The sequence below is a fragment of the Cupriavidus phytorum genome (genome assembly GCF_003254285.1).
In the GTDB taxonomy this organism is placed as follows: Bacteria; Pseudomonadota; Gammaproteobacteria; order Burkholderiales; family Burkholderiaceae; genus Cupriavidus; species Cupriavidus phytorum.
The window spans coordinates 382,520-613,205 of sequence record NZ_QKZN01000001.1 but is presented as its reverse complement, the minus strand read 5'-3'; the positions used below and the strand labels follow the sequence as shown (position 1 = coordinate 613,205).

General features: G+C 67.1%; 191 protein-coding genes and 1 pseudogene (2 of these 192 cut by a window edge). 60 read left to right on the top strand and 132 right to left on the bottom strand.

Features of this window, described 5'->3' with window-relative positions; all coding sequences use genetic code 11:
- From C7416_RS02630 to C7416_RS02585, 10 genes are all read right to left on the bottom strand, one after another.
- Positions 1 to 234 carry the 5' portion of a DUF779 domain-containing protein gene (locus tag C7416_RS02630; RefSeq protein ID WP_111517474.1) on the bottom strand. 156 nt of this gene lie to the left of the window's left edge, so the window shows 234 of its 390 coding nt (coding positions 1-234); the start codon lies at positions 232 to 234; its stop codon lies off the left edge, out of view.
- Between the two features lie 88 nt (positions 235 to 322).
- Positions 323 to 1,549 (bottom strand): MFS transporter, encoded by a 1,227-nt coding sequence (locus C7416_RS02625; RefSeq protein ID WP_198035634.1) that lies wholly within the window; start codon positions 1,547 to 1,549, stop codon positions 323 to 325.
- A 309-nt stretch (positions 1,550 to 1,858) separates the two neighbouring features.
- Positions 1,859 to 4,183: a molybdopterin-dependent oxidoreductase gene (locus C7416_RS02620; RefSeq protein ID WP_111516980.1), complete on the bottom strand. Its 2,325-nt coding sequence runs from the start codon at positions 4,181 to 4,183 to the stop codon at positions 1,859 to 1,861.
- 101 nt (positions 4,184 to 4,284) lie between these two features.
- Positions 4,285 to 5,805: an aldehyde dehydrogenase gene (gene adh / locus C7416_RS02615; protein WP_111516979.1), complete on the bottom strand. Its 1,521-nt coding sequence runs from the start codon at positions 5,803 to 5,805 to the stop codon at positions 4,285 to 4,287.
- A gap of 91 nt (positions 5,806 to 5,896) precedes the next feature.
- On the bottom strand, positions 5,897 to 7,573 hold the full coding sequence (locus tag C7416_RS02610) for a cation/acetate symporter (protein ID WP_111516978.1): 1,677 nt from the start codon (positions 7,571 to 7,573) through the stop codon (positions 5,897 to 5,899).
- The gene (locus C7416_RS02605) at positions 7,573 to 7,881 is read right to left on the bottom strand and encodes a DUF485 domain-containing protein (protein ID WP_111516977.1); all 309 of its coding nucleotides are present in this window, start codon (positions 7,879 to 7,881) and stop codon (positions 7,573 to 7,575) included. Before C7416_RS02605 ends, C7416_RS02610 begins: the two co-directional genes overlap by 1 nt.
- Before the next feature lie 36 nt (positions 7,882 to 7,917).
- A complete protein-coding gene (locus C7416_RS02600; RefSeq protein ID WP_111516976.1) occupies positions 7,918 to 8,361 on the bottom strand; it encodes an OsmC family protein in 444 nt (147 codons plus the stop codon).
- A gap of 541 nt (positions 8,362 to 8,902) precedes the next feature.
- Positions 8,903 to 9,214, bottom strand: coding sequence for a carboxymuconolactone decarboxylase family protein (locus tag C7416_RS02595; RefSeq protein ID WP_234825090.1), 312 nt, complete (start codon positions 9,212 to 9,214; stop codon positions 8,903 to 8,905).
- A gap of 103 nt (positions 9,215 to 9,317) precedes the next feature.
- Positions 9,318 to 9,653 carry a carboxymuconolactone decarboxylase family protein gene (locus C7416_RS02590; protein WP_078199044.1) on the bottom strand — a complete coding sequence of 112 codons (336 nt, stop codon included), beginning with the start codon at positions 9,651 to 9,653 and terminating at the stop codon, positions 9,318 to 9,320.
- Between the two features lie 33 nt (positions 9,654 to 9,686).
- Positions 9,687 to 10,481, bottom strand: coding sequence for an SDR family NAD(P)-dependent oxidoreductase (locus C7416_RS02585; protein ID WP_111516975.1), 795 nt, complete (start codon positions 10,479 to 10,481; stop codon positions 9,687 to 9,689).
- A 485-nt stretch (positions 10,482 to 10,966) separates the two neighbouring features.
- On the opposite strand from C7416_RS02585, the gene C7416_RS02580 reads away from it, so the two are divergent.
- Positions 10,967 to 11,785, top strand: a complete 819-nt coding sequence (locus tag C7416_RS02580; RefSeq protein ID WP_111516974.1) for a sulfite exporter TauE/SafE family protein — start codon at positions 10,967 to 10,969, stop codon at positions 11,783 to 11,785.
- A 237-nt stretch (positions 11,786 to 12,022) separates the two neighbouring features.
- Here C7416_RS02580 and C7416_RS02575 read toward each other — a convergent pair whose 3' ends face one another.
- The gene (locus tag C7416_RS02575) at positions 12,023 to 12,589 is read right to left on the bottom strand and encodes a TetR/AcrR family transcriptional regulator (RefSeq protein WP_111516973.1); all 567 of its coding nucleotides are present in this window, start codon (positions 12,587 to 12,589) and stop codon (positions 12,023 to 12,025) included.
- 204 nt (positions 12,590 to 12,793) lie between these two features.
- On the opposite strand from C7416_RS02575, the gene C7416_RS02570 reads away from it, so the two are divergent.
- Complete coding sequence (locus C7416_RS02570) at positions 12,794 to 15,136, top strand: P-loop ATPase, Sll1717 family (protein WP_111516972.1); 2,343 nt, start codon at positions 12,794 to 12,796, stop codon at positions 15,134 to 15,136.
- A 566-nt stretch (positions 15,137 to 15,702) separates the two neighbouring features.
- Here the strand turns inward: C7416_RS02570 and C7416_RS02565 are convergent.
- Together C7416_RS02565 and C7416_RS02560 are read right to left on the bottom strand one after the other, a co-directional pair.
- On the bottom strand, positions 15,703 to 16,344 hold the full coding sequence (locus C7416_RS02565; protein WP_116328180.1) for a hypothetical protein: 642 nt from the start codon (positions 16,342 to 16,344) through the stop codon (positions 15,703 to 15,705).
- Between the two features lie 53 nt (positions 16,345 to 16,397).
- Entirely contained in the window at positions 16,398 to 16,937 is a 540-nt protein-coding gene (locus C7416_RS02560) for a hypothetical protein (RefSeq protein WP_111516970.1), read from the bottom strand.
- 1,363 nt (positions 16,938 to 18,300) lie between these two features.
- On the opposite strand from C7416_RS02560, the pseudogene C7416_RS29380 reads away from it, so the two are divergent.
- The 3 genes and pseudogenes from C7416_RS29380 to C7416_RS02540 all read left to right on the top strand — a co-directional run.
- A pseudogene (locus C7416_RS29380) lies at positions 18,301 to 18,384 on the top strand (DNA-binding response regulator); the annotation flags it as partial.
- Between the two features lie 12 nt (positions 18,385 to 18,396).
- The gene (locus C7416_RS02545) at positions 18,397 to 21,816 is read left to right on the top strand and encodes an ATP-binding protein (RefSeq protein WP_111516968.1); all 3,420 of its coding nucleotides are present in this window, start codon (positions 18,397 to 18,399) and stop codon (positions 21,814 to 21,816) included.
- Positions 21,817 to 21,951: 135 nt separating this feature from the next.
- Positions 21,952 to 23,343 carry an MFS transporter gene (locus C7416_RS02540; protein ID WP_111516967.1) on the top strand — a complete coding sequence of 464 codons (1,392 nt, stop codon included), beginning with the start codon at positions 21,952 to 21,954 and terminating at the stop codon, positions 23,341 to 23,343.
- A gap of 228 nt (positions 23,344 to 23,571) precedes the next feature.
- Here C7416_RS02540 and C7416_RS02535 read toward each other — a convergent pair whose 3' ends face one another.
- The 3 genes from C7416_RS02535 to C7416_RS02525 all read right to left on the bottom strand — a co-directional run bounded on the left by C7416_RS02535 (position 23,572) and on the right by C7416_RS02525 (position 26,435).
- Entirely contained in the window at positions 23,572 to 24,549 is a 978-nt protein-coding gene (locus C7416_RS02535; protein ID WP_111516966.1) for a Bug family tripartite tricarboxylate transporter substrate binding protein, read from the bottom strand.
- Positions 24,550 to 24,644: 95 nt separating this feature from the next.
- Positions 24,645 to 25,457, bottom strand: coding sequence for an SDR family oxidoreductase (locus C7416_RS02530; RefSeq protein ID WP_111516965.1), 813 nt, complete (start codon positions 25,455 to 25,457; stop codon positions 24,645 to 24,647).
- 48 nt (positions 25,458 to 25,505) lie between these two features.
- Entirely contained in the window at positions 25,506 to 26,435 is a 930-nt protein-coding gene (locus C7416_RS02525) for an IclR family transcriptional regulator (protein WP_111516964.1), read from the bottom strand.
- 468 nt (positions 26,436 to 26,903) lie between these two features.
- On the opposite strand from C7416_RS02525, the gene fdnG reads away from it, so the two are divergent.
- From fdnG to C7416_RS02495, 6 genes are all read left to right on the top strand, one after another.
- Positions 26,904 to 29,993, top strand: a complete 3,090-nt coding sequence (gene fdnG / locus C7416_RS02520; protein WP_111516963.1) for a formate dehydrogenase-N subunit alpha — start codon at positions 26,904 to 26,906, stop codon at positions 29,991 to 29,993.
- Positions 29,990 to 30,904 carry a formate dehydrogenase subunit beta gene (fdxH, locus tag C7416_RS02515; protein WP_111516962.1) on the top strand — a complete coding sequence of 305 codons (915 nt, stop codon included), beginning with the start codon at positions 29,990 to 29,992 and terminating at the stop codon, positions 30,902 to 30,904. Before fdnG ends, fdxH begins: the two co-directional genes overlap by 4 nt.
- Positions 30,901 to 31,557, top strand: a complete 657-nt coding sequence (locus C7416_RS02510; protein ID WP_198035635.1) for a formate dehydrogenase subunit gamma — start codon at positions 30,901 to 30,903, stop codon at positions 31,555 to 31,557. Before fdxH ends, C7416_RS02510 begins: the two co-directional genes overlap by 4 nt.
- Positions 31,554 to 32,414, top strand: coding sequence for a formate dehydrogenase accessory protein FdhE (gene fdhE / locus C7416_RS02505; RefSeq protein ID WP_111516961.1), 861 nt, complete (start codon positions 31,554 to 31,556; stop codon positions 32,412 to 32,414). The genes C7416_RS02510 and fdhE overlap by 4 nt, the downstream gene beginning before the upstream one ends.
- 94 nt (positions 32,415 to 32,508) lie before the next feature.
- A complete protein-coding gene (locus tag C7416_RS02500; RefSeq protein ID WP_111517472.1) occupies positions 32,509 to 33,486 on the top strand; it encodes a Dyp-type peroxidase in 978 nt (325 codons plus the stop codon).
- A 31-nt stretch (positions 33,487 to 33,517) separates the two neighbouring features.
- Complete coding sequence (locus tag C7416_RS02495; RefSeq protein ID WP_111516960.1) at positions 33,518 to 34,168, top strand: DUF1345 domain-containing protein; 651 nt, start codon at positions 33,518 to 33,520, stop codon at positions 34,166 to 34,168.
- A gap of 88 nt (positions 34,169 to 34,256) precedes the next feature.
- Here the strand turns inward: C7416_RS02495 and C7416_RS02490 are convergent, their stop codons facing one another.
- The 15 genes from C7416_RS02490 to C7416_RS02420 all read right to left on the bottom strand — a co-directional run bounded on the left by C7416_RS02490 (position 34,257) and on the right by C7416_RS02420 (position 52,556).
- Positions 34,257 to 34,454, bottom strand: coding sequence for a hypothetical protein (locus C7416_RS02490; RefSeq protein WP_111517471.1), 198 nt, complete (start codon positions 34,452 to 34,454; stop codon positions 34,257 to 34,259).
- A 42-nt stretch (positions 34,455 to 34,496) separates the two neighbouring features.
- Complete coding sequence (locus tag C7416_RS02485) at positions 34,497 to 37,268, bottom strand: ATP-dependent Clp protease ATP-binding subunit (protein ID WP_111516959.1); 2,772 nt, start codon at positions 37,266 to 37,268, stop codon at positions 34,497 to 34,499.
- Positions 37,269 to 37,382: 114 nt separating this feature from the next.
- Positions 37,383 to 39,656, bottom strand: coding sequence for an FdhF/YdeP family oxidoreductase (locus C7416_RS02480; RefSeq protein ID WP_111516958.1), 2,274 nt, complete (start codon positions 39,654 to 39,656; stop codon positions 37,383 to 37,385).
- 227 nt (positions 39,657 to 39,883) lie between these two features.
- On the bottom strand, positions 39,884 to 40,921 hold the full coding sequence (gene fba / locus C7416_RS02475) for a class II fructose-bisphosphate aldolase (protein WP_025584705.1): 1,038 nt from the start codon (positions 40,919 to 40,921) through the stop codon (positions 39,884 to 39,886).
- 38 nt (positions 40,922 to 40,959) lie between these two features.
- Entirely contained in the window at positions 40,960 to 42,198 is a 1,239-nt protein-coding gene (locus C7416_RS02470; protein ID WP_111516957.1) for a phosphoglycerate kinase, read from the bottom strand.
- A 9-nt stretch (positions 42,199 to 42,207) separates the two neighbouring features.
- Positions 42,208 to 43,218 carry a type I glyceraldehyde-3-phosphate dehydrogenase gene (gap, locus tag C7416_RS02465; RefSeq protein ID WP_111516956.1) on the bottom strand — a complete coding sequence of 337 codons (1,011 nt, stop codon included), beginning with the start codon at positions 43,216 to 43,218 and terminating at the stop codon, positions 42,208 to 42,210.
- A 59-nt stretch (positions 43,219 to 43,277) separates the two neighbouring features.
- Complete coding sequence (gene gph, locus C7416_RS02460) at positions 43,278 to 43,991, bottom strand: phosphoglycolate phosphatase (RefSeq protein WP_111516955.1); 714 nt, start codon at positions 43,989 to 43,991, stop codon at positions 43,278 to 43,280.
- A complete protein-coding gene (gene tkt, locus C7416_RS02455) occupies positions 43,991 to 46,003 on the bottom strand; it encodes a transketolase (RefSeq protein WP_111516954.1) in 2,013 nt (670 codons plus the stop codon). The genes gph and tkt overlap by 1 nt, the downstream gene beginning before the upstream one ends.
- Before the next feature lie 9 nt (positions 46,004 to 46,012).
- Entirely contained in the window at positions 46,013 to 46,891 is an 879-nt protein-coding gene (locus tag C7416_RS02450) for a phosphoribulokinase (protein WP_111516953.1), read from the bottom strand.
- Between the two features lie 10 nt (positions 46,892 to 46,901).
- The gene (locus C7416_RS02445) at positions 46,902 to 47,996 is read right to left on the bottom strand and encodes a class 1 fructose-bisphosphatase (RefSeq protein ID WP_111516952.1); all 1,095 of its coding nucleotides are present in this window, start codon (positions 47,994 to 47,996) and stop codon (positions 46,902 to 46,904) included.
- 52 nt (positions 47,997 to 48,048) lie between these two features.
- On the bottom strand, positions 48,049 to 48,750 hold the full coding sequence (gene rpe / locus C7416_RS02440; RefSeq protein WP_111516951.1) for a ribulose-phosphate 3-epimerase: 702 nt from the start codon (positions 48,748 to 48,750) through the stop codon (positions 48,049 to 48,051).
- 1 nt (position 48,751) lies between these two features.
- Positions 48,752 to 49,516, bottom strand: a complete 765-nt coding sequence (locus C7416_RS02435) for an HAD family hydrolase (RefSeq protein WP_111516950.1) — start codon at positions 49,514 to 49,516, stop codon at positions 48,752 to 48,754.
- A 3-nt stretch (positions 49,517 to 49,519) separates the two neighbouring features.
- On the bottom strand, positions 49,520 to 50,467 hold the full coding sequence (gene cbbX / locus C7416_RS02430; protein WP_181461129.1) for a CbbX protein: 948 nt from the start codon (positions 50,465 to 50,467) through the stop codon (positions 49,520 to 49,522).
- A 160-nt stretch (positions 50,468 to 50,627) separates the two neighbouring features.
- Complete coding sequence (locus tag C7416_RS02425; protein WP_111516949.1) at positions 50,628 to 51,047, bottom strand: ribulose bisphosphate carboxylase small subunit; 420 nt, start codon at positions 51,045 to 51,047, stop codon at positions 50,628 to 50,630.
- A 48-nt stretch (positions 51,048 to 51,095) separates the two neighbouring features.
- Positions 51,096 to 52,556, bottom strand: coding sequence for a form I ribulose bisphosphate carboxylase large subunit (locus tag C7416_RS02420; protein ID WP_111516948.1), 1,461 nt, complete (start codon positions 52,554 to 52,556; stop codon positions 51,096 to 51,098).
- Positions 52,557 to 52,724: 168 nt separating this feature from the next.
- On the opposite strand from C7416_RS02420, the gene C7416_RS02415 reads away from it, so the two are divergent.
- A complete protein-coding gene (locus C7416_RS02415) occupies positions 52,725 to 53,678 on the top strand; it encodes a LysR family transcriptional regulator (protein ID WP_111516947.1) in 954 nt (317 codons plus the stop codon).
- Between the two features lie 317 nt (positions 53,679 to 53,995).
- On the opposite strand, the gene C7416_RS02405 is transcribed toward C7416_RS02415, so the two are convergent.
- Entirely contained in the window at positions 53,996 to 54,424 is a 429-nt protein-coding gene (locus C7416_RS02405; protein ID WP_111516946.1) for a PaaI family thioesterase, read from the bottom strand.
- Positions 54,425 to 54,541: 117 nt separating this feature from the next.
- Positions 54,542 to 55,258, bottom strand: coding sequence for a TetR/AcrR family transcriptional regulator C-terminal domain-containing protein (locus C7416_RS02400; RefSeq protein WP_111516945.1), 717 nt, complete (start codon positions 55,256 to 55,258; stop codon positions 54,542 to 54,544).
- Positions 55,259 to 55,403: 145 nt separating this feature from the next.
- Between C7416_RS02400 and C7416_RS02395 the strand changes: the two genes are divergently transcribed.
- The 4 genes from C7416_RS02395 to C7416_RS02380 are packed head-to-tail and all read left to right on the top strand — an operon-like array spanning position 55,404 to position 59,671.
- A complete protein-coding gene (locus C7416_RS02395) occupies positions 55,404 to 56,189 on the top strand; it encodes an aldolase (RefSeq protein ID WP_111516944.1) in 786 nt (261 codons plus the stop codon).
- Between the two features lie 58 nt (positions 56,190 to 56,247).
- Positions 56,248 to 57,792, top strand: a complete 1,545-nt coding sequence (locus C7416_RS02390; RefSeq protein WP_111516943.1) for an FAD-dependent monooxygenase — start codon at positions 56,248 to 56,250, stop codon at positions 57,790 to 57,792.
- Positions 57,792 to 59,267 (top strand): aldehyde dehydrogenase family protein, encoded by a 1,476-nt coding sequence (locus C7416_RS02385; RefSeq protein ID WP_240988311.1) that lies wholly within the window; start codon positions 57,792 to 57,794, stop codon positions 59,265 to 59,267. Before C7416_RS02390 ends, C7416_RS02385 begins: the two co-directional genes overlap by 1 nt.
- Positions 59,267 to 59,671, top strand: coding sequence for a RidA family protein (locus tag C7416_RS02380; protein WP_111516942.1), 405 nt, complete (start codon positions 59,267 to 59,269; stop codon positions 59,669 to 59,671). The genes C7416_RS02385 and C7416_RS02380 overlap by 1 nt, the downstream gene beginning before the upstream one ends.
- A 150-nt stretch (positions 59,672 to 59,821) precedes the next feature.
- Here the strand turns inward: C7416_RS02380 and C7416_RS02375 are convergent, their stop codons facing one another.
- Genes C7416_RS02375 through C7416_RS02360 form a run of 4 tightly spaced genes read right to left on the bottom strand, consistent with a single transcriptional unit; the run spans position 59,822 to position 68,330 of the window.
- Complete coding sequence (locus C7416_RS02375; RefSeq protein ID WP_111516941.1) at positions 59,822 to 60,850, bottom strand: tripartite tricarboxylate transporter substrate binding protein; 1,029 nt, start codon at positions 60,848 to 60,850, stop codon at positions 59,822 to 59,824.
- Between the two features lie 46 nt (positions 60,851 to 60,896).
- A complete protein-coding gene (locus C7416_RS02370) occupies positions 60,897 to 63,368 on the bottom strand; it encodes a CaiB/BaiF CoA-transferase family protein (protein ID WP_111516940.1) in 2,472 nt (823 codons plus the stop codon).
- 43 nt (positions 63,369 to 63,411) lie between these two features.
- Positions 63,412 to 66,729 carry an acetyl-CoA carboxylase family protein gene (locus C7416_RS02365; protein ID WP_111516939.1) on the bottom strand — a complete coding sequence of 1,106 codons (3,318 nt, stop codon included), beginning with the start codon at positions 66,727 to 66,729 and terminating at the stop codon, positions 63,412 to 63,414.
- A 50-nt stretch (positions 66,730 to 66,779) separates the two neighbouring features.
- Positions 66,780 to 68,330, bottom strand: coding sequence for an acyl-CoA carboxylase subunit beta (locus tag C7416_RS02360; RefSeq protein WP_111516938.1), 1,551 nt, complete (start codon positions 68,328 to 68,330; stop codon positions 66,780 to 66,782).
- 163 nt (positions 68,331 to 68,493) lie between these two features.
- Here C7416_RS02360 and C7416_RS02355 point away from each other — a divergent pair, with 163 nt between their 5' ends.
- Positions 68,494 to 70,269: a sigma-54 interaction domain-containing protein gene (locus tag C7416_RS02355; RefSeq protein ID WP_111516937.1), complete on the top strand. Its 1,776-nt coding sequence runs from the start codon at positions 68,494 to 68,496 to the stop codon at positions 70,267 to 70,269.
- 5 nt (positions 70,270 to 70,274) lie between these two features.
- Here C7416_RS02355 and C7416_RS02350 read toward each other — a convergent pair whose 3' ends face one another.
- The gene (locus tag C7416_RS02350; RefSeq protein ID WP_146604237.1) at positions 70,275 to 71,201 is read right to left on the bottom strand and encodes a hypothetical protein; all 927 of its coding nucleotides are present in this window, start codon (positions 71,199 to 71,201) and stop codon (positions 70,275 to 70,277) included.
- Positions 71,198 to 71,803 (bottom strand): DUF6932 family protein, encoded by a 606-nt coding sequence (locus C7416_RS02345; RefSeq protein ID WP_111516935.1) that lies wholly within the window; start codon positions 71,801 to 71,803, stop codon positions 71,198 to 71,200. The genes C7416_RS02350 and C7416_RS02345 overlap by 4 nt, the downstream gene beginning before the upstream one ends.
- A gap of 489 nt (positions 71,804 to 72,292) precedes the next feature.
- Between C7416_RS02345 and C7416_RS02340 the strand changes: the two genes are divergently transcribed.
- Positions 72,293 to 72,523 (top strand): DUF1484 family protein, encoded by a 231-nt coding sequence (locus C7416_RS02340; protein WP_111516934.1) that lies wholly within the window; start codon positions 72,293 to 72,295, stop codon positions 72,521 to 72,523.
- Here the strand turns inward: C7416_RS02340 and C7416_RS02335 are convergent.
- On the bottom strand, positions 72,518 to 74,566 hold the full coding sequence (locus C7416_RS02335; RefSeq protein ID WP_111516933.1) for a sensor histidine kinase: 2,049 nt from the start codon (positions 74,564 to 74,566) through the stop codon (positions 72,518 to 72,520). The two genes, C7416_RS02340 and C7416_RS02335, sit on opposite strands and share 6 nt — an antisense overlap.
- Positions 74,563 to 75,957: a sigma-54-dependent transcriptional regulator gene (locus C7416_RS02330; protein ID WP_111516932.1), complete on the bottom strand. Its 1,395-nt coding sequence runs from the start codon at positions 75,955 to 75,957 to the stop codon at positions 74,563 to 74,565. Before C7416_RS02330 ends, C7416_RS02335 begins: the two co-directional genes overlap by 4 nt.
- Before the next feature lie 309 nt (positions 75,958 to 76,266).
- On the opposite strand from C7416_RS02330, the gene C7416_RS02325 reads away from it, so the two are divergent.
- The 9 genes from C7416_RS02325 to moaA all read left to right on the top strand — a co-directional run bounded on the left by C7416_RS02325 (position 76,267) and on the right by moaA (position 85,109).
- Positions 76,267 to 77,703: an L-lactate MFS transporter gene (locus C7416_RS02325; RefSeq protein ID WP_111516931.1), complete on the top strand. Its 1,437-nt coding sequence runs from the start codon at positions 76,267 to 76,269 to the stop codon at positions 77,701 to 77,703.
- Positions 77,704 to 77,740: 37 nt separating this feature from the next.
- On the top strand, positions 77,741 to 77,863 hold the full coding sequence (locus C7416_RS29275) for an MFS transporter small subunit (RefSeq protein WP_258400839.1): 123 nt from the start codon (positions 77,741 to 77,743) through the stop codon (positions 77,861 to 77,863).
- Between the two features lie 310 nt (positions 77,864 to 78,173).
- On the top strand, positions 78,174 to 79,634 hold the full coding sequence (locus C7416_RS02320) for a cytochrome ubiquinol oxidase subunit I (RefSeq protein WP_111516930.1): 1,461 nt from the start codon (positions 78,174 to 78,176) through the stop codon (positions 79,632 to 79,634).
- A 5-nt stretch (positions 79,635 to 79,639) separates the two neighbouring features.
- Positions 79,640 to 80,647: a cytochrome d ubiquinol oxidase subunit II gene (cydB, locus tag C7416_RS02315; protein WP_111516929.1), complete on the top strand. Its 1,008-nt coding sequence runs from the start codon at positions 79,640 to 79,642 to the stop codon at positions 80,645 to 80,647.
- Entirely contained in the window at positions 80,647 to 80,796 is a 150-nt protein-coding gene (locus C7416_RS02310; protein WP_111516928.1) for a DUF2474 family protein, read from the top strand. The genes cydB and C7416_RS02310 overlap by 1 nt, the downstream gene beginning before the upstream one ends.
- A 4-nt stretch (positions 80,797 to 80,800) precedes the next feature.
- Positions 80,801 to 82,885 carry an FUSC family protein gene (locus C7416_RS02305; protein WP_240988313.1) on the top strand — a complete coding sequence of 695 codons (2,085 nt, stop codon included), beginning with the start codon at positions 80,801 to 80,803 and terminating at the stop codon, positions 82,883 to 82,885.
- Complete coding sequence (locus C7416_RS02300; RefSeq protein WP_111516926.1) at positions 82,872 to 83,084, top strand: DUF1656 domain-containing protein; 213 nt, start codon at positions 82,872 to 82,874, stop codon at positions 83,082 to 83,084. Before C7416_RS02305 ends, C7416_RS02300 begins: the two co-directional genes overlap by 14 nt.
- Positions 83,081 to 83,902, top strand: coding sequence for an HlyD family secretion protein (locus C7416_RS02295; protein ID WP_111516925.1), 822 nt, complete (start codon positions 83,081 to 83,083; stop codon positions 83,900 to 83,902). The genes C7416_RS02300 and C7416_RS02295 overlap by 4 nt, the downstream gene beginning before the upstream one ends.
- A 112-nt stretch (positions 83,903 to 84,014) precedes the next feature.
- Positions 84,015 to 85,109: a GTP 3',8-cyclase MoaA gene (gene moaA, locus C7416_RS02290; RefSeq protein ID WP_111516924.1), complete on the top strand. Its 1,095-nt coding sequence runs from the start codon at positions 84,015 to 84,017 to the stop codon at positions 85,107 to 85,109.
- A gap of 27 nt (positions 85,110 to 85,136) precedes the next feature.
- Here moaA and C7416_RS02285 read toward each other — a convergent pair whose 3' ends face one another.
- From C7416_RS02285 to C7416_RS02230, 12 genes are all read right to left on the bottom strand, one after another.
- Positions 85,137 to 85,397: a MarR family transcriptional regulator gene (locus tag C7416_RS02285; RefSeq protein WP_111516923.1), complete on the bottom strand. Its 261-nt coding sequence runs from the start codon at positions 85,395 to 85,397 to the stop codon at positions 85,137 to 85,139.
- A gap of 1 nt (position 85,398) precedes the next feature.
- A complete protein-coding gene (locus tag C7416_RS02280; RefSeq protein WP_111516922.1) occupies positions 85,399 to 86,844 on the bottom strand; it encodes an aminotransferase-like domain-containing protein in 1,446 nt (481 codons plus the stop codon).
- A gap of 61 nt (positions 86,845 to 86,905) precedes the next feature.
- Entirely contained in the window at positions 86,906 to 88,117 is a 1,212-nt protein-coding gene (locus tag C7416_RS02275; protein ID WP_111516921.1) for a molybdopterin molybdotransferase MoeA, read from the bottom strand.
- Complete coding sequence (fdhD, locus tag C7416_RS02270) at positions 88,114 to 88,956, bottom strand: formate dehydrogenase accessory sulfurtransferase FdhD (protein WP_111516920.1); 843 nt, start codon at positions 88,954 to 88,956, stop codon at positions 88,114 to 88,116. Before fdhD ends, C7416_RS02275 begins: the two co-directional genes overlap by 4 nt.
- 229 nt (positions 88,957 to 89,185) lie before the next feature.
- A complete protein-coding gene (locus C7416_RS02265) occupies positions 89,186 to 91,513 on the bottom strand; it encodes an FdhF/YdeP family oxidoreductase (protein ID WP_111516919.1) in 2,328 nt (775 codons plus the stop codon).
- A 183-nt stretch (positions 91,514 to 91,696) separates the two neighbouring features.
- A complete protein-coding gene (locus tag C7416_RS02260; protein WP_240988314.1) occupies positions 91,697 to 92,734 on the bottom strand; it encodes a Bug family tripartite tricarboxylate transporter substrate binding protein in 1,038 nt (345 codons plus the stop codon).
- 95 nt (positions 92,735 to 92,829) lie between these two features.
- On the bottom strand, positions 92,830 to 93,750 hold the full coding sequence (locus C7416_RS02255) for an HpcH/HpaI aldolase/citrate lyase family protein (RefSeq protein ID WP_111516917.1): 921 nt from the start codon (positions 93,748 to 93,750) through the stop codon (positions 92,830 to 92,832).
- 56 nt (positions 93,751 to 93,806) lie between these two features.
- A complete protein-coding gene (locus C7416_RS02250; RefSeq protein WP_111516916.1) occupies positions 93,807 to 95,048 on the bottom strand; it encodes a CaiB/BaiF CoA transferase family protein in 1,242 nt (413 codons plus the stop codon).
- Positions 95,045 to 95,533, bottom strand: coding sequence for a MaoC family dehydratase (locus tag C7416_RS02245; RefSeq protein ID WP_111516915.1), 489 nt, complete (start codon positions 95,531 to 95,533; stop codon positions 95,045 to 95,047). Before C7416_RS02245 ends, C7416_RS02250 begins: the two co-directional genes overlap by 4 nt.
- Positions 95,530 to 96,744 carry an acyl-CoA dehydrogenase family protein gene (locus C7416_RS02240; protein ID WP_240988315.1) on the bottom strand — a complete coding sequence of 405 codons (1,215 nt, stop codon included), beginning with the start codon at positions 96,742 to 96,744 and terminating at the stop codon, positions 95,530 to 95,532. Before C7416_RS02240 ends, C7416_RS02245 begins: the two co-directional genes overlap by 4 nt.
- A gap of 26 nt (positions 96,745 to 96,770) precedes the next feature.
- The gene (locus C7416_RS02235; RefSeq protein ID WP_172582399.1) at positions 96,771 to 97,307 is read right to left on the bottom strand and encodes a MaoC family dehydratase; all 537 of its coding nucleotides are present in this window, start codon (positions 97,305 to 97,307) and stop codon (positions 96,771 to 96,773) included.
- Positions 97,304 to 98,752: an MmgE/PrpD family protein gene (locus C7416_RS02230; RefSeq protein WP_111516913.1), complete on the bottom strand. Its 1,449-nt coding sequence runs from the start codon at positions 98,750 to 98,752 to the stop codon at positions 97,304 to 97,306. The genes C7416_RS02235 and C7416_RS02230 overlap by 4 nt, the downstream gene beginning before the upstream one ends.
- Before the next feature lie 165 nt (positions 98,753 to 98,917).
- On the opposite strand from C7416_RS02230, the gene C7416_RS02225 reads away from it, so the two are divergent.
- A complete protein-coding gene (locus tag C7416_RS02225) occupies positions 98,918 to 99,814 on the top strand; it encodes an HpcH/HpaI aldolase/citrate lyase family protein (RefSeq protein WP_111517468.1) in 897 nt (298 codons plus the stop codon).
- 16 nt (positions 99,815 to 99,830) lie between these two features.
- Here the strand turns inward: C7416_RS02225 and C7416_RS02220 are convergent, their stop codons facing one another.
- From C7416_RS02220 to C7416_RS02195, 6 genes are all read right to left on the bottom strand, one after another.
- Positions 99,831 to 100,556, bottom strand: coding sequence for an IclR family transcriptional regulator (locus C7416_RS02220; RefSeq protein WP_240988316.1), 726 nt, complete (start codon positions 100,554 to 100,556; stop codon positions 99,831 to 99,833).
- Positions 100,557 to 100,689: 133 nt separating this feature from the next.
- Positions 100,690 to 101,298 (bottom strand): TetR/AcrR family transcriptional regulator, encoded by a 609-nt coding sequence (locus tag C7416_RS02215; RefSeq protein ID WP_240988317.1) that lies wholly within the window; start codon positions 101,296 to 101,298, stop codon positions 100,690 to 100,692.
- A 212-nt stretch (positions 101,299 to 101,510) separates the two neighbouring features.
- Positions 101,511 to 102,473, bottom strand: a complete 963-nt coding sequence (locus tag C7416_RS02210; protein ID WP_111516910.1) for a tripartite tricarboxylate transporter substrate binding protein — start codon at positions 102,471 to 102,473, stop codon at positions 101,511 to 101,513.
- Positions 102,474 to 102,520: 47 nt separating this feature from the next.
- Entirely contained in the window at positions 102,521 to 103,303 is a 783-nt protein-coding gene (locus tag C7416_RS02205; protein WP_111516909.1) for an enoyl-CoA hydratase/isomerase family protein, read from the bottom strand.
- Positions 103,296 to 104,441 carry an acyl-CoA dehydrogenase family protein gene (locus tag C7416_RS02200; protein WP_240988318.1) on the bottom strand — a complete coding sequence of 382 codons (1,146 nt, stop codon included), beginning with the start codon at positions 104,439 to 104,441 and terminating at the stop codon, positions 103,296 to 103,298. The genes C7416_RS02205 and C7416_RS02200 overlap by 8 nt, the downstream gene beginning before the upstream one ends.
- A gap of 8 nt (positions 104,442 to 104,449) precedes the next feature.
- The gene (locus C7416_RS02195; RefSeq protein WP_240988342.1) at positions 104,450 to 105,589 is read right to left on the bottom strand and encodes an acyl-CoA dehydrogenase family protein; all 1,140 of its coding nucleotides are present in this window, start codon (positions 105,587 to 105,589) and stop codon (positions 104,450 to 104,452) included.
- 90 nt (positions 105,590 to 105,679) lie between these two features.
- On the opposite strand from C7416_RS02195, the gene C7416_RS02190 reads away from it, so the two are divergent.
- Positions 105,680 to 106,867: a CaiB/BaiF CoA transferase family protein gene (locus C7416_RS02190; protein WP_111516907.1), complete on the top strand. Its 1,188-nt coding sequence runs from the start codon at positions 105,680 to 105,682 to the stop codon at positions 106,865 to 106,867.
- 24 nt (positions 106,868 to 106,891) lie between these two features.
- Here C7416_RS02190 and C7416_RS02185 read toward each other — a convergent pair whose 3' ends face one another.
- Positions 106,892 to 108,433, bottom strand: a complete 1,542-nt coding sequence (locus tag C7416_RS02185) for an MltF family protein (protein WP_111516906.1) — start codon at positions 108,431 to 108,433, stop codon at positions 106,892 to 106,894.
- A 225-nt stretch (positions 108,434 to 108,658) separates the two neighbouring features.
- Between C7416_RS02185 and C7416_RS02180 the strand changes: the two genes are divergently transcribed.
- A complete protein-coding gene (locus C7416_RS02180) occupies positions 108,659 to 109,210 on the top strand; it encodes a GNAT family N-acetyltransferase (RefSeq protein WP_111516905.1) in 552 nt (183 codons plus the stop codon).
- A 30-nt stretch (positions 109,211 to 109,240) separates the two neighbouring features.
- Here the strand turns inward: C7416_RS02180 and fabI are convergent, their stop codons facing one another.
- From fabI to C7416_RS02135, 9 genes are all read right to left on the bottom strand, one after another.
- On the bottom strand, positions 109,241 to 110,023 hold the full coding sequence (gene fabI, locus C7416_RS02175; RefSeq protein WP_111516904.1) for an enoyl-ACP reductase FabI: 783 nt from the start codon (positions 110,021 to 110,023) through the stop codon (positions 109,241 to 109,243).
- A gap of 77 nt (positions 110,024 to 110,100) precedes the next feature.
- Positions 110,101 to 111,291 carry an acetate/propionate family kinase gene (locus tag C7416_RS02170; RefSeq protein WP_111516903.1) on the bottom strand — a complete coding sequence of 397 codons (1,191 nt, stop codon included), beginning with the start codon at positions 111,289 to 111,291 and terminating at the stop codon, positions 110,101 to 110,103.
- A 4-nt stretch (positions 111,292 to 111,295) separates the two neighbouring features.
- Positions 111,296 to 112,234: a phosphate acetyltransferase gene (locus tag C7416_RS02165; RefSeq protein WP_111517466.1), complete on the bottom strand. Its 939-nt coding sequence runs from the start codon at positions 112,232 to 112,234 to the stop codon at positions 111,296 to 111,298.
- Between the two features lie 74 nt (positions 112,235 to 112,308).
- Positions 112,309 to 114,624, bottom strand: a complete 2,316-nt coding sequence (locus C7416_RS02160) for a DUF3141 domain-containing protein (RefSeq protein WP_111516902.1) — start codon at positions 114,622 to 114,624, stop codon at positions 112,309 to 112,311.
- 216 nt (positions 114,625 to 114,840) lie between these two features.
- Entirely contained in the window at positions 114,841 to 115,674 is an 834-nt protein-coding gene (phaZ, locus tag C7416_RS02155) for a poly(3-hydroxyalkanoate) depolymerase (protein WP_111517465.1), read from the bottom strand.
- A 63-nt stretch (positions 115,675 to 115,737) separates the two neighbouring features.
- Positions 115,738 to 116,178: a phasin family protein gene (locus C7416_RS02150; RefSeq protein WP_111516901.1), complete on the bottom strand. Its 441-nt coding sequence runs from the start codon at positions 116,176 to 116,178 to the stop codon at positions 115,738 to 115,740.
- A 100-nt stretch (positions 116,179 to 116,278) separates the two neighbouring features.
- Positions 116,279 to 117,961 (bottom strand): alpha/beta fold hydrolase, encoded by a 1,683-nt coding sequence (locus tag C7416_RS02145; RefSeq protein WP_111517464.1) that lies wholly within the window; start codon positions 117,959 to 117,961, stop codon positions 116,279 to 116,281.
- Positions 117,962 to 118,082: 121 nt separating this feature from the next.
- On the bottom strand, positions 118,083 to 118,547 hold the full coding sequence (locus C7416_RS02140) for a MaoC family dehydratase (protein ID WP_111516900.1): 465 nt from the start codon (positions 118,545 to 118,547) through the stop codon (positions 118,083 to 118,085).
- A 263-nt stretch (positions 118,548 to 118,810) separates the two neighbouring features.
- Complete coding sequence (locus tag C7416_RS02135; RefSeq protein WP_111516899.1) at positions 118,811 to 119,830, bottom strand: AraC family transcriptional regulator; 1,020 nt, start codon at positions 119,828 to 119,830, stop codon at positions 118,811 to 118,813.
- A 248-nt stretch (positions 119,831 to 120,078) separates the two neighbouring features.
- On the opposite strand from C7416_RS02135, the gene C7416_RS02130 reads away from it, so the two are divergent.
- Positions 120,079 to 120,837 (top strand): DsbA family oxidoreductase, encoded by a 759-nt coding sequence (locus C7416_RS02130; protein ID WP_240988319.1) that lies wholly within the window; start codon positions 120,079 to 120,081, stop codon positions 120,835 to 120,837.
- 106 nt (positions 120,838 to 120,943) lie between these two features.
- Here C7416_RS02130 and C7416_RS02125 read toward each other — a convergent pair whose 3' ends face one another.
- Positions 120,944 to 122,695, bottom strand: a complete 1,752-nt coding sequence (locus C7416_RS02125; RefSeq protein WP_111516897.1) for a SulP family inorganic anion transporter — start codon at positions 122,693 to 122,695, stop codon at positions 120,944 to 120,946.
- A gap of 235 nt (positions 122,696 to 122,930) precedes the next feature.
- Here C7416_RS02125 and C7416_RS02120 point away from each other — a divergent pair, with 235 nt between their 5' ends.
- Positions 122,931 to 123,278, top strand: coding sequence for a hypothetical protein (locus C7416_RS02120; RefSeq protein ID WP_111516896.1), 348 nt, complete (start codon positions 122,931 to 122,933; stop codon positions 123,276 to 123,278).
- Between the two features lie 46 nt (positions 123,279 to 123,324).
- On the opposite strand, the gene C7416_RS02115 is transcribed toward C7416_RS02120, so the two are convergent.
- From C7416_RS02115 to C7416_RS02105, 3 genes are read right to left on the bottom strand one after another with little or no spacing between them, the layout of a single operon-like run.
- A complete protein-coding gene (locus tag C7416_RS02115; RefSeq protein ID WP_240988320.1) occupies positions 123,325 to 123,735 on the bottom strand; it encodes a hypothetical protein in 411 nt (136 codons plus the stop codon).
- A gap of 20 nt (positions 123,736 to 123,755) precedes the next feature.
- On the bottom strand, positions 123,756 to 124,673 hold the full coding sequence (locus C7416_RS02110; protein ID WP_111516895.1) for a DUF2950 domain-containing protein: 918 nt from the start codon (positions 124,671 to 124,673) through the stop codon (positions 123,756 to 123,758).
- Between the two features lie 18 nt (positions 124,674 to 124,691).
- On the bottom strand, positions 124,692 to 126,029 hold the full coding sequence (locus C7416_RS02105; protein ID WP_111516894.1) for a DUF3300 domain-containing protein: 1,338 nt from the start codon (positions 126,027 to 126,029) through the stop codon (positions 124,692 to 124,694).
- A 338-nt stretch (positions 126,030 to 126,367) separates the two neighbouring features.
- Here C7416_RS02105 and ppk2 point away from each other — a divergent pair, with 338 nt between their 5' ends.
- Positions 126,368 to 127,279, top strand: a complete 912-nt coding sequence (gene ppk2 / locus C7416_RS02100; protein WP_111516893.1) for a polyphosphate kinase 2 — start codon at positions 126,368 to 126,370, stop codon at positions 127,277 to 127,279.
- 33 nt (positions 127,280 to 127,312) lie between these two features.
- Here ppk2 and C7416_RS02095 read toward each other — a convergent pair whose 3' ends face one another.
- Positions 127,313 to 127,699: a hypothetical protein gene (locus C7416_RS02095; protein ID WP_111516892.1), complete on the bottom strand. Its 387-nt coding sequence runs from the start codon at positions 127,697 to 127,699 to the stop codon at positions 127,313 to 127,315.
- Positions 127,700 to 127,708: 9 nt separating this feature from the next.
- Complete coding sequence (locus C7416_RS02090; protein WP_111516891.1) at positions 127,709 to 127,963, bottom strand: cytochrome c-type biogenesis protein; 255 nt, start codon at positions 127,961 to 127,963, stop codon at positions 127,709 to 127,711.
- Here C7416_RS02090 and C7416_RS29055 point away from each other — a divergent pair.
- Together C7416_RS29055 and C7416_RS02085 are read left to right on the top strand one after the other, a co-directional pair.
- Complete coding sequence (locus C7416_RS29055; RefSeq protein ID WP_181461127.1) at positions 127,962 to 128,117, top strand: hypothetical protein; 156 nt, start codon at positions 127,962 to 127,964, stop codon at positions 128,115 to 128,117. The two genes, C7416_RS02090 and C7416_RS29055, sit on opposite strands and share 2 nt — an antisense overlap.
- A 144-nt stretch (positions 128,118 to 128,261) precedes the next feature.
- Positions 128,262 to 129,293, top strand: coding sequence for a hypothetical protein (locus C7416_RS02085; RefSeq protein WP_240988321.1), 1,032 nt, complete (start codon positions 128,262 to 128,264; stop codon positions 129,291 to 129,293).
- A 20-nt stretch (positions 129,294 to 129,313) separates the two neighbouring features.
- Here C7416_RS02085 and C7416_RS02080 read toward each other — a convergent pair whose 3' ends face one another.
- From C7416_RS02080 to C7416_RS02070, 3 genes are all read right to left on the bottom strand, one after another.
- Positions 129,314 to 129,826: a GAF domain-containing protein gene (locus C7416_RS02080; protein ID WP_111516890.1), complete on the bottom strand. Its 513-nt coding sequence runs from the start codon at positions 129,824 to 129,826 to the stop codon at positions 129,314 to 129,316.
- A 1-nt stretch (position 129,827) separates the two neighbouring features.
- Positions 129,828 to 130,772 (bottom strand): Bug family tripartite tricarboxylate transporter substrate binding protein, encoded by a 945-nt coding sequence (locus tag C7416_RS02075; protein WP_373425143.1) that lies wholly within the window; start codon positions 130,770 to 130,772, stop codon positions 129,828 to 129,830.
- A gap of 90 nt (positions 130,773 to 130,862) precedes the next feature.
- Positions 130,863 to 132,692: a gamma-glutamyltransferase family protein gene (locus C7416_RS02070; RefSeq protein ID WP_111516888.1), complete on the bottom strand. Its 1,830-nt coding sequence runs from the start codon at positions 132,690 to 132,692 to the stop codon at positions 130,863 to 130,865.
- A gap of 126 nt (positions 132,693 to 132,818) precedes the next feature.
- On the opposite strand from C7416_RS02070, the gene C7416_RS02065 reads away from it, so the two are divergent.
- Positions 132,819 to 133,769: a LysR family transcriptional regulator gene (locus tag C7416_RS02065; RefSeq protein WP_111516887.1), complete on the top strand. Its 951-nt coding sequence runs from the start codon at positions 132,819 to 132,821 to the stop codon at positions 133,767 to 133,769.
- A 37-nt stretch (positions 133,770 to 133,806) separates the two neighbouring features.
- On the opposite strand, the gene C7416_RS02060 is transcribed toward C7416_RS02065, so the two are convergent.
- Both C7416_RS02060 and C7416_RS02055 read right to left on the bottom strand, forming a co-directional pair.
- Positions 133,807 to 136,017, bottom strand: coding sequence for an amylo-alpha-1,6-glucosidase (locus C7416_RS02060; protein ID WP_111516886.1), 2,211 nt, complete (start codon positions 136,015 to 136,017; stop codon positions 133,807 to 133,809).
- Positions 136,018 to 136,049: 32 nt separating this feature from the next.
- Positions 136,050 to 137,129: a glycosyltransferase family 4 protein gene (locus C7416_RS02055; RefSeq protein ID WP_111516885.1), complete on the bottom strand. Its 1,080-nt coding sequence runs from the start codon at positions 137,127 to 137,129 to the stop codon at positions 136,050 to 136,052.
- 616 nt (positions 137,130 to 137,745) lie between these two features.
- On the opposite strand from C7416_RS02055, the gene C7416_RS02050 reads away from it, so the two are divergent.
- The 5 genes from C7416_RS02050 (at position 137,746) to C7416_RS02030 (ending at position 142,503) form a co-directional block, all read left to right on the top strand.
- Positions 137,746 to 138,609, top strand: a complete 864-nt coding sequence (locus C7416_RS02050; RefSeq protein WP_111516884.1) for a branched-chain amino acid ABC transporter permease — start codon at positions 137,746 to 137,748, stop codon at positions 138,607 to 138,609.
- 10 nt (positions 138,610 to 138,619) lie between these two features.
- Positions 138,620 to 139,651: a branched-chain amino acid ABC transporter permease gene (locus C7416_RS02045; RefSeq protein WP_111516883.1), complete on the top strand. Its 1,032-nt coding sequence runs from the start codon at positions 138,620 to 138,622 to the stop codon at positions 139,649 to 139,651.
- Positions 139,644 to 140,408 carry an ABC transporter ATP-binding protein gene (locus tag C7416_RS02040; protein WP_012356559.1) on the top strand — a complete coding sequence of 255 codons (765 nt, stop codon included), beginning with the start codon at positions 139,644 to 139,646 and terminating at the stop codon, positions 140,406 to 140,408. Before C7416_RS02045 ends, C7416_RS02040 begins: the two co-directional genes overlap by 8 nt.
- Positions 140,395 to 141,102, top strand: a complete 708-nt coding sequence (locus C7416_RS02035) for an ABC transporter ATP-binding protein (RefSeq protein ID WP_062803471.1) — start codon at positions 140,395 to 140,397, stop codon at positions 141,100 to 141,102. The genes C7416_RS02040 and C7416_RS02035 overlap by 14 nt, the downstream gene beginning before the upstream one ends.
- 228 nt (positions 141,103 to 141,330) lie before the next feature.
- A complete protein-coding gene (locus C7416_RS02030) occupies positions 141,331 to 142,503 on the top strand; it encodes an ABC transporter substrate-binding protein (RefSeq protein WP_111516882.1) in 1,173 nt (390 codons plus the stop codon).
- Between the two features lie 87 nt (positions 142,504 to 142,590).
- Here C7416_RS02030 and C7416_RS02025 read toward each other — a convergent pair whose 3' ends face one another.
- Together C7416_RS02025 and C7416_RS02020 are read right to left on the bottom strand one after the other, a co-directional pair.
- Positions 142,591 to 145,350, bottom strand: coding sequence for a DUF6600 domain-containing protein (locus tag C7416_RS02025; protein ID WP_111516881.1), 2,760 nt, complete (start codon positions 145,348 to 145,350; stop codon positions 142,591 to 142,593).
- A gap of 284 nt (positions 145,351 to 145,634) precedes the next feature.
- The gene (locus C7416_RS02020; RefSeq protein WP_111516880.1) at positions 145,635 to 146,963 is read right to left on the bottom strand and encodes a putative bifunctional diguanylate cyclase/phosphodiesterase; all 1,329 of its coding nucleotides are present in this window, start codon (positions 146,961 to 146,963) and stop codon (positions 145,635 to 145,637) included.
- A gap of 288 nt (positions 146,964 to 147,251) precedes the next feature.
- On the opposite strand from C7416_RS02020, the gene C7416_RS02015 reads away from it, so the two are divergent.
- The 8 genes from C7416_RS02015 (at position 147,252) to C7416_RS01980 (ending at position 156,922) form a co-directional block, all read left to right on the top strand.
- Positions 147,252 to 148,868, top strand: a complete 1,617-nt coding sequence (locus tag C7416_RS02015) for a methyl-accepting chemotaxis protein (protein ID WP_111516879.1) — start codon at positions 147,252 to 147,254, stop codon at positions 148,866 to 148,868.
- 49 nt (positions 148,869 to 148,917) lie between these two features.
- Complete coding sequence (locus C7416_RS02010) at positions 148,918 to 149,409, top strand: chemotaxis protein CheW (protein WP_111516878.1); 492 nt, start codon at positions 148,918 to 148,920, stop codon at positions 149,407 to 149,409.
- Positions 149,406 to 150,701 carry a CheR family methyltransferase gene (locus C7416_RS02005; protein ID WP_111516877.1) on the top strand — a complete coding sequence of 432 codons (1,296 nt, stop codon included), beginning with the start codon at positions 149,406 to 149,408 and terminating at the stop codon, positions 150,699 to 150,701. Before C7416_RS02010 ends, C7416_RS02005 begins: the two co-directional genes overlap by 4 nt.
- Positions 150,694 to 151,404 carry a chemotaxis protein CheW gene (locus tag C7416_RS02000; RefSeq protein ID WP_111516876.1) on the top strand — a complete coding sequence of 237 codons (711 nt, stop codon included), beginning with the start codon at positions 150,694 to 150,696 and terminating at the stop codon, positions 151,402 to 151,404. The genes C7416_RS02005 and C7416_RS02000 overlap by 8 nt, the downstream gene beginning before the upstream one ends.
- Positions 151,401 to 153,710 carry a hybrid sensor histidine kinase/response regulator gene (locus C7416_RS01995; protein WP_111516875.1) on the top strand — a complete coding sequence of 770 codons (2,310 nt, stop codon included), beginning with the start codon at positions 151,401 to 151,403 and terminating at the stop codon, positions 153,708 to 153,710. The genes C7416_RS02000 and C7416_RS01995 overlap by 4 nt, the downstream gene beginning before the upstream one ends.
- On the top strand, positions 153,707 to 154,744 hold the full coding sequence (cheB, locus tag C7416_RS01990; RefSeq protein WP_111516874.1) for a chemotaxis response regulator protein-glutamate methylesterase: 1,038 nt from the start codon (positions 153,707 to 153,709) through the stop codon (positions 154,742 to 154,744). The genes C7416_RS01995 and cheB overlap by 4 nt, the downstream gene beginning before the upstream one ends.
- A gap of 53 nt (positions 154,745 to 154,797) precedes the next feature.
- A complete protein-coding gene (locus C7416_RS01985) occupies positions 154,798 to 155,823 on the top strand; it encodes a diguanylate cyclase (RefSeq protein ID WP_290367845.1) in 1,026 nt (341 codons plus the stop codon).
- Between the two features lie 316 nt (positions 155,824 to 156,139).
- On the top strand, positions 156,140 to 156,922 hold the full coding sequence (locus C7416_RS01980; protein WP_111516873.1) for a DUF4397 domain-containing protein: 783 nt from the start codon (positions 156,140 to 156,142) through the stop codon (positions 156,920 to 156,922).
- Between the two features lie 72 nt (positions 156,923 to 156,994).
- On the opposite strand, the gene C7416_RS01975 is transcribed toward C7416_RS01980, so the two are convergent.
- The 4 genes from C7416_RS01975 to C7416_RS01960 all read right to left on the bottom strand — a co-directional run bounded on the left by C7416_RS01975 (position 156,995) and on the right by C7416_RS01960 (position 161,444).
- Positions 156,995 to 157,321 carry a helix-turn-helix transcriptional regulator gene (locus C7416_RS01975; protein WP_111516872.1) on the bottom strand — a complete coding sequence of 109 codons (327 nt, stop codon included), beginning with the start codon at positions 157,319 to 157,321 and terminating at the stop codon, positions 156,995 to 156,997.
- 212 nt (positions 157,322 to 157,533) lie between these two features.
- Positions 157,534 to 159,036, bottom strand: a complete 1,503-nt coding sequence (locus C7416_RS01970; RefSeq protein ID WP_092310851.1) for a tripartite tricarboxylate transporter permease — start codon at positions 159,034 to 159,036, stop codon at positions 157,534 to 157,536.
- Positions 159,037 to 159,049: 13 nt separating this feature from the next.
- A complete protein-coding gene (locus C7416_RS01965; RefSeq protein WP_025585326.1) occupies positions 159,050 to 159,511 on the bottom strand; it encodes a tripartite tricarboxylate transporter TctB family protein in 462 nt (153 codons plus the stop codon).
- Positions 159,512 to 159,953: 442 nt separating this feature from the next.
- Positions 159,954 to 161,444, bottom strand: a complete 1,491-nt coding sequence (locus C7416_RS01960; RefSeq protein WP_111516871.1) for an MATE family efflux transporter — start codon at positions 161,442 to 161,444, stop codon at positions 159,954 to 159,956.
- Positions 161,445 to 161,721: 277 nt separating this feature from the next.
- On the opposite strand from C7416_RS01960, the gene C7416_RS01955 reads away from it, so the two are divergent.
- Complete coding sequence (locus tag C7416_RS01955; protein ID WP_111516870.1) at positions 161,722 to 162,516, top strand: MHYT domain-containing protein; 795 nt, start codon at positions 161,722 to 161,724, stop codon at positions 162,514 to 162,516.
- Positions 162,517 to 162,646: 130 nt separating this feature from the next.
- Complete coding sequence (locus C7416_RS01950; protein ID WP_111516869.1) at positions 162,647 to 164,074, top strand: NAD-dependent succinate-semialdehyde dehydrogenase; 1,428 nt, start codon at positions 162,647 to 162,649, stop codon at positions 164,072 to 164,074.
- Positions 164,075 to 164,139: 65 nt separating this feature from the next.
- Here C7416_RS01950 and C7416_RS01945 read toward each other — a convergent pair whose 3' ends face one another.
- The 6 genes from C7416_RS01945 to C7416_RS01920 all read right to left on the bottom strand — a co-directional run bounded on the left by C7416_RS01945 (position 164,140) and on the right by C7416_RS01920 (position 169,752).
- Positions 164,140 to 164,514, bottom strand: a complete 375-nt coding sequence (locus C7416_RS01945) for a cytochrome C oxidase subunit IV family protein (protein ID WP_111516868.1) — start codon at positions 164,512 to 164,514, stop codon at positions 164,140 to 164,142.
- Between the two features lie 8 nt (positions 164,515 to 164,522).
- On the bottom strand, positions 164,523 to 165,239 hold the full coding sequence (locus C7416_RS01940; protein ID WP_111516867.1) for a heme-copper oxidase subunit III family protein: 717 nt from the start codon (positions 165,237 to 165,239) through the stop codon (positions 164,523 to 164,525).
- Between the two features lie 23 nt (positions 165,240 to 165,262).
- Positions 165,263 to 165,910 (bottom strand): cytochrome c oxidase subunit 3 family protein, encoded by a 648-nt coding sequence (locus C7416_RS01935; RefSeq protein ID WP_092310872.1) that lies wholly within the window; start codon positions 165,908 to 165,910, stop codon positions 165,263 to 165,265.
- Entirely contained in the window at positions 165,907 to 167,664 is a 1,758-nt protein-coding gene (gene ctaD, locus C7416_RS01930) for a cytochrome c oxidase subunit I (RefSeq protein WP_111516866.1), read from the bottom strand. The genes C7416_RS01935 and ctaD overlap by 4 nt, the downstream gene beginning before the upstream one ends.
- Positions 167,665 to 167,674: 10 nt before the next feature.
- Entirely contained in the window at positions 167,675 to 169,033 is a 1,359-nt protein-coding gene (locus tag C7416_RS01925; protein WP_111516865.1) for a cytochrome c oxidase subunit II, read from the bottom strand.
- Between the two features lie 215 nt (positions 169,034 to 169,248).
- Positions 169,249 to 169,752 (bottom strand): hypothetical protein, encoded by a 504-nt coding sequence (locus C7416_RS01920; RefSeq protein ID WP_111516864.1) that lies wholly within the window; start codon positions 169,750 to 169,752, stop codon positions 169,249 to 169,251.
- A 283-nt stretch (positions 169,753 to 170,035) separates the two neighbouring features.
- On the opposite strand from C7416_RS01920, the gene C7416_RS01915 reads away from it, so the two are divergent.
- Positions 170,036 to 170,215 (top strand): hypothetical protein, encoded by a 180-nt coding sequence (locus C7416_RS01915; RefSeq protein ID WP_041228702.1) that lies wholly within the window; start codon positions 170,036 to 170,038, stop codon positions 170,213 to 170,215.
- Between the two features lie 46 nt (positions 170,216 to 170,261).
- Positions 170,262 to 170,429, top strand: coding sequence for a hypothetical protein (locus C7416_RS29050; RefSeq protein WP_181461126.1), 168 nt, complete (start codon positions 170,262 to 170,264; stop codon positions 170,427 to 170,429).
- A 43-nt stretch (positions 170,430 to 170,472) separates the two neighbouring features.
- Here C7416_RS29050 and C7416_RS01910 read toward each other — a convergent pair whose 3' ends face one another.
- Together C7416_RS01910 and C7416_RS01905 are read right to left on the bottom strand one after the other, a co-directional pair.
- Positions 170,473 to 170,670 carry a rubredoxin gene (locus C7416_RS01910; protein WP_018008339.1) on the bottom strand — a complete coding sequence of 66 codons (198 nt, stop codon included), beginning with the start codon at positions 170,668 to 170,670 and terminating at the stop codon, positions 170,473 to 170,475.
- 106 nt (positions 170,671 to 170,776) lie between these two features.
- The gene (locus tag C7416_RS01905; protein WP_181461125.1) at positions 170,777 to 174,754 is read right to left on the bottom strand and encodes a DUF748 domain-containing protein; all 3,978 of its coding nucleotides are present in this window, start codon (positions 174,752 to 174,754) and stop codon (positions 170,777 to 170,779) included.
- Positions 174,755 to 175,095: 341 nt separating this feature from the next.
- Here C7416_RS01905 and C7416_RS01900 point away from each other — a divergent pair, with 341 nt between their 5' ends.
- A complete protein-coding gene (locus C7416_RS01900; RefSeq protein WP_111516862.1) occupies positions 175,096 to 176,406 on the top strand; it encodes an MFS transporter in 1,311 nt (436 codons plus the stop codon).
- A gap of 65 nt (positions 176,407 to 176,471) precedes the next feature.
- On the opposite strand, the gene aac(3) is transcribed toward C7416_RS01900, so the two are convergent.
- The 6 genes from aac(3) to C7416_RS29045 form a co-directional block, all read right to left on the bottom strand.
- The gene (gene aac(3), locus C7416_RS01895) at positions 176,472 to 177,299 is read right to left on the bottom strand and encodes an aminoglycoside 3-N-acetyltransferase (protein ID WP_111516861.1); all 828 of its coding nucleotides are present in this window, start codon (positions 177,297 to 177,299) and stop codon (positions 176,472 to 176,474) included.
- Positions 177,300 to 177,382: 83 nt separating this feature from the next.
- Positions 177,383 to 178,471: an extracellular catalytic domain type 1 short-chain-length polyhydroxyalkanoate depolymerase gene (locus tag C7416_RS01890; protein WP_111516860.1), complete on the bottom strand. Its 1,089-nt coding sequence runs from the start codon at positions 178,469 to 178,471 to the stop codon at positions 177,383 to 177,385.
- Positions 178,472 to 178,648: 177 nt separating this feature from the next.
- Positions 178,649 to 179,527, bottom strand: a complete 879-nt coding sequence (locus C7416_RS01885; RefSeq protein ID WP_111516859.1) for a DUF2950 domain-containing protein — start codon at positions 179,525 to 179,527, stop codon at positions 178,649 to 178,651.
- 3 nt (positions 179,528 to 179,530) lie between these two features.
- Complete coding sequence (locus C7416_RS01880) at positions 179,531 to 180,877, bottom strand: DUF3300 domain-containing protein (RefSeq protein WP_111516858.1); 1,347 nt, start codon at positions 180,875 to 180,877, stop codon at positions 179,531 to 179,533.
- A gap of 51 nt (positions 180,878 to 180,928) precedes the next feature.
- Entirely contained in the window at positions 180,929 to 181,321 is a 393-nt protein-coding gene (locus C7416_RS01875) for a hypothetical protein (RefSeq protein ID WP_373425134.1), read from the bottom strand.
- A 68-nt stretch (positions 181,322 to 181,389) separates the two neighbouring features.
- On the bottom strand, positions 181,390 to 181,680 hold the full coding sequence (locus tag C7416_RS29045) for a transposase (protein ID WP_062803494.1): 291 nt from the start codon (positions 181,678 to 181,680) through the stop codon (positions 181,390 to 181,392).
- A 793-nt stretch (positions 181,681 to 182,473) separates the two neighbouring features.
- Here C7416_RS29045 and C7416_RS01865 point away from each other — a divergent pair.
- Both C7416_RS01865 and C7416_RS01860 read left to right on the top strand, forming a co-directional pair.
- Complete coding sequence (locus C7416_RS01865) at positions 182,474 to 183,433, top strand: LysR family transcriptional regulator (RefSeq protein WP_111516856.1); 960 nt, start codon at positions 182,474 to 182,476, stop codon at positions 183,431 to 183,433.
- Between the two features lie 431 nt (positions 183,434 to 183,864).
- The gene (locus C7416_RS01860) at positions 183,865 to 184,530 is read left to right on the top strand and encodes a response regulator (RefSeq protein WP_111516855.1); all 666 of its coding nucleotides are present in this window, start codon (positions 183,865 to 183,867) and stop codon (positions 184,528 to 184,530) included.
- Positions 184,531 to 184,566: 36 nt separating this feature from the next.
- Here the strand turns inward: C7416_RS01860 and C7416_RS01855 are convergent, their stop codons facing one another.
- The 6 genes from C7416_RS01855 to C7416_RS01830 form a co-directional block, all read right to left on the bottom strand.
- Positions 184,567 to 185,028 carry a MarR family winged helix-turn-helix transcriptional regulator gene (locus C7416_RS01855; RefSeq protein ID WP_111516854.1) on the bottom strand — a complete coding sequence of 154 codons (462 nt, stop codon included), beginning with the start codon at positions 185,026 to 185,028 and terminating at the stop codon, positions 184,567 to 184,569.
- Between the two features lie 32 nt (positions 185,029 to 185,060).
- The gene (locus tag C7416_RS01850) at positions 185,061 to 186,656 is read right to left on the bottom strand and encodes an MFS transporter (RefSeq protein ID WP_111516853.1); all 1,596 of its coding nucleotides are present in this window, start codon (positions 186,654 to 186,656) and stop codon (positions 185,061 to 185,063) included.
- 123 nt (positions 186,657 to 186,779) lie between these two features.
- Entirely contained in the window at positions 186,780 to 187,571 is a 792-nt protein-coding gene (locus tag C7416_RS01845) for a DUF2182 domain-containing protein (protein ID WP_111516852.1), read from the bottom strand.
- Between the two features lie 10 nt (positions 187,572 to 187,581).
- Positions 187,582 to 188,226 carry a DUF1326 domain-containing protein gene (locus C7416_RS01840; RefSeq protein ID WP_111516851.1) on the bottom strand — a complete coding sequence of 215 codons (645 nt, stop codon included), beginning with the start codon at positions 188,224 to 188,226 and terminating at the stop codon, positions 187,582 to 187,584.
- A gap of 228 nt (positions 188,227 to 188,454) precedes the next feature.
- On the bottom strand, positions 188,455 to 189,423 hold the full coding sequence (locus tag C7416_RS01835; protein ID WP_111516850.1) for a tripartite tricarboxylate transporter substrate binding protein: 969 nt from the start codon (positions 189,421 to 189,423) through the stop codon (positions 188,455 to 188,457).
- A 25-nt stretch (positions 189,424 to 189,448) separates the two neighbouring features.
- On the bottom strand, positions 189,449 to 190,615 hold the full coding sequence (locus C7416_RS01830) for a pyridoxal-phosphate dependent enzyme (protein WP_111516849.1): 1,167 nt from the start codon (positions 190,613 to 190,615) through the stop codon (positions 189,449 to 189,451).
- Between the two features lie 107 nt (positions 190,616 to 190,722).
- On the opposite strand from C7416_RS01830, the gene C7416_RS01825 reads away from it, so the two are divergent.
- On the top strand, positions 190,723 to 191,634 hold the full coding sequence (locus C7416_RS01825; protein WP_111516848.1) for a LysR family transcriptional regulator: 912 nt from the start codon (positions 190,723 to 190,725) through the stop codon (positions 191,632 to 191,634).
- Between the two features lie 25 nt (positions 191,635 to 191,659).
- On the opposite strand, the gene C7416_RS01820 is transcribed toward C7416_RS01825, so the two are convergent.
- The 9 genes from C7416_RS01820 to C7416_RS01780 all read right to left on the bottom strand — a co-directional run bounded on the left by C7416_RS01820 (position 191,660) and on the right by C7416_RS01780 (position 206,885).
- Positions 191,660 to 194,983 (bottom strand): hybrid sensor histidine kinase/response regulator, encoded by a 3,324-nt coding sequence (locus tag C7416_RS01820; protein WP_111516847.1) that lies wholly within the window; start codon positions 194,981 to 194,983, stop codon positions 191,660 to 191,662.
- Between the two features lie 52 nt (positions 194,984 to 195,035).
- Positions 195,036 to 195,692 carry a response regulator transcription factor gene (locus C7416_RS01815; RefSeq protein WP_111516846.1) on the bottom strand — a complete coding sequence of 219 codons (657 nt, stop codon included), beginning with the start codon at positions 195,690 to 195,692 and terminating at the stop codon, positions 195,036 to 195,038.
- A gap of 294 nt (positions 195,693 to 195,986) precedes the next feature.
- On the bottom strand, positions 195,987 to 196,628 hold the full coding sequence (locus C7416_RS01810; protein WP_111516845.1) for a response regulator: 642 nt from the start codon (positions 196,626 to 196,628) through the stop codon (positions 195,987 to 195,989).
- A gap of 133 nt (positions 196,629 to 196,761) precedes the next feature.
- Complete coding sequence (locus C7416_RS01805) at positions 196,762 to 200,055, bottom strand: ATP-binding protein (protein WP_240988214.1); 3,294 nt, start codon at positions 200,053 to 200,055, stop codon at positions 196,762 to 196,764.
- 269 nt (positions 200,056 to 200,324) lie between these two features.
- Positions 200,325 to 202,910 (bottom strand): fimbria/pilus outer membrane usher protein, encoded by a 2,586-nt coding sequence (locus C7416_RS01800; protein ID WP_111516843.1) that lies wholly within the window; start codon positions 202,908 to 202,910, stop codon positions 200,325 to 200,327.
- Between the two features lie 145 nt (positions 202,911 to 203,055).
- Positions 203,056 to 203,814: a fimbria/pilus periplasmic chaperone gene (locus C7416_RS01795; RefSeq protein ID WP_111516842.1), complete on the bottom strand. Its 759-nt coding sequence runs from the start codon at positions 203,812 to 203,814 to the stop codon at positions 203,056 to 203,058.
- 136 nt (positions 203,815 to 203,950) lie between these two features.
- Positions 203,951 to 204,499 (bottom strand): fimbrial protein, encoded by a 549-nt coding sequence (locus C7416_RS01790; protein WP_111516841.1) that lies wholly within the window; start codon positions 204,497 to 204,499, stop codon positions 203,951 to 203,953.
- 260 nt (positions 204,500 to 204,759) lie between these two features.
- Positions 204,760 to 206,166 (bottom strand): ATP-binding protein, encoded by a 1,407-nt coding sequence (locus C7416_RS01785; RefSeq protein WP_404851319.1) that lies wholly within the window; start codon positions 206,164 to 206,166, stop codon positions 204,760 to 204,762.
- Positions 206,166 to 206,885 carry a response regulator transcription factor gene (locus C7416_RS01780; RefSeq protein ID WP_111516839.1) on the bottom strand — a complete coding sequence of 240 codons (720 nt, stop codon included), beginning with the start codon at positions 206,883 to 206,885 and terminating at the stop codon, positions 206,166 to 206,168. The genes C7416_RS01785 and C7416_RS01780 overlap by 1 nt, the downstream gene beginning before the upstream one ends.
- A gap of 246 nt (positions 206,886 to 207,131) precedes the next feature.
- Between C7416_RS01780 and C7416_RS01775 the strand changes: the two genes are divergently transcribed.
- Entirely contained in the window at positions 207,132 to 209,120 is a 1,989-nt protein-coding gene (locus C7416_RS01775) for a ligand-gated channel protein (RefSeq protein WP_111516838.1), read from the top strand.
- Between the two features lie 34 nt (positions 209,121 to 209,154).
- Here the strand turns inward: C7416_RS01775 and treF are convergent, their stop codons facing one another.
- From treF to C7416_RS01760, 3 genes are all read right to left on the bottom strand, one after another.
- Complete coding sequence (gene treF / locus C7416_RS01770) at positions 209,155 to 210,948, bottom strand: alpha,alpha-trehalase TreF (RefSeq protein WP_111517459.1); 1,794 nt, start codon at positions 210,946 to 210,948, stop codon at positions 209,155 to 209,157.
- Between the two features lie 129 nt (positions 210,949 to 211,077).
- On the bottom strand, positions 211,078 to 212,502 hold the full coding sequence (gene mdtD / locus C7416_RS01765; protein WP_111516837.1) for a multidrug transporter subunit MdtD: 1,425 nt from the start codon (positions 212,500 to 212,502) through the stop codon (positions 211,078 to 211,080).
- A gap of 99 nt (positions 212,503 to 212,601) precedes the next feature.
- Positions 212,602 to 214,791, bottom strand: coding sequence for a TonB-dependent receptor family protein (locus C7416_RS01760; protein WP_111516836.1), 2,190 nt, complete (start codon positions 214,789 to 214,791; stop codon positions 212,602 to 212,604).
- 305 nt (positions 214,792 to 215,096) lie between these two features.
- Here C7416_RS01760 and C7416_RS01755 point away from each other — a divergent pair, with 305 nt between their 5' ends.
- Complete coding sequence (locus C7416_RS01755) at positions 215,097 to 215,717, top strand: flavodoxin family protein (RefSeq protein ID WP_373425012.1); 621 nt, start codon at positions 215,097 to 215,099, stop codon at positions 215,715 to 215,717.
- Positions 215,718 to 215,724: 7 nt separating this feature from the next.
- Here the strand turns inward: C7416_RS01755 and C7416_RS01750 are convergent, their stop codons facing one another.
- The 5 genes from C7416_RS01750 to C7416_RS01730 all read right to left on the bottom strand — a co-directional run bounded on the left by C7416_RS01750 (position 215,725) and on the right by C7416_RS01730 (position 221,881).
- Positions 215,725 to 217,125 (bottom strand): DUF3526 domain-containing protein, encoded by a 1,401-nt coding sequence (locus tag C7416_RS01750; protein WP_111516834.1) that lies wholly within the window; start codon positions 217,123 to 217,125, stop codon positions 215,725 to 215,727.
- On the bottom strand, positions 217,122 to 218,540 hold the full coding sequence (locus tag C7416_RS01745) for a DUF3526 domain-containing protein (RefSeq protein WP_111516833.1): 1,419 nt from the start codon (positions 218,538 to 218,540) through the stop codon (positions 217,122 to 217,124). The genes C7416_RS01750 and C7416_RS01745 overlap by 4 nt, the downstream gene beginning before the upstream one ends.
- Entirely contained in the window at positions 218,537 to 219,253 is a 717-nt protein-coding gene (locus tag C7416_RS01740; protein WP_111516832.1) for an ABC transporter ATP-binding protein, read from the bottom strand. The genes C7416_RS01745 and C7416_RS01740 overlap by 4 nt, the downstream gene beginning before the upstream one ends.
- 20 nt (positions 219,254 to 219,273) lie before the next feature.
- Positions 219,274 to 221,385 (bottom strand): TonB-dependent receptor, encoded by a 2,112-nt coding sequence (locus C7416_RS01735; RefSeq protein ID WP_111516831.1) that lies wholly within the window; start codon positions 221,383 to 221,385, stop codon positions 219,274 to 219,276.
- A 133-nt stretch (positions 221,386 to 221,518) separates the two neighbouring features.
- Positions 221,519 to 221,881, bottom strand: a complete 363-nt coding sequence (locus C7416_RS01730; RefSeq protein WP_181461124.1) for a hypothetical protein — start codon at positions 221,879 to 221,881, stop codon at positions 221,519 to 221,521.
- A gap of 187 nt (positions 221,882 to 222,068) precedes the next feature.
- Between C7416_RS01730 and C7416_RS01725 the strand changes: the two genes are divergently transcribed.
- Positions 222,069 to 223,160 carry a methyl-accepting chemotaxis protein gene (locus C7416_RS01725; RefSeq protein ID WP_111516829.1) on the top strand — a complete coding sequence of 364 codons (1,092 nt, stop codon included), beginning with the start codon at positions 222,069 to 222,071 and terminating at the stop codon, positions 223,158 to 223,160.
- Between the two features lie 21 nt (positions 223,161 to 223,181).
- On the opposite strand, the gene C7416_RS01720 is transcribed toward C7416_RS01725, so the two are convergent.
- The 9 genes from C7416_RS01720 to C7416_RS01680 all read right to left on the bottom strand — a co-directional run.
- Entirely contained in the window at positions 223,182 to 223,475 is a 294-nt protein-coding gene (locus C7416_RS01720; protein ID WP_111516828.1) for a hypothetical protein, read from the bottom strand.
- Between the two features lie 3 nt (positions 223,476 to 223,478).
- Positions 223,479 to 224,036 carry a DUF4105 domain-containing protein gene (locus C7416_RS01715; RefSeq protein ID WP_111516827.1) on the bottom strand — a complete coding sequence of 186 codons (558 nt, stop codon included), beginning with the start codon at positions 224,034 to 224,036 and terminating at the stop codon, positions 223,479 to 223,481.
- Positions 224,036 to 224,560, bottom strand: coding sequence for a PAAR domain-containing protein (locus C7416_RS01710; protein ID WP_198035613.1), 525 nt, complete (start codon positions 224,558 to 224,560; stop codon positions 224,036 to 224,038). The genes C7416_RS01715 and C7416_RS01710 overlap by 1 nt, the downstream gene beginning before the upstream one ends.
- A 290-nt stretch (positions 224,561 to 224,850) precedes the next feature.
- Positions 224,851 to 226,188 (bottom strand): aspartate aminotransferase family protein, encoded by a 1,338-nt coding sequence (locus C7416_RS01705; RefSeq protein ID WP_111516825.1) that lies wholly within the window; start codon positions 226,186 to 226,188, stop codon positions 224,851 to 224,853.
- On the bottom strand, positions 226,185 to 227,696 hold the full coding sequence (locus C7416_RS01700; RefSeq protein WP_111516824.1) for an N-acyl-D-amino-acid deacylase family protein: 1,512 nt from the start codon (positions 227,694 to 227,696) through the stop codon (positions 226,185 to 226,187). Before C7416_RS01700 ends, C7416_RS01705 begins: the two co-directional genes overlap by 4 nt.
- 26 nt (positions 227,697 to 227,722) lie before the next feature.
- Positions 227,723 to 228,709: a Bug family tripartite tricarboxylate transporter substrate binding protein gene (locus tag C7416_RS01695; protein ID WP_111516823.1), complete on the bottom strand. Its 987-nt coding sequence runs from the start codon at positions 228,707 to 228,709 to the stop codon at positions 227,723 to 227,725.
- Positions 228,710 to 228,879: 170 nt separating this feature from the next.
- Complete coding sequence (locus C7416_RS01690) at positions 228,880 to 230,235, bottom strand: AtzE family amidohydrolase (RefSeq protein WP_111516822.1); 1,356 nt, start codon at positions 230,233 to 230,235, stop codon at positions 228,880 to 228,882.
- Positions 230,225 to 230,404, bottom strand: a complete 180-nt coding sequence (locus C7416_RS01685) for a hypothetical protein (RefSeq protein ID WP_111516821.1) — start codon at positions 230,402 to 230,404, stop codon at positions 230,225 to 230,227. Before C7416_RS01685 ends, C7416_RS01690 begins: the two co-directional genes overlap by 11 nt.
- A gap of 3 nt (positions 230,405 to 230,407) precedes the next feature.
- Positions 230,408 to 230,686 carry the final stretch of an MFS transporter gene (locus C7416_RS01680; protein WP_111516820.1) on the bottom strand. Its footprint extends 1,047 nt past the window's final position, so the window shows 279 of its 1,326 coding nt (coding positions 1,048-1,326); the start codon falls outside the window, past its right edge; the stop codon is at positions 230,408 to 230,410.

The following is a 230,686-nucleotide window of genomic DNA, read 5'->3' as shown; positions in this document are numbered from 1 at the left end:
CCAGTACTCGAACTGAGATTCGCTCATGTAGAACGGGGAGCCACCGATTTCTCCCAGCTTGATGTCGGAGCTCCCTAACAGAAACTCATGGCGCGAGAAACACATTGGTGCACTACCGTCACAGCAGCCACCGGACTGGTGAAACAAGACCGGCCCATGTGTTTCTATCAGGCGAGAAATCAGTGCCAACGCAGCTTCAGTGGCGACAACTCGCGGCGGAATACCCGAATTCATAGAGATCTTCCCAAAAAAAAACGGCCGCCAGGAAAGCGCGGCCGGCAAACACCACCATGGAGATTTCCCGGCACTCTCCACTGAAGTACTACACCGATCTTTCGCTCAGAGCTTCCTTATAGGTTTCCCGTGCAAGTGCGGTCGCGACAAGGCTTATGAGTCCCAGCCCGATCATGTAGAGACAGATACCCCAAGTCTTCCCTCCGTTAACCTTGAGCAGCAAAGTGGCAATCAGCGGCGCCAGGCCGCCAGACAACACGGCACCGATGGCATAGCCAATATTTGCACCGCTAAGACGAACCTTGGTGCCAAAAAGCTCCGAGAAGTACACGGCTTGCGGTCCGTACATGGCGTCATGCAACACATTCAGACCGATAATTATCCCGATTGTGATAAGGGCCACGGAGCCACTCTGAGCCATCCAGAAGAACGGCACGACGAAGAGCATCGACGCGACCGTCCCAAACATGTACACCTTTTTCCGCCCGATGAGATCCGACAGGTACGACCATGCAGGGAGCGTAACGAAGCCGATTGCACTCGAAATCAGAATAGCCTGCAAGCCAATTGATTTGTCAAGCTTCAACGTCCCGACGATGTAACTTAGCATGAATACGCTGTACAGATAGAACAAGGCATTTTGCAAGAGCTTCATTCCGATCGTCAGATACAGCGTCCGCCTCTGAGTGCGCAACATTTCCATTGCGGGTGCTTCAGATACCTCCTTCCGTTCCTTTATCCGTTCGAAAACCGGCGATTCATGCAGCTTCAGGCGGATAAACATGCCAATCAGCACCATCACGACGCTTCCAATAAAAGGAATTCGCCATCCCCATGCCAATAGCTCTTCGTAGCTCATACTTGAAGAAACGAGCATGAACACCAACGTTGAGAGCAATAGCCCTGCGGGACCGCCGATTTGCGGAAAGCTCCCGAACAAGCCGCGCCTGTTTGCTGGCGCATGCTCAACTGCCATTACAACAGCAGAACCCCATTCTCCGCCCACAGCGAATCCTTGAACAAGCCGCAGAAAGCACAGCATGACAGCAGCCCAGGCCCCGACCGTTTCGTATGTCGGCAACAGCCCGATTGCAACAGTGCTACCTCCCATGAGCCATAAGGAGAGTACCAGTATGGTTTTTCTCCCTACGCGATCTCCATAGTGCCCGAATACCGCTGCCCCGACGGGTCTGGCAATGAAACCTACGGCATAAGTTGCGAATGCTGCGATTGTTCCGACCCATGGATCCATCGAGGGAAAGAATAGATGTGGAAAAATCAGTGCCGCACAGGTGCCGTACAAATAGTACGTCATACCACTCCACTGCCGTGCCAATAAGGCTTGCGACGGCTACCTTCCGGTGCTCGCCTCTTGATATCGGCGGGGCTGCCATTGCGTCCATCGGACGCGCTTCCGCGACGCGCGTTGTCATCCTTGTCTCCTCTAATAGTTAGTGACTGCGGTGATACCTAATCAGCTACAGCCATTGGAAATGGCTATTCCGCGAAACTCTGATCAAGACAGCGTCAGCTTCGAGAGCCGATGCACAGTTAGTGCAGGCGCCACCGGGGTCGAAGCCGCCCTTAGTTTGGCTTCGCCCTATTTGCTTGCAAAGTGCGCTAATTAGCCGGGGTTAGTAATGACCGGCGCGTCAAATACTTCGATCCTCGGCACAGATTCTGTGAATTTCGCTATCTCGACACGTGCTGAATGAGATGCAGGACCTTGAGCAAGTCGCGAGGTCCGTAGATCGTGGGTAAGAACGTTTGGATTCCCGTGACGGTCTCGACTGTCTGGGGCTGAAAAGTCGGGGTCATACCAGGCACCCGTGCAAAGGAATACCACCCCTGGCTTCATTTGGTGGGTGACGACGGCCCCTGCAAGGCAACGGCCGCGCTCATTCATCACCTCAACGACATCGCCGTGGACGATGTCTCGTGCCTCTGCGTCCCGTGGGTGGATCAAGATTGGCTCACGACCCTGGACCTTTCGGCTCAAACTGAAGGCGCCATTGTCGAGTTGACTATGAAGCCGGGTCTCTGGCTGACCAGATAACAGCGAGAGAGGAAACTGCTGGGCCGTCGATGACTGCCATGCACGTGGTGGAAACCACGTGGGGTGGCCCGGACAATCGCTATAACCGAAACCTGCAATCACGTCCGACGCCAACTCAATCTTTCCGCTCGGCGTCGGGAGTGGAAAGCTGTTCGGATCGGACCGGAACTCGGAGAGAAAGACCGCATCCATATTTCTATCCTCGAGCTCAATTACATCTCCCGAAAGGAAATCCTCCCAATCTGGCAATTCGATCCCGCTACGCTCTGCGTTATCTTGGAGTTCGCTCCACATCCTTTGGAGCCACTCCGATGAGGATAGGCCCTCACTAAACTGCATCCCTAACCCGAGGCGTTTCTCCAAGTCGCAATAGATGTCGTACTCGCAGCGAGCCTCGCCGGGTGAAGGGACCGCCTGTGGCATGGGAATGAGCGAATTGTCCTGAGTACCGCCACAAAAGTCGGTTCGTTCGAGCGGTGCCGCGACCGGCAATACGATATCGGCGTGTCGCGCGGTGGCCGTCCAGTTGATCTCATTGACGATGATGGTCTCTGGGCGCTGAAACGCCTGGCGCAACCGATTCAGGTCCTGATGATGATGGAAGGGATTACCACCGGCCCACCACACCAGCCTGGCGTCCGGGAACTGCATCTTCTGCCCGTTGTACTCATAAGCTTCGCCTGGGTGGAGCAGCATATCGGCAATCATTGCGACAGGGATGTATGTGTCCACAGGATTTTCACCTTGGGGAAACGCCGGCCATCCTATTGGCCTGTCCACACATCCCATAGTCGCTTCCGAAGCATAGGCAATGCCGTACCCGCCGCCCGGCAGGCCAATCTGTCCGAGCATTGAGGCCAACGCAACCGTCATCCAAAGCGGCTGCTCGCCATAATCCGCACGCTGAAGTGCCGCAGCCGTACAGATGAGTGTCCGTTGGGCAGCCATCTCGCGCGCAAGGGTTCGGATGCGTGTGGCAGGCAGGCCGGATTGCTTCGCAGCCCAGTCCGCGTCCTTTGGCTGCCCATCGGGCTCTCCCCGAAGATATGACTCAACCTTTTCGAACCCCACCGTGTAGCGAGCGAGGAAGCTTCGATCTACCAGGCCTTCGGACAGAAGCGTGTGCGCGATTCCCATCATGATGGCCGTATCGGAACCTGGGGTCGGCGGCAGCCACTCCGCCTCGAGAAAGTCCTCAGCATCGCCGCGAAACGGACTGACGTTGACGAAGCGGACCCCGGCTTGCACGCAGTTCTCGAGTTCGCGGCGCAGCCGATGCTTACCGACACCGCCACTGCCCACTTGCGCGTTCCTCAACGGCAGTCCACCGAACATGACTACCAGTCGTCCCTCTTTGGCGACTGTGCGCCAACGCGTCGCTTGCTTTACATGATCACGAAAATTGCCGACGATATGTGGCATCAGTACCAGCGCGGCGTTGAAACTATAGTTGCCCTCCGAGCGGACAGAGCCTCCAAATGCGTTGAGAAAGCGCTTCAACTGACCTTGCGCATGGTGGAATCGTCCCGCACTTGCCCATCCGTAGGAACCTGCAAAGATAGCTTCGTTTCCATGCGTGGAACGGACCCTCAACAATTCTTCGGACACCAGATTGAGAGCGGCGTCCCAACTTACTTCGACATACCGGTCCTTTCCACGCTCACCCGAACGTGACAAAGGCCCGTTACGCAAGTAACTTTCCCGAATCGACGGTCGGAGGACACGCGCGGTGCCTTGAAGGCTATCGGCTATGTTCTCGTTGATTCGCGATGGATATGGATCGTGCCGGTATGGCGCTACGGACTGTATCCGCCCCCCAACCGTTTCCACTACCCCGGCTCCCCAGTGGCTGGCCGTAATCGTTTTGCGAATGTTGCGGGAAGAATCGTTCATGGATCAATTTTTCCAACACGGAAGCAAGTAGCAACGCCACTACCGGAATAGATGGAACAACCACCCCGGGGCTCCCACGGGGGAGACCGGGGACAGAAAGATCAGAAGAAGCCGAGGGCGTTCGGGCTGTAACTGACCAGCATGTTCTTCGTCTGTTGGTAGTGATTAAGCATCATCTTGTGATTCTCGCGCCCCATACCCGACTGCTTGTAGCCACCGAACGCAGCATGTGCCGGATAGGCGTGGTAGCAGTTGGTCCAGACACGGCCCGCCTGAATTTCGCGACCAAAACGATAGGCACGAGTGCCGTCGCGGGTCCACACTCCTGCTCCGAGACCGTACAACGTATCGTTGGCAATCTCGAGTGCTTCCTCTTCAGTCTTGAAGGTCGTCACCGACAACACCGGCCCAAAGATCTCCTCCTGGAAGATTCGCATTCTGTTGTGACCGCGGAATACGGTCGGCTTGATGTAGTAGCCGTTCGCGAGGCTGCCGTCCAGAACTTTGCGTTCTCCACCAGCAAGCAATTGCGCTCCCTCCTGCTTGCCCAAGTCGATATACGAGAGGATCTTGTCGAGCTGTTCGTTGGATGCTTGAGCCCCAATCATGGTCGACAAGTCCAACGGGTTCCCCTGTTTGATTGCCTCGACGCGCTTGATTGCGCGCTCCATGAATCGGTCGTAGACCGACTCCTGAATCAGCGCGCGAGAGGGGCACGTGCAGACCTCACCTTGATTCAGGGCGAACATGGCGAAGCCCTCGAGCGCCTTGTCGAAGAACGCATCATCCTTGTCGAGAACGTCCTCGAAGAAGATGTTGGGACTCTTGCCACCCAACTCCAGCGTGACCGGAATCAGGTTCTGGCTGGCGTACTGCATAATCAGCCGACCGGTCGTCGTTTCACCCGTGAACGCGATCTTGGCGATGCGCTTGTTGGATGCCAGCGGCTTGCCAGCCTCCAGACCGAAGCCGTTGACGACGTTGAGAACGCCCGGGGGTAGCAAGTCTCCAATGACCTCGAGAAGCACCATGATTGACGCGGGCGTCTGCTCGGCGGGCTTGAGCACCACACAATTGCCTGCGGCCAGAGCCGGGGCAAGCTTCCACGTTGCCATCAGCAACGGGAAGTTCCAGGGAATGATTTGCCCGACGACACCAAGCGGCTCGTGGAAATGGTACGCAACGGTGTCGCGGTCGATTTCCGAGATGCCACCTTCCTGAGCTCGAATCACGCCGGCGAAGTAGCGGAAGTGGTCGATAGCCAGTGGCAAATCCGCAGCCATCGTTTCACGCAGCGGCTTACCGTTGTCAATCGACTCGGCTACAGCCAGTCGCTTCAGGTTTGCTTCCATCCGGTCGGCGATGCGTGCGAGGACGTTTGCTCGCTCGGTGACCGAAGTTCGTCCCCAGGCGTCCTTGGCAGCGTGCGCAGCATCCAGGGCGAGTTCGACGTCATCCGCGTTCGAGCGTGCGATCTTGCAGAAGACCTCGCCAGTAATCGGCGACTGGTTATCGAAATACAGGCCGGAAACCGGGGGAACCCACTTTCCACCGATAAAGTTGTCGTAGGACGATTGATACGGAAATTCGATGCCCAAGAATTGCATCTCGGCGTGGTTCATTTTGTTGCTCCTTAGTTATATTAGGATCCGGCGTCTTACATATAGACAGTCGTCATGGCCGGTGGCGACTGCGCTTACCTCGGAAATGCACTCAATGTTTGCTTGCGCTCGCTGCACCCAACCCGGTTTGGGCCCGGATCCAGCTTGCGTCAAATGCACCCCGTTCCACTTTCGAGCGTTCCGTCTTGTCGAACTTCGAAAAGACAAATGCTGCAAGAAAGGCAATTGGCATCGAGAAAAGAGCGGGGTTCTCGTAGGGAAACACAGCCGCAACGTTGTGCAGTACATCTACCCAAACCGCCTTGGATAGAATCACCATGGTCACCGCAGAAGTCAGCCCTGCGATGCCCCCCGCCAGTGCGCCACGCGTTGTGAGGCCTCGCCAGTAGATGGCCAACACAAGCACCGGGAAGTTGGACGAAGCGGCGACTCCGAAGGTCAGGCTCACGAGAAACGCAACGTTCTGGTTTTCGAACGCCGTTCCGAGCACAACCGCGACCACGCCCAGGCCCAGCGTCGCCCAGCGCGAGACACGCATTTCGGAGCTTTCCTTTACCTTCCCTTTGCAGATGATGTTGCTATAGATATCGTGCGCGATGGCAGATGCACCAGCCAATGCGAGGCCGGATACGACGGCGAGAATCGTTGCGAACGCGACCGCGGACAAGAATCCCAAGAAGATATTCCCGCCGACTGCGCTTGCCAGATGCATTACCGGCATGTTTCCGCCGCCCAGGATCTTCCCTCTTACATTGCCGCCTTCGAAGAACGCTGGATCACTACCGACGATGACAATCGCGCAAAGCCCCAGAGCACAAACCATCAGGAAGAAAGCTCCAATCAGGCCGCTCGCAACAAATACACTTTTGCGAGCCTCCTTGGCGTTCGGCACAGTAAAGAACCGCATCAGAATGTGGGGCAGACCTGCTGGGCCCAGCACCACGCCGATTGACATGGAGATGGCTGAGATTGGGTCAGAAAGCAACCCATTGGGCCCCATGATCTTCCCACCATCCTTGTGAACGTCGACGGCTTGCCGAGCCAGTTCATCAAAGCTGAATCCGAAGCGAGACATGGCCAGGAACAGCAGCAGCGCTCCCCCAAAGAGAAGCAGTGCTGCCTTGATGATCTGTACCCACGTAGTGGCGATCATGCCGCCGAAAGTCACGTAGACCACCATCAAAACGCCCACGACAATGACCGCATGCTGATAGTCAAGTCCGAAGAGCAGCTTGATGAGTTGGCCTGCGCCTACCATTTGCACTACCAAGTAGAAGCACACCACCGTGAGGGAGCTCACCGATGCGAACAGGCGGACCTTAGTTTTGTCCAGACGGGCCGAGACGATATCCGCTAGCGTGTACTTCCCCAGGTTCCGCACCGGTTCGGCAAGCAGAAACATGATGATTGGCCATCCGACGAAGAAGCCAATCGCGTACACGAAACCGTCGTAACCTCTCGCGAAGACCAGGCTGGATAACCCCAAGAGCGTGGCGGCGGACATGTAGTCGCCGGCGATAGCCCACCCGTTCTGCATCCCTGTGATACCCCCGCCTGCGCTATAGAAGTCAGACGTCGAGCGCGTTCGCCTGGCCGCCCACCACGTAATTCCAAGGGTTGCAAGGACGAAAACCAAGAACATCAGAATTGCCGGGACATTGAGGGGCTGCTTTTCCGCTGCGGAAACAACAGGCCCACAGAAGGCACTGCCAACCCAAGCCGCCAGCAGACTTCCGACAATGATGTGGTGCAAAGACGTTGAACGCATCAGTGCACCTCTCGCAGAAACTGGGCGTTGAGATCGTCGAAGCGACGATTGGCACAGAAAACGTACCAACCAGTAAGCAACCAGGAGAGGATGATGAGCGCGGCACCAATAGGCCAGCCTACCGTCACGAGTGACTTTTCCGAAATTGGCAGGCTGAGCAGCGTCGGATAGAAGGCGGCAGTAAGTATGAATCCGTAGTATCCGACCAGCACGACGAGACTCAGGACCATCGATAGCCTGGTTCTCTCATATACCAACTCACGGAAGCACCGGTTTCTCAAGAGCTTCGTGATTTCTATATTTTTCATTTGTCTCCTCCATTTCTTGGGTCTTGATGCCCTAGGCTACGAAATGGATACCTTCGCTTTCAATGAGTTTCGGATGAAGCAGTTCTTGTGTGCCGCTGCGTGCAACCGAGCAAGGACATTGCTGTCCGGCAGCTTGGTACCGCCAAAGACGACCTTGGGACTAAGCTCGACCCGGCCGATACCCAGCAGACCATCCTCCAGTTTCTCCAGGTGACCGACCGGCGAGTCATCGTATTGCTCGACTCGGTACCCTTGAAGATCCGCAATTGCGAGAAATGTGAGCATGTGGCAACTCGCCAACGCTGTGACGAGCAGTTGCTCAGGATCTGCACACCGGCTGTCGCCCTTGTACTCTTTCGACGCCGAGACGTTCACGTTCTGCTCGCCATTGAGCGATACCTGATGGTTGCGCGAATAGGTATCGCTCTCCAACGGATGAGCGGTCCTGCTCCAGTGAACAGATGCGGCATGCTTTGACATCGTTTACCTCCTATTTGAGTGGGGAGTCCCTGCCGAGGCGCATGTGTGTATGCGTGCTAGGATCGTAGGGCTCATCCACATAGGCGTAAAACGACATTTCTTGCTTCGATTGCTTAGGCCAGCTAAGCCTCTAGGCAACCAACCATTGCATGGAGTAAGGTCGAGGCCTCACGCTGGCGTGGAGGCCCGGCCTCAGTCCTCGCGTCCAGTGGGCTAACATCAGCATCCAGAGTTAGTTGTGACAGCAAAGTCTGCCCTGCGCTCCGAATGAACAAAAACCGCGGCCGCAGTTAGCTAGCCCAGCGCGTTCCCGCAATCCGAACGACTCGTACGGCATGTGCAGATAGCAGGAGGAGCAATGGTGTTCCGCTGCTGCGCGTGTAATAGCGCACACCATGCAGAAGTTGTCGCTGGCATGCAATCACCGCTTGGACGCGGAAAATGCGATGTAAAGAAAGATAGTTAAACAGTCGCTCCCCTTGCGACCGAGCATTGCATCGCAAGAGGTTTTTGTACCGTCAAGGCACACTACGCCCCGAGCTTAGAGCTCTTCAAAAGCTTCGAGCGCGCGGGCAGAGTAGACATAGGCAGCCCCAGCGTTAAGTGCAATGGCCGTGCCAAGCGCTGCAGAAATCTCAGCCTTGCTTGCACCAGCCTTCTTAGCCGCGGCTGCGTGCGCGGTAATACAGCCGTCGCATCGTGTAGTCACTGCAACAGCCAGGGCGATGAGTTCATGAGTTTTGGCATCCAGGATGCCGTCTGCGCGAGTTGCGGTTTCCAGGGTGTGGAACGCTTCTGCCACAGGCTTGTTTGCTTTCGCGAATCCGCCAACGCTCTTGATCAGATCCGTCATTCGTTCAGTCCATTTGCTCATAGCTTCTTTGCATCCTTTCAGTTTTAGCTGCTAGCTAGGTATTACGTATCCGTTGCCGTGTATCGTTGCCCAGAAGGAGACCTTACAGTTCCTCGTAAGCTTCCAGAGCTCGGGCGGAATATACGTACGCAGCGCCTGCATTCAGGGCAATTGCGGTACCAAGTGCTGCCGAAATTTCCGCCTGGCTGGCCCCGGCTTTCTTTGCGGCAGCGGCGTGCGCGGTAATACAACCGTCGCATCGGGTGGTCACGGCTACGGCCAGCGCGATAAGCTCGTGGGTTTTGGCGTCCAGAGTCCCCTCGGCTCGGGTCGCAATCTCGAGGGTATGGAAGGCCTCTGCCACCGGCTTGTTGGCTTTCCCGAAGGCTCCGACGCTCTTTACGAGCGCCGTCATTTTTTCAGCCCATTTTGCTGCCATGTAACGTCTCCTTTCAGTGAAAAATTTCGCGAATCACTTTCCGAGTTTCCGGCCTGCCGACACACCACCGTCGACGTCCCAAACTGCCCCTGTCACCCAGGAAGCCTTATCGGAAAGCAAGAAAACGATTGCCTCGGCGACATCGAGGGGCGTGCCATTGCGGCCGAGGGGATGAAAGCTATGGAAATCTTTAAGGGCGTCGTCCAACTGCTCGCCGGGAATGAAGCGCTCGAAGATTCGTGTTTCGACGATGCCCGGGCAAACTGCGTTGACACGAATGCCATGCTCTGCCAACTCGGTTGCCACATGCTTGGTCATGGCTTCCAGCCCAATTTTCGCCATGGAATAGGCTGAAGCAGGCACCGTTTCAATGGCTTGTTTCGCTGCACTCGCCGTGATGCTGACGATAGAACCCGGCTGTTTTCTGGACACCAACGATGCAGCGACCTGCTTGGTGATGAAAAACAGTGCGCGGTTCAGGTTGAGATAGTTGTTGTAGTCTTCCAGCGAGTGTTCAAGGAATGCTTTCGGGTAGTAGATCCCTGCGGCATTCACGAGCATGTCAATATCCTTGTGCTCGCTCTCCAACTTGCTGATGAGGTCTTGAACGCTCTCAAAGTCAGAGAGATTGGCCGTCAGGGCGAATGCCTTAGCTTCTCCCGCGACTGCAGCTAGTTTTTGGCGAGCTGCTTCCGCCTTTTCCGGGCGGTTGCCGATGACGACGACAGCAGCGCCTTGCTCGGCGACCATCAGAGCTGTCTCGAGGCCGATTCCGCTTGTTCCACCTACGACCAGGAGTTTGCGGCCGTCAAATTGTTTAGCTTGCATAGTTTTTCCTCACGTGGGAGCGGCCAACCTACCAACTAGTTGGTAATCTCCCTGGTCAAAAAAACGCGCTGCGCCATTTGGGTTGTATGGCCATCCCGAGACGCAGCACCCTACCTACTAGTTGGTTAGTATCGTATGCGAGCCGTTTAGTACTGTCAAGGTGAGATTTCGAGTTACTTTAGACGCACTTTTGGGCCTAGCCGCCAAAGGCTGCCATCTGCCGCTATGGCAGTGAATATGTCGCACTAGGCGCTGCTCTTCGCCCGCAAGACAGCCTCTCGCGCTCGCTGTGTCCTTGTTTCTTCTGAGAAATCAATGGAAATCCTGGTAATACCTTCAGGCAGGCACAAAAATTGATCTCTTACCAAAATGGATCGTTCATGACGGACCACGTGGCAGCGCAACCCCACATCGCTGCCGGGATGTGCGTGCCGGGGGCGTCTGCCCGCCCGTGAGTCCCTCATATTTACAGTCGAACTACATCAATGGACAGTTTTATTGGCAGCAGCGCGGCACTAGGTGCCGTAGTCGGTGTAATCCTGGCTCTAACCGGCGCAGGTGGCGCCATTCTCGCAGTACCACTGCTGCTGTTCGGTTTGCATTTGAACATCGCAGAGGCTGCGCCAGTGGCCTTGCTTGCGGTTAGCCTGTCAGCTGCAGTTGGTGCTGCCATAGGATTGCGTGCAGGCATCGTGCGCTACCGCGCCGCCGTACTGATGGCTGTAGCCGGTACAGTCGTATCGCCGATCGGACTTTGGCTTGCACACCGTCTGCCTAGTGGCCCTTTGACTTTGCTCTTCGCTCTGGTTTTGGCCTTCGTGGCCCTGCGGATGTTCGTGCAGGCGCCCTCAAAGCCGAATCCCAGCCATTACTCCTCGCACCCTTTGCCGCCTTGCCAGTTGAGTAATGCTACTGGCCGCTTTGTCTGGACGGCCTCCTGCAGCCGTGCACTCGCTCTCTCTGGGGTTGGCGCCGGCTTCCTATCCGGCCTACTCGGCGTTGGAGGGGGTTTCGTCATCGTCCCTGCTCTTAGAAAAGCTACCAACGCCCCGATGCACGCAATTGTGGCGACATCCCTGACCGTTATCGCACTGGTCTCCGCTTCCGGGGTTGTATCTACTGCGATTGCAGGGCGTATGAACTGGAGCGTCGGTTTGCCGTTCGCAACAGGGGCCTTGCTCGGAATGTTGGGCGGTCGACGCGCCGCAAGCAAACTAAGCAGAAGGCACCTTGAACAAGGTTTCGCTCTGGTCGCTGCCTTGATTGCTCTCGGAATGGTTGTACGCGTCGTCATGCGTACCTAAGGCACGGACACAAGGCTACGCCATCCGCCAGTATGGTCCGCGGGAGAGGGGTTATATCTACTGCGAGATATCTACCGTGATGCTGGTCTTAGAACGCAGGCCGCAAGCCAAGTCAAGCAGTGCGGAGCGCTGGACGCGGCCCCCTTACCGTCGCGCTAGCCAATCCTTCAGCCAGGCGCTTCGGCTTCCTGCCGGAAAGATGTGATAGAGGGCGAGCGGTTTCCTTCATAAGGCCGCTCAGACCGCAAGCTCGCGGAGCGACTCCTCAAATCCTGTAAGGATCGACGCATTGTCCCTTAAGGCCCAGCCTACGAGGGAGCCGCCCTCCAGGGAGCTGAGAAGCATTAGGGCCGACCGCTTCGCTGAGCGATCAGCACGCAGTTCCCCGGCAGCAATGCCGCCCTCGATAATGCGTTCTAGCCACTGCAAATGCAGCTGAAAGAAGGTCGAGGTTAATGACCGCATGCTCTCCGGTAAGACCGACCACTCCGCAGACAACGCGCCACAGAGAGGCAGCATGCCGTCATTCAATGAGTCAGCGAAAAGTTGAGCATGGGCAACCAGCTTGTCCTTTGCCTTACGGTGCTTAGCGTCGATGCGACTCAGACATTCCCGAAACCGCTCCAGATATTCGTTTACAAGAGCGACACCGAGGTCCTCTTTCGTTGGGAAATAGTGATGGACAGCGGGTTTCGAAATCGAAGCGCTCTTGGCTAGGTCAGCATAGCTGAAATCAGAGTATCCGCGCGTGCGGATGAGATACTCCGCGTGTTGGAGAAGTGCAGTTCGTCGGTCTACGGTCATGACCGGCTTATACCTTCTAGTTGGTAAGATGTCAATGTCTCCCACCCACCTGGCAGAAGGATAAGGGAATCCTGCAACCACTTCTTTGACATAATGCGACCTTAGGACGGTATTTGCTAAAAATGCTGCATACTGGCAATTCGTGCGCCACGGTCGAAGTCTGCAGCGGCGCTAGCGCTAGAACACTTGTGGCAACGGAAGACAATGACAAAAGAGCTTGCGTTTGTAGCCTACCCATCCTTCGACAAGGACCTTACTCGGATCATCCGAGAGGCGATTGCGTCAGCGAACGCCAAGCCGATAGATGTCCACTACGAACCGTGGGAATTCAACGATATCCCGGGCAACCAGCTTGTTTCGCCGATTCTGGAGCGCATTCAAGAATCGCGCTTCATAGTGGCCGATATCACCTACCTGAACCTGAACGTCGTCTACGAGATTGGCTTTGCGATTGGTTGCAGCAAACGCTGCTTTCTCGTCAGGAAGAAGGATACCGAGGGGGACCGCGCTCTTTCGAAAGACGCAGGCATCTTCGATACATTGGGCTACTTTGAGTATACCGATGCATCGGACCTCGAACGGCGCTTAACCAGTCGTATTGATGCGACACCTCTTTTGGTCCATGGCACCCTCGACTCCAAGGCCCCTGTTTACGTAGTGGAGTCACCCATTTCTGGCGATGCGGCGACCATGCTGACGTCGCGCATCAAAAAGGCGAGGTACCGGTATCGCAGCTTTAGCCCGGATGAAGATACCCGCCTCTCTGCGAATGACGCGATTCGTCAAGTAGTCGCATCGGCAGGCGTCGCCACCCCATTGGAAGGTGGAAGCAGCCTTATCGCAAAGGTGCACAACGTTCGGGCAATGTTCGTCGCAGGTCTGGTTCGGGGATTGCAAAAGCCGCTGCTAATGCTTGCACCGGCAGGTTATGACGCACCTCTCGACGTCCGGGACGATGTGAAGACGTATCGATTCCCCGATGACATCTCCGAGATGGTTAGCGAACTGGCACTGGAGATTACCGAGTACCAGCAGATGGTGAATCCATCGCCCGTGACCGGAGCCACGATTCTGCAGAACCTACGAGTAGGAGATCCGACCGCCGAGAACGAGATGGCGACTCTGGCTAACTACTACCTGCGGACTGACCAGTACACCAGAACAACCAACGGTGACGTCAACCTTGTTGTCGGTCGGAAAGGCGCAGGAAAAACTGCCCTATTCCTCCAGATCCGTGACCGCACTCGTTCGGACAAGCGAAATATCGTGGTGGACCTGAAGCCCGAGGGGTTTCAGCTCATCAAGCTGAAGGAAGAGTTGTTGACGTATCTCAGTGAAGGCTCGCTTCAGCATTTGGTCACGGCGTTTTGGGAATATTTGATTCTCCTCGAGGTCGCGTACAAGCTGCTTGAGAAAGACCGAATCACCCATAAAAATAACCATGAAATCTACGAGCTATACAGGGAACTGGAGGCGACGTACAAGACCGACGAGTTCTCTGATGAGGGCGACTTCTCGGAGCGCCTGCTGGCGCTATCCCAGAACATCACCGCCAAGTTCAAGCAACTACATTCTGCTGAGCCCAGCCAGCGGCTGACGAACGATCAGGTCACCAGCCTTCTCTACTACCACGACATTCGAAGCTTGCGGACGAAGATTTCCGACTACCTCGAGAAGAAGCAATCAGTCTGGATTCTGTTTGACAACTTGGACAAGGGATGGAGCACTGGCGGCGTCGACGAAATTGACACTGCTGTTCTACGCTGTCTAATAGATGCAGGTCGTAAAATCGAATCGCAAATGCAGAAATCCGGACATCGCTTCCGCTGCATTGTGTTCGTGCGGAACGACGTGTACGAGCACCTCATGCAACGTAGCGCTGACTATGGAAAGGAAATGCGGGCAATTCTCGACTGGACAGAACCAGACCTTCTGAGAGAGATGCTTCGCCTGAGGCTCGCAAACGCTTTGGAGTTGTCGCCCGACAAGACCGGCTTTGACCAGGCGTGGCGAAGCCTGTGCGTTTCTCACTTCAACGGTGAAGAAACTTCGGCATACATGATTGACCGGTCATTAATGCGACCTCGCAACCTGCTCAAGATTTTCAACCATTGTCGCGGTTTCGCTAACAATTTCGGCCACGCAAAGATTGAGGATTCCGATATCGAGAAGGGACTGCGCGCCTACTCGCAGGACTTGCTGATGGAATTGGACAGGGAACTCGCTGACGTCCTTCCCCAAGCACAAGACCTCGTCTACCGCTTCATCGATGCTCCGGCAACCATGTCCAAGCGAGAGCTGGTCGCACTCTTGCAAGACGCTGGCACAGACCATGAAGTTGGGACGAAGAGACTGGAATTCCTTCTCTATTACGGCATCATTGGACTCCAGACGCCGGAGCGGACCTACTACATCTTCGACGTCAACTACGACCAAAAAGTCCTCCGAATCCGTGTCGAGCGGGCCGGTGAAGAGGCGGTCTTCGCAATTAATCCGGCGTTCTGGCCAGCACTGGACATTCGGTCTCCTTCAAAAAACGGAAACTAGTAGCACAGACTGGCCGGCGCTCACTTGCATAAAATGGCCGCGTTTCGAGCTCCTACAGCGCGGCCGTCCCACGAGAGGCTACTGCGCGGGATATGCCCAAATTGAGGATGTTCGCAGTGCGCGTCCTGCGTGAAGGCCGGTAGAGGTGCACTGGGCGACAATGAAGGGCCGAGGCCAAAGGCCACATTGTGAATGCTAAGGTCATTCGGGCCCAACCGGATGCTCGACGGTCGAGACGGCCGGATCTGAGAACGCAACTCCTTCGACAACGCCAGCATTGTTCCTAGAAGCTCGGCCCAGGCAATCTCAAATCAAATGCCTTTAAGCGATAGTACAAGCTTGATACTCTTAAACTGGTCGGGTTGTGGCACCGGCGGCACGCGGGCGGACATAAGCGGGTACCCTCGGGTCAAGCCCCACCACGCCGGCGGCGGCAGCTATCACAGACCGGCCGGGAGCCAAGTGCTTCCACGCCGTGTGTCGCCATGTCTAGCGGAAGCGCGATGAAAAGCGAGCACGGCATTTTGCCGTGCTCGCACGAGTTTCCCATCTACCTCGTGACCAGCTCAGGCCGGGTCGATTCCAAGCAGGGGTTGGTCGTCTGACTCGCTGTCTTGGAACCAATGTGGTTCGAAGCAATAGACGAGCCCCCTTTCGTTCGGATATGCAAAGCACTCGCGAAGACGGCAATACAGCCAATAGAATTCTTCATGTCCGTGGGCTTTGGCAACGTGCTCCCATTCGTCGAAGTCACGGACGAGTTTCGCGCAAACGGCCGGCCCGAATGTCACGCCTCTGAGTCCATAGCGAACCAACTCCCAGAATGGACCGCGGCCGCCTGTGTCGGGATACTTCTCTTTGTCCTCCAGGGCACCGGCAACCTGCACAACCCACTCATCCAGGGAACAATCCTTGATGAACCGCGCGTTCTTCGCAACGATAATTGTGAGAATTCGGCACCAGTCCAAGAAGATGAGATTGTGGTACTTCCCTTCGACGCGGCATGTAAGTTCCTTTTTCTCATCGTGTTCGTACACGGCGCCAATTTCCAACCCTTCGGCCAACCCAGGGTATGACCGAGGTGCCACGACCAAAACCACGTTCTTCAGTGGTTCGTTGGTGACTGCGCACAGGTCAAACTGCTTAGGATGTCGAGGTACTTCGCGCTTCTTTACGTCGGTCAACGCGACAAGAAAGCTTGATTGCATGGTTACTCCAAATGGGTCAAGTGCAAAACAAAGAGCGGGGCTCTATTGCGAGCTCATGAGAGCCGATAGTAGGATCTCACTATCCCATTCTTAGTCGCGTTCGCGAAACACGAACGCAGCCACCAATATGTCAAGTAGAACGCGTCGTCGTTGAAGGTGTTGTCGCCGATAAGCGTCGGAGGCAAGTCCACCTTTTCCAAAACCTTTGATGCCCGGTCATTCCACGCATCAAAGTCAGCGACAATCTTCCTGGCTGCACTCGGGCCGAACGCCTCCATCGAATAGTCGTTGTGAAGCAATTCAATAAAAGAACCGTCGGCGGGGTAGACGTCCGGATTCTCTCGGTCGAAGCCAACCAGTTTCGCCAAGACGTCGTGCCAGTCCCACTTGAGTTCCAACGAGTATTCGTGCCGAAAATCGTAGGTGTAGATGGATGAGCTTTTCAGTCCATCGGACCCGTACAGATTTGGTGCCGCGTCGATATACGTCGCGTTTTCCAACCTGTGGCCGGTTCTCGGGTCTATCCACCACCCAAACAAGCTCACCCCCTCCTCCAGGAGCTTCAGGCCCTTGCACAACTCGTACATGTACATTTCTGTTGTTTCCTACATTCGTTGCGAGCGGGCCGATTGACCCACCCTGCGCAGCATCGATGTAACTGCAAGAACGTATATCTCCGAAGCGAGTGGATGATTCGGGTGGACGGATGAGTCCAAGGTTTTCCAGCGATGCGAAGCAGGAGCGGGAGCTGAAAAGAGGAAGAAAAAGAGGCTGTTTTTGAAACGCTCGCGGGACAAAAATCAGTGCGTTAATCGCACCGTCGCCGGAAGTGCAGCTGCGGTCTAGCTAGGAGTTGCGCTCGGCCATCCAGGAGGCGACGTCGGTACGACGCCATCGAAGTGGAAGGTTGGGTCCCAGATGTGCGCGCAGAGGCAGAGTATGCGGCTGTCTTTTGGCGCGGCGGAGAATGGTTGCGGGACTGACCTTGAGAATGGCCGCAAGGTCGTGGGCGTCGAGGTAGGCGTTCGAGGGTAGATGCATGTCGAGTATAGGTGCACCATGGCTGTTGCCCCGGGGGAGTCCGATGCAGTAAAAAGCCGCGGCGAGCCTCGGCAGGGGCTGTTGCCGCTGCGCTGCTTACGCTATCTGCCAGTACATCCGCGCCGCTCCGTTCTGCATCGCGTGTGAGAAGCAGGTCCGGAGCCACCAATAGGTAGGGTAAAACTCCGCATCCGAGAACCGCTGTGCAAGCTCATCCCAAGCGTCGAAGTCCGCAACGAGCTTCGCCGATGCTCGCGGGCCGTGCGTGGTCATCGAGTAAGCGGGATCGAGAATCTCAACGAACGCACCATCGGTAGGATATGTATGAGGCTTTCGCCGGTCAAACCCAAAGAGTTCTGCCAAGACGTCGTACCAGTAATCTCCTTGTGGCAGTTGGGGATTTCAAGGCACGCGAAAATTGTCCCTTGTATGGCGGGCGATTTTCGAGTCCACAGCACACACAATGACGAACGCTTTCTGTGCGGTAATCGTACGACGTCTGGGGCACGCAGCGAGGGGGCAGGCGGTTTGACGGTACCAGAGCTCGACGCCTCGACCGCGCCCGTTGTACCCGGCCCCCGTACCCGTTTCTGCGGTCTGGAGAGACCCGTAACATGGCTCACCATCACGCGCTCTCGGCCGCACGGACGTGGCTCGCGCTGAATTCGGATGTCCTATACTGGGGATGGCGAAACGGCTTTCCTGTCCTACAACGCGACGGCGGTCGAATTTCAGGCTCTCGACGGGACTACTAGAAAAATCAAAAAATCCTGTGCACCCACGGGTTCTGGAGCGCTCTGAGCAAAAAATGGAGAGTTTGGTCAAAGCCAGGCGCGACAAGGGTTTCCAGCCAGTTGCGCCTGCTTTGACAAAACTCAAACAACGAGTTTGACAAAAGCTATTCTCGCGGGACACCAGAAGACCGTGGCCATGCGCAAGCTCGGGGTGCAGACCAATACCGGCCTGATCCGCTACGCCTATGAAAGCGGCTTGATCTGAACGCCGCGGGACATGCAGCAAGACCCCGACCGCACCCGCGACACCCTGGCCAGCACCTTCGACGCGCTGGCCGACCACGCCCGCCGGCAGCAGCACCTGTACTCGGTGACCATCGCGGCGCTGATCGCCATCGTGCTGTGCTCGGGCACGCTGCTGGCCGGGCTGGCGGCGGACCAGCACCTGGACTACCGGCGCAGCCAGGTCGCGCAATATGTCGGCACGGTGTCGCAGCAGCTGCATAACGAAGCCTCGTTCGTGCGCCGCACCGCGCTCAGCATCCGCTACCATCTGCGCGCCGTCGTCGCGGCCCCGTCGCGCGACCCCGGCCTCGAGGCCTTGCGCCGCACCGGCGCGGCCGGCGTCCATGTCGAGGCCGTGCGCAAGGACTACCATCTGCTGGCCGGCGACGCCACGCGCCAGGCCTGGGGCGCAGGGCTGCCGAACGAATTCGCTCGGCTGCGCCAGATCGCGCTGGCCGCGGTGGCCACGCAGCAAGCCTTCGACCTGGACCATGGCGCCTACGCGGTCTCGCTGGACGAGGACAGCGCGATCGTGATCCGCCAGCCTGAAGCCGGCGCGCGCGTGCCGCTGGCGCTCGATCCGGCGCTGATTCCGCGCCTGCGCACGCAGCTGACCCGCGCGCTGCTGGACCGCACCGGGCACGCCGTCCCGGCGCTTGACCAGCCCGTCTGGCTGGGGCCGCTGCCCGATCCCGTCGACGGCAGCCCCGTCATGGTCCTGGCCGGCGCCGCCTATGCCGGCGACTCGCCCACCATGCTGGTGGCCGCCTGCGTGCCGGTGCAGGCGTTCCTGGCCGGCCTGCCGCCGCCTCAGGACCACGCCGGCCTGGCGCTCCTCAATGACGCGGACCATCTGATCGACGTGTGGCCGCATGCCGGCACGCTGAGCCCGGCCAGCGCCCGCGACATCGCCGCGCGGGTCCGCGGCCTGCCGCACAACGCGCTGCGCCTGACGCGATCGGGCGTAGCGCTGGTGCAGTCGTTGCAGCCCGGCTTCGGCCTGCTGGTCTACCACCTGCCGTACCGGCTGCTGTTCAGCGCGCTGGCTGCCGAACTCGCGGTGGTCGGCGCCGCCATGCTGCTGCTGACCGGTGCCATCGTGTTCGCGGCGCGCTACTGGAGCCGGCACCTGCTGCGGCGCTCGCATGCCGAAGCCCGGCGCGCGCTGGAAAGCGAGCTGATGAACCAGGTGCTGGTCAGTGCCACACCGGTCGGCCTGTGCATCGTGCGCCAGCATGACCACGCCGTGCTGGCCTGCAATCCGCTGGCGGCATCGCTGCTGCCCGCTCGACCGCACCAACCTCTGCCCGCCGCGATAGCCCGGGCGCTTTCGCGGCAGCCACGCGGCGCCTGCGGCGGCCCGGCATCGGTCTGCAGCATCACCGTCGCGGCCCCGGAAGCGCCCGGCCCTGCCGAAGCGGCACAGCGCTTCCTGCAGGTCACCTATGCCCCGGCGCGCTACCGCGATGAAGCCGTGCTGTTCTGCGCGGTGCTGGACTGCACCGCGCAAGAGGCGCTGCAGCAGCAGCTGCGCTCCGCCCAGCAGGCCACCGAAGCGATGTTGCGGGTGCGCTCGACCTTCTTTGCCGCCATGAGCCACGAGATCCGCACGCCGCTGCACGCGCTGCTCGGCAACCTGGAGCTGCTGGCGCGCAGCGGCGGCATGGGGCCGCACGCGGCGCGGCTGCGCGCGCTGGAGACCGCCGCCGGCTCGCTGCGCCGCATCGTCAACGATGTGCTGGACTTCTCCAAGATCGACGCGGGGCAGCTGGCGCTGGTCAATGCACCGTTCCGTCCCGTCGAGGCGCTCGAGAGCCTGGCACTGGCCCATGCACCCATGGTGGCCGGCCGCCCGCTGCGCTTCTGCCTGCAGCTGTCGCCGACGCTGGACACGGAAGTCGTGGGCGATCGCGCGCGGCTGGTGCAGGTCTTCAACAACCTGCTGAACAACGCCTTCAAGTTCACCGCCAGCGGCCGCATCACGCTGAGCGGCGAACTGCAGGCCGATGCGCATGGCATGCAGCAGCTGGTCTGCCGCGTCAGCGATTCCGGCATCGGCATGACACCGGCACTGGCGGCGCGCGTGTTCCAGCCGTTCGTGCAGGGCGATGCCGCTGCCGACAGCCGCTATGGCGGCACCGGGCTGGGCTTGTCGATCTGCGCGAGGCTGTGCGAGCTGATGGGCGGCAGCATCGTCGTCAACAGCGTGCCGGACGTGGGCAGCGTGTTCACGGTGTCGGTGCCGCTGGCGCCGGCCGATGCAGAGCCGCACGCGCCGGCGGCGGCCAGCGCGACGCACAGCGGGCATGTGCTGGTGCTGACGCAGGACCAGCGCACCGGCGCGTCGATCGAAGCATGGCTCAAGACCGAGGGCTGGCATACCGAGGCGGTGACATCCATCGCCTTGGCGCAGGACAGCGTGCAGCGCAACGCGCCCGCTGCCGTGGTCGCGACCGAAGACTTTGCGCCAGCGGCGCTGGCTGCGCTGCGCCAGTCCGCGCCGCTGGTGTGGCTGACGGCCGACGGCCCGCATCACCCCCGTCAGCCAGACCCCGGCATGCTGGAGGCCTCGGCGTTCAGCCATCGCGCCCTGCTCGACGCCGTGGCGGCCGCCACCGGCGCAACGCAGCACGCGACCACGCCCATGCCCGCCCCCGCATTGCCTGCGCTGCCCGCGCCCGCGGCGGCGCCCCTGACCATCCTCGTGGCCGAGGACAATCCGCTGAACCAGTCGCTGGTCGCGGAGCAACTGCAGGCAATCGGCTGCCATCCCATCGTCACGGGCAACGGCAGGCAGGCGCTGGCGGTACTGGCGAGCACGCGCGTCGACGCACTGCTGACCGACCTGCATATGCCGGAAATGGACGGCCACGCCTTGCTGCACGCCGTGCAGGAGACATATCCGGGCCTGCCGGTCATCGCCTTCAGCGCCGTGGCCTGCAGCGACCCCGGGCACGACCGGCGCCTGCGCGGCTTCTCCGGCTACCTGGCCAAGCCCGCCTCGCTGCAGGACCTCGCCGCCTGCCTGCGCGGCCTGCCTTGTGCCCCCACCGATACCGCACCCGATGCCGCAACCGATGCCGCCGCCTGCGCGCAACCGTGCGACCCGGCCACCGCGGTGGAGGCCCCGCGCCGCCGCTACGAAGACATGCTGCGCCGGCAGCTGCGGCAAGACCTGCCGGCGCTGGCCCGCATCCTCGCGCAACAGGACCTGACCGGCCTGCGCCACTGGGTGCATGCGGCGGCGGGCGCCTTCATGATCGTGCGGCGCCAGTCCTTCGTCAGGGAATGCCGCGACCTCGAGGCACTGTGCGAGGCGGCGCCCGGCTGGGCCCCGGCCATGGCCGATGCGGCAGACATGCTTTACAAGCGGCTGCAGCGCTACGCGCTGGGCGCCGCGGCGGGGCCCTGACCGCTGACGGGAGCGCCTTACCACAATTGGCGGATTTGCGAGCAGCCGCACGCGCGACCATAATGGCAGCGCCGCGCCGTGGACCGCCGGGCCGATCCGGGCCGGGTGCGGCATTGTCTCCAATGTCTCCCCCCCATGCCGCCAGAACAAGGCCTTCCGCAGCCCCAGCGCACCTGGGCCATCCTCACCGTTTTCTTCGGCCTGATCATGGCCGTGCTCGACGGCTCGATCGCCAATATCGCGCTGCCGTCGATCTCGCGCGAACTGCAGGCCGATCCCGCCAGCACCATCTGGGTCGTCAACGCCTACCAGCTGACGGTGACCGTATGCCTGCTGCCGCTGTCGTCGCTGGGAGACATCCTGGGCTACAAGCGGGTCTACCGCGCGGGGCTGGCGACCTTCCTGGTGGGGTCGCTGCTGTGCGCGCTGTCGGTCAACCTGCCGATGCTGGTGGCCGCGCGCGTGCTGCAGGGCATCGGCGGCGCCGGCATCATGAGCGTCAACACCGCGCTGGTGCGCTTTATCTACCCGCCCACGCGGCTGGGCCGCGGCATCGGACTCAATGCGCTGGTGGTGGGCGTGACCATCGCCGTAGGGCCATCGCTGGGCGCGCTGATCCTGGCGGTGGCCAGCTGGCCCTGGCTGTTCGCGGTCAATGTGCCGGTGGCTATCGCCGCGCTGGCGCTGAGCCGCACCGCGCTGCCGAATACGCCGCCGCAGCCGCGCGGTTTCGACTATCCCAGCGCGCTGCTGTCGGCGCTGGTGTTCGGCATGTTTATCCTGAGCGTCGACGGCCTCGGCCACCCCCGCTGGCGCCTGGCCGGCTGCGCGGGCGTGGCGCTCGCGGTGGGACTGGGCTGGCTGCTGGTGCGGCGCCAGCACGGCCGCGCCGCGCCGCTGGTGCCGGTCGACCTGTTTGCCAGCCGCGCCTTTACGCTGGCGGTGGGGACTTCGTTCTGCTCGTTCATGACGCAGATGCTGGCCTTTATCGCGCTGCCGTTCTTTCTCGAATACCAGCTTGGACGCTCGCTGCAGGAGACCGGCCTGCTGATCACGCCGTGGCCGCTGATGGTGGCGGTGATGGCCGCGGTCTCGGGCCGGCTGTCGGACCGCTATCCGGCCAGCATCCTCGCCGGCATCGGGCTCGCGATGCTGGGTGGCGGACTGGTCGGCCTCGCCACGCTGGGCCCCGACGCCGGCAGCTTCGACATCGCCTGGCGCATGGCCATGTGCGGCACCGGCTTCGGCTTCTTCCAGTCCCCCAACAACCGCGCCATGATCGGCGCCACGCCGCCGGAACGCAGCGGCGGCGCCAGCGGCGCGCAGGCGACCACGCGGCTGCTGGGGCAGACCACCGGCACGGCGCTGGTGGCACTGCTGTTCAGCCTGTCGCCTGCGGGCGCGGCGCGGATGGCGCTGTATGTCGCGGCGGCGGTGGCGGCGGTGGGAGCGATGATCAGCCTGAGCCGATTGCGTGGTGCCAGTGGCGAGACGGTGGGGCGGGAGGCGGTGGAGCCGGATGCTTGAGCGTCATCCGAGTTGCGAGTGACGGATGCCGGTAGCAGCGACGACTGTTCCGATACCGCTTGCGTGCTCCCCTCTCCCGCTTGCGGGAGAGGGGCTGGGGGAGAGGGCAGGCGCTGGCATACCGACGCCTGGCACTTCGTCGACACACCGGCCCTCTCCCCGACCCTCTCCCGCAAGCGGGAGAGGGAGTACACAATCGGTAGCGGATGCTCCGTGCCAGCGCAGCATCTACTCCGCCTTCGCCCCCGATTCCTTCACCACCTTCGCCCACTTGGCGATCTCCTGGCGCTGGTACGCGGCCAGCTTTTCCGGCGTGCCCAGCACCGGATCCAGGCCCAGCGTCTTCAGCTTCGCCTGCACCTCGGGCAGCGTGAAGATGCGGTTGAGCTCGGCATTCAGTCTGGCCACCACCTCCTTCGGCGTATTCGCCGGCGCGAACACCGCGAACCACGAATCCGCCTCGAAGCCCGGCAAGCCCTGCTCGGCCAGCGTCGGGATATCCGGCGCCGAGGCCGAGCGCTTCGCGCCGGTGATGCCGAGTGCGCGCAGCTTGCCTTCGCGCACCACGGGCAGGGCCGAGGGCAGGTTGTCGAACATCATGGTGATATGGCCGCCAAGCAGGTCGGGAATGGCCATGGCGCGGCCCTTGTAGGGGACGTGCGTGATCTTGACGCCCGCCATCGTATTGAACATTTCCCCCGCCACATGCGGCGAGGTGCCGATGCCGGGCGTGCCGAAGGTCAGGCCGCCCGGACGCGCCTTGGCCAGCGCGATCAGCTCCGCCACGTTCTTGGCCGGCACGCCGGGATTGACCACCAGCACGTTGGGCGTCGAGGCGATCAGGATCACCGGCGTGAAGTCCTTGACCATGTCGTACGGCATCTTGCTGTACAGCGCGCCGTTGATCGAATGCGTGCCGACGGTGCCGAGCGCCAGCGTATGGCCGTCGGCCGGCGCGTGTGCCACGGCCTCGGCGCCGATATTGCCGCCGGCGCCGGGCTTGTTGTCGACCACCACCGGCTGGCCCCACGCGGGCGAGATCTTTTCCGAGACGATGCGCGCCAGCGTGTCGGGCGCGCCGCCGGTGGGGAACCCCACCACGATGCGGATGGGCTTGGCGGGATAGCCCTGTGCCTGCGCCGCAGCGGGGCCGGTCAGGAAGGATGCGGCAAGCACTGCCGCCGCGGCAACGGTACCGAAACGCATGGGATGCTCCTCCGGTTGCGCGCGGCTGCGTGGCCGCGCGCATTGTGAAGGCGGCGGCAATGCCGCCGCCGGAACCTGCCAGGCTGCCCGCCGCTTCAGACCGCGATGCCGCCGAACTCCTGCATCACCTTGTCATGCAGGCGGCGCATGCCGCGCAGCCAGCGGTCATAGTCCTGGCCCTTGCGGCGATAGTACTCAAGCACTTCGGGGTGCGGCAAGATCAGGAAGCGCTCGTCGGCCACGCCTTCCAGCGTCACCGCGGCAACATGCTCGGCGGTGACCGAGCCTTCCTGCAGGAAGCCCTTGCGCTCGCCGTTCTCGCCGAACAGCATATTGGTCTGCACGCCCTGCGGGCAGATGCAGCTGACTTTGATGCCGCGCTCGCCGTAGGTGATCGACAGCCACTCGGCAAAGCCGATCGCGGCATGCTTGGTCACCGCGTAAGGCGCCGAGCCGATCTGCGACAGCAAGCCCGCCGCCGACACCGTGTTGACGAAGTAGCCGTCGCCACGCTCCAGCATCTGCGGCAGCACCGCCTTTGCCGCATGGATGTGCGCCATCACGTTGATGTCCCAGATGCGCTGCCATTCGCCGGCGCTGGCGTCCAGGCCCTTGCGCAGGATGATGCCGGCATTGGAGCAGAAGATGTCGACCTGGCCGAAGCGCTGCGTGGCGATGTCGGCCAGCCCCTGCACCGCGGCCGCGTCGGCCACGTCGACCGGCTGGGCAAACACCTGGCAAGCGGGCACGGCCGCCTGAACCTCGGCCGCCACCGTGGCGGCGCCGGCCGCGTTCAGGTCAGCCACGGCCACGCCGCGCGCGCCGGCCTGCGCAAAGGCCAGTGCCAGCGCACGGCCGATGCCGGTAGCGGCGCCGGTCACGACGACGGTCTTGTTGCGTACTTCCATGGGGGTCTCCTCGTTGAATTCGAATGCCGGCGTCTGCGGCCGGACGCATCAGGCCCGCTTCATCGCGCCGGGCGCGGGCCCCGGTTCCGGCTGCTCCGAGGCAAAGCGCGCGGTCGCGCGCGCGCCGCCAGGCTGCCACAGCCGAGCCTGCAGGGTCTGCGCCAGCTCGCGCACGCGCGGACCCAGGTTGGCTTCCAGGATTTCCGGCGACAGCCGCGCGGCGGCGCCGCCGATATTCAGCGCCAGCACCTCGCTGCTGCCTGCCAGCCGCAGCGGCGCGGCGGCGCCGCTGACGGTGCGGTCCCATTCGGCATGCGCCACGCAGAAGCCGCGCCGCGCGTGGTCGCGCAGCGCGCGCTCCACGCCCGTGCGCACCGCCGGCCAGCGCGCGCCGTAGTGCCGGGCCAGCTCCGCCAGCGCGGCCTCACGATGATCGGCATCCAATCCCGCCAGCCACGCCCGCCCGATTGCCGAGGTGGCCATCGGCAGCCGCGCCCCCGGCGCCAGCCGGATCACCAGCGCGCCGCGCGGCTGGCAGCTTTCCAGGTAGACCATGGCATGGCGGTCCGGCATCGCCAGCGCCACCGTGCAATCCGTCGCAAACGCCAGCGACTGCATCAGCGGCTGCGCGATCTCGCGGATGCCGGCGCCCCCGACATAGCGGTGTCCCAGCACCATCGCGCCCTGCCCCAGCCGGTACTTTTCCGTCGCTTCGATATAGGTCAGGTAGCCCAGCGTCGCCAGCGTATAGGTCAGCCGCGACACCGTCGGCCGCGGAATACCGGTGCGCCGCGACAGCTCGGCATTGCCCAGGAAATCATCCTGCGGCCCGAACGCGCGCAGCAGCTCCATGCCGCGCGCCAGCGCCGTGACGAAATTGCGGTCATCGGCGCAGCCATTGCCCGCCGGCACGTCGGCCGGCACCAGGGTGTGCGCGGCATCGGGCGGCGGCGTGGGAATGGTGGTGGTGCGTTTCATGGGCAGCGCTTGAGGCGGGCCCATTAGATTGCAGCAAAGGCGGCCGCCGCAGGGGCGCTATGTAGCGAAAGCATGTGCCCTAGAAACGGTGTTCATGGACACCATTCGACCGCCGGCTACGGGCGCGGGTCATATCTCTCACGCCAGATTCGTCACTTAACGGATTGCTTATGGCCCGGCAAAGAATCGCTGAATTGTCCTCCGGTTGGCACGCGGATATCTTTGCGCAACAGGCGCGGGACATGCTGGCGACGCTGGCGGTCGCGGCAACGCTGACCCGACGCCCGGAGACGACCCGACACGCTGCCCCAAGGCAGCAATTCCCATCAAGGATGGCTCTCACTGCCACTGCGCAACCCTGCGCAGCGGGACTGCGCGCGCGTTCATTCCTTGTCGGACATAAGAAGGGCGGAGACCCCCGGCCCCGTTCATCCGCGGGCCGGCGGAAAAAATGACGATGAGACCACGATGACGACACCCACCAGCATTGGACGCCGGCGGTTCCTCAAGATCCTTGGCGCCGGTTCGTTCGCGGCTTCGGCCGCGGCCCTGGGCATGGCGCCCGCCTGGGCGCAAACCCCGGCGGGCGTGCGGCCCTACAAGCTGCTGCGCGCCAAGGAGACGCGCAACAACTGCACCTATTGCTCGGTCGGGTGCGGCCTGCTGATGTATTCGCTGGGGGACGGCGCCAGGAACGCAAAGCCACGCATCTTCCACATCGAGGGCGATCCCGACCACCCTGTCAGCCGCGGTTCGCTGTGCCCCAAGGGCGCGGGGCTGCTCGACATCGTCCATTCGAAAAACCGGCTGCTGTACCCGGAATACCGCGCGCCCGGGTCAAAGGAATGGGTGCGCATCAGCTGGGACGACGCCACCCGGCGCATCGCGCGCCTGCTCAAGGACGACCGCGACAAGCACTTTATCGCGCGCAACGAGAAAGGCCAGCTGGTGAACCGCTGGCTGACTTCGGGCATGCTCGCCTCGTCCGCGGCCTCCAACGAGACCGGGGTGCTCGACTTCAAGTTTGCCCGCTCCCTGGGCATGCTGGCGCTGGACTGCCAGGCGCGGCTGTGCCACGGTCCCACGGTATCCGCACTGGGTCCGTCGTTCGGGCGCGGCGCGATGACCAACCACTGGGTGGACATCAAGAACGCCAATGTCGTCATGGTCATGGGCGGCAATCCCGCGGAGGCCCATCCCGTCGGCTTCAAGTGGGTGATCGAGGCGAAGATCAGGAACAAGGCCAAGGTCATCGTCGTCGATCCGCGCTTCAACCGCACCGCTGCGGTGGCCGACATCTTCTCGCCGATCCGCGCGGGATCGGATACGGCCTTCCTGATGGGCCTCGTCAACTGGCTGCTGCAGCATGACAAGATCCAGCGCGACTACGTGCGCGCGTACACCAACGCAGCGCTGATCGTGCGCGAGGATTTCGGCTTCGACGAGGGGCTGTTCTCGGGCTTCGATGCCGAAAAGAAGCGCTACGACAAGTCGTCGTGGGCCTATGAACTCGACGGCACCGGAAACGCCCGGCGCGATCCGGCGATGCGCCATCCCCGCTGCGTGCTGAGCCTGCTGAAGCAGCACGTATCGCGCTACACGCCGGAGAAGGTCGAGGAAATCACCGGCGTGAAGCAGGCCGACTTTCTGCAGATCGCCGAGATCGTGGGCACGTGCGCGGCGAAGGACAGGACCCTGACCTGGCTGTACGCGCTGGGCTGGACGCACCACACCGGCGGCGCGCAGATCATCCGCGGCGCGGCGATGATCCAGCTGCTGCTGGGCAATGTCGGCATGGCCGGCGGCGGCGTGAACGCGCTGCGCGGCCACTCCAACATCCAGGGCTATACGGATCTGGGCCTGCTGTCGGTACGGCTGCCCGGCTACATGGACCTGCCCACCGATAGCCAGCAAACGCTGAAGCAATACCTGGCGGATGCCACGCCCAGGGCGCTGCTGCCCGACCAGGTCAACTACTGGAAGAACCTGCCGAAGTTCTTCGTCTCGCTGCAGAAGAACCTGTTCGGCAAGCACGCCACGGCGCAGAACGACTGGGCTTACGACCTGCTGCCGAAATGGGACCGCAGCTACGACATGCTGGCGTACTTCGACCTGATGTACGAAGGCAAGGTCAACGGCTATATCGTCCAGGGCTTCAACCCGCTGGCGGCGATGCCGGACAAGAACAAGTCCTCGGCCGCGCTGTCGAAACTGAAGTTCCTGGTGGTGATCGACCCGCTGGTGACCGAGACCTCCAACTTCTGGCGCAACGAGGGCAAGTTCAACGACGTCAGGACCGAGGACATCATGACCGAGGTGTTCCGACTGCCGTCGAGCTGCTTCGCCGAAGAGGACGGCACCGTGGTCAATTCGGGCCGCTGGCTGCAATGGCACTACGCCGGCCAGCAGCCGCCGGGCGAGGCGCGCCACGACCCGGCCATCCTCGCCGGCATCATGATGGAGCTGCGCCGGCTGTACCAGACCGAAGGCGGTGCCTGTCCCGAGCAGGTGCTGCACATGACCTGGGACGCCGACACCTATCACGATCCCCACCACCCGCATCCCGAGGAAATGGCCAAGGAGGCCAACGGCTACGCGCTGGCGGATGTCTTCGACGGGAACGGGAACAAGATCCTGCGCAAGGGCCAGCTGCTGGATTCGTTTGCGCAGCTGCGGGACGACGGCACCACCTCGAGCTACTGCTGGATCTTCACCGGCTCCTGGACCGAGGCCGGCAACCAGATGGCCAGGCGCGACAACACCGACACCGGGCTCGGCAATACGCCGGGCTGGGCCTGGTCCTGGCCCGCCAACCGCCGCATCCTCTACAACCGCGCCTCGATGGACGAGATGGGCAAGCCCTGGGACCCCAGGCGCCAGATCCTGCACTGGAACGGCCAGCAATGGACGGGGGCGGACGTGCCCGATTTTCCGCTGACCGCGGCGCCCGGCACGCCGGTCGGGCCGTTCATCATGCTGCCCGAAGGCGTGGGCCGGCTGTTCTCCGCCGGCGGCATGATCGACGGCCCCTTCCCCGAGCACTATGAGCCGGTCGAGAGCCCGATCGCGAAAAACCCGCTGCATGCCCGGGTCACCCACAACCCGACCGCGCGCATTTTCCAGAACGATGCGCAGCGGCTGGGCAACCGCACCGACTTTCCTTATGTCGCCACGACCTATTCGGTGACCGAGCTGTTCCGCCACTGGACCAAGCATTCGCACCTGAACGCCATGTTGCAGCCCGAGCAGTTCGTCGAGATCGGCGAAAAGCTGGCCGCGGACAAGGGCATCACGCACGGCGATACCGTAAAGATCACAACCCGGCGCGGCTACATCACGGCCAAGGCGGTGGTGACCAAGCGCATGCGCACGCTGCAGGTGGCGGGGCAAACGGTCGAGCAGGTCGGCATCCCCTGCCACTGGGGCTTCGAAGGCGCGACCCGCAAGGGCTATCTCGCCAACACACTGGCGCCGGGCGTTGGCGACGCCAATTCGCAAACCCCGGAATTCAAGGCATTCCTCGTCAACATTGAAAAGATGGCCGGAGCCCAGGCATGAACTCACAGAACATCATCCGCCGCTCGGCTTCGTCCGACCTGACGCCGGCGCCGCGCATCCGCGACCACCAGATGGAAGTGGCCAAGCTGATCGACGTGTCGATCTGCATCGGCTGCAAGGCGTGCCAGGTCGCCTGCAATGAATGGAACGACCTGCGCGGCGACGTGCAGGAGAACGTCGGCATCTACGACAATCCGCGCGACCTGTCGCCCAACACCTGGACCCTGATGCGCTTTACCGAGCATGAGGACCAGGCCGGCAAGCTGGAATGGCTGATCCGCAAGGATGGCTGCATGCATTGCGAGGATCCCGGCTGCCTGAAGGCCTGCCCCGCGCCCGGGGCGATCGTGCAGTATGCGAACGGCATCGTCGATTTCCAGTCCGACCTGTGCATCGGCTGCGGCTATTGCGTCGCCGGCTGCCCGTTCGACGTGCCGCGCATCTCGAAGCTGGACAACAAGGCCTACAAATGCACGCTGTGCTCGGACCGCGTCGCGGTCGGGCAGGAGCCGGCCTGCGTCAAGACCTGCCCCACCGGCGCCATCGCCTTCGGCTCGAAGGCGGAGATGCAGTCGCTTGGCGAAGAGCGCGTGGCAGAGCTCAACGAGCGCGGCTATGCCAATGCCGGCGTCTATGACCCGGCGGGGGTCGGCGGCACCCACGTGATGTACGTGCTGCAGCATGCCGAGGACGCCGAGCGCTACGCCGGCCTGCCGAAGAATCCAGAAATCAGCGCGCTGGTCGCCGGGTGGAAAGACGGCCTGAAACCCGCCGCCGCGGTCGTCGGCGCGGCCGCTGTCGTCGGCATGGCCGCGCATTTCATGGCGGTCGGCCCGAATACCACCGACACCGGCCGCGATGGCGCCAGTGACCCCGCCACTGACGGCACGGCAGGCGGAGACGGGAAATGATGCGCCACGACGACAGGATCCTGCGCACGAAATTCGCCGAGCGGCTGTGCCACTGGGCGGTCGTGCTTTGCTTCTTCCTTGCCGCGGTGTCGGGCCTTTCATGGTTCTTCCCCACGGTGAGCTGGATGAGCGGCCTGCTGGGCACGCCGCAGCTGGCGCGGCTGCTGCACCCGTTCCTCGGCATCGCGGTATTTGCTGGCCTTTGCTTCATGTTCGCGCGCTTCGTGGGCTACAACCTGTCGGCGCGCACTGATGCGATCTGGTTCCGCCGCATCTGCGACGTGCTGATGAACCGGCATGGCGGCGAACCGCTGCAAATCGGCAAATACAACGCCGGCCAGAAGGTGCTGTTCTGGCTGATCATGGCTTCGATACTGGTGCTGCTGGTTTCCGGGCTGGTCATGTGGCGCGCGTATTTCGCCGAATATTTCCCGGTTGTTGTGCTGCGCCTGGCGATCCTGGCCCATGCCGTTGCCGGGATAGGGCTGATCCTGCTGATCGTGGGCCACATCTATCTGGCGATCTGGGTCCGCGGCTCGATCACGGGGATGGTGACCGGGTATGTCTCGCGCGCCTGGGCCAGGCAGCACCATGACCGCTGGCATGGCGAACTGGAAGCGAGGCAGGCACGCGCAAGAGGGGGTGAACAATGAACCAGCAACCGAACCTGGCGGAGCCGTTGCCGGACCAGTCATCGCGGCATTTCACGCCGCTGCTCCAGCCAGACCTCGCCGGACTCTACCGCCGCCGTGCCGCGCGTTTGCGTGCGCTGGCCGAAGGCCACGATCACGCCGATTACCTGCGTTGGGCCGCGCGCGTGACTGAGGCGCAGGCAACCCTGCTGCCCGAGGCCGGCGCATGCGGGGCGTTGGCAGCCGGGGCAATGCCGGATGCGGGACATTGCATTGCCCTGCTCGACCGTCTGCTCGAGCACCTTGGGCACGACGTTCCCGCGCCGGTCGCACCCCATCTCGCGGCACTGCGCGGCCTGGCCGCGGCAGAACGCCTGGCGGGCGCGCAGGCGCTGGCCGAGGGCCGCTTCGACGCCGCGCCGGCGGCGATCGCGCCGTTGCTATGGGCTGCGCTGTCGCTGCAATGCGCCACCGCCGCGCGCGCGGCGCCGGTGCCCGCCTGCGGCAGCGCTGAGCTGCCGGCCTGCCCGATGTGCGGCACCGCCCCGGTGGCAAGCCTGATCCTGACCGGCGAGCACCACGGCATGCGCTACCTGCATTGCCCACTGTGCGAAAGCGCGTGGCACATGGTGCGCGCCAAATGCAGCAACTGCGGCTCCGCTGCCGACCTGGACTACCTCAGCTTCGAAACCGCCGAAGCGACGGTGCGGGCCGAAAGCTGCGGCGTGTGCCGCGGTTATCTGAAGGTGGTGTCACTGGAGCGGGATCCGCATGCCGAAGCGGTGGCCGATGATCTGGCCACGCTGGCACTGGACGATGCCGTGGCCGGTGAAGGTTTTCAACGTACAGGGTTCAATCCGTTCGCTCTGCCGGGATGAGGCCCCCGGCCTCCACGCAGTTCGTGTACGCTTACGCGTGGAATTCTGCCCCGTTTGCGCACAGACGGATTGGACCGAACCACCACAGATGCCGATGCCCACCAGTCTCCCCGAACCCCAGGCCGTTTCAGATTCCGTCACCCGCAGCGCGATATTCCTCGTCGCAACGATTGCCGATGGCAGCGACCACGCCGAAACCGTGCGAGCATGGTGTGCCGACGTCGCCGCAGTGGTGCGCGCAGTCGGCCATCGCGTGCCGGACGGCAACCTGTCCTGTGTCTGCGGCTTCGGCTCGGACGCATGGGACCGGCTCTTCGGCACGCCCCGACCCGCTGCGCTGCGCCGCTTCCGCGAGTTCGGCACTGGCGAGCGCATGGCCCCGGCAACGCCGGGCGATCTGCTGCTGCACATCCGCGCCGAAGCGATGGATCTTTGCTTCGAACTGGCCACGCAGCTGCTCGGCAAGCTGGGCGACGCGGTGCGCGTGGTCGACGAGGTGCATGGCTTTCGCAACTTCGACATGCGCGCGATGATCGGCTTTGTCGATGGCACCGAGAACCCGACCGGCCGCGAAGCCGTCGACTTCACGGTGATCGGCGACGAAGATGCGGAGTTCGCGGGGGGCAGCTACGTCATGGTGCAGAAGTACTTGCACGACATGGCCGGATGGAACGCGCTGCCGGTCGAGACCCAGGAGCTGATCATCGGGCGCAAGAAGCTGTCGGACATTGAACTGGACGCCAGCGTCAAACCATCCAATTCGCACAGTGCACTGACCACGCTCGATGAAAACGGGCAGGAAGTGAAGATCCTGCGCAACAACATGGTGTTCGGCCGGCCCGGCGCCGGCGAGTTCGGCACCTACTTCATCGCCTACGCCCGCTCGCCGGCACCGATCGAGCAGATGCTAGAGAACATGTTCGTCGGCCGGCCTCCTGGCAACTATGACCGGCTGCTCGACTTCAGCCGGGCCGTCACCGGCGGCCTGTTCTTTGTTCCATCGGCCGAATTGCTGGAAGCGTTGGCGGACCGCGGCGCGCCCGCCGCCGTTGGTCCACGTTCAGCATCCTGAGCATGCGGCATCGCCATCCGTGCTTCGCCCCATGAGCGGCCCCGCGCAGACCGGCATTGGCGCGCGCATCGCCCCGCCCCGCTTTCTGCTGTGCGGCGCCCTGTTGCTTGTCGCGGCCGCCGCTGCGTGGGCGCTTGGCGCCGAGCCGCGCATCGCGCTGCTGATTGGCTTTGACCTCGCCGCCCTGGTATTCCTGGGCGCCGCGCTGCCGCTGTTTCGCGCCGATCCCGCGGCGATGCGGCGCACGGCGGAACGCAACGATGCCAACCGCGCGGCGCTGTTGACGATCTCGGTGCTGCTGTCGCTGGTGATCCTGTTCGCGATCGGCACGCTGATCGCCCGTCCCGAGACGCCACATTGGATCGACGTGGTGCTGATTGTGACCACGCTCGTGCTGGCCTGGCTGTTCGCCAACACCGTGTTCACGTTGCACTATGCGCATCTGTTCTACCTGCAATCCGCCAACGGCGATCAGGGTGGCCTCGAGGTGCCGGGCGTGCGCGAGCCCGATTATTGGGACTTCCTGTACTTCAGCCTCACGCTGGGCATGACGTTCCAGACGTCCGACGTCACCATCACCGGTGCGCATATGCGCAAGGTTGTGCTTGGCCATTGCGTGGCCGCATTTCTCTTCAACATGGGGATCCTGGCCTTCACGGTGAACGCACTGGGCGGCTTGTAAAGGAAGACGGCGGCACGCCCGGTTTGCCAGGAAAATTGCCGCGGCGGCCCCGGTCCATCCAGCGCGATCGCGGCCGCCCATGGCGTGATTACCCGCCCAGCTCCTGGAAGGCGTGACCGTTGGCCTCCAGCTCTTTCAGGGCCCCGGGCGGCAGCTCGGTCTCGGTGACCGTCCCTTCGAGCTGCCACTGACTGGCATCGGCCAGGTCAGGAAGCCCCGCGCCCTTGCGCACGTAGAGTCCCAGCGTGGGTTTCCGCAGATTGATGTAAAAGTCGAAGTCCTGCATGGGTACCTCCTGCATGAGTTTCCTGCACCATTGCTGCCGCGCTTACGCGGCGTCCCCGGCGGCAATGGCGCCATCTCCCTTCCTGGGCGCCGCAGCCCTGGCGCTTGCCTTGGCGCCCCTGGGCTTGCGGGCCGCTTCGAGCTTCCTGAAGGTCGCCGCGTCGCTGCTCTGGTCGTAGCCGACCTCGACCGTATCGCCGGATGCCAGCTTGTCGCCCAGGATCTCCCGGGCCAGCGTGGTCTCGACCTGCTGGCGAATCTGCCGCCGCAGCTCGCGCGCGCCGAACTCGGGTTGGTAGCCCACCTCCACCAGATGCTCGACCAGCGCAGTATCGAAGCTGACCGTGATGCCTTGCGCGGCGGCGGTGCGCGCCACGCGCTCGAGCTGGATCTGCACGATGGCACGGATGTTCTCGCGCGAGAGCGCATGGAACACGATGATGTCGTCGATGCGATTGAGGAACTCCGGCCGGAAATGTCCCTTCAGCACCTTCATCAGCGCTGCGCGCAAGGCCTTGTCATCCATGCGCGAGGCCTCGGGCTGCTCGAGGTTCTCCATGATGATCGGCGCGCCCAGGTTGCTGGTGGCGATGATGACGGTGTTGCTGAAATCCACCACGCGGCCCTTGCCGTCGGTCAGGCGGCCGTCGTCGAAGACCTGCAGCAGCACGTTGTACACGTCGGGGTGGGCCTTCTCGATCTCGTCCAGCAGGATCACGCTGTAGGGCTTGCGCCGGACCCGCTCGGTGAGCTGCCCGCCCTCGTCGTAGCCGACGTAGCCCGGCGGCGCGCCGATCAGCCGCGCCACCGCATGGCGCTCCATGTACTCGGACATGTCGATGCGGATGATCGCCTGCTCGTCGCCGAACACGGTTTCCGCGAGCGCCTTGGCCAGCTCGGTCTTGCCCACGCCAGTCGGCCCGAGGAAGAGGAAGGTCGCGATCGGCCGGCTGGCCTGCCCCAGCCCCGCGCGCGACAGGCGCACCGCATCGCTGACCGCGACCACGGCGTCGTCCTGCCCCACGACGCGCTCGCGCAGCCGCTCCTCCATCTTCAACAGCTTCTGGCGTTCCTCCTGCGTGAGGTCGGTCACCGGAATGCCGGTCAGGCGCGACACCACCTCGGCAATGGCCGCGACCGTGACTTCCAGCGTTTCGGAGCCGGTCTTGCGCTGCCAGGCCTCGGTCAACTCATCGAGCCGCTGTTGCTTGCCGGTGATACGGTCCTCGAAGCCCTTGGCCTCGTCAAAGCGCTTGCGCGACGCGGCATAGTCCTGCTCGCGCTTGAGTTGCGCTATCTCCGCCTCCAGTTCCTGGATCTCGGCCGGCCGCGAGGTCGAGCCGATCCGCACGCGCGCCGCGGCCTGGTCGATCAGGTCGATGGCCTTGTCCGGCAGGAAGCGCGACGTGATGTAGCGGTCCGACATCTCCGCCGCGGCGACAAAGGCGTCGTCGGCAAAGGTGACCTGGTGGTGGGCTTCGAGCTTGTCGCGCAGGCCGCGCAGGATGACGATGGTCTGCTCCACGGTGGGCTCCGGCACCAGCACCGGCTGGAAGCGCCGTTCCAGCGCCGCGTCCTTCTCGATGTACTTCTGGTACTCGTTCAGCGTGGTCGCGCCGATCAGGCTCAGTTCGCCGCGCGCCAGCGCGGGCTTGAGCACGTTGGCAATGTCCAGGCCGCCCTCGCCGCCGCCCTGTCCGGCACCGACGATGGTGTGCAGCTCGTCGATAAACAGGATCAGTTCATCGTTCCGGGCGGTGACTTCATCGATCAATTGCTTGGCTCGCTCCTCGAACTCGCCCCGGTACTTCGCCCCCGCCACCATGGCATTGAGGTTTATCTCGACCAGGCGCTTGCCGCGCAGCACTTCCGGCACGTCGCCGTTGACGATGCGCTGCGCCAGCCCTTCGACGATGGCGGTCTTGCCCACGCCGGGCTCGCCGATCAGCACCGGGTTATTCTTTTTGCGCCGCGCCAGCACCTCGATCGTGTTCTCGATCTCCTGCGCCCGGCCCAGCACCGGATCGAGCTTGCCCTGCCGCGCGATCGCGGTCAGGTCGCGTCCGAACTTGTCGAGCGTGGGCGTGCCCGTCGGCGTGTCGACGCGGCCGTCTTCCGCCCCCTTGCCTACCACCTTCACCACCTTCTGGCGCAGCGCCTCGGGCGTGACGCCGTACTTCTTCAGCAGCGTCCCGGCGATACTGTCGGGCACCGAGGCCAGCCCGATCAGCAGGTGCTCCGGGCCAACGTAGGAATGCCCCAGCTCGCGCGACGCCTGAAACGCATACTGGAACGCCTTCTTCAGGCGCGGCGAGATCGTCATCCGGTCGACCGCGACGTCCGGCGCGGCGCTGCCGGTTTGCGCATGCGCGTCGATATAGCCGCGCAGGTCCTGCGGCGAGAGCTTGAGTTCCTTGAGCAGCGCAACGCAGACATCGGTATCGGACAGCACATAGAGCAGGTGCTCGGTGTCCAGTTCATTGCGCCGCAGCTCATGGGCCTTTTCCGCCGCGCGCTGCAGCAACTCCAGCGTCTGTTCGCTGAAGGCGTCGGTCACGTCGACGGATTCGCGTGGCACTTCGGCCGCGAATCCGCCGTGCGCCTCGTCGTCCGTGCCATTGCCGAGGCCGCCGAAGAAGCGTGACAAGCCGCCCCCGCCCAGCAGCGAATCGAACGGGTTGAGCATGTCCTGGTGGCGCAGCAGCTGCCGGTAGTCGTAATCGCAAATGGACATGGACTTGCGCTGGCCATCCTGAACCACCGTGACGCGCGCCACGGCCGGGCGCGCATTGCAGATTTCACATAGGGTCGGCATGATGGGCTTTCCTCCACAGAAAGGTCGCGTTCTGCGTCAACGAAACGCCGCGTCACGCCGCCGGTGCGGCTTGCCGCGGCGCGTGGAATCAAGGAAAAAAGGCGTGGCGCGCCATTACGTCACCGCCGAGCGCAGCGCGCGCACCGGCACGGACTTGTAGGATGGCGTGCCGCTGTCCTCGTCGATGTAGTCGAGCGGCACCAGCTTGTTGGCCTCCGGATAGTAGGCGGCGACCGAGCCCGGCGCAATCTCGTATTCGATCGCGGTCAGTTTGTCGAAACGCAGCTGCCGGCCCGCCGCAATGGTCTCGATATCGACCAGGTCGCCATGTTCCAGGCCGCGCGCCGCCAGGTCGGCCGCGTTCATGAACAGCACATCGCGGCGCCCGAACACGCCCCGGTAGCGGTCATCCATGGCGTAGATGGTGGTGTTGTACTGGTCATGGCTGCGGATCGTCACCAGCCGCAGCACATCGTCGGCATGGACCTGTTTGTCTTCCTGCAGTCCCTTGAACACGTAGAACTCCGCCTTGCCCGACGGTGTTTCCCATCTGCGTTCGGTCGGCGGCAACGGCATGCGGAATCCGCCAGGCACGCGCACGCGCGCGTTGAAGTCCTCGAAGCCCGGCACGGTCCGCTCGATCAGGTCGCGGATCCGGTCATAGTCGGCCACCAGCGCCAGCCACGGCACCTTGCTGTGCGGCAGGGTGGCGGTGGCAATCCCCGCAACGATGGCGGGCTCCGAGCGCAGCCACGCGGACGCCGGCGCCAGCCTGCCGGCCGAGGCATGCACCATCGACATCGAATCCTCCACCGTGACCGATTGCGGCCCGGTTTCCTGCACATCGAGTTCCGTGCGGCCGAGGCAGGGCAGCAGATATGTCTCCCGCGCCACCAGCAGGTGGGTGCGATTGAGCTTGGTGCCGACGTGGACGCTCAGGTCGAGCTTGCCCATTGCCGGGAAGCACTGGTCCGGGTCGGGCAGCGCGACCGCGAAGTTTCCTCCCAGGCAAAACAGCGCCCTGGCGCTGCCGTCGATCATCGCCTGCATGGCCCTGACGGCATCGTGCCCGTGTGCCGCCGGCGGACGGAAGCCGAACGTGTCCGCGAGCCGCTGCAGGAAATCCGCCGAGGGCTTCTCGGTGATGCCGACGGTCCGGTTGCCCTGCACGTTGGAGTGGCCGCGCAACGGACAGATGCCGGCGCCCGGCTTGCCGAAGTTGCCGCGCAGCATCAGCAGGTCGCACAGCAGGCGGACATTGGCCGTGCCTTCGTTGTGCTGCGTCACGCCCATGCCGTAGGTGACGATGGTGGCGTTCGACTTCGCATAGGCCGCCGCGACCCGTTCCAGGTCGGCACGCGCCAGGCCGCTGGCCTTTTCGACATCCGCCCATTCGGTCGCCGCCAAGTCCTCCGCCAGCGCGGCAAAGCCCTCGGTGTGGCCGGCAATGAAGTCGTGGTCCAGCACGTTGCCGTGGGTGGCTTCCAGCTCCAGCAGTGCTTTCATGACCCCCTTGATGGCGGCGGCATCGCCGCCGGCCCGCACCAGGAAGTATGACGACGCGATCCGGGTGGAGCCATAGGTCGCCATCTCCAGCATGTTCTGCGGGTCGGCGAAGCGCTCGAGCGCGCGTTCGCGCAGCGGGTTGAACACCAGGATCGGCACGTTGCGCCGCGACACCTCGTGCAGCGTTCCCATCATGCGCGGATGGTTGGTGCCCGGGTTGTGGCCGATCGAGAGGATCAGCTCGCAGCGGTCGAAATCGTCCAGCGACACGGTGCCCTTGCCGATGCCGATCGAGCGCGGCAGGCCGACGCTGGTCGGCTCGTGGCACATATTGGAGCAATCGGGGAAGTTGTTGCTGCCGTACTCGCGCGCAAACAGCTGGTACAGGTAGGCGGCCTCGTTGGACGCACGTCCCGAGGTATAGAACTCGACCTGGTCCGGCGCCAGCCCGCGCAGGATTTCGCCGATGCGGGCGAATGCGGTTTCCCATTCCACCGCGCGGAACGTATCGGTGGCGCGGTCATAGACCATCGGATGGGTCAGGCGGCCGAAGTCCTCGAGCTCGTAGTCGGTCCGGTTCAGCAGCGCCGATACCGTGTTGGCCTCAAAGAACTCAGGCGGCACGCGCTTGGTCGTGGCTTCCCAGGTCACGGCCTTGGCGCCGTTCTCGCAGAACTGGAAGGTGGACTTGTGCTCCTTGTCGGGCCACGCGCAACCGGGGCAATCGAAGCCATCGGGCTGGTTGGTCCGCATCAGCGTGATCGGGGCCTTGACGGTATCCATCTGCGTGCGGATCGCCGTGGCAGTTGCCTTGAGCGCGCCCCAGCCTCCGGCGGGGCCGTCGTATTTGCGGATACCGGGTACATCGCGTAGCTTGGCCATGATTGCTCCTTGTGCCGCGCCGAAGGGGCGGCGTTGCAGTGGATGACGCGCGTTACTGTTACCGCTTGCTGCTGGTGTGCTCCCCTCTCCCGCTTGCCGGGGGTGAGGGCAGGCGCTGGCATACCGGCAGGCTTGACTTCGTTGATGCTCCGGCCCTCACCCCCACCCCTCTCCCGCGAGCGGGAGAGGGGAGCGTATGCGTGGGGTGGTGGTACTGCGCGCGCCGTTCAGCGATACAGCCCCGCCATCTTCTCCATCGCCACCGGCTTGATCCGCCCCGCCTGCCCGGCGCAGCCGAACGCCTCGAAGCGCAACTTGACCACGCCCCGTGCGCCCTTCTTCGCCGCCAGCAACGCCTTGCGCGGATCGAACTCGCTGCGGTCTTCGGCCAGCGACTTGCGGATGGCGCCGGTCATGGCCAGGCGAATGTCGGTGTCGATGTTCACCTTGCGCACGCCGTTCCGGATGCCGCGCAGGATTTCCTCGACCGGCACGCCGTAGGTCTCCTTGATGTCGCCGCCGTACTGGCGGATGATTTCCAGCCATTCCTGCGGCACCGAGCTCGAGCCGTGCATCACCAGGTGGGTGTCGGGAATCTGCTCGTGGATCGCGCGGATGCGGTCGATCGCCAGGATATCCCCGGTGGGCTGGCGCGAGAACTTGTAGGCGCCGTGGCTGGTGCCGATGGCGATGGCGAGCGCGTCCACGCCGGTGCGGGCGACGAAGTCGCGCGCCTGCGCCGGGTCGGTCAGCATCATGTCGTGCGACAGCGTGCCCGCCGCGCCCACGCCGTCTTCCTCGCCCGCCTGGCCGGTTTCGAGCGAACCGAGGCAGCCCAGCTCGCCCTCCACCGAGACGCCGACCGCATGCGCCATCTCGCACACGCGCCGCGTGACGTCGACGTTGTAGTCGTAGTCGGAGGGCGTCTTCATGTCCTCGCGCAGCGAGCCGTCCATCATCACGCTGGTGAAGCCCGAGCGGATCGACGCCTGGCACACCGCGGGGCTGGAGCCGTGGTCCTGGTGCAGCACGATGGGAATGTCGGGATGGGTCTCGGCGGCGGCCAGCACCATATGGCGCAGGTAGGCCTCGCCCGCATATTTGCGGGCACCGGCCGAGGCCTGCAGGATCACGGGGCTGTCGGTTTCCTCCGCCGCTTCCATGATGGCGTGGATCTGTTCCAGGTTGTTGACGTTGAAGGCCGGCACGCCGTAGCCGAACTCTCCCGCGTGGTCGAGCAGCTGGCGCAGGGATATGAGTGCCATGATGAGTCTCCTAAGCTTGATGCGGATGGGGTGAGCGATCAGGCGGCCGCGCGCTGTGCCAGCACGGCCAGTGCGGGCAGCGTCTTGCCTTCCAGGAATTCCAGGAACGCGCCGCCGCCGGTGGAGATATAGCCCACGCGGTCGGCAATGCCGTACCTGGCGATGGCGGCCAGCGTGTCGCCGCCGCCGGCGATCGAGAACCCCTTCGATTCGGCGATGGCCTGCGCCAGCACCCTGGTGCCGTTGCCGAACTGGTCGAACTCGAACACGCCTACCGGGCCGTTCCAGACGATGGTGCCGGCGGCCTTCAGTTGCTCGGCCAGCATCGCGGCGGTCTTCGGACCGATGTCGAGGATCATGTCGTCATCGGCCACGTCCTTGACGTCCTTGACGGTGGCCGCGGCGGTGGCGCTGAATTCCTTGGCGCAGACCACGTCGACGGGGATGGGCACCGAGGCGCCGCGGCTGGCCATGATGTCGATGATGGCCTTGGCGTCGCCGACCAGGTCGGCTTCGGCCAGCGACTTGCCGATCTTCAGGCCGGCGGCCAGCATGAAGGTGTTGGCGATGCCGCCGCCGACGACCAGGTGGTCGACCTTGTCGGCCAGCGACTTCAGGATGGTCAGCTTGGTCGAAACCTTGGAGCCGGCCACGATCGCGACCAGCGGGCGCGCGGGCTGGCCCAGGGCCTTGCCCAGCGCGTCGATCTCGGCGGCCAGCAGCGGGCCGGCGCAGGCGATCGGCGCGTATTTTGCGATGCCGTGGGTGGTGGCTTCGGCACGATGCGCGGTGCCGAAGGCATCGTTGACGTAGACATCGCACAGGCGCGCCATCTTCTGCGCCAGTTCGTCGCTGTTCTTCTTCTCGCCCTGGTTCATGCGGCAATTTTCCAGCAGCACCACCTGGCCGGGCGGCACCTGGAAGCCGCCCTCGATCCAGCCGGACAGCAGCGGTACCTGGCGGCGCAGCAGTTCCGACAGGCGGCGCCCCACCGGCGCCAGGCTGTGGCGCGGGTCGGGCTGCCCTTCCTCGGGCCGGCCCAGGTGCGAGGTGACCATCACCGCGGCGCCCGCCTGCAGGCAGGCCGCGATCGCGGGCACGGAAGCGCGGATGCGGGTGTCGTCGGTGATCTGTCCGGCGGCGTCCTGCGGGACGTTGAGGTCGGCGCGGATGAAGACGCGCTTGCCGGCCAGCCCGCCATGGGCGAGCAGCGCGGCCAGCGTGTGCGGCGCCGGGGATTGCGGTAGCGTGTGCGCAGCATGGGATTCGCTCATCATGGCCTCCTGCTAGCGGGCACTGGCCAGCGCCACCGCGGTATCCAGCATGCGGTTGGAGAAGCCCCATTCGTTGTCGTACCAGGCCGAGACCTTGACCAGCGTGCCGTTGACCTTGGTCAGGGTGGCGTCGAAGGTGGACGAAGCCGGGTTATGGTTGAAATCGACCGAGACCAGCGGCGCCGCGTTGTAGTCAAGGATGCCGTTGAGCTCCCCTTGCGCCGCGGCCTTCAGGATGCCGTTCACTTCCTCGACGGTGGTGGGCCGCGCGGCGTCGAAGGTCAGGTCGACCAGCGACACATTGATGGTCGGCACGCGCACCGCAAAGCCGTCCAGCCGCCCGTCCAGTTCCGGCAATACCAGCCCCACCGCGGCGGCGGCGCCGGTCTTGGTGGGGATCATCGACATGGTGGCCGAGCGCGCGCGGCGCAGGTCTTCGTGGTAGACATCGGTCAGCACCTGGTCGTTGGTATAGGCATGCACCGTGGTCATCAGGCCGTTCACCACGCCCAGCTTTTCATGCAGCGGCTTGACCAGCGGCGCCAGGCAATTGGTGGTGCACGAGGCGTTGGAAATGACCGTGTCGGTCGCCTTCAGCACGTGGTGGTTCACGCCGTAGACGATGGTGGCGTCGACGTCCTTGCCGCCGGGCGCGGAGATGATCACCTTCTTCGCGCCGCCCGTCAGGTGTGCCGAGGCCTTGTCCTTGGTGGTGAAGAGGCCGGTGCATTCCATCACCACATCGACGCCCAGCTCGCCCCACGGCAGTTCGGCGGGATTGCGCTGGGCCAGCACGCGGATGCGGTCGCCGTTGACGCGGAATGCATCGCCGTCGACCGCGACTTCGCCGGGAAAGCGGCCGTGGACGGTGTCGTACTGGGTCAGGTGGGCGTTGGTGGCGGCGTTGCCGAGGTCGTTGATGGCAACGATCTCGATATCGTGCCGCTTGCCGCCTTCATAGTGGGCGCGCAGCACATTGCGCCCGATGCGCCCATAGCCATTGATGGCAACTTTGATAGTCATGCTGTCTCCATGTCGTTGTCTTGAATCCTTGCCAGCATTGCCCGCGGACGGACAGAAGTTCAGGCGGCCGGCGCCAGCCGTACCGGCGTCAGCAGCGCCGGCAATGCCTCCAGCGAATCGATCAGCGCATCGGGCCCCAGAGCGGCCGGCCCGCAGGGCCCGGCGTAGCCATAGCGCACCAGGCACACCGGCATGCCGGCCGCACGTGCCGCCTGCACGTCCACCTCGGAATCGCCCACCAGCACGCCCAGTGCGGGATCGACGTCGAGCAGGCGGCAGGCATGGCGCAGCGGTTCCGGATCGGGCTTCATCTGCGCAATCGAATCGCCGGCGACCAGCACTTCCAGATAGGCGGCCAGGCCGGTCATGGCCAGCAGCGGCACCGCCAGCGCGCGCGGCTTGTTAGTGACGCAGGCAAGGCGGTAGCCCTCGCGCCTGAGCGCATCCAGGCCCGCTTGAACGCCCGGGAACACGGTCCCGAGGCGGCCGTTGGTGTCGGCATAGTGGCGGTGGAACAGCGCCACGGCATCGGCGGCGTCGACGCGCGTGTCGAGTTGCGCGGTCTCCAGCACGCGCCGCACCAGGTTGGGCACGCCGCGCCCGATAAAGCCCGCGACGGTATCGAACGGCAGCGGCGTGCTGCCGAGATCCACCAGCATCCGGCTGGCGGCGCCGACGATGTCCGGCGCGCTGTCGACCAGCGTGCCATCGAGGTCGATCAGCACCGCGGCGCAGGGCATGGCATTGATGGAATGGATGGCATGGGTAGTCATCACGCGTCCTCCAGCACGGCCAGCGCGGCCGCCGCGACATGATCCGGGGTCAGGCCGAAGTGCTGGTACAGCGACTCGGCGGGTGCCGACTCGCCGAAGGTGTCGAGGCCCAGCGCCCTGCCCCGCTCGCCCACCACGCCGCGCCAGAACCAGGTGCTGCCGGCCTCGACGCTGACCCGCGGCACGCCCGGCGGCAGCACCGTGTCGCGGTACGCCGCGTCCTGTGCGTAGAACAGCTCGACGCAGGGCATCGACACCACGCCCGCGGCGATGCCGGCATCGGCCAGCTGCGCGGCCGCGCGCATGGCGATTTCCACCTCGGAGCCGGTGGCGACCAGCACCACGCGTGGTGCCGGCACAGCACGCAATACGTAGCCGCCGCGCGCGATCGCGTCGCGCTGCGCCGCATCGCGCGCGAACGGCGTCAGCGCCTGGCGCGACAGCACCAGGCAGGTCGGGCCATCGTCGCGCCGCAGCGCGGCCAGCCATGCGCAAGCGGTTTCGGTGCCGTCGCAGGGACGCCAGACCCGGTTGTTGGGGATCAGCCGCAGGCTGGCGGCGTGCTCCACCGGCTGGTGCGTGGGGCCGTCCTCGCCCAGGCCGATGGAGTCATGGGTCAGCACGTGGACCACGCGCAGGCGCATCAGCGCGGCCATGCGGATGGCGTTGCGCGAGTAGTCCGAAAAAGTCATGAAGGTGCCGCCGTAGGGAATCAGCCCCCCATGCAGCGCAATGCCGTTCATCACCGCGGCCATGCCGAACTCGCGCACGCCGTAGCTGACGTAGTTGCCGTGGCCGGCATGGTTGACCCAGACCGAGGCCTTGACGTTGGTCAGGTTGGAGCCGGTCAGGTCGGCCGAGCCGCCCAGCAACTCGGGCAAGGCGGGGGTCAGCGCCTCCAGGCACAGCTGCGAGGCCTTGCGCGTGGCGATCTTGTCTTGCAGCGGCGAGGGCGCATCCAGCAGCGCCAGCAGCTGCGCATCGAAGCCCTCGGGCAGGCGGCCGTGGACGCGCCGCACAAAGGCATCGGCCAGTTCCGGATACGCGGCGCAATAGCCGGTAAAGCGCGCCTCCCATTCCGCCTCGCGCGCGGCGCCTTGCGCGCGCGCATCCCAGGCGTCGGCCACATCGGCCGGCACCGTAAACGGTGGCGCTTCCCAGCCCAGCGCCGCGCGCATCGCATCGATTTCGGCAGGGCCCAGCGGCGCGCCATGCACGTCGTGGCCGCCGGCCTTGGCCGGTGCGCCCTGGCCGATCACGGTGCGGCAGCAGATCAGCGTGGGCCGGTCGCGCTCGGCCTTGGCCGCATGCAGCGCGGCGTCGATGGCGTGCGCGTCGTGTCCGTCGACTCCGGCGATCACATGCCAGCCGTAGGCGGCAAAGCGCTGCGGCGTATCGTCGGCAAACCACCCGGCCACGTCGCCATCGATGGAAATGCCATTGTCGTCGTACAGGCAGATCAGCTTGCCCAGCTTGAGCGTTCCCGCCAGCGAAGCGGCCTCGTGGCTGAGCCCTTCCATCAGGCAGCCATCGCCGAGGAACACATAGGTGTGGTGATCGACGATGTCGAAGCCGGGCTGGTTGAAGGTGGCGGCCAGCAGCTTTTCCGCCAATGCCATGCCGACGGCATTGGCCAGCCCCTGCCCCAGCGGCCCGGTGGTGGTCTCGATGCCGGGCGTCACGCCCACTTCCGGATGGCCCGGCGTGATCGCGTGCAGCTGGCGGAACTGGCGCAGCTGCGCCATCGGCACGTCATAGCCGCTCAGGTGCAGCAGCGCATATAGCAGCATGGAGGCATGACCGTTGGACAGCACGAAGCGGTCGCGGTCGGGCCAGGCCGGGTTGGCCGGGTTGTGGCGCAGGTGGCGCCGCCACAGCACTTCGGCCATCTCGGCCATGCCCATCGGTGCGCCGGGGTGGCCGGACCTGGCCTGCTCCACCGCGTCGGCGGCGAGGAAGCGCAGTGCGTTGGCGCAGCGCGCCGCGGAGTCGATGCGTTCGGGTGCGTTCATCTCGGCTCCTTACTGGGTCGCGCGCTTGCGGCGCTCCATCATGCGCAGCACGAAGGGCGTGAAGATCAGCTGCATCGCCAGTTCCATCTTGCCGCCGGGCACGACGATGGTGTTGGCGCGCGACATGAAGGAGTCGTGGATCATGCTCAGCAGGTACTGGAAGTCGATCCCCTTGGGGTTGGCAAAGCGGATCACCACCATGCTTTCGTCGGGCGCGGGAATCTCGCGCGAGATGAACGGGTTGGAGGTGTCCACGCACGGCACCCGCTGGAAGTTCACATGGGTGCGCGAGAACTGCGGGCAGATGTAGTTCACGTAGTCCGGCATGCGACGCAGGATGGTGTCGGTCACGGCCTCGGTCGAATAGCCGCGCTGCTTCTTGTCGCGCCACAGTTTCTGGATCCACTCCAGGTTGATCACCGGCACCACGCCGATCAGCAGGTTGGGATACCGCGCGACATTGACCTCGTCGGTGACCACGCCGCCATGCAAGCCCTCGTAGAACAGCAGGTCAGTGTCTTCCGGCAGCGGCTCCCACGGCGTGAAGGTGCCTGGCTCCTGCCCGAACGGCGCCGCCTCCTCGGGGCTGTGCAGATAGTGCCGGTGCATGCCGGTGCCGGTTTCCGAATAGGAGCGGAACAGGCCTTCCAGCTCGCTGAACAGGTTGTTCTCTTCGCCGAAGTGGCTGAAGTTCATGTTGCCGGTGCGCTCGGCCTCGGCCATCTTGATCTTCATCTCGGCGCGGTCGTAGCGGTGGAAGCTGTCGCCTTCGATCACCACCGACTTCACGCCCTCGCGCCGGAAGATGTTTTCGAAGGTACGGGTCACCGAGGTGGTGCCTGCGCCGGAAGAGCCAGTGATGGCGATGATGGGATAACGTTCTGACATGGCAGGGGCCTCAGGCGGACGCGCGGAACAGGCTGCGCTCGTTGAACAGGGGATTGGGAAGCTCGGGGTCGGTCTGCTCGTTGTGGTAGCGCTCGATCCGCTCCACCTCATGGCGCGAGCCGAAGATCACGCCGATCCTCTGGTGCAGCGCGCCCGGCGCCACCGACATCAGCGCCTGGCGCCCAGTGCTGGCGCGCCCGCCGGCCTGCTCCATCAGGAACGCGATCGGATTGGCTTCATAGAGCAGGCGCAATCGCCCGGGCCTGTCCGGATCCCTCGTGTCGCGCGGGTACATGAAGACGCCGCCGCGCATCAGGATGCGGTGCGCCTCGGCCACCATCGACGCGATCCAGCGCATGTTGAAATCCTTGCCCCGCGGCCCGGTCTGGCCGGCCAGGCACTCCGACACGTATTGTTTGATGGGTGCTTCCCAGAAGCGGCTGTTCGAGGCGTTGATGGCGAATTCCCGGGTATCGGCGGGCACGGTCAGGTTCGGATGCGTGAGGAAGAACTCCCCCAGGTTCGGATCCAGCGTGAAGCCATTGACTCCGTTGCCGACCGTCAGCACCAGCATCGTGGTGGGTCCGTAGAGCGCATAGCCCGCCGCGACCTGGGCGGTGCCGGGCTGCAGGAAGGACTGCTCGGTGACGTCGGCGGTGCCCTCCGGCGCGCGCAGCACCGAGAAGATGCTTCCCACCGAGACATTGACGTCGATGTTGGAGGAGCCATCGAGCGGATCGAATACCAGCAGGTACTTGCCGCGCGGGTATTGCGCGGGGATCTGGTACGGCGCCTCCATTTCTTCCGACGCCATGCCGGCCAGGTAGCCGCCCCACTCGTTGACGCGCAGGAAGGTGTCATTGCTGAGCACGTCCAGCTTCTGCTGCACCTCGCCCTGCACGTTGATGGCCGCGCCGGCTGAGTCGGGGCCGCCGGCCCTGCCGTGCAGGCCGCCCAGCGCGCCGAAGGCCACGGCGCGCGCGATCTCCTTGCACGCCATGGCGACATTGAGGATCAGGCCGTTGAAGCCGCCGCTGGCGTCCGGGTAGCGGCGGCGCTGCTCGATCAGGAACTGCGTCAGGGTCATCCTTTGCACTTCAGGCATGACAGGTCTCCTCTGGATTGGCTATGTGTTCTTGTGGGGTGCCGCTTGCCCGCTACGTGGCGGCGGCCTCGCGCAGGCGCCGCAGGATGCCCGCGTAGCCGCCATCGACATCCGGCGCGCCGAACACGGCGCTGCCCGCAACGAAGGTGTCGGCGCCCGCGCGCGCAATCGCGCCGATGTTGTCGGCCTTGACGCCGCCATCGACCTCCAGCCAGACCTCACGCCCGCCGGCCGCCTGCTGCCGGTCTATGCGTGCGCGCACCTGGCGCACCTTGTCGAGCACGCCGGGAATGAAGGCCTGGCCGCCGAAGCCCGGGTTCACGCTCATCAGCAGCACCAGGTCGAGCTGCGCCAGCGTGTGGTCGAGCCAACCCAGCGGCGTGGCCGGGTTGAGCACCAGCCCGGCCTTGCAGCCGTGATCGCGAATCAGGCCGATGGTGCGGTCCACATGGCGGCTCGCTTCCGGATGGAAACTGATGATCCCTGCGCCGGCGCGGGCGAACAGCGGGATCAGTGCGTCCACCGGCTCCACCATCAGGTGCACGTCGATGGGAACCGAGACGAGCGGCCGGATCGCCTCGCACACCATCGGCCCGATGGTCAGGTTGGGCACGTAGTGGTTGTCCATCACGTCGAAGTGGATCAGGTCCGCGCCGCCGGCCTCGACCGTGCACACCTCTTCGCCCAGCCGCGCAAAGTCGGCCGACAGGATGGACGGCGCCAGGCGCACGGCCCGTTGGTCGTTGCTATGCATGTCAAGCTGCCTCGAACAGGGTGCCGCGATGCCAGTTGCGCAGTGCGCCCAGGTCGACCCAGCGCTGCGCTGCGCCCGGCAGTTGCTGCGGCAGCGGCTGCCCCGGATCGCCCAGGTGCGGCAACACCAGCAGCGCGCCGTCGAAGCGCTCGTGCGCGGTGTAAGCGCTGGGCGTGACCAGGGTGGCAATGCCGGCCGCCTGCGCGGCACGCAGGCCGTTTTCCGAATCCTCGAGCGCCAGGCACTCCGCCGCTTCCACGCCAAGCCGCTCCAGCACGGCCAGGTAGACATCCGGCGCGGGTTTCTTGACCGCGGTCGTGCCGGCATCGCAGATGGCGGCGAAGCGCGCGCGCCATTCCGCACCCAGCGGCGTGCGCAGCAGCACGTCCAGGTTGGCCGGCGTGGTGGTGGTGGCAATGGCGATGGGCACGCCGGCGCGGCCGGCCTCGTCGATCAGCCGCGCAATGCCGGGGCGCAGCGGCAGCTGGCCGCTGCCGACCAGTTCGGCGTAGTGGCGGGTCTTGACGGCATGCACCGCGTCGATCGTTTCCCCGACCTTGCAGCCGCGCGCCTCTTCCGGGTCGACCATGCGCCAGTAATGCAGCAGCCGCTCCTTGCCGCCGGCCACCCTGAGCAGGCGCGTGTAGAGGGCTTCGTCCCAGCACCAGTCCAGGCCGACTTCGGCAAAGGCGGCATTGAAGGCCCGCAGGTGCGCGCTCTCGGTATCGGCAAGCGTGCCGTCGACATCGAAGATCAGGGCTTTCATGGCTTACTCCGCGGCCTGAGGCTGCGAAAACACGCGGCTGGCGAGCAGGTCGCCGGCCGTGATGGTGGTCAGGGCACGGTCGTCCACCGCCGTGCCGGGCTGGTCCAGCAGGCGCGAGGCATGGCGCAGACGCGCGCGGTCGAGCGCATTGCGCACGCTGCGCGCATTGGCGAAATGCGGTTGCGCCATGCGCCGGGCCAGGTAGTCGGCAAACACGGCCCGGCTGTCGTCGTCGAACTGGTACTGCATCTCGTCCAGCATCAGCTCGGCGATGCGGCGCAGCTCGTCGAGCTGGTAGTCGGGGAAATCGATATGGTGGGCAACGCGCGACGACATGCCCGGGTTGGACTCGAAGAAGCGGTCCATGCGGTCCTTGTAGCCGGCCAGGATCACCACCAGGTCTTCGCGGTGGTTCTCCATCACCTGCAGCAGGATCTCGATCGCCTCCTGGCCGTAGTCGCGCTCGTTCTCCGGGCGGTAGAGGTAGTAGGCCTCGTCGATGAACAGCACCCCGCCCATGGCCTTCTTCAGGATCTCCTTGGTCTTGGGAGCGGTATGGCCGATGTACTGGCCGACCAGGTCGTCGCGGGTCACCGCCACCAGGTGGCCGCGCCGCACGTAGCCCAGCTGGTGCAGGATCTGCGCCATGCGCATGGCCACGGTGGTCTTGCCGGTACCGGGATTGCCGGTGAAGCACATGTGCAGGCTGGGCGCGCCCGCGCTGAAGCCGCGCGCGGCGCGCAGCTTGTCCACCAGCAGCAAGGCGGCGATATCCCGGATGCGCGCCTTCACCGGCTTCAGCCCGATCAGCTCGCGGTCGAGCTGCGCCAGCAGTTCGGTGATGCCCGAGCTGGCCAGCGATTCGGCGAGAGATCCCGGCACGGCTGCGGGCGCCGCTGAGGGCAAAACACCAGTCGACTGCAGCGGCGCAGTGGTTTCGGGTGCGGACATGACGGCTCCCTGAGAGTCAATCGATCAATCGGTTCGCAGATTTCGAGGCGCAGCGTCCCCCCGGCACGCGGCGATCAAGCCGCGCGGCCGCGGGAACGCAGCGTCAGGAAATCGCTGGCGGCAGCGCCGTGGCGGCGCTGCGCGGCTCAGCCGGTGCCGCTCAGTAGCGGCTGCCCTCGGGCCGCGCCTGCACCGCGTAGCTCTCGATCGAGTAGCGCAGCGTGCGACCCGGCTCTTCCTGCCGCACCAGGCGGAAGCCCGGTTCGTCGGCGGGACGATTGACGATGAACGACATCACCACCGATTCCACCGTATGCGTCGAGTCGAAGGCCGTGACGCGGATGTAGTGGTTGGGGAAGGTGCTGCGCGCGTTGTTGATCTCCAGCAGGATGCCGGCGGCATCGCGCAGGTCGAACATCGGCAGCCCGAACATCTCCCAGTAGGTATTGCGCGGGTGCGGGTCGTCGGTGTACTCGATGCCGACCGCCCAGCCCTTGTTCAGGCAGTATTCGAGCTGCTTCATGATCTGCTCGTCGGTCAGTTCGGGCAGGAAGGAAAAGGTGCCTTGTGTGATACGCATGATGTCCTCTCGTTCTGTGGTGTTCGCGGTGGTGGCTTGCAGCCAGGGTCAGGCCACCGAGGCGGTGGGCACGAAGTCCGAGGTATCGGTCGGCGTGTAGTTGAAGGTGATGTCGCCCCAGGTATCGAGCGCGGCGCGCAGCGGCCCGCACCAGCGCGCGGCATCGCGCAGGATCTCCGGCCCTTCGTTGAGGATGTCGCGTCCCTCGTTGCGCGCCAGCACCATCGCTTCCAGCGCGACGCGGTTGGCGGTGGCGCCCGCCTGGATCCCCTGCGGGTGGCCGATGGTGCCGCCGCCGAACTGCAGCACCACGTCGTCGCCAAACAGGCTGATCAGCTGGTGCATCTGGCCGGCGTGGATGCCGCCCGAGGCCACCGGCATCACCTTGCGCAGCGAGGCCCAGTCCTGGTCGAAGAACAGCCCGCGGGTCAGGTCGGTATGGGTGTAGGCATCGCGGCAGACGTTGTAGTAGCCCTGCACGGTCAGCGGATCGCCTTCCAGCTTGCCCACCGCGGTGCCGGTGTGCATGTGGTCCACGCCGGCCAGGCGCAGCCACTTGGCGATCACGCGGAACGACACGCCGTGGTTCTTCTGGCGCGTGTAGGTGCCGTGGCCCGCGCGGTGCAGGTGCAGGATCATGTCGTTCTGGCGGCACCAGTTGCTCATCGACTGGATGCAGGTCCAGCCCACGATCAGGTCGACCATGATGATGACCGAGCCTAGCGACTTGGCGAACTCCGCGCGCCGGTACATCTCTTCCATGGTGCCGGCGGTCACGTTGAGGTAGCTGCCCTTGACCTCGCCGGTGGCGGCCGAGGCCTTGTTGACCGCGTCCATCACGAACAGGAAGCGGTCGCGCCAGTGCATGAAGGGCTGCGAGTTGATGTTCTCGTCGTCCTTCATGAAGTCCAGGCCGCCCTTCAGGCCCTCATACACCACGCGGCCATAGTTGCGGCCTGACAGCCCCAGCTTGGGCTTGGTGGTGGCGCCCAGCAGCGGGCGGCCGAACTTGTCCAGGCGCTCGCGCTCGACGATGATGCCGGTCGACGGGCCGGCGAAGGTCTTCACATAGGCCACCGGGAAGCGCATGTCTTCCAGCCGCGCCGCCTTGATCGGCTTGAAGCTGAACACGTTGCCGATGATCGATGCGGTCAGGTTGGCGATCGAGCCTTCCTCGAACAGCGACAGGTCATAGGCCACGTAGCAGAAGAACTGCTCCGGGTTGTTCGGCACCGGATCGACCCGGTAGGCCTTGGCGCGGTACATGTCGCACGCGGTCAGCCGGTCGGTCCACACCACGGTCCAGGTGGCGGTCGACGATTCACCGGCCACCGCCGCGGCCGCCTCGACCGGGTCCACGCCGTCCTGGGGCGTGATGCGGAACAGCGCCAGCAGGTCGGTGTCCTTGGGCTCGTAGTCCGCGTCCCAGTACCCCATTTCCTTGTACTTCATGACGCCGGCGTCATAGCGCTTGCGCGGCTTGGCCTGGACCGGTTCGGGTGCGTTCATGCTTGTCTCCTTGCGTGGTTGAGCGTTCGTGGCTGCTGCGTTGATGCAAAGATATAAGCGCACCTCTATAAGGTAAATTCAGATATTCTTAGTCACCGCATAAGCAATCCCTTAAGTGCGCACCAGAGCGCACCTCACGGGACCGACGAAAAGCCGCCCCCACTGCCCATGTCCTTCCTGCGCGCCCTCACCCTTCGCCAGTTGCAGATCTTCGTCACCGTGGCCAGGCACGCCAGCTTTGTGCGCGCGGCCGAAGAGCTGCACCTGACCCAGCCCGCGGTATCGATGCAGGTCAAGCAACTGGAATCCGTCGTGGGGCTGTCGCTGTTCGAACGCGTCGGCCGGCAACTGACGCTGACCGAACCCGGCGACCGCCTGCTGCACCATGCGCTGCGCATCCTGGGCGAGGTCAAGGATGCCGAGGAAGGGCTGCAGGCCGTCAAGGACGTCGACCGTGGCTCGATCACGATCGGCCTGATCAGCACCGCCAAGTACTTCGCGCCCAAGCTGCTGGCCGGCTTTACCGCGCTGCACCCGGGCGTGGAACTACGCATCGCCGAAGGCAATCGCGAAACCCTGCTGCAGCTGCTGCAGGACAACGCCATCGACCTCGCCCTGATGGGCCGCCCGCCGCGCGAGCTGGACGCCGTGTCGGAACCCATCGCCGCGCATCCGCACGTACTGGTGGCGTCGCCGCGGCACCCGCTGCACGACGCCGCGCAGTTCGATTTGCAGGAGCTGAGGCACGAAACCTTCCTGCTGCGAGAACCCGGCTCAGGCACCCGTACCGTCGCCGAGTACATGTTCCGCGACCACCTGTTCACGCCGGCCAAGGTGATCACCCTCGGCAGCAACGAGACCATCAAGCAGGCGGTGATGGCCGGCATGGGCATCAGCCTGCTGTCGCTGCACACCATGGCGCTGGAGCTGCGCACCGGCGAGATCGCGCTGCTGGACGTGACCGGCACGCCGATCGAACGCATCTGGCATGTCGCGCATATGGCCAGCAAGCGGTTATCGCCGGCGGGTGAGAGTTGCCGGGCTTATCTGCTGGAGCATGCGGCGGAGTTTTTGGGGAAGGAGTTTAGTGGGTTGTTGGCGAGGAGGCGCGGGGGGCGGTGAGGGTATTCGACGGGGTCGGACATCGCGATCCGGCCGATCGCAGGCTTGGCGACATCGACCGATGTCCAGGATGTGGGGAGCTACGAATCCGATCCGGAGTTCCCAACGAGCGGTTCCAGCATGTGGCTGCCCGCTTCCCGCCACAGGGAACACCAGTGCTGCGCTGCCGTCCGCCGGCAGACCGGCATGATGCGCGCTTCGATCACGGCCTCCGGGAAGGCGGCACGGTGCAGCCACACTACGACTCCATGGTGGCAAGCTGGTGGCGCATGGACTCGCCGAGACAGACTACCGGGACCTCGGCCTGGCCTGCGGCATTAGCGTCTCGGCCAAAGGATCAATTGCGTATTGCGAAAACTGGCGATCAGGGCATTGTCGCCCCCGCGACGGACCTCGGCATCCCAGACCTGGGTGGTGCGTCCTTTGTGGATGGGTCGCGCGGTGCAAACCACGATGCCATCGCGCGCCGTTCCAAGCATGTTGCTCTTGAGTTCCACGGTGGTGAACCCACTGGCCCCTGATGGCAAGCTTCGCACGGTTCCGTAGCCGCAGCACGTATCCGCGAGCGAGACCACCGTTCCCGCATGCAAGTAGCCATTCCAGGCTTCCAGGGCGCGACGCACTTCAAGCGTAGCCACCACCTCATCTGGCTCTACTTTGACAAAGCACATGCCAAGCAGACCAGGCAGATAGTCGGCACCGGCCGCATTCCATTCTTCCAGCGTAACGGGAGGAGCAATGTCCATTAGTCACCTCGATGCCTGACAGGAGCAGTCCGACATTCTACGGCCTTCTCGGCCAGCTAGCGCGACCATATCCGGCGCCGCCCGGATCCGCGTCATCCTGTCCTGGCCAGGCTTCGGTTATCCGCGTCGTGCAGAGCGTCTTTTTGCTGAACTGGCGCCGCCCTCTGCTGTAGTCAAAGATGGCGCGGCTTTACTCTCGGTCTCGCTCGCCTGCTGCTTGACGCCAGCGATGATCAGCTCCAGCCCCGTACTGAAGCGTGCATCGAAATCGGTAGAAAAGATCGCCTCGCGCGCAGCAAAATTCCTCGGATAGCTGCGCTTCGCCAGTTCCTCGAAGGCAGACTTGCGTGAAGCGACATCGAACTCGCCGTGGGGTCCGAGTGCCTGTTCTTCCATCACAAAACCCAGGATGTAATAGAGCACGCTGAAGGAATACGTCGAAGCACGGGACAGATCGACGCCGGCCAGCGCGAATGCTTCCAGCATCGACTCGTTGATGCGCAGCACGTTGTCCGACACGACATACGTTCCCGCAAAGACACGGGCACCATCACGGTGCTTCAGTAGCGCCTGCCGCAGGGCCGCGGCAATTTGTCTGAGCCGGCTGTCCCATGCCTGATCCGGGCCCTGGGGCAGGACGACATTCATCACGAGCGCGTCCGCCATAGCATCAATCAGTGCCTGTTTCCCGCTGAAATGCCAATAGAGCGAGGGCGCCTGTATGTCGAGGACCAGCGCCAGCTTGCGCAGCGTTAACCCATCAAGGCCCTCCTGATCCAGAAGGTCTAAGGCAGCCCGAATGACCTGGTCACGTTGAATCTTTGGAGCTTTCATTCACATCGGTGTTTGCAATCTAACACTGTTAGTGTACCATCAGCCTCGATTACCTAACGGTGTTAGGTTTCGAGCCCGCTGAGCCACGCCGCGCAGACGAGCGCCGCTGAGCGAGAGATGGCAGGAATAACCAAGGAGGCAGCAGATGACGCATGAGGACCGGAAGCGCTTCACGGAAGATCAGGTCAAACGGTTGGCGGGCGGGCTTCGATTCGGGAGCTGGACGGAGGAGGAGAAGATCGCGCTTGCATGTCGCATGCTGGCGCTCGAAGGGCACTCGCGCACACTCGCGGGGCAAATTACGGTGAGAAGCGACGGGGGCACGTTCCTGACAACGCCACTGGCGTTGGGTTTCGACGAGATCGACGCCGACCAGATCATTCGCATCGACGAATCGATCAACGTCATCGATGGCAAGGGCGCTGCCAATCCAGCGATCCGGTTTCACCTTTGGATATACCGCGAGCGTCCGGACGTCAATTGCATCATCCATACACACCCGCCTTACGTATCGGCCCTGTCCATGACCGGGACGCGCTTGCGCATGGCCCACATGGATGCCACGCCGTTTGCCGATGACTGCGGCTTTCTTGCTGAATGGCCCGGACTGCCGATCGCCGACAGCGAAGGCGAGATCATTGCCACGGCGCTCGGAAAAAACCGCAGCGTGCTGCTTGCCCATCACGGTTTTCTCTGCGCCACCGGGTCCATCGAGGAGTCGGCTTATCTGTCGATGCTGATCGAGAACGCTGCGCAGCTGCAACTGATGGCTGAGTCGGCTGGTTCGATTACTGAACTCGACCCGGACCTTGCAAGGGAGTCACATGACTTTCTGCTACGCCCGGAAATCGTCCAGGCAAGCTTCGCCATGTTCGCCCGACGGGCACTCCGCACAAGTTTGCCAACGCCATGGGGTAGCCGTACGTCCTGAAGCTCCGCTGAACAACGACTTCCAACCCAAGAACCAATACTTTCGAGAGTTAGAAAAGATGCTTAAGGAATATCAAGTCGTCATTGCCGGTGCTGGTCCGGTAGGGTGCTGGCTGGCGGGAGAACTGCAACTCGCCGGAATCTCGACCCTGGTGCTGGACCAAAGCGAATCGATCGATCCTCAGTCGCGGGCCTTGACGGTGCACCCACGCACGATCGAGACCTTCGCATCGCGAGGCGTGGAAAAGGCGTTTCTCGATGAGGGGGTTGCAATCCCCGCCGGACATTTTGGGCTGCTGGATTACCGGCTCAACTTCCGTCCGCTCGAGTCGCCGTATCCCTTTACCCTGGCGATTCTTCAAGCGCGGACGACCGAGCTGCTGCAACAGCGGGCACGCGATCTCGGCGCCGAGATCCGGCGCGGGCACCAAGTCCAGTCGTTTACGGAAACCGAATCGACCGTCACCGTCGCGGTGCAAGGTCCGAACGGGCCCTACTCCGTGGACGCCGAGTACCTGGTCGGCTGCGATGGCGTGCGCAGCACGGTACGGAACTGCGCCGGGATTCCCTTCCCCGGTACCGATGCCACCGTCTACGGATGGCTGGGTGACGTCATTCTGGACTCCCCACCCGACGACATTGCCATCAACAAATGGACCTCCGCCGGAGCGATTGCGGTAGTCAAGCTTCCGGGAGAGCGTCATCGGCTGGTCGGCATTTCTCCGGATGACGTCCGAACGGATCGTCCCGGAGCGTTCACGCTCGAGGAACTGCGGGCCAAAACCGTAGCGATCATGGGGACTGACTATGGCATGCACAGTCCTTCGTGGCTGTCGCGTTATAACAATACCGCCCGGCAGGCGGAAGCTTACCGAAAGGGACGCATCCTGCTGGCCGGCGACGCTGCGCACCAGCATATGCCAGCCGGCGGCGTCGGCCTGAACGTCGGCATCCAGGACGCCATGAACCTTGGATGGAAGCTGGCAGCGACGATCAACGGCTGGGCGCCAGCGGGACTGCTCGACAGCTACCACGCCGAACGCCATCCGGTCGGCCAGAACCTGCTTGAGCACACGCAGGCGCAGACGCTGCTGATGAGCGCCTTCACCAATGAATGCCGGGATCTGCGTTCATTGCTCCAGAAGCTGATCCTGGAGAATCCGGCGCTCGAGATAAGCCTGGTCAAGCGGCTGACTGGCCTTTCGGTGGCCTACCCGTGCGCCGATCCGGCTCATGCTCTCGTCGGACAGCGTGTTCCAGACCTGATGTTCCAACGTTCCAGCGAAGGCATGTTCCAGAAGCTTCATAACGGGCGCTATGTCCTGCTCGATCTGCGAGCCGATACGGCGCGGTCCAGCCCACTCGGCGGCGATGACCTTGGCCCCCACGCCAGCGCTTGCGTGGACATGCATTTCACTGCGTTGGCGCCCGATGCGCCCGCCCCCTGGGCCGGTCTCACCGCCATGCTGGTGCGTCCTGACGGATATCTGGCCTGGGCGAGCGAGGACCACGAGACGGCGGCACTAAAAGCCGACTTAGCCAAGATAGGCAGCGCAACCTTCGCGCCGGCCTATGCAGCGCCGATCACCGCGGAGGTCCACTGATGAACGCTTACTCGCCGCAACCGCTCAAGGCCAACGACGGCCCGACAGTCTTGCCCGACTGCATGCTTATTGGCGGTGTCCTGGTTAAGGGCGCCGCCACCATGGACGTAGTAAATCCGGCCACTGGCATGGTCTTGGGTGTCGCGCCGCGCGCATCGGCCAACCAGGTTGAAGAGGCCATCGCAAGCGCAAAAGCAGCGCTGGAACAGTGGTCGCGCAGCGATCTAACACACCGGCGCAGTGTGCTACGGGACATTGCCGACATCGTCGATGCGAATGCCAGCCAGCTTGCATGCCTGCTCACGCAGGAACAGGGCAAACCCATGGCCGATGCGATGATGGAAGTCCAGGGCACGGCCACGTTCTTCCGGCATGTTGCCGACGCCGAACTGGTGCCGATTTCGCTTGAACACAGTGGGGTCCGGCAGGTCGAACTGCATCGGCGTCCGCTGGGCGTGGTCGCGGTGATCGTGCCCTGGAATTTCCCGTTGCTGCTGATGGCATTCAAGGTTCCTGGCGCGCTCCTGACTGGAAATACGGTCGTGATCAAGCCCGCGGCGACGACCCCGCTGGCGACCCTGATGTTCGCCCGTCTGGTTGCCTCCATCGTTCCGGCCGGCGTTGTCAATGTGATAACCGACAGCAACGACCTGGGCAGCATTCTGACCTCGCATCCGGATGTCGCGAAGGTGTCGTTTACCGGGTCCACTGCTACCGGGTACTCGGTGATGGCCAATGCGGCGAAAACGCTGAAGCGTGTCACCCTCGAGCTAGGCGGAAACGACCCGGCCATCGTGCTTGATGACGCCGTTCCGGCAGACATCGCGCAGGGCATCTTCCGTGCCGCCTTCTTCAATGCAGGTCAGGCGTGCATTGCCATCAAACGCCTGTACATCCACGCATCCCTCTACGACGAACTTTGCGCTGAGCTGGCCAGGCTTGCCACGGGCGTCACGGTGGGCGATGGATTGGACAGCCGGACGACCATGGGCCCACTCCAGAATCGCGCCCAGTATGAAAAGGTCAAGGACATCCTGGCGGACGCCGCTACGAAGGGACGGATTGTTACTGGCGGCCCGATCGAGGATAGCGAAGGCTACTTCATCCGTCCGACCATCGTTGCTGACATCGAGGAAGGCGCCCGCCTGGTCGACGAGGAGCAGTTTGGCCCGGCGCTTCCGCTAATTCGTTATACCGATCTCGACGACGCCATTCGGCGCGCGAATGCCGGCGAATACGGTCTCGGTGCGTCTGTGTGGTCCTCGGACATCGACCGGGCCCGCGATGTGGCGGAACGGCTGGTATGCGGCAGTGTCTGGATCAACCAGCATCTTGACCTGGCCCCGCATATTCCGCAGGCGGGCGCCAAGCAGTCCGGGTTCGGCGTCGAACTTGGCGGCGAAGGACTTCTGGAGTTTACCCAGATTCAAGTCGTCAACATTAAGGGCGACAGCGCACAAAAGGAGCTGGGTTGATGGCAAACAGCGTACGCAGGATTAATCCCCGGGGGCTTCCGCAACTTGAGAGCGTGATCTCCCACGCGCTTGTCGTGGAGCCGGCAGGCTTGATCTATACCTCAGGCCAGCTTTCCTGGGACGAGAGCGGTGCATTGGTTGACGGAACGATGCTCGAGCAGTTTCGCCGGGCCTATGCCAACCTGGATCTCGTGCTTCAGGCCGCAGGTTCTTCGCGGGAAAAGATCGTGAACGAGGTGATCTACCTGGTCGGCTATTCACCTGAAACCGCCGGGGAACTGGTGGCAGCGCTGGCATCGGAACGGCCGCCGGGATCCGTTCCGCCCACCAGTACCGTCGTCGGAGTCCAGACGCTTTTCGCGCCCGGCTTCCTGGTCGAGGTGCAAGTGGTGGCAACGACCTGAACAGGTTGCGCGCGGCGTCCCGCGGCGTGCACACGGGACGGGGTAGCGCCAGGCCAGTCTGCCGCAAGACCGCCTGGCGCTATCCGGCAACATCCGCCAAAGTGCACATTGCTCGCAGGATTCGCGGCTCCGGCCGCGCCGCCTGCCGGATCAATCGAGCGTGATGGCTTCGCGCTGGATCACCGCCGTCCAATTGCCCTCCTCCCTTGCCACGCGCTTGGCGAAACTGGCCGGATCGACCATCACCACATCGCCTTGCTGGCCCAGCGCGGTCTTCGCCTTGCTGTCCTCGAGCAGCCCTTGCGCGACCGAATGAAGCTTCTGGACGATCTGCGGCGGCGTGCCGGCCGGCACCAGCATGCCGATCCAGAAAGTCACGTCGAAGGGCGAAATGCCCAGCTCCTCCAGCGTTGGCACATCCGGCAACTGCGCCATGCGCTTCGGTGCGCTGACGGCGAGGGGCTTGAGCTTGCCGGCTTTTATCTGAGGCAGCGCCGTCCAGGTGTCGAAGGCGGTATCCAGCTCACCGCTGATCACGGCCAGTTGCGCCTGTGCCGCGGACTTGTACGGAATGTGCGTGGTCTTGATCCTGGTCCGGTTGTTCAGCATGGCAAAGCTGAGATGCGCGATATTGCCCGGCCCGGCCGAGCCATAGCTGACCTTGCCGGGATGCTGCGTCGCGTAGCGCACCAGCTCCGGCACCGAACCGACCGCGTTTTTCTGCGACCAGTCTGGATTGGTGACGAGGATGAAAGGCGCCTCCAGGACCAGCGTGACCGGCGTGAAGTCCTTCGGCGAATAGGTGCCCTTCTTGTAGATCTGCGGGTTGATGGTGATGCTGCTGGAGTTGGTGACCAGCAAGGTATAACCGTCGGGGGCAGCCCTGGCGGCCTCGCCGACGCCGATCAGTCCGTTCGCGCCCGCCTTGTTTTCCACCACCACGGGCTGGCCGAGGGACCTGCTCAGCCGTTCCGAAAGCACCCGGGCCACGGTATCCGTGAACGATCCCGCCGGAAAGGGAACGATCATCCGGATCGGCTTGTTGGGCCAGCCGTTGTTCTGGGCCGCGGCCGGCGCGGCCATCGTCGTGGCCAGGATGCCAAGCGCGGCCGCCGCCATGCCGAGTTTGCCCGCCTTTACGCCTGCCTGGCAGCGCTGGATCCATGTCGTTTTGTTCATGTCGTCTCCATCTCGTAATAGTGATGTTTCTGAATACTTGCAGGGCTTATGCCATTGGCTTTGCCTGCTTTGGCTTCGCGACGGTGCCGATGACGCCGTGTCGTTCCAGGCTTGCGATCCGGTCCGCGCTCAGCCCGAGCACGCGGCGCAGCACCGCTTCGGTGTGTTCGCCCAGCGTCGGCGCGACATGGCGGATCGGCACGGGATCCGGCCCGATCCTGAACCATGCGGTGCTGGATGTGTAGGTGCCGATGTGGGCGCGCTCGACTTCGCGCCAGAACCCGCGCGCGCGCAGGTGCGGGTCCTGCAGCACCTGCGACATCGGCCGCACCACGCCGGCGGCGATCCCGGCCTGTTGCAGCTGCTGCATTGCCGCTTCGGCGTCGCGGACCACGCACCAGGACTTGATCGCCTGCTCGATCCTGCCTTCCTGGGCGCGCCGTCCCGGGGCTTGCGCCAGGCCGGGATCGGCCGCAAGGTCCGCCCGGCCGATGGCCCGGCACAGCGCGGGCCAGTCCGCATCGGTCACCGTCAGCACGATCCACGCATCGTCGCCCGCGCAACGGAAGCACCCATGCGGCGAGTGCATCGGATGACGATTGCCCTGCCGCGGCGACACGGCGCCGGTGACGGATTGCTCCAGCAGGAACGGTGCGGCCATCGGCAGCATCGCCTCTACCTGCGACAGGTTGATGTGCCGCCCCTGCCCCGTCGCCTGCTGCGCAAACAGCGCCAGCAGGATCGCCGCGCCGCCGTTCAGGCCGCCGATCGGATCGCCATAGGCGTACGACGTCATGGCGGGCGGACCATCGGGATGCCCCGTGTATAGCGGCAGCCCGCTGGCCTGCTCGAGCGTGCCGCCGTACGCACGGGTATTGCTCCACGCGTTGCCGAGCCCGAAGGCCGGCATCGACAGCATTACCAGCCGTTGGTTCCTGGCGCGCAGGGCTGCGTAGTCCAGCCCGAGCTTGGGCAGGACCTCGGCGGAATAATTCTCGATGACCGCGTCGGCGCTTTCGACAAGCTGCAGCAGCAACTGCCTGCCTTCGGGACGTGTCAGGTCCAGCGTGATCCCGAGCTTGTTGCGGTTCATCAGGTTGAAGTTCGAGTTCTTCTCGTACAGCCGGTCCCGATAGAACGCCTCGGTGAAATTGGCGCCGCGCCACCAGTCGGGATAGCCTGTGCTTTCGACCTTGATGATCTCCGCGCCAAAGTCGGCCAGCGTGCGCGCCGCCAGCGGCCCCGCCCAGCCCATGGTCAGGTCGACGACGCGAATGCCCTGGAGCGGCAAGCGCTCGCCGGCCGTTCGACTGAGCGTCAGGCGCGGATGATGATCCAGTCCGGCGGTGCGGTAGTGCAGGTCATGCGCGCCCTTTGCCGGCGCATTGCCGCCGGGCAGTGGGCCAGCCGCATCGAGGCGTAGCGGCACCACCGGGCCTTCGAACCAGGCGCCGCCCACGCCGACCGGCACGAAGGCGCCGCGCTGCCGGTGCACGGCCTGGCCAAGCAGGGTCTCCATGGTCGGCACGATCACGGCCGGATGCTTCTTGTCGCCCAGGATCTCGAACCACTGCCGGGCCGTGCGCGTCAGGAAGGCGGGCATCAGCAGCGCGTCGATCTCGTCCGCGCGTTCCATCCGCTCCGGTCCGCTTGCGTAGCTTGGATCGTCGCCAAGATCCGGACGGCCGATGGCCTCGCACAGGCCCTTCCACTGCGGCAGGGTATGCGTAAAGATGCCGATCCAGCCTTCGGCGGTCTGGTAGATCCCGGCCGGATGCGTGCCGCAGAACCGGTTGACGCCAAGGCGCTGCAGCGGATGGCGCTGGTCCTGCACCATGCCCGCTTCCATCTCGACCACGCCGAAGATCGCTTCGTGAGCGCTCAGCACATAGCGGCGGCTGCCCTGCCCGCTTCCGATCAGCGCCGCGACGGCGGCCGAGAATGCGCTCAGGCCGACCACGATCGCCGACTGCACGTCGTGCGGCATGTGGGGCGGCCCCTCCGCGGGGCCGCTGCCGTGCACGGCGCCGGCAAGCGCGCGGCACACGGCTTCGCCGCCGGCGTAATGGCTGTATGGCCCGTTCTCGCCGAACCAGGTGAGTGCGACTTCGATCGGCTCGTGTCCAGGGGTTGTATCGGCCACCGGATGCCAGACCGGCGTGCCGAGAATGCCGGGGCCTGCAGACAGCGCACGGGCGTCCAGCACCACGTCGCACGTCAGCGCCAGCTGCGCCAGCCACGCGGCGTCCTCTACGTCCCGGTCGTCGGCGGTGACGCTTCGCTTGTTGGTATTCAGCCACGCAAACAGCGCGCTTTCCGCCTGCCCGGCATCCGGTGCGCTGACCAGCGGCGGCATCCGCCGCCACGCGTCGCCCGCCGGACTCTCCACCTTGATGACTTCGGCGCCGAAGTCGGCAAACAGCTTGCCCGCGTACGCCAGCGCGGGGCCGCTGCCGACCTCGAGCACGCGCAAGCCGCCCAGCGCCAGCTGCGCCGGGTCAAACCCATGCTTGATCATGGCAACCTCCTGGCTCTGTGTAGGGATTGGTCGGGCACGGCGCTTACCACGCATCGACAAAGCCGCGGCGCTCCCTGCGGCCGCGCAAGTCTGCCGAGGCGATGCCCTGTGCGATCCACTTCCGTGTCTGCGCGGGATCGATCACCGCATCGATCTCGACGGCGGCCGCGGTATTGATCGCGTGGCCGCGCTCGTAGGACTGGGCCACCAGCCGGTCGAACAGCGCCTTGCGCTCGGGACCATCCGGCACCGCTTCCAGCTCTTTCTTGAAGCCCAGTCTGACCGCGCCCTCAAGACCCATCGGCCCGAATTCGCCGGTCGGCCACGACACGGTGAAGCTTGCCGAGCGGAAGCCGCCGCCCGCCATGGCCATCGCGCCCAGGCCATAGCCCTTGCGCAGCGTCACCGCCAGCAACGCGACCCGCAGCTTGGCCGCCGTCAGGAACATGCGCGACACGTGCCGCACCTGCGCCCGGGCCTCGCATTCCGGCCCCACCATGAACCCAGGGGTGTCGATCAGCGAAATGATCGGCAGGCCGTGCGCATCGCACAGCTGCATGAAGCGCGACGCCTTGTCCGCGGCATCCGCATCGATGGCGCCGCCAAGGTGATACGGGTTATTGGCCATGATGCCGACCGCCTGCCCTTCCACGCGCGCCAGCGCGGTGTGGATGCCCGCGCCGAAGCCGCTGCGCAGCATCAGCACGCTGCCGGTGTCGGCAATGCCTTCGATGGCCTTGCGGGTGTCGTAAACGCGCAGCCGGTTCTCGGGCACGACATGGCGCAGCGCCAGCGCTTGCGGCGCGCTCCAGTGCGCCACGCGGCCCTGGAACATCGACAGATAGTGCTTCGCAGCCTGCACGGCTTCGGCCTCGTTGTCGACCAGGATATCGACCACGCCGTTGGCAACCTGCACCGATGCGGGACCGACTTCCTCGGGACGGAAGATGCCGAGGCCGCCGCCTTCGATCATGGCCGGTCCCGCCATGCCGATGTTGGCCGACTTGTCGGCAATGATGACGTCGCAGCAGCCGACGAAGGCCGCGTTGCCGGCGAAGCAGCGCCCCGAGACAATGCCCACCACCGGCACATTGCCGCTCAGCTCGGCAAACGCGGCGAACGACGGCTGGTACAGCCCGGATACCGAAGGGAAATCGACGTCCCCGGGCCGGCCGCCACCGCCTTCACCGAACAGCACCAGGGGCAGCTCGTCGCGCAGCGCCACCTCGACGATGCGATCGGTCTTGATATGGTTGCGCTTGCCCTGCGTGCCGGCCATCACCGTGGCGTCGTAGGCCATCACCGCGCTGCGCGCCCGTTCCTTGCCGACCAGTGCGCCGTTGATATGGCCGATGCCGGTGATCAGGCCATCGGCCGGGGTGTTGACGATCAGGTCCTGCTGGGTGCGGCGCGACGACTGCGCGGCGAGCGCCAGCGCGCCGTACTCCACGAAGGTATCCGGATCGCACAGGTCGGCGACGTTCTCGCGCGCGGTGCGCTGGCCGCGCGAGCGGCGCCTGGCGACGGCATCGGGTCGCGCGGCGTCGTCCAGGTAGGCATGCCGGTCGAGCACGCGCTGCAGGTCGGCGCGGATCGCATCGGGATCGGCCTGCTGCGCGGCGGCCACGGCGATGCCATCGGCCTCGAGCTGCTCCAGCACGATCAGCACCTGGTTTTCGGACGCCAGCGCGCCCGGCTCCAGCCGCAGGTCGACCACGCGCCCGCCGCATTCGGCGACGATGGCGTGCTCCATCTTCATGGCGTCGAGCACCGCGACGGTCTGGCCGGGCTTGACGATTTCGTCCAGCGCCACGCCAATCTCCACCACCCTGCCCGTCAGCGGCGCACGAACAGCCACCAGGCCGTCGCTGATTTCCTCTTCCGGATCGGCGTGGCGTGGCGCGAGCGCCTGCGATGGGCGGGCCGCGCCGCCCAGCAGGGCTTCCTGCGCGCGCCCGGCCTGCGCGATGGCTTCCGCCGCCGCGGTCAGCTCCGGCACGATCGCCTCGAAGTGCCGGGTGTGCACATCCTGCGCCAGGAAATCGTCGCGCTGCACCAGCGCGCGCAGCAGGTTGAGGTTGGTCGGCACGCCGGCGATGCGGAACTCCGCCAGGCTGCGCTGCAGGCGCCGCACGGCCGCATCGAACTTCGGCGCCGCGCTGCTGACGATCAGCTTGGCCAGCAGGGTGTCGAAGTGGGGCGACGGTTCATAGCCGGTGTAGCCATGCGAATCGACGCGGACGTCCGGGCCCGAAGGCGGGTCGAAGCGCTCCAGCCGCCCGTGTGCGGGACGCGCCAGGCCCTGGGCATCGGTCATCTCCGCATTGATGCGCACCTGGATGGCATAGCCCCGCGCTTGCGGCGGTGCAGCGGGATCCAGGCCGAGATCGGAGAGCGCCTGTCCCGCGGCGATCCCGATCTGCAGCGCGACCAGGTCGACGCCGGTGACCTGCTCGGTGATGGTGTGCTCGACCTGCAAGCGCGGGTTGGCCTCGATAAAGACAAAGTCTTTCTGCTCGCCGGACTCGGTTTCCTCGACCAGGAACTCGAAGGTGCCCAGGCTCTGGTAGTTGACGCGGCGCGCCAGCCTGAGCGCCGCCTTGATGATCTGCTCGCGCAGCTGCGGCTTCAGCACCGGGCTGGGGGCGATCTCCACCAGCTTCTGGAAGCGGCGCTGCAAGGTGCAGTCGCGTTCGCCGAGGGCAATCACGTGCGCGCCGTCGCCGGCGATCTGCACTTCGATATGGCGCGCGCGGGCGACCAGCCGCTCGGCATAGACGGCATCGATGCCAAACGCCGAGCCCGCCTCGGAACGGCAGCGCGCGTAGGCTTCGGCAAGGTCTTCGCGCCGGCGGACCACGCGCATGCCGCGGCCGCCGCCGCCGCCGACCGCCTTGATCACCACGCCCGCGCCACCTTGCTGGTCGAAGAAGCTGGCGATTTCCTCGAGCGATGCTGCGCCGCGCGTGGCCGGCATGACGCGCACGTCGCAGTCGGCCGCCAGTTCCAGTGCCCGCCCCTTGTCGCCGAACAGCGCCAGCTGCTCGACGGTGGGGCCGATAAAGCGGATGCCGGCGTCGTGGCAGGCCTGGGCAAAGTCGGCCCGTTCGCTGAGGAAGCCATAGCCCGGATGGATGGCATCGCAGCCGGATGCCTGCGCCGCGGCAATGATGCCTGCGATGTCGATGTACGCAGCCGGCCCGGCGCCGTCGAGGGCAACCGCCTCGTCGGCCAGGATCCGGTGCAGCGCGCCCTGGTCGTCCTGCGAATAGACCGAGACGGTCCCGATCTCGAGATCGCGTGCGGCGCGCAGCACGCGCAGTGCGATCTCCCCTCGATTGGCGATCAACAGCTTCTTCAATGCAGTCTCCTTGTTTGTCTTTCGATGTCCGTGCCGTGGTGCCTGGCCGATCAGGGCCGGATGCCAAACCGGCTGATGCCGGCCTCGCGCAGCGGCGCCGCCAGGTTGGCGAACTCGCACAGCAGCGTGCGGGTGTCGCGCGGGTCGATGATGTCTTCGATGACGAAGGCTTCCGCGCTGCGGAACGGCGACGTCAGGCTGCGCACGCGCAGCTCGATTTCGGCGCGCTTCTGCACCGGATCGTCGGCGCCTTCGATCTCGGCCTTGTAGGCGACGTCGAGGCCGCCTTCGAGCGGCAATGCGCCCCAGTTGGCGGATGGCCAGGCGTAGCGGAAGTTGAAGCGCCCCATGTGCTGGTGGCTGGCCGCCGACACGCCATAGGCGCGGCGCAGGATCACCGAGCACCACGGCACCGTGGCCTGGTAGAGCGCCGACAGCGCGCGCACGCCGTAGCGCATGATCCCGGCCTTCTCGGCGTCCAGGCCGACCTGGAAGCCGGCCGTATCGACCAGGTTGACCACCGGCAGGTGGAAGGCCTGGGCCATGTCGACGAAGCGCGTGAATTTCTCGGCGCTGTCGCTGTCCCAGCTGCCGCCGTGGAAGGACGGGTCACTGGCGATCACCGCCACGGGCCAGCCATCCAGGCGGGCCAGCGCGGTCACGACGGCGCAGCCCCAGTGCCTGCCGATCTCGAAGCAGGAATCGGCATCCACCAGCGCCTGCAGGATCGGCCGGATCTTGTAATCCGCCCGGCTATCCCTGGGAATCGCCGACAGCAGCCACTCGTCGCGTCGCGCGGGGTCGTCGCCGGGCTCCCCGCGCGGCGGCAGCTCAAAGACGGAAGGCGGCAGATAGGACAGGAACTGGCGCGCGCGCGCAAAGGCCTCCTGCTCGGTGCCGACCTCATCATCCACCACGCCATTGCGGGTATGGATCTGGCTGCCGCCCAGCTCGTTCTTGCTCAGCGCCTCGCCCACGCGGGCCACGACCGAGGGCGGGCCCTCGCTGAACAGTTGCGAGGTTTCCCTGACCATCACCGAATAGTGGCTGGCGGCCACGCGCGCCGCGCCCATGCCAGCCACCGAGCCCAATGCCAGCGACACCACCGGCACCACCGACATGTTCTCCACCACGTGTTGCCAGACCTTCATGGTGGGAATCAGGGTATGGCCCTTGATCTCGATATTGCGCACCGAACCGCCGCCGCCGGTGCCGTCGACCAGCCGGATCATCGGCAGTCGCAGGTCGTGCGCCATCTTCTCGGCGTGGACCAGCTTGTCGCCCGCTGCGCCCTCGTTGGCGCCGCCGCGCACGGTGAAGTCGTCCCCCACCAGCACCGCCGGCCGGCCGCCGACCTGCGCACGGCCCATCACCAGGTTCGACGGAACCAGGTCCACCAGCCGCCCGTTGCTGTCGTAGCGGCCACTGCCGCTCAGGCCCCCGACCTCGCGGAACGAGCCGGGGTCCGCCAGGGCATCGATGCGCTCGCGCACCGTCAGCTTGCCGGCGGCCTTGTGGCGTTCCACCTTGCCTTCGCCGCCCATCCTGGCGGCGAGCCGTCGACGGTGGGCCAGTTCATCGATTTCGGGCTGCCAGCTCACTGACGTCTCCTGTGTCGTTACGCGGTACATGTATCACCAACCTCCGCAGGAGCCGTGCCAGGCACAGGATCGTCAATCGCGCATTGATTTCATTGAATAAATATCGGGCCGACGTTAGGATGTCCGCCACAAGTACACAAATGTGTCCGCATCAGAGGCACGCATGGAGACAACAGTGTCCTCAACGACGACACAAGACATCGACGGAATTGCGCTCGGGGTGCTAGTCTGTTCTCGCGACGGCACCCAGCTGGCGGCGATCGGAGCCTGTACGGATCCCGCCATCGCCGACGCGGCGCGCGCTGCATGCGCGCATGCCAAGGCGCCGGGCCAGGGACGCCGGCTTTTCCCCGTCGAGGCAGGCACCCGGCGATTCACTGGCCTGAGCATGGAAGACGGCGACCACCAGCTGATCCTTCTGCACCGCGCCGATACCCAGGCCGTGCTGCTCGACTTCCTCGGCACGGTGCCCTTCGCCGGTGCGATCCTGGATTACTTCCTCAACGACCCGTACCAGGCCATCACCGTGGTCGATAAGGCGGGACGGGTACGCTTCATCAGTCCCGTCCATGAGAAATTCCTGGGCCTGGATACCGGCGGCGGCATCGGCCGTCCGGCGGCCGAGGTCATCCCCAATTCACGGCTGCCGCAGGTGGTGGCCAGCGGCAAGGCCGAGATCGGGCAGTTGCAGCAGCTTGACGGCGCCACCCGCGTGGTCAACCGCATGCCGATCCGCCAGGACGGCGAGGTGGTGGGCGCCATCGGGCAGGTCATGTTCAAGGGGCCGGAAGCGCTGGTCCGCATGCACAAGGAGCTGGTTGAATTGCGCTCCGAGGTGGCGCGCTACCAGCGCGAGGTCGACGGCCTCCGCCACGGCCTGCACGAGCGGCAACCAAACTTCGGCCTGATCGGCGAAAGCGCGCCGATGCAACGCCTGCGCCGGGAAATCCAGACCGTGGCCCGCCTCGACGTGCCGGTGCTGATCCTCGGCGAAAGCGGCACCGGCAAGGAACTGGTGGCCCGCGCCATCCACGGCGCCGGGGCCGAGCCGGCCAGCGCGCGACCACTGGTCAGCCTGAACCTGGCCGCCCTGCCCGCCACGCTGATCGAGTCCGAGCTGTTCGGCCACGCGCCCGGCGCCTTCACCGGCAGCCAGCGCCAGGGACAGGCAGGCAAGCTCGAGCTGGCGGCGGGCGGCACGGTCTTTCTGGACGAGGTCGCCGACATCCCGATGGAGATGCAGGTCAAGCTGTTGCGCGTGCTCGAAGACCACATGGTCGAACGCCTGGGCAGCCGCCGCGCGCAGCGGGTCGACTTCCGGCTGGTCTCGGCCACCAACCGCGACATTCCTGAGCTGATCGACGCCGGGCGATTCCGCCTCGACCTGTACTACCGGCTTAGCGGCGTGGTGCTGCGCATTCCCGCGCTGCGCCAGCGGCGCGAGGACATCCCAGCGCTGCTGCAGCATTTCGTCGACGCCTTCTGCACGCGCAACGCCATGCCGGCGCCGGGCATCGACCACGAAGTGGCGCGCTACCTGGCCGGCCAGCCCTGGCCAGGCAATGTGCGCCAGCTGCGCCAGCGCATCGAGGAGGCCCTGGTCTTCTGCGATGGCCGGACGCTGCGCGTGGCGGATTTCGCACGCGGCGAGTCGGCGCGGGGGCTATCGGGGCTGCAAAACCAGCCCGCCGTGCATGCGCCCGAAGATGCGTATCCCTACGAGACTGCCGCGACGGACGACCTGCCATCGCCCACTCCCGCACCTCGCTCGGCGGCCGAGCCCGCCGCGGGCATGCGGGAACTGGCCTACGCCGCGGTGATGGACGCCGTTGCGCGCCATGGCGGCAACAAGAAGCGCGCGGCCGAGCAACTGGGGATCTCCCGCTCGCATCTGTACAAGATCCTGGAGCGCGGGCCGCACGCGTCGCGATCGAAATAAGCAGATTACCCCGGAGCTTGAAATTTTTCGGCAGCGGCCGCATTCAAAAGTACGTAGCGTGGGCGTCCAGTTCCCACCTGAGTGCGTGCGAAGGTCGACACATAGAGACCCCGCAAATTGCCGGCAAGCTCCGCAGGATTCTCCAGGCCAGGGGCGATCCTCCCATAGATGACCCCGTCGGCTCCTTCCGGTACGAACTCGAAGCTTCTATGGTGAGGGAGGACACCGACAAACCTTCCAGTCAGCCGCACCTCTTCTTCACGAACGTTTTTATTGCTCAAGCGCTCAACACTACGTGCGACTTGGTCTAAGTCCTGGAAGCGGAAGACCTCAGTCCCCGTCTCGATAGTGCACGCCGCCTGGCTATCCGCGAGGACGCCCAAAAACGCCTTCACCTTTTCAAGAGCCCGCGGATCAATCTCTGCAAGGGAGTCTGCCAACTCATCGTCTGTACCAGTCGTACTCTCGATCAGACGCACCGTTTGCTTCATGGCCCTGCTAAGGGGAGTCTCGTCATCAGGTGGGAGCTCATGACTTCTCGCCTCCTCCAACTCAAAACCAAAGGAGCCGACGGCCGTAGCAGTAATGAGGAGCTGGTTCTGATCTCGGTTACGAATGGGCCCCATTGGCGCAAGCGGTCCCGAAAACGAAGCCGCGACAGCCGCCACTGCATCCGTAAACGCCTTGGTGGCGGCAACGCCAAACTCTGCAGCGATACCATGCGTGCCGCGCACGGGGCGGCCGCGAAAAGTCAGACGCGATTTGGCCGGGGGATTCGGATCGACGCGCCGAGTGGCCAATACAGCCTGGATACCCTTCAGGCGATTTTCAAGGCTTCGCTTGGTGATGCCTGCTCCAGCCGGCAGTCGAGCGAGCTGGTTGGCAAGAAAGCGTTCCTCTGCCAGAAGCTTTGTATGTTCCTGTCGATTCATGATTGCCACCCTTGTGGAGCGCCGGCCGGCGGAGTTGGTCGTACAAGGCCTGCCTCGATTTGCGTCAACTCTGCCAGGGCATCAGCGTCTTCCGCCGGATCCAAGTCAACTTGAAGGAACCCCTTCCACTGGCTGTTTCGCCGATGTGCCCACAAACTGTACCAGTAGGCGGAAAGGGTTACCAGATTCCGCCCCGGCAGCGTAGTTTCCACCCAATAGCCATCTACGAGGAATGTCTTCTTGACCCCATCGTGATCTGCGAGATCGCCGGGAAATTTCTGTCCGAGGTCTCCGTCCGGGTCATCCAGAAAGCTGACCACGTCGACATCCCCCGGATTTCTCGCCTCGAGAACCTCAACGTTCTCACTAAAGCTTCCATCCACCCATTGAAATCCCAATGTAATCCCCGCTCTGTGCAATGTGGCACGGAAGCCCAGAAAGCCGCGCAATATCTTGCAACGCTGCCAGGAGGTTGCAAACCTGACCACGAAAGATAAGAGAGAGACTTCATACGGCGATCTATCCTGGCTCACAGGGTCCACATCGTTGACAGGTGGAAGCACCTGCATTGCATTCCACGCAGGGATAGGAACTTGGCTCATATAGGAGTTTGCTCGACTTGGGCCACCGCGATCCAACGGCCTGGGAAGTTTTGCACAGGGTCGGCACCCAACGCGACGCTATATAGGACGGTGAACCCTCGCGTGCAAGCGGCGATTGAAGAGCGGCAGTCCAACTTTGCCTGCGGACTCAACCGACCTGTGCCCCCCCGAAGCCCGCTTCGCAACATCCTCAAAGAAAATTTGCGAATCGTCTGATCGCCATCCCCCGCCCAAAAGGCAAAACTAAGCCCATCACCGAAACAACGGTGATCGGGTGTCGCAACCCGCTATTCTCTCTGATGGATGGTCGCTCATGCGACCATCTCCAAACGCACGCGCGCGTCGCTTCACTATGGCGGGCCGGGCGGGGCAGCCGATAAGGCTGGCCGGTGTTCATCAGAGAGCCGGTATTGCGACCCCCGCTGTCAGGCCCGCCACCCTCTACAGTTTGCATCGGGCGGGTCTCCAACCCTTCTTCAGGAGAACGCAATGCAAGACAAGCCCCATCCCCAGCACGAAACCATCTTCATCGGCATTCCTGCGGAAACCCTGGAATCGCTCGACCGCATCCAGGCCGGCCTGGGCAGCGTCCTGTCACTTTTGGAAGTGGAAAGCGAACGGTCCGAGGGATGCCACGGCGTTCATTGCCTGCTGGCGATGATCAAGATGCAGGTGGATCAGATGGCCGAGGCGTTGCATCCCGAGGCTGAGTCGTTATGACACCCGGCCTTCCGTCTCTGTCCCTGCCGCGGCCCCGTCTTCGCGCAGCCAGACGATAAACTCCGCGCCCTGCCCGACCGTGCTTTCCACGGTAATACGCCCGCCATAGCGCTCGACCAGCGCGTAGCTGATGGAAAGGCCAAGCCCGGTTCCCATCTGTTTCTTGGTGGTGAAAAACGGATTGAACAGGTTGGGCAGGTCTTCCGCGCGGATGCCGCGGCCGGTGTCGCGCACATGCAATGTCACGCCGTGCTCGTCCCAGTCGCGCGTGGCCAGGGTCAGGGTGCCGCCGTCCGGCATGGCATGGATGGCATTGGTCAGCAGGTTGACGATGACCTGCTGCAGTTCGCTGCGGCTGATGCGCACCCGCCGCGTGGCGGTGAAGGCCAGTTCGACCCGGATGGCCGCGTCCTTCAGCATATGGCGGACCAGGTCGACGCAGCCGCCAGCGACTTCGCCCACATCCAGGCGCTCGGTATTGCCGGCGTATGCCTCGGGCCGGACAAACTGCAGCAGCCGGTTGGTCAGCAGGTAGATGCGCCGCACCTGCTCGTCGATCAGCCGCAATTCGTGCCGGACCGGCTCCGCCGCCGGGCCGAGGATGTCGCGGGCGACGTCCAGGTTGCCCTGGATTACCGCGATCGGATTGTTGATCTCGTGAGCCACGCCCGCGGTCAGCTGCCCGGCCAGCGCCAGCTTTTCCGAGGTAATCAGTTGTTGCCGCGTGGCGCGCAGCACCGCGTTCGCATCTTCCAGTTCGCGAGTCCGCTCGGCGACCTTGCGGTCGAGCGCGTCGCCCCAGTCCCTGAGTTCGGCATTGCGCTGCTGCAGGTCCGACAGCAGCTGGTCGAACTGGCGGGCCAGCTGGCCCAGTTCATCCTCGCTGCGCACCGGGCCGACGCGCGCATGGTCGTTGCCGGCTTTGAGCGCGCGCATGGTGCCGACCATGCGCGTCATCGGCATGAACACGCGCCTGGCCCACAGCAGCGAGAACAGTGCACCCGCCACGGCCAGCAGCAAGAACAGCCCCACCAGCACGCCCAGCGCCAGGTTCTTGGCCTGGCTAATGGGCCTGGCGAGGTAGCCGACGTAGAGCATGCCGATGCGCTGGCCGCGGCTGTCGACGATGGGCTCATAGGCGCTCATGTAGCGGTCGTTGACGACGAAGGCCAGGTCCAGCCATTTTTCGCCGCGCAGCAGCACCTGGTCGCGCACCTCGCGCGAGACGCGCGTGCCCAGGGCGCGCTCGCCATGGAACAGCCGCACGTTGGTGGCGATGCGGGTGTCGTCCAGGAACAGGGTGGCCGTGCCCTGGCTGCCGCGGGGCAGGGATTCGGGCTGGTAGACCAGTGCGTTGATGGTGTCGATGAAGCCGAGGTTGTGGTTCAGCAGCGTGCCGCCGTGCAGGACCGCCACCAGCTTGCCCGCGGCATCGAACACCGGCGCCGCCGCGTGCACCACCATGCCGCGGGTTTCGACGGTGCGGTCGGTCGGCGCGGCATTGGCGGTGGCGCGCAACGTTACCGGGGCGCGCCGGGCCAGGTCGGCGGAGACGGCAGCCAGCTGCGCGGCGGACCAGGCGTCAGTGGCGGCATCGGCGCGGCCGGCGGCAGCGCTTTCCACCACGCGCCAGGCGGCGGGGTCCGCATCTGCCGCACCAGCCGGCGCGGCGGCAAGCAGCCGCCCTTTGGGATCGAGTAATTGCAGGAAGTCGAGGCCGTGCGTGCGCCGCGCCTGCGCCAGGATGCCGGGCATGGCGCTATCGCGGCCAAGCCCGTCCACCAGCGCATGCGACCGCGCCTCCTGCAGGACCCGGTCCTTCACGCCGCCGACCATGTGCTCGAAATACTCGTGGGCGACCAGCAGGTCGCTGTTGACCTTGTAGGCCAGCAACGCCTGGAAGGTGCGGTTGCCCCACAGCGCCATCAGCAGCAGCAACGCGACCAGTGCCACCAGCAACGGCGCGATCACGATCGACACCAGCTTGGCGCGCAGCGAGGCGCGATAGCGGCGCACCCAGCCGCCCGGCTCGCGCGTGGTCAAGGACGCAGCCCCCACTGCAGGCACTTGCGGTCCAGCGTGCGCCGCGAGATGCCGAGCCGGCGCGCCGCTTCGGCGCGGTTGCCGCCCTCGGACGCGAGCACCTGCAGGATGTGCCGGCGCTCCACCGATTCCAGCAGCACGGCGTCATCGGGCCGCGCGTGGTCATCGGCGGCGCCCGCCTGCGCGGCCGGCGCGGGTTCGCCATGCGCCAGCAGCTCGACCGGGTACTCGCCCAGGATCAGGGCCCGCTCCACCAGGTTGCGCAGCTCGCGCGCATTGCCGGGCCAGTCATAGGCCTCGAGCAGGCGCACCAGCGACGGCGACAGCGGCACCACCGGCAGGCCCAGCTGGGCGGACAACTGCTCGGAGAAATGCCCGGCCAGCGGCACGATGTCTTCCGGCCGCGTGCGCAGCGGCGGGATCGCGATCGAAACCACGTCGAGCCGGTAATACAGGTCCTGGCGAAAGCGCCCGGCCGCTACCTCCTGGCCCAGGTTGCGGTTGCAGGCCGCGACGATGCGCACGTCCACCACCATCTCGCGCTCGGTGCCGAGCGGGCGGATGCGCCGGTCCTCGATCACGCGCAGCAGCTTGGCCTGCATCGGCAGCGGCAGTTCGGAGATCTCGTCCAGGAACAGCGTGCCGCCGTCGGCATAGAGGAACAGGCCATGGCGCGCGCCGGCGGCGCCGGTGAAGGCGCCGCGGGCGTGGCCGAACAGCTCGCTTTCGATCAGCTCCGGCGCCATCGCGCCGCAGTTCAGCGGCACGAACTGGCCCTGCCTTCCGCTCAGGCGATGCAGCTCGCGCGCCACCACTTCCTTGCCGGTGCCGGACTCGCCCGTGACCAGTACCGTCGACGGCATCGGCGCGACGCGCGCGACCAGCGCCATCACCTTGCGCATGGCTTCGGAGTTGCCGACCACATGCTTGTGGATGGTGTACTGGTCCAGCTCGCGGCGCAGCAGGTAGTTCTCGCGCGCCAGGCGCGCGCGGTCGAAGCAGCGCCGGATCGCGTTGAGCATCTGGTCGACGCGGAACGGCTTGACGATGAAGTCCGCCGCGCCCGAGCGCAACGCCTCGATGGCGGTCTCCATGTCGGCGAAGGCGGTCATCAGGATCACGTCGGCGGGGTTGCCGGCGGCGCGCAGCGCCTTGAGCCATTCCACGCCGCTGGCGCCCGGCAGCGCCACGTCGAGCAGGATCAGGTCGACATGGCGCTGTTCCAGCAGCGCCGCGCCGGCCTCGGCGCTGTCGGCGGTGATCACGCCATCGACCTTGCCTTCCAGCGCGCGCGACAGGAACGAGCGCATGCCGGCCTCGTCGTCCACCACCAGGATGGTGCGGCGTTGCCAGTGGTCGGTATCGGCCGCATTGCCTTGTCGTTCGGTCATCACTTTGCTGGTTGCGGGGCGGAAAGACGGAGAGTGGGAGAGTCTAGCGACAGTTGGCACCACCGCTGTATTGGGAGTTAAACCGAGCCCGACCCGGCCACCGGGTAGCGAGTGGACATTTTGGCGCGGAGCAGGGCCCGGCGGCCGGACATTTTGTCCATCGCATCGCGCCCGCAGGCGGGCCGTGCGGCGTCATGCGTTGCTGGCAAAGGGCCTGGGCCTTGGGCACAGGTCTTGCTGGACGACGCGCTCCAGCCCGCCGCGCTCCGCGCAACAAGAGGCTGCCACTTCCAGGTAGGAGACAACTTCATGCCATATCCCGCGCAAGCGCAGACGCCCTCGTCCAGCCCACGCATCCCGACGAACACGAGCAGCGCGCGACCCTCGCGCCCCTCCCGCTTTTCCAAGGAGGCCATCATCGCCCGCCCCGGCTTCAACCGCTGGATGGTGCCCCCGGCCGCGCTGGCGGTGCACCTGTGCATCGGCCAGGCCTACGCCTTCTCGGTGTTCAACGAGCCGCTGACCCGCATCCTCGGCGTCACGCAAGCCGCGCCCGGCGACTGGCAGCTGACCACGCTGGGCTGGGTGTTCTCGCTGGCAATCTTCTTCCTCGGCATCTCGGCCGCGTTTGCCGGCAAGTGGCTGGAGAAGGTCGGACCCCGGCGCACCATGTTCACCGCGGCCTGCTGTTTTGGCGGCGGCTTCGTGGTCTCGGCGCTCGGCATCTGGCTGCACCAGATCTGGCTGCTCTACCTCGGCTACGGCGTACTGGGCGGCATCGGCCTGGGGCTGGGCTACGTCTCGCCGGTGTCGACGCTGATCCGCTGGTTCCCGGACCGGCGCGGCATGGCCACGGGAATGGCGATCATGGGCTTCGGCGGCGGCGCGATGATCGGCGCGCCGCTGTCGGTGGCGCTGATGAACCATTTCAAGAGCGCCACCAGCGCTGGGGTGGCGGAGACCTTCCTGGTGATGGGCGTGATCTACTTCGTCTCGATGTCGATCGGCGCGCTCGCAATTCGCATCCCGGCCCCGGGGTGGATCCCGCCTGGCTACGTCCCCCCGGCACGGCCCAGCAAGATGGTGACGCACGCCAACGTGCATATCGACCAGGCCCTGAAGACGCCGCAGTTCTACCTGCTGTGGCTGATCCTGTTCCTCAACATCACGGCCGGCATCGGCGTGCTGGGGCAGGCCGCGGTGATGATCCAGGAAACCTTCAAGGGCACCATCACCGCCGCGGCCGCGGCGGGCTTCGTCGGCCTGCTCAGCATCGGCAACATGACCGGGCGCTTCCTGTGGAGCTCCGCCAGCGACTACTTCGGCCGCAAGCTCACCTACGCCATCTTCTTCGCCTTCGGCGCGGCGCTCTACATGGCGGTGCCGGCGGTGGGCGCGTCCGGCAACGTGGCCGTGTTCGTAGTCTGCTACTTCCTGATCCTGACCATGTATGGCGGTGGCTTCAGCACCATCCCGGCCTACCTGGCGGACATGTTCGGCACCGCCTACGTCGGCGGCATCCATGGCCGCCTGCTGACGGCGTGGGCCGCCGCGGGCATCGCCGGGCCGGCGCTGGTCAACTACATCCGCGAGTACAAGCTCGCGCTTGGGGTGCCGAGGTCGGAGGTTTATGTCGACACCTTGCACATCATGGCGGGGCTGTTGGTGGTGGGGTTCGCGTGCAATCTGCTGATGCGGCCGGTGCATGCGCGGCACCATCTGCGCGAAGCTGCTGGTGCGGTTTGAGCGCGACGTTCCCTCAACCATCGCACGGAGATACGCCATGCAAGACGATCGCACCTTCGGCAAGGCCCTGCTGTTGTTCGCGTTCTGGGCTTATGTGTTGATTCCGCTCGGCACCGGCATCTGGTCCACGCTGGGCAAGGCGTTGGCGCTGTTCAGCTGAGCGCGTTTGCCATTGCTGATTGAGTACTCCCTCTCTCCTTGGGAGAGGGTTGGGGTGAGGGGGGCGCTGCCACGAAGTGAATGCCCTCGCTATTGCCAGCGCCGGCCCTCTCCCCCGCCCCTCTCCCGCCCGCGGGAGAGGGGAGAAAACAAACGGGATTCGTGGGCCATCAAGTCTCAGCCTGAACAACTGAGCTTGCCCACATCCCCAAAAACTGTACCCCTGCCAGCCACGCTCTAGTCCCTACCCTTGTCCGTAGTGTCGCGCGACATGCCGTCGTGCCGGCGGCAACCCCACGGAGAGCACATCGATGCACGGACTCACAGCGCTGGAACTCGCCAGGATCCAGTTCGGATTCACGGTTTCCTTTCATATCCTGTTTCCCGCCATCACCATCGGGCTGGCGTGTTTCCTGGCCTTCCTGGAAGCGCGCTGGCTCTATACCAAGGACACGGTCTACCGGACCCTGTACCAGTTCTGGATCAAGATCTTCGCGCTGAACTTCGGCATGGGTGTCGTTTCCGGCCTGGTCATGGCCTATGAGTTCGGCACCAACTGGTCCGGCTTCTCGCAGTTCGCCGGCAGCATCACCGGTCCGCTGCTGACTTACGAAGTGCTGACTGCGTTCTTCCTGGAAGCCGGCTTTCTCGGCGTGATGCTGTTCGGATGGAACCGCGTCGGGCCCGGGCTGCACTTCTTCTCGACGGTGATGGTGGCGCTGGGCACGCTGATCTCGTCGACCTGGATCCTGGCCTCCAACAGTTGGATGCATACGCCCGCCGGCTATGCCATCGTCGCCGGCAAGGTGGTGCCGACCGACTGGCTCGAGGTGATCTTCAACCCGTCGTTCCCTTACCGCCTCGCGCACATGGTGATTGCGGCGCTGCTGTCGTCGGCGCTGTTCGTGGCGGCGGCATCGGCCTGGCAATTGCTGCATGGCCGTGCCGTGCCCGCCGCGCGCAAGATGCTGTCGATGGCGCTGTGGATGGTGCTGGCGGCCGCGCCGCTGCAGGCGGTGGTGGGCGACGCGCATGGGCTGAACACGCTGGCGCACCAGCCCGCCAAGATCGCGGCGATGGAAGGCCACTGGAACACCGCACCCGACGGCGACAAGGGCGGCTTCCCGCTGATCGTGTTCGGCATTCCCGACATGGAGCGCGAAGAGACCCGCTATGCCATCGAGATCCCGCGCCTGGGCAGCCTGATCCTGACGCATAGCCTGGACGGCCAGATCCGCGGGCTGAAGGATTTCCCAAAGGAAGACCGGCCCAATGCCACCGTGGTGTTCTTCACCTTCCGCGCCATGGTCGGGCTGGGCGTGGCGATGATCCTGTTCGGCCTGCTCGGCTGGGTCCTGCGCCGCAATGGCGCCGTGTACCGCTCGCGCGCGTTCCTGCGGCTGGCGGTGGCGATGGGGCCGACCGGCCTGATCGCGCTGCTGGCCGGCTGGATGACCACCGAGATCGGCCGCCAGCCGTGGGTGGTCTATGGACTGATGCGCACCCACGATGCCGTCTCCGCGCATGAGGCGGGACCGGTGGCGCTGTCGCTGGCGCTGTTCGTGGTGGTCTATTTCGTCTGCTTTGGCGTGGGTATCCGCTACATGCTGAAGCTGGCCAGCGCCGGCCCCGCGCCCGACGCGCATCCGCACCCGCACCCAGACGACAGGCCGTCCTACGGTCCCGGGCAGCGTCGTTCCCGCCGCCATGGCCGCGGCTTCCACACCCAACGCGATGGTCCCGCACGGCCGTCGCGAATCCTGAACAGGTGACCGACATGGGTATCAACCTTCCCGTTATCTGGGCCGCGCTGATCTTCTTCGGCGTGATGATGTACGTCATCATGGACGGCTTCGACCTTGGCATCGGCATCCTTTTTCCCTTCGTCGGCGACCGCCATGACCGCGACGTGATGATGAACACCGTGGCGCCGGTGTGGGACGGCAACGAGACCTGGCTGGTGCTGGGCGGCGCCGCGCTGCTGGGCGCCTTCCCGCTGGCGTACTCGGTGTTGCTCAGCGCCTTCTACCTGCCGCTGGTGTTCATGCTGCTGGGGCTGATCTTCCGCGGCGTCGCCTTCGAATTCCGCTTCAAGGCTAGCGACCGCAGCCGCCCGTACTGGGATGCCGCATTCACGTGGGGCTCGGTGGTGGCGGCCTTCTTCCAGGGCGTGACGCTGGGGGCCTATATCGACGGCATCGCCATGGACGGCACCACCTTCAGCGGCGGCGCGCTCGACTGGCTGGCGCCGTTCCCGCTGTTCTGCGGCGTGGGCGTGGTGATCACGTACGCGTTCCTTGGCGTCACCTGGCTGATCATGAAGACCGAAGGCCGGCTGCAATGGACCATGCTGCGCGTGACCAACGTGCTGACCGGCGTGATGCTGGCGATGGTGGGCGCGGTCAGCCTCTGGACCCCGCTGACCCACCCTGAGATCGCGCAGCGCTGGTTTGCGCTGCCCAACCTGCTGTTCTTCCTGCCGGTGCCGCTGCTGGTGCTGGGCTCGGCCTGGGGCATCTACCGGTCGCTGCGCCGGCAACCGAATGTGGCGCCGTTCCTGTATGCGCTGCTGATGGTCTTCATGGGCTATACCGGGCTGGCGATCAGCATCTGGCCCAACATCATCCCGCCATCGATCTCGATCTTCGACGCCTCGTCGCCGCCGCAAAGCCAGGGCTTCGCGCTGGTCGGCACGCTCTTCATCGTGCCGATCATCCTGGCCTACACCTCGTGGTCGTACTACGTGTTCCGCGGCAAGGTCCGGCGCGGCGAGGGGTACCACTGATGGCCAGGAACCCGCACAAGAAGCCGAGCGCACCGCTGGCGGCCCGCCTCGGCTGGCTGCTGGCGCTGTGGCTGGCCGGGGTCGGCACGGTGTTCGCCTGCGCCAGCCTGATGAAGCTGCTGATGCGGGCCGTGGGCCTCGCGCACTGACGCCATGTCCGCTTCCCGCCCGCTTGCTCCCGTCACGCCACGGCCACGCCCTGCCGGGATGGCCGGCGCGCTCGCCGCGGCGTGGGCGGGCGCTCCCGATCTTGCGCTCTGGCTGCATTCCCTCAAGGTGTTCGGCGCGGCGATGCTGGCGCTCGGCACGGCCTTGGCGCTGGGCCTGCCGCGGCCCTACTGGGCCATGGCGACGGTCTACCTGGTGTCCAGTCCGCTCGCCGGCGCGACGCATGCCAAGGGCACCTACCGCGTCATCGGCACGCTGCTGGGGGCCATCGGCGCGGTGGCGCTGGTGCCCTGTCTGGTTGACCAGCCCGTGCTGCTGATGGCGGCGATTGCCTGCTGGACCGGCACCCTGCTCTACCTGTCCTTGCTGGAGCCGGCACCGCGCAACTACATCTGCCTGCTGGCCGCCTATACGCTGCCGATCGTGGCGCTGCCGACCGTTACGCATCCTGGCACGGTGTTCGCCGTCGCGCTGACGCGGATCGAGGAGATCGTGATCGGCATCGTCTGCGCCAGCGTGGTCAGCGCGGTGGTGTTCCCATCGCGCACCGCGCCGGCGCTGGCCGCGCGCGCGGCGGCATGGATGGACCACGCCTCGCGCTGGACCACCGACATGCTCGCCGGCGGCGCCAGCGCGGGACAACGCCACGACAGCTTCAGCACGCTCGCCGGCGATATCCTCGCGCTGGAAACCCAGATGGCTCAGCTCGCCTATGAATCCGGCAACGCGCAGAGGCTGCGGCGCGCACGCGCGCTGCACCAGCGCATGACCGCGCTGCTGCCGCTGGTGCTGGCGCTGGCCGATGCCGCGAACGCATTGCGCCGGCATCGCGCCGGCATGCCCGACCACGTCGCGCAGCGCCTGCGCGCCTTGCTGGCCTGGACCGCCGGTGCGCCCGGCGCGTTCCGCCCGCCGCCGTCGTGGTACCCGGCGGGCACGGCGCCGGCCGCGCCCGCCGACTGGCACGCGCGGCTGGTCGCGGCGACCTGCGTCTACCTCGATGACCTGGGCGACCTCTGGCAGGACTGCCGGCTGCTGCAGGCCAGCCTGCGCCAGGGCGGCAGCGAACCCGCGGCGCTGCGCTACCGCGTGGAGCCGGCCGGCCAGGCACGGCACCATGACCACGCACAGCTATTGTTCCGCGCCGCCACGGCGGGATCGGCGACGCTGGTGGCCGGCCTGCTGTGGATAGCATCGGGATGGGTGGACGGCGCGGTGCCGGTCGGCCTGGCGGCGTTGGCCAGCTGCTTTATCGCCTGCACGCCCGAGCCGCGGCTGGTAGCCGGCCGGGTGATCGCGTGGAGCGTGGCGTGCGCGCTGCTGTCCTGGTACTACCAGTTCGTGGTGCTACAGCTGGCGCATGACTTTGGCTCGCTCGCCGCGCTGCTGTTCGGGCCTTACCTGGTGATCGGGGCCATGACCACGCAGCCGCGCTTCGCGCTGTTCGGCGTGCTGCTGGCCGTGACCGCGGCGTCGTTCCCGGGGCCGCAGGATCTGGGCACGGCAAGTTTTGCGGGCATCTTCAATGGCAGCCTGGCCAGCCTGGCGGCACTGGTGTTCGCCGCGTTGTGGGCGGTGCTGATGCAGCCGTTCGGCCAGCAGCTGGTGGCATACCGGCTGGCGCGCGCGAACTGGAACGAGATTGCGCTGGCCGCGCATCCGCGCGCGCCGGTCAACAGCGCGCGGCTGCGCGGCCGCCTGCTGGACCGCCTGCTGCGCCAGTGGCCGCCGCTGACGCGCCGCAACCATGCCAGCCATGAGCAGGCCGCCAATGCCCTTGCCGATTTCCTGGTCGAAGTTGCCGTGCTGGCGCTGCGGCGCGCCACCGATCGTGCCACCGACCGCGCAGTCGTCCGCGTGCTTGCCGGGGTCGCGCGGCACTACCGCCGCTGCGCGCATGCCGGCCATCCCATCCCGCCGGCACCGGTGCTGGCTGCGCAGATCGACGCGGCCTTCGCGGCGCTGGCCACCCCCGCGCATGGCAGCTCGCGCGCTGCGCTGGCGGCGCTGGCCACGCTGCGCCTTGCCCTCTATCCCCATGACGAGGACAGACGCCATGCACGCCACTGAGTTCGACCTGTATGGCGTGTTCGTGCCCGCCACCGTGGTGTGGATGCTGGCCGCGTTCGCGGTCACCGCCGGGGTGCGCGCGGTGCTGGTCCGGATCGGCTTCTACCGTATCGTGTGGCACCGGTCCTTGTTCAACCTCTCGCTGTACATCCTTATATTGGGCGCCATCCTCGCGCTCGTCTGGCAGGACCCATCATGATTCGCAAGCTCTCGCTGCTCGCCCCGGTTGCGGTGACCCTGGCCGCGGTCTGCGTGGCGGCGCTGACCGCCTGGCACCTGTGGCAGTACTACACCGCGGCGCCATGGACCCGCGACGGCCACGTGCGCGCCGCGGTAATCCAGGTCGCGCCCGATGTCTCTGGCCCGGTCACCGCCGTGCTGATCGGCGACAACGCCCGCGTGCAGCGCGGCCAGGTGCTGTTCGTGGTGGACCAGGAGCGCTTTCGCCTGGGCCTGAAGCAGGCGCAGGCCGAGGCCGCTTCGGCGCGCGCGGCGCTGGCGTTGGCCGGGCGGCAGCCCAATGCGGCCGCCACCGCTGCCGCACAGGCGCGCCTCGACCAGGCCGAGGCCGCGGTCGACGCTGCCGCGCTGGACCTGGCGCGCTGCCGCGTCACCAGCCCGGTCGACGGCCAGGTCAGCGACCGCCTGCCGCGCCCCGGCGACTTCGCCACCCGCGGCAAGCCAGCCCTGTCGGTAGTGGCGAGCGGCTCGCAGTACGTCGAGGGCTATTTCGAGGAAACCAAGCTGCCCGCGATCCGCATCGGCAGCGCCGCCGAGGTACACATCATGGGCCAGCACGCGCCGCTGCACGGGCATGTGCAGAGCATTGCGCCCGGCATCGAGGAACAGGACCGCGCGCTCGGGCCGAACCTGCTGCCGAGCGTCAACCCGACCTTCAACTGGGTGCGGCTGGCGCAGCGCATACCGGTGCGGATCGCGCTGGATCCGGTGCCGGACGGCGTCCAGCTGATTGCCGGCCAGACCGCCACGGTACGCATCCGCGAGTCGCGCCACTGACGCCGCGGCGGGCGCCGGGCCAACTGTTCTGCTTGCGCGCCAGCCGCTTTGTACGCCTGCGGCGCGGTCGCCGGCGCCTACGATGGACGGCATACGCTCACGGAGACTTCTCATGCAAGCTGCGCCTGTGCAAGCCATACCGGCCACCGCGCCGGAGCCAACGGCACCCGCCGTGCCGGACCAGCTTGGCCGCCCGCTGCGCGACCTGCGCCTGTCGGTGATCGACCAGTGCAACTTCCGCTGCACCTACTGCATGCCCAAGTCGCGCTTCGGGCGCGACTATCCGTTCCTCACGCCCGCGCAGCGCCTGTCCGACGACGAGCTGCTGCGCCTGGTGCGCGCCTTTGTCGGGCTGGGGGTCGAAAAGGTGCGCCTGACCGGCGGCGAGCCGCTGCTGCGCAAGGGCATCGAGTCGCTGGTCGAGCGCATTGCCGCCCTGCGTACCGGCGACGGCAGGCAGGTGGAAGTCGCGATGACCACCAATGGCAGCCTGCTGGCGCGCAAGGCGCGCGCGCTGCGCGACGCCGGCCTGGGCCGGGTCACGGTCAGCCTCGACAGCCTGGACGACGGCATCTTCCGCGCCATGAACGACGTGGATTTCCCGGTCGGGCGCGTGCTGGAGGGCATCGAGGCGGCCTGCGCCGCCGGGCTGGCGCCGGTCAAGGTCAACTGCGTGGTCGAACGCGGCACCAATGACGGCCAGGTGCTGCCGCTGGTCGAACACTTCCGCGGCAGCGGCGTCACGCTGCGTTTTATCGAATATATGGATGTGGAGGGCCCCAGCGGCTGGTCGCCATCACGCGTGGTGCCGTCGGACGAGCTGCGCGGCAGGGTCGGGCGCGCGCATGCGCTGCTGCCGCTCGCCCGGCGCGCCGGCGACACCGCCAGCAATTTCCTGCTGGCCGACGGCAGCCTGAAACTGGGCTTTATCTCCAGCGTGTCGCACCCGTTCTGCGGCGACTGCACCCGCGCCCGCGTGTCGGTCGATGGCCGGCTGCACCTGTGCCTGTTCGCCACCCGGTCGGTCGACCTGCGCCAGCACCTTGGCGCCGCCCGCCCGGAGCAAGACCTGGCCGAAGCGATCCGCCAGGCGTGGCAGGCGCGCGGCGACCGCTATTCGGAACTGCGCGCCGGATTACGCGCGGAAACGCTCGCCAGCGGCAAACGGCAATATCCCACGGTGCGCATGTCGCTGGTCGGAGGCTGAGCCACGGGGCCGGTGCCGGCCGCTCTGTCAGGGTTCGGGAAAAACCTGCGCGGCCAGCTCCGCGCCAGCCGCGGTCAGGCTCGCATGGCCGCGGCCGGTTTCGTCGATCGACATCTCGGCCAGGCCGGCCGCCTGCAGCTGCGTCAGCACGCGCCGCAGCACGCTCATCGGCAGGCCGGAACGCTTGGCGATCCGGGCCAGCGACCAGGGGCCGCCGCCGTCGCGGCCGGCCTGGCACAGCACCTGGAGCACCGCGACGATGGCGGGATCGATGTCGGCGTCTTGCATGCTAGCGTCCTTCCTCGCTCTGTTCCCGGCTGCGCGCCAGCAGGTGCTGCGCGATCTTGCCCAGCGTCTGCACGGCGGATTCAATGCCCGGCGACCATTCGCCGCTGTAGTTCAGCCGGATGCAGTGGCGATAGGTCGCGCCCGGCGCAAACATATGCCCCGGCGCCACGGTGATGCGATGCTCCAGCGCGGCGTGATACATCTCCATCGCGTCGATGCCCGCGGGCAGCTGCACCCATAGCACGTAGCCCCCCGCCGGTTGCGAGGTGGTGGTGCCGTCCGGGAAGAACCTGCGCACCGTGGCCGCCATGATGCTGGCCTGCTGCGCATAGGCCTTGCGCACGCGCCGCAGGTGGAAGTCGTAGCCGTCGTTCTTCAGGAACTCGGCGATCGCCAGTTGCGGAATCGCCGGCGTGGTCAGCGTATTGAGGAACTTGAGCCGTTCCACGGCCTCGCGGTAGCGCCCCGGCAGCGCCCAGCCGATGCGGTAGGCATTGGTCAGGGTCTTGGAGAACGAGGAACAATGCAGCACGATGCCGGCCTCGTCATAGGCCTTCAATGAACTGGGATGGGCTTCGCCGTAATAGAGCTCGCCGTAGACGTCGTTCTCGATGACCGGTATGTCCTTCGCGCTCAGCATCGCAACCAGCGCGCGCTTGTTGTCGTCGGGCATCTGGAAGCCCAGCGGGTTCTGGAAGTTGGGCATCACCATGCAGGCGGCCACACCCTTTTCGTCGATCAGCCGCGCCAGCGCATCGATGTCGATGCCCGCGGCGGGATCGGTCGCCACCTCGATGGCGCGCATGCCCAGCCGTTCGATGGCGTGCAGCATGGCGTAGTAGGTCGGTGACTCCACCGCGATGGTATCGCCCGGTTTGGCCACCGCCTGCAGGCACAGGTTGATCGCCTCGGTCGCGCCGATGGTGACGATGACCTCGTTCGGGTCGATGGCGTAGCCGTTCTCGAGATAGCGGCGTGTGATCTGCCGGATCAGCTCGGGGCTGCCGGGCGGCAGGTCGTCCAGCATGGTCCACTTGGCATAGCGGCGCGCGATATTGTTGGCGTACTGGTTGATGCGCTGCCACGGGAACAGCGCGGGATCCGGATAGGGAGAGCCCAGCGGCACGGCCTCGTCCGAGCGGATCGAGCGCAGCGTCGACAGCACCAGCGCGCTGACATCCACCGCCGACGGCTTGGCGCTGGGCCGCGACGGGCGCAGCGCGGCCACCGGCTCGCCCGCCCGTGCGCGCACGAAGTAGCCGGACTGAGGCCGGCTTTCGATGATGCCGCGGCTCTCCAGCAGCACGTAGGCGCGGATCACGGTGGTGATGCTCATGCGGTGGTGCTGGCTGGTCTGCCGCACCGACGGAATGCGCTCGCCGGGCAGCAGTACGCCCTGTTGCACCAGGGCCTCGATCTCCGCAGCCAGCTTTTCGTAGAGTTTCACGCCGCGCTCCCCTTGCTTGCCGTTGCCAGCGGCCCCGGTGCCTGCGCCAGCCGCGCAGCCATCAGCTAAGCCAACGGTGGAGATCATAGTACGGCAGCGGCACGTTTTGCAGGGATCCGGCGCATTGCGGTTCCACCCGCACGAAACCGCAGGCCTGGCCGAGCGCGGACACGGAAGCCGCGCCCTGCTGCGCATTGACCTGCACGAAGCTGTCGCGGCCGCCGAAATTGCCGATCTCGCCCACCCGCCAGAACGCATCGCCGCGGTGCGGGCGCGTGCCGGCCAGCGCCGCCCGGACCCGGCCCACCGGCGGAAACAGCTCGGAGCGCCCTTGCAGGCGCCGCAGCAAGGGCGTCACCAGCAGCGCGAAGGTGGCATAGGCCGCGGCGGGATTGCCGGGCAGGCACACCACCGGCCTGCCACGCAGGCGCCCCACCGTGACCGGCTTGCCGGGCTTCATGTTGACGCCGCGGCAAAGCAGCTCGCCACCGGCGGAAGCCAGCGCCGCCGCCACCAGGTCGCGCTGGCCGACCGAGGCCCCGCCGGTGACCAGCACCAGGTCGGCGGCGCCGGCCAGTTCGCGCAGCATGTCGTGCAGCGCGCGCTCGTCGTCGCGCACGTGGCGGTGGCAGCTCACCACCGCGCCCATCGCCTGCACCAGCGATTCCAGCATGGGGCCGTTGACGTCATGCACCTGGTACACATCGCGCGGCTCGTCGTGCGCCGCGACCTCGTCGCCGCAGGTCAGGATCGCCACCTCGACCAGCCGGCAGACTTCGGCCTCGGCCACGCCCTGCGATGCCAGCGCGGCAATATGGCCGGCATGCAGCAGCGTGCCGGCCGACAGCAGCAGGTCGCCCCGGCGCGCATCCTCGCCCTGGCGGCGGATATGCTGGCCGGGCAGCGGCGCCCGCGCGCACACCATACCCTGGTAAGTCTCGTCGGCATCCTCCAGCGCGACCACGGCATCCGCGCCGGGCGGGATCACGCCGCCGGTGTAGATGCGGATGGCATGGCCGGGCAGCAGCGGCTGCGGCCGGGTGCCGGCATAGACCACCTGCTGCAGCGGCAGGCAGGCATTGGCGCGGCAGTCCGCGCAGCGCACCGCATAGCCATCCATGGCGCTGCGGTCCGCCGCCGGCGTATCGATCACCGCGGCCACGTCGCGGGCCAGCACGCGGCCGGTCAGCAGGCCCAGCCACACGGTCTCGGTCTCGCGCACCGGCTGTGCGCACATCGCGAAGACGGCCTGTGCCTCGTCGAAGTTCATCATGCCGCGGCTCCGCGCGCGCCTTCCATGGAAGCACTGGTGTAGTCGACATAACCGTCCTGCCGGCAGAAGCTGAGCAGGCGCACACCGGCCTGCTCGGCGATGCGGATGGCGAGCGCGGTCGGCGCCGAGATCGTCGCCAGCATCTGGATATTCATGCGCGCCACCTTGCGCACCAGTTCATAGCTGGCGCGGCTGGACAGCAGTACGAAGCCCTCCGCCATGTCCACGCGCTGCATCGCCAGGTGGCCGATCAGCTTGTCCAGGCCATTGTGGCGGCCGACATCCTCGAACACATGGAGGATCTCGCCGCCGGCATCGCACCAGGCCGCGGCATGGACGCCGCCGGTGGCCTGCATCAGCCGCTGGCGCGACGGCAGCGCGGCGACAGCGCGCTCGATCATGGCGCGCGACGGCGTAATCCGGATGGCCGGTTCCGGCATGCGCGCCGGCTCCAGGTCCAGCAGCGCGATGCTTTCGATGCCGCAGACGCCGCAGCCGGTGCGCCCGGCCAGCGCGCGCCGGCGCGCGCGCATGGTGGCGAAGGCGTGCTCGCTGATCTCCATCTGCACCTCGGCGGCGTGCGCATGCATGCGCACCTCGAGATCGTGGATTTCCGCATTGCGCGCGACGATGCCCTCGGTCAGCGAGAAGCCGACCGCAAAGGCCTCGAGGTCCAGCGGCGTGCACATCATCACGGCGTGCGAGATGCCGTTGTACACCAGCGCCACCGGCAGCTCTTCGGCCACGTTGTCGGTGGCCGGCTGCGCCGTGCTGCACTTGTGCCGCACGATGCCGCGCGCTTCAAAGCCGGTGTGTTCGAGCAGTTGGGTGGATTCCATGTGGGGTCTCTTGAAGAAGATCGATGCAGTGCTTTTGCGCGCGGCCGGTTTCTCCCCTCGCCCGCTTGCGCGAGAGGGGCCGGGGGAGAGGGCAGGCACTGGCATACCGACGCGCTGTACTTCGTCGACGCTCCGGCCCTCTCCCCCACCCCTCTCCCGCGCAGCGGGAGAGGGGAGCGTTCACCAGGGGCGTCGGCCGCTTGACAAGTGGTCTTCCGCGGGCGTCGGATCAGCTCGTCGCGGTTTCCTGGTGCCGTGACGGCGTCAGCAGCACCGGCACCGACTTCGACGTGGGCGTACCGCAGCCATCGCCGGTGCTCTCCAGCGGCACCAGCGGATTGGTCTCGGGGTAGTACGCCCCGACGCAGCCCTGCGGGATGTCGTATTCGACCAGCACGAAGTCCTCGACCCGGCGCTGCACGCCATCGTCCCAGACACTGGTGATGTCGACGTGCTGCCCCGCCTCCAGGCCCAGCCGCGCCAGGTCCGCGGCGTTGATGAAAACCACCCGGCGCAGGCCAAACACGCCGCGATAGCGGTCATCCAGGCCATAGATCGTGGTGTTGTACTGGTCGTGCGAGCGCGTGGTCATCATCACCATCAGCCGGTCGCCATACTGCTGGCGCGCACGCTTGATGGGGGTGTCCTTGTCGATGCGGTTGACCAGGAACTGCGCCTTGCCCGATGGCGTATGCCAGACCCGGTGGCACGCCGGCGGCGTCAGGTGGAAGCCGCCCGGCACCGCGACGCGCTCGTTGTAGCTGTCGAAGCCGTCGATCACCTGCTCGATGGCATCGCGGATGCGGGCATAGTCCTGCGCATACCAGAGCCAGTCGATCGTGTCCGAGCCCAGCGTGGCCGCCGCCATGCGCGCGACGATGGCGATCTCCGACAACAGGTGCGGCGATGCCGGCGCGTTCATGCCGAACGAGATATGCACCATGCAGACCGAGTCCTCGACCGTGACGCCCTGCGCCACGCCGTCCTGCTGGTCGATCTCGGTGCGGCCCAGCGTCGGCAGGATCAGGGCTTCCCGGCCGTGCACCAGGTGGCTGCGGTTGAGCTTGGTGGCAATATGCACGGTCAGGTCGCACTGGCGCAGCGCCGCGAAGGTGCGCGGCGTATCCGGCGTGGCGGTGGAGAAATTGCCGCCCAGCCCGACAAAGACCTTGACCTTGCCCGCCAGCATCGCCGAGATCGTATTTACCACGTCATAGCCATGCTGGCGCGGCGGCTCGAAGCCGAAAGCGGCCTGCAGGCGATCGAGGAATTCCGGCTCGGGCTTCTCCTCGATCCCCACCGTGCGGTCGCCCTGCACGTTGGAATGCCCGCGCACCGGCAGCAGCCCCGCACCCGGCCGGCCGATATTGCCGCGCATCATCATCAGGTTGGACAGGATCTGCACCGTCGGCACGGAATGCTTGTGTTGCGTCAGCCCCATGCCCCAGCAGGCGATCACGCGCTTGCCGCGCGCATAGACCTGGGTCAGCGCGTCGATGTCTTCCTGCGACACGCCCGACTCGGCAACGATGTCGGCCCAGCTTTCGGCACGCAGGTCATCGACAAAGTCGCTGAAGCCGACGGTGTGCTCGCCCACGAAATCCACGTCGATCAGCCGCTCGCGGCCGTGACGGATGGCCTCGTCATCCAGTTCGACCAGGCGCTTGGCCATGCCCTTGATCAGCGCAAAATCGCCGCCCAGCCGGGGCTGCACGAACATCGACGCGATCCTGGTGCTGGACCCGGTCAGCATCTCGACCGGGTGCTGCGGGCTGGTGAAGCGCTCCACGCCGCGCTCGCGCAGCGGATTGATCGACACGATGGTGGCGCCGCGCCGCGCGCATTCGCGCAGCTCGCCCAGCATGCGCGGATGGTTGGTGGCCGCGTTGTGGCCGAACAGCAGGATGGTGTCGGCATGCTCGAAGTCATCCAGCACCACGGTGGCCTTGCCCACGCCGATGGTCTGCGGCAGGCCGCGGCTGGTGGCCTCGTGGCACATGTTGGAGCAGTCGGGGAAGTTATTGGTGCCATACGCGCGCACGAACAGCTGGTACAGGAACGCGGCCTCGTTGCTGGCGCGGCCCGAGGTGTAGAACGCGGCCTGGTTCGGATCCGGCAACGCGCGCAGGTGGCGCGCGATCAGCGCAAAGGCCTCGTCCCAGGCGATCGGCCGGTACTTGTCGGTCTGCGCGTCGTAGACCATCGGATGCGTCAGCCGACCGTGCTGCTCCAGCTCATAGTCGGTCTGCGCCATCAGCGACGTCACCGTGTGCTGCGCGAAAAACTCAGGCGTCACGCGCATGCTGGTCGACTCGGCCGCCACCGCCTTGACGCCGTTCTCGCAGAACTCGAAGGTCGAGGCATGCTGCCGGTCCGGCCAGGCACAGCCGGGGCAGTCGAAGCCATCGGCCTGGTTCTGCTTGAACAGCATCTTGTAGTTGCCGCCGGCCACCTTCTCCTTGATCAGGTTGATGGCAACGTACTTCAGCGCACCCCAGCCGGCGGCGGGATGGGTATAGGGGGCGATGTGGCCTGTTTCAGGCTTGGGGGTGCTCATTGGCGTGGTGTCCTGTAACGGGGCGCGGCCCGGCCCGTCCTGTCTTGCGAGGCCAGGACGGCCGGAGCGTTGCGGTGACACCAGAGTAGATTTCCGGCGGCCTGGCCGGTGTGTACAAAGCGGAGGGCGGGCAGGGAGTACAGTTTTGGGCTGTGCACCCCGGCGCCGGCTCCGCCATCGCCATCACTCCATCTTGAGCCCCACCGTCCTTGTCATAGCCTGGTAGGTCGGCCAGGTGCGGCCGATGAACTGCTGCAGCGCTTCACCGGTCAGGGGCGTGTCCTGGCTGCCCAACTGCTCGCGCACATTCCTGACCGCCTCCGATTCGGTGACCGACTGCCGCACCAGCGTGGCGAGCGTCGCGACAATGCCGGCAGGCAGCCCTGCGGGGCCGAGCAGCATGTTGCACTCGGCCAGGTTGCTGAACACGGGGTCCGAGATGCCCTCGTCCGCCCAGGTCGGTATGCCAGGCAACTTGGCCGAGCGCGGCCCCGAGATCACCAGCAGCGGCTTGAGCCCGCCGGACGCCAGTCCGCCCGACATGCCGAGCAGCGAACCGGCGCCGATATCGATATGCCCGGCCAGCAGATCGCCGATCATCGCCCCCGTGCCCTTGTAGTTGATGATATCGAGCTGGGCCCCGGTCAGCTTCTTCAGCTGGGCCACCATCAATTGCCAGCCCGAGCCGATGCCGTAGTTGCCGACGCTGACCGGCCGCTTCTGCGCCAGCGCGATCAGTTCCTTGAAGGTGCTGGCGGGCAGCCCCTTGGTCGCCACCATCACGCCGACGCCGGTACTCATCGACGCGACCGGCGTAAGCTCGCGCGAGGGGTCGATGGGCGGCTTCTTCAGCAGTACCGGCGCTTGCGCCAGCTGGCTGTGCAGGGTGCACAGCAGCGTGCACCCGTCGGGCCTGGCACGGGCCACGGCCTCGGCGGCGATCATGCCGATGCCGCCCGGCTTGTTTTCCACCACCACCGGCACCTTCAGCCTGGCGGAGAAGAATTCGGCGAACGCGCGCGCGGTGCTGTCGTTGGACGAGCCCGGCGCCTGCGCCGCGATGATCCGGATGGGGCGCGAGGGCCAGTCGCTGGCAAGCGCCTGGCGTGGCAGCAGCCAGGGCAGCACAGCCGCCCCCGCCGCAGCGCCGAGCAGTTGGCGCCGGCGCAGGTTGACGGTATCCGCGGGCAAGTCGTTGCCCGGACCAGGTATGGAATGCATGGGTCTTCTCCCGAACGCTTCAAGCCCGCGCCCGCGATGGGCCGCGGGCACCGTGGCCGCGGCAAGGCGCCACGGCCGGCACGGATGGCATGCCGCTACATGCCGATCAGGTCGGCGCGCTGCACCAGGTTCCTGACGATGCGGACCGAGGCGATGTCGATCATCTTGCCCTCGTACTGGACCGCGCCCAGGCCTTGCGACAGCGCTTCGTCATAAGCGCGGATCATGTCGCGGGCACGCGCCACGTCGGCAGCGGCCGGCGAGAAGACATCCTGTGCCAGTTCGACCTGCGACGGATGGATGGCCCACTTGCCGACCATGCCAAGGATCATGGCGCGGCGCGCTTCCTCGCGGAACGCGTCGGGGCTGCGGAAGTCCGCAAACGGACCGTCGACGGCATCGAGCCGGTGGGCGCGCGCGGCGATCGTCAGCCGCTGGCGCTGGTAGTGCCAGATGTCGCCCGGGTAACCTCCGCTGCCGCCGCTGCCGCCAATGTCGCGCATCGACACGCCCTGGCTGGCGGAGTAGTCGCCCATGCCGAAGATCAGGCATTCCAGCCGCGGCGTCGACGCGGCAATGGCCTCGACGTTCATCATGGCTTCCACCTCTTCGATCAGCACGTCGATGCCGATGCGGTGGCGCAGGCCGAGCTTCTTCTCCATCATCGACAGCAGCTTGTCGACAAACTGCACATCGGCCGCCGACATGGCCTTGGGCAGCATGATCACATCGAGATTGCGGCCGGCGCCTTCCACCACTTCGATGATGTCTTCGTAGGCGTATTCGGTGGTCAGGTCGTTGATGCGCACGCAGCGCGTGGTGCGTCCCCAGTCGAGCCCGTTGAGCGCATCGACGATCTTGCGCCGTGCCGGGCGCTTTTCGCTGGGCGCCACGGCGTCTTCAAGGTCGAGGAAGACGAAGTCCACCCCCATGCCGGCGGCCTTGGCCATCATCTTCTCGCTCGAGCCTGGTACGGACAGCTGGCAGCGGCGCAGCCGCTTGATCTTCTCCTGCATGATGTTGTCTCCTGCTTGTTGTACTAGTGTTGAATGTCAGCCATTGCGGCGTGCCCCTACTGCACCACGCCCTGCGCACGCAGCACCGCGATCTCGCCGGCATCGAAGCCGAGGTCGGTGAGGGCGCGATCGGTGTGCTCGCCAATCATCGGCGCCCGCTGCCGTACCCCTCCGGGCGTGGCGCTCATGCGCACCGGACTGCCGGCAATCGTCAGCGCGCGCGCCGCGCCGGGCTGCTCGGCCTCGACCAGCATCCCGCGAATGCGGAAATGCGGATCGTCGAAGATGTCGGCGGCGTCGAACACCGGGCCGAACGGCACCTCGCCGCCCAGCATCCCGGCAAGCGCGCGCTTGGTATGGCGCACGGTCCAGGCGGCGACCGCCTGCTCCACCTCGGCGCGGTGCCGCACGCGCAGCTCGTTGGTGGCAAAGCGCGGATCGTCGGCCCATGGCGGATGGCCCATCCGTGCCACCAGCAGCCGCCAGAAGCGGTCGTTCGGCACCCCCAGGCTGATATAGCCATCGCTGGCCGGGAACAGCCCGAACGGGCACAGCAGCGGGTGGCCGTTGCCCTCGGGGCCCGGCGCCTGCGCCGAGGCGCTGTACTGGAACACCATGCGTTCGCACACCGCCAGCACCGCATCGACCATGGCCACATCGACGAACTGGCCGCGACCGGTGCGCTGTGCATGCCAGCACGCCGCCGCGATGCCGTAGGCCAGGAACATGGCGGGAACGATATCGCCGACGCCCGGGCCGATCTTGGTCGGCGCGCCGCCGCGCTGCGGGCCGGTAATCCCCATGATGCCGCCCATGGCCTGCGCGACGGGATCGTAGGCGGGCCAGCCGGCGTAGGCGCTCTCGCCGCTGCGCGGATCGCCGAAGCCGCGCAGCGCCGCATACACCAGCTTCGGGTTTTCTTCGGCGAGCCGTTCATAGCCCAGCCCGAAGCGCTCCATCACGCCGGCGCGGTAGTTCTCGACCAGCACGTCGGCGCCGCGCACCAGCCGCAGCAGGGTCTCGCGCCCGGCCGGCTGCTTCAGGTCCAGCACCAGCGACTCCTTGTTGCGGTTGATGGAGCCAAAGTAGCCGCCAAAGCCGCCGGACTCCATCCGCAACGCGCCCTCGAGATGCGGGCCGTTGCGCCGGGTCTGGTCGCCGCCGGGCGGCTCGATCTTGATCACGCGCGCGCCCTGGTCGGCGAGCATCATCGAGCAATAGGGGCCGGCCAGCATCTGGGTCAGGTCGAGCACCACCATGCCGTCGAGCGCGCCCCTGGCGTGGCCATCCGCGCTCATCGCCCGCCCCAGTGGCTGTTGCGCTTGACCAGCGCGGTGCGCTCCGCCTGTACGCACAGCTTGTCGTCCTGGTTCACGCCGTAGTGGCGGAAGCGGACGATGCCGGCATCCTCGCGCTCGCCGTCTTCCTTGCCCAGCACCTCGGTGAAGGCGTAGAGCGTGTCGCCGTGGAAAACCGGATGCGACAGGCGGATCTTGTCCAGCGTCAGTTCCTGCAGGCACTGCTCGGCGGTGTCCTGCGCCGCAAGCCCGAGCACCATCGACAGGTTGATCCCGCCGAAGACCACCCGCTGCGCGAAGATGCCGCCGGCGGCGCGCCGCATCGCGTCTTCGTTGAAGTGCCCTTCGGCCGTGTTCATGACCATGTTGGTCAGCATCACGTTGTCCATCTCGGTCACGGTCTTGCCGCGCGCATGGCGGATCAGCATGCCGGGCTCGAAGTGCTCGAAATACCCGTCGGGGCTGGTGAGTGCGCAGAGTTTCATGCCGCCTCCTTCGACTGCCGGACCTGCCCGCCGAAGGCACGGCCGGCGATCATGCCCTCGACCTCGGACTTGCCGAGCAGGCTGTTGGCGATGATGCGTTGCTGGATCTCGGAAGTGCCTTCGAAGATCTTGGTAAGGCGCGCGTCGCGCCAGTAGCGCTCGACCGGGAACAGCTTGGTATAGCCCGCGCCGCCGAAGATCTGCAGCGCCTGCGAGGTCACGCGCTCCGCCATCTCCGAGGCGAAGTACTTCACCATCGACGCCTCCTTGTCGCAGCGGCGCCCGCTGTCGATTTCGTTGCAGACGAAATAGAGCAACTGGCGCGCGGCCTCGATCTCGGTCGCCATGGTGGCGATCTTGAAGCGGATCGCCTGGTATTCCGCGATCGGCATGCCGAACTGGCGGCGCTCCAGCGAATAGGCGATCGCGTCTTCCAGCGCGCCCTGCGCCAGGCCGATGGCGCGGGCGGCGGTGTGCGCGCGGGCGCCCTCCAGACCTTTGGCCATCAGCAAGAAGGCCTTGCCTTCCGGCCCCATCAGGTTGCGTCTGGGCACGCGCACGCCCTCGAGCGCCAGCTCGAAGGTCTTCCAGCCGAAATACCCGATCTTGGGGATCGGCGAGCCGGTCATGCCCGGCGGAAAGCCGCCGCGCTGCTTCTCGATCATGAAGCACGAAATGCCTTCCCAGCGCTTGTCGGGCGACGGCGGCGCCGAGGTCCGCGCGAACACGATCAGGTAGTCGGCGCCATCGGCAAAGGTGCACCAGTACTTGTTGCCGGTCAGCACCCATTCATCGCCGTCCAGCACGGCGCGGCACGAGATCGACGCCAGGTCGGAGCCGGTATCCGGCTCGGACAGCGCGCTGGCATTGAGGAAGTCGCCGCGCACCACGCGCGGCAGGTATTCGCGCCGCATGTCCTCGGGCATCGACTTCATGATCCAGCCGCCCTGCGCACGCGCCACGATCGACGCCACCGACATCCAGCCGCGCGACAGCTGCTCGCAGATCAGGCAATACTCGAAGATGCCCAGGCCCAGGCCGCCGTACTCCTCCGGGATGGTGATGCCGAAGTAGCCCATCTCGGCCATCTTGTCGCGCAGCGACATCGGGATCTCCGCATCCGGGCCGTCCAGCGCGTTGGCCACCGGCAGCACCTCTTTCATCGTGAACTCGCGCGCTGCATCGCGGACCATGCAACGCGCTTCCGTCATGTACCCCAGACCGTCTCCTGACATGCTTATCCCCTCATCCTGACCAGATTGGTACGCTTGAATTCGATCACTGCATCGCCCTGCTGATTGCTGCCCCGCGTGTGCCACGTGACGATGCCGTAGCCGGGGCGGTTGCTCGCCGGCCGCCGCGACACCACCACCGAGCTGGCATAGAGCGTCTCGCCGGGGTAGACCGGCCGCAGGTAGGCCAACTCGTCGACCCCGAGAAAGGGACCGCCGCCCTCGGACAGGTCTTCCACCGACAGTCCGAACACGGTGTTGAACACCAGCAGCGGATTGACCGGCACGCCCGGGTGGCCGTTGGCGCGCGCCACCGCTTCGTTGGTGTATTGCGGGTTGTAGTGCAGCGTCAGCACCGAGAACATGGTGTTGTCCGCCGCGGTGACGGTACGGCCCCAGTGATGGTCGAAGCGCCGGCCCGGCTCGAAGTCTTCGTAGCGGTTGCCGCGGGCGCGCAGCCTGGCCTCGGCCTTCAGGCGGGCGACAACGGGGTCAGCGGGGACCTCGGCGATGCGCTCGGTGGCGGGATGGGTGGTTGTCATTGCATGGCCTCAAACAAGGGTTCGACGGAAGGAAGCCGGTCCAGCGTGTCGACCACCGACACCAGCTTCGCGAACTTGGCCGCGCCGATGCGCGGCACGACGATGGCCTGCGCCTTGTCGACCAGGCGCCGCCACTGCATGGCAAGGTCCGCGGCCGGCACCGCGACGTTGGCCTGCGCGCGCAGCGTGCGGCCGTCGCGGGTCAAAATCTCGACCGTGGCATCGTTGCGGTCCGGACCAGGCACCACCTGCAGCGCAATCCGCTGCCGGGCCCTGACATAGCGCGGCGCGAGCGCGGTCTCGGGCGAGTACAGCGCGAGCGACGCCGTGGGCGCGCCGTCCATCGCCAGCGCCGCCAGATGCTGGATCGCGAACTTGATCTCCAGGCCGGTCTGCGGGTTGGCGATATCGCACACGCCGCGATGCGGGCCGGAGACGAAGATGGTCATCGACTCGAGCGCGTCGAGGTCGATACGGTGCTCGCGGCAGGCCTGGCGCACGGCTTCGATGGTGGAGTGCGTGAGGTAGCAGGACGCATGGAACTTGAACAGGGTGCGTTCGATCGCCATGCCCGCGCGACGCTCGAACGTGGCCGGGAACGCCGGCGCGGCGGGCGCCTGGGTGCGGCCGAAGCCCTGCTCGCACTCGATGCCACTGGCATTGGCCGTGAAGCCGCGCGCGGCCAGGCGGGCCGCGATCACGCCGTTCATGGCGGCCTTGCCCGCGTGCAGCGGCTTGGCCATGGTGCCGAACATGCATTTGAGCCCGGCAGCCTGCGTCGCGGCGAGTCCGAGCGCATGGGCAGTACGGACCGGGTCGAGGCCCCCCAGCCGCGCGCAGGCGGCGGCGGCGCCCAGCGTGCCGGTGGTGCCGGTCGGGTGCAGGCCGAGGCGATACTGCTCCTCGCCCACCACTTCGCCGATCCGGCTTTCGACTTCATGGCCCAGGATCAGCGCACGCAGCAGTTCCTTGCCGCTGGCGCCGGCCACCTGGGCCACCGCCAGCGCCGCGGGCGCCACCGGCACGGTCGGGTGTCCGCGCATCGCCGAAGCAACGTCATCGAAGTCGAGCGCGTGTCCCGCGGCGCCGTTGATCAGCGCGGCCTGGGCGGGTTCGGCCCGCAGCGGGCTGCCCACCAGCGCGCATGGCAAGTCGCGCAGGCCGGCATATTCAGCGACGAGCATTTCGACCAGCGGCTCGCGCGCGGCGGCGAGCGTTACCGCGATCCAGTCGAGCATGGCATGGCGTGCCCAGGCGAAGGCCGGCGCGCCGAGCTCGGCGTCGTCGACCGTGCTGGTCCAGTCGGCCAGCGCCCGGGTGAAGCCGGTGCGGGCCGACGTGTTGTCGAAGGTATGGTCAGGTTCCACCGGAAGCATCGCCGCATCGGCCGGCGCCATGTTGTTGTCGATGGACCCAGTATTGGCGAAGGCGGGCCGGCGCGGCATCACATATGTGATGAATGCCGGCCGCTGACATCCATCACATATGTGATGGATGGGCGGGCTTCCAGGACCGAAACTTTCGTCCGTGGCCATGCGCGGCGCCGATCCCGCGCATGGCCGCCCTATCCAGACTTCGTCAACCTTTCGCGTCTGCCATCGCTCATGACCATGACCACGCCCGTCCCCCGCCGCTCCGTGCTGTATGTGCCTGCCACCAACACCCGCGCCATCGAGAAAGCCCGCCACCTGCCCTGCGACGCCATCGTGTTCGACCTGGAAGACGCCGTGGCCCCGGCGATGAAAGCCGAGGCCAGGGATAACCTGGCCAGCGCGTTTGCCGCGCAGCCGTTCGCAGCGCATGAAACGGTGATTCGTGTCAACGCGCTGGCAACCGCCGAGTTCGATGCCGACCTGCGCGTGGCCGCCACCTGCGGCGCTGATGCCATCCTGCTGCCGAAGGTCGCTACCGGTGCGGACCTGGAGCGCTTCGCCGCGGCCATCGGCGGCATCGCCGATGGGCCGGCGCCAAGGCTATGGGCCATGATCGAAACCGCTGCAGCGATCCACCATATCGACGGCATCCTGCAAGCCGGCCGGCGCCGGCAGGTGCGACTCGACTGCCTGGTGGTGGGCACCAATGACCTGGCCAGGGAAACCGGCGTTTATCCGGGCGACCATCGCGCCTACCTGCTGCCCTGGTTGATGTCGGTGGTGCTGGCGGCAAAGCGCCATGGCGTGGACGTGCTCGACGGTGTGTGGAATGACTTCGGCGATCGAGCCGGCTTCGACCATGAAGTCCTGCAATCCGTCAGGATGGGCTTTGACGGCAAGACACTGATCCACCCGTCGCAGGTCGATCCGGCCAATGCAGCGTTCACGCCGTCGGGCGCCGCCGCGGCCGAGGCGCAGGCGATCGTCGCGGCCTTCGCGCGGCCCGAGCATGCCGCCGCGGGCGTAATCAACCTGGAGGGACGCATGGTCGAGCGCCTGCACCTGGAACAGGCCACGCGACTGCTGGCACGGTTCGACGTCATCCGGGCGCTCGGGGAACGGCCCGGCCGCTGAACGCGCGCGCCAGCGCTCAGCAATCCTGCGCCACGGCCAGCACCGCGGCCAGCAGCTTCTTGCGGCGCGCGTGCAGGCGTGCCACCGGGCCGCCGGTGCCGATGCCCAGCCACTGTCCGCGGATGGGTGTGGCCATCAGCGTGGCAATCACGCCGGCCCCCGGCGTGGCCAGGCTGGCCGATTCGTAGTAGCCCTGGCGACGCGCCAGCTCGACTTCGCGCAGGATCTCGGCGGGCCGTGCCGGGGCCTCGCCGGCGGCCGCCTCGGCGTTGTAGCGGCGCAGCAGGCGTCCGATCTGCTCGTCGTCCATGCGGCTCATCAGCATGATGCCGATCGCGGTGCGATGCATCGGCCGGACGATGCCCGACGCAACCGACAGACGCAGCGCATGGCTGGATTCGATCACGGACAGGTATTGCAGCATGTTGCCGCTCTGGCGGCCCAGTAGCACGGTTTCGCCGGTTTCGCTCGACAGGCGGCGCATGGCGTCGTGCACCGATGCGCCGGCGCCTTGCCTGCGCGTGGTCCAGCCGCACAGGAAGGCGACCCGCACCGACGGGCAATAGGTGCGCAACTGCGCATCGAACTCCATGTAGCCGCGCGCGACCATGGTCCGCAGCAGCATCGAGACACTGGACTGCGGGATGCCGAGGCGCTCGGCGATCTCGCCGACGCGCAGCGGCCGGCGCACGCGCTCGAACAGTTCCAGCAGGTCGAACACGCGATTTGCCGACTTGACCATGCCGCTGTCCATAGCCGTCCCTCCCTGGCGCGCGCCTGGTCGGCGCTGCATTGCCGTGCCTGGACTGTCCGGCGTCGCTCAGGTGCTTGCCGTTGCAGCCCACCTCCCCAACATCGCCATGGCGATGGGTCTTCTACAGCAACCACTCCCCGATCATCCGCAGGATTTCCGCCCTGACGGCCGCCGGATCCATCGAGGCCCGGTTCAGGCGATGCACGGAGATACCGCGCAGCAGGCTCATCAGGATGAAGGCCGCGGATTTTGCATCGACGTCCGCGCGGATCTGCCCCAGGGCCTTGGCCTCGTTGAGCTTGTACTCGACGTAGGCCATGTTTTTTTCATTGTAGTCGTGGACAAAGCCATGCAGCGGCGAGTCGGCCACGGACGAGTCCAGCACGATGAAGAACATCGCCCGGATACTGTTGACCGCACTTTCCGGGCGCTGGGTGTAGGCATCCACCAGCGAATAGATGCCATGAATGCCGCTGGTGTCGCTGCCATCCTTCTTGCGCTGGGCATTGAATTCACGCGACAACTGTTCCAGGCACTCCGCCAGCAGCTTTTCCTTGGAGCCGAAATGGGTGTGCGCCAGGCCGCGGCTATAGCCGGCCTTGGTGCCGACTTCATTCATGGTCAGCCCCGCCAGGCCCTTCTCGGAAATCAGCTCGATAGCGGCCTGCACCATGCGGCCGACGGACTCTTCACGCCGTTGCTCCTGGGTGCGACTGGATTGCTGCTTCATAGGTGGTGAATGTGATGCCGCCTGCGAATATTGGTGGTGTCGTCCTGCTTCGCGTCGAGCAAAGATCCTGGGGGTTCAACGCGAAGTCGTGCCGTACCAGATTGTACCGAAGGCAAATATCCGCTTTCCAGGGAGCGCTGCCTCGCCGCGGCGCAGGACACGCCGGCCTCTGCGTTCGCAAATTGCCGGCACAGCCGTGCGTGCCTGGCGGCTCAGGCAGGCTGGATATTGGCCTTTTCCGCCACCCGCTTGAAGCGCAGGTATTCCGCGCGCTGGAATTCGCCCAGGTCGCCAAGCGCCTTGTTCAGGAAAGTCCCGGCGCGCTTGGCCTGGTAGGCCTTTGCCTCCTCGGTCTTCTGCGCCGCGGAGATGGCTGCGGCAAGCTCGTTGAGCTTGTCCTGCGGGGTGCCGGCCTTCATCGAGAAAGACGACCACACGTAGGACTCGAAGTCGGTGTAGCCCAGTTCCTTCATGGTCGGGACATTGGGCAACAGCTTGTCGCGCACCCCGCCGGTGATGGCAAGCACGCGCAGCTTCTTGCCCTTTTCCATGGGCGCGATGCCGGTGATATCGTTCAGGCCGATGTCGAGCCGGTTGCCGATCACGTCCGTCACCATCGGCGCGCCGCCCTTGTAGGGCACCGGCGTGGTCTTGATGCCCGTCGCCTGCGCCAGCCACTCGCCCACCAGCCGGTAGCCTTCGGAATAATTGCCCACCGAGATCGGCTTGCCGGTGGCCTTGTAGCGGGCCACCACATCGGCAATGGTGTGGTACGGCGAATCGTTGCCGGCCACGAAAGCCGCGGCCGAGATAGCCAGGCCGTGCAGCGGCACCAGGTCCTTGAACGGGTCGTAACCGAGGTTCTTCACCATCACCGGGTTGACCGCGATCAGCGAGTTGCTGCCGAGCAGGATGGTATTGCCGTCAGCCGGTTCCGCCAGCACGGTGCGCACGGCGATAAGGCCGCTGGCGCCCGGCTTGTTCTCGACCACGATCGCGCGGCCCAAGGCCTTGCCGATCTGCTCCGCGTAGAAGCGCGCGCCCTCGTCCGAGCCACTGCCCGCCGTGAACGGCACGATCACGCGAATCGCCTTGCCCTGCGCCCGCGCGATGCCGGGTAATGCCAGCGTTGCCGCGCCCGCCAGCAGGGTGGCGCCGAATTGTCTGCGTTGCATGTCTTTGTCTCCGTTTATCGATTGTGGTGGCCTGCCCCTGCAGGCGATCAGTCTTCAAAGACCGGGGGCCGTCGCTCGGCCATGGCCTTCACCCCCTCGGCAAGGTCCGGCCCGGCAAAGTGGACCGCCTGCTCCGCGCTTTCGCGCGAGATGGCATTGCGGATATGGCTGAGCGAGTCGGCCTTCAAGGTCTGGCGGGTCGACTGCAGTGCCCGCGGCGACGAAGTGGCCAGTTCCCGCGCCAGCGCCAGCGCGGCGCCGCGCACCTCGGCCCTGGGTACGATGAAGTCCACCAGCCCCAACTCATGGGCGCGTGCGCCGTCGACGCGGGCGCCGGTGTAAAGCATCCACGCCGCCATCTGCTTGCCGATCAGCGCGGGCAGCGTGTACGAGAGCGCAAACCCGGGATGAAAGCCGAGACGGTTGAAGTTCGCGGAAAAGCGCGCCTCGGTGCACGACACGCGAAAATCCGCCGCCAGCGCCAGGCCCAGCCCGCCACCGACTGCCGGCCCCTCGATCGCCGCCACGATCGGCTTGCCGAAGCTGAAGATGCGCAAGGCCTCGAGATAGATCGGATTGATGCGCGAGGCGCTGCGCGGCGCCGCGGCACCGTCGCGCCGCGAAAAGTCCGCGCCCGCGCAAAACGCACTGCCGCCCGCTTGCAGCAGCACCGCGCGGCAGGTCTTGTCGCCCTGCAGCCGGTCCAGCTCATCGGCTATCCGGGCAATCATGTCCACATCGAAGAAATTGTGCGGCGGGCGGTTCAGCTCGAGGATGGCGACATGGCCGTCGCGCCGGCTCAGGATGACTTGGTCCGTGGTGTCAGGCATGGGTGGCGTTCCTTTCTGCTTGCATCGATCCGGCGTGCCCGTCAGCCCCGCCAGCCGCGCCAACTGCGGACGGCAAGGTGCGCGCCGTCAGGTTCGGCCAGAACTGATCGGACCCTGCCTGGATGAAGGCCTGGCCCAGGCGCTCGGCCCATTCGGTGCTGGTGCCGGCCTCGGCGCGCCAGGCCCACAGGCGACGGGTGGCGAAGTTCAGCGGGTATTCGTAGGTAAAGCCAATCGCGCCATGGACCTGGTGCGCGATCGAGGCGCCGGTGCGCACCGCGTCGCTGGCCGTCACCTTGGCGACCGCGGCGCTGAATTCCGCCTGCGGCGCGCTGTGCTGGTGGATCGCTGGCAGGTCGCGCAGTGCCGTTGTGGCCGCCGCATAACTGCAGGCCACTTCGCCGGCCAGCACCGCCAGTTGCTGCTGGATTGCCTGGTTCTTGCCGATGGGCTTGCCAAACTGCACGCGGTCCTTCGCATATTGCACCGCCAGGTCCAGCGCGTAGTCCAGTGCGCCGGTCAGCTGCGCCGCGGTGGTGGCGGCGTAGCACACTTCCAGCGGCCGGCTCAGGCCCGCAATGCCGGCAGCCAGCGCATGAGAAACCACGGCCTGATCCAGCACCACCGTATCGGCCGGCAGCGATGCGGCATCGGCCTTGGGCTCGATCCGCACGCCGGATTCCCTGGCATCCACCAGCGCAATGCAGCCAGCCGTCTCGACCACCAGCCAGTGCGCGTGGCGAGCCCACTTCACGGCGGTCATCGTGCCGGACAGGGTGGCCGGCTTGCCGGCTTCATGGCTGCTCAATTCCAATGACCGGGTCTGCGCCCCCGCGGCAAGCGCGAACACGCTGTCGGCCGCCAGGTCCAGCCCGCAGCGCGATGCCATGTACTGTCCCACCACGGCCTGTGCCAGCGGTACCGGCGCCTGCGTGTAGCCGACCTGGTAGAACAGCGGCAGGGCCTCGGGCCAGGACGCCTCGATCCCGCCATGCGCCTCGCGGCACAGGATCTTGGTCATGCCGCTTTCAGCGATGGTTTGCCACAGCGCGCCGGCGAATGCGCCGGCCTCGACCGCCGTCAGCAGTTCGCGGCTCACCTCGTTGGCCAGCAGTCGCCTGACGGTTTCTTCAATCATGTTGTCGCTCATCGCAGCCCCAGTCCTTTCGCAATAATCCCGCGCAAAATCTCTCTCGTGCCCCCGCGCAGCGAGAACGACGGCGCCGCCAGCGTTACCAGGTTCAGCACCTGGTCAAACTCGCTGCCGTCGCCCAGCCGGTCAGGGAATACTTCATAGGCGATATCGGGCAGCGACTGCTCCAGCAGCGCGCCCTGGTCCTTGACGATGGAGGCGGCCAGCGACGGGTCCTGGCCCTCGGCCAGCATCAGCGCGATGCCCTGCGACATCTGGCGCAGGGTGGCGTAACGCGCGATCACCTTGCCAAGCGCCACCGCCTGCTGGCGGTTGCCGGCATCGGCGGCATCGAGCATCTCCAGCAACAGCTGCGTGCTGCTCAGGAAGCGCTCCGCGCCGGAGCGCTCGTACTTCAGCTCGTTGATGACCTGGCTCCAGCCCTTGCCTTCTTCGCCGACAAGGTGGTCGTCGGGGACAAAGACATCGTCCAGAATCACCTCGTTGAAGATGCGCGTGCCCAGTTGCGACACGATCGGGCGCACGGTCACGCCCGGCCGGTCCATCTCGATGAAGATCTGGCTCATGCCGGCGTGGCGGTCATCGCCGCGCTCGCTGGTACGCACCAGCGCCACCATGTAGTGCGCATGGTGGGCGCCCGAGGTCCAGACCTTGCGGCCGTTGATCTTCCAGCCGCCTTCCACCTTGGTGCCGCGCGTGCGGATCGAAGCCAGGTCGGAACCCGAGTCCGGCTCGCTCATGCCGATGCAGATAAAGGCCTCGCCGCGGCGGATCTGCGGAATGATCTTAGGCGCCAGCTGGTCGCGGCTGTAGCGGATCAGCAGGGGCCCCATCTGCCGGTCCGCGGCCCAGTGCGCGCCCATCGGCGCGCCCACGGCCAGCAGTTCTTCTAGCATCACATAGCGCTCCAGCATGCTCTTGCCGCCGCCGCCGACCTCGGTCGGCCAGGTCATGCCGAGCCAGCCCTTCTCGCCCATTTTTTTCGAGAATGCGGGGTCCCGCCCGGCCCAGTTGTGCGCCCGCTCGACGCGGGAATACCGGGTCATGTGCTCCCTGGCAAATGCCCTGGCTTCCTCGCGCAGCGTCTCGCATTCCGGCGGCAAGTCGCCTACCGCGATGTGCAACGTATCTATGTTTATCCTTATTTGCTTGCGAACAAGCAACACTCTATAGTCAATGCATCGAATCCGCTCTAGGTAATTACGAGGAGAAGCCAGTCCACCATGAAAGCAAGCGACACGACCGACCCGACGCAACCTCACGCCACGGTTCCGCGCGGCCCTCTTGCCGGTATCCGCGTGCTGGACCTGACCGCCGTGGTGCTGGGTCCGGTCGCGACCCAGGTGCTGGCGGACTATGGCGCCGAAGTAATCAAGGTTGAGCCGCCCGAGGGCGACCTGATGCGTGCCAACGGTGTCAGCCGCACGCCCGGCATGAGTTCGACCTTCATGAATATCAACCGCAACAAGAGTTCGGTCTGCATCGACCTGAAGACGGAGCAGGGCAAGGCGCAGCTGCGCCAGCTGATTGCCCGCTGCGACGTGCTGGTGCACAACATCCGCGTCAAGGCGATCCAGCGGCTCGGCTTTGACTACGATGCGGTGGCACAAATCAACCCTGGCATCGTCTACTGCGCCGCCACCGGTTTTGGCGAGGGCGGCGCCTTTGCCGGCCAGCCCGCGTTCGACGACATCATCCAGGGGGCTTGCGGCCTGGCCCATCTGGTGGGCCACGAGAGCGGCGTACCCGACTATCCGCCCACGCTATTGGCCGACAAGATCGCCGGCCTGGCCACGGCCAACGCCATCCTCGGCGCACTGGTGCACAAGGCCCGCACCGGCGAAGGCCAGTACGTGGAAGTGCCGATGTTCGAGACCATGGTCGCCTTTACCATGACCGAACACCTGGGCGGCCATGGTTTCCACCCGCCCATCGGCGATGCCGGCTATGCGCGCCTGCTCAAGGGCGGGCGCAAGCCTTCGCCGACACGGGATGGCTATATTGCCGTGCTGCCCTACACGGAGCAGCACTGGAAGGCCTTCTTCCACCGCTTCGGGCGTGGCGAGTTCATCGACCAGTTCAATATCAGCAGCCGCATCGAGCGCAACAAGAACATCCAGGCAATCTACGCAGAGTTGCGCAAGATCACCGCGCAATACACCACCAGGGAAATGATGGACGTTTGCCGGGAAATGGACATCCCGGTCGCGGAGATGTATTCGATCCACACCATCCAGAACCATCCGCAGGTGCAGAGCACAGGCTTGTTCCAGACCATGGCGCACCCGACCGAAGGCGAAGTGGTGACGACCCGCCCGACGGCGCTTTTCTCGAAAACCCCTGCGTCAATCTATAAGCCCGCGCCTAACCTGGGCGAGGATACCGAGCGTATCCTGAATCCCGCGCCGTGACGCGATGGGGGGTATCCGACACCGCTATTTCTGTACCTGCCTGATCGCGCGCTCGCGCGACGCCTGCATGTCCTGCATCAGCCGGTACGCCGCGTAGTACTTGAAGATGTTGCGCACATAGGTGGTGGTCTCGATGCCGATCTTCTCCGCCACCACGATCTCGACGTTGTTGAACCACTTGTCGGGATCCAGTCCGCGCGCCGCCGCTTCCTTGCGCATCTTGGCGATATTGCCCGGCCCGGCGTTATAGCTGGCAAAGGCGAACAGCGGCCGGTTCGCTTCCGAGAAATGCGCGTCGGGGAAGTACTTCGTCATCAGCCGGTCCATGTACTTGGCGCCGGCGTGGACGTTGGCCTCGGCCATCCGGATATTGCCGACATTCAATTCCTTGCCGGTGGCCGGCATGATCTGCATGATGCCGACCGCGCCGACATGGCTGCGCGCCTCCTGGTTCAGCTGGGATTCCTGGAAACCCTGCGCGGCCAGCATCAGCGGGTCGAAGCCATAGTCCTTGCCGTACTTCTCGAAGAAGGCGATGGTCTGCTGGAAGCGCTTGTACTCGGCATCGTCGGTATTGTTCTTGATCTGCTTGATGCGCAGCATGGTCTGCTTCAGCCGGTACTCCGCTCCGCCCTGCTTCTTGACGAAATTGACGTAGAAGTCTTCGATTGCCTGCCGCAGTTGCGGGCTGTTCTTGCGGTAGGCCCAGCCGGTATAGCTACCTTCGCGCACGGCCAGGTCTTCGCGCACCTTGATGTTTGGCAGGATCTGCGCCCAGGTCGCGGCCTTCCAGTCATCGACCACCAGGATCTGCAGCACGCCCGCGTTGAGCATCTCGAGCGCGTCTTCGTCCTCGAGCGCGTCGGGCAGCATGACCAGCTTGATCGGCGCCTTGCCGGCGCGGCGCAGGCCGTCGTTCAGCACGGTCAGGCTTTCGAAATAGCTGCTGGCGCGACGTACATGCACGGTCTTTCCGGCGAGATCGTCGAGGCGCTGCAACGGCGGCGCCTTTGGCCCCGTGACCACCAGCTCGCGCACCGGCTTGCGGTCGCGCGGCGCGGTGAAGTCCACCTGCTTCAGCCGGCTTTCGGTCTCGGTGAGGTTGCCGGCGGCGATATCGCCAAGCCCCGCCATCAGGTCTGGAAGCAGCCGGTCGCGCGTGGTCGGGATGATGACGATGGTCAGCGGGCGCTTGCCGAGCTGGTCGCCGTATTTCTTGTTCAGGTAGCGCTCGAAGTCACGCACCAGCTCGGCGGTCAGTCCGCGCTCGCGGCCCTTGTCGCTGAAGTAAAGCGTGCGGCTGTACGGCACCAGCACGCGAATGACGCGGCTCTCGAGCATCACGCCGAAGTCGCCGGTACGGGGCTTGTTGGCAAGGTTCAGGCCGCGTGGCTTGGCGGGAGTGGCCTGCCCCGTCGCGGCGGTAGCGGCCGGGGACGACGCTGGCGGATTTGGCGATGGCGGAGCTTGCGGGGCTGCGGCAGAGGGTCCGCAAAGGCTGAGCGCGCCCATCAGGCCGTACAGAAGAAGGCCTGCCAGCCAACGAGAAGGGCGGACAGCGGACATGGCGGGATCGCAAGCCGCGCAAGCAAGCGCGCGGTTTGCCCATATGGAGTCTAGGCACGAAATAGGGAGTTGCAAGCGGGCACTTGCAAGGGCGCCTCGCTTCCGTCGCCTTGCACCCGCGGCTTCCGTTTTCCGACACCGGCACCGACACCGGCATGGCGCATCAACTACTATGACTGCATCGGCCCAGGTTATTCCCTGCTCACCCCATCCATCTCACTGCCCATGCAAGAGCGCGATCCGGCAACAGTATTTGCACCCTTCAACGTCACCGTGCGCGACGGTCGCGAGCTCCTGGTGCGGGAAATCGGCGAACGTGACAAGGCCGGCCTGCTGGCCGCGTTCAACCAGCTGTCCGCCGATGCGCGGTATACCCGCTTCATGGCGGCCATGCGGCAACTGCCGGAGGCAATGCTGGAGCAGGCGACGCATCCGTCGCCGGAGCACGAGTTTGCCCTGGTGGCGATCGCCACCGAGAACGACGCGCCTGCCATCGTCGGCGGTGCCCGCTATGCTGCCGCACCGGGCAGCGACGCTTGCGAGTTCGCCGTGACAGTCAGCGACGACTGGCATGGGCTCGGCCTCGCCAGCCAGTTGCTGCGGGTGCTGATCGATGTTGCCACGCGCCGCGGCTATCGGCGCATGGACGGTTATGTGCTGTCGTCGAATACCGCCATGCGACGCCTGGCGAAGCGGTTGGGATTTGCCGACACACCGTGCCCCGACGACGCCACGCTACGCGTCGTCACGCTGGCGTTGCAGGCCAGCGGGCAATAGCTGGCGCGGGCGCCCGGTCACAGGCGGCGCTCAGGCCATGATGTTGACGCCTCCATCGACATACAGGGTTTCGCCTGACAATCGCCTGGCATACGGCGTGGCCAGGAACGCGCAGGTGTAGCCGACGTCCATGATATCGACCAGCTCACCGAGCGGCGCGCGCTGCACCGCGTCGGCGAGCATCAGGTCGAAATCCTTCAGGCCCGATGCCGCGCGGGTCTGGAGCGGCCCGGGCGAGATCGCATGCACGCGGATGCCCTGCGGGCCAAGCTCGTACGCCAGGTAGCGCGACACCGCTTCGAGCGCGGCTTTCACGGGACCCATGACGTTATAGTTCGGCACCACCTTGTTGGCGCCGTGATAGCTCATGGTGAACATCGTGCCGCCATCGCGCATCAGCGGCGCCGCCAGGCGGGCCATGCGTATGAAGGAGTGGCAGGATACGTCCATGGCCCGGGCGAAGCCTTCCGCCGAACAATTGAGCAGGCCGCCCTGCAGGTCGTCCTTCGGGGCCCAGGCCACCGAATGCACCAGGATATCGAGCTTTCCCCACTGGTCCCGGATCCGCGTGAACAGCGCATCCATTTCGGCCTCGCTGGTCACGTCCAGCGGCAGGAAGATCGGGGCGGAAAGCTCCTGTGCCACCGGTTCGACATATTGCCGGGCCTTTTCGCCGGCATAGGTGATGGCAACTTCCGCACCCAGTTCGTGGAAGGCCCGGGCGCAACCGTAGGCAATGGAATCCGTGTTCGCAATGCCGCAGACGAGTGCCCTGGTATTGGCGAGAATCGGCGGTCTGTTCCCGGGTGTCATGTCGCGTCCCCTGAAGGTTCATTGCTGACGCGGCGCCCATCGCGCCGTGTCGGTCCACTGCTCTGCCGGTTCGGAGGTCATGGCGCGGGCGTCGCGATGATCTCCCGGGTATGCCGGGCGATCATCAACTCCTCGTCGGTCGGGATGACCCAGACGGGTACCCTGCCCGATACCTCGCTGATCTTCGGGCCGTTACGTGCATTGGCCGCGGCATCGATGCTTACGCCCAGCCATGCCGCCTGCCGGCACACGCGCTCGCGCACCGGTGCCGCATGCTCGCCGATGCCCGCGGTAAATACCAGCGCGTCCAGTCCTTGCGCGGCCGCGGCGAGCGAGCCAAGCTCGCGCGCGATGCGGTACGTGTACACCTCGACCGCAAAGCGGGCACGCGCGTCGTCGCTGGCGAGCAGTGCGCGCATATCGCTCGACACGCCGGACATGCCGAGCAACCCCGACTTGCGGTAGATCAGGTCCTCGATGGCGCCGGCATCCATGCCGAGCTCGCCGATCAGGTACAGGATCACGCCCGGATCCAGGCTGCCGCAGCGCGTTCCCATGGGCAGCCCGTCCACAGCGGTGAAGCCCATGGTGCTGGCCACGCTGCGCCCCGCCACCAGCGCGCACATGCTGCTGCCATTGCCGAGATGGGCGACGACGGTGCGGCCCGCGGCCGCGGCGGCGTCGATGCGCGGCAGGACGCTGGCGATGTACTCGTAGGACAGCCCATGGAAGCCATAGCGCCTGACGCCGCGCCCGGTGATCTCCACCGGCAGCGCGAACGCCTGCGCCACTTCCGGCTGCGCGCGGTGGAAGGCGGTGTCGAAACACGCCACTTGCGGCAAGCCCGGACGCCGCTCCGCCAGAATGCGGATGGCTTTGAGATTGTGCGGCTGGTGCAACGGCGCCAGCGGGCAAAGCGTATCGAGCTCCGCCAGCAGCGCCTCGGTCACCCTTGCCGGCTGCGTGAAACGCACGCCGCCGTGCACTACCCGGTGCCCCACCGCGGCGAGCGTATGCCCTTCCCCGTGGCCACGCAGGAAATCCGCCAGGTAGGCGATCGCGCCTTCGTGCCCAAGCTGGGTGCCGGCATCCCACTGCCTGGCTTCGACTTCGGCGCCGGCCGCATCGGCCGCGCGAAACGCCGGAGCGGTGTAAAGCCCTTCGATGCTGCCGCGCAGTACGAGCCTCAGTGCGTCGTCATGGACATCGTAGGCGCAGTACTTGAGGCTTGACGAGCCCGCGTTCAGGACCAGGATGATCTCTGCCATGGCATCACCCCGCCACCTGGGTGGACTCGCGCCGCGCCCTGGCGACCAGGGCAGCCACCGCGCACGACGCCAGCCGCGTTGTCACCGTGTCGGCACGGCTGGTCAGGATGATGGGCACGCGCGCGCCCAGCACGATGCCGGCGGCGTCCGCGCCGGCAAGGAAGGTCAGGCTCTTGGCGAGCATGTTGCCGGCGTCCAGGTCGGGCACCAGCAAGACGTTGGCGCGCCCGGCCACCGGCGAATCGATTTTCTTGATGCGTGCCGCATCCAGGTTGATGGCATTGTCCAGCGCGAGCGGGCCGTCGACCACCGCGCCGGTGATCTGGTGGCGGTCGACCATCTTGCACAGCGCGGCGGCTTCGATGGTGGATGGCACCTTGGGATTGATGGTCTCCATGGCCGACAGGATCGCCACCCGGACTTCCTTGAGCTGCAGGGCGTGGGCCAGGTCGATCGCGTTCTGGAGGATATCGGCCTTTTCAGACAGGGTCGGGGCGATATTGACGGCGGCGTCGGTCACGATCAACGCGTCCTCGTGCCCGGGCACGTCCATCACGAAGCAGTGGCTGATGCGCCGGGCGGTGCGCAGGCCGCTGTCGCCGCTGACGACTGCCCCCATCAGCTCGTCGGTGTGCAGGCTGCCCTTCATGATGGCCTCGGCCTTGCCTTCGCGCACCAGTTGCACCGCGGCCGCCGCTGCTGCGTGGCTGTGCGGTGCATCGACGATCGGGTACGCGCGGATGTCGATGCCGCTGGCGCGCGCCGCGTCTTCGATGCGGCTGCGCGGCCCGACCAGGATCGGCGCGATCAGGCCCATGCGGGCCGCCTCGGCTGCGCCTTCCAGCGACGCCTGGTCGCATGGATGCGCCACCGCGGTCGGGGTGGGCGGGATGGTCTTGCAATAGTCGATCAGCCGCTGGTACTTCTCATGTCTGGCGTTCACGGCATGCTCCACTCAATGTTCATCGGGGTCGGCAAGCTGCGATGGTTGCGCGCGTGGCCTGGTGCCGTATTGCCTCAGGACGCCCCGGCGCGCGGGGCGTCAGCGGCGCGGCCGCCTCCGGCTTTCGGCGACAGCACCGCGCGGATCCGCCCCAGCATCGCCGCCTGCTCCGCCGTGGGGCTGGTGCCAAGCAGGCGCTCGTCGGTACGCAGTTTTTCGGCCAGCGCATGCAGCCGCTGGCGGTCAGCCTGGTGCCTGAGCAAGACCGGCAGCGTCTCCAGCGCCTGCTCGGGCGCGTACCGGGTGATCAGCTCCTGCTGGCCCCGGGTCTTGCGCCAGGCGTCGGGGGGTAGTTCCGGCAGGAAGTCCGCGTAGTCCGTCACCAGCTCCTTGCGCAGCTCCAGCCGGGACAGCGGCAATGGCTCGCCCTTGCGATTGAGCAGGCAGGCCAGCCGGGCAATCGCCTCGGTGTATCCGCCCTCGCCGACCGAGGCCAGCGCGGCCCTGACTTCCGGCGGTTCCTGCGGCGCGATGGCTGCCGGCGCGGATGGCTTGTCCAGCGACAGGAACGAGAACAGGTTGGCGTACAGGTTGAAGAACGATGCCTCCGTCATCGCGTCGCGCACGGCGCGGTAAGCGTCGAGGCCGGCACTGAGCATTTCCGCCCCCGCCTGTTCCTGCTGCCGCAGCGGATGGTCATCCGCCATGGCCTGGCGATTTGCCCTGACCGCCTCGGCCGCGGGCTTGAGCCAGGCCATCCAGGGATTCATGTCAGAGAACGCCCAGTTCTGCACCCGCAGCGGATGGAACTCGCGCAGCATCCGTGCCGACGCCTCGCTCGACATGGCCTGGACGAACGGTTGCGCGAACAGTTCATACGCGCGCTGGTTGAAGTCCGACAGCGCGGCAACGGCCTCGAACGGCTTCTCGTCGACCCGCTCGAAGCGGTTGAGCCGGCCGGCGAGCTCCTCCAGCGAATGTTCCTCGAACTCGACCTCGTATTCGAGGCCATCGCCGCGCTTGTGTTCGTGGATGACCATGCCGTAGAGGCCCGGTGGCAGCAGTTCGATGCTCTTCAGCACCGAAACGATCTGCGCATGCTCCTTCTGTGCGACCTTGCCGGAGACGAAGATGCCAAGATGGCCCACGCTCCGGTGCATCATGCCGACGATCACCTGGCCGCGCGCCTTGATTTCCTCGGTGCTGCCATAGACGTCGACGACCCAGTTGAAGGCCTGCTGCGGCGGCGTGATGTTGTCGCCCATCGAGGCAAACAGGACGATCGGCGCCCGGATCTCGCGCAGGTCGAAGCCCTTGCCGCCTGCCGCCTTGACGTCGCCGCTCCACAGCTTGTTGCCGACGAACAGGTTCCGCGTGATCCATTCGATCTCCTCGCGGTTCATCAGGTAGTAGCCGCCCCACCAGCGCTCGAACTCGAGGAAGCGCGGCGGCTCGGTATCGGCCTTGCGGTACAGGTGGTAGTACTTGTCCCACAGGCTGTTGGCCGGGTTCAGGTTCTCGAAGTTCTGCACCAGCCAGGCGCCGTCGAACTTGCCGTTGCCGAGGTCCGCCGTAAGCGAGGCCAGCCAGGTGCCGCCCAGCAGGCCGCCGGAATAGCGCATCGGGTTGTCGCCCTCGCCCGCGCTCCAGGCACCGCTCCAGTACGACATCGGCGCACCGTTGATGACGATCGGGCCGGTGTCGTCGGGGTCCGATGCACCGAGCATCATCGCGGCCCAGCCACCCTGGCAATTGCCGATGATGGCCGGCTTGGCGCTGTGCGGATGCAGGGCGCGCACCTTGCGGATGAACTGTTGCTCCGCCTCGCATACGTCGAGCAGCGTCTGCCCCGGCTCCGGGTCACGGAAGAAGATCACAAAGTAGACCGGGTGGCCGGCACGCATCGCCACGCCCACCTGCGAATCGTCCTTGAACCCGCCGATGCCGGGGCCGTGCCCGGCACGCGGGTCGATGATGACATAGGGGCGGCGGCTGTCATCGATGGTGACGCCTTCGGGCGGCGTGATTTTCAGCAGCGCGTAGTTGACCGGCCGCGCGAACTGGCGGCCATCCATCACGGTTTCGTAGTCGAAGTGCAGGACTGGCTTGAGACCGTGCGTGGCGTTTTCCACAAAGCGGTTGCCCCGTTCCCTGATCGTGTCCCAGAACAGGATGGCACGCTGCATGCTGTCGACGGCGTAGGCATAGCCGTTCATCGGATCGAGGCCGGCCATCCACTTCGCCGGCGCGAGGGCCGCCTTGTCCTCGCCCATGGCCTGCTGCACACGATGTGTGTAGGCTTCCTGCGCATTCCTCAGCCGCTTTTGCAGCACGACGCCCGTCTTGACACCCACTTCACGCGCGTGAGCCAGTTGTTTGCCTGCATCCATGCCGTCCTCCGCCAAGAATCCTGCAGCATCCGTATTCCTGCTCTGACCAACTTTAATGGGAGCCGGTCCCGCGGCAGAGATGAAATTTTTCCAAGCGCGAGATAAGAAAAACCGCCCACCCGACCAGGGTGATGCCCAGCTCACGAAGCGCAGCATGCGCTCCCCCATCCGGGTGGCGTGCTGCGTGCGCGTCAAGGCGTGCGCGGAAGCGATTGACTATGCGCGCAGGAAGCGGCCGATGGTGCTGGCCGCGCTGTCGGCGCCAGTCACAAGAAAGAGGTGTCCGTCGTCGACCAGCTGCAGCGCCGCGTGGGGAATGGCCGCGGCCAGGATCCTGGCATTGACCGGCGGCACGATCGGGTCGTCGGTCCCGTGCATCACCAGCGTGGGCTGCTTCAGCGCGCCCAGCCAGGGCAGGCTGCTCCAGCCCCAGGCCGCCAGCAGCTGGTAGAGGTAGCCGCGTCCGCGCGGCGGCCGCATGTGCCGGCCATGCTGGTCGAGCCATGCGGGGTCATGGCGCAAGGCGCCGCCGTACAGGTCGGCGCCAACGCGGCGCAGGTACTGCGGATCGGTATAGCGGCGCAGGCCGATCATCTTGGTCAGCACTGACAGCCTGCCGGGCACCATGATGACGCCGGGTGAGGTGGCGGCCAGGACCAGGCGCCTGCAACGGTGGGCATGAAGCCGGGCAAACTCCTGCGCCAGCGCTCCGCCCCACGACACGCCAAGCGCATCGACCTGGCCATCGTAGCCAAGGCGCGACAGCAGCCGGTCGGCCAGCACGCAGAGACTGGAGAAGCGGTAAGGCATCAGCGGCGCGGGCGAGCCGCCGACGCCGGGGACGTCGAAGAGAATCACTTCGATGTCGGGCAGTGCGTCGACAAAGGGCTGGAGCAGTTCGAAGTTGGCGCCGATGCCGTTGAAGACCAGCAGCGGCGGGCCGGCGTCGCGGCCCGGCCGGATGCCGGTCCTGAGTACCTGGCCGTCCAGATCCACGGTCCGGACCTGCAGCTTGTGGCCGGCTTGCGTGCCGGCATCGATGGTTGTCATCAGTTGGTCCTGGAGACGTTGGCGCGCGGACATGGCCGGGGCGCCGGCCATGTCCGCGGGCGTTTATGCCTTGGGGCGCAGGATGCCCTTGACCTCCTCAACGTTCTCGGCGATGCGCCGGCCGACCGTGGCGATGCTGTCCGCCTGGGCCTTGTAAAGCGTATCGCTCAGGCCGCGCAGGCCGGCCACGGCCTTGTGCAGCGAGCGCGGCAGCGCTTGCGCCACCCCGGCAGAAGCCTTGCCCTCGGCGGACTCGCCGCCGCGCGCCAGCGCCTGCAGGTCGGCGGCGGTGTCGCACAGGTACTCGGCCTGCAGGCGCACCACCGATTGCAGGCCGGTCAGCAGCGTGATGTTGATGCTGGCCAGCGCCTCGATGTCCTTGCGGCGCGACTCGAGGATCGCGGCCGGGTCCAGGCGATTGTGCCGGACGAAGTCAAGCAGCTTGCGGTGCGGGGCCTGGGACGCCTGCCGGGCGGCGGCGTCCGCGGTGTTGGTCGATTCCATCTGGGTATCTCCTCACGGTTGGGTTGCAAAAATCGAAACTGCCGTTGGCCGCCACGCCATGGGCGGCCACGCCATGGGCCGGCGCCCATGGACCTGCGCATCACGCTTCGCTCACATAGCGTCCGGGCGCCTCGCCACAGGGTGGAAATTGCGCGCTGCCGGGAACGTCGGGCGCGCGGCGCTTTGGTCCTGAGCGCGCCTTCAGCCATTGGCTCCAGTGTTGCCACCACGAGCCCTGCACGGCGGTCGCGCCGTCAAGCCAGGCCTGCGGATCGGCGGCCGGCGCGTCGCCGCGGAAGAACTTCGCCTTCGGGTTGCCGGGGGGATTGACCAGGCTCTGCACGTGGCCGCTGGAACTCAGCACGAATTCGGTGCGTCCGCCAAAGGCGCGCATCGACCGGTAAGCCGCTTTCCATGGCGTGATGTGGTCGGTCATGCCGGCCAGCACATACTTGTCACAGGTCACGTCCGACAGCGTGATGGCGTGGCCCAGCACGTGCAGCGTGCGCGGCGTGGCGAGCTGGTTCATCGTCAGCATGTCGAGGAACTGGCCGTGCAGGCCGGCGGGCAGCCGCGTGGTGTCGTTGTTCCAGTAGAGGACATCGAAGGCCGGCGGCGCATTGCCGAGCAGGTAGTTGTTGACCCAGTAATTCCACACCAGGTCGTTTGGCCGCAGCCAGGCAAACATCCGTCCCAGCGCCGCGCCGTCGAGCACGCCGAGCGCCTGGCTGCCCTGCCGCGCTGCCGTGACGGACTCGGGCGTGCTGAACAGCCCAAGCTGCGACTCCGCATCGAGTCCGAACACCGATACCATCAGCGTCGCGGCATGCACCAGCTTTTCGCCGCTGGCGGCGCAGTAGCCCATCAGCGCCGCCATGGTCATCGCGCCGGAGCAGGCGCCGTGCAGGTTGACGTCGGCACTGCCAGTGATGTCGCGGATCGCCCCGATCGCCTCGATCAGCGCGCTGACATAGGTATCCAGGTTCCAGTCGCACTGCGCCGCAGTGGGATTGCGCCAGCTGACGATGAATACCTGCAGCTCCTGCGCCAGCAGGTACTCCACCATGCTCTTGCCGCTGGCCAGGTCGAACACATAGAACTTGTTGACCTGCGGCGGCACGATCAGCTGCGGCCGCGCATGCACGCGGGCGGTGGACGGCGCGTACTGGATCAGTTCCAGCAGTTCATTGCGGAACACCACTGCGCCCGGCGTCGTCGCCAGGTTCTGGCCGACGCTGAAGGCTTCCTTGTCCACCTGGGCCGGCATGCCGCCGTTGCCCAGGGTATCGGCGACCAGGTTGGCCAGTCCGCTGACCAGGTTCATGCCGCACGATTCCACCGTCTTTCTCAGCGCGGCGGGATTGCCCAGCAGGGTATTGGTCGGGGCCAGCGCATCGATCACCAGCTCGGTGAAGTACTGCGCGCGGTGCTTGCTGCGCGCGTCCATCACCGAGCGCCGCACCAAGCCGCCCAGTGCGTCGCGCCAGGCCTGGTAGCCCTGCAGCGACATGCGGTACAGCGGATTGTCGCGCCAGGCGGCATCGCCGAAGCGCCGGTCCCGCGCGGACGGCAACGGCGCCGAACCATCCAGGACGCTGACGAGATCGTGCGCCAGTTGCGCCTGCTGCTCGAGCACGAGCACCGGCTCCTGTACGCACTGGGCGCCGATCTGCTGCGCGGCGCTGACGAAGTCCTCCGGCCTCAGGCCGACGAACGGATTGGGGCCGGCCAGCGCCGGCTTCGCGTCGATGGCTTCGATGGCCCCGGCCGCGGTGGCGGCCATCACCGTCGCGGCCTGCTTGTTCCTGCCGGCCTTGCTCGCCGGCGCACGCGTCCTGGATGCGGTTGTCATGTTGCTGCTCCTGCCTCTGCCTTGTTTTCTGCCCGGTTCCCCGTGTCCCGCTTCATGCCATGACAAGCGCCAGGGCTTCCGCCACCATTGCCGGCCTGGCTTCACCCTCGACTTCCATCGTGTTCTCCATGCGCAACAGCACGCGGCCGTCGCCCTTGTCATCGACCGACAACAGCCTGACGCGGTTGCGCACGCGCACGCCTGCCCTGACCGGCGCCAGGAAGCGGGTCTTGTCCAGGCCGTAGTTCACCGCGGCGCGCGCGTCGCCCGGCACCACGCCCATGCCGGTCAGCTTTCCCGCCAGCAGCGACAGCGTCAGGTAGCCATGGGCGATGGTGCCGCCGAACGGACTTTCCTTGCGGGCGCGCTCGACGTCGACATGGATCCACTGGCGGTCCTCGGTGCATTCCGCGAACGCGTCGATGCGCGCCTGGTCCACTTCCATCCACTCGGACACGCCGAGTTCCTTGCCGATGAACGCGCAGAGCGTTGCCATGCTGTAGCCTTCGATTGCCATAGGTCTCCTCGCTTGATTCGGTGCCGCGCGTTGGCGAGCGCGGATCTGATGCCCGCATCGTAGTGGCGACGCGCGCCGGGGCGGCTACCAAATCCGGCCCAATCGCTGACAAAACCTGCCGCTTTGCGCGCATGTGCCGCAGCCGCCGTGCAATGCGCACGCGAAGCCGCCCGTGATGGCGGAAACGGTCAGTCGCCGGTTGGCATTGCCGGCACATTGCCTGGCAGCAATACGCGGCTGCGATACGCGGCTGTGATACGCGGCTACGGCGCGCGGCGGTAGGCGTTCGGCGTGCTGCCGGTCCAGTGGCGAAAGGCACGATGGAACGCGGTGGGATTGTCGAAGCCCACGTCGAAGGCAATGGCCGCGATCGGATCCGCCGAGCGCGTCAGGCGCTGGATGGCGATATCGCGCCGGACATCGTCCTTGATGGCCTGGAAGGTGGTGCCTTCCGCGGCAAGGCGGCGGCACAGCGTGCGCACCGAACAATGCAGCGCCAGCGCGGCGGCCTCGATCGTGGGCGGATCCGGCAGGCGGTCGGCCACGTACTGGCGCACGCGATGACAGGTCATCTGCTCGGCGAACGAGACAAAGATCCAGTCCTCGGGCGCGCGCGCCAGGAACTTCTCCAGGTCCGGCTTGCGTTGCCGCACCGGCAGGTCGAGGTAAGCCGCGTCAAAGATCATGCGGCTCCGCTCGCAGCCGAAATGCACCGGACCGGGAAACAGGTAGAGATGGTCGCTGGCCAGCGGCGGCCGGCCGGATGGCAGTTCCACCGCCTGCAGCGGAATCTCCTTGCGAACCAGCCACGACGTGACGCCATGCACCAGCTTCAGCATCAGCTCGCGGCCCAGCATGCTGACGGCGGGAGACGCCGGATATTCCATCAGCTCGACATAGCCCGAAGCCCCATCGCGCCGCGACTCGATGCGGAAATCGTCGAGGATCAGGTGGAAGAACTGCCCGAACCGGTGCAGCGCCACTTCCAGCCTTGGCGCATCCAGCAAGCTCAGGCACAGGTATTTGAGCGTGCCATTGCGCAGCGGGCGGCTGAAGATGCCCGGCATTTCATCGTCGTGTTCGTGCGCGAGCAGCCGGTACAACGTGGCGAACTGCTCTTGCGTCACGCGCGCCGCCGGCTCCGCCAGCAGCTCGGCCGCAATGCCGGAACGCTGCGCCAGCCGCGTGATCGCCATGGGGTCGGCGCCGCAAAGAAAGCCGTTGACGACGGAGATGGGGACGGTAGGAGACAGGGCGTTCACGCTAGCGCGCTGGCAGTGCATGCCACAGGAAAGAGGTCGGCGCATTCTGCGGCTGCCTTCCTCGAACGCGCAAGCTGCCCGGGGCCCGCCGGACATCGTGTTTTCCCTGCCTGTCACGAAATGTCAATTGATCGTCCCGTATCGTCAAAATTTCCCGGCCCCAGTGGACCAAACTCCGTGCTCACCGCAGACGGCAACAAAAGCCGCCGGACCGTGCCGCCGGATACCCGGCAGGCGCGCGCACCGATGACATGATCAGGAGCCAACGCATGCAATGCCCCGACAATTTCCCACACCCCGACAACGGTTCCAGGCGCCAGTCGCTTGCCCCGGACCAGCCGGCGACGCTTTCGATCGTGGCCTATTTCGACCTGATCTGCCCCTGGTGCCTGATCGGTAAAAGGCACCTGGAAACCGCCATCGACTGGCTCGGCCGCGAGCGCCCGGACGTCGCCGTGCAGGTGTCGTGGCGTTCCTACCCGCTGATCCCCACGACCCCGCCCGCCGGCCTTCCGTACCGCCAGTTCTACCTGGCGCGGCTGGGCAGCCCGGAGGCCGTGGCGATGCGCCAGGCGCAGGTGCGCGCCGCGGCAAAGGATGCCGGCCTCACGCTGGCGCTGGAGCGCATCGAAACCTTCCCGAGCACGCTGCTGGCCCACCGGCTGGTGCGCCATGCGCGCCAGCAGGCGGGCGCCGGCGTGGCTGGCTTGCTGATCGAAGAACTGTTCCAGCGCTACTTCATTCGCGCCGAGAACATCGGTGACCCGCGCTTGCTGCGGCAGGCCGCGGCGTCGTGCGGGATCGCCTTGCCAGAGCATGCCGACAGCACCGGCGGGCATGACCTGGACTGGCTGCCATCGGTGCACGGCCCGCTCGACCCGCCGGCGCGCGCCGGTCTCGGCGTTCCCTGTTTTGTGTTCAACGGCACGCACAGCGTGTCGGGTGCGCGGCCGCCCGAGGTGCTGCTCCAAGCCATGCACCAGGCGCTGGCACGTGCCAAGCGGCGCGCCACGTTGGCGGCTGGCTGAGGACTAGAGCGCTGGCCGCAAGGCCAAGGCCCGACAAACCCTGCCACCTCTAATACGCGAAGACACCCGGAAAAAACGGCGCACGTCGTTGCCGGACCGCCGCGGCTCATCCCGCGCCGGCCGCAGGCGCCCTGCCCTTGCCGACGTAGTCATCCACCGCGCCGCCGACGGTGGCGTGGAAGTTCTTCTCGCCGATCAGCTCCAGCAGCTCGAAGCGCTTCAGCTTGTCGCGCACCGGATCCTTCATCTCGGCCAGGTGCACGGCGATCCCGCGCGCGTGCAGCGTCCGGATCAGTTCGCGCAGCATGTCGGCCGAGGTCACGTCCACGCTGGTGACAGGCTCGGCGGCCACCACCACGCGGCGCACCGGCGTGGGCGAGTCCTCCACGGCTTCCATGAGCCGCTCCTGGAACAGCTCGGCATTGGCAAAGAACAGCGGCGCATCCCAGCGGAACAGCAGCAGGCCGTCGATGCGTTTCGCATGCGGATAGCGTTGCACGTCATGGTAGCCACGCAGCCCTTCGACACGGCCGAGCACGGCGAAATGCGGGCGCCAGCCATCCCACAGGAACTCGATCACGGCAATCACCACGGCCAGGCAGATGCCCGGTATCGCCCCAAACACCGCCACCGCGGCAAAGCACACCATGGACAGCCAGAACTCCCATTGCTGGATGCGATAGATGCGCCTGAGATCCGCAAACTCGAACAGGCCGAGCGCGGCGGCAATCACCACCGCCGCCAGCGCGCTGCTGGGCAGGTACTGCAGCAGGTTGGGCGCCACCAGCAGCAGCACCGCCACGGCCAGCGCGCCGACCACACCGGTCAGCTGCGTCTTCGCGCCGGCCGCCTCCGCCACCGGCGTGCGCGAGGCGCTGCTGCTGATCGGGAAGCCCTGGAAGAAGCCCGCGGCCAGGTTGGCGGCGCCCAGGCCCACCATCTCCTGGTTCGGGTCGACCCGGCTCTGGTAGCGCGCCGCATAGGTGCGCGACAGCACGCTGGTATCCGCGAACGCAATCAGCGCCACGGCGCAGCCGCCCAGCACGATCTTGACCAGGTCGGCGCCGCTGAGCCATGGCAGCGCCAGTTGCGGCAGGCCCTGCGGGATCGGCCCGAGCACCTTCACGCCGGCCCGGTCCAGGCCGAACACGCTTACCGCGATGGTGGCCAGCACCACCGCGATCAGAATGCCGGGCACCCGCTCGAAGCGCTTGAGGAGCAGGATCAGCACCAGGCTGCCGGCGCCGACGGCAAAGCTATACCAGTTGGCCTGGCCGTCCAGGATGGCCCGGCCCAGCGCCAGGATCTCGCGCAGCGGCCCGCCCTCGTCGATCGAGATCGCGAACAGCTTGGGCAACTGGCTGACCAGCACCGTCAGCGCGATGCCATTCATGTAGCCGTAGCGGATCGGCTTGGACAGCAGCTCGGTGATAAATCCCAGCCGCAGCAGCCCCATCACGATGCAGACCACGCCCGAGACCACCGCCATCATGCTGGCCGCGGCGACCGCGCGCGCGGGATCGCCAGCGGAGACCTGGATCACCACGGCGAGGATCGGCGCCGCCAGCGCCGAATCCGGCCCCAGCACCAGGACCCGGCTGGGACCGAACACGGCATAGACCAGCAATGGCACGACCGTGGCGTACAGCCCGTACACGCCGGGCACGCCCGAGGCCTCGGCATAGGCAATGCCGACCGGCACCAGCATGGTGGTCAGCACCAGGCCGGCCGCCAGGTCGCGCGGCAACCAGGCGGCCTGGTAGGTCCTGAGCATGGTCAGGCCGGGCAGCCAGCGCCACCAGCCGGGCACGCGCGGTGCGCTGCGCTCGCCATGCGGGGTAAGCGGTTCAGTCTGCATGGGGGCTGTCCTGGGTTAAGGCGGGCTACCGCGTGCGCGGACTACAGGCGCTGGATGGGTGTCAGGGCTTGCCGGACCAGGGGACGCTGCAGGTTGCGGCGCGTGCGCCGGCAACAAGGCACTGGCAATCCACGCCTTGGCAGATATCATGGTTGTCGGGCCGGACGATCGGGCAATGGTGCTCGCGGCCCGCGGCACCGCCATGCGGCATTGCCGATCGCAACCGGGGGCTTTCATGCTGATCTCCAGACAATGCCTGGCCGTGGCGCTGCTGGCGCTGGGCTGCACCGCCGCAAGCGCACAGCAGGGCTCGGCGCCGGATGCCGCCGGCGCCATCGCCGAGGCCGTGCAGGGCGGCGCCAGCCCCTACCGCCCACCGGCTGCCGCCAGCGAAGACCCGGACGAGGCCAGGCGGGCCAAATGCGAATCGCTGAAAGCGCAGTACAACGCCACCTCGAAACAGCGCTCCTACCAGTCTTCCGGCCCGGCCACGCAGACAGCCCAGGGACGCACGATCCCCAAGATCGAGCGCGACAAGTCCCGCAAGTCGCTGCAGGAAGCCTACCGCGCCAACTGCACGTAGCCGCGCCGCGGGCTGCGCGCGCGCTGGCGTGGCAAGAGAGGCCGGCTCAGTGCCCCATGCGCGCGTCATAGCTGCGCGAGATGCGCTGCATCAGGCCCGGGTCATCAGGGTCGCCGCCGTCGAACTGGACCCGCACCGTGCCGTCGGCCTGGCGCCGCACGCTTGCCGACACCGGCCGGTTGTTGCGGCTGCCGGCGATGGTGCCGGCCGTTGCGTCCTGCACCCGGATCGCGACGCCCTGGTCGCGCAGGGCGCCGGCCGCGGCCTCGAAGGCGCGGTCGTAGCGCGTGGGCTGCGAGCCGGGGTAGGTGGTTGGCACCACCGCCACCGGCTCGACCGGGTAAGGGTATGCGCACGCCGACAGCCACAGCGCCACGCCAGCCGCGGCCACGACACCCGGCACAGCGCCCGCGCGCCTGATGGCGCGCTTGATGGCGCGCTTGATGGCAGGCTTCATGGCCGCCCTTGTAGCACACGTCATGGCGTCACCCGGCTCCAGCCGGGGCCGGGATCGAACGACCGTATCTTCGCGGCCTGGGCCGCACTGTCGGGCCCGAGGTCGCGCTCGAACAGCTGGCCGTCGTGGCTGACCATAAAGCTCTGCACGCCGGTATCGCCATACTTCACCGGCCAGGCCAGCACCGCGAACCCGCCGAAGAGCTTGCCGTTGACCACATAGTTGTACGCGCCGCCCGGCGCATGCGGGCCCTGCGCGGTCAGCAGCTTGTAGTGGTAGCCATAGTACCCCTGCCCGTCCTTGCCCTTGCCGGCCGTAAGGAAAGCCGCACCCAGCGGGCTGGCTGGCTCGCCGTCGCGAGTCGGGTAGTACAGGCCATCCCGCTTGCCGGCGGTGCTCGCCAGCTGGCCCGCATAGACCAGCACGCCATCGCCGTCGTGGTCGGTCTGGGCATATTCGTTCTGGGCATCGTAGATCGCCAGCATGGTCTGCATCACCGCCAGTTCATTGCGCCCGACACGGCGGATGCGCATCTCCTCGACCCCGGCGCGGGTATCGAACTGCCAGCCTTTGGCGCCTTTTACCAGCGGGACCGGCAGGGTCCAGCCGTCGTTACCGACGGCGATGCGGGCGTGGCTGTCGTCGACCGGCTGGAGCGCGTGCGCGACCTGCCATTGCTCCAGGAAGCGTTGCCGGACTTCCGCGCCCACAGGCGGGATCAGCTGGCGGAAATCATTGCCCAGCAACGCTTTCATGGCAGTGTCGTCCTGGCGGGCAACCGCGTCGCCGAAGGCGTTCATCGCTGCCTCGGCCGATTCGAAGGGCTTCTGCGCGTGCGCCGCCGGCCCGTACGCCATGGCGAGCACGAGGAACAGGCCGGGCAGCCAGCCCAGATGCCGGACCGGATGGCGCAAGGCGCGCGCGAGAGGTGAAGTCATGATCGAGGCTCCCTGCACTTAGCGCCTGCCGCCGCGGCCACCGCCGCCAAAGCCGCCGCCGCGGCCGCCACCACCGCCGCCGCCACGGTGCGCGCCGGCTGACTGCATGCTGGACCGCCCGCGATCGAAGTCGCGCTGCGAAGCAGCGCCACCGCCCACGCCCTGGAAGGCGTTGTCGCGCCCGCCTCCGCCCCCGCCGCCGCGAGAGCGGTCGGCAGCCCCGGCGCGGTCGGAGACGCCGGCGCGGTCGGAGACACCGGCGCGGTCGGACGCGCCGCCCCGGTCGCCACCGCCGGGACGATCCGACAATGTCGCGCGCTCGCCGCCGCCAGTACGGTCGAGCCCGCCCGTGCGATCGCGCTGGCCACGATCGGCGACCTCGCCGCGGCCGCCGGCTCCGCCTTCGCGGCCACGAAAATCATTGCGGCGGTCCGCGCCCGGCACATCGCGCGAGAATTTCTCGCGCGTGGCGTTGTCCCGGTAGGCCACGCCCTGGCGGTGGCTGGCGTCGTGCTGCCAGCGTCCGCCGGACTGCACCTTGGTGCGGTCGAAATTGCGGTCGATATTGGTGGCGCGGTTGACGTTGATATTCACGTCGCCCCCGCCCCAGTTGCAATTGCCGAAGATGGCGCCGGCCGCGGCCAGGCCGACGCCCCAGGCCAGGCCGGTGGCCAGCGCCGCGCCCGGATAGTAGGCGGGATACGGCGGCCAGTAATACGGCGGGTAGGCCGGATAACTCCAGGCGCCGTAGACCACCGTGGGGTTGTAGGCCGGCACGTAGATCACCTGCGGGTCGGCCGGCTCGATGCGCACCACGCTCTGCGTGCCGGTGGCGCTGCTGGTGGCGGGCTCGACGATGACCTTCTGCTGCTCGGTGCTCTTGAGGTTGCCCGATTGCTGCGCCCGAGCGCGCAGGCGCTGCACCGCGGCCAGCACGTCCTTTTCCTGCGCCAGGAAGGCATCGCCCAGCTTCTGGGTCCAGTCGAGCTTGTCGTTCATGGGCTCGAGCGCCTGCGGGAACGCCACCAGGGACTTCACGCTGACATCCCATGGCTGGTCGGCCACCGCCTTGACCGCGGCATCGCCCTTGATGCCGGGATTGGCCTTGAGCCAGCGCGCGGCGTAAACGATCTCCAGCGGATAGGTGGAGGCCATCAGCACCTGCGACAGCACCGAGTCGGGATACAGCGCGATCGGCGCGACCAGCGCCTCGATCTCCTCGGGCTTGAAGGCAGGGGTCTGTCCCTGGCCGCCGGCCGGCGCGCCCTGCGCGCTGGCGCCGGCTGCCACGGCCATCAGCGCCGCCAGCAGCCATGCCCGGCCGGAACCAAGCAGCCGTTTCACCAGAAAGGCCATATTCCCTCCTCGCGACCGGGTGCGGCGCTTGTGCGGCATAGGCGCGCGGCGCATGCCGTTTGCGAATGCGATGGGTGCGGGCTGCCGATGCGCGCCGATTGACGCGCGCGTTCATGCTGAATACGCGATATGAAGGTAGTACGACATTTATGGGATTTCAACCGATTTACGGCCCGCGCCGCCATTACCGGAAATTTGTACATAAAATTGATTCGCGTCAGATTCCGTTGACACCTGGCTTCCATTGCGAAAACGATCCGCCATTCCGCGCCGGATGACCACGCGCGCGGCCAGCATGGCGGAAACAGAAAGTGGCATTGCAAGGCGGAGGAAATACCATGGCCAAAGGCAAGGGCAAGGGCAAGCGCCACGACAAGCACGACATCGACGAGCCGTTGCGCGAGACCGATAGGGACAACAGCGCGGCCGGCGGGACCGAGGCCACTGCCGAGCCCGCCGAGCCAGGCAAGCAGACCGGGCGGCTGTCCGAGAAGCAATACCGCAAGCAGCTGTTCGCGCTGCATGTCGAACTGGTCAAGCTGCAACAGTGGGTGCAGGCGCGCGGCATCAAGGTGTGCATCGTGTTCGAAGGGCGCGATGGTGCCGGCAAGGGTGGCACCATCAAGGCGCTCACGGAGCGCGTCAGCCCGCGCGTGTTCCGCGTGGTCGCGCTGCCCGCGCCTACCGAGCGCGAGAAGACCCAGATGTATGTACAGCGCTATCTGCCCCACCTGCCCGCGGCCGGCGAGATCGTGATCTTCGACCGCAGCTGGTACAACCGCGCCGGCGTCGAGCGCGTGATGGGCTTCTGCACCGAAACCCAGGCCGAGGAATTCCTGCGCGCCGTGCCACTGGTCGAGCGCGCCATCGTGAATTCCGGCATCATCCTGGTCAAGTACTGGCTCGAGGTCAGCCAGGAGGAGCAGACGCGCCGGCTCCAGGCGCGCATCCACGACGGGCGCAAGCTGTGGAAGCTCACCGACATGGACCTGCGCTCGTACAGCCGCTGGTACGACTATTCGCGCGCGCGCGACGCCATGTTTGCCGCCACCGACACCGACTTCGCGCCGTGGCACGTGGCCAATTCCAATGACAAGCGGCGCGCCCGGCTGAACCTCATCACACACTTGCTGGCGCAGATACCGTACGAGCAGATCCCGCGCAAGGCGGTCAAGCTGCCTGCCCGGCAGAAAGCCGGCGGCTACCGCGAGCCGAACTACCCATACCGCTACGTGGAGGAACGTTACTGACCACGCGCGCCCGGGGCTGACCCGGGACCAACGCTAGTCCGGCAGCTTGCGCGACTTCCAGCCGCCCTGCTCCTTGCAATACCACCCGGTCCACGATTCCGACTGCCCGGCGCGGCGGAACTCGCTGCGCACCTGGCGACAGGCGTCGCCGCGATCCGTGCGCGTCTGCAACGGCGTGAACGATCCTTCCACCGCGCGGTGCCGCTGGTCGGCCGGCAAGCTGAACGCAACGCTTGCGCCGTCGGCGGACTGGTCCAGGGTCTTGGCAAAGACGCCCCATGCGGAATTCAACTGGTCCTGGCCCAGCGTGCCGACGATGGTGCCGGACAGATAGTGGTCAAAGTAGCCCCAGGCCGGCCACGCCGACACGGCCGCGGCAAGCCCGGTGGCAGCGGCTATGCGCCGGCAGCGAATGGCCATGGCGCCTCCTTACTCGAAGCGCTCGGCCAGCACCATGGCGTCGACCTTGCGCTGCTTCCAGAAAATATGGTTGATGCGCGGCACCAGCCCGCGCAACGTGCCGGCATCGACTTCGTTGAAATGCAGCGTCACGGCCGGCCGCGAGCCATCGCCCTCCACGCGGGTGATGTCGTCGAATGCCGGCAGTCCGTAGCGCACCAGAAAGTCGCGGATTTCGTCATCGGTGGTCCCCGCGTCGATATTCACCAGCATCATTGAACTCATGGCCTTCTCCTTGGCGTTGCGCAACCGCTGCCGCACCGGTCTGCCCGACGATATGCCGGGACGGATCGGCCGGCGCACATTGATGCGTGAAAAACCAGAGCCGTGCGTACGCATCGTCATCAAATTCCTGGCGCACTGCGTCAATGAATCATAGATTGAACAGGCAGGCAAGCAAGGCACGGCATCGCCGCATGACCCCCTGCCAACGGAGGGGTAACCGCGGCTGCCACGACGTGTTGGCCAACCGGACCGCCGGCACCAGACCGCGCGGGCGGCATGGGCGGGACAAGGCAGGAGCATGCTGATGGGCTTCCTGGGATGGATGCGCCGGCGCAAAACGCAGGGCCCCGCACGCGAATCGCGGGAGATTGCCGAACTGACGGAACGGGTGACGCGCCTCAGTCCGCGCCTGCGGCTGGTGCCGCGCTACCAGCAGCGGATTCGTCCCGCGCTGGAACAGGCACTGGACTATGTGCGAGGACTGGTCCAGGACCTTCCCGCCCCGCGCGACGCCAGCAAGGAAACCTGGGCCAGCGACCCTTATATCCACGCCTTTTTCGGCACGCCCCATGACGTGGAACTCGGATTCAGCCGGTCTCCCGAATTGCGCGAGTTCTTTGCGCAGTCGCCCGAGTCGGCGCAGGCCTATGCGGTGCTCGGCATGGCAATGGCCGAGCGGCGCACGCTGGGTGTGGCGCTGGAAGGCGATGTCATGCGCTCGGACGTGCCCCAGACCGTGATCAGTTTCAGCGACCACAAGGTCAGAATCATTGCCTGCACCGAAGCGGCCCTGCGCGACGAAATCGTGCGGCGGCTGTTCGACCAGTTGGCCCTGGAGAGCCTGGCCCGCGTCGCAGCCGGCAAGTCGCGCCGCAACGTGCTCGAGCGCGAGCAGGCGCTGCTGGTGGCGCGCCTGCGCCTGCTCGCGCGGCAAGGCACCGGCATGCGCGCGATGCTCGGCGGCGATGGCGATGGCGATGGCAGATCCGGCGAGCAAGCCACGCTGCGCGCACAGGTCGCGGAGAACGACCGGGAACTGGCGCAACTCGGCAAGGATGCCGGGGCGCTTGAGCGCCAGCTGGAATGCCTGGCCGAGGTATTAACGAACGCGCGCGACTACCTGTCCATCGAGCCGAGACACCTCCGGCTCAGCGCAATGAACGTGCTGCTGGCACCGGAAAGCACGGCGCCGGCGCAGGAGATCGAGCTGCTTACCGCGCGCGTCCCGGGCGATCCGCCGCTGGTGCGATCCTTTGCGCTGGTGCGCTTCGCCCGTGGCGACATGCTGTCATCCGGCGCCCTGCTCGATGAGGCGGCGCGGCAGCTCTGAAGGCGATCAGATGGCAGCGTTCATGCCCGCGCCTCCAGGCAGTCCCGCACGGCGGAACCGGCCAGCGCCGCCAGCACACGCAACGCTGCTACTTCCGCCGGCGACCATGCGGAGCGATCCGCCAGATAGTTGAAGGTGCCGATCACGCGCGACTGGCAGTACAGCGGCACATTAACCACCGCCGTGCAGCCGAGCGCGCGGATGAGCTGCACGTCATCGAACACCGCCGCGAGCGCGGCATCGCCCTCGCCGACAAAGACTTCGCCGCGCTCGAGCAACTGGCGCCGCCACGGACTGTCGCCCTTCTGCTTGCGTCCGCCGACCGGATAAGCGGATGGGTGGGACGACCACAGCCGTTCGATCTGGGCCGGCCCGGCATGCCAGACGTTAATCGTCAGCAGGCCGGGGCCAAGCGCGTGCAGGGTGGCGCTGCCGATCGCATCGAACGCGGCGCCGGGATCGCGGGCGTGCTGCAGCTGTTCGCACAGCGCATTGGCCGCCGCCACCAGCGAGGCGGTGCGCAGCAGGCTCATGTCATTCCCCCTTGATGCCGAGTTCGCGGATCAGCTTGCCGTAGCGGTCGGCATCGCGCTGCAGGATGGCTCCGAACTGCTGCGGCGTCGAGGTCGCGGTCTCGACGCCGATGGCGTTCATCTTGGACTTGACCTCGGGCAGCGACATCACCGCGTTGATCTCGCGGTTCAGGCGCGCGGCCAGCTCTGCCGGCATGCCTTTGGGACCGAAGGCACCGTACCAGACCGCCAGTTCATAGCCGGGCACGGTTTCGGCCACGGTAGGCACATTGGGCAGCAACGGCGAGCGTTTGCTCTCGGTAACGGCGAGCAGGCGCAGTTTGCCGCCCTTCACGTGCGGCAGCGTCTGGGTGCCCGCCGAGAACAGCAGCTGGGTCTGGCCCGCGACGGTATCGACCACCGCGGGCGCACCGCCCTTGTACGGCACGTGCAGCATCTGCACACCGGCCATCTTCTCGAACAGCACCGCGCTCAGGTGGTTGGTCGAACCCGGTCCGGCGCTGGCGTAGGCCAGCTTGCCCGGATTGGCCTTGGCGTAGGCGATCAGTTCCTTGACATTGTTCGCCGGCACCGACGGGTGCACCACCAGCGTGTTGGTCACGTAGGCCAGCAGCCCCAGCGGCGTGAAATCCTCCACGCCGCGGAACGGCATGTTGGGCATCAGCGCCGGGTTCATCGCGTGCGTGCTCATCGAGCCGACCAGCAGCGTATAGCCATCGGGCCTGGCACGCGCCACCATGGCCGAGCCGATATTGCCGGAGGCGCCGGGCTTGTTGTCGACGATCACCGGCTGGCCGAGCGAGCGGGTCAGGTGTTCGGACAGCACGCGCGCCAGGATATCGGTCGAGCCGCCGGCGGCCCAGGGCACGATCAGCGTGATCGGCTTCTGCGGCCAGCTGTCCGCGGCGCTTGCGGCGCCGCCCAGGCACATCGCCAGCGCGGCCATGCCGCCCAGCAGGGTCTTGGTCATCCATCGCATGGTGTTACTCCTCCGTCTTCGTTGCTGTCTGTCTATTGGGTGGAACCGGTTGGATCGTCAGCGTCCGGCGGCATAGCCCTGCATGCCGCGCGGATTGGCACCGGCGCGCAGCACCAGCCGGCCGCGGGCGTCGAACTGGCGCGAGCAGGCCGACATGCGGCCCTCGGACCATGGCTCGCCCACGCGCACGTCGTGGCCGCGCTCGCGCAGTGCCGCCAGCGTGCTGTCCGGGAAGCGCGATTCGATGCTGATGCGGTTGAGCACGGTCTGGCGCGGCCAGAACGACGCCGGGAAGTGGTCGACATGCCAGGCCGGCGCGTCGATCGCCTCCTGCAGGTTCATGCCATGCACGGCATGGCGCAGGAAGAATGCCAGCGACCACTGGTCCTGCTGGTCGCCGCCGGGGGTGCCGAACACCATGTAGGGTTCGCCGTCGCGCAGCGCCAGCGATGGCGACAGCGTGGTGCAAGGCCGCTTGCCGGGCGCCAGGGTATTGGGCAGGCCGGGTTCCAGCCATGTCATCTGCAGGCGGGTATTGAGCGCGAAGCCGAGCGCCGGGATGGTCGGGCTCGACGACAGCCAGCCGCCCGACGGCGTAGCCGCGACCATGTTGCCGTGGCGGTCGATCACGTCGATATGGCAGGTATCGCCGACAAAGATCTCCTGTTCGGCCCACTCGGCCACCGGCGGCAGTTCGGCAAAGGTGGGCTCGCCCACGCCGAAGCGCACGTCGGCGCGCTGCAGCGTGCGCGTGGCCGCGGCCAGGTCGGGCAGGCGCGGCGCGATGCCGTTGACCGTGCCGGGCTCGAGCGACAGCGCCGCCTGCGCGCCGATGCGCTGCGCGCGCGCGGCCAGGTAGCCATCGTCCAGCAAACCCGCCAGCGGGCACGCGGCGAAACGCGGATCGCCGTACCACGCCAGCCGGTCGGCCATGGCCAGCTTGGCGGCCTCGGCAATGCGGTGCACGAACTCGGGTGAGTCCACCGCGTGCTGTTCCAGGCCGGCATGGCGCAGCATGCCCAGTTGCTGCAGGAACACCGGCCCCTGGCTCCAGATGCCGCACTTGGCCACGGTATAGCGGCCAAAGTCCAGGGTCACGGGCGCCTCGATCTCGGGGGTCCAGCTTGCCATGTCGTCAAGGCGCAGCAGGCCGGCGTGCTTGTCGCCGGTGGTATCGCGCACCGGCGTATGGCGGCAGTAGGCATCGATTTCCTGCGCGACGAAGCCGCGGTACCAGCAGTCCAGCGCCGCATCGATCTGGCCGGTGCGGGTCTCGCTGCGGCGCTGCGCTTCTTCGACGATGCGGGTGTAGGTGGCCGCCAGCACCGGCAGCGTGTGCAGGCTGCCGGGGCGCGGCACCTTGCCGTCGGGCAGCCAGGTCTGCGCAGAGCTGTGCCATTCGTCGCGGAACAGCGCCTGTACCGCCAGGATCGCGCGCGCGATGCGCGGCACCAGCGGAAAGCCGTCGCGCGCATAGCCGATGGCGGGCGCCAGCACCTCGGCGAGGGTCCAGCTGCCATGCTCGCGCAGCATCGTCAGCCATGCGCCGAAGGCACCGGGCACGGCGGCCGGTATCAGGCCGATGCCGGGCACCAGGTCCAGGCCCATGGCGCGTAGCGCGGCGGGATCGGCCAGCGCCGGCGCCGGGCCCTGCCCGCACACCGAGCGCATGGCGCGCTCGCGCTCGCTCCAGTACAGGATCGGCACTTCGCCGCCGGGACCGTTCAGGTGCGGCTCGACCACCTGCAGCACAAAGCCCGCGGCGACCGCGGCATCGAAGGCGTTGCCGCCGCGCTCCAGCACGCCCATGGCGGTCTGCGTGGCCAACCAGTGGGTGGACGCCGCAACGCCAAAGGTGCCGACAATTTCGGGACGGGTGGTGAACATGGGGAATGCTCCTGTGATGCCGGCCAGTATAGGTTTGCGGGATAACCAGCTGTGCCTGTTTGGTTATTGTGGTATTACCATCTGGTAATACCGTCATCGCGCCCGCCCCCGGCGCGGCAAGCCCCCATGTCCGTCGCCCCCGACAAGCTGGTCCACAACCTGGTATCGCGGCTGCGCCTGCGCCACCTGCCGCTGCTGCTCGCGCTGGCGCGGCAGCGCTCGGTGTCGCGCGTGGCGGCCGAGCTCAACCTGTCGCAGCCCGCCGTCACCAAGACCCTGCGCGAGATCGAAGACATCTTCATGGTGCCGCTGTTCACCCGCACCCGGCGCGGACTGGAGCCCACGCCCACCGGCCTGGCGGTGCTGGCGCACGCCCGGCTGACACTGGCCGACGCCGATGCGCTGGGGCGCGAACTGGCGGCGATCGAAGCGGGCCTGTCGGGCCGGCTGCGCCTCGGCGTGATTCCCTACATCAGCCGCGGCGTGCTCGATACGGCCTGCACCTTCGGCCTGGCGCAGACCCCGCGGGTGTCGGTGCTGGTGCGCGAAGGCACCACCGACGAGCTGGTCGGCGCACTGCGCGAGCATGAACTGGACTGCGTCATCGCGCGCACCTTCTTTGCGCCGGGCGCGGACATCGTGCAGCAGCCGCTGTATCGCGAAGAGCCGGCGCTGGTCGTGCCCACCGCGGCTGCCGCGCGGCTGGCGCGCGGCGCGCTCGACTGGCACCGGCTGGCCGAACGCGACTGGATCCTGCCGCCGCCCAACACGCCGATCCGGCGCACCATCAATACCATCTTCGCGGTGGCGGGCGTGGCGCAGCCGACGCCGATGGTCGAAACCTACTCGATCAAGACCATGGCCACGCTGATGCGCAGGCATCCGGCGGCGACGACCATCGTGCCGAGGGCCGTTGCCAGCGAACTGGCCGAGGCCAGGGGCGCGGTGGTGCTGCCGCATGCGCTGAGCTGGGACCTGCCGCCGGTGGGCGTGATGTGGCGGCGCCAGCCGGTGGAGGACGATGTGGTCGCGGCGCTGGTGGCGTGCCTGCGCGCGCTGCCGGCAGACCTCGCGTAGCCTGCGGCACAGGCCCGCACCCGCCCGCGACCAAGCATCAGTTCCGCGTCAGCACCCGCACCGGCCCGCGCCGCTCGAGCACGTCGACGACCACGCGCTCGCCCGAACGCCGGACCGCGACGTCGGCGCTACCGCCGCCGACGCCGAGGTTGCGGAACACCACCTCGTCCAGGAACGGCGGCAGCGACGGGTTCTCGAACGTGATCGCCGGCTCCTGCGTGTCGAAGTCCAGGCCCAGGCAGGCCTGCAGCATCAGCAGCGGCGCGGCCGCGGCCCAGGCCTGCGGCGCGCACGCCACCGGATAGAAGGTCGGTCCCTGGCTGCGCTGGCGCGCGAAGCCGCAGAACAGCTCGGGCAGGCGGCGCAGGTCGATATAGCTCGATGCCGCGAACAGGCCCTCGAAGATGCGGCTGGCTTCCGGGTGGTAGCCGTAGCGCGCCATGCCCGCCGCGATCAGCGCATTGTCGTGCGGCCAGACCGAGCCGTTGTGGTAGCTCATCGGGTTGAAACGCGCCGCGTCCGCGGCGACAGTGCGGATACCCCAGCCGCAGAACGACGTACTCTGCATCAGCGTGCCCACGACCGAGGGCGCGCGCTCCGGCAGCGCGATGCCGGTAAACAGCGTATGGCCCGCGTTGGAGGCGCGGATGCGGCACGGCTGCTTCTTGCCATCCAGCGCCAGCACGTAAGTGCCCAGCACGGGGTCATAGAAGTGCTTGTCGAAGGCGTCGCGCAGCACTTCCGCCCGGGCGGCATAGCGGGCCGCGCCTTCGCTGTCATCCAGCGCCGCGCGGATCTGCGCCGCGGCCTGCCAGGCGCCGTAGGTGTAGGCCTGGACCTCGGCCAGCGCGATCGGGCCGGCGGCGAGCCGTCCGTCTTCGTGGAACACCGAATCGCGGCTGTCTTTCCAGCCCTGGTTGATCAGGCCCTCCGGCGACTGCCGGCCGTATTCGACGAACCCGTCGCCGTCGCGGTCGCCGTATTCGCTGATCCAGTCCAGCGCGGCCTGCAGCCTGGGCCACAGCGCGCGCACGGTGTCGACATCGCCGGTGCGCCGCAGGTAGGCGCCGGCCAGCAGCACGAACAGCGGCGTGGCGTCGACGCTGCCGTAGTAGAGCGCGAACGGCACCTCGCCCAGCCGCGCCATTTCGCCGTGGCGCATCTCGTGCAGGATCTTGCCGGGCTCGGCATCGGCGCCGGGGTCGACGGTCTCGGCCTGCATCGCGGCAAGGTACTGCAGCACGCCGCGCGCGATCTCGGGATCGAGCCATAGCGTCTGCAGCGCGGTGATCAGCGCATCGCGGCCGAATACCGTGCTGAACCACGGGATGCCGGCATACGGATAAGGTCCGTGCACGGTGTTGGTCAGCAGCATGTACAGATCGGAGATGCTGCGCCGCGCGACTTCGTTGAAGAGCTCGTTCGAGGTGGTGATCGACGCCGCGCGCCCGGACGAGCGCCGCAGCTCGCGCCGGGACTGCAGCAGCGCGCCGAGAAAGGACTGGGCCTCGCGCTCTTCATGATCGACCGACTTGCAGCGGATCTCCATGCGCAGCAGCTGCATGCACGAGGGCTTGAGCAGCAGCGTGAAGCTGGCGCGGCTGCCGCTCAGGTCCTGCGGCTTCGGATCGAACGAAAGCCTGGTCTCGCGCCGCGCCTCGTCCAGGCCGGTATAGCTCAGCGTGACCGCGGCGCCGTCGACTTGCGGCGGGTGCAGGGTGCCGCGCCGCAGCCGCTGCGTGCCGCGTACTTCGAACAGGTCGGCAAAGTCCGCATCGAAGGCGATGTCGATGCACACGCGCCGCGGCCGGTCGTCGAAGTTGCGCACGCTCAGGCGTTCATAGCAGGCGCCGTTCCACAGGAAGCGCGACCGGCGCAGGTGGATCAGGTCGTGCTCCAGCCACAGCGCGCCCTCCTGGTCGAACAGGTCCGGATTGGTCAGGTCGCAGGTCAGCGCGGCATTGTCATCGCGCAGCGTCGACGACAGCAGCATCGGGCGCTGCCCTTCGACCGTCAGCCGCAGGAAGGACAAGTGGCGCGTGTCGAAATGGAACAGCCCCTCGGGGCTGCCCGGCGCACCGATCGCATCGCCGTTATGGTCGAACAGCGCGAAGGTGTCGCCATGCTTGAGCGTGCGCGGGCGCCGCTCCTGCAGCGACGCCGCCGCGGGGATATAGAACTGCGCGACGTCGCCGGCGCCGGCGACGGCCACCGAGCGGCTGGGATGTTCCGTGGATTCTGCAGGCATGAGGAGGTCTCTCCAGCAGTGGTCGTGTGCGGTTATGCGAGCGCCAGTCCGTCGGCCTCGCCATGTGCCTGGCCCGCATCGCCGGGTTTCGGCAAGCCCTGGTAGATGCGCACGTAGTCGCGCGCCATCCGCTCCGCGGTAAAGCGCGCTTCGAACGCGGCACGCACGCCGGCGCGCGGCAGCGTGGCCACGCTGGCGACGGCAGCCACCGCCTCGTCGACGCTGTGCACGATATAGCCGCTGATGCCCGGCTCGATCACCTCGGGCACCGAACCGCAATCGAACGCGATCACCGGCGTGCCGCACGCCATGGCCTCGATCATCACCAGGCCGAACGGCTCAGGCCACGCGATCGGGAACAGCAGCGCGCGCGCATTGCCGAGGAACGCCGACTTCGCGGACTCGTCGATTTCACCGATGTATTCGACGTCGGCGTGCGCCGCCACCAGCGGGCGGATCACTTCCTGCCAGTAGGTGCGGTCGACCCGGTCGACCTTGGCCGCCATCTTCAGCGGCAAACCCGCGCGCGCCGCCACCTCGATGGCATGGTCGGGGCGCTTCTCGGGAGAGATGCGGCCGAGGAATGCCAGGTAGTCGCCCGCCGGACTGGCGCAGTAGTCCAGCAGCGTCGCCGGGATGCCGTGGTGCACCGTGCCGACCCAGTTCACCGGCGGCATCGGCGCGCGCTGCGCGTCGGAAACCGACACCAGCGGGAACTGCGGGAAATGCGCATAGAAGGGCTGCAGCTCAGGCAGGTCCAGCCGGCCGTGCAAGGTGGTCAGCGCGCGCACCGGCAGGCGCCGCAGCAGCGGGCATTGCAGCATGTCGATATGGAAATGCAGCACGTCGAAGCGCGTGGCGGCAGCCATCACGCGGTCCAGCATCATCACGTAGTAGGGCAGATGGTCGCCGACGTCCGCATCGAGGCGCAGCGCCATGTCGCAGCACGGCACCAGTTCGGCGCCGGTGACCGAGTCGCCGCTGGCAAACAGCGTGACCTCGTGGCCCTGGCGCACCAGTTCTTCCGTCAGGTACGAAACGATGCGCTCGGTGCCGCCATAAAGGCTGGGCGGGCAGCGTTCGGCGAGTGGTGCAATCTGCGCAATCTTCATCGGCTCTCCCCCCTGGTCATCAGCAAACTGCAGGGTGGATTGCCGCGACAGTGCCTAGGGCTGATGAAGGCACCATAGAAAGCGGCGGGGGCTTTTTCAAGCTGGTCCGGACCATGCAGGCGCGGCATGGAAACCATGTAGCGCAGCGATGATGACGGCCCTGTCCGTCAGGGCTTACCCGGAGGCGCGACGGCTGCTATTTCGCGGTGCGGAATAGCGGGCCGCTTTCCTTGACGGTGCCCGCGGGCCTATGCAAAAGTCGGCGAAAACGAACGATCGTGCGGGAACGCTTTCCCGACACGGCGTCACCGGGCGGCAACGCCGTCCGGCTTGCCGGGCGGCCATCGCGCCGCATCGCACAGGAGACACCGCCATGCAGCATCCGCAGCACCGCATTGCGCACCGCCATTGCCTGGTCCCGCACGTGGACCCGGGGCCCCCGCGCAACGACACACGCACCCTCGCACGCATTCCGGCACGACAGCCCGCCCTGCCGCCGGCCTGACCCACTGCGCCCGAGTTTCAACTGCGCGGCCGCGCCTGGCGCCGCCGCGACGGAACACGCACGGCCATTGCCGGCGCGTGCCTGCTTTCCCGAACCGTAAGAGGTACCCCCGTGGCATTGTTCCTTCAACAGTTCCTGAACGGCCTGACGCTGGGCGGCGTGTACAGCCTGGTGGCACTGGGCCTGACGCTGGTCTACGGCATCCTGCACGTGCCCAATTTCGCGCACGGCGCCTTCTACATGGCCGGCGCCTACGTCTCGTACTACCTGATGACCGCGCTGGGCGTGAACTACTGGCTGGCAATGCTGGGCGCGGCGCTGGTGGTGGCGGTGCTGTCGATGCTGGCCGACCGGCTGGTGTTCCACCCGCTGCGCAACTCGCCCGAGCTGCACGACATGATCGCCGCCATCGGCATCCTGCTGTTCCTGGAAGCGGGCGCGCAGGCGCTGTGGGGCGCTGACTTTCACCGCATGCCCACGCCCTATGGCCAGATCGTCGACGTGTTCGGCCTGACCGCGCCGCTGCAGCGCCTGCTGATCATCGGCGCCGCCTTTGCGCTGATGGTGCTGCTGCACCTGTTCCTGACCCGCACCATGACCGGCGCCACCATCATGGCGATGGCGCAGAACCGTGAAGGCGCGGCGCTGGTCGGCATCGACGCCACGCGCGTCACGCTGCTGGTGTTCGCCATCTCCGGCGCGCTGGCCGCGATCGCCGCCACGCTGTACGCGCCGATCAACCTGGTCTACCCCAGCATGGGCAACCTGGTGATCACCAAGGCCTTCGTCATCATCATCCTCGGCGGCATGGGCAGCATCCCCGGCGCCATCGTCGGCGGGCTGATCATCGGCATGGCCGAGAGCTTCGGCGGCTTCTACGTTTCCACCGACTACAAGGACATCATCGCCTTCGTGCTGCTGGTGGTGATCCTGTCGATCCGGCCGCAGGGCCTGTTTGCCGGCAAGGCAGCCTGAGGAGCAAGACATGAAAGCACTGCAAGGAAAGACCGGCTGGATGCTGTTGCTGGCGCTGGCGATCGCGTTCCCGCTGGTCACGCCCAACAGCTACTACCTGACCGTGATGACGCTGGCCTTCATCTATGCCATCGCCACGCTCGGGCTGAACCTGATCACCGGCTATACCGGTCAGCTGAACCTGGCGCACGGCGGCTTCATGGCCATCGGCGCCTACACGCTGGGGATCCTGACCGTGGACTACCAGGTGCCGTTCTGGCTGGCCTTCGTGCTGGCCGGGGTGCTGTGCATGGTGCTGGGCTATGTGGTCGGGGTGGTGTCGCTGCGCCTGAAGGGCCATTACTTCTCGATCTTCACCATGTGCGTGGGCTACATCATCTACCTGCTGATCGAGAAGTGGGAAAGCCTGACGCACGGCACCGTGGGGCTGATCGGCATCCCGGTGCCGGCGGCGATCGGGCCGCTCGGCTTCGACAGCGTGCAGGCGCAGTATTACCTGGTGCTGGCCTTCCTCGCCGTCGGCGTATTCCTGATGCACCGCATCGTCACCTCGCTGCTGGGACGCAGCTTCATGGCCGTGCGCAACAGCGACGCGCTGGCGGAGGCGCTGGGCATCAACCTGATGCGCACCAAGGTGCTGTCGTTCGTGCTGTCGGTGGGCTACGCCGGCTTTGCGGGTGCGCTGTACGCGGGACAGGTGCGCTTCCTGGGCCCGGACATCGCCCGCACCGACCTGACCTTCGACATGGTGATGTCGATGCTGGTGGGCGGCATCGGCACGCTATTCGGGCCGCTGCTGGGCGCGGTGCTGGTGCCGTGGATCACGCAGTCGCTGCAGTTCATGCAGGACTACCGCATGCTGGTGTTCGGGCCGGTGCTGGTGCTGCTGATCATCTTCGTGCCCGACGGCATCGTCGGCTCTTACCTGAAGAAGCAGGCGCGCAAGGCCGCCGCCGAGCGCCGCGGCAAGCTGGCCCAGCCCGCCGCCGAGAGCCACACCGCCGCTGTACCGACCACCCGCGCCGGAGCCGACCATGCTTGAGATCCGCAACCTGACCAAGAAATTCGGCGGCCTGACCGCCGTGCACGATGTCTCGGTGACCTTCGAGCAGGGCCATATCAACGCCATCATCGGCCCCAATGGCGCCGGCAAGACCACCTTCTTCAACCTGGTCGCGGGCACCCATGCGCCCTCCTCCGGCCAGATCCTGTTCAAGGGCCAGGACGTGGCCGGCCTGCGCGCCGACCAGATCGCGCGGCTGGGCGTGGCCCGCACCTTCCAGGCGACAGCGCTGTTCGACCGCGCCACGGTGCTCGACAACCTGATCGTCGGCCACCGGCTGCGCACCCGTTCCGGGCTGGGCGACGTGCTGTTCAACACCCGCCGCCTGCGCGAGGAAGAGCGGCTGTGCCGCGACAAGGCCGAGGCCGCGCTCGACTTCGTCGGCCTGTCGCACCTGGCGCACGAGGTCGCGGCCGACATCACGCAGGAGGCGCGCAAGCGCGTGGCGTTCGCGCTGGCGCTGGCGACCGACCCCGAGCTGCTGCTGCTCGACGAGCCCGCCGGCGGCGTCAACCCGGAAGAGACCGTCGGCCTGGCCGAACTGATCCGCAAGATGGTGCGCCATGGAAAGACGGTCTGCCTGATCGAACACAAGATGGACATGATCATGCGCCTGGCCGACAAGATCATGGTGCTGAACTACGGCGAGAAGATCGCCGAAGGCACGCCCGCGCAGATCCAGCAGGATCCGCACGTCATCGAGGCCTACCTGGGAGCCGACCATGTTGCAGCTTGAACGCGTCTCGCTGTCGTACGGCAGCTTCCGCGCCCTCGACAACATCACCCTGCATGCCGGCGCTGGCGAGCTGGTGGTGCTGCTCGGCGCCAACGGCGCCGGCAAGAGCTCGATCTTCCTTGCGATGAGCGCGATCCACCGCATCAGCGGCGGCAGCATGCGCTTCGACGGGCGCGAACTGTCCGGCATGAAGCCGTCACAGATCGTGCAGGCGGGGCTGGTACATTGCCCCGAGGGACGCAAGCTGTTCCCGGCGATGAGCGTGGAGAAGAACCTCGTGCTGGGCGCCTACGTGCACCGGCGCGACGGCGCCGGCATCCGGAAGACGCTGGACGAGGTTTATGAACTGTTCCCGATCCTGCGGCAGAAGAAGGACGATGCGGCCGGCTCGCTGTCCGGCGGGCAGCAGCAGATGGTGGCGCTGGGACGCGCGCTGATGAGCCGCCCGCGCGCGCTGCTGCTCGACGAACCGTCGCTGGGCCTCGCGCCGCTGGTGGTCAAGCAGATGTTCGAGATCATCCAGCGCATCAACCGCGCGGGCACCACGGTGCTGCTGGCGGAGCAGAACGCCTATGCGGCGCTGGGGATCGCGCATCGCGCCTATGTGATCGAGAGCGGGAGGATCGTGATGGAGGGGGATCGGGATGCGTTGCTGAAGGATGAAGGGATTCGCAAGGCGTATATCGGGGGGTAGCCGGCAGGCTCGACGCGATGAGCTTGCTGTACCGCAAGCATGCTCCCTCTCCCGCTTGCGGGAGAGGGTTGGGGAGAGGGCCGGGGCGTCAGACGAAGTGCATGCGTTGGCATAACCACGTCCTGCCCTCTCCCCCGCCCCTCTCCCGCAAGCGGGAGAGGGGAGAAAACAAGCGGTCGGCCAGAGATGGCAGATCGAATAGATGCAGTACTTTCAGGAGACAACACCATGCAAAACAACCTCATGCGCCGCATCTTCCCGCTGGCCGCCACCGCCGTGGCCGCGATGCTGGCCTCGGGCGCCGCGCTGGCGCAGGAAGTGGTCAAGATCGGCTATACCGGCCCGCTTTCCGGCGGCGCCGCGCTGTATGGCAAGAACGTGCTGTCGGGCGTGCAGATGGCCGTCGACGAGATCAATGCCTCGGGCCTGGAGGTCAAGGGCAAGAAGGTCAAGCTGGAGGTGGTGGCGCTGGACGACAAGTACTCGCCCGCCGAGGCCGCCATCAACGGGCGCCGCCTGGTGCAGCAGCACAAGACCCCGGCGGTGTTCGTGCCGCATTCGGGTGGCATCTTCGCGCTGCAGGCCTTCAACGAGCAGGAGAAATTTCTGGTGATGGCCTACTCCAGCGTGCCGCGCATCACCGATGCCGGCAACAAGCTGACCATCCGCATCCCGCCGGCCTATACCGGCTATATCGAACCGTTTATCAAGGCGCAGATGAAGCGCTACGGCAAGAACGTGGCGCTGGCCCCGGCCGACCACGACTACGCCAAGGCCTGGGTGCAGGCCTTCCTGCCGGCGTGGGAGGCCGCCGGCGGCAAGGTGGTGGCGAACAACCCGATGTCGTACACCAAGGCCACCGACTTCTACAGCGGCGTGTCGCGCGCCATCAGCGAGAAGCCGGACGTGATGTTCGTCGGCGGCCCGTCGGAGCCGACCGCGCTGGTGGTCAAGCAGGCGCGCGAACTGGGCTTCAAGGGCGGCTTTATCGTGATGGACCAGGCCAAGATGGACGAGATGGCCCGCGTCACCAACGGCCTGGGCATGCTCGAGGGCTCGATCGGCGTGCTGCCGCTGGTCAACGACAGCCGCCCCGCCACGCAAGCCTTCAACGCCCGGTACAAGAAGCTGCACGACGGGCGCGACGCCACCACCGAGATGTCCCTGAACTACACCATGGTGTATGCGCTGGCCGGAGCGATGAAGCTGGCCGGCACCACCAGCGACGCCACGGCGATCCGCGCGAAGATGCCGGATGCGGTCAAGGGCCTGGCCAAGGAGGTCAATCCCAACGAAGTCGACGGCATCGATGCCAAGGGCGGCTCGATGGCCGACACCGTGGTGGGCTGGGTGCAGAACGGCAAGATCTCGCAGGTCCGCTTGTCCGAACTGGCGAAGTAAAGCGGGACACGCGGCCGGTACCGCGAGCACAAACCCCGGCATGCCGCGAGGCATGCCGGGGTTTTTCATTGCGGCGGTCAAGCGCAACTAGCGGCGATCGCCGTCGCGGCCCTGGCGCGCCTCCATCTGGCCACGCTCCTGCTGCGCGCGCTGCTGCTGCATTTGCCGCTGCTGGTCCATTTGCTGGCGCTGGCGCTCCTGCATCTGCCGCTGCTGCTCGTGCATCTGCCGTTGCTGCTGTTCGGCCTGGCGCTGCATCGCCTGCTGGCGCTGCTGCTCATGCATCGCCCGCTGCTGTTCCTGCATCGCGCGTTGCTGCTCTTGCATATGGCGCTGCTGCTCGGCCTGCCGCTGCATGGCTTGCTGGCGCTGCTGCTCCTGCATGGCGCGTTGCTGCTCCTGCATATGGCGCTGCTGCTCGGCCTGCCGCTGCATGGCCTGCTGCCGTTGCTGTTCCTGCACCGCGCGCTGCTGATCCTGCATCTGGCGCTGTTGCTCGGCTTGCCGCTGCATCGCCTGCTGCCGTTGCTGGTCCTGCACCGCGCGCTGCTGGTCCTGCATCTGCCGCTGCTGCTCGGCTTGCCGCTGCATGGCCTGCTGCCGTTGCTGCTCCTGCACCGCGCGCTGCTGGTCCTGCATCTGGCGCTGCTGGTCCGCCTGCCGCTGCATGGCTTGCTGCCGTTGCTGCTCCTGCACCGCGCGCTGCTGGTCCTGCATCTGGCGCTGCTGGTCCGCCTGCCGCTGCGTGGCTTGCTGGCGCTGCTGCTCCTGCATCGCGCGCTGCTGCTCCTGCATCTGCCGCGGCTGCTGTTCGGCCTGGCGCTGCTGCGCTTCCTGCATCTGGCGCTGCTGTTCGAAGCGCTGGCGCTGCATCTCGTGCGATTGCCGCGCCGGATCCGGGCGTTCCTGCCCGTCGGCCCACTGGCGCGGCGGCATGCGCTGCTGGCGCTGCTCTTCCAGCTGCCGTTGCTGCTCGCGCAGCGCACGCTGCTGCTCGAACTGCTGGCGCTGCTGATCGCGCTGCGTCGCCTGTTGCTGGCGCTGGACGTCGCCGGCCCCGCCCGGCTGCCCGGCAAAGCCGCGCGCCTCGTCGGGCCGGGTGCTCTGGCCGCGGCCAGGGCCGCGCCACGACTCACCGCGGGCCTGTGCATCGTTGCGATCCGCACGGCCGTCGCCGTCGGCATCGATACGCCCGGGGCGCGGCTGGACCGGAGCGTGGTCGCGCGATGCGATCGCGGCCTGGCTCATGCGCACGTCCGGCACCGGCCGTGCGTCGCGACCGGGCCGGCGTTCGTTGCCGCCGCGCCAGGCCGGGCCGGCACCGGGCACGACCCCGCCCTCGCGCGCAAAGCGCCGGGCCAGGTCTTCCGTGGCCGGCCGGCCCGGCGCGCGCGCGGCGATGGCCTGGCGTTCGAAGCCATGGCGCGCCTGCGGCGGCAGCGGCCGCATCGGCGCCGCACCCACCAGGCTGCCCTTGACCGGCGCCACCGGCGGCGCGCCGTGGGCCTCGCCCGTCGGCAAGTTGCGCCATTCGGGGCGGTGCAGGCCGCGCGCCGGCCGTCCTTCGACAAAGTTGCGCGCCGGCATGCCGGTGATGGCGCCGGGCACGTTGCGGTTGGCGTAAGGCGGCGGGCGGCGGTCGCCCATCACGAAGTTGTTGACCGTAACCCGGTTGATGCGGGCGACGTAGGTCGGGCTGGCGCGATAGACCGGCCGGTAGGCGTCGCGCGGTCCCAGCGGATACCAGGCCACGCCCGGGCCGCTGCCGACGCGCACGCTCCAGTTAGGTCCGGCGGCGCCGACGAAGGCGACCAGCGCCGGGGCATAGCATGGGCGCACACGCGGCCCGGGGACCCAGCCCCAGCGCGAGCCCACATAAGCCCAGCGACCGTAATGCGACGGCGCGAAGCCCCACGGCGCGTCGTCGATCCAGGTCCAACCCCATGGCGCGATCCAGGCCCAGTGGCCGGCGCTGTATGGCACCCATCCCGCGCTGACCACGCGCGGGAACCAGATCGCGCCGTAGCCCGGGTCTTCCTGCCAGTCGCCATACCCGTCCAGCGCGGCGTAGCCCGGCATCTCGCGCGGCACATAGCGCGCCGACTGCGAAGCGTCCTCGCGCGCGTCGCGCGCCGCGGTCCAACGGTCGAACGCGTCTTCGGGCACCGCGCCACCGCCGGCATCGGCCAGGTCGGTGCCGGCAAAACGCATGCGGTCGCCGCGCTGCAGCTCGATGGTGCGGCTGTCGCCGTAGACCACCGCGCTGCCATGGCGCATGGTCACGGTAGTGGTGCTGCCGTCGGGCGCCACGTCGAGCCGGTAGTCGCCGGGCTCGCGCGGCACGAAGGCCAGGTTGGGGGTATCGACCTCGACGGTCTGGCCCGGCGGCAACGCGCGCACGCGCACCTGCAGCGTGCCCTGGGTCAGCTTGACCTGGGTGGTGCTGTCGTCCAGGTTCAGGATGCTGGCGGCGGTGGCGCCGCCCATGCGCAGCGCCACCGTGCCGGCGTGCAGTTCGGCGCGTCCGCCCGGCTCCAGCCAGAGCCGGTCGCCGGTGGTGACCGGCCGGTTCAGCCCGGCCGCGGCCCAGGCGTCCGAGCCGGCGGGCGCAAAGCTGAGATTGCCGTCGACCGCGGTCAGCGTGGCGATGCGCGAGGAAGGATCGGCCTGCTGCTGCGCGGCGTCGGCCACCGGGGCATCCAGGTAGGGTTCGCCCGGCGCGGCGGGCACCTGCGCCAGTGCAGCAGCCGCCACTGCAAGGCCGGCTGCGGCCGCCAGCGCGGTCAGCACCAGCCGGCCGCCAGGGCGGGGCGGAAAACGGCCAGCGGATTGGAAAGGATCAGACATGGAAGGGCAGGAGCGGGACCCGGCATGGGTCGGCGGGCAGGCCGGCCCACGCCGGCGGCCACCCTATTGTTACCATACATGGCCCCGGATGCCGCGGCGCGTCCGGTGCGGCACAGTTTGTAAGCTCGTATTTCGCCTGGCGCCCGGGCCGCGCGGCCCTGCCAGTGCGCGCGGCAGGCTGCGGGCGGGCCGGCGGGCGGCACCGCCGTGGCCAGGGCCCGTTGGCAGTCAAAGGTGGAAACAACTTCGGTGCGCCGGGCGGACGGCCCCGGACCGGCTGCCGCTCAGCCGGCGGCTTGCTGGCGCAGCATCTCGGTCAGGCGCTCGGCCGGCATCGGACGCCCGTACAGGTAGCCCTGCGCCTCATGGCAGCCATTGGCGAGCAGGAAATCGCGCTGCTCGGGGGTTTCCACGCCTTCGGCCACCACGCCGATGTGCAGGCTGGCGCCCACATTGATCACCGAGCGCACGATCGCCGCGTCGACCGGGTCTTCGGTGACGTTGCGGATAAAGGACTGGTCGATCTTGAGCCGGTCCACCGGGAACGACTTGAGGAAGCTGAGCGAGGCATAGCCCGTGCCGAAGTCATCGCAGGTCAGCGTGATGCCGTCGCGGCGCAGCGCCTGCAGCTGGTCCGAGACCTCGTCGCCCTGCTGCAGGGCGATGGTCTCGGTGATCTCGATCTCGAGGCAGTCCGGCGCCAGCTCCAGCGCCCGCAGTACGTGGCGCACCTCGGTCAGCAGCCGGCTTTCGGACAGCTGGGCCGCGAACAGGTTGATCGCCACGCGCGGCGGCCGCGGAAACGCCAGCGCCCAGGCACGGGCCTGGGCGCACGCAGTCTGCAGCAGCCACATGCCGACATCGCTGGCGATGCTGCTGCCGGCCAGCGCGTCGATGAAGGCCGCCGGCGACAGCAGCCCGCGGGTGGGATGGCGCCAGCGCATCAGTGCCTCGGCGCCATGGACGCGGCCGTCGCGCAGGTCGACCTGGGGCTGGTACAGCAGCTCGAACTGGCGCTGGGCATAGGCCTCGTGCAGGGCCTGCACCAGCGACAGCCGCGTGGTCACGTCCGAGCGCATCTGCGGCTTGAAGAAGCGGATGGTGCGGCCGCCGTCGTGCTTGGCCCGCGCCAGCGCCAGGCTCGCCGCCGCCAGCATGTCCGAAGCCTGTTCACCGGCCGCGGGCGCGACGCACGCGCCGATGCTGGCCAGCACGTGATGGCGGCGCCCGGCATGTTCGTGGGGAGAGGACAGCATCGACAGGATCGCGGCGCTGACGTGGCGCACCAGCGTGGGATCGGCAATGGAGGGCAGCAGCACGCCGAATTCGTCGCTGCCGATGCGGCCGATCGCGGCGTCGCGGGGCGAGGCATCGCGCAGGCGGCGGGCCACGCGCTGCAGGATGATGTCGCCTTCGGCATGGCCGTGCATGTCGTTGAAGGCGCGGAAGTCATCAATGCCGATCAGCAGCAATGCGCAGCGCGGCACAGCCTCGCTATGCAGGCGTGCCTCCAGCCGTTTCAGAAAGCCCTGGCGATTGTCAACGCCGGTCAGCGGATCGAGATCCGAGCCTGGCGAGGCGCCAGCCGACTTCGCCCCCGACTTGGCCACCATCCCTGCCCCATCTGTAATTGTCGACATTGTTACCCGCTAGCAATTTAGCAAGTGTGACGAAAACTTGGAAAAAATCAAGCAGTTCCGATACACGCCAAAACCCCTAGGCGCCGGCGCAACGCCGTCCCTGCCGCGACCCTGCTGCGCGTTGAATCGGGCGGCCGCATACAGTACCCTACCGCGCATCGGGGGCGCCCCCGCCCCGCCGCATGGTCCCGTTCCGCCCCCGCGGCGCGCCTTGCCGGCACCGGCGGTGCCCTGAACAAGAACAATTACCGGGATTTCACCGTGAATGAATGGACCATCCGCACGCGCATCCTGGCAAGCTTTTCGCTGATCCTGCTGGTGATGGCACTGATGGGCGTGGTCGCCTATACCCGCCTGGTCGCGATCGAACGCGAAACCGCGCTGATGCTGCGTGACGCGCTGCCCGGACTGAACTACAGCACCGGCATCCGCGGCGTCTGGGGCGAACGCTATGTGCTGGCCTGGCAGACCATCAACGCCACCGACGAGGCCGAGCGGCGGCGCTTCCAGCAGCAAGGCCAGGATGCTGCGAGCCGCCTGGACAAGCTCGAGCAGCAGTACGAATCCTCGATCACCCGCGACGACGACCGCGCTGCCTTCAAGGCCTATCTCGACCTGCGCGCGCGCTACGACCAGGCGGCCCAGGTCCTGTCCGGCCAGGCCGAGTGGAACGCCGCCGCCGCCGCGGCGGCGCTGCGCGGCGAGGCGCATGACCGCTGGTTCGAGGCGCGCAAGGCGACCCAGCGCCTGGTGGACGACAACAGCGCGGTCAGCTCGCGCGCCGCGCAGGGCATTGACGATGCCGTCAATGCCGCGAAGATCGGCATCGAGGCGGCGCTGATCGTGGCGGTGGTGGTGGCGCTGGTGTGCGGCTACCTGCTGCTGCGCGCGATCACGGTGCCGATGCAGTCGATCGTCGGCCTGCTGGCCGGCATCCGCGGCGGCGACCTGCGCCTGCGCATGGCGCTGCGCCGCAAGGATGAATTCCAGGAAGTGGAGGAAGGCTTCAACCAGATGACCGGCGAGCTGACCTCGCTGGTGGGCCAGGCCCAGCGCACCGCGATCCAGGTCACCACCTCGGTCAACGAGATCGCCGCGACCGCGCGCCAGCAGCAGGCCACCGCCACCGAGACCGCCGCCACCACCACGCAGATCGGCGCGACCTCGCGCGAAATCTCGGCCACCGCACGCGACCTGGTGCGCACCATCCACGAAGTCTCGAGCGCCGCCGAGCAGGCCGCGGGGCTGGCCGGCACCGGCCAGGTCGGGCTGTCGCGCATGGAAGGCACCATGCAGCATGTGATGGACGCCGCCGGCTCGGTCAACGCCAAGCTGGCCACGCTCAACGAGAAGGCCGGCAATATCAACCAGGTGGTGACCACCATCGCCAAGGTCGCCGACCAGACCAACCTGCTGTCGCTGAACGCCGCGATCGAGGCCGAGAAGGCCGGCGAGTACGGCCGCGGCTTTGCCGTGGTGGCCACCGAGATCCGCCGCCTGGCCGACCAGACCGCGGTTGCCACCTTCGACATCGAGCAGATGGTGCGCGAGATCCAGTCGGCGGTGTCGGCCGGCGTGATGGGCATGGACAAGTTCTCGGAGGAAGTGCGCCGCGGCATGTCCGAGGTCACGCAGGTGGGCGACCAGCTGTCGCAGATCATCGCCCAGGTGCAGTCGCTCGCGCCGCGCGTGCAGATGGTCAATGAAGGCATGCAGGCCCAGGCCGGCGGCGCCGAGCAGATCAACCAGGCACTGATGCAGTTGTCCGAGGCCGCGCAGCAGACCGTGGAATCGCTGCGCCAGTCGAGCCAGGCGATCGACGAACTGACGCTGGTCGCCAACGACCTGCGCAGCGGCGTGTCGCGCTTCAAGGTCTAGGCTGCCGTTTCCTCCCGTTTCCCGCACCGGGCCGTCGCACGCCGCCGCCATGAAACTCTTCCTGCTGTTCCGCCTCGGCGCCGACCACTATGCGCTCGATGCCGCCGAGGTGGCCGAGGTGCTGCCGCTGACGCGGCTGAAGCAGATTCCCGGCGCGCCGGCCTGGGTGGCGGGATTGATGCAGCGGCGCGGCCAGCCGGTGCCGGTGATCGACCTGCCCGCGCTGGCCACCGGCGTGCCCGCGGCGCTGCGCACCAGCACGCGCACGGTGCTGGTCCATTACCGCCGCGATGAAAGCGAACCGGTGCGGCTGCTCGGCCTGCGCCTGGAGGCGGCCACCCAGACCCTGCGCTGCCCGGCGGAATCGTTCGTCGATGCCGGCATCGCCGGCGCCAGCCCGCGCTATCTCGGTCCGGTGCGGCACGACGCGCGCGGGCTGGTGCAATGGGTCAGGGTCGGCGCGCTGCTGCCGGACGACGTCCATGCCATGCTGTTCGCCGCTGCCGCCGATGCCGCCGACGCAGCCGGGGAGGCCGCGTGAGCACCGCCGCGCATATCGAGGCCCTCCTCAAGGCCCGCATCGGCCTTGACGCCTGCGCCATCGGCAGCGGTGCAGTGGCGCGCGCCGTGCGCGAGCGCCAGCAAGCGCGGCAGGCGCCCGATACCGAGGCTTACTGGCAGCTGCTGCAAGGCACCGCCGACGAATTCCAGGCGCTGATCGAGGCCGTGGTGGTGCCCGAGACCTGGTTCTTCCGGCATCGCGAGGCCTTGCTTGCGCTGGGCCGCTTTGCCGCGGAACGCGCCTTTGCCGACGGCAGGCGCACGCTGAGGCTGCTGAGCCTGCCCTGCTCCACCGGCGAAGAGCCGTATTCGATCGCCATGGCGCTGCTCGATGCCGGCGTGCCGCCGGGGCGCTTCTATATCGACGCGGTCGACATCAGCGCGCGCGCGCTGGCGCGCGCGCGCCAGGCGCACTACAACGCCAATGCCTTCCGCAGCGCGCCATTAGACTTCCGCGACCGCTATTTCACCGCCACGCCCACCGGCTACGTGCTGGACCCGCGCGTGCGCGCGCAGGTGCGGCTGCGGCAGGGCAACCTGGTCGAGCCCGGCCTGCTGGCGGGCGAAGCGCCCTATGACTTCGTGTTCTGCCGCAACCTGCTGATCTACTTCGACGCCGCCGGGCAACGCCAGGCAGTGCAGACGCTGGTGCGACTGACCATGGCCGACGGCCTGCTGTTCGTCGGGCCGGCCGAGGCCAGCGTGCTGAGCGCGCAGGGGCTGGAGCCGGTCGGCATTCCGCTGTCCTTTGCCTTCCGCAAGCCGGCCGCCGCAGCGCCGCGCTCCCGGGCCACGCCCCACCCGCCGGTCCACGCCACCCAGCCGCCCCGCATGGCCGCGCCGCCGCGGCTGCCGCGCCCGCCAGCGACGCTGCGTCCGCCGGTGGTGCGCGCGCCCGCGCCGGCCGCAGCACCGGCCGCAAGGCCTGCGGCCGGCGCGCATGCGGACGCGCTGGCCGCGATCGCCGCCATGGCCGACCGCGGCGAACTGGACGCGGCCACCGCCGCCTGCCTGGCGCTGCTAGACCGTGCCGCGCCCGATGCCGATGGCACCGCGCTGGCCGATGCCTTTGGCATGCTCGGCGTGCTGCACGATGCCGCCGGCCGCACCGCCCAGGCGCACGCGGCCTACCGCAAGGCGCTGTACCTGGATCCCTCGCACCAGGAAAGCCTGTATCACCTGGCCGCGCTGCTCGACACCGAGGGCGACCACGACGGCGCCACCCGCCTGCGCCAGCGCGCGCAGCGCCACTCCCGCAAGCACCATGGCTGAGACCCACGCCCCTCCTTTTGCCACCGTGGTGCGCGCCGAAGGCGTGGACGACTGCTGGCGGCGCATCGGCGTGCGCGGCGACGGCAGCTGCCCGGCGCTGGCCGAACACGCACACTGCCGCAACTGCCCGACTTACGCACACGCCGCCGCGATGTTGCTCGACGCACAGCAGCTGGACCAGGCCCTGCAGGAACTGCCGGATGCGGCCGATGACAGCGGCAACGACAGCGGCAACGACCATGCCCAGGACGCCAGCGCGCTGGCCTGCCTGGTATTCCGCATCGGCGATGAATGGCTGGCGCTGCCGACCGCCGCGCTGGGCGAAGTCACGGCGCCGTGCCCGGTCCATTCGCTGCCCCACCGGCGCGATGCCGCGGTGCTGGGGCTGGCCGCGGTGCGCGGCAACCTGCTGGCCTGCCTGTCGCTGGCGCACCTGTTCGACACGGGCGCGGCCCAGGCCGAACTCGATGCCGCCGGCAGCCGCTTCCTGATCCTCGGACAAGGCCGCGCCGCGATCGCCCTGCCGGTAGCCGAGATCGCCGGCATCGTGCGCGTGCGGCGCGCCGCGCTGCAGCCGCTGCCAGCCACGCTGGCACGAGGCTCGGCCCGCTATACGCAGGCGCTGTTCGTCGACCAGGGCCGCAGCGTCGGCCTGCTCGACGCCGCGCAGGTACGCCACTCGCTGGACCGGAGCCTGGCATGAACCCCGAACAACTGCGCGACGCCTCGCTGCTGGAGCTGTTTGCGCTCGAAGCCGACGCCCAGGCCGAGATCCTCAACGCCGGCCTGCTGGCGCTGGAGCGCACCCCGGGCGCGCCCGCGCAGCTGGAGGCGTGCATGCGCGCGGCCCACTCGCTCAAGGGCGCGGCCCGCATCGTCGGGCTCGATGGCGGCGTGCGGCTGGCGCATGCGATGGAAGACTGCCTCGTCGCCGCGCAGGGCGGCATGCCGCTCACCGCCGCGCATATCGATGCGCTGCTGCAGGGCACCGACCTGCTGCTGCGCATCGGCCATCCGCCCGGCGGCGACCCGGACTGGTCCGAGCAGGCCGGCCGCGCCGAGATCGACGCGGTGATACAACGGCTGGGTTCGCTCGACGGCGGCGGCGCGCCGGCGCAGCCGGCTGCCACGCATGCGCCCGCCCCAGCAGCGGCGCCTGCCAGTACTCCCGCCCCTCGGCCTACCCTCGAGGCCGAACCAGCGCCCTCTGCGCCGATTGCCGCGCACGCCGGTGAAGGCCACGAGCGCATGCTGCGCGTGAATGCCGAGGCGCTGGACCAGCTGCTGGCGCTGTCGGGTGAGGCCATGGTCGAATCGCACTGGCTGCGGCCGTTCGGCGCATCGCTGCAGAAAGCGCGGCGCCAGCAGGCGCGCGCGCTGCGTGCGGCCGACGCGCTGCAGCAGGTCTTGCGCGAGACCCAGGATGGCGACGGCGCGCAGGCATTGTCGGCGGCCCAGGCGGCGCTGGCCGAACTGCGCCAGCTGCTCGACGATGGCCACCAGCAACTGGCGGCGCGGCTGGACGAGTTCGAGCAGTACGACCATCGCGCCACGCGGCTGGCGCGCCGGCTCTACGACAGCGCGCTGGCCTCGCGCATGCGCCCGCTGTCCGACGGCCTGGCGGGCTACGCGCGCATGGTGCGCGACCTGGGCCGCGCGCTGGGCAAGCCGGTGCACCTGGAACTGTCCGGTGCCGGCACGCAGGTGGACCGCGACATCCTCGAGGCGCTCGATGCGCCGCTGGCCCACCTGCTGCGCAATGCCGTCGACCATGGCATCGAGGCGCCGGCAGTGCGCGCGGCGCAGGGCAAGCCGCCGGAAGGCCGCGTGATGCTGCACGCGCGCCACAACGCCGGCCGGCTGCAGATCGAGATCTCCGACGACGGCGCCGGGGTCGACCTGGAAGCGCTGCGGCGCGCCATCGTGCGGCGGCGGCTGGCCTCCGAGGACACGGCGGCGCGGCTGTCGCAGGCAGAGTTGCTCGACTTCCTGCTGCTGCCCGGCTTCAGCATGCGCGACACCGTTTCTGAAGTGTCCGGGCGCGGCGTCGGCCTCGATGCGGTGCAGGAGATGGTGCGCCGCGTGCGCGGCAGCCTGCGCCTGACCCAGCAGCCTGGGCACGGCCTGCACTTCAGCCTGGAGCTGCCGCTGACGCTGTCGGTGGTGCGCACGCTGCTGGTGGACGTGGCCGGCGAAGCCTATGCCTTCCCGCTGGGCCGCGTGCTGCGCGCGACCTCGGTGGCGCGCGGCGAGATCGAACAGACCGAGGGCCACCAGCATTTCCGCCACGAAGGTCGCGCCATCGGCCTGGTCAGCGCGGCGCAGGTGCTGCAGCGGGCCGGCGCCGACGCGCCGGCGCGCGAGCAGGTCCCGGTGGTTGTCATCGGCGAAGGCGAGCGCACCTATGGCATCGCGGTCGACCGCATGCTGGGCGAACGCCTGCTGGTGGTGCAGCCGCTGCCCGCGGCGCTGGGCAAGATCCGCGACATTGCCGCCGGCAGCCTGACCGACGACGGCACGCCGGTGCTGATCTTCGATGTCGAGGACATGATCCGCTCGGTCGAGAAGCTGGTCTCCGAAGGCCGCATCGAAGGCGTGCGCCAGGGCGCGGCGACGAGCGTGCAGGCGCGCGCGCGCCGGGTGCTGGTGGTGGACGACTCGCTGACGGTGCGCGAACTGCAGCGCAAGCTGCTGGCCGGACGCGGCTATGACGTGACGGTGGCGGTCGACGGCATGGACGGCTGGAACGTGCTGCGTGCCGAGCCCTTCGACCTGGTCATCACCGACATCGACATGCCGCGCATGGACGGCATCGAGCTGGTGCGGCGCATCCGCCAGGACGCCGCGCTGCGCCAGCTGCCGGTGATGGTAGTGTCGTACAAGGACCGCGAACAGGACCGCCAGCGCGGCCTGGAGGCCGGCGCGGACTATTATCTGGCCAAGGGCAGTTTCCACGACGCCGCGTTGCTCGACGCGGTCCAGGACCTGATCGGCGAGGCACGTCCATGAAAATCGGCATCGTCAATGATTCCGCGCTCGCGGTCGCCGCGCTGCGGCGCGCGCTGGCGCTGGATCCGTCGTTCGAGATCGCGTGGATCGCCGGCGACGGCGCCCAGGCGGTGCAGATGGCCGCGCGCCAGACCCCGGACCTGATCCTGATGGACCTGCTGATGCCGGTCATGGACGGGGTCGAGGCCACGCGCCGGATCATGGCCGCCACGCCCTGCGCCATCGTGGTGGTGACCATGGACCTGGGCCGCAACGCCTCTCAGGTGTTCGACGCGATGGGCCATGGCGCCATCGACGCGGTCGACACCCCGACGCTGGCCGAGGCCGACGCGCAGCTGGCCGCCGGTCCGCTGCTGCGCAAGCTGCGCAACATCGCGCGCCTGCTGGCCGGCCGGGTGGCGCCGCAGCATGCGCTGGCGGTGGCGCCGCGCGCCGTCAGCGCGGCGCGGCTGGTGGCGATCGGCGCCTCGGCCGGCGGCCCGGCCGCACTGGCCGCGCTGCTGGGCGCGCTGCCGGCGGACTTCGGCGCCGCCGTGGTCACGGTGCAGCATGTCGACGAGGCCTTTGCCGCCGGCATGGCCGACTGGCTCGACGGACAGTGCGCGCTGCCGGTGCGCATCGCCCGCGCCGGCGAGACTCCGCAGGCCGGCACCGTGCTGCTGGCCGGCACCAACGACCACCTGCGCCTGGCCAGCCCGAGCCGGCTGGCCTACACCGAACAACCCTGCGATTACCTTTACCGCCCCTCCATCGATGTGTTCTTCGAAAGCGTGGTGGAACACTGGCGCGGCGACGTGGTCGGCGTGCTGCTCACCGGCATGGGGCGCGACGGCGCGCTGGGCCTGAAGGCCATGCGCGACCGCGGCTTCCTGACCATCGCCCAGGACCGCGCCACCAGCGCCGTGTACGGCATGCCCAAGGCCGCCGCCGCGCTCGGCGCTGCCGCCGAGATCCTGCCGCTGCCGCGCATCGCGCCGCGGCTGGTGCAGGCGTGCGGCCCGGCGGCACTGACCTGGCCTGCGCCGCCCGTCTGAAAGAATGCAACCGGTCCCAGGCCGTGCCGGGACCGCGAGAACAGGAATTGAACATGCAATCCGAATCCTCCAACCCCGCCGGCATGCCCGCCGCGACCGACAAGCAAGAGTACCTTGCCATGGTGCTGCTGGTGGACGACCAGGCCATGGTCGGCGAAGCAGTGCGCCGCGCGCTCGCCACCGAGCCCGATATCGACTTCCACTACTGCTCGCAGCCCGATGAAGCGGTGGCGGTGGCGCAGCGCACCAAGCCCACGGTGATCCTGCAGGACCTGGTGATGCCGGGCGTGGACGGGCTGACGCTGGTGCAGCGCTACCGCGACAACCCCGCCACGCGCGATATCCCGATCATCGTGCTGTCGACCAAGGAAGAAGCCGCGACCAAGGGCGCGGCCTTTGCCGCCGGCGCCAACGACTACCTGGTCAAGCTGCCGGACAGCATCGAGCTGATCGCGCGCATCCGCTACCACTCGCGCTCGTACCTGAACCAGCTGCAGCGCGACGAAGCCTACCGCGCGCTGCGCCAGAGCCAGCAGCAGCTGCTGGAGACCAACCTGGAGCTGCAGCGCCTGACCAACTCGGACGGGCTGACCGGCTTGTCCAACCGGCGCTATTTCGACGAATACCTCGGCGCGGAATGGCGCCGCGCGCTGCGCGAGCAGACCGAGCTGGCGCTGCTGATGATCGATGTCGACGCCTTCAAGGCCTACAACGACACCTATGGCCACGTCGCCGGCGACGACGTGCTGCGCCGCGTCGCCGCGGTGATACGCGACAATTGCGCGCGCGCCACCGACCTGCCCGCGCGCTTTGGCGGCGAAGAGTTCGCCATGGTGCTGCCCGCCACCTCGCCCGGCGGCGTGCGGCTGCTGGCTGAAAAGGTCCGGCGCGCGGTGCAGGGGCTGGCCATCGCCCACAGCGGCTCGCCCGCCTTCCATTGCGTCACCGTCAGCATCGGCGGCGCGGTACTGGTGCCCCAGCCCGATGCCCAGCCCAGCGAGCTGGTGCAGGCGGCCGATGCGGGCCTGTACCAGGCCAAGCGCAACGGCCGCAACCAGGTCATGATGTCGCCGGCCTGAGGCACGGCGGCAACAACCGGTTACACATCTGCACATGCGGCATGGCGGCCCGCAGGCTTGCCTCGCCGCGCCGCTGCGCCTGCGCTGCCAAGGCGCGCCGCCTGCGGGGCCCGCGCAGGCATCACCTCCTGTCGGAATCGTCCGACACTGAATTCGGAGCGTCGCGCCTGTCTGGCCTACGGCTTCAAACCTATCGTTGCATCACGGCAAGCGTGATCCCGCGCCTGCATACCAGATAGCAACTGGCCACGCGGCCGCCGCGATCCGCGCCGGCATGGGCCAGCTCGTCTCTGACTCTAACAGCAAGAGGTGACCCATGCTTCGATCCAAGACCCTTTTCCTCGGGCTCGCGCTGGCCGCGACCGCGGTGCTGACAGCGTGCGGCGGCGGCGATGACGGCATCGACGACCGCATCGGCCTGAGCAAGCCGAGCGTGCGCGTGATCCACGCCGTCACCGGCGGCCCCAACGTCGACGTGCTGCAGAACGGCGCGCTCACCAGCATGGTCAACAAGCCCTACAAGTTCGTCTCGACCTACTTCAACGTTGAAACCGGCAACCAGCTGATCTCGTTCAACACCGCCGGCACGCAGACCGAACTGGCCCGCGCCAGCCTGGTGGCGGCCACCGGCCACAAGTACACCGTGGTGGCGGTGCCGGGTGCATCGGTCGCGGAAACGGTGACGATCGACGATCCGTTCGGCAAGGGCCTGCTGTCGAACAAGGCGCGCGTGCGCTCGCTGAACGCCTCGTTCAACGCGCAGAACATCGACATCTACGTGACCCTGCCCGCGATCGACCTGAACTCGGTCGCGCCGACCTTCGCCGCGGTGGGCTACAAGCAGGCCTCGCCGGCATCGGGCCAGGATTCGATCGACCTGGACGGCAACACCACCTACCGCCTGCGCATCACGCCGGCCGGCACCAAGACCGTGATCTTCGACTCCGGCGCGCTGACGCTGGCGAACAACGCCGACTGGCTGATCACCACCATCCCGTCGGATGGCATCGCCGGCCTGACGCCGAACAAGATCAAGGTGCTGGTGGCACGCGGCGACGACGAGTCGCAAGCCGGCCTGGAACTGGTGACGACGCAATAACGCTGTCGCGGTTGCCCGTGGCAGGCGTGCAGCATGCGGGAGGCCGGTCCGGAGGGACCGGCCTTTTTTTGTTCAGGGCTCGGCGTCAGTCCGCGCGGGGGCTTCGTCGGCCGGCTCCAGCTCCGCCTTCAGCACGGCCAGGTGCGAGATATACGACTCCAGTTCGGCCCGTCCCTGCGCGGTGATGCAATACACGCGGCCGCTGCCCTCGACCAGTTCGGCGGTGATGGCGCGGGCCATCATCAGGCTGCGCAGAATCGGCCGCAGCGAGCGGATGTTCTTGTCGATGCCACGCTCGCGCAGCCGGTCGACCAGGCTGAGCACCGTCGACGGGCTCGACTGGACCAGCTTGAGCACATAGATTCGGGAGAAAAACCGGTCAAGGGTAGGCGGTTTCATGGGCGCTGTCGGCGCACCCGATGGTGCGGGAATCCTGATCATCATGCGCAGCCCATGACTGCTGCCGCAGTCGGGCACTCTCTGGGAACAAGGCGGGCGGACGCGCGACGCGCCCGCGAAAGAAAACGGGGTGCGCGAAGGCACCCCGAAAGCTTGCGTTGCTCGCGCCGGCCGCTTGCAGGGCCGGCGCCATTCCGGGGCGCTCGCTGGCGCTAGTCTTCCTGGAACGCTTCCTCGCGCTTGGCCTTGATCGACGGCAGCGCCACCACCGCCACCAGCGCGGCGGCCGCGATCAGCAGGCCCACCGACAGCGGCCGGGTCACGAACACGCTGAAGTCGCCTCGCGACAGCAGCAGCGTGCGGCGGAAGTTCTCTTCCATCATCGGCCCCAGCACGAAGCCGAGCAGCAGCGGCGCCGGTTCACACTTGAGCTTCAGGAACAGGTAGCCGATCACGCCGAAGCCCGCGGCCATGAAGACGTCGAAGGTCTGGTTGTTGACCGAGTACACGCCGATGCCGCAGAACACCAGGATCGCCGGGTACAGGAAGCGGTACGGCACGGTCAGCAGCTTCACCCAGATGCCGATCATCGGCAGGTTCAGGATGATCAGCATCAGGTTGCCGATCCACATCGACGCGATCAGGCCCCAGAACAGCGACGGGTTGCTGGTCATTACCTGCGGGCCGGGCTGGATGTTGTGGATGGTCATCGCCCCCACCATCAGCGCCATCACCGCGTTGGGCGGAATGCCCAGCGTCAGCAGCGGGATGAACGAGGTCTGCGCCGCGGCGTTGTTGGCCGATTCCGGACCGGCCACGCCTTCGATCGCGCCCTTGCCGAACTCATGCGCGTTCTTGGAAGTCTTCTTCTCCAGCGAATACGCCGCGAACGAGGCCAGCGAGGCACCGCCGCCCGGCAGGATGCCCAGCGCCGAGCCCAGCGCGGTGCCGCGCAGCACCGCCGGGATCATGCGCTTGAAGTCTTCCCTGGTCGGGAACAGGTTGGTGACCTTGTTGGTAAAGGTTTCGCGGGCTTCCTTCTGCTCCAGGTTGGCGATGATCTCGGCAAAGCCGAACATGCCCATTGCCAGTGCGACGAAGTCGATGCCGTCGGTCAGCTCCGGCACGTCAAACGAGAAGCGCGCAGCGCCCGAGTTCACGTCGGTGCCGATCAGGCCCAGCAGCAGGCCCAGCACGATCATCGCGATGGCCTTGGGCAGCGAGCCGGAAGCCAGCACCACGGCACCGATCAGGCCCAGCACCATCAGCGAGAAGTACTCGGCCGGGCCGAACTTGAAGGCGATTTCCGACAGCGGCGTGGCGAAAGCGGCCAGGATCAGCGTGGCCACGCAGCCGGCGAAGAACGAACCGAGGCCCGCGGTGGCCAGCGCCACCCCTGCCCTGCCTCGCCTTGCCATCTGGTAGCCGTCGATGGTGGTCACCACCGACGACGATTCACCGGGCAGGTTCACCAGGATGGCGGTGGTCGAGCCGCCGTACTGCGCGCCGTAGTAGATGCCGGCCAGCATGATCAGCGCGGCCACCGGCGGCAGCGTGTAGGTGATCGGCAGCAGCATGGCGATGGTGGCCAGCGGCCCCAGGCCCGGCAGCACACCGATCAGCGTGCCCAGCACGCAGCCCAGGAAGGCGTAGGCCAGGTTCTGCAGCGACAGCGCGGTGGAAAAACCCAGCGCGAGGTGTTCAAACAATTCCATGATGCGGCGCTCCTTAACCGGTGATGAAGGCCGGCCACACCGGCATCTGCAGGTTGATGCCGTACACGAAGGCGCCCAGGCTGATCAGCACCAGCACCACCGCGTTGAGCAGCGCGCCCTTCCAGCTGAATTCATGGCTGGCCATCGACGACACCAGCACCAGCACGAACACCGACAGCACCATGCCCAGCGGCTTGAGCAGCAGGCCGAACAGCACCACCGAGCCGAGGATCCACAGCAACGTCTTCAGGTCCCAGCGGGCCAGGTGGTCCTGCTCGCCCTTGGGCGACAGCGAGGTCAGCAGCACCACCGCCCCCAGCACCGCGAGCACCAGGCCCAGCAGGAATGGAAAGTATCCGGGTCCCATCTTGGCGGCCGTCCCCATGGAATAGCCGCGAGCGACCCAGGAAAAGCCCAGCCCGACCAGAATGAACATCAGGCCGGAGGCAAAGTCCTTTTGGCTGCGTATGCGCAAAACGATTCTCCTCAAAGTTCACGAAATGCCGTGCCGGGGCGCACTGGCTCTGGCGCAACGAGCATGCAAGCGGGCATGCTCCCCGACGGTTGACCCGAACCTTAGAGACGTGATCTTTCAGGTGCCTTTCATTTGTCCTGTTTTAGGGGTATTTACCAATGACCGCTTAAAACAAGGCAAATCCGGTCGAATGACGCGAGCAAATACATCACAACGTGATGCATTTTTCTCAGGAAAAGGATGGAGAGCGGACAGGAACGTCAGGCCAACAAGACGGCGCGCGCACTTGCATCAACGCAAGGCGCGGCCGCAAAGACGCGCACCGCTGCCGTGCCGGGCAGCCCGCGCGTGCGCTGGGAGGGAGAGCCAGCGATGACACGATGACACATCGATCTTTCGAAAGGCTTTCAATGCGAGCATTTCAATACAGCTTTCAATGCCGTCACCGCGCTGCTTCGGCAGCGGGCGCTGACGCGCCTGGCGCATCGACGACCTCGCCTGCGTCTTCGCAGGGTGTGCCCATGCTGGTATCGGGCGCCTGCCCCACGGCCTCCACCGGATGCGGCGCGACCGGCAGGATCTGGCTGCCGCGCCAGTTGCCGAAGCGGTAGTAGCCAACCGCCAGCGCCAGCGACACCACCGAACCGAGCGGGAAACTCCACCAGATCGCGTCGGCGCCGAGACGCGGGCCCAGCGCCCAGGCGAACGGCAGCCGGATCACCCACATCGACAGGAACAGGATCACCAGCGGCGCCATCACCGCGCCGGTGGCGCGCACCGTGCCGAAGATGACGATGGTGAAGCCGAACAGGATGAACGACCACAGCACCACCACGTTGATATGCTGCGCGATGCCGATGGCGACGCCGTCGGTGCCGAGGAACAGCCCCAGCGAATGGCGGTTGAACAGGTAGATGAGCGCCACCAGCGCCCCCGTCATCGCCACGTTGAACAGCAGCCCCACGCGCGTGATGCGCGCCACGCGCTGCCACAGCCCGGCGCCGACGTTCTGCGCCACCATCGACGACACGCTCGCGCCCACCGCCAGCGCGGGCATCTGCACATAGGTCCACAGCTGCGATGCCACGCCATAGGCGGCGGTGGTCTGCGAGCCATAGGCGTTGACCAGTGCCATCATCACGATCGCGGACGACGAGATCACCACCATCTGCAGCCCCATCGGCAGGCCCTTGACCACCAGCGCGCGCAGGATCGCCGGGTCCGGCACCAGCAGCGCCAGCTGGCCGCGGTGCAGCAGCAGGAAATGCCGGCGCCGGTACAGCAGCGCCATCATCGCCGCCAGGCTCGCCAGCTGGGCGATCAGCGTGGCCAGCGCCGAGCCGGCGATACCCATGGCGGGGACCGGGCCGACGCCGAAGATCAGCACCGGGTTGAGCGCGACGTCGAGCACCACCGACAGCAGCATGAACCAGAACGGCGTGCGCGAATCGCCGGCGCCGCGCAGCGTCATCATCACGAAGTTGTAGAAGTACATGAACGGCAGCGCCAGGAAGATGATGCGCAGGTAGGCCACCGCCAGCGGCGCGGCGTCGGGCGGAGTCCGCATCGCCGCGAGGATGTCGGGGGTGTAGAAGTAGCCGAGCGCCGACGCCAGCACCGACAGCGCGACGAAGAAGGTGGTGCTGGTGCCGACCACGCGCCGCGCCTCGTCGATGTCGCGCGCGCCGACTGCCTGGCCAACCATGATGGTGTTGGCCATGCTGATGCCGAACACCACGCCCAGCAGGAAGAACAGGATGATGTTGGCGTTGGAGGTGGCGGTCAGCGCGGCCTCGCCCAGGAAGCGCCCGACCCAGACCGAATTGATCGAAGCGTTCAGCGACTGCAGGATGTTGCTGCCTAGCACCGGCAGCGAGAACAGCAGCAAGGTCCGGCCGATCGGGCCGGTGGTCAGTCTGGCATCGGGCTTCATGGGGCTTCGCGCGGCGGAAATCCGGCCAGTCTATTCCTGCCACCCGGGGGCCTACAAGCATGCCGCGGCATCCGCACCGCCGCCAGCGCCGGCCGGCCGCGGCGCCTCGCCCGGCTTTTTACCTGAATGAGTTATTTCCGGCCGATGGCCGCCGCCGCATACTCCGGCTGGGACCAGCGCGTCCCGGGCCGGCTGCCGGACGGGGTTATCCGGGCTTATCCGGATGGATCCGGCATGCGAGCGCCTTCCGCCGCAGTCAAAACAAGGAGGTGGGGTCATGTTTGTCGGATTCGAGCCTGTTGCCGGCGCCCTGGTGCCGTTTGCCTATGACTGGCCGATGGTGGGCCTGTCGTTCCTGATCTCGGTGTGCGGCGCCTACGTCGGCCTGCGCTGGTCGCGCCGGGTGCGCCAGCCCGACGGACGCCTGGACGTCGACCGGCTGCTGTGCGCCAGCGTGGCGCTGGGCGGCGGCGCGGTCTGGTCGATGCATTTCATCGGCATGGTGGCCTACCAGACCCCGACCCACCGCGAGTTCGGCCTGTTCACCACGCTGGCCTCGCTGCTGGTGGTGATGGTGCTGGCCGGGGCCGGCCTGGCGCTCGCGTCGCGCCCGCGCGGCAGCCGCAGCGCCAATGTGGTCCAGGGCGGCGTGCTGACCGGGCTGGGCGTGGTGGCGATGCACTACACCGGCATGGCCGCGATCCGCTCCAACACCCGCTTCGACTGGGATCTCGCCATCATCGGGCTGTCGGTGGTGATCGCGGTGGTCGTGTCGGTGGTGGCGCTGTGGCTGGCCATTACGGTGAAGACCGGCGGCAAGCAGCTGGCGGCGGCCGTGGTGATGGGCGTGGCGGTCTGCGGCATGCACTACACCGGCATGTCGGCCGGCACCATGATCTGCACCAGCCCGACCTACGCCCCCAGCCTGTTTGCGATCGAAGGCGACAGCATTGGCTATGCGGTATTCGGGCTGAGCCTGATCACGCTGCTGGTGATCCTGGTGGTGGAAGCCACGCGCACCGGCGCCGTGGCCGGCACCGCCGCGATGGCACGCTCGCGCGACCCCGCCTGACACCGGACGACGGACTGACGGGCCAGCGCGCCCGTTCCCGCACATTCCTGGCGGACCAGCATCCGGCGCGCTGCATGAACGCGGCGGCCGGGTTAAGCTTGCGGTTTCACCGCCCACCAGGAGAACACGCATGTACCAGGATCTCGCCCTCTATATCGACGGAGAATTCATCAAGGGAGGCGACCGGCGCGAGCAGGAGGTCATCAACCCGGCCACGCAGGAAGTGCTGGGCCAGCTGCCGCACGCCACGCGCGCCGACCTGGACCGCGCCCTGGCCGCCGCGCAGCGTGCCTTCGAAAGCTGGAAGAAGACCTCGCCGCTGGAGCGCGGCAAGATCCTGCGCCGCGTCGGCGAACTCGCGCGCGAGCGCGCCCGCGACATCGGCCGCAATATCACGCTGGACCAGGGCAAGCCGCTGGCCGAGGCGGTCGGCGAGATCATGGTCTGCGCCGAGCACGCCGACTGGCACGCCGAGGAATGCCGCCGCATCTACGGCCGCGTGATCCCGCCGCGCCAGCCCAATGTGCGCCAGCTGGTGGTGCGCGAGCCGATTGGCGTCTGCGCCGCGTTCACGCCGTGGAACTTCCCGTTCAACCAGGCCATCCGCAAGATCGTCGCCGCGGTGGGCGCGGGATGCACGCTGATCCTGAAGGGCCCCGAGGACTCGCCCAGCGCGGTGGTGGCGCTGGCGCAGCTGTTCCACGATGCCGGCCTGCCGCCGGGCGTGCTCAATATCGTCTGGGGCGTGCCGGCCGAGGTCTCGACCTACCTGATCGAATCGCCGATCGTGCGCAAGATCTCGTTCACCGGCTCGGTGCCGGTGGGCAAGCAGCTGGCGGCGCTCGCCGGCGCGCACATGAAGCGCGTGACCATGGAGCTGGGCGGGCATTCGCCGGTGCTGGTGTTCGACGATGCCGACATCGACCCGGCCGCCGAGATGCTGGCGCGCTTCAAGCTGCGCAATGCCGGCCAGGTATGCGTGTCGCCCACCCGCTTCTACGTCCAGGAGAAGGCTTATGACCGCTTCCTGGCGCGCTTTACCGAGGTGATCGGCTCGATCAAGGTCGGCAACGGCCTGGAAGACGGCACCCAGATGGGCCCGCTGGCGCACGAGCGCCGGGTGCTGTCGATGGAGCAGTTCCTGGACGATGCCAGCCAGCGCGGCGGCAAGGTGGTGGCGGGCGGCTCGCGCCTGGGTGACAAGGGCTACTTCTTCGCGCCCACCGTGGTCACCGACCTGCCCGACGACGCGCGCCTGATGACCGACGAGCCGTTCGGCCCGGTGGCGCCGGTGACGCGCTTCAAGGACACCGCCGAGGTGCTGCGTCGCGCCAACAGCCTGCCCTTCGGCCTCGCGTCCTACGTGTTCACCAACTCGCTGAAGACCGCGACCGAAGTCTCCAACGGCCTCGAGGCCGGCATGGTCAACATCAACCACTTCGGCATGGCGCTGGCCGAAACCCCGTTCGGCGGCATCAAGGACTCGGGCATCGGCAGCGAAGGCGGCCTGGAGACTTTCGACGGCTACCTGGTGACCAAGTTCATCACCCAGGTCTGAGCACCCGGGCGCGGTGCAAGGCGGCCTGCCGCCGGCGCCCTCCCGGGGCCGGCGGCGCCTCCCCGTCAGCGGAAGAAGATGCCGCGCGTCAGGAACGTATGATTCGCTTCTTCCGCCATCAGCCAGACCAGCACCAGCAGGCACAGCGGCGGGATCAGGATGGCGCAGATCAGCGCCATCCGCTCCCATGCCATGTGCATGAACACCGCCACGATCAGCCCCGCCTTCAGGCTCATGAACAGCAGGATCAGGGTCCAGCGCAGGTAGCCGCTGACATGGAAATAATCGACCATGTAGGACAGCGCGGACAGCACGAACAGCAGCAGCCAGATCTTCAGGTACAGCCCGATCGGATGCTGCTGGCCGTGGTGCGCGGCGTCCGCGCCAGTGGCATGCGGGGGCGTTGCCGGCGCCGCGGGGGTTGCAGGGTTCGATGCCATGGCCACCCTCACCAGAGATAGAACAGCGCAAAGATAAACACCCACACCAGGTCGACGAAGTGCCAGTACAGGCCGGCAATCTCGACGATCTGGTAGTTGCCGGTGGCCTCGTAGCGCCCGCGCAGCACGCGCATGGCCACCACCAGCAGGTAGATCACGCCGCACGACACGTGCAGGCCGTGGAAGCCCGTGATCATGAAGAAGGTCGAGCCGAACTGCGCCGCCCCCATCGGATTGCCCCAGGGCCGCACGCCCTCGTCGACGATCAGCTTGGTCCATTCGAACGCCTGCATGCCGACGAACAGCGCGCCGAACGCTGCGGTGACGAACATCAGCGTCGCGCATTCGCGCCGCGCGCGCCGGTAGGCAAAATTCACCGCCATCGCCATGGTGCCGCTGCTGGTGATCAGCACGAAGGTCATGATGGCGATCAGCAGCAGCGGGATGTCGGCGCCGCCCACATGCAATGCGAACACCTCGCTCGGGTTCGGCCATGGCACCGTGGTCGACATGCGCACGGTCATGTAGCCGGTCAGGAAGCAGCTGAAGACGAAGGTGTCGGACAGCAGGAAGATCCACATCATCGCCTTGCCCCACGACACCTTGAAGGCCTGCTGGTCCGACGACCAGTCGGCCAGCATGCCGCGCACGCCGCCGACCGGTGGCGCGGATGGCGGGGGCTGCACCGCGGGGGCGGCCGATGGTGAAGACAGTTGCGTGGACATGCCGGTCCTCCTTGCCGCCGGCGCTAGGCCGTGCCGCAGATGTAGCGCACCAGTTCGGGCGTGAGCCATCCCAGCGCCGCCAGCAGCACCGCCCACACCGCCAGCAGGAAATGCCAGTAGCGCGCGCACAGCCGCAGGCGCAGCACCGCGGCCTCGCCGCTGCCGCGTGCCGTCATGGCGAAGCCCCAGCCCGCCAGGCCGCCCAGCACGTGCAGCCCGTGCATCGCCGTCAGCAGGTAGAAGAAGCTGCCGGCCGGATTGCCAGCCGGCATCACCTGCATCGCGCCCAGCGCCTGCCAGGCCCACAGCTGCGAGGCGACAAAAGCGGCCGCCCCCAGCCCGCCCAGGCGCAACGCGCGCCGTGCCGCGGCCATCTCGCCCCGGCCCGCCGCGCGCGAGGCCACCGCCATCGCCACGCTGCCCGCGGCCAGCAGCGCGGTCGACAGCCATACCTGCCACGGCAGCGCGATGCGGTGCCAGTCAGGGCTGTCCATGCGCAGCGCGTAGGCGGTCAGGAACAGCGCGAACAGCGACGTGACCACGCCCATGAACACCCACAAACCGATGCTGGCCGGTGCGCGGCGCTGCGGATGGCGGTTGGCGGCGTTCTCGCCCGACGGGTTGCCGCCGAAGTCGTCGCGGCTGACCTTGTAGACGGCGTCGGCGTTCATGCTACGGCTCCACGGCTGGCGTGCGGTTCAGGCTCGGATCCGCCCTGCTCGGGCGGCGCGTTCTGCGCGATAAAGTCGTCGCGCGCGCCCGGCACGCTGTAGGCATAGGCCCAGCGGTACACCACCGGCAGGTGCGGGCCCCAGTTGCCGTGCGCGGGCGGGGTCTGCGGCGTCTGCCATTCCAGCGAGGCCGCGCGCCACGGATTGCCGTCGGCCTTGCGCCCGTGCCGCAGGCTCCAGAACAGGTTGTAGACAAAGAGCAGCTGCGCCGTGGCGACGACGAACGCCGCCACCGAGATATACATGTTCATCACGTGCGCCGATTCCGGGATAAAGGCGTAGTTCTCCCAGGCGTAGTAGCGCCGCGGCATCCCGAGCACGCCCAGGTAGTGCATCGGGAAGAAGATGGCATAGGTGCCGACGAAGGTGACCCAGAAGTGAATACTGCCCATGGTGTCGTTCAGCATCCGCCCGGTCACCTTGGGATACCAGTGGTAGAGCCCGCCGAATACCACCAGGATCGGCGACACGCCCATCACCATGTGGAAGTGCGCCACCACGAAGTAGGTATTCGACAGCGGGATGTCGACGCTGACGTTGCCCAGGAACAGCCCGGTTAGCCCGCCGATGATGAAGGTGCTGATGAAGGCGATGGCGAACAGCATCGGCACGGTGAAGTGGATATCGCCGCGCCAGAGCGTGATGACCCAGTTGTAGACCTTGATCGCCGTGGGGATCGCGATGATCAGCGTGGTGGTGGCGAAGAAGAAGCCGAAATACGGGTTCATGCCGCTGACGAACATATGGTGCGCCCACACCACCACCGACAGCACGCCGATCGCCAGGATCGCCCAGACCATGGTGCGGTAGCCGAAGATGCTCTTGCGCGAATGCACGCTGATCAGGTCCGAGACGATGCCGAAGGCCGGCAGCGCGACGATATAGACCTCGGGGTGGCCGAAGAACCAGAACAGGTGCTGGAACAGCAGCGGGCTGCCGCCCTTGTACTGCAGCTGCTGGCCCATCGACACCATTGCCGGCATGAAGAAGCTGGTGCCCATGGTCTTGTCGAGCAGCATCATCACCGCCGACACGAACAGCGCCGGGAACGCCAGCAGCGCCAGGATGGTCGCCATGAAGATGCCCCACACCGACAGCGGCATGCGCAGCAGCGTCATGCCCTCGGTGCGTGCCTGCAGCACGGTGGTGACGTAGTTCAGCCCGCCCATCGTCGCCGCGACGATGAAGATCGCCAGCGATACCAGCATCAGGATGATGCCCCAGTCGTGCCCTGGGGTGCCGGGCAGGATGGCCTGCGGCGGATACAGCGTCCAGCCCGCGCCGGTGGGCCCGCCCGGCACGAAGAAGCTGGCCAGCAGCACGATCACCGACAGCAGGTAGACCCAGAAGCTGAGCATGTTGAGGAAGGGGAACACCATGTCGCGCGCCCCCACCATCAGCGGGATCAGGTAGTTGCCGAAGCCGCCCAGGAACAGCGCGGTCAGCAGGTAGATCACCATGATCATGCCGTGCATGGTGACGAACTGGTAGTAGCGGTTGACGTCGATAAACTCGAAACGGCCGGGGAAGCCCAGCTGCATGCGCATCAGGTTGGACAGCGCCACGCCCACCAGGCCCACCACGATCGCCACGATGGTGTATTGCACGGCGATGACCTTGTGGTCCTGGCTCCAGATATAGCGCGTCCAGAAGCTCTGCGGCGCGTGATGGGCGGCATCATCGGCGTAAGCCATGCAGGTCTCCTCACTGGCGCGGCGGCGCGGGCGCGGCCGTGGGCGGCACCGCGACGGCCGTCGAAGTGGTATAGCTGCCGGACGCGGCGCCGGCCGTGGCCGCGGGCGCTGCCGAACCGGTAGCCGCCGTGGTCGCGGCGCTGGTGGTGGCGGCCGCTCCTGCGGGCACGTCCGCGGGAGCCACCGGAGCAACCATGCCGGCGTCCGCGGCGCCGCTGCTGACAGACTTGATATAGGCGGTCAGCGCCGCGACCTCGTCGTCGCTGACCGGCACCTTCGGCATCACCGGGCCGTAGCCTTTGACCAGCCGCGCATGCGGGTCCGCAATCTCCTTGTGCAGGAAGGCATCGTCCACCCTGGCGCTGCTGCCGTCGGCAAAGTTCTCGGTCTTGCCGTACAGGCCCTTCCAGGTCGGTCCCACGCCCGGATTGCCGTCGATACTGTGGCAGCCGACGCAGCCCTTGCTCTGCGCCAGCGCGCGGCCTTTCTCGATGGTGCCGGCCGCACCCGCGGCACCGGGCGAGGCGGCGGCCATCGCCGCAGGCGGCGCCGCGGCCTTCGCCAGCGTCATGGCAAAGGTCTGCTGCTTGGCCAGCCACGCCTCGAACGCGGCCGGCTCTTCCACCACCACCGTGCCGCGCATGTTGTAGTGCCCGACGCCGCACAGCTGCGCGCACAGGATGTCGAAGCGTCCCGCCTGCGTCGGCGTGAACCAGAACGACGTCACCATGCCCGGCACCATGTTCATGCGCGCGCGGAACGGCGGCACGTAGAAGTCATGCAGCACGTCCTTGGAGCGCAACAGCACCTTGACCGGCTGGTTCAGCGGCAGGTGCACCTCCGGGCCAACGATGACGATGTTGTCGAGCCCGCGCGGATCGTCCGGGTCCAGCCCGAGCGGATTGGCGCCGGTGACGAAGCGCGCGTCCGACGCGCCCAGCTGCCCGCTCTTGCCGGGAAAGCGGAAGGCCCACGACCATTGCTGCCCGACCACTTCCATCACCATCGCCTCGCGCGGCGGGCGCACGTAGTCGGCATAGACGAACAAACCTGGAGCCAGCAGCAGGATCACGCCCAGCGTGGTGCCGCCGATCAGCCACAGTTCCAGCCGGCTGTTCTCGGGGTGATAGGAGGCGCGGTGACCGCTGCCGCCATTGGGATGCGGCGCATCATGGCGAAAGCGCCAGACGATGTAGCCAACGAACAGGTTGATGCCGATAAAGAAGATGCCGGTGATGACGAGGGTAATGGTCAGCGTGTCGTCCATCTGTTTCCAGTTGGACGCCAGCGGCGTTGCCCACCACGGGCTCAGGAAATGAAAGAGCACCGATGCGGCAACCATGACGACGAGTGCGATGGCCATCGCCATATCCACCCTCCTCCTCGCGCGCGGCGAGGGATGCGCAAGTCACGCAGGTAGAGATAAGACTAGTGCATGCCGTCAGGTCACTGCAAGGCGACACGCCGTAGCATTGGTGTCGCACTGCACAAGTGCGCCGCACAAGGAAAAAGCGGCGGCGGGAACCCGTGGTTCCCGCCGCCGCTGTTGCTGTGTGCCGGTCCGGTGTGCTGGCCGGCTCGCGCTCAGTGCGAGACGTCCTTGCTTTCCAGCTTCCAGTAGCAAGCCGCCGCCGCGATGCCGAAGATCAGGTGGCCGACGAAGGTGTGCCAGCCGCGCACCTCGACAAACCACGGGAACGCCCGCGTCATCACATAGAAGTTGAAGACGTAGACCAGCACCCCGAACACCGCGCCCGCCAGCATGGCCAGGCCCAGGCTGGAGTCGAGCGTGAACGGCGCCAGGATGGCCGCCAGGATCATGCCGAGCACCGCGCCCAGCACGAAGTGGATCACCAGTGCCGCGGCCACCGTGCCGACGCTGAACAGCGAGGTCTGCAGCACCTCCGGCCCCATCACGATCGCCGCGATCATGCGCGTGGCCACCCACGGGTTGACGCCCGACACCATCGACGACCAGAACAGTTCCAGCACCAGCAGCAACGCGCCCGCCGCCAGCCCCGACACCGCTGCCGCGGTCCAGTCCGGCAGTCGTCGCACGTAGTGGTGCGATTGCATGTGAAGTTCCATAGCCACCTCCGTCTCTCTCGTCGGCGGGGCATCGCACGAAAGGGGAAACACGCCCCGCGTCTCTGCTCAGCATAGGACACGCGTTTCCCGCTTCGGGGCCGCAAAGCCGAAAAAAGGCTCGGATTGCGTACGTCGCGCAACGACCGCCCGAGGCAAGTGCGGCCACCGATACCTGCGCGCACCGGCACAAGCGCCGCATCGGGGACAATCCCGATGCGCACACCATTCATACGGCACACACAGCCTATACTGGAATCACAAAAGAGAGAGACAGGAGACCGCCATGCACTTCACCGCGCATGATCTTGTATTCCTGATTCCGATGGCGCTGGTAGGCGTGATCGCCATGGGCTCGATCCCGGTGACCGCCAAGTTCCTGCGCATCAGTTGCCGCACCATGGGCGCGCTGATCGGCGCACTGGTCGCGGTGCTGGTGCTCGAGGCATTACCGCTGCTCATCTGACTCCCGCGGGAGTCTTGTTCACACGTAGTGGGAGGAGGACCCCGCTATGTCGATCGGCCTGATTGCCGCCATCATGGTGGCGCTGCTGTGCGTTACCGTGTGGCGGGCGCTGTGGCGCTGCAGTCATCCGTACCGGATGCGGTATCGGCGGTGCGCGGTGCAGCGGCAGCGCGCGGGGCTTTGCCGGCCGGGACACAGGCACCACGACGGCTAGTCGCGAGGGCCCGGCAGGCGTCGTATAGAGCGCAGTGGGCCGTTTACAGCTCGATCATCGCGAATTCGCCCTTGCCGACGTCGCATTCCGGGCAGCGCCAGTCATCGGGGATGTCCTCCCAGCGCGTGCCGGGGGCGATGCCGTCTTCCGGCCAGCCCTGCTCTTCGTCGTACACCCAGCCGCAGATCACGCACACCCACGTCTTGTAGGCGACGGCGGCTTCCATTGGCTCCTGCTGCAAAATTCACTCCTGATTCGGCGATGGAACGGATTGTCCGGGCCGAATCATACCGGTTTTCCCGGCAGGGCCCGTGGCGGCGCCGCGCGGTGCGGCGCCGCCATCCGCGCTAGCCGCGGATGGAAAAGTCCACGCGGTTGGGCGTGCCCTTGTCCTTGATGCCTTCGGCGCTGAGCTTGGGCGCGGTCAGGAACAGCCGGCTCTCGGGCACCTTGCCCTCGCGTTCGAGCGACTGCTTGACCACCAGCGCGCGCTGCTCGGCCAGCCGCTTGAGGTCGGCCTCGGTGACGGTGGCATTGGCCATCAGCAGTTTTTCCATTTCCTCGGGCGGCAGGGTCTTGGCAAAGCCGACGAAGTTGCGCGGCTTCTTCATCGAGGTGCGCTTGTAGACCTGCTCCAGGTACTTGGGGTACTCGGCTTTCGACACCTTGACCTCGGCGCCCTGCTCGCCGGCTTCGTCGTCGCCCGCTGCGGCACCGGCCTGCGCGTTGTCGCGCAGGTCGCGCCGCTTCTGCTCGGCCACGCGCGCATCCAGCCAGGCGCGGCGCGCGCCGGCTTCATCGGTGGCGGGATCGATGCGGCCGCTGATTTCCAGCCGCAGCGAGGGCCGGTCATTGAGCGCCTGGCCCAGCTTGGCGATCTTGTCCTTCGCCGCCGGGGTCAGCGTGGCCGTGCCGGGCGCGAATTCGACATAGCCCAGCTCCTCGCCGCTGCCGCCGAAGGCCGAGGCGATCAGCGAGAACGGCGAGGTGATCGCCTTGGTCAGCAGGTTGACGATCACACGCACGATCACGCCGCCGATGCTGAACTCCGGATCCGACAGCGAACCCGATACCGGCAGGTTCACATCGATCACGCCATTGCGGTCCTTGAGCAGCGACACCGCCAGCAACACCGGCAGCTTGGTCGCATCGGGGCTGTCGACGCGCTCGCCGAAGGTAAGCTGGTCGAGGAACAGGTGATTACGCGCATCGAGCTTGCCGTTCTCGATCTTGTAGGCCACGTCCACGGTCAGCTTGCCCTTGGTGATGGGGTAGCCGGCGTACTTGGCGGCATAAGGCGTGAGCCGCGTCAGCTCGACGCCGGCGGCCTTGGCGGCAATGTCGAGGAACAGCTGCTCGCCCAGCGGATTGAGCTTGCCGCTGATATTGACCGGCGCGTCGTCGTCGATGCGGCCGTCCAGCACCAGGTCGGCGGGGGTGGGGTCGCCCGACGACACCCTGGACACCGAGCCCTTCATGCCGGTCAGGTTGGCGGTGTAGTTGGGCTTGACGAAGAAGTCCGAGAAATTGATGTTGCCCTTGTCGACGGAGACCCCGCCGATGCGGATCTGCGGCTTGGGCCCGCCCGGCTTCTGTTCGACCTGCGCGGTACGCGTGTCGCCGGCCTGCACCGGGGGCGCGGCCGGCGCTGAAGCCGGGTTGGCTTGCGTCAGGCTGGTGGACGGCGCCGCCTCGCCTTTTTCCGCGCCGCCCGCCAGCACGTCCTGCAGGTTCAGGCGGCCGTTGGCGTTCAGGATCACGCGGGCGTAGAAATCGGACAGCGCGATATTGCCCAGGCTGACCCGCATCGGCCCCTTGCTCTCGTCCATCGCGAAGTCGATGCCCGACACCGCCAGCGAGCGCCAGCGCAGGAAATCGTCGCCGCTGACGCGGTCCACGGTGCGCACGTTGCCGGTCTGCACATTGCCGTTGAAATGCGCGGCAAGCGGCTTGCCGGCCGGCGCGTCGACATTGAGCCGGCCCTTGACCGTCAGCGTGCCGCTGCGCAGCGCAGCGTTGAAGCGGTCAGCCAGGTAAGGCTGCAACGGGCTCACATCGACTTGGCGCAGGTCCAGCTGCAGCCGGCTCGCCGGCAGCGCCGGCAACACCGTGCCATCGATGCCGATCACGCCACGGCGGCCGGCTTCGGCGTGCAGCTTGACCGGCACCGCCGCTGGCGTCAGCGGCCAGGCCACGGCGCCGGTGCTCAGGCCGATGTTGCGGAACTGGTGAATCACCGGGCGGCCGCGGTTGGCCTGCGCCGGCTGGTAGTCCGCAAGGCGGGCGCTGCCGCCTTCCACCACGACCTTGCCGATATTGGCCTTCCAGCCACCGCCGGCGGCAGCGCCACTGGCACCGTTGGCACTGGCCGGCGCCGTACGCCGCGGCGCTGCACGCGCCTGCTGCGCGGATTCGCTCGCCCATAGCCGGGCCATCTCGATCAGCTCGCCGCGATGGTCGCGCGTGGCGGCGATCTGCGGCTGCGCCAGCGTCACCTGGCTGGTGGCGAAGGTCTGTTTGGCGAGGTCGAACTGGATATCGTCGAGCACCAGCTTTTGCGCCTGCAGCAGCGGCAACGCAGCACCATCCCCGTCACTGCCGCGCTCGCCGGCGCGATCGCGCGCGCGGCGGCCGTCGCCCTTCGGCCTGTCCGCGGCAGGCGCTTCGGCTGCGTTGACGCGCGGTGCGGCGGCCGCTGGCATCACCACCGGGTCGCGCGTGGCGACGTACAGCGGCGCCAGCTCCAGCCGCGATTTTTCCAGCACGAACTGGAACTGTGGCGTGCCCCACGCCATGCGGTAATGCAGCTCGGCGTTGACCGCGGTGGTGCCGAACTGGCTGCGCAGCTCGCGCGGCCACCAGGCGGCAAACCCCTGCGGGCGCAAGCCAGTGGTTTCCAGCGTGCCGGCCATCGAGCCGTCGCGCAGCAGCAGGTCGCCGGTATGGTGCAGGGTCTGGCCGTCGGCCACGGTCAGCGTGGCCTCGACGCGCACGGGCTTGTCGCCGTCGGTGCCGGCAAAGCCCTTGACCTCGGCATCGAGCGGCCCGAGCGCGAGCTTGCCCGGGCCCGATGGCGCCAGCGCATCTTCGAATCCGACCCGGGCCTGCCTGACGACGATGCGGTCGACCGCATAGCGCCACGGCACTTCCTTGGCCGCGGCTGTCGCAGGGGTTGCGGGCGCGGCCGAGGCCGCCGACGCAGCAGCCGGAGCCGAGGCCGGCGCCGGTGCCGGCGCCACGCCATCGGTGGACCGGCTCACCGCCTGCGGCAGGAATGCCGTGGCCAGGTTGAGCGAGCCGTCCGCGCGCCGCGCCGCCTCCACCGCCAGCCCTTCGATCTCGACGCTGCGCAGCTGCGCGCGGTGCGCCAGCGGCTCCAGCCTGGCGATATCGACGGCCAGCTTGCCGCTGCGGATCAGCGGCTGGCCGGCGCGCGTCCGCACGTCGGCTTCGCGCAGCGCGGCGGTGCCCAGCACCACCATCTCCTGCGTGTCCTGCTGCTGGCGGAACGCCACCGTCAGCCGCGTATCGAGCTTGCCGGACTTGACCTCGGCATCGCGCAACGGCGGCGCGAACGCCATCATCCGCGCCACCTCGAGCCCGTCGAGGTTGATGTTGAGCCGGGTCTGGCGCGAATCGGCAAAAGGCAGCACTTCGCCATCCAGCGCCAGCGGCGTGCCGTTGACCTGCGCGCTCAGCGTGGGCCGGGTCACGATCTCGACGTCGTGCGGCAAGTTGGACAGGAACGGCAGCGTCAGCGTCAGGTTGTCGACGCGCAGGGTGGTATCGAGCAGCTTGTCGTCATAGCGAATGCTGCTGCCGGTCACCGCGATGTTGTTCACCGAGAAGCGCGCCGGCTTGGCATCGGCCGGCTTGGGCGGCAGCGCCGCGAACTTCTCCTGCACATCGGCGAAGCTCATGCGGCCGTCGGCGCCGCGCACCACGTGCACGGCCAGGCGGTCGACATGCAGGTTGTCGACCACCGGCGCCAGGTGCCAGACCGAGGCCAGCGAGGTATTGGCCTGCGCCTCGCCCAGTGTCAGCGCCGGCGTCTTGCCATCGCGCTCGTAGATGGTCAGGTCGGTCAGCGTGGCCGCCAGCTCGAACGGCCGCACATGGGCCTGCCCCAGCGTGACCTTGCGCCCAAGCGCCTCGGTCGCGTTCTTTTCAACCAGGTACTTGATCAGCGGTGGCCCGCCGAAATACCCCGCCAGCCCGAACACCGCCAGCGCCGCCGCCACGCCGCCCGCAATGCGCACGGCCAGCCGGCCGCGCGGCGTGGCAGCCACCGTGGCGGCCAACTGGATGGATTGCTTGAATGCCATGACGTTCCAGAAATTCCGACCCCGCAATCCGGCGCTGCACGCTTCTTTGTGCCCCGGATTTCACATTTTTCGACATTATGGCAACGGTTTTGGACAAAGCAAAGAAATTGGGCCGGCGAGGCTGTGCGCGACGCGGGCGCTGACTGGCGTCGGTTTGACCGCTCAACGACCCGAGCGCCGATCTGGTATCTTTACGTCCTTTGCGAAGCGTCCCGTCGCAAGCCTGTGGCTTACCCGCCGCGTCGAGCCTGCCTCTCCCGCGCTGTACCCTCCGGCCACACCCATCACGTTATTCCGTGCTGCGCGCTTCGCATGCGTTCTCTTCCATGCGAGTCCATTCCATGTCTACCACCAGCAGTACCGCCGCGGTTGTCGGCACGCCGCGCGCCGGCGCGCGCGCCCTCACCGGCCAGGATTACAAGACGCTTTCGCTTGCCGCCCTCGGCGGCGCGCTCGAATTCTACGACTTCATCATCTTCGTGTTCTTCGCGACGGTGATCGGCCAGCTGTTCTTCCCGCCGTCGGTGCCCGACTGGCTGCGCCAGCTGCAGACCTTCGGCATCTTCGCGGCGGGCTACCTGGCGCGGCCGCTGGGCGGCATCATCATGGCGCACTTCGGCGACCTGCTCGGCCGCAAGAAGATGTTCACGCTGTCGATCCTGCTGATGTCCGTGCCCACGCTGCTGATGGGCCTGATGCCGACTTACCAGTCGATCGGACTGGCCGCGCCGGTGCTGCTGCTGGTGCTGCGCATCCTGCAAGGCGCGGCCGTCGGCGGCGAAGTGCCGGGCGCCTGGGTCTTCGTCTCCGAGCACGTGCCGGCACGCCATGTCGGCTACGCCTGCGGCACGCTGACCGCGGGACTGACCGCCGGCATCCTGCTCGGCTCGCTGGTGGCAACCGGCATCAACACCGTCTTCACCCCGGCCGAGCTGGCCGACTACGGCTGGCGCGTGCCCTTCCTGATCGGCGGCGTGTTCGGCATCGCCTCGATGTATCTGCGCCGCTGGCTGCACGAGACCCCGGTCTTCGCCGAACTGCAGCAGCGCAAGGCGCTGGCGGCCGAAATGCCGCTGAAGTCAGTAATGCGCGACCACGGCGGCAGTGTCGCGGTGTCGATGCTGCTGACATGGATGCTGTCGGCCGGCATCGTGGTGGTGATCCTGATGACCCCCACCTTCCTGCAGAAGCTGTATGGCTTCGACGCCCGCACCGCGCTGGTCGCCAACAGCGTGGCCACGCTGTGCCTGACCGTCGGCTGCATCGTCTCCGGCGCGCTGGCCGACCGCATCGGCGCGCGCCGCACGCTGTTCTTCGGCGGCCTGCTGCTGGCGGTCTGCGCCTATGCGTTCTACACCACCATCTTCACCCGCCCCGACCTGCTGCTGCCGCTGTACGCGCTCGCGGGCTTCCTGGTCGGCACCATCGGCGCGGTGCCGTTCGTGCTGGTCAACGCGTTCCCGGCGCAGGTGCGGTTCTCGGGGCTATCGTTCTCGTACAACGTGTCCTATGCGATCTTCGGCGGCCTGACGCCGATGGTGGTGACGCTGATGCTGAAGAACGATCCGCTGGCGCCGGCGCATTATGTGGTCGCGCTGTGCGTGGTGGGGATGGTGACGGCGTTGTTTGTGAAGGATCGCTCGCGAGGGTGATAGGGCCATCGCGGCAGATACAGCGGGAGGGCTGACGCCCTCTTGTAGTGGGAATCGGGATTCGATCAGCGTCCCGATTTCGCGGACGGCGCGAAATAGTGCTGTTCCAGGTAGCTCACGCCGAACGCCACGATATCCCGGGCGTCGAACAGATAGCAGTGCGCACACCCCACCTGGCCTTCGGTATGCCGGCCTAAGGGCACATAGGCCCTGGCGATGGTTTCTACCCCGTCCGGCTGGCCTTCGATGGCAAAGCAATCCAGAATCCCGTTCGAGTCAAAGTCCTCTACGGCCTCCCACACCGTCTGCCCGTCCGCGCCTCGCATGGGCATCTCATAGGTGACGCGGCGCTTGCCGGGGATCTCGGCAATGGCCTCGGCGTAGTGCAGGACGGTCAGAGCATCGAGACCAGCGCCAAGCAGCAGCACTTTGCCGCCCTCGTTAATAAAGCGCTCGATTGGAGAGCCTTTGCCAAAGGCTTCACCAAGCCGATGTGGCTCGATCAGGAATCTTGCGCGCGGCCCGAGCGCGACCATGGAAGCGTCGGGATGTCCGCTTCGCAAGGCATCCAGGGATGTGGCGAGGTAATGGTTGAGCAAACCGAAGCCGCGGTACGTGCCGGCCGTTGCAGGATCGAAAGGCGGCCAGTTGCGCCGCTGCTGATCATCCATCTTCGCACCATGCAGCGTCTCGTCGTAGGGAGATCGATCCCAGGAGGCATAACCTACCAGCGTGCCTTCCGTGCCAACGGCGTCGCGAAGTGCTGCCACAAGACCAGCAGCGCCTCCCTCGATAGGACCTATGGCCTTTAGCGAGGCATGCACCATCACAAGGTCGCCGGCGTTGACTCCGAGCGAGCGAAGTTCGCAGGTGATTGTGGTTTGGCTTCGCATGTTTCGCCTTCCATGTGCTGATCGGTGCGACGCCGGGTGAGTATCCGCCGGCACAGACTCAGGCGTCTACCACGCACTGCGCCTCACCGCCGATACTGCCGAAAAAACTCCCACATCATCCCGCTCGCATCCGGCCCGATCTCGCTGTGGTAACTGTAGCGGTCATCGCCGCCGCTCCAGGCGTGCCCCAGGCCCTCCACCTCGACCAGCGTCACCAGGTCGCGGTGCCAGCGGCCGAAGCGGTATTCGTGCGAACGGCCCGGCATGGCGCCTTCTGGATCAAAGCGCGCGGGGCGGCCGGCGAGGCGGTCTTCCAGGCCGTTGTAGGCCAGGAACTGCCGCGCCAGCAGGCGCCCGTTGACCGGATGCACCGCGTCGTCGGCCAAACCATGGATCACCAGTGCGGGCATCTCGGGTCCGCCCGGCGTTACGCCGGCGGCATCGAGCAGCCAGGCGGGCTCGGCCTCGGAGCCCTCCTGCATCGCGCGCAGGCCGGCGCGGGGGTTGCCGGCCGCGCCGATGACCACGCCGGAATGGAGCGCCACGGCGGCCACCTGGTCCGGGTAGCGCAGCGCCACCACCGCGGCCATGGCCGCGCCGGCGGACATGCCGGCCAGGTAGATCTCGCGCTCGCGCACGTCGTGGCGCGCCGCCAGCGCGTCGACCAGTGCGGCCACCGCCTGCGCCTCGCGTCCGCCGTCGGCCGCGCCGAGGTCGAACCACTGCCAGCAGCGCTGCACCTGGCGGCGCAGAGGCTGTTGCGGGTAGGCGACGATAAAGCCCTCGCGTTCAGCCAGTGCATTCAGGCGCGTGCCCGCGGCCAGGTCATCCGGCGTCTGGCGACAGCCGTGCAGCACCACCACCACCGGCAGCGGGCCGCGATGGGCCTTCGACGGGATGTAGAGGTGATAGGACAGTTGCGGCACCAGTTCGCCTGGCATGGGTGCCAGGCGCAGCCGGTGGGCCTGCCAGGTGCCGGGCAGGATGCCGGGATCGGCCGCCGGGCGGGCGGGCCGGGCAGGCCGGCGCGGGTCGGGCAGGCGCGTCGGTGTGAGCGGATTGAGCGAATCCATGCGCCGGAGCCAGGATTTCACCTGGGCTTCCGTGCGGGTCTGCACGCGGCTCAAACGTCGCATGCGGGCATGCCAGTCTGCTGCAAGGCTCTTCGTCATGAGGACTCCTATGTGACGGAATCTCCCCCTATGCCTTTATTGTTGCGTTGCAGCATATCACAGGCGTGCGTCGTCCACCCGCCATGGGTGGCTATGCGTCGGGAAAACGAAATGGGGCTTTGACGATGCCGGTGGCCCGGGCGGCCCATGTCCGCCGGGCGGCGCTAGTGGAAGATGTCAGCGATCGGCCACCCGCTTCCAGCCTTCCGGCGAGAAGCTGCGCATGGCCCGGGCGCGCGATGCCGTACCGGGCCCCAGGTCCCGTTCGTAGAACACACGGTCGCTGCCAAGCAGGAAGGTATGGACACCGGTATCGCCGTAGCGCGCCGGCCATGCGACCAGACCGTAGCCGCCGTCGCTACCCGGGGCGGCCGGCAGGATGCGGTAGTGATAGCCGTAGAAGGCGTCGGCGGCAGGCGTTTCCGGCCCCATCGCCAGTGCATCGGGACCGAGCGGGCTGGCGTCCTGCTCGCTGGCGGCGGGCCAGTAGAGTCCGTCGGTCTTGCCGGGCGTGCTGATCAGCCGCCTGGCGTAGCGGCCCTGGCCCACCAGCTCGGCATAGCGCTGCTGGGCGTCCGCCAGCTGCAGCAGGGTCTCCATGGTGACCAGCTCGTTGCGACCAAGGCGGCGGCGGCGCACCTCCTGCTGGCCGGCGGGCAGGTCGAACTGCCAGCCGCCCTTCTGGCGGGCCAGCGGTACGGGGAAGGTCCACCCGCTCTCTCCCACTGCAATGCGTGCGCGGTCGTCGCCTTCGGGCTGCACGGCATGGTGGCGTGCCCAGGCGCCCAGGAAGTCATAGACGTCGTCCTGGTCGATCGAGCCTTGCGGCACCAGCAATTGGTATTGCCTGCCCAGCACACGCTGCAGTGCGTCGCCATCGCTGCGCGCGATGGCATCGCCGAGCGCATCGGCTGCGGCTTGCGGGCTCGGGAATACCTGTTGCGCCGCCGCGGGGACGGCCAGCGACAGGGCCAGGGCCGCAGCCACCAGCGGCAGCACGCGCGCACCGCGACGGGAGGCGACGGCGGGAATCAGGTTACCGGTCTTGCGCATCATGCATTACCTCCGACCATGGCCAAAATGTTCACCGCCGCCGAGCCGGGCTCCGCCCCCCGGCCCACCGCCGTGGCGCATGCCGCCCTGGTTGAACCCGGCCGGACGCACCGGTGCCGCTTGGTGCTGGGTCAACCCGGCGCGCTGCGTCTGCTGGCGCATGCGATCGCCGTTGCCGGCGTCGCGCAGCGCGTTGTCACGATTGGCATTGCGCGCGCGGTCGCGCGCCGCAGCCTGGTCGGCGCGCTGGTGCTCGGCTCCGGCGGGACGCGGATTGCGCGTGCCGGCACTGCCCGCGCCCGGCCGCGCGCCCTCGGCGCGGCCGGCCACGCCGCCGGCATGGCCCGGAATCGCCTGGCCGGTACGGCCTTCGAACGAGCGGGCCGCGCGATCGCGTGCCTGGTCGCGCGCCGACGGTTCACGCTGCACGGCGCCGGCGCCGCCGACACGCTGGCCTGGCTGCGCGCCCGCCTGGCGATTGGCCAGGCCGGCCTGGCGCTGCTGGTCATAGCGGCCGCGCACCGCCGCGTTGTTGTAGGGCACGTTGCCGCGCCGGGCCGGGTCGTGCTGCCAGTTCACGTTGGCACGGTTCACGTCCAGGCGCTGGTTGACATTGATGTTGTTGTAGCGGTTCACGTTGATATTGACATCGTGATCGTGCCAGTCGAATCCGCCCCACATCGCATCGACCGCTGCCACACCCAACCCGAAGCCGATGCCCGACACCAGCGCCGTGGCGAACACAGAGCCCGGCGGCGGCGGGTAATACGCCGGCGGATAGGCCGGATACGGCCAGGTGCCGTAGACCGTGGTCGGGTTATAGGTGGGCACATAGACAACTTGCGGATTGGCCGGCTCGATTTGCACGATGGTGGTGCCGCCGGTGCTCTGGGTCACCACCTTCTGCTGTTCGGTGGTCTTGAGCGTGCCTGCCTTCTGCGCCTGCAGGCGCAAGCGCTGCACCGAATCCATCACGTCATTGGGCTGCGCCAGGAAGGCATCGCCGATCGACTGCACCCACTGCGGCTGGCGGCCCATCATGTCGAGCACTGACGGGAAGGCGGCCAGCGACTGCACGCTGGGGTCCCAGTTCTGGCTGGCCACCGCCTTGGTGGCGGCGTCGCCCGACAAGCTAGGATTGGCCTTTGACCATTGCGCCGCCGCGGCCACGTCGGCCGGATAGGTGGCGGCCATCAGCACCTGCGACAGCAGCGCATCGGGATACAGCGCCACCGGCGCGGTGAGCTGGTCCAGTTGCGCCTGGCTCAGCGTGGTTTGCGCCAGCGCGGGCTGAAGCGGCGCCATCAGCATCAGTGCCAGGCACCATGCGAAAAGCTGTTGAAGACGATGCATGTTGACGCTCCACAAGTTCGCAAGTGACGGCCGGCTCCGCCAGGGTACCGCTCAGCGGCGCTCCTGCGCGCACTGCTGGCGATACGCTTCTTCCAGGCGCTTGCGATCCGCCTGGCGTTCCAGTGTCGGGTAGGTGCGCCCGTCGGCCGTGGTGACCGAGCCTTTGCCGGCAGACCACTGCGGTCCGCCGGGCAGTGCGTTGATCTGGTCGAGCAAGCCCTGGCAGTGCTGCCGCTGCGATGCCGACAGCGTGCCGCCAGGCCCCTCCACCACCGCCGTGGCCTCATCCAGCATCCGCGGCGGCGGCGGCGCCACCATCGGCGTAGCGGCCGCCGAAGCGGCTGCAGCGGCCGCAGCCGCGCTGGCATTGCCAACCGCCCACAACGGGGCAGCCGCCATCGCGGTGCATGCCAGCATGCCCGCCTTGATCAGAAACTTCATCAAACCCATTACTCCAGAGCCAACCACGGCGAGTCCCAAGGCCGTGGACATGTTGCGGGAACCGTCCGTCGCTAGCGGTCCTTGCTGTTGCCGCCGCGGCGGCCGGTACGGTTGCGCATCAGCTCAAGCTTGAGCAGCGCGTCCGCAAGCATACTCTTCAGCCTGGCATTCTCTTCCTGCAGTTCGCGCAGCTTGCGCCCGTCGCGCGCCTCGCCGTTGCCGGGCTGGCCGTAGCGGCTGCGCCACCCGTAGAACGATGCATCGCTGAAGCCATAGCGCGCGCACAGCTCGCGCACCGGCACACCGCTGGCTGCCTCGGCGAGATAACCGCGGATCTGCTCTTCCGAATACCGTCTGTTCACGAATCTCTCCGCTTCGCAACGGCGGGGCCCAGGCGTCGCACAGCCAGCCCGCGACGCCAACCGTGCCGACTCTCGCCGTAAGTTAGCCCAGGGCCGCCGCAAAAGGCAATTCAGTGTCTTCGCAGTGCGAGTTAAGAAAATTATCGCCGCGCAGCAGTGGCAGCCATTGGCATGCGTCACCAAATTTCGTTATTCCAATTTGGAAATTGCATGGACTGATTGCATGCAAATGTCACCCAAGCGGGGGATGAAATACCGTTGCCGGAACCGGTATTTCACGCCAGAGCGGCCCGCAAACGCTGATGGCAAGCCATGTCTGTGGTGCGATACAAAGGCGTCAAAAAAGAATTGACAGGTCTGTCATCAATTCAAGTTTCTATGCCTTTTCCTAAGCATGTATTAAGATTCCTCGGCATAACTAAATTTCACAAGCCTTCGCACGGCGCCCCTGCGGCCCGGCAGAAGAGCGGCCCGGCAGCGCACCACCCAGAAGTCGCCCCCGCATGCCGGCACCCATCCCGGCCACGTCGGCATGCGCCGGATTTTGATGGATCAAAGCATCGCTAAGTTGTGGGTCTGAGCTACGTGGACACTGGCCTGTCACGCGTGTAGTGAAACATCCTGCCGAAGCCTTGCGTGCGGGACTTCAAGCTTGACCTACCTGGCTCGCGCGGCGTGGCCAACGCGCCGCGGTGTGCGCTGGTTTCATGCGTGCCGGCAATGGCGCATCGCTGTTTGCATCAGACCGAAAAAAAACAGAAGAAGGCGAAGTCATGTATCGGGAGAAGTCGGAATGCGTCATGTCAGCACGAAGTTGTTGCATGTCTTTGTTCTGGTCATGGAGTATCGTGACCTGAGTGCCGTTGCGGCTTGCACCCAGGGACGCGTGCCCACCGTGGCCTACAGCCTGGCGCGCTTGCGCGAGATCACCGGCGACCCGTTGTTCGTCAAGCGCAACGGCATGCTCGAGCCGACCCCGCATGCGCTGCGGCTGGAACAGACGGCGCGCCAGATCCTGGCGAAATGGAACCACCTGGTGCGGCCCGGCGAACCCGGCCTGAGCAAACGCCGCGAAGGCGGCAGGCGCGTCTCCATCGGCTTTTCCTCATCGATCGGCGATCCCGTGATCACCGAGATCCTGACCGCGCTGTGCGAGCAGTTTCCGCAAGACAGCTTTGTCACGCGCCCGGTGATTGCCGACGCCGCCCTCGCGGGCCAACTGAGCGACGGCGAGCTCGACTGCGCCTTCGTCGTCGATAGCGGGCATGATCCCGAACGCGTGCGCCAGCACAACATCATGGCCACGCCGCGCCGGCTGGTCAGCGCCACGCGCGGCGGCAGCCAGGATGACAGCGAGAGCGCGTGGATCCTGTTGCAGGAAGACAGCGAGGCCGGCAGCCCGCTGCGAGCCTTCCTGAGCCGACAGGCCAGCACGCCCGGTCATCGCGAGACGGTGGTGCCATCGTGGCATACGCAGATCACGCTGCTGCATTCCGCCGGCGGCATCTGCTCCGTGCTCGATTTCAACGTGCCGCTGGTCACGCGCGAGCGCAAGACCCGGCTACTGGCACCACCAAGCAGCTTCCCCGAATGGGCCGCGCTGCATTTCTGGGGGCCTGAGCGCAGCCGCGACCAGGGCGTGCTGCGCGATGTCATGGAAGTCGGCAGCGCCGTGCTGCGCGACCCGCTCAAGGCCATCGACGGGCGCCGCAACGGGCGTCCCGCAGTCCCGTCCGAGGTCGCAACGACCTGACGCCAGGCGCGACACCAACGTGAAAACGGGCGCTGTCCGCCGCAAGGAGATAGCGCCCGTTTTTTGTCACGACCGCTGTACGGACCGTTGTCACGGATCGGCGACAGCCGCACCGTATATCACATTCCCGAAATGGATTTTCGAACTGCCGGCCCGCGCTGCACTCGCGCGCGCTGGATGGCGCCAGGATCTTTTCGGGCCATGATTTACGAATCCTCCTAGTTCCGCCGCACCGACTCGCCGCTATGCTGCCATGGCATTGCCGCAGTCCGGCCGTCTCCCGTCTGGCCCGGACCGGCGGTCATGCGAGCAGTTGTCCGGCGCCTCCCTGTCTGGCGTCATTTTTGCGCCGCACGTCGTACAGGCGTGCGGCGTTTTCTTGACGTTTGCCGAAGGCTGCGCCGCCTGAACAAGAATCGAGGAGCAACCCGATGGCATTGAGGATCCTGCTTGCCGACGACCACCCGCTGGTCTCGGCGGCCGTCGCCGACCGCTTGCACACCCAGACCGGCTGGGAAGTCTGCGGCAGCGTGACCAGCGCGACGGCGCTGCTCAACAGCATCGACAGCCTGCGCCCCGATGTCGTCATCACGGACTACCACATGCCCGCGCAGGGCGAACGCAACAGCGACGGACTGCGGCTGCTGGCGAGCCTGCGACGGCGGCATCCGTCGATGGCGGTGATCGTGCTGACCATGATCACCAACCCGCTGGTGCTGCGCTCGATCCTCGACACCCAGGTGCACGGGCTGGTGCTGAAGGACGCCCCGCTGACCGAACTGGTCACGGTGGTGTACCGCATCCAGCGCGGCTTTCATTACATCGGCAAGTCGGCCATGGAAGTGCTGTCACAGGCTGACCCGGGCAGCCTGGCGGGAGCCGGTCGGGCTGGCGCGGAACGCCTGTCGCGGCGTGAAATGGAAGTACTGCGGCTATACCTGACCGGGCGCTCGGTCAGCGAGATCGCGATCCAGCTGTGCCGCAGCGTCAAGACCATCAGCCGGCAAAAGAACTGCGCCATGCAGAAGCTGGGCGTCACCAACGACCGCGAGATGTTCGAGTTTGCCGCGCTCAACGGCCTGCTGCTTGGCGGTTGAGCGCATTGCAGCCGCACGGCATACGATGCCGCCGCATCAGGCCGCGTCGGCCTGCTCCGCCGCGCGGGCCTGTGCGTGGGCAATGCCCGCCTCCAAGCGCGCCAGGCCGCGCGACAGTTCGCGCATGGTCGTGGGCGAGACCTCGGACAGCACATCCTCAAGAAAGGCCGAGCGCAGCGGCATGGCGCGCGCCACCACCTCGCGCCCGGCCGCGGACAGCGTGACATGGGTCACGCGGTTGTCGCGCTCGGACGTGGTGCGCTCGACCCAGCCCAGTTCCTGCATGGCCTTGAGCTGGCGCGTCAGCGCACCGGGATCCATGACGACGAGGTCGGCCAGCGCTTTCTGGCCGATGGCGCCCTCCTGGTGATGCAGCGCATGCAGGATGCGCCAGCGCGGCAAGGGTAGTCCCATGCGCTGCTCGAACGCCCCCGCATAGGCGCGGTAGGTTCGGCCGAACTGCTGCAATACGGCCACGCTCTGTCGCTCCAGTTCCATCCGTTCTCCTCAGGATAAGTTGCCGCCGTGCTTCAGTCCGTCGCCATCGCCGGCGCCGGACCGCGGGTCAGCTTGATCGACGGCACCTGGCGCGCGCACCACACGCCCAGCGCGGCCGCTGCACCCGCCACTACCAGGCCGAGGTGGATGGAACCCACCAGCGACACGCGCGCCTGCTCCAGCAGCAATGCGCCATTGTGCCCGGCCTGCTCCAGCTGGCCGAGCAGCGCCAGCTGCGACGCCTTGTCGATCAGCACCTGCGGATCCGCCATGCGCGGTGCCCACTGGATGGCATTGGCGCCGGACAGCGCCTGTTCGACGCCGCCGGTATAGCTGCGCGTCACCAGCGTGCCCACGATCGCGGTGCCGACCATGCCGCCCACCATGCGCAGCGACTGCAGCATGGCGGTGGCGATGCCGAGGTGCTCGCGGCCCGCGGTCTGCTGCGCGAACACCGTCAGGTTCGGCATGATAAAGCCAAGACCCAGGCCGCCGACCAGCATGATGGCCATCAGCACGCCATGCGGCATGCCGCGCGTGGCCTGCGACAGCCCCAGGCACGACAGCGCCAGCATGCCGAAGCCGGCATAGAGCATGGTATTGGGCCGGCGGATGCGCGTCACGATGCGGCCGTTCAGAATGCTACCGACGGTGATGCAGACCACCAGCGGCGTGATCAATACCCCCGCCTCCTTCGGCGAGTAGCCGAAGCCGCCCTGGAACAGCAGCGGCGCATACAGCAGCAGCGCAAACATGGTGAAACCGGCGAACACCGAGAGCTTGAACAGCGGCGCCAGCCCCGGATCGCGGAACATCTCGACCGGCAGGATCGGATTGGCACAGCGCCGCTCCCACTGCCACAGCGCCACCAGTGCCACCGCCGCCAGCACGAGCAGGCCCGCGGTATAGGCGTCGAGGCCACGCGCCGGCAGCAATTCCACGCTCATCTGCAAGCTGCCGAGCCCGGCCGCGATCAGCAGCGCCCCCAGCCAGTCGACGCGGATCGGCCCGCGATGCGCCTGCTGGCGCAGGTGAGGCAGGTAGCGCCAGGCGAACCACAGCCCCAGCACGCCCACCGGCAGGTTGACGTAGAACACCGCGCGCCAGCCATACCACTCCGTCAGCAGCCCGCCCAGCGACGGGCCGATCGCGTTGGCAATGCCGAACGCCGCGCTCAGCATCACCTGCCAGCGCAGCCGCACGTGCGAATCCGGAAACAGGTCGGCGATGCAGGCAAAGGCGGTACCGACCAGCATGCCGCCGCCGATGCCCTGCAGCGCGCGCGCCGCCACCAGGAACGGCATGTTCGGCGCCATGCCGCACAGCGCCGAGGCCACCGAGAACACCACGATCGAGGCCAGCACGAAGGGCTTGCGCCCGTAGTAGTCCCCCAGGCGGCCGAACACCGGCACGGTAATCACCGAGGTCAGCAGATAGGCCGTGGCGACCCATGCGTAGTACTCGAACCCCTGCAGTTCCGCCACCACCGTGGGCAGCGCCGTGCCGACCACGGTCTGGTCCAGCGCCACCAGCATCACCACGAAGGCCACGCCCAGCATGGCCAGCAGCGATTCGCGAAACGGCAGGACCTGGCCGGTCGGCTGGGCACTATGTGGTTCGGGGGTCATTTTATTGCTCGATCAATCGTTGCATTGTCAAGAATTATAGGGCAACTTCCGCCGTCTTGCCTTGCCCTCTCGGGGCATGTTTGCCATGCCGGCGCGCCCCGCCATGAGTTGGCGGAAGCCCCGCTACACCAACAAGGTGGCAGCCGCCCAGACGATCAACAAGACACCCAGCACGCGGCCGGCGCGCTCGCCGCCGGGCAGGACCTTTTCAACGAAGACCACCACGGACAGCGCGGCGATCCAGACGATGTTCATGATGCCGCCGACGAACAGCAACGCCATCAGCACCCAGCAGCAGCCCACGCAGTAGGCACCGTGGCGCAGGCCGAGCACGAAGCTGCCGGCGGCGCCGGGACGCCAATGCGCGACCAGGAACGCTGCCGGCGCGCGGCATTGTGCCAGGCAGGCTCGCTTGAGCGGCAAGAACTGGTAGACGCCCGCCGCAAGCAGCACACTCGCGGAAAGGAGAGCGCTCTTCGACCACAGCATCATTGCGGAAATGAGGCCGGTCGGCTGCAGCGCCAGCTGCAGCCATGCCGCGCCGATGGCGAATGCCAGCCATGCGCTGAGGTAGCCGGCCAGCAGAAGCATCGACGTGGCAACTGACCCGCCCCCGGAGGGGTCGTGATGCCGCAATACCCGCCGATACAGCAAGACGACCGGCGCGGCGCTGGGCGTCATCATGGCGATCATCATCACCCACCACATCAGGATGACGGTGGACAACGGCGTATCCATGTCACCCATGCCTCCAGGCAGCCGATGCGGAAAAAGCGTGACTGCCGTCATGTCGAGCGCGGACATGCCGGTCCCCGCCCCCGTCCACAGATAACCCCACGACAGCGCGACAATGGCGGCGATGCCGAACAACGTGATGGCGCGCTCGCGTCCGAGGACGTACTCGAGACTGCTCATGCGAGACCGCTCATGCGGCAGTGCGATGCCGGATCAGTCCCTTGTTGTTCATGTGCAATCGTGCGAATTGCGCGTAGGTGCCGTTGAGATCCAGGGCGATATTGCCTTGCGAGCGGCTGGTGCCAGAGCCGATCTCGGCAAGCTCGTACTCGAAGCCGTGCGGCAGATCGATCCGGGCCCGATGTTCGGCGCCCGTCACCGGATTGCGGATCGGTTCGCCGACGGTGTCGAACACGCCTTCGACATGGATCCGGCCGCGGCGGGCGTCGACATCGACGTCGAAGTCGATCTTCGTGAAGATCGGATCGAAGGCTTGCTCGAGCGTCGACGCGAATACCGCGAACATGGTCGCGAACGGCTCGGTGTCCTGCCCGGTCATGATCTTCAGGACGGCTTCGCGCTGGTCCGGGGTGGCCCGTTCGTCGACGATGGGCTGGCACTTTCCTCTCCCTTCGTGGATCGGGCCGGGCCACTGGAACACCACCGCGATGTTGAGGCCGTCGAGTCGCACGTCGCCGTAGTAACCGTCGCTGATCGAAATCGCGCCCATTGCTTCGCAGAAGCCCTTGGTTGGCAGCGCGTTGAATTGGCACGGGCATCCGTACGAGCAATTGCAGTTGATCAGCTCGGTGCCTTGGATTTCCCAGGGGGTCATGGCAGTCCTCCTTGCGCTTGACGTCTTGAGCGCCTGCTTATCGTCCCCGCACGATGGGCAGTCTGGCTTGAATCTAGTGTGCAGCAAGGGGAAGTCAAGACGGGATCCGCGCCAGCATGTGCGTTGGGTGACTACGGCCCTTGTGATGTGCCCGTCCCAAGCGATGTCCTTACCGCATACGACTACCACCGGATCCGCATGCGATTGCCCGTCACCCAGACTCTTGCACTATTCGGGCTGAATACCCGCTTGCTTCACCAGATTTCCCCAACGGTCCACCTCCGCGCGCAGCCGGTCACCGAGTTGGGCGGGCGTCGACGCCTTCAGGTCGATGCCCTGGCTGTCCAGCCGCGCCTTGGTCTGAGGACTCGCCAGCGCCGCGCGGACTTCGTCCGCGAGCTTATTCACCACCGCCGTCGGTGTCCGCGCCGGTGCGACCAGGGCCCACCACTGGCTGACCTGCATGCCGGGCAGTCTGGCTTCGGCTGCGGTCGGCACGCCGGGCAGCGCGGCCACGCGCACCGGCCCCGTCACCATCAGCGCCGAGATCTTGTTGCCGCCAAGCAGGCTGCTGCCGCTTGCCAGCGTGGCGAAATGCCCCTTGACCAGTTGCGCCGAGACATCGGTCAGCGCCGGGGCGGAACCGCGGTACGGCACCGGATCGACCGGGAGCCCCGCCTGGCTTTCCAGCATCTTGGCGGCCAGGTGGCTGATCGAGCCGTTGCCGCTGGTGGCAAGCTGCAGCGGCGTTCCCGCCTTGCGCGAGTCCGCGAGGAAGCGCTGGATCTCTCCGGCGCGGTACTGCGTGCTGTCCGCGAACAGCACCAGCGGCGCCTCGCCCAGCAGCGAGACCGGTGTGAAGTCGCGCAACACATCGTAGGGCATCTGGCGGAACACGGATGGCGCAACGGTGTGCGCCAGCTCGATCACGCCCAGCGTGTAGCCGTCCGGCGCCGACTTGGCCAGTGTGTCGGCACCGATGCGGCCGGAGGCGCCGGCGCGGTTGTCGACCACCACGGGCTGGCCCATCGATTCGCTCATGCGCTGCGCGACCGCACGCGCCAGCGCATCGGTACTGCCGCCGGCGGCCCAGGGCACGATCAGCCGGATCGATTTTTCCGGATAGGCAGCCAGCGCCGCCGGCATATGGGCCGCGAGGCAGCAGGTGATGGCGGTCAGCAGGTAACGCAGCTTCATGAGTGTCTCCCCAAGGTGTTTGAAATCATGCCTGGCCCGGATCGCGGTCGCCGCGCGCGGTCAGCATCAGCATCACGGCTTCGGTCCGGTCGATGCGCCCGTCGGCGCGTAATGACTGCGCCGCGGCAAGGCCGGCGCCGGCGCAAAGTTCGACCCAGAATCCCGCGGCCGCGAGATGGCGGGTGCCATCGCGTGCCGCCGCGTCGTCGACCACCACCGCACCGCCGCCCGAGCGCCTGACGGCAAGGACCTGTTGGGCGGTCACGGTGGAGCCCGCGGTGGAGAACTGAATCGTCGTGCCGGCGAAGTCGGACTGCTGCGACGCTCCTGCGAGCACTCGCGACAGCCGCGGAAACGGCTCGACCGCCCAAAGGCGCGGCAGCTTCGGCAGGTGCCCCAGCGCAACCAGGTCTCGCAGCGCGCTGTAGATGCCCCACAGCAGGTCGCCGCGCGCGGTCGGCACGATGACATGGTCGGGGCGGCACCCTTGCGCCACCCATTCCAGCGCAACGGCCCGGTAGCCTTCCACCCCGAATACCGGGCTGCCCACCGCCGGCACGTTGTAGTTGGTCAGCGCGAAGGCACCGCCGTCGCGGACGCGCCGGCGCACATGCGCCCAGCGCGCATGGCCGCTATCGCAAACGACGCGCCGTGCGCCGTAATGGCGTAACGCCGCGTCGAATACGGCGGGCAGCGCCTGGTAGGTCGCGACTTCGCAGTCCAGCCCCGCCGCGGCGCAATAGGCCGCCGCCGAAACCGCGGCGTTGCCGCTGGATGCCAGCACCACCTCGCGCGCGCCGATATCGAGGGCCCGGCTGACGGCCTGCGCCGACATTCGGTCCTTGTGCGAGCCGGTCGGGTTCGCGCCCTCGTTCTTGACCCATACCGATGCCACGTCGGCCAGCGACGCCAGCACCGGCACCGGAAGGCATGGCGTGGCGCCCTCGCCCAGGGACACGCCGTCCAGGTAGGGCTGCCAGTGGCCCCATGTATAACTTCCGCTTTTCGATGCAAAATCCAGTGCCCGGGTGTCGTAGACCGCTTCAAGGCTGCTTGGATGTCCGGCGGCCGCGCAGGCCGGGCAGCCTTCCGGCATGTCGTCGAGCAGATAGCGGGCGTGGCAGGTGATGCATCGCAGCCCCTGCATGGACGGATTAATAAGCGGTTGAATCGGATTGCCGCTGGCGCGCATGGTAAAGGCGAATGGCCGGAGTGAAAGTGGCTCGAGTCTATGCCGGGCGACAACACCGTTGCGCAGGCGCGCCGATGATCGGCTTAAGTAAAACTTATAGGGTAGAGATGAAGACAGCCGCCGATTCAGGCATCAGCGCCAGGCAGGTCGAGGTGTTCCGCATGGTCATGCGCCTGGGATCGGCGCGGCGCGCCGCCGAAGCCCTGCATATCAGCCAGCCCGCCGTGACGCAGATCGTGCTGCAGCTTGAAAAGGCAGCGCGGCTGAGGCTGTTCGACCGCAGCAAGGGGCGCATGGTGCCGACGCCCGAGGCCGCATCGCTGATGGACGAAGTCGAACGGGTCTATGTCGGCCTCGACGCCGTGCAACGCCGGATCGATCAATTGCGCGCGCATGAGGACACGGTGCTGCGCGTGGGCGTGTTGCACGCCATGGCGTCCAGCGTGATGCCGGCGGCGGTGGCGGACTTCGTCCACAACTATCCGCGCGTGCGTTGCCAGCTGGAGGTCGACAGCTCGCGCGGCCTGCGCGAGCGCTTGCTGCAGCGCGAACTCGATATCGCCTTCATGGGCGACGAGGCGGACACCAGCGGCCTGACCGCTTCCGAGTTCTACGCGGTGCAGGCGGTCTGCGTCGCGCCGGCAACGCATCCGTTCGCCGCGCGCGCGAAAGTGGGAATCGAAGACCTGGTCGATGTGCCGCTGATCGGCCTGGACGCCGCCGATCCGGCCCAACGCCGGCTGCAGGCCTGCTTTGCCGAACTCGGCATCGCGCCGCGCTTCGTGGCCATGACCCCGTACAGCCATACGCAATGCTCGCTGGCGCTGGCCGGTGCCGGCCTGGCGATCACCAATCCCCTCGTCGCCCGCGCCTATGTGGCGCTCGGGCTGCGCAGCGTACCCCTGACCGCGCCGATCCGATTCCGCGCCATCCTGGCCTTCCATCCGGGCCTGGGACAATCGACCGCGGCACAGCAGTTTGTCAGCCTGTGCCGCCAGCGCCTGGCCGATCTGCAGTGATGAATGCACGGCCGCGGCGTCATTGTCAGGCGGCGTGGCTGCCGCACTGCGCCTCCAGCCGCTCCGCCAGCTGCTCCAGTTCGGCGTGGATGGCTTGCCAGTCGGCGCCGACGGCGCCCAGCCCGGCGCGCCGCACGGTCTGTTCCAGCCAGCGGCAGGCCTGGCTCTGCACCGGATGGCCCATCACCGACAGTGCGCCGGCCAACCCATGCAGGCGCTGGGCGAAGGTGTCGGCATCGCCCGCGCGCAGTGCCTCGACCAGCGCGCGCTGGTCGCTGCGCAGCGCATCGGCATGCAGCACCGCGCCGCCGCCGGCATGCCGGTCGGGCGACGTGCGTGCGGCGACGCGGGCGCGGGAGAAGTCCTCGAGCAGCTCGCGCAGCGTGGCCAGGCCGACCGGCTTGGTCAGGCAGCGATCGATGCCGGCGTGCCGGCAGCGCTCGGCCACATCGGGCCCCACGCTCGCCGTGATGGCGACGATGGGCATGGCGTGCCCCGCCTCGCGCAGGCGCCGCGCCAGCGTGAAGCCGTCCATGCCCGGCATCTGCAGGTCGGTCAGGATCAGGTCGTAGTGCCGGCCCGACGCCAGCGACAGCGCCTCGGGACCGTCGTGGGCCAGGTCGACCGATTGCCCCAGGCTCTCCAGCTGCTCGCGCATGACCACCTGGTTGATCGGATGGTCTTCCACCAGCAGCAAGGCCAGCTGGGCGGCGGGCGCCTCGGCGCGAACCGGCGCCGGCGCCGGCGCCGCCGCGGGCACTGCCTCCACCTCCGCGCCCGCCGCGGCCGCGATGGCAGCGACCAGGCCCTGCCAAGCATAAGGCGAGGCCACCACGGGGGTCTGGGTCAGGTCCGGCGCGATCGGCGCCAGCGCGGAAATCACCACATCGGCATCGGGGCAGGCCGACAGCGCCTCTTCGTCGCAAACCAGCACGTCGACCGGCGTCACCGGCGGCGCGCCGGGATCGTACCTGACCGCGCGTGCGCCGTAGTACCGCAGCAGCTGCTCGACGCCCTGATACAGCTCCTGCAAGGTGACATGCAGGCCGACGCTCAAGCCGCGCAGCCCGGCGTGCGGGCAGGGCTCCGCGGGCGCCGGAAGGCCGGCGCTGGCCAGCGGCAGGCTGACGATAAAGCAGCTGCCCAGGCCCGGCTCGCTGACCACGCGGATCTCGCCGCGCATCAGTTCGACCAGCCGCCTGCAGATCGACAAACCCAGCCCGGTGCCGCCATAGTGGCGCGTATCGGGCTGCTCGGCCTGCACGAACGGCTCGAACAGGCGGCGCTGGTCGTGCGCCGCAATGCCGATGCCGGTATCGACCACGCGGATCTCTACGCCGTCGGCGCCGCCGCCCTGCGCAGACCGCATGCGCCTGGCCGTGACGATCACCTTGCCCTGCTCGGTGAACTTGACCGCGTTGCTGACCAGGTTGTTCAGGATCTGCTCCAGCTTGACCACGTCGGCCATCACCGGCTCGGACAGCGACGGATCGTTGATGCACAGCAGCCGCAGGTGCTTGCGCGCGGCTTCGGCGGCAAAGCCCCGGGTCACTTCCTCGACCACCTCGTCGAGCCGGCACGGTCGCGGCTGCAGCGACATCTGCCCGGCCTCGATCTTGCTGAAGTCGAGCACGTCATTGATGATGTCGATCAGCGATTGCGAGGCATGCTGCATCACGGCCAGCTGGTCGCGCTGGCGCGGCTCGAGCCGGGTCATGCTCAGCAGTTCGATGCTGCCCAGCATGCCGTTGAGGGGCGTGCGGATTTCATGGCTCATGGTGGCCAGGAACGCGGACTTGGCGCGGTTGGCGGCATCGGCCGCGCGGATTGCCTCGCGCAGGCGCGCCTCGCCGCGCCGCGCCTCGGTGACGTCATTGAGCGCGCACAGCAGTGCCGCGCGGACTTCGTAGGTGATCTGCACCAGGCGCACTTCCAGGTAGCGCGTCTCGCCGTTGCTGCAAACCATGTCGACATCGAAGCAAGGCAGCACCTGCGGCGGCCCTTCGGCGCTGGCACCGCTGCTGGCCAGGCGCGCTTCGCAGGCGTCCTGCAGCTGCGCCAGCCCGGCGGGCGTGGCCTGGTCGATCAGCGCCTGAGCCGCGGCATTGGACAGCAGCACCTGGCGCGTGCTGCGCGCGACGATCATCAGGCCCACCCCCGCCACTTCGATTACGAAGCGCCCCAGCGCATCGCTCTCTTGCAGGCGCTGGGACTGGCGCTGCGCCGGACGCATGATGCGCCGGTCGATCAGCCAGATCCACGCGAAGATCAGCAGCGACAGCGATCCGGTCAGCCCCAGCATCCACAACGTGTTGTCCCGGAACTGCCGCCACACGCGGCCGAACTCCACCACGGCCACGGTGCGCCAGCCCCAGGCGTCGAGCGGATACTCCAGCACCACCTCATGCTGCAGCAACCCCTGCCGCACCAGCGACGATCGCACCGCGCCCGGGCGCGCGCGGCCGGCGGCGAGCGCCGCGGCCACCGGCGCCGCGAGCGGGCCGGCCGGCATGCCGTCGGCGCCCAGCACCATGCCGCCATCGGTCAGCAGCATGAAGTCGCCATCCACGGCCTGGCCGTCGGGCAGCATCGGTGACAGCGGGAACTCCATCGCCAGCACCGCGGCGGGCTCGCCGCCGTCCTGCACCAGCGTGGCAAAGGTGACTGTGCGGATGCCGCTGACCCAGTCCTGCGCCGGCGGCAGCATCGCTGCCTCGCCCGGCCGGGCACGCAGGCGTGCCAGCAGCGCATCGTTGCGCAGCCGCTGCAGGGTGTCGCGCAAGAAGATCTGGCGCGCGTCGTCGCGCTGCAGCAGCATGCGCGCCGGATTGAGCCGGTGCGGGATGACGTACAGCTGGTCGGCCTGCAGGTCGATCAGATAGGCGTTCTGCACCTCGCGGTATTGCAGGTTGTTGACGCGGAAGGTGAACGTCATCACGTCGGCCAGGTCCTTCAGCCCCTTGCGCGGCGCGCTCGCGTTCGCGGGCGGCACCAGCAACGCGATGTAGGGGCGGTCGCCGCGGCGCTGCAGGCGGTCGGTCCATTGCGTGTCGCGGACCGCCGCGACATCGTCGGCCAGGCCGATATCGGAGAGCCGCGACAGCGATCCTTGCGCGCGCACCGTCAGCGCCTCGGCACGGTGCAGCGTCGACTGGAGTTCTTCGGACTGCGCGCGCAGCACCATGCCCTGCCGGTCGATCGCCTCGCGCAGGCGGTAATGGAGCAGCACGCCCCACGACAATACGGTCAGGCCCACCACGCAGGCCGAGAACAGATAGACCAGATAGCGGATCTGGCGAATGCTCAGCGGCAATGCGGCGCTGCTGTCGGCCGGCATCAGCCTTTTCATGGATTACCTCGTATTCACGTCGAACCGCCCGGCCCGCGTTGCGCGGGGCTACTCACAACATGCCGCGCTGGATGGCGAAGGCGGCGAGCTCGACGTCGTTGTCGGCGCCGACCTTGCGCATGACGCTCTGCTTCTGCGTGCTGATGGTCTTGACGGTGCGGCCGGTCCGCACCGCGATTTCGGTCACGGACAGGCCGGACAGATAGAGCCGCAGCACTTCGCTTTCGCGGGTGGTAAGCAGTTCGGCCCAGTCGTCGAAGTCGCCAAGGCCGCGGCAGCGCCGGCCCCAGATCAGGTCACAGGCGATTTCCGACACCGAGGCGAGATCCAGGTGTGCCATCCGCACCGCCTTCACGACTTCGTCGGCGTGGTCGCGGGCGGTCACGACATTGCGGCAGCCATCCTTGATCAGCTGCAGCACGCCGGCGCGGTCCGCGATATTGGCGATGGCGACCACGCGTTGCCGGCCCAGCGAGGCCAGCCGCGCACCCAGGCGCGCATAGCTGCCGGCGCGCGCATCGTTGCCGGTGCCGAGCGGGAACCGCAGCGCCACCACATCGCAAACGCCTTGCCCCAGCGCCTGCACCAGGCCGCGCTCGTCGGCGACCAGGCCTGCCAGTTCGATGCAGGCGCTGGCCGCGAGCCGCCGGCCCAACAGCCGCCGCATCCCAGATTGCGAGTCCGCGACGATCACCCGGATCTTTTCCATGGCCGCTTTATGCTCCAGCGTTGTCCCGGTTTCAGGATGGGCCATGCGCCTGGCTTTCGAAATCAGCCAAGCCTGAAATGTCTGCGGTATTTTCTGATCAGCAGCTGCCGAGGGGAGACGCGGTCCGGCGCAGGCCGGCAATAACGTCGCGGGTCAGCGCCCGCGCCGAAATCGGCAGTGAGAAAGAGAAAGAGAAGAAGAAGGAAGGGAAGCTGAAACGCGGGTGCTCGCGCAGCCGCGGCGGCTATGCGGCTACTAAGCGACTACTAAGGGAATACTGCGCGAGCGCGATTATCACGCGCCGCCAAGCAGGCCGTTGGTGCGGGCATATTCGTAAAGCTCATAATCGTTTGCCAGGCCCAGCTTTTTCATGGCAATGCTTTTTTGCGCGCTGATGGTCTTGCTGCTGCGATTGGCCTGGCGCGCGATCTCGATGACCGGCACGCCGGCGGCGCATTGGCGGATCACTTCGAGTTCCCGGCGCGTCAGGATCGGGCGGCGCGACAGTTCATCGAGCCCGCCCGAGGCGAGGATGGCGCGCACCGATGCCGGCTGGTAACTCAGGCCGCTGAACGCCGCGCGCACCGCGGGAATCAGTTCCTGGACCGGATCGGTCTTGTTGAGGATCACCGAAATGCCAACCTTCTGGATATTGCGGATCAGCGCCGGATTATCCAGCATGGTCATGACCACGATGCGCGTGGTGGGATAGCGGCGCCGCAGCATCTGCAGCATCGGCAGGCCATCGCCAAACTGCCCGCCGGGCATGGAGTAATCGGTAACGATGACGTCGCAGTCGGTGCTTTCGAGCAGCGCCACCAGTTGTGTCGAATTGGTGGCGCTGCCGACGACCTGCATGCCCACTTCAAGGGCCAGCACCCGGCTCATTCCGTCCAGCACGACGGGGTGGTCATCGGCGATGATTATTTTGATCATTCTTACCCCCTGATTTTTCGGTTCCGTGGGCCCCGCACCGGTGCGCCCGGGAACTGAGCCGGTATTCAATACCGGTCATCTTCGCTGACTTGAATATTAGGAGTCTTCCGAAAAACCCGAATTAAGGTATCCCTTAAATAGTACTCCGCCAATCGCCAGGATGGCCGTTCCGGCTGCCGCGGTTGCTGCCGTTCTGGCCGCCTTGCGGTTCGCTTGCCGGATCGTCGGACCCCTCGAAGTACGCTGCAAGATACAAAGCCAGGTTGTCGACATGGGCCTGCACGGCCTCCTGCGCCTGCGCCACATCCAGTTCCAGTTCCCGGCACAACGCGACGATTTCCTCGCCGTCTTCGGCCAGTGCCATGGCGCCGCGCATGCGATGGGCATGATGGCGGATCGCCTTCCATTCCCCGCTGCGCGCGGCGGCGGACAGCGCCGCGAAATCCTCGCGCATGGTATGCGCCAGCAGCGCCAGGCTGGCGGCGCTGTCGGGGATCCGCGGCAGTCCGGCTTCGTCGTCGGCAAGTCGCCTCGGCCCGGCCGCATGCTCCGGCAGCACCGCCCGCAGGCATTCGGCCAGGGGACCGAGCAGGACGGGCTTGGACAGGTAACGATCCATGCCGGCTTCCAGGCAGCGCTCCGCCTCGCCCTGCGCAATGCTGGCGGTCAGCCCGACGATCGGCACGGTCACGCCTTGCGCGCGCAGCCTGCGGCAAAGCTCGTTGCCGTCCATGCCGGGCATGTGGACGTCGGTGAGCACCAGGTCGAACTTGCGCTGCTGCCACAGCGCCAGCGCTTCCTCGCCACCGCTCGCCAGCGTGGCGCGGCAGCCCAGGCGGTCGAGCTGCTGCTGCATCAGCAGCCGGTTGTAGGGATGGTCGTCGACCACCAGGATCTCCAGGCCCAGCTGCGGCACGGGATCGGCGGCAGCCGCCACCGCCGGCGCGCTCGCCGGCGTCATGCCGGCGGCCAGGCACAGCGCGCGCAGGATACCGGCCTGGTGATAGGCGCTGACCAGCCAGGTGCCGCCGATCAGCTGCGGTTCGGCCGGGCCATCGGCACGTCCGAACACCACCCCGGCATAGCCCTGCGGAATCGCTGCGATACGGCGGGTGGCGACGAACAGCACCATGCCGGGTTGCGGCGCCGGCCCGTCGCAGGCGATCGCCTCGCACCCCGTCGCGCGCAGGGTCTCGATGGCATGGTTGCGGATCTCGTCGTCCTCGGTCAGCACGGCCACCGGCGGCAGCACCGGTTCCAGCGCCTTGCGCGGCCCCGCTTGCGGCAGCCGCAGCAAGACCCGGAACACGCTGCCCTTGCCGGGCTCGCTGTGCACGGAAACGCTGCCATCCATCAGCGCGGCCAGCCGCCGGCAGATCGACAAGCCCAGGCCCGTGCCGCCATAGCGCCTGGCGGTGGACGGGTCGGCCTGCACGAATGGTTCGAACAGTTTGTCCTGTACTTCGGGCGCGATGCCCGGCCCGGTATCCGCGACCTCGAGCCGGATCGTGATCCTGCCAGCGGCAGCGGCGGTCTCCGGCACAGCGGCCACCTCACCCTGCGGCGCTCGTCCCAGGCGAACGATGACATGGCCCGTGGCGGTGAACTTCAGCGCATTGCCGATCAGGTTGCCGATGATCTGGCGCACGCGCACGGGGTCGCCGGCCAGGCACGGCAGGCCCGGCTCCGGATAGCACGACAGCGCAATCCCCTTTTGCAGCGCGATCGGCGCGTGCGCCCGCACCGTCGATTCGAGCAGGTCGACCGGATCGAACGGCACGCTGTCCAGCTGCATCTGGCCCGCTTCCGCGCGCGAGTAATCAAGCAGGTCGTCCAGGATCTGCAGCAGCACCTGCGACGAAGACTGGATGGTCGACAGCATCTCGCGCTGGCTGTGCGCGAGGCTGGTCAACGACAGCAGTTCCAGCGTGCCCAGCATGCCGTACAACGGCGTGCGGATCTCATGGCTCATGGTGGCCAGGAAGCGCAGCTTGGCGGCGCTGGCCTCGTCGGCAAGCTGGCGCGCGCGGGCCAGCTCGCGGTTCGCCTCGCGTTCTTCCGTGACGTCGTGGATCGCGCACAGCAGCACGTCCTCGCCTTCGAAGCGGGTACGGCGGCCGACCACCAGCACGTCGCGCGCGCCGCCGGCGCCCGCCGGTACCCGCACCTCGAGCCGCACTGGGTTTTCGCCGCGCCGCGCCAGCATGGCATCCAGCCATGGCCGGCCTTGCGTGCGCGCATCGAGCGGTAGCCATTGCGCCGCCAGCGCGTTCTCGGCGCGCACATGCGCATCGGCGGTGCGCACCACCCGCAATCCCACCGGCGCGGCCTGCATCACGGTGCGGTTGAAGCGCTCGCTGTCCTCGATGCGTTCGGCGTTGCGCTGCATCGGCACCAGCACCCGGCGCCGGACCATGCGCGCGCCTTGCAGCACCGCGGCGATGCCAAGCCCATAGAGCAGCAGCGCCGCCGCCAGCGCCATCCCGTGATCCGCCAGGCCCTGCGACAGCGGATAGGCATAGGCCGCGCGCCAGCCCTGGCCGGGCGCCATGCTGCCGATCATCAGGCTGCCTTGCTCGAACCAGTAGGCCACGCCCTGCTTGCTGGCGGCCAGCTCGCGCGATATCCGCTGGCTCAGGGTGTGCGGGAGCAACCAGCCGGCATCGCCGCCCTGGAACAGCAGCTTGCCACCCTCGTCGAACAACACCGCGCGCTTGCCGGATACCCGCTGCGCCGCTGGCGTGGCCCCCGGCAGGCTGACATCGCCCATCAGGGCGCGGATCGGAATGGCGGTCGCGGTATAGCCGAGCAGCGTTCCCGTGGCGCTGCGAACCGGGAGGAAGCAGCTCAACATCGCTTCCTGGCCGACGAGGCCCGGATAGGGGCCGCCCCACAGCGGCGTGCCTGCCGGCGTCGAGGCCCGCGCCTCGCGGGACCGGCGCGCCAGCGCCTTGGCCCAGTTGCTGACGGCATCGGCAACCAGCGGCCCGCTCAGCGGCAGCGCCGCCGGCAGCGCGGGGGTCACCAGCGCCTCGCTGCCATCCGCCATCAGAAACACCGAGCGCACGCCCTGCGGCGCCGTGCCCCAGTACGCGCGCTCGAAGATGGCAAAGCGGATGATGTGCGACACCGCCGCGGACCGGTCCGCGCCCGGCAGCGGCGCGCCCCGCATCAGGGTCGCGGGATTGATCAGTCCGGGCAAGTCGACGGCGCGGGCACTGCCCGCGGGAACGGCCATCAGCGTGGCTTCCAGCTGGGTCGCGGGACGGTCGCTGCGCACCAGCCGGTACTCGGGGCCGGTGATCTCGGCCATGCGCCGGATAAAGTACTCGTGGGTGGCCTTGGCCGCCAGCACGGCGCCAAAGTGCTGGCGCGCGGCCCACGCCTGCTCCCATACGACGCGCTGGAACCGGCTATGCAGAAACAAGGCGAGGCACCCGCTGATGACCACGATCAGCAGGGCGGCAACGACGGCGAGAAGGCGACCGGGAAACTGCTTGTTTGCGCGAGACAGCCAATTGGGCATTGGCGAAGCTCCTTCTCAGCAACCTGCCTGACGCTGCTCGGGGACCGGGCATCACCCGTGCCCGCTGGCTGGGGAATTGCCTACGGATTATGCACCAACATCCCGGCGCTTCCTGGCACGCTGCCGTGTCGCGACGGCCGGCGCGCCATGGCCGATGTCATGGTCCCAGGTCAGCGCGCCGCCGATGCCACGCACGCCGCGTCAAGCACCGCTAACGGGTTGGCCGGGCGCGCCGTTTCCGGCGGGAGCGCATAGTGCAGCGCGCACGAGGATTTCGCGTCGCTGCCCCATTTCACCAGCAGTTCGCCGCTGTCCTGCTTCAGCCCGCGCACGATGATGCGCCCGCCCTGCCCGACGGTGCCGGCCGCCTGGCCCTGCGCATCGGTGACCTCCGCGCCGAACGGCAGCGGCGCCCCGTCCGGGCCCATGACCCGCAGGATCGCGGCGCGCCCGGGGTTGTCGGTCTCGAACTTCATCTTGACGATGGCGCCCGCGGTGGGGGCCGTGTTCTGCTGCGTGGTCTTCAGCGCCACGCTGATCGGCAGCCCCTTGGGATCGATCTCGATCTGGTTGGTCGAGAACGGCGTCAGGCTCGGCACGATGGCGTGGCCCCACGGGTCCACACGCAGGCCGCTGCCATTGGTCACGCGCGCGCCGGCGGCGTCCGCGGCTTCGACGATGGCCATGGTATCGCCTGGCATCGGCGTGAACGCCACGCCGCCGGCATACGCGACGATGCCGCCGCTGATGCCAAAGCCGGCCTGCGAGTAGTTGCGGCCCTTGCTGGCGCTGGCGGTGACGGTGGCAAAGGGCGACACATAGCCGACGTTGGCGCCGACGGTGGCGGTGTCGGTGCTGTTGCCGCCGCCGGTGTAGCCGGCATTGATGCCGTAGGTGAAGGCGTTGTCGTCGCCGAGCGTTCCGGTCACCGATTCCTGCAGCGCGGTGCCACCGCTGGAGTCATGCGACAGGCTGGTCATCGAATACGGCGCATGCTGGCCCCTGCCCAGCGGGATGCCCACCGTGAGCATCACCCGGTTATCCCATTTGCCGGCGTTGACGTTGAACTGGCGCGATGCCGAGATCCCGTAGTTGATGCGCTTGTAGCTGTTGTTGTAGCCGGCCTGGAACTGGGTGTCGCTGCCGCTGCGGTTCCAGTAGTTCTGCGTGGATCCGGTCAGGTAAAGCGAGCCGTAGCCCTGCGGCAGCATCTGGTTGATGGTCACCTGCAGCCGCCCGCGCTGGATCCCGCCCATGAACATGCCTGCGGCCATGCCGCGCTGTTCCAGGTCGCGCAGCGCCATGGCATCCGCCATGCTGAGGTAGCCGCTGCTGGAGTAGCGGTACGCGGCCAGCGTCAGGTTGGTGTTGGTCGGCGCCACCAGCTTGCTGTATGACAGCCGCAGACTCTGGCCGCTGCGGTTGCCGGCGTCCTGCAGCGTGGTCCAAGCTTGCGTGATGTCGGCACCGAAGGCGCCCATGTCCGTGTTCAGCGCGCCGCCGCCCATCACCGCAGTGTAGTCCTGCGCCACGATAAAGCCGCCGTAGCCAGTCACCATATTGTTGATGCCGTGCTGGACCGTACCCTGCATCATCATCGGCCGGCTGTTGAGCGACACATTGCGGTACTGCCCCACGGTAATGCTGTAGCGCGTGATGCCCGGGCGCAGCGCATTGACGGCCGCGGCGAAGGGCAGGCGCGAGATGCGCACGCTGCCGTCGGCTTCGGTGATCACCAGTTCCAGGTCGCCCCCGTATCCGGTCGGATACAGGTCGGTGATCTCGAACGCGCCAGGCGCGACCGTGGTTTCGTAGATGATGTTGCCGCTCTGGCGCACCTGCACCCGGGCGTTGCTGTTGGCAATGCCGCGCACGACCGGTGCATAGCCGCGTTGCGATTCCGGATACATGCGGTCGTCGCTGGCAATCTGCACGCCGCGGAACCCAAAGCTGTCGAACAGTGCCCCATCGGTATAGGCCTCGCCGATCACCAGCTGGCTGCGGATTGGCGCCAGCGAGCGCTGCAGGCTGGTCTGCACGCTCTGGTAGCGGCTGCCCTCGAAATCGCCATGGGTCAGGTTGCCCACATGACGGAAGCGCCAGCCGCCGAAGTTGAAGCCGGCGTTCAGGCCGACGTAGCTCTGCGTGGTCGAGAACCCGCCCGCATCCGAGTGGTAGACGTTGGCGTTGTACTGCAGCCGCGCCGCGGTGACGCCCTCGTCCCAGTACTTGGGATCGACATAGCCGCGTGCCGTGCGCGACATGGCAATCTGCGGCACCGACACGTCCAGCCGCTGCTCGCCGTTGTCGAAGCTGGCGGTGGCATCGGGCGCCAGCTCCGGCAGCGCCACGCAGCCTGCCACCAGTTTTGCCGAGGCCTCGGGCGACAGTTTCGACAGGTCGATGCCGATGCGCTCGACCCCGGCACGGTCGAAGCAGGGCTGCACATTGCGCGTATCGTCGCCGACCTGGCGCAGCGTCGCCTCGGTCCGGCCCAGCCAGACATCGTTCACGTAGAGCTCCGCGCGATAGGTGCCCGGCAAGGCCACGTTGCCCTTGTTGAAGCGGCTCACGTCGATGCGGACGCCGCCCGGCTGCTGCAGGAAGGTGTCGTTGAACTCGACTTCGGCGAGCATGGTCGACGCGCCGGCACCGGCGGGCGCGCCCCACGCATTCACGCTGGCAAACAAGGACAACACCACCGCGCTGGCCGGACGCAGCCGCGACGGGAACGACGAGGTCTTCTGGGTTTTCATGGTTTATGCCGGGTAACTGGCACTGCGCGGGCAAGACTTGCCCCTGCCGCCTGCGCGGCATCGTCAATCGAAGGCATTCAGCCTGGAAGATCGCCGGGCGGCGCCCGGCGCTAGGTCAGCGCAAGATTCAGCGCGAAGTTCAGCGCTAAAGGGCCGGGGCGGAGCCGCTGTCGAGAGCGGCTTCGCCGCGTGCGGAGCCGCCGTAGTCATTGATGGTGTTGAAGCGGACCCTGGCGTCGGAGCCCTGCGGCACCTCGCCGGTCAGCGGAAAGCTCTTGGTTTCGCCCGGCCCGATCATGCCGCCGTCTTCAAAGCGTGCAGTCCTGCCACTGCCGACCAGTTCGATCCTGGAGAAGGAAACGTGATACACGCTCGGGTTGCTGGCCTCCAGCGCAGGCTTGCCGCCGGCCTGGACCACACGCCAGCGGATCAAGGCCGGTGCTTCCTCGGCCGTGCCCTTCAGGCCGGCAGGACGGAAGAACAGCTTGATGCGCGAGCGAAACGCCAGTTGCAGCTTGTTGGTATCGGCCTGGTCCGCGCCCGGCTTGGGCGGAATCTCGAGCACGTTGAGCCAGAACACGGATTCGCGGTCCTGCACCAGCGGCTCGCCGGTGTAGAGGATGCGCAGCGTCTGGCCCTTGCCCGGGTCGATGCGCGACACCGGCGGCGTCACGGTGAACGGCACTTCGATGGTTGCGGGCGTGGCCTTGGCATCGCCCTTGTCGATCCACGCCTGCGTCAATGCAGGCGTCTTGCCTTCGTTGGTCAGCTTGATGGTGGTTTCGCTCTCCTGCGCGCGATAGATGACGCGCGTACCGGCAATGACCACGGAGGCCTGCGCTTGCACTGCACTGAGGAGTCCCAGCGCAACAACGCCGGTGGAAATCAGGGACTTGATCGTCATGTTCTTGCTGGCAGCGATCGCCAGCTCGGGTGAACCGGCAGCCGGATCGGCCGCCCAATTGGTTTACCGGCGCGACGTCAGGTAGTGCAAGGCGCGGAGCGCGCCGGTATCACGCTCCGCACCTGCGGCGCTGGGCTTACTCGTAGGCGATCGAGTACATCACGCTGGAGTTGGCGGCACCGGCCGTTGCCTGGCCGGTGGCGTAGTACTGCGCGTAGTACGACAGCGTGGCCGCGCCGTTGGTCAGCGCGACGGCATTCGAGTTTTGCGCCTGATCGGTGTAGCCGGCCTTGATCGGCGTGTTGGCGGTGCCGCCGTTCAGCAGCCGGATCTGCACGTTCTGTGCGCCGCCAGCCTCCACGATCAGGTTGCCGGTGGTGGCGTCGGTGGTCGGGCCAGCCTCGAAGAACGTATGCACATTGCCGGTGTCCGGCGTGCATTCGGTCAACGAGATGTTGAACGGCGTCTGGCCGGCAACGTCGCCGAGGCTCTTCAGGATCGAGGTCGAGACCGTCGGCAACTGCACTTGAAAGTTGTTGGAGTTGGTGCCGTTGCCGTTGATCTTGCAGGTCTGGGCGGTGATGTTGCCATTGAAAGTGATGGTGCCATCTGCAGCATGGGCAGACTGCGCGCCCATGGCGGTACCGGCAACGATCAGAGCGGCGAGAAGCTTGTTATTGGTCATGATGGGTGATTCAGAGGTTGGTAGGTCAATGGCTTGCGGATCCGGCGGATCCCGCCCTGCCCCGTGCCGCGTGCAACTGTCGATCAGCTTGTGCAGTTGCCGGCCGCCCCGGGGACAAGTGGAATATAGGGATGGGGCTTAATGCCACCAATCAGGCAAGCCTTAGATCTTGTTCGGAATTTTCCCTTTGACATGCCAGGGTCAAGCCATGGTGCGTTGACACCACCGGAAGCCCCGTTGCAGGGCCGCCCTTGCGCCCGTCAGGCCGGGCGCGGCAGGCGCACCGATACCGCCAGCCCGCGCGGCTGCGCATTGCGGGCGGATACCGTGCCGCCATGCGCGGCGATACCCGCATGCGCGATGCTGAGCCCAAGCCCGGCGCCGGCCGGATGGTCCGGGTCGCTGCGCACGCGATAGAACGGTTCGAACAGGCTTGCCAGCGCTTCGGCCGGTACGCCGGGGCCATCGTCGACGATATCGAGGCGGATCTCGTGCGCCTCGGCCTGCAGCGTCACGCTCACCGGCGCGGCCGGATCGGTGTAGCGGATGGCGTTGCGCAGGATGTTCTCGATGGCGCTGCCCAGCGCCGCGGCATCCGCGTCCAGGATCAGTTTGTCCGGCGCGTGCCAGTGGATCGTCACGCCGCGGCCCGCGGCCTCGAAGCGGGCATCGGCGACGATCACGTCGACCAGTCCGGCGACGTCGATGGCGCTGCGCACCGGCGCCATCGCATGCAGCCGCGCCAGCTGCAGCGTGCGCTCGACCAGGGCATCGAGCCGCTCGGTCTCGCGCTCGATGCGATCGAACTGCAGTGCGAGCGTGGCATCGCGGCGGCGCGCCAGCTCCAGCGACAGGCGCAGCCGCCCCAGCGGCGAGCGCAGCTCATGCGCAATATTGCGCAGCAGCTGTTCGCGCCAGTCCACCAGGCGCTGCAGCTGATCGGCCATGGCGTCGAAATCGCGCGCCAGTTGCCCAAGCTCGTCGGCGCGGCGGGCCAGCACCGGTGGCGTGCGCGTGGCCAGCTCGCCGTCGGCGAGCGCTTGCGTCGCTTCGCGCAGGCGCCGCACCGGGCCAGTCACGTGCCGCGTCAGGGCCCAGCACAGCGGCGCCGACACCGCCAGCGCGAACAGGCCGAGCGCCAGCGCCACCGGCGACAGGTGCAGCACCTCCCAGCGCGACGAATCGAACGGCAGGAACAGCATCAGCACCTCGCTGCCGTCCGGCAGCGCGATCGGTTGCGGGTCCCACCACGACACGCGCGCGCCGGGCCGTGGCACATGCGCGACCGCATGGCCGATCATGCCCGCGCCCCACATCGGCACGATGCGGTCGGCCAGATGGTTGCGCAGCCGCGCCGGCAACTGCCGGCCGAGCATGTCCTGCAGCGCGTGGTCGACGATATAGACGTCCAGCGCCGACGCATGCGAATCCATCGCCCGCAGCCAGCGCCGCAGTCCGGGACGCCCCTGGGTCCGCGCTACCTCGACCGCGTCTTCGGTGAGCGCGGCGGGGCTCAGGCCGTCGAGCGCCTCGAAGCGGTACCAGGCCACCGCCGCCGTCAGCGCCATGCCGATGCCGACGATCGCGGCCATGCCCAGCCAGAACGCCAGGAAGTTGCGCCAGAACAGCGGCAGCGGAAACAGCGCGCGCACGAGGCGCCAGCCGATCACGGCGCCTGCACCAGCAAGTAGCCCTGTCCGCGCAGGTTGCGGATTCGCAGCGGCGACGAGGTGCCGTCGAGCGCCAGCTTGCGGCGCAGCGCGCTGACGTGGGTGTCGAGGCTGCGGTCGTAGCGCTCGGGAGCGCGCCCCAGCGCGAAGCGCCCGATTTCCTCCCGCGTAACCACGCGGCCCGACGAACGCATCAGGATTTCCAGCACGCGCTGTTCCGCGCCGGTCAGCGTGGCCCGCGCCGGTCCGTGGATGGCTTCGCCGGAGGCCAGGTTAAGGCGCAGCGCGCCGGCCTCAAGCCACGGGCTGGTGCCGCTGGCCGGCGTGGCGCATTGGAACCGGCGCAGCACCGCGTGCATGCGCGCGCGCAATTCGCGCGGGCTGAAGGGCTTGCTCAGGTAGTCGTCGGCACCGAGTTCCAACCCGAGCACGCGGTCGGTCTCGTCGCCATGCGCGGTAAACATGATCACCGGGCGCTGCGAGCGCGCGCGGTGCAGCCGCAGCAGTTCCAGGCCGTTGCCGTCGGGCAGCATCAGGTCGAGCAGCGCGACATCGTAGTCGTTGCGGGCCAGCAGGGCCTCGCCCTGCTCGCGGGTGTGCGCCAGCGTGACGGTGCAGTGGTCGGGCTCCAGGTATTCGCGCAGCATCTGCGCCAGTTCCAGGTCGTCGTCGATCAGCAGCACGCGCGCGGGCGGCGTGTGAGAGCACATCAGCATGCAGCTTGCCGGGGCCCTGGCGGGCGAGGAGTAAGTCCGCCGGCCTCCGGTTCCGTCAAGAAACGTCAAGAAAACAAAAGCTTTCCAAAGTGACTGGTTAGCAATTTACATCCCCGATTCTAATATGAGAATGATTGTTATTTGCATACAGCGGGGATAATAATGAAGGACAGGCAGGCCGCCGGAAGCGGGTGGGCATTGAAGGCGGCAGCACAGGCGGTGGTTGGGACGGCAGCAACGGGGGGCATGCCGCGGGGTCAATGGACGAAAGGGCTGGCCGCGGTCTGCGCGGCTTCGGGCATGACCGGTGCCTGGGCCCAGGCGCAAGAACCCAGGGCGGACGCCACCCTCGCCACCGTGGTGGTGACCGCGGCGGGCAGTGCCCAGGACATTCGCGATGCGCCCGCGTCGATCAGCGTGGTTACGCGCTCGGAGCTCGAGAACAAGGCTTACCGCGACATCAACGACGCGCTGGTTGAAGTGCCGGGCGTGATCGTCAGCGGCGGCGGCGACCGCACCGATATCAGCCTGCGCGGCATGGGCGCCAAGTACACCCAGGTGCTGATCGACGGCAAGCGCCAGAGTTCGCGCGAGACCCGCACCAACTCCGACTCGTCCGGCGTCGAGAGCAGCTGGACCCCGCCGCTCGCCGCGATCGAGCGCATCGAGGTGGTGCGCGGCCCGATGTCGTCGCTGTATGGATCCGATGCCATGGGCGGCGTGGTCAACATCATCACGCGCAAGGTGCCGAAGCAATGGACCGGCGAGCTGCGCGGCGATGCCACGCTGCAGCAGCACAGTGACTCGGGCAACCAGTACCAGGGCAACTTCTACCTGGCCGGGCCGCTCAAGAGCGATCTGCTCGGGCTGCAGCTGTACGGCCAGAGCACGCACCGCATCGAGGACGAGATCGACCACGGCTTCCGCGGCCGCCGCGCCGAGAGCCTGACCGCCAAGCTGGCGCTGACGCCCACGCGCCAGCACGACATCGTGTTCGAAGCCACCGGCATGCGCCAGCAGCGCAGCGAGACCCTGGGCAAGACCATGCCGCCGCTGCCGCCCGGCACGCCGTGCCCGCGCACCGGCTGTCCCACCTCGTCCGAGACCGACTACCGCAGCGAGAAGTACGCGTTGTCGCACACCGGGCGCTGGGGCTTCGGCGTCTCCGACAGCTATATCCAGCAGGAGGAGTTCGACAACCGCAGCCGCCAGATGAAGATCAAGAACCTGGATGCGCGCACCAGCTGGGCCATGCCGCTGGGCAACCACATGCTGTCGGTCGGCGCCGAATACCTGAACCAGCGCCTGAACGACCAGACCGGCAACCAGATCGCGGGGGGCCCGAACCGGGTCGAGCGCTACCAGTGGGCGCTGTTTGCCGAGGACGAATGGCGCCTGGCAAAGAGCTTTGCGCTGACCGGCGGCGTGCGCATGGACCATGACCAGAACTTCGGCCAGCACTACAGCCCGCGCCTGTACGGCGTCTGGCACGCGGCCGAGCGCTGGACCGTCAAGGGCGGCGTCTCCACCGGCTTCCGCGCGCCGGACCTGCGCCAGACCGTGGCCGGCTGGGGCCAGACCAGCCGCGGCGGCAACATGTACGGCAACCCGGACCTGAAGCCCGAGACCATGGTGTCGCAGGAGCTGGGCCTGCTCTACGACAAGGGCAACGGCCTGCAGGCCGGCGTGACGCTGTTCAACAATGACTTCAAGGACAAGATCACACGCGTGGCCTGCCCGCTCACGCAATGCACCGACGGCCCCAACCAGTTCGGCGCCGCCCCGACCACGTACATGAACGTGGACCGCGCCTACTCGCGCGGCGTGGAAGCGAGCCTGCGCTGGCCCATCGCGCAGGCGTGGTCGCTGACCGGCAGCTATACCTACACCCGCTCGGAACAGAAGACCGGCCAGTACCAGGGCCAGCCGCTGAACCAGCTGCCGATGCACCTGCTGGTGGCCACGCTGAACTGGCGCCCTTCGGAAAAGCTCAACGCCTGGGCCCGCGTCAATTACCGCGGCAAGGAAAGCCAGCCGATCACCGGGCCGTCTTCCAGCACCGTGGTGGCGCCGTCATACACCTTCGTCGACCTGGGCGCGACCTATGCGGTGACCAAGAACGTGTCGGTGTTCGCAGGCATCTACAACCTGTTCGACAAGCAGGTGAACTACACCGACTACGGCTATGTCGAGGACGGCCGGCGCTACTGGATGAGTGTGGCGGTGAAGTTTTGAAGGGTAGGGTTTTGGGGTTGAGGGCACGGTCCGCTCACCTCGAAGCCACCACATCATCCGCGCGGCACGTTGCCGGCACCTCGCCATAGCGTGCCATCAACGCCCCGGCAATCGCATTGGTCCAGCCAAAGCCGTCCTGCAGCGGATACTCGCCGCCGCCACCGCCCCGGGCGGCCCCTTCGATATGCCGGATGCGGTATTTCTCCACCAGCTTGCATTCGTTGGTGTAAAGGCTGGCCACCGTTGCCAGCCAGCGACGCGCAATCTCACGCGCGAGCGCCTCGTGGCCATAGCGCTCCAGGCCGCATACCGCCAGCCACTGCAGCGGCGCCCAGCCATTGGGATGGTCCCATTGCTGGCCCGAAGTGCATTCGGTGGTGGCCAGGCCGCCGTCCACCAGCAGCCGCTCCTGCACCGTCCGCGCCACCGCTTGCGCCTGCGCCGCACTGGCCAGGCCGAGATAGAGCGGCATCACGGTGGCCGCGGTCAGGTACCGGCGCGGCGCGCCGCGGCACCAGTCGTAGTCGACGAAGACGCCCGCGGCGCCGTCCCAAAGGTATTGCACGATGGCCGCCTCGCGCCGCTGCGCCGCGGCGCGGTAGGCCTGCGCCGCGTCGTCGCCGGCCTGCTCGCACAGCGCGGCGAGCCGCGTTTCCAGGTGCCACAGCAGCGCATTGAGGTCGACCGGCAGCATCGCCGTGGTGCGGATGGTGGCCAGGTCCGCGGGCTGGCCGGCACGCGGGTCCGGCGCATCGAGCCAGCGCGAACTGAAGTCCCAGCCCGATTCCGCCGCCGCGCGCAGGTCGCGGAACACCATATGGTGCGGGCGGCCGCTGCGCAGCGCGGTCTCCATGTCTTCGAGGAAGGCCTCCTCGCGCGGCCACGGGCGGTCGTCCCAGTAGCGGTTGAGCAGCGCGCCGTCGGGCAGGCAGACCACGCGGCGGTGCGCATGGCCGGGACACAGGCGGTCGGCGCCGTCCATCCAGAATGCATATTCGCGGCGCAGCTGCGGCAGGAAGTCGAGCGCGCTGGCCAGCTCCTCGCGCTCGAGCAGGTCCACCATCAGCGCGAACACGGGCGGCTGCGAGCGGCTCAGGTAGTAGTTGCGGGTGCCGTTCGGCACCAGGCCGTAGGTGTCGATCAGGTAGGCGAAATTCCGCGTCATCTCCACCATCAGGTCGCCGTGCCCGCTGCGGGCCAGCCCCTGCATGGTGAAGTAGGAATCCCAGTAATAGAGTTCACCGAAGCGCCCGCCCGGCACCACGTAGCGGTGCGGCAGCGGCAACAGCGACGACAGCGGCGGATGGGCCACGGGCGCGCGCGTCAGCACCGGCCACAGGCCGTCGATATGCTCGCGCAGGGTGCTGGCCGGATCGGACACGTAGTGGCTGTCCGGCACGGTGGCGCGGGTGAAGTACGCCTGCACGAAATCCGCCAGCGAGAAGCCGGGCGTGTCGCGGCTCTCGCGATAGCGCGCCACGATCAGGGCCGGGTCGCAGTTGGGAATGCAGTCCGGGAAGGTCTTGCTGTCGGCGAACAGGCCGCTGTGCTGGACGTCGACGAACAGTTCGCAATAACGCGCCGCGGGCGACAGCATGTCGGCGCAGGCGCAGCCCGGCAGCGCGTGCGGCGGCGGGCAGTCGCGGTGCGTGATCCAGGCGGGCTGCGCCGCCGCATGGACCTTGCCGGGCGCCGCGGCGGGCCCGGCCACGGCGCCGGCCCCGTCGGGCGTGGCCGGGGCGCTGCGCGGCACCGTGCTGCCGCTGGTGGCGGCGCCGGGCGATGGCGGCACCACGGATTCGGGATCGGGCTTGCCGGTTGGCCGCATGGACGCCTCCTTGTACCGGCCGCGGCCGGCTCCGATGGGATAGAAATAGGAGCCGCGCCGCGCGCGGTAAGTTCGCCGCCGCGCCGCAAAGCGGCGCATGTGCCACGCCAGGACTAGCCCAGGCGCGCGCTACACCTCCTTCTCGCCATGCTGCACCGGAATCGCCGGCGCGGCCTCGCGCACGCCCAGCTGCATGAAGATCCAGGCCGACGCGCAGGTGATCAGCCCCATGCAGATGAAGGTGGCATGGAAGGCCGGCAGCACCGCTGCGGGATCCCCGCCAAAGCGGTGCTGGAACGTCGCCAGCAACGCCCCCGCGGCCGTCACGGCCAGGCTCATCGACAGCATCTGCACCATCGACAGCATGCTGTTGCCGCTGCTGGCGCCGGCGCCGCTGAGGTCCTTCAGCGTGACCGTATTCATCGCCGTAAACTGGATCGAATTGACCATGCCGAACAACGCCAGCAGCGGCACCAGCAGCCACAGCGGCAGCTGCGGCGTGATCAGCGCGAAGGCCGCCATCACCACGCCCACCACGAAGGTGTTCGACACCAGCACGCGGCGGTAGCCATGGCGCTGGATCAGCCGCGTGGCAAGCCGCTTTGACGCCATGCCGGCCGCGGTGACCGGCAGCATCATCAGGCCGGCATCGAGCGGCGCATAGCCCAGGCTGACCTGCAGCGTCAGCGGGATCAGGAACGGCATCGAGCCGTTGCCGATGCGCGCGAACAGGTTGCCCAGCAGCCCGACGCTGAAGCTGTGGATGCGGAACAGCCGCAACGGGAACAGCGGCTGCTTGCGGCGGTTGGCATGCAGCCCGTAGGCGGTCAGCGCGGCCATGCTGGCGATCAGCAGCATCAGCACGGTGGCGTGCTGGAAGCCCAGCCCGGCCAGGCCGTCGATCGAGAACGACAGCGCCAGCATGGCGGTGGCCAGCAGCAGGTAGCCCGCGATGTCGAAGCGGCCGACGCCGGCCAGCCGCGCATTGGGCATGTAGCGCACGGTGGCGAGCGCGCCCAGCACGCCGACCGGCACGTTGATCAGGAAGATCCAGTGCCAGGACAGCGCCTGGGTCAGCCAGCCCCCCAGCGTGGGGCCGATCAGCGGACCGATCATGCCGGGGATGGCGACGAAGCTCAGCGCCTGCAGGTACTGCTCGCGCGGGAAGGTGCGCAGCACCGAGAGCCGCCCCACCGGCAGCAGCATCGCGCCGCCCACGCCCTGTACCACGCGCGCGCCGATCAGGAAGTTCAGCGTCGGCGCGTAGGCGCACAGCAGCGAGCCGGCCACGAACAGCGCGATCGCGGTCTGGAAGATGGTGCGGGTGCCGAAGCGGTCGGCGAGCCAGCCCGAGGCCGGGATGATCACCGCCATCGTCAGCGAGTAGGCGATCACCACCGACTGCATCCGCAGCGGGCTCTCGCCCAGGCTGTGCGCCATCGACGGCAACGCGGTGTTGACGATGGTCGAGTCCAGCGTCTGCATGAAGAAGCCGACTGCCACCACCCACAGCATGATGCGGCGGGTGCGGTCGTCGGGCGCGGGCGAGGTCATGGTGCGGCTCCGGGTCCGGCCGGCGCAGCGGTGACCCGGTGCGCCGGCCAAAGCCAACACCTTAAAGGGCAACGAAGGCCGAGGCAATCGGCGCCACGCTTACAGCGCCGCGCGCAGACCGATAAAGAAGCGCCGGCCAGGTGCCGGCTCGAAGTAGCGCCCGTTGGCCTCGTTGACGATGACCGAGCCGATGTAGCGCCGGTCGGCCACGTTGTCGATGCGGCCGAACAGGTAGAAGCGCGTCGGGCCGATGCGGAAGGCATAGCCGGCGCGCAGGTTGATCACGGCATAGCCCGGCGCCGCCTGCGTGTTGAGGTCGTCGGCATAGACGCGGCTGTCGACACGCAGCTCGGCCCCCAGCGTCAGCGGTGCGAGCGGCCGCCACGACAGGTCGGCGGCCAGGCTGTGGCGGGCGGTGCCGGGCAGGCGGTTGCCGGCCGCCACCGCCTGCCCCTGCGCATTGATAAAGCCATCACCGAAGTATGCATCGAGCCAGGTATAGGCCAGCCCCGCCTCGATCCGGCTGCCGCCGCCCTGCCCCGGTGTACCGACCTGATCCAGAAAGCCCCCACGCCAGCCCAGCTCCAGCCCGCGCCGGCGCACGCCGCTGACATTCTGGTAGACGGTGCGCCCGGCGTTGTTCGATTGCGGCACCACCTCGTCATGGCTGTCGGCATCGAACAGCGCCGCTTCCAGCCGCTGGCCGGACGCCTGCCACTTGATGCCGATCTCGCCCTGGCGGCTGGTCGATGCCTGCAAACCCAGGTTGCTGCCAACGCCGCCGGGGCCGTAGGCGACCTCGGTCAGCGTCGGCGTCTCGAAGCCGCGGCCGAGGTTGGCGTAGACGTTGAGCGAATCCAGCGCATGCCAGACCACGCCGAGCACCGGGCTGACATTGCTGTAGCTGGCGTTGCCGCTGTCGTCAGGACTGGCCGCGGTGATGAAATGGTCGTCTATGCCCAGCCGCACCCGGCTCGCTCGCGCCCCGCCCACCAGTTGCCAGGCCGGATGGAAGCTCCAGTCGAACTGCGCGAAGGCGCCAAGGTCGGTCGCGGTATTGGTCTCGTCGCGGCGCAGCGCCCCCTGCGTGCCGTTCTGGTTGACGTAGCCGTTGCGGCCGTCGCGCATGCCGTTGGCTTCCAGTCCGGCACTCCACAGCAAGGGCAGGCCCGCGGCCGTGGTGGTGCGCCGGCTCCAGGACAGCGCGGCACCGCCGAAGGTGCGGTCGAGATCGACGATGCCGCCGGACGAGGTCGGCGCGGCGCCGCTGAAGCCCAGCCGCTGGTACAGGTTGCGCGTGCCGCCGTACAGCCGTGCCGACAGGCTGTCGGTGCCGCTGACCTGGTGGTCCACCACCACCCCGGCCTGTGCCTGTTCGACGGTCTTGCCGGTATCGAACTGGGTGGCCGCGGCCACCGCCTGGCGCGGGTCGGCATCGGCCTGCGCGCGGGTCAGGCCGAGCGGGTCCTGCGCCAGCGGCTGGTTGAAGTAGTTGAACTGGCCGGTCACGCGCGTGCCGCTGGCCGGCTGCGCCACCACCCTGGCATTGAGCTGGTAGCGGCGCGCCGCGCTGTGCTCGCGATAGCCGTCGGTCTGGTAGGTCCACGCATCGAGCGAGCCGCCGAGCCGCTCATTGCCGCCGGCCAGCGCCACGCCGGCCTGCCACTGCCCGTCGGCGCCGAAGCCGGTCGAAGCGCGCGCGGTGAACCCATCCTTGGGCGGATCGGGCGTGAACACCTGCACCACCCCGCCCGCGGCATTGCCATACAGCTGCGCGAACGGGCCGCGCAGTACCTCGACCCGGCTCGCATTGGCAAGGTCTGCCGTCGACGCCTGCCCCTGCCCGTCCGGCATGGTGGCAGGAATGCCGTCGACATACAGGCGCACGCCGCGCACGCCGAAGGTCGAGCGCGTGCCGAAGCCGCGCACCGCCAGTTGCAGGTCCTGCGAGTAGTTCTGCCGGTCGCGCACCGCCACGCCCGGCACGCCGGCCAGCACTTCCGACAGGTTCACCAGCGGCGTGGCGCTGCGCAGCGGGTCGACCGGCACGCTGTCGACCGCGGCGGGCGCGTCGAAGCGGCGCTGCTCGCTGCGCGTGGCACTGACCACCACGTCCGGCAGCGTCTCGCCGGTGGCCGCGGCGACGGCCGTGCCGGGCGCATCCGCCGCCCGCGTGGCGGCGCTGGCCAGCAGCAGCGCCGCGCACGCCAGCGCAGAAGGCGCCGGGAAACGATAAGGGGAGCGGCGCTGCTGCCGCATCGCCGGAATCTGCCTGCCGCCTGGGTTCATGGGAATCGGAAGCGGTTGGGGGCGCGAAGTCGGGCAGCGCCAGGGCGTGGGTGGATATGGCGCAACTTTATCCCGGCCGTGGGCCGGTGGCTACGCGCCGAGGCGCGGGGAAAACCCGTGGACGGCGCCGGAGGCACCCCGAAACCAATGTTCAGAGAATTTCAACGACTTATTGCGGGACGACCTCTGCTGGCGCCGCTTCGCGCCCCTACACTTCCTTCACCAGCCGCTGCTGCCCGCAAACTCCTACCCAGGCAATGCAGCATAACGATATTCAGATTTTCGAAATCAAAAGGATCGAAATCATGACCACCGCCTCCACCCGCGTTGCCATCGTCTACCACAGCGGCTACGGCCACACCGCCCGCCAGGCCCAGGCCGTCGCGCGCGGCGCCGGCAGCGTCGCGGGTGCCGAAAGCCTGCTGATTCCGGTCGAGGACATCGACCAGCACTGGGACACCCTGGAACAGGTCGACGCCATCATCTTCGGCGCGCCGACCTACATGGGCAGCGCCTCGGCCCAGTTCAAGGGCTTTATGGACGCGACCTCGCGCAACGTGTTCGCCAAGGGTGGCAAGTGGTCCAACAAGGTCGCCGCCGGCTTTACCAACGCGGCCTCGCGCTCCGGCGACAAGCTCGCGACGCTGCAGCAGATCGCCATCTTCGCGGCGCAGCACGGCATGCACTGGGTCAACCTGGGCCTGCCCCCGGGCCACAACAATTCCAAGTCGACCGAGGATTCACTGAACCGCCATGGCTTCTTCCTGGGCGCGGCCGCGCAGTCGGATGCGGATGTAAGCGCTGAGGTGGCGCCGCCGCCGGCGGACCTGCGTACCGCCGAGCACCTGGGTGCGCGCGTGGCCGAAGTCGCGCAGCAGCTGGTCGCGGGGCGGCAGGCGCTGGCGGCGCTGAAGGAAGCGGCCTGAGGCCGGGTCAGGGCCGGGCCAGCCGCGCCCGGCACCACCACAGCAGGCCCAGCAGCGCCGCGGCCAGTACCAGTTGCTGCAGCCCGGCGCGCCACACCGCATGCCATGGGGGACCGTCCGTCCAGGCGAAGCGCGGCGCGTCAGCATAGTCCTGCGGCAGCACGCCGCGATAGCTCATGATGCGCGGCACGAAGAAGGCGCGCCACGCGGCTTCGAAGCGGTTCACCTGCGCCATGTAGCGGGCGTAGCGCGGGGCGTCGTGCCCTGCCAGCCGGTCGGCCGCGAGCAGCAGCGACAGCGGCGGCGACAGCCACGCCCAGCGTTCCGCGTGCTCGAAGCGCTGCGCGCGCACGCGCTCGAATTCGGCGGCGATCGGCTCGATCCGCGCGGCCTGGTCGAGATAGCGCGGCATGAATGAAACCGGCCAGCTGTGCTGGCGCGGCGCTGCCGGCGCCCATTGCGGATTGGCGCGGTACCACGCCCGCACCAGGTCCGCCGCGGCGGCTTCGGCGTCCTGCTGGGCGGCGCGCATCTGCACGATCGCAGCCAGGCGCGACGGCATCGGCGCCATGCGGTCGGTCGCCGCCGCAATCATGGCCGGTGCGCCGAAGGTGACCACGGCCCACAGGCCCAGGCCGGCCAGCACCGCCGTGGCGGCGGAACCAGGCAGCAGGTTCAGCCATGCGCTCGCCGCACTCCAGAACAAGACGAACGCGCTCAGGCAGAACACCCAAGCGCCGAAGGCGCGCAGCGTCGCCGCCGGATCCAGCAGGAACGCCAGCAGCGAAGCCAGCACCGCCACCAGCCACACCGCGCCCGCCCGCACCGCCAGCGCGGCAAGCAGCAGGTGCCAGCCAGCCGCGCCCTGCGCCAGCGACATCCGCCACGTGCCGTGCTCGCGCTCGCCCTGGACCATGCCCGCGCACAGGCACACCAGCAGCAGCGGCACCAGCAACGCCAGCGCCGTCGCCAGGTCCGCCATGCCGTAGCGCTGCAACAGCGGATTGCCCAGCTTCTCCTCGTTGCGGGCGTCGGTATGGCGGCTTTCCACGGTGACGCGGATGGCGGGCGGCAGCAGCTCGAGCATGCCGCTGGCCAGCGCGCGGCCGCCGGCGGTGGGCAGCAGTGCCGCAGGCGCGTGCGCCCGGGCGAAGCGGAACGCCGCCATGGCGGCCTGGTCCCCCGCGGCCGGCAAAGCCTGCGCGCCGGCCTGGCGCAACGCTTGCTGAGCGCCGGCCTCCAGCTGCTGGAACTTGCCATGCCAGGCGCGCGCGCCCAGCCCCGATGCCACCGCGCAGGCGCACAGCGCGGCAGCGCACAGCAGCAGCGCCCAGCGGGCGCCACGCGCGCCCCACAGCGCGCGCCATTGAACCGCCAGCAGGCGCGCGGTCTGTCCGATCTGATTCATGGCCGCATCCTCCGCAGGCAACCGTACAGCCCGGCCAGGGCCACCGCGCACCACCACAGCAGGCAGGCGATCTCGGGCCACGCCGCGCGCAGCGCGAAGCCCGCCGGCGGCATGGTGTAGGCAAAGGGCGGGATCGCGCGCCACAGCGACGCGCCCGCATATTTGGCGTCGAACGAGGTCAGGCCGCGCGTATGGCTGGCATCCCAGGTATCGATGGCGGTATTGACGGCCTGCCGATAGCGTTCCGCGGCGGTCTCGTAGTGGCGCTGGTGCGCCAGGTCGGTGCCTGCCATCTTCATGGCGAAATTGCGCATCGCCAGCGTCGGGCTCAGCAGCGCGGCCGCGCGCATCACGTTCTCCTGCGCCGCGTAGCGCTGCCACAGCGCGTCGAAATGCAGGGCATGGACGCGGTCGGCGTAAGCGTCGCGCTGCAGCCTGCGCAGCGGCGCGGCGCCCACCGGCAGGTCCGCCAGGCGCGTCACGCCGTAGCGCGCCAGCAGCGCCGCGTCATGGCGCGCGGTGCGGGTGGCCAGGTTGCCGTCGCCAGGCAGCCCTTCCACGTAGTCGTGCTGGATCCCGGCCCAGAAGGCCTGCGCCGATGGCAGCGGCACGGCATGCCGCGCCAGCGCCGCGCCGGCGCCGGGGATGACGAAGACAAAGGCCAGCCACAGCCCGGCCAGCGCCAGCAACGCGCTCCTGCCGTCGGCCATCCACGCCGACACCGCCAGCCCCAGGCCCGCCAGGATGGCCGTGTAGAGCAGGTAGCCGGCACCCAGGCCGGCGGCGCGCCACCACACCCCGGCATCGAGCGAGCCCTGCGCATGGCTGGCCGCCACCGGTGCCAGCGCCAGCGCGAGCGCAAAGCCGGCGAAGGCCGCGGCCAGCGCGAGGAACTTGCCCGCCAGCAGGCTGGCCGGGGCCATGCCGGCACCATGCAGCATGCGCAGCGTGCCGCGCTGGCGCTCGCCGCTGACGGCATCGAAGCTGACCGCCAGCACCAGCAGCGGCAACAGCGCCGCGAACACGAAGCCGGCGCTCAGGTCGCCAAAGCGCGCGGAGGGTAGCGCGTCCTGCGCCGGCTCGAAGCGCGCGAGATTGCGCCGGTGCGGCTCCAGCCACAGCGCCTGGCCGAAGTAATCGCCCAGTCCCGGCTCGATCGCCGCCAGCGCCGAGGCCGACCGGAACGCATACAGGCCGAAGTGCGCGCCGCGGTGCGGATGCTTGTCGCCCTGCTCGTCCCACTGCTGGCGCGTGGCGGCGGCCGCCTGCGCCATCTCGCCGGCGACCGTGGCATGCCGCTGCAGCGACACCAGCACGGCGATGGCCAGCACCACGGCACCAATGCCCAGCAGCGCCACGGCCCGCCCTTCCCTGACCATCGCCTTGAGTTCCTTGCGCAGCACGGCCCCGATCATGATGCGGCCCCCGCTGCGCGCGCATGCGCCAGGTAGGCGGCGGTCAGCGCCTGGTGGTCGAGCGTGGACGCGTCGAACTCGGCCACCAGCACGCCGGCACGCAGGATGCCGATGCGGTCGGCCAGCTGCCTGGCGTTGAACAGGTCATGGGTGGCCATCAGCACCGCCATGCCGGCATCGGCGGCCGCGCGCACGCTGCGCGCCATGTCGTCCGCGGCGGCCGGGTCCAGCCCCGATGTCGGTTCGTCGAGCAGCAGCAGCGATGCCGACCTGGCCTGTGCAATCGCCAGCCCGACCTTCTGCCGCATGCCCTTCGAATAGCCGCGCACGCGCCGGCCCTGCGCCTCGCGGGCCAGCCCGGCGCGGTCCAGCAGCGCGGCGGCGTCGGCGCGCGACAGCGCAATCCCCGCCATCGTGCAGAAGTAGTCCAGGTTTTCCACGCCGGACAGGTAGGGATACAGCGCGACATTCTCGGGCAGGTACGCCACGCGCCGCCTGACCGCCACCGCATCGTCTGCCGGCGACAGCCCGTCCACGCGCACCATGCCGCCGGCCGCCGGGACAAAGCCCAGGATCGCGTCGATGGTGGTGGTCTTGCCCGCGCCGTTGCCGCCCAGCAGGGCATAGACACAGCCCGCCGGCACGCAGAGCCGCAGGCCGTCGACCACGCGACGGCCATCGCGCAGGACCACCAGGTCGCGGATTTCAAGCATCGGGTATCTCCGTCAGGCAGTCAGAAGAAGTAGCGTGCCGCCATGCCGAACTGCCATTTCGGCTGCGGCGACACCAGCAACCCGGCCGCCGAGCCATAGGCGGCCTCGGTCGAGAACCGGTGCGGCTGCAGCACCGCGAACAGCGACAGCTGGTATTGCTTCCAGTCCAGCACCCCGCGCAGGTCGAAGCGCGTGTAGGCCGGCATGAAGCGCAGCTGCGTCTGCGGCGTTCCCATGTAGTACGGGATGCCGGTGGTCAGGTAGGCGTCGGCATTGACGGTCAGCTGCACGCCCTGCAGCCGCTGCCGGTACTCCGCGCCGACCTTGAGCTGGTGGCGCGGGACCGACAGCCTGGCGCCGGTGTTGGGCAGCGGGTTGTTGGCTTCGGCCTGGATGATGTGGCCGTAGCTGGCATAGAGCGAAACCGGACGCACCGGCCGCCAGCGCGCCTCGACCTCATAGCCCTTGCGGGTGGTGTCGCCCACCGAGCGGAACGACCCGTCGGCCTGCCCGACGATCTCGTCCTCGTTGAGCGTGTAATAGGCCGCTGCGGTGACCGTCAGGTTGCGCGCCGGGGTCGCGGTGAAGCCCACGTCGTAGGACTTCACCTTCGACGGCGATACGTCGTAGACCGTCCCGCCGGGCGCGCCCAGCGGCCCGGGCGCGCCGCTGCTGCTGATCTGCTCGGCGGCCGGCGAACGGAAGCCCTGGGCGACATTGGCGAACAGGTCTAACCCGGGCAGCACGGTCCAGGCCGCGCCCAGCTTCGGCGTGGTCACCCCCTTGAAATAGTCCGTGCTGGCTGCCGGCAGCTTGCGGTTGACGATGTCGTAGTCGAACCAGTCGCGCCGCAGGCCGGCACTCAGCTTGACCGAATCGACCGGCTTGAACTGCCCCTGCACGAAGAGCCCGTAGGTCAGCAGGGTCAGCCGCTGCGCGTTGACATAGTTGGCGGTAGGCACGCCGCGCAGCCAGATCTGGCGCTGCGCATCGCCGTGGTCGCGGCGCACTTCCAGGCCGGCCATCAGCGCGGCACGGTCGCCGAAGGTAACGTTGCCCGCCAGCCTGCCGCCGAAGACGTTGCGGTCGTCGGAACCGACGGTATGCTGCACGCTGCTGGTGGCGATACCGCGCTCGCGCTCGAAGGCTTCGCCGTACAGCGTCGCGTACCAGCCTTCCTCGCCGTGCGCGGGCGCGCGGTTGAGCGCAAACATCGAGCGCGTGCCGCTGCCGAAGCCAGGCAGGCCGTACTGGGTCGAGCGCGGGTCCACCTTGCCCGACTGCAGGTCGCTCAGCAGCAGGTAGCCGGCCGCGGTCGATTCGGCGCGATAGTGATTCAGGCGCAGGCTGTAGAGACCTTCGCCGATCCGGGTCGACAGCTTCCAGAACAGGTTGTTGCGCTCGGTGCTGCCATCGTAGCGGTAGCTGTGGGTGCGGTACAGGTCCGCGACGAACAGCGACTGGATCGGTTCCGTCTCCGGCCGCAGCGCATGGCGGCCCGACAGCACCAGGGTGGCGCGCTTGCCGTCGTAGCGGTCCAGCCCGATGCCGAAGCTGGACGGCACCTCGCCGGACTGGGTCTGGATCGGCACCGCGCCCGCGCGGTTCTGGTCGCCGTACAGCGCCGACACCGGCCCCTTGATGACATCGATCTGCCCGATCATGTCCGGCGTCAGCCATTCCAGGAAGGCCGGACCGTGGCCTGCCCCCGCCTGGCTGGACGGCATGTTCTGCGGCACCCCGTCGACATAGACCGCGGTGTCGGCGCCGTGCGTGCCCTGGGTGGCGAAGCCGCGCATGCGGAAGCCGTTGCCGGTATCGCCCTGGTCGATGTTGTTGGCGACCACGCCGGGCACGCGGCGGAACATGTTGGAGATGTCCCGGCCGATATTGATGGTGGCGAGTTCGTCGGCCGTGACTACCGACACCGCTGCCGGCAGGCCCGCGCTGTCGGTGGTGACGACGTTGCGCTGGTCGTGCGGCCGCTCGTCCTGCGAAGCCACCACGCTGACTTCCGGCAGCGTCGCATGACCGGCGTCGGCCGAGACGGCCGGACTGGCGACGCCCGCCGCCAGCGGCAACAGCGCGCAAGCAAGGGCGCGCGCGGTACCCGTGTTTTCTTTGTTGTTCATGAACCCTTGCGGCGGCGCGACCGGCAGCCGCTGCGGGCACCGGCGGGCCGTACCAAATCCAGACGTGAGCAAGCCACCCGCCAGGCATGACGGGCGCGGAATCAGACGTAAGCGGAAGGCGGCGCCGCGACGATCAGCCGGCGGCGCGGAGCAGCGCCGGAGGCGCGCGCAAGGCAGGGGGAGAAAGGAAGCGGGTACGCCATGGCGGCGCGGCGACATCGACCGGCTGGCTGCGCGACAGCAAGCGCCGGATCACGCCCAGCAACTGGGCCGCGAACGCGATGCACAGGAACAGGTGCAGCCGGGGCGAACACCACAGGCAATCGCACTCGGTCTCGTCGTCGGCGGGCGTACGCTCGGAGCCGGTGGCCCCGCCGGCGTCGTACGGGTCCGAAGCCACGGCCGCGGCCGCGTTCGACGCGAGCGGCTGCGCTTCCGGCACCGCATGCACGTGCGTCACCGCGGCCCACGCCTGCACGAGAACGAGCAGGAGCACGGCCCAGGCGAGACGCACGAGGTTCGCATGCAGACGCATTGAAGGTGGCGCTGGCGGTTTCGACGGGCGCCATCATAACGCAACTCAATTGCAAATGTAAGCGGCGCCGCTCGCCAGAAGCTAAAGCCCTCGCCCATCCCGGCCGTTAAGCAATGGGGTCGCATTGGGACGGAAACGGGAGACGGAGATGCAGAACCTTGGCATTCGCATACGCCTGGGCGCGGCGTTTGGCGCCATGTGGTCGCTGATGGCGATCGGGACCGCGGTAGCAGTGCCGCGCATGCAGGACGCCGCCGATGCGCGGCGCCTGCTGATGGCGCTGGCCGCCGCAGGGCTATGCCTGGCGGTAGGCGCGGTCTGGGGCCTGTCGCGCAGCATCGAGGCGCCGCTGTCCGAAGCCGTCCACATTGCCGAAACCGTGGCCGCAGGCGACCTCAGCCAGGAGTTCAACACCGACCGCGGCGGCGAGTTCGGCCGGCTGCTCGGTGGGCTGGGCGAGATGGAAGACATGCTGACCGACCTGGTCACGCGCATCCGCACCGCCACCGACTCCATTACCGACGCCTCGCACCAGATTGCCGCCGGCAATACCGACCTGTCGCAACGCACCGAAGAACAGGCCGCGGCGCTGCAGCAAACGGCCTCGAGCATGGACGAGCTGACCGCGATGGTGCAGCAGAACACCGAACGCGCCCGCGCCGCCAACGGCATGGCGGCCAGCGCCTCGGGCATCGCCGCGCGCGGCGGCGAAGTGGTCGGCAACGTGGTGCAGACCATGTCGGCGATCAGCGCCAGCTCGCGCAAGGTCACCGACATCATCGAGGTGATCGAGGGCATCGCCTTCCAAACCAATATCCTGGCACTGAACGCCGCGGTCGAAGCGGCCCGCGCGGGGGAACAGGGCCGCGGCTTCGCCGTGGTCGCGGGCGAGGTGCGCACGCTGGCCCAGCGCAGCGCCGCCGCGGCGCGCGAGATCAAGCAGCTGATCGACAATTCGGTGCAGCAGGTCGACAGCGGCTCGGCGCTGGTCGGCCAGGCCGGCGCAACCATGCAGGAAATCGTCCAGGCGGTGGCCAGCGTCACCGGCCTGCTGGGCGAGATCACCGCGGCGTCGGAACAGCAAAGCGCCGGCATCGCCCAGGTAAACGAAGCCGTGGCGCAAATGGACACGGTCACGCAACAGAACGCCGCGCTGGTGGAGCAGGCGGCCAGCGCATCGCAGGCGCTGGCGGGGCGGGCGACGGAGTTGCAGCAGGTGGTGCGGGAGTTCCGGCTGTAGGGTTGAGGGCTGGCGCGTGCCCTATAGCGGGGGCTCAAACAAATTGAATTGCCGGACCCAGCCTTCAACAGCAGGATCATCGCAGCGTATTCGCACGGCGTTGTATTTGCTACCAATCTTGGTCAGATAGCACTTGGCATGAATAGGCAGTAGCCGGTAGTTGTCAGTGCGAGCGTTGGCATCGGCCTCGGTAGCGTAAAGCTTGACCGCGGTAATGGTGTAGCTCGGCGTAAAGCTGATGCGGATTCCGGAAAACCAGACATAGGCTGCCGACAGAACGACAAGCGACGTCAGGACGATAAGGATTTTTTTCATGGCTTACCAGTTCGCTGATTCGCCATGCTTCCATCCCTTTGGGTACTTTCGCGTTTCTACGAGGCGATTGGATTTGCTGACTACCGACAATAGCTCGGCGGGCGTCACGGGAGTCTGCAAGTTGCGAGGATCATGTGCCAGGATGCCGATATGCTCCAGAGCTTGGGCTGTGTTCGTCGAACATGAGTTGGAAAGCAGGCTATACCTCTTGCCTTCCTTTACGCGTCGCTCGAGTTCGGTTTGCAGCCGGTCCGCTTCCACTGGCGTCACCCAAAGGCGCAAGCCGATAATGTCACGCGTCCCTACCTGCTCATACAGGTACAACAAGGGCGGCTCGCGGTGATACCCGCTCAGCTGACGGTTGTAGGTGAAGCCGCGCACTTCGATCGCCGCGTGCCCCATGACGGCAGCCGGGTCGCGCAGGACACTATCGAACACGAGTACCTCGATGAATTCACGCTCGAGATACACCGTCTTCGGCGCATCCGCCGGCAGCGGCGTGGTGCGGCGCTGTGCGACAAGCGTAAGCATCTTGCCGTTGGGGTGCTGAACGGTTGCCATCAGCGCAGCCCCTCGGCATAGATTTCAATCCCCTCCGCTTGCGCAACGGTGCTCAGCATGTGTGTCTGGCCATGGGCGTTGGTGCGGCCATACTCGATCTCGCCGCTCGCGCGTCGAATGGCGTAGTCCACGTGCGGCATCGGTTCGCCGGTCACGCGGTCGCGCAGTACGAAGAGTTCGTTATAGGCGTTGCTGGCCAGCGTGGTCGCCGATGCCGCCGAGCGCGTCATGTACGCGACGAGCGGTGCTCCCGGCAGGGGATGCTCCGCAGCGGTCAGCGCCGACGATGCGAGCAATACCGCGCCGCAAGCCGTGCGCATGCCGTGCATTGCAACGGGAATACCATCCACCGTCACCTGCGCATGGCCTTCGAGGATCGGAAACGTGCCCTTGCATCGCGGACAAACCACCAGGTGCCCGAGACCGGCCCATGGCCGGCCGTGCGGACTCTGGTTATCGAAGCCCTCGATCACGGTGCCGCCGTGATCGGTCTTGTCGCCGCGGCAAATAATACCTTTCATCATGATGGCTTAGCGAATTGGCAATAATGCTTCGCTTATATCGAGCCATCTGGATTGCGGGATGCGGAAGCTTCTACGCGTGCTGCATGATCCGTCGATGAGGGGTGACGAATTTTCCGCGTATCACGACCGATTGTGTGCTCCCTCTCCCGCTTGCGGGAGAGGGCTGGGGTGAGGGCGGGAGTCTCTACGAAGTCAGGCCTGCGGTATGCCAGCGCCTGCCCTCACCCCTGCCCCTCTCCCGCAAGCGGGAGAGGGGAGCAAACCCACAGCAAGCTGGTGCCTGCAGTGAATCAAGCCGTAACGCCCACCGGCAGCACCGCCGCCACCGCCGCCACAAAGCGGTCGACGATATTGTCGATATCCCGCGGCGTGCAGATGAACGGCGGCGCGAACAGCACGTGGTCGCCATGCACGCCATCGACGGTGCCGCCCATCGGATAAACCAGCAGCCCGTTCTGCATCGCCGCCGACTTCAGCCGCGCGTGCGTCTTCTGTGCGGGATCGAGGGTGACCTTGCTGTCGCGATCCGCGACGAATTCCACGCCGACGAACAGGCCGCGCCCGCGCACATCGCCCAGGTTGGGGTGGTCGCCCAGCGCCTCGCGCAGCCGGCTGCGCAGTTGCTCGCCGCGGGCCAGCACGTTGGCCAGCAGATTGTCTTCGGCGATGGTGCGCTGTACCGCCAGGGCCGCGGCGCAAGCCGTGGCGTGCCCGATATAAGTGTGGCCGTGCTGGAAGAAGCCGCTGCCGCCGACGATGGCTTCATAGATCCGGCGCGTCGACAGCATCGCGCCGATGGGCTGGTAGCCGGCGCCCAGCCCCTTGGCAATGGTGACGATATCAGGCACCACGCCGTCCTCTTCGCAGGCGAACAGGTAGCCAGTGCGGCCCATGCCTGACATCACCTCATCGAGGATCAGCAGCACGCCATACTTGTCGCACACGGCGCGGATGCGCTTCAGGTAGTCGCCCACCGGCGGCACCGCGCCGGCGGTGGCGCCCACCACGGTTTCGGCGACGAACGCGGCGACGCTTTCGGGACCGAGGTCCACGATCTTCGCTTCCAGTTCGTCGGCAAGGCGCTGCGCGTATTGCGCATCGGTCTCGCCCGCCTGCCGGTCGCGGTAGGCATAGCAAGGCGACACGTGATGCGCCGGCACCAGCAGTGGCAGGAACGGCTCGCGCCGCCAGGCGTTGCCGCCGATCGCGAGCGCGCCGAGCGTATTGCCGTGATAGCTCTGGCGGCGCGCGATGAAGTGGCGGCGCGCGGGCTGCCCCACCTCGACAAAATACTGGCGCGCCAGCTTCAGCGCCGATTCCACCGCTTCGGACCCGCCCGAGACGAAATAGACATGGTCGAGATCGCCCGGCGCGGCCTGCGCCAAGGTCCGGGCCAGCGTCTCCGACACCTCGGTGGTGAAGAACGAGGTATGCGCATAGGCAATGGTGTCGAGCTGCGCCTTGATCGCCTCGATCACGCGCGGATGGCCGTGCCCGAGGCACGACACGGCGGCGCCGCCGGAGGCGTCCAGGTAGCGTCGGCCGGTGCTGTCGATCAGTTCGATGCCCTGCCCGGCCACGGCAACGGGCAGTTGCTGGCGTGGGTTGCGATGGAATACGTGAGTCATGATGGTGTGGTGGTGGCAGTGTGTTTGGCGGCAACGCGGCGCAGCACGCGGCCGGAAAATGCGGGCAGCGCGCTGCCGGCGGCGTCCCCGGCCTGCGCGGATTGTTGCCAGACCTGCGCGCCGTTGACCCAGACGCCGTCGATGCCGGTGCTCAGTTGCAGCGGGTCTTCAAAGGTGGCACGGTCCTGCACCCGGTCCGCATCGAACAGCACTAGGTCGGCAAACGCGCCCGGCACGATCTGGCCGCGGTCCGCCAGCCCGTATTGCTGCGCAGCCAGGCCGGACATCTTGTGGATCGCTGTCTCCAGCGTCATCAACTGGTCTTCGCGCACCATGCGCGCCAGGATGCGCGGGAACGTGCCCCACTGGCGCGGATGCGGGCGCGGGTCGAACGGCAGGCCGTCGGAGCCGAAGATGGTCAGCGGGAACTGCGCGATGCGCGCGACGTCGCGCTCGTCCATGATGAAGTAGATCGCCGCCGCGGGACGCAGGCGGGCGAACAGCGCTTCTTCATCCAGCCCGAGTTCCTGCATCAGTTCATGGAAATCGCGGCCGCCTGCCGCGGGGTAGCCGGTGGACCACGTGATCAGCGTGCGCGTGGACTGGCGCACGCGGTCCAGCCGCAGCATGGTCGAGGTCGCGGGATAAGGATGGCAGTCCAGGCACAACGGCTGCAGGCGCGCGGCGTCGGCCAGCAGGCCCAGCGTTTCGGCCGAGCGGCCATGGTTGCGCTTGCCCGCCACCTTGTGGTGCGAGAACACCACCGGGCAGTCCAGCGCGCGACCGATGCGCAGCGCCTCCTCGATCGACGGCACGATGGCATCGGTCTCGTCGCGCAGGTGGGTGGAATAGAGTCCGCCATGGGTGCGGACCGGCTCGCACACGGCGATGATTTCCGCTTCGGTGGCGGCGGCTGCCGGCGGATAGAAGGTGCCGGTGGAGACCCCGAAGGCGCCCGCCTCCATCGCCAGCCTGACCTCCTCGCGCATCGCGGCAATCTCCGCATCATTGGCCGGACGGTCCAGCTCGGGCATGGCACGCACGCGCAGCGTGGAGTGCCCCAGCAGCGGCACCACGTTGACATTGGCGGGCGCTGCGCGCAGCGCGTCGAGCCACTGCGCGAAGGTATCGAAGCGGAACAGCGCGGGCGGGCCCAGCAGGTCCAGCGGCTGCGGCGGCGCGCCGCTGAGCAGCGGCGCCACGCTGATGCCGCAGTTGCCGGTCACCACCGTGGTGATGCCCTGCGACACCTTGGGCGTCATGTCCCGGTGCACCAGCAGATAGCCGTCGTCATGCGTATGCGCGTCGATGAAGCCCGGCGCCAGCACGCGGCCGCTGCAGTCGACGGTGTGGTCCGCGGCAATGCCGGCGCAGTCGCCTACGGCAACGATGCGGTCACCGGTGACCGCGACCTCGGCGCTGCGGCGCGCCGCGCCCGTGCCGTCCACCACCGTGGCGTTGCGAAAGAGCAGGTCGGCGCGTCGGGGCGCCGGGGATTGCGTTGCCATAGTCAGTCCTTGTCTTGTCGGCGGCCTTACTGCGGCGCGATGCCGGCCTGCCTGACCACCGCCGCCCATTTGTCGGTTTCCCGCGCGGCATAGCCGGCCAGCGCCTGCGGCGTGCCGCCGACCGGCTCGGCGCCCAGCGCGGCGAATTTCTCGCGGATGGCCGGCTCCGCCAGCGCGCGGTTGAAGGCGCCGTTGAGCCTGGCCACCACCTCGGCGGGGGTGCCCTGCGGCGCCACCAGGCCGCCCCACGCCACGCCCTCGAAGCCAGGCACGCCGGATTCCGCGATGGTCGGCAGCGCCGGCAGCAGCGGCGAGCGTGCCTGGCTGGTCACGGCAAGCGGCTTGAGCTTGCCGGCCTTGATCAGCGGCAGGATGGTGGGCATGTTGTCGATCAGCACGTTGACCTGGCCGCCCACCACATCGGTTGCGGCCTGCGGGCTGCCCTTGTAGCCGACATGGGTCCAGGCCAGGCCAGCCTTGTCGGCCAGCAGCTGCCCGGTGAGGTGGCCGGACGTGCCTTGCCCGGGCGAGGCGTAGGTAATCTTGTCCGGGTTGGCCTTGATGTGGGCAACCAGCTCGGCAAAGGTCTTCACCGGCATGTCCGGACGGACCGCGATCACGTTCGGCACCTTGAACAGCAGCACCACCGGCACGAAGGCATCGGGCCGGTACGGCAGCTTGCGGAAGGTGCTCTTGTTGATCGACAGCGTGACGTTGTTGGCGTAGCCGAGCGTGTAGCCGTCGGGCGCGGCGCGCTCCAGCTCGGAGATGCCGATCACGCCCGAGGCGCCGGGCTTGTTGTCGATCACGAACGACTGGCCGAGCGACCTGGCGGCCTCGGCGCCCAGCGCGCGCATCAGCACGTCGGGACTGCCGCCGGCTGCGGACGGCACCACCAGGCGGATCGGACGCGCGGGATAGTTGTCTGCGGCCGCGTGGCCGGCCATGAATGCGGCGCCCAGCCACAACAGAGTGGCCAGCGACCTCCTTCGTTGCTGCCATTGTTTTTGCATGTCGATATCCCGTTCAGTAGCTGGCTTGGCGCGTTATGCGTTTGCAGTATAGGTTCACGACTGCGGTCAATGCAACATTTGTTTCTTTAGCCGTTAGAAGGGAGCAAACCGAACCCGCGGTACGGACCCAGTTGGCAGCCCCTAGCGCACGCTTTGCCATGAAACATATGTTACATAGATCGAGGCACAGCGCTGCGGCACAGGCCCTCCACCTCGAGGAAACGCCCTGCCGCCAGCGCCAGGTCTTCCCGCCACGGCGGTGCCATGATCTGGATGCCCACCGGCAAGCCTTCGCCCACGCAAGGCGCGGCCACCACCGGCAGGCCCGCCAGCGACAACGGCCGCGTCATGTGGCCGGCATCGGCACGCGGGCGGTAGAGGCGGCCAGCACCTTCGATGGTCTCGGCGCCGATCGGCGTGGCGGGATAGGGAGTCGAAGGCGCCAGCAGCAGGTCGACGTCGTCGAACAGCGCCAGCAGACGCTGCCGCCACGCCGACTGATATCGGCGCGCGGTGTCATACCAATCCCGCGGCATCGCCAGCCCGGCCAGGATGCGCTGGCGCACGAAGGCGCTGTAGCCGCCATGGCGCGCGGAGAAATCCATGGCCTGGTGGTTGCGTCCGACTTCATAGGCGGAGATCACGGACGCCGCATCGCGCGCGGCATCCGCGTCGGGCAGGTCGATGGTGCGCACCGTGCCGAAGGCCGCTGCCGCGCGCAGCACGGCCGCCTGCACCGCTGGCTCGGCAAAATCGGCAATGCCTTGGCCGAGCATGCCGACGCGCAACGTCGCGACACCCCTGCCTTGCTCATCCTCGGGCGCATCCAGGCCAAGCATGGCCGCATAGGCCAGCGCCAAGTCCCCGGCGCTCCCCGCCATCGGTCCCACCGTATCCAGGCTCTGCGCATACGGCACGCATCCGCGCAGCGATAGCCGGCCCGTGGTCGGGCGCAGCCCCCAGATGCCGCAGAACGCGACCGGCGCACGGATCGAGCCATTGGTGTCCGAGCCCAGCCCGAACGGCACCACGCCGGCCGCCACCAGCGCCGCGGTGCCCGCCGACGAGCCGCCAGTGATGCGCGACCGGTCGAGCGGGTTGCGCACCGGGCCGCCGATCACGTTCTCGCCGGTGGCACCGCACGCGTATTCGTCCATCGCCGCCAGCGCGACCGGCACCGCGCCCGCGGCCACCAGCGCCTCGACCGCATCCGCATCGCGCGTGGCCGGCGGCTGCTGCGCGCGTGGCGCGGCACCGGCCAGGGTGGCGTGGCCGCGCACGTCAAGCAGGTTCTTCACCACGAACGGCACGCCGGCCAGCGCTGGCAGCGGCAGGCCGTGGGCCCGCCGGCGGTCCAGGGCCGCCGCCTGCGCCAGCGCGCGGTGCGCCAGCAGCGCCGAGCAGGCATTGAGCGGCGCCGCCGCTTCGGCGCGCCGCAAGGCCTCGCGCACCAGTTCGATGGCGGGGCGCGCGCCGCTGCGCACTTGCGCCGCCATGGCGGCAGCGCTCAAGGTGTCAGCGGTCATGCTGCCCCTCCCCTTGCGCCAGCGCGTCGCGCAAGCGCGCCACCATCGCCGCCATGCCGGCCAGCAGCGCGGCGGCCTGCTCGCAATCGTGCGACGCAACCGGTAATTGCAGAGCGGCCGCGGCCTGCTCTACCAGGCGGGCCGGATCATCGCCATGACCTTGCACCATGGTTCAGCCCCGCGATTGCATCAGCTGGCGCGGGATCGCCAGCAGCAGCACCGCCGCGGCCAGCATCAGCCCGGCCAGCGCCAGCACGCCCAGCGAGATGCTGCCCGTGCTCTGCTTGATCCCGCCCATCAGCACCGGGCCGATCAGGCCGGCCAGGCTGGCGGCGCTGTTGATCATGGCGATGCCGCCGGCCGCGGCGGTGCCGGCCAGCACGCGGCCCGGCAGGCCCCAGAACATCGACAGCGTCGACATCAGACCCGAAATGCCGATGGTCAGGAACAC

Coding starts and splice junctions, on each gene's coding strand:
- C7416_RS02625 (WP_198035634.1), bottom strand. CDS start 1,549: ATGACGTACTATTTGTACGGCACCTGTGCGGCACTGATTTTTCCACAT.
- C7416_RS02620 (WP_111516980.1), bottom strand. CDS start 4,183: ATGAACGATTCTTCCCGCAACATTCGCAAAACGATTACGGCCAGCCAC.
- adh (WP_111516979.1), bottom strand. CDS start 5,805: ATGAACCACGCCGAGATGCAATTCTTGGGCATCGAATTTCCGTATCAA.
- C7416_RS02610 (WP_111516978.1), bottom strand. CDS start 7,573: ATGCGTTCAACGTCTTTGCACCACATCATTGTCGGAAGTCTGCTGGCG.
- C7416_RS02605 (WP_111516977.1), bottom strand. CDS start 7,881: ATGAAAAATATAGAAATCACGAAGCTCTTGAGAAACCGGTGCTTCCGT.
- C7416_RS02600 (WP_111516976.1), bottom strand. CDS start 8,361: ATGTCAAAGCATGCCGCATCTGTTCACTGGAGCAGGACCGCTCATCCG.
- C7416_RS02595 (WP_234825090.1), bottom strand. CDS start 9,214: ATGACGGATCTGATCAAGAGCGTTGGCGGATTCGCGAAAGCAAACAAG.
- C7416_RS02590 (WP_078199044.1), bottom strand. CDS start 9,653: ATGGCAGCAAAATGGGCTGAAAAAATGACGGCGCTCGTAAAGAGCGTC.
- C7416_RS02585 (WP_111516975.1), bottom strand. CDS start 10,481: ATGCAAGCTAAACAATTTGACGGCCGCAAACTCCTGGTCGTAGGTGGA.
- C7416_RS02580 (WP_111516974.1), top strand. CDS start 10,967: ATGGACAGTTTTATTGGCAGCAGCGCGGCACTAGGTGCCGTAGTCGGT.
- C7416_RS02575 (WP_111516973.1), bottom strand. CDS start 12,589: ATGACCGTAGACCGACGAACTGCACTTCTCCAACACGCGGAGTATCTC.
- C7416_RS02570 (WP_111516972.1), top strand. CDS start 12,794: ATGACAAAAGAGCTTGCGTTTGTAGCCTACCCATCCTTCGACAAGGAC.
- C7416_RS02565 (WP_116328180.1), bottom strand. CDS start 16,344: ATGCAATCAAGCTTTCTTGTCGCGTTGACCGACGTAAAGAAGCGCGAA.
- C7416_RS02560 (WP_111516970.1), bottom strand. CDS start 16,937: ATGTACATGTACGAGTTGTGCAAGGGCCTGAAGCTCCTGGAGGAGGGG.
- C7416_RS02545 (WP_111516968.1), top strand. CDS start 18,397: ATGCAGCAAGACCCCGACCGCACCCGCGACACCCTGGCCAGCACCTTC.
- C7416_RS02540 (WP_111516967.1), top strand. CDS start 21,952: ATGCCGCCAGAACAAGGCCTTCCGCAGCCCCAGCGCACCTGGGCCATC.
- C7416_RS02535 (WP_111516966.1), bottom strand. CDS start 24,549: ATGCGTTTCGGTACCGTTGCCGCGGCGGCAGTGCTTGCCGCATCCTTC.
- C7416_RS02530 (WP_111516965.1), bottom strand. CDS start 25,457: ATGGAAGTACGCAACAAGACCGTCGTCGTGACCGGCGCCGCTACCGGC.
- C7416_RS02525 (WP_111516964.1), bottom strand. CDS start 26,435: ATGAAACGCACCACCACCATTCCCACGCCGCCGCCCGATGCCGCGCAC.
- fdnG (WP_111516963.1), top strand. CDS start 26,904: ATGACGACACCCACCAGCATTGGACGCCGGCGGTTCCTCAAGATCCTT.
- fdxH (WP_111516962.1), top strand. CDS start 29,990: ATGAACTCACAGAACATCATCCGCCGCTCGGCTTCGTCCGACCTGACG.
- C7416_RS02510 (WP_198035635.1), top strand. CDS start 30,901: ATGATGCGCCACGACGACAGGATCCTGCGCACGAAATTCGCCGAGCGG.
- fdhE (WP_111516961.1), top strand. CDS start 31,554: ATGAACCAGCAACCGAACCTGGCGGAGCCGTTGCCGGACCAGTCATCG.
- C7416_RS02500 (WP_111517472.1), top strand. CDS start 32,509: ATGCCCACCAGTCTCCCCGAACCCCAGGCCGTTTCAGATTCCGTCACC.
- C7416_RS02495 (WP_111516960.1), top strand. CDS start 33,518: ATGAGCGGCCCCGCGCAGACCGGCATTGGCGCGCGCATCGCCCCGCCC.
- C7416_RS02490 (WP_111517471.1), bottom strand. CDS start 34,454: ATGCAGGACTTCGACTTTTACATCAATCTGCGGAAACCCACGCTGGGA.
- C7416_RS02485 (WP_111516959.1), bottom strand. CDS start 37,268: ATGCCGACCCTATGTGAAATCTGCAATGCGCGCCCGGCCGTGGCGCGC.
- C7416_RS02480 (WP_111516958.1), bottom strand. CDS start 39,656: ATGGCCAAGCTACGCGATGTACCCGGTATCCGCAAATACGACGGCCCC.
- fba (WP_025584705.1), bottom strand. CDS start 40,921: ATGGCACTCATATCCCTGCGCCAGCTGCTCGACCACGCGGGAGAGTTC.
- C7416_RS02470 (WP_111516957.1), bottom strand. CDS start 42,198: ATGATGAGCGAATCCCATGCTGCGCACACGCTACCGCAATCCCCGGCG.
- gap (WP_111516956.1), bottom strand. CDS start 43,218: ATGACTATCAAAGTTGCCATCAATGGCTATGGGCGCATCGGGCGCAAT.
- gph (WP_111516955.1), bottom strand. CDS start 43,991: ATGACTACCCATGCCATCCATTCCATCAATGCCATGCCCTGCGCCGCG.
- tkt (WP_111516954.1), bottom strand. CDS start 46,003: ATGAACGCACCCGAACGCATCGACTCCGCGGCGCGCTGCGCCAACGCA.
- C7416_RS02450 (WP_111516953.1), bottom strand. CDS start 46,891: ATGTCAGAACGTTATCCCATCATCGCCATCACTGGCTCTTCCGGCGCA.
- C7416_RS02445 (WP_111516952.1), bottom strand. CDS start 47,996: ATGCCTGAAGTGCAAAGGATGACCCTGACGCAGTTCCTGATCGAGCAG.
- rpe (WP_111516951.1), bottom strand. CDS start 48,750: ATGCATAGCAACGACCAACGGGCCGTGCGCCTGGCGCCGTCCATCCTG.
- C7416_RS02435 (WP_111516950.1), bottom strand. CDS start 49,516: ATGAAAGCCCTGATCTTCGATGTCGACGGCACGCTTGCCGATACCGAG.
- cbbX (WP_181461129.1), bottom strand. CDS start 50,467: ATGTCCGCACCCGAAACCACTGCGCCGCTGCAGTCGACTGGTGTTTTG.
- C7416_RS02425 (WP_111516949.1), bottom strand. CDS start 51,047: ATGCGTATCACACAAGGCACCTTTTCCTTCCTGCCCGAACTGACCGAC.
- C7416_RS02420 (WP_111516948.1), bottom strand. CDS start 52,556: ATGAACGCACCCGAACCGGTCCAGGCCAAGCCGCGCAAGCGCTATGAC.
- C7416_RS02415 (WP_111516947.1), top strand. CDS start 52,725: ATGTCCTTCCTGCGCGCCCTCACCCTTCGCCAGTTGCAGATCTTCGTC.
- C7416_RS02405 (WP_111516946.1), bottom strand. CDS start 54,424: ATGGACATTGCTCCTCCCGTTACGCTGGAAGAATGGAATGCGGCCGGT.
- C7416_RS02400 (WP_111516945.1), bottom strand. CDS start 55,258: ATGAAAGCTCCAAAGATTCAACGTGACCAGGTCATTCGGGCTGCCTTA.
- C7416_RS02395 (WP_111516944.1), top strand. CDS start 55,404: ATGACGCATGAGGACCGGAAGCGCTTCACGGAAGATCAGGTCAAACGG.
- C7416_RS02390 (WP_111516943.1), top strand. CDS start 56,248: ATGCTTAAGGAATATCAAGTCGTCATTGCCGGTGCTGGTCCGGTAGGG.
- C7416_RS02385 (WP_240988311.1), top strand. CDS start 57,792: ATGAACGCTTACTCGCCGCAACCGCTCAAGGCCAACGACGGCCCGACA.
- C7416_RS02380 (WP_111516942.1), top strand. CDS start 59,267: ATGGCAAACAGCGTACGCAGGATTAATCCCCGGGGGCTTCCGCAACTT.
- C7416_RS02375 (WP_111516941.1), bottom strand. CDS start 60,850: ATGAACAAAACGACATGGATCCAGCGCTGCCAGGCAGGCGTAAAGGCG.
- C7416_RS02370 (WP_111516940.1), bottom strand. CDS start 63,368: ATGATCAAGCATGGGTTTGACCCGGCGCAGCTGGCGCTGGGCGGCTTG.
- C7416_RS02355 (WP_111516937.1), top strand. CDS start 68,494: ATGGAGACAACAGTGTCCTCAACGACGACACAAGACATCGACGGAATT.
- C7416_RS02350 (WP_146604237.1), bottom strand. CDS start 71,201: ATGAATCGACAGGAACATACAAAGCTTCTGGCAGAGGAACGCTTTCTT.
- C7416_RS02345 (WP_111516935.1), bottom strand. CDS start 71,803: ATGAGCCAAGTTCCTATCCCTGCGTGGAATGCAATGCAGGTGCTTCCA.
- C7416_RS02340 (WP_111516934.1), top strand. CDS start 72,293: ATGCAAGACAAGCCCCATCCCCAGCACGAAACCATCTTCATCGGCATT.
- C7416_RS02330 (WP_111516932.1), bottom strand. CDS start 75,957: ATGACCGAACGACAAGGCAATGCGGCCGATACCGACCACTGGCAACGC.
- C7416_RS02325 (WP_111516931.1), top strand. CDS start 76,267: ATGCCATATCCCGCGCAAGCGCAGACGCCCTCGTCCAGCCCACGCATC.
- C7416_RS29275 (WP_258400839.1), top strand. CDS start 77,741: ATGCAAGACGATCGCACCTTCGGCAAGGCCCTGCTGTTGTTCGCGTTC.
- C7416_RS02320 (WP_111516930.1), top strand. CDS start 78,174: ATGCACGGACTCACAGCGCTGGAACTCGCCAGGATCCAGTTCGGATTC.
- cydB (WP_111516929.1), top strand. CDS start 79,640: ATGGGTATCAACCTTCCCGTTATCTGGGCCGCGCTGATCTTCTTCGGC.
- C7416_RS02310 (WP_111516928.1), top strand. CDS start 80,647: ATGGCCAGGAACCCGCACAAGAAGCCGAGCGCACCGCTGGCGGCCCGC.
- C7416_RS02305 (WP_240988313.1), top strand. CDS start 80,801: ATGTCCGCTTCCCGCCCGCTTGCTCCCGTCACGCCACGGCCACGCCCT.
- C7416_RS02300 (WP_111516926.1), top strand. CDS start 82,872: ATGCACGCCACTGAGTTCGACCTGTATGGCGTGTTCGTGCCCGCCACC.
- C7416_RS02295 (WP_111516925.1), top strand. CDS start 83,081: ATGATTCGCAAGCTCTCGCTGCTCGCCCCGGTTGCGGTGACCCTGGCC.
- moaA (WP_111516924.1), top strand. CDS start 84,015: ATGCAAGCTGCGCCTGTGCAAGCCATACCGGCCACCGCGCCGGAGCCA.
- C7416_RS02285 (WP_111516923.1), bottom strand. CDS start 85,397: ATGCAAGACGCCGACATCGATCCCGCCATCGTCGCGGTGCTCCAGGTG.
- C7416_RS02275 (WP_111516921.1), bottom strand. CDS start 88,117: ATGATGAACTTCGACGAGGCACAGGCCGTCTTCGCGATGTGCGCACAG.
- fdhD (WP_111516920.1), bottom strand. CDS start 88,956: ATGGAATCCACCCAACTGCTCGAACACACCGGCTTTGAAGCGCGCGGC.
- C7416_RS02265 (WP_111516919.1), bottom strand. CDS start 91,513: ATGAGCACCCCCAAGCCTGAAACAGGCCACATCGCCCCCTATACCCAT.
- C7416_RS02260 (WP_240988314.1), bottom strand. CDS start 92,734: ATGCATTCCATACCTGGTCCGGGCAACGACTTGCCCGCGGATACCGTC.
- C7416_RS02255 (WP_111516917.1), bottom strand. CDS start 93,750: ATGCAGGAGAAGATCAAGCGGCTGCGCCGCTGCCAGCTGTCCGTACCA.
- C7416_RS02250 (WP_111516916.1), bottom strand. CDS start 95,048: ATGAGCGCGGATGGCCACGCCAGGGGCGCGCTCGACGGCATGGTGGTG.
- C7416_RS02245 (WP_111516915.1), bottom strand. CDS start 95,533: ATGAAACTCTGCGCACTCACCAGCCCCGACGGGTATTTCGAGCACTTC.
- C7416_RS02240 (WP_240988315.1), bottom strand. CDS start 96,744: ATGACGGAAGCGCGTTGCATGGTCCGCGATGCAGCGCGCGAGTTCACG.
- C7416_RS02235 (WP_172582399.1), bottom strand. CDS start 97,307: ATGACAACCACCCATCCCGCCACCGAGCGCATCGCCGAGGTCCCCGCT.
- C7416_RS02230 (WP_111516913.1), bottom strand. CDS start 98,752: ATGCCGCGCCGGCCCGCCTTCGCCAATACTGGGTCCATCGACAACAAC.
- C7416_RS02225 (WP_111517468.1), top strand. CDS start 98,918: ATGACCACGCCCGTCCCCCGCCGCTCCGTGCTGTATGTGCCTGCCACC.
- C7416_RS02220 (WP_240988316.1), bottom strand. CDS start 100,556: ATGGTCAAGTCGGCAAATCGCGTGTTCGACCTGCTGGAACTGTTCGAG.
- C7416_RS02215 (WP_240988317.1), bottom strand. CDS start 101,298: ATGAAGCAGCAATCCAGTCGCACCCAGGAGCAACGGCGTGAAGAGTCC.
- C7416_RS02210 (WP_111516910.1), bottom strand. CDS start 102,473: ATGCAACGCAGACAATTCGGCGCCACCCTGCTGGCGGGCGCGGCAACG.
- C7416_RS02205 (WP_111516909.1), bottom strand. CDS start 103,303: ATGCCTGACACCACGGACCAAGTCATCCTGAGCCGGCGCGACGGCCAT.
- C7416_RS02200 (WP_240988318.1), bottom strand. CDS start 104,441: ATGATTGAAGAAACCGTCAGGCGACTGCTGGCCAACGAGGTGAGCCGC.
- C7416_RS02190 (WP_111516907.1), top strand. CDS start 105,680: ATGAAAGCAAGCGACACGACCGACCCGACGCAACCTCACGCCACGGTT.
- C7416_RS02185 (WP_111516906.1), bottom strand. CDS start 108,433: ATGTCCGCTGTCCGCCCTTCTCGTTGGCTGGCAGGCCTTCTTCTGTAC.
- C7416_RS02180 (WP_111516905.1), top strand. CDS start 108,659: ATGCAAGAGCGCGATCCGGCAACAGTATTTGCACCCTTCAACGTCACC.
- fabI (WP_111516904.1), bottom strand. CDS start 110,023: ATGACACCCGGGAACAGACCGCCGATTCTCGCCAATACCAGGGCACTC.
- C7416_RS02170 (WP_111516903.1), bottom strand. CDS start 111,291: ATGGCAGAGATCATCCTGGTCCTGAACGCGGGCTCGTCAAGCCTCAAG.
- C7416_RS02160 (WP_111516902.1), bottom strand. CDS start 114,624: ATGGATGCAGGCAAACAACTGGCTCACGCGCGTGAAGTGGGTGTCAAG.
- phaZ (WP_111517465.1), bottom strand. CDS start 115,674: ATGACAACCATCGATGCCGGCACGCAAGCCGGCCACAAGCTGCAGGTC.
- C7416_RS02150 (WP_111516901.1), bottom strand. CDS start 116,178: ATGGAATCGACCAACACCGCGGACGCCGCCGCCCGGCAGGCGTCCCAG.
- C7416_RS02145 (WP_111517464.1), bottom strand. CDS start 117,961: ATGGCCGCCACCGCGGCCGGGGCCATCGAAGCCATCGACGCGAAGCCG.
- C7416_RS02140 (WP_111516900.1), bottom strand. CDS start 118,547: ATGGCAATCGAAGGCTACAGCATGGCAACGCTCTGCGCGTTCATCGGC.
- C7416_RS02135 (WP_111516899.1), bottom strand. CDS start 119,830: ATGCACTGCCAGCGCGCTAGCGTGAACGCCCTGTCTCCTACCGTCCCC.
- C7416_RS02130 (WP_240988319.1), top strand. CDS start 120,079: ATGCAATGCCCCGACAATTTCCCACACCCCGACAACGGTTCCAGGCGC.
- C7416_RS02125 (WP_111516897.1), bottom strand. CDS start 122,695: ATGCAGACTGAACCGCTTACCCCGCATGGCGAGCGCAGCGCACCGCGC.
- C7416_RS02120 (WP_111516896.1), top strand. CDS start 122,931: ATGCTGATCTCCAGACAATGCCTGGCCGTGGCGCTGCTGGCGCTGGGC.
- C7416_RS02115 (WP_240988320.1), bottom strand. CDS start 123,735: ATGAAGCCTGCCATCAAGCGCGCCATCAAGCGCGCCATCAGGCGCGCG.
- C7416_RS02110 (WP_111516895.1), bottom strand. CDS start 124,673: ATGACTTCACCTCTCGCGCGCGCCTTGCGCCATCCGGTCCGGCATCTG.
- C7416_RS02105 (WP_111516894.1), bottom strand. CDS start 126,029: ATGGCCTTTCTGGTGAAACGGCTGCTTGGTTCCGGCCGGGCATGGCTG.
- ppk2 (WP_111516893.1), top strand. CDS start 126,368: ATGGCCAAAGGCAAGGGCAAGGGCAAGCGCCACGACAAGCACGACATC.
- C7416_RS02095 (WP_111516892.1), bottom strand. CDS start 127,699: ATGGCCATTCGCTGCCGGCGCATAGCCGCTGCCACCGGGCTTGCCGCG.
- C7416_RS29055 (WP_181461127.1), top strand. CDS start 127,962: ATGGCCTTCTCCTTGGCGTTGCGCAACCGCTGCCGCACCGGTCTGCCC.
- C7416_RS02090 (WP_111516891.1), bottom strand. CDS start 127,963: ATGAGTTCAATGATGCTGGTGAATATCGACGCGGGGACCACCGATGAC.
- C7416_RS02085 (WP_240988321.1), top strand. CDS start 128,262: ATGCTGATGGGCTTCCTGGGATGGATGCGCCGGCGCAAAACGCAGGGC.
- C7416_RS02080 (WP_111516890.1), bottom strand. CDS start 129,826: ATGAGCCTGCTGCGCACCGCCTCGCTGGTGGCGGCGGCCAATGCGCTG.
- C7416_RS02075 (WP_373425143.1), bottom strand. CDS start 130,772: ATGGCCGCGCTGGCGATGTGCCTGGGCGGCGCCGCAAGCGCCGCGGAC.
- C7416_RS02070 (WP_111516888.1), bottom strand. CDS start 132,692: ATGTTCACCACCCGTCCCGAAATTGTCGGCACCTTTGGCGTTGCGGCG.
- C7416_RS02065 (WP_111516887.1), top strand. CDS start 132,819: ATGTCCGTCGCCCCCGACAAGCTGGTCCACAACCTGGTATCGCGGCTG.
- C7416_RS02060 (WP_111516886.1), bottom strand. CDS start 136,017: ATGCCTGCAGAATCCACGGAACATCCCAGCCGCTCGGTGGCCGTCGCC.
- C7416_RS02055 (WP_111516885.1), bottom strand. CDS start 137,129: ATGAAGATTGCGCAGATTGCACCACTCGCCGAACGCTGCCCGCCCAGC.
- C7416_RS02045 (WP_111516883.1), top strand. CDS start 138,620: ATGAAAGCACTGCAAGGAAAGACCGGCTGGATGCTGTTGCTGGCGCTG.
- C7416_RS02040 (WP_012356559.1), top strand. CDS start 139,644: ATGCTTGAGATCCGCAACCTGACCAAGAAATTCGGCGGCCTGACCGCC.
- C7416_RS02035 (WP_062803471.1), top strand. CDS start 140,395: ATGTTGCAGCTTGAACGCGTCTCGCTGTCGTACGGCAGCTTCCGCGCC.
- C7416_RS02030 (WP_111516882.1), top strand. CDS start 141,331: ATGCAAAACAACCTCATGCGCCGCATCTTCCCGCTGGCCGCCACCGCC.
- C7416_RS02025 (WP_111516881.1), bottom strand. CDS start 145,350: ATGTCTGATCCTTTCCAATCCGCTGGCCGTTTTCCGCCCCGCCCTGGC.
- C7416_RS02020 (WP_111516880.1), bottom strand. CDS start 146,963: ATGGTGGCCAAGTCGGGGGCGAAGTCGGCTGGCGCCTCGCCAGGCTCG.
- C7416_RS02010 (WP_111516878.1), top strand. CDS start 148,918: ATGAAACTCTTCCTGCTGTTCCGCCTCGGCGCCGACCACTATGCGCTC.
- C7416_RS02000 (WP_111516876.1), top strand. CDS start 150,694: ATGGCTGAGACCCACGCCCCTCCTTTTGCCACCGTGGTGCGCGCCGAA.
- C7416_RS01995 (WP_111516875.1), top strand. CDS start 151,401: ATGAACCCCGAACAACTGCGCGACGCCTCGCTGCTGGAGCTGTTTGCG.
- cheB (WP_111516874.1), top strand. CDS start 153,707: ATGAAAATCGGCATCGTCAATGATTCCGCGCTCGCGGTCGCCGCGCTG.
- C7416_RS01985 (WP_290367845.1), top strand. CDS start 154,798: ATGCAATCCGAATCCTCCAACCCCGCCGGCATGCCCGCCGCGACCGAC.
- C7416_RS01980 (WP_111516873.1), top strand. CDS start 156,140: ATGCTTCGATCCAAGACCCTTTTCCTCGGGCTCGCGCTGGCCGCGACC.
- C7416_RS01975 (WP_111516872.1), bottom strand. CDS start 157,321: ATGAAACCGCCTACCCTTGACCGGTTTTTCTCCCGAATCTATGTGCTC.
- C7416_RS01970 (WP_092310851.1), bottom strand. CDS start 159,036: ATGGAATTGTTTGAACACCTCGCGCTGGGTTTTTCCACCGCGCTGTCG.
- C7416_RS01960 (WP_111516871.1), bottom strand. CDS start 161,444: ATGAAGCCCGATGCCAGACTGACCACCGGCCCGATCGGCCGGACCTTG.
- C7416_RS01955 (WP_111516870.1), top strand. CDS start 161,722: ATGTTTGTCGGATTCGAGCCTGTTGCCGGCGCCCTGGTGCCGTTTGCC.
- C7416_RS01950 (WP_111516869.1), top strand. CDS start 162,647: ATGTACCAGGATCTCGCCCTCTATATCGACGGAGAATTCATCAAGGGA.
- C7416_RS01945 (WP_111516868.1), bottom strand. CDS start 164,514: ATGGCATCGAACCCTGCAACCCCCGCGGCGCCGGCAACGCCCCCGCAT.
- C7416_RS01940 (WP_111516867.1), bottom strand. CDS start 165,239: ATGTCCACGCAACTGTCTTCACCATCGGCCGCCCCCGCGGTGCAGCCC.
- C7416_RS01935 (WP_092310872.1), bottom strand. CDS start 165,910: ATGAACGCCGACGCCGTCTACAAGGTCAGCCGCGACGACTTCGGCGGC.
- ctaD (WP_111516866.1), bottom strand. CDS start 167,664: ATGGCTTACGCCGATGATGCCGCCCATCACGCGCCGCAGAGCTTCTGG.
- C7416_RS01925 (WP_111516865.1), bottom strand. CDS start 169,033: ATGGCGATGGCCATCGCACTCGTCGTCATGGTTGCCGCATCGGTGCTC.
- C7416_RS01920 (WP_111516864.1), bottom strand. CDS start 169,752: ATGGAACTTCACATGCAATCGCACCACTACGTGCGACGACTGCCGGAC.
- C7416_RS01915 (WP_041228702.1), top strand. CDS start 170,036: ATGCACTTCACCGCGCATGATCTTGTATTCCTGATTCCGATGGCGCTG.
- C7416_RS29050 (WP_181461126.1), top strand. CDS start 170,262: ATGTCGATCGGCCTGATTGCCGCCATCATGGTGGCGCTGCTGTGCGTT.
- C7416_RS01905 (WP_181461125.1), bottom strand. CDS start 174,754: ATGGCATTCAAGCAATCCATCCAGTTGGCCGCCACGGTGGCTGCCACG.
- C7416_RS01900 (WP_111516862.1), top strand. CDS start 175,096: ATGTCTACCACCAGCAGTACCGCCGCGGTTGTCGGCACGCCGCGCGCC.
- C7416_RS01890 (WP_111516860.1), bottom strand. CDS start 178,471: ATGACGAAGAGCCTTGCAGCAGACTGGCATGCCCGCATGCGACGTTTG.
- C7416_RS01885 (WP_111516859.1), bottom strand. CDS start 179,527: ATGATGCGCAAGACCGGTAACCTGATTCCCGCCGTCGCCTCCCGTCGC.
- C7416_RS01880 (WP_111516858.1), bottom strand. CDS start 180,877: ATGCATCGTCTTCAACAGCTTTTCGCATGGTGCCTGGCACTGATGCTG.
- C7416_RS01865 (WP_111516856.1), top strand. CDS start 182,474: ATGCGTCATGTCAGCACGAAGTTGTTGCATGTCTTTGTTCTGGTCATG.
- C7416_RS01860 (WP_111516855.1), top strand. CDS start 183,865: ATGGCATTGAGGATCCTGCTTGCCGACGACCACCCGCTGGTCTCGGCG.
- C7416_RS01855 (WP_111516854.1), bottom strand. CDS start 185,028: ATGGAACTGGAGCGACAGAGCGTGGCCGTATTGCAGCAGTTCGGCCGA.
- C7416_RS01850 (WP_111516853.1), bottom strand. CDS start 186,656: ATGACCCCCGAACCACATAGTGCCCAGCCGACCGGCCAGGTCCTGCCG.
- C7416_RS01845 (WP_111516852.1), bottom strand. CDS start 187,571: ATGAGCAGTCTCGAGTACGTCCTCGGACGCGAGCGCGCCATCACGTTG.
- C7416_RS01840 (WP_111516851.1), bottom strand. CDS start 188,226: ATGACCCCCTGGGAAATCCAAGGCACCGAGCTGATCAACTGCAATTGC.
- C7416_RS01835 (WP_111516850.1), bottom strand. CDS start 189,423: ATGAAGCTGCGTTACCTGCTGACCGCCATCACCTGCTGCCTCGCGGCC.
- C7416_RS01830 (WP_111516849.1), bottom strand. CDS start 190,615: ATGCGCGCCAGCGGCAATCCGATTCAACCGCTTATTAATCCGTCCATG.
- C7416_RS01825 (WP_111516848.1), top strand. CDS start 190,723: ATGAAGACAGCCGCCGATTCAGGCATCAGCGCCAGGCAGGTCGAGGTG.
- C7416_RS01820 (WP_111516847.1), bottom strand. CDS start 194,983: ATGAAAAGGCTGATGCCGGCCGACAGCAGCGCCGCATTGCCGCTGAGC.
- C7416_RS01815 (WP_111516846.1), bottom strand. CDS start 195,692: ATGGAAAAGATCCGGGTGATCGTCGCGGACTCGCAATCTGGGATGCGG.
- C7416_RS01810 (WP_111516845.1), bottom strand. CDS start 196,628: ATGATCAAAATAATCATCGCCGATGACCACCCCGTCGTGCTGGACGGA.
- C7416_RS01800 (WP_111516843.1), bottom strand. CDS start 202,910: ATGAAAACCCAGAAGACCTCGTCGTTCCCGTCGCGGCTGCGTCCGGCC.
- C7416_RS01795 (WP_111516842.1), bottom strand. CDS start 203,814: ATGACGATCAAGTCCCTGATTTCCACCGGCGTTGTTGCGCTGGGACTC.
- C7416_RS01790 (WP_111516841.1), bottom strand. CDS start 204,499: ATGACCAATAACAAGCTTCTCGCCGCTCTGATCGTTGCCGGTACCGCC.
- C7416_RS01780 (WP_111516839.1), bottom strand. CDS start 206,885: ATGCTGATGTGCTCTCACACGCCGCCCGCGCGCGTGCTGCTGATCGAC.
- C7416_RS01775 (WP_111516838.1), top strand. CDS start 207,132: ATGCCGCGGGGTCAATGGACGAAAGGGCTGGCCGCGGTCTGCGCGGCT.
- treF (WP_111517459.1), bottom strand. CDS start 210,948: ATGCGGCCAACCGGCAAGCCCGATCCCGAATCCGTGGTGCCGCCATCG.
- mdtD (WP_111516837.1), bottom strand. CDS start 212,502: ATGACCTCGCCCGCGCCCGACGACCGCACCCGCCGCATCATGCTGTGG.
- C7416_RS01760 (WP_111516836.1), bottom strand. CDS start 214,791: ATGAACCCAGGCGGCAGGCAGATTCCGGCGATGCGGCAGCAGCGCCGC.
- C7416_RS01755 (WP_373425012.1), top strand. CDS start 215,097: ATGACCACCGCCTCCACCCGCGTTGCCATCGTCTACCACAGCGGCTAC.
- C7416_RS01750 (WP_111516834.1), bottom strand. CDS start 217,125: ATGAATCAGATCGGACAGACCGCGCGCCTGCTGGCGGTTCAATGGCGC.
- C7416_RS01745 (WP_111516833.1), bottom strand. CDS start 218,540: ATGATCGGGGCCGTGCTGCGCAAGGAACTCAAGGCGATGGTCAGGGAA.
- C7416_RS01740 (WP_111516832.1), bottom strand. CDS start 219,253: ATGCTTGAAATCCGCGACCTGGTGGTCCTGCGCGATGGCCGTCGCGTG.
- C7416_RS01735 (WP_111516831.1), bottom strand. CDS start 221,385: ATGAACAACAAAGAAAACACGGGTACCGCGCGCGCCCTTGCTTGCGCG.
- C7416_RS01725 (WP_111516829.1), top strand. CDS start 222,069: ATGCAGAACCTTGGCATTCGCATACGCCTGGGCGCGGCGTTTGGCGCC.
- C7416_RS01720 (WP_111516828.1), bottom strand. CDS start 223,475: ATGAAAAAAATCCTTATCGTCCTGACGTCGCTTGTCGTTCTGTCGGCA.
- C7416_RS01715 (WP_111516827.1), bottom strand. CDS start 224,036: ATGGCAACCGTTCAGCACCCCAACGGCAAGATGCTTACGCTTGTCGCA.
- C7416_RS01710 (WP_198035613.1), bottom strand. CDS start 224,560: ATGATGAAAGGTATTATTTGCCGCGGCGACAAGACCGATCACGGCGGC.
- C7416_RS01705 (WP_111516825.1), bottom strand. CDS start 226,188: ATGACTCACGTATTCCATCGCAACCCACGCCAGCAACTGCCCGTTGCC.
- C7416_RS01700 (WP_111516824.1), bottom strand. CDS start 227,696: ATGGCAACGCAATCCCCGGCGCCCCGACGCGCCGACCTGCTCTTTCGC.
- C7416_RS01695 (WP_111516823.1), bottom strand. CDS start 228,709: ATGCAAAAACAATGGCAGCAACGAAGGAGGTCGCTGGCCACTCTGTTG.
- C7416_RS01690 (WP_111516822.1), bottom strand. CDS start 230,235: ATGACCGCTGACACCTTGAGCGCTGCCGCCATGGCGGCGCAAGTGCGC.
- C7416_RS01685 (WP_111516821.1), bottom strand. CDS start 230,404: ATGGTGCAAGGTCATGGCGATGATCCGGCCCGCCTGGTAGAGCAGGCC.